Below are 228,650 nucleotides of genomic sequence, written 5' to 3' on the forward strand. Positions count from 1 at the left end.
CGTCGTTGATATTCCAGTTTGGGACTCGGTATTTCTTCGGCTGCCCGTGATCATCCGTTTGCTTTTTGCTTTCGATTTCGCGGAAGTTGCCAATGATCTTGTCCCAGTCGCCGAACCACTCGTAATGGATTCGATCAAGGGTCGGCGCTCGCGTGGTAATCACCGCGTTGACGAGCTGTGCTTCATAGCTGAGCTGGCCGCCGTTGACGATGAATGTCTTCTGCGCCACCTGGAAGGGATTCATGCCCCATTGCATGGACTGCATGATCACTGCCATGCAGTCGGCAGTGTTGCCGTGGAAATGCTTTGGCAGGGTGGTTTTGCCGCCTGCCATGATGCCGGCGAGTTCAGTCATCGACTGCATGCTGTCGCGATTGAGGATCAGGCCCGTCGGGCTTGTGTCCATTGGTACGGTGGCAATCTGGGTTTGAGCGTTCATTCCTAACTCCATAGCCGACGACTTTGGCCGGCCTCCGGGGTGATTTCAGGGTTTGTTAGAACGACAGGGCGCGCAGCCAGGCCGATGCCTCGTCATTGGTGACGCAGAAGGCCATGGCCACGACCTCGACCACTTCGTTGGCGCTCGGCATGTTCGAGTCAGCGACTTCGTCAGCCACTGGAACCGGATCAACTCCCACTGCATCTGCTGGCGCTGTGTCGGTAACGGCTGGTGTCGTGATGACGCCTGCAACCGCACCGGGTGCTGCAGCCAGTGCGCGCAGGCGAGCCAACTCTTCTTGGTCGCGCTGATACTGCGCATCGCGTTCGCGCTGCTGGCGCTGCTGTTCTTCTTGCTGCTCACGTTGCTGGCGTTGTTGCGCTTCCATATCGCGGCGCTGCTGGTCGAGTTCATCCTGCTGCTGCTTCAAGCGCAGGCGATCTTCCTCGGCGCGCTGCTTGCGCAACTCCTCTGCTTCAGCATCGGCGATGCGTTGCTTCTCACGCAGTTCGTCCAGCTCTTTTTGTTGGGCCAGTAGCTTGGCTGCCGCCTCTTCGCGGTCAACAGCAGCCCGGTGCAGCGCTTCAAGCTGATCAATAGCGTTGTCGCGGGCGATGGTGGCTTCAGCTTCAAACTCGGCGTATTCGTCTGGCAGGATTACCGACTCTTTGACGCTTTGAATTACGGCTGCAACATCGGCAGCACTGCGGCTTGCGTACGCTGCTGCTACAGAGCTGAATCGGGTAATTTTTTTCCGGATGGCCTCGACACGTTCAGCCTCGACACGCTCGCGTTCGGCCTTGGCGTCAGCGGCGCGCTTTTCTTCGGCCTTGATTGCCTCGTCTACAGGCGCTTCGATCGCCAGCACGCGCTCCTTCAGTGCTTCACCAAATTCCTTCACTTGGTTGACGCGAGCCTGGGCGTCTTTAACCGCCTGCTGATAGGGAACCAGCGCCGTTTTCGTGGTATTGGCCAAGGCGTAGCGGACATCGCGAATATCCACGCGAACTTCCTTCGCATTCGCCAAGCCCTCACAGGTAGAGCAGTCGACAACCAGGTTCGCGTAGGTCGTTTCCAGACGGACGATCTGTTCTTCATGTGGCCGATATTCGGCGATGTCGGTGACAGCTACTTTTGGCGCTACAGAGGTCATTTCGATGGATTCCTGCAAAGGTGCGTGTTGGGCTTTTGCGGACATGACGGTTCCTTGCCGCGCACAGCGCAGCTTTTAGTGGTGTTGTTATTGAGTGATGCGGTCGGCGAGGGCGCTGAGCAGCATCAGGAAGGTGTAGATGGCGAGGATCGGGAACGAGCCGCGCCAGATGAGAATCCGGCGGGCCATCTGCCGGCTCGTCATCGGAACACGTTGTAGGTGGTGGTGCGGGGCACTTGGCACACGCCGGACGATTCACGTGCTGCGCTGTAAGCAGCAAGAACGACCAGCAGGCCAGCGGCAAGACACCAGAACATGGTTTTCATGGCCGAGCCCTCACCGCGATGCGTCCGCCCTTCATGGTCACCGACAGGCGCTGCGGGAGGTTGTCGACCAGATCCTCGCGCTTGCGGCCGATCACTTCATTGAAGGGCAGGCCGAAGCCGAGAATCGCAATGCGACGCTCGATATCCTCGAGCTGTTCATCGGCCAGCGTTTTCACCAGAGGGGTTGTCATGCTGCAGCTCCTTGCGAGGCGGAGGCGTTGTAGGTGGCGTAAATCTGGTCGATGCGTGCGCGGAAGTGACGGTGCTCGGCGTCGTCAATGGCGCGAAGCATGAAGGCCAGGGTGATGCAGGATGTCGCGGCGGCGCTGGCGTTGGGCTTGCCGAGGTCGCGGATCATGTTGCTGATCTCGCCCTCGATCCAGGTCACCGCCGTTTGATGGTCACGCTGCTGGATGTTCATTTGAGCCCCCAGAATTCGCCATAGGCGACCACCGCTGCCGCGACTCGCTTGGCCCGCGCCTTGCGGTCGACCAACTCTTGGGCTGCCATCAGCGCCTGACGCTGTGTGTGTTCTTGCGCTGCGGCTTCGTAGTCGTGAAAGTCTTCAACCTTCAGCGCTTTGGGGCGCCCCCATTCATCAAAGCGCCGATCCCACTCTCGGGCCTGCGCACTGTCTGCATAGCTGGTTGCCATGGTCGCCTCCGTGGTGGCGGGTTTTGATTCAACAAAACTCGGATGCACTCATCCGCTCCGCTGGTTGCCGTTGGGCGCGGAGGGGAGTGCATTCGGGTGGTGTCGAACGATTTGCAAAATGGCGAGTTGAATTTTTTGATTGCACTGCCGATAAAGCACAGAACTTCTAAGGATGAATTCCCATGCGTGTTATTTCGAAGGCCGTATGTCTAGTTGCTTTGGTCGCGCTCAGTAATTTGGGGCTGACCCAAGCGGCTACCGAGGATCACGATATCGCTATAACCATGGTGGCTATGGGGCGTATGTGTGCAGAACAAGAGCCTGGAATGAATTATTCGCTGCAGAACATCTTTTCCCTTCCAGACATAGCGGCAAACGCAGATCTAAAGAAGGAGATTCTTGCAGTAGATACCAATCCGGCATTTCAGGATGAAATCAAGGCAGTTCAAGTGCAGGCCGCAGGGGATCCGTCGGCAGCAAAACATTTCTGCCCGAGCTATGCGCCGAAAGCTAGCAAGTAATCTGTCCCAGGCCCGCGACTGGCGACGGCCTGGGTTTCTAGCATCAAATTGTCGACGTGCGTGGGGGTGGCCTACCTCATTCGGCCGATGCGCGGTGGACACCGACGGCCTACTGTCCGCTGCCTGTATAGGTGATGGGCGCAGGCCTTCAGGCTTGCCGCGCCGCGCAGGTGAATCAATCACTGTTACATGATGGTCATCCTCCTATTGCTCGCTCACTGGGCAGGCAGTGGCCACCTATTGAATGGGGTGATGCAGATGGCCGGAGCTGATCCCGGCATGACTATTAACGGCCTTAGTGACACCGGAGTTTCACCGGGGCGAAGGTTTCAGCCGCTTATTCCTGGACTCGCCGTGGCCATCTGGGCGCTTACTCACTCTACCGGCCACGATTCCCGCGATCCCTCAGGTCTTACACTTGCCCGTCAGCCCGGGCATTCATCTGCGTGTTGCGGTGATGCAGGTGGGCGGTTATAGGCCGCAGTTTCGTCCGCATCGGACTGCTCTCAGGCTTCCGGTGGAGGTTCTTGAACAATCTCAAGCCTGCCGTGAAAGGTGGAGAGCAGTCCGATGCGCTCTCATAGATAGGAGCGGGCAGCAGCCTTGCAGTCAGCCGCCGTCATTCGATGACCGTCTTCGCACTCAACAACACGCACGCCGCTGGTGAATCCGCGTTCAGCGTTGAGCCTGCTCGCCTCTCGGATGCAGGCGGTCAGGTCAGCATCAGCGAATACCTGCAGCTCACCGCGCAGGGTGATGTGGATGACCTTATTCATCGTCTTGCCCTCGGTTGTTTTCCCAATGCACCCGTCACCAGGTGCATCAGTGAAAAATTCCGTATTACTCCGCACCCGCTTACCAGGTCATTCACTCAGTTCGGTCAACACCTCGTCCGCCGTCGCAGTGGGCTGCGCGTGGGCAGGCTTTCGGGCCTGTCGGATCGCCGGTCGCCGGTAGAGGCAAGTGCGGTTTTGTTCATCGGTTTACTGACCTCCCACCGATGGAGCCGGGAGTGACCTAACCGGACTGGCCGGGTAGTCGTTCATGGCGCTGGTTGTTAAAGAGCGGCGGGTCTGTTGAGGCCCTTCGCAGTGGCTGTGTGTCGCTGCGATGGGTGCAATTTAGAAAACTTAACAAAATACGTCAACACTTATTTTAGAAAACTTAACAGGCGGAGCGAATAGGTAACGGATCGCGCTCATCGCAACAGGTCTTTTTGTTTAGGAACCTTCACGCTATGCTGTATTTATATACAGTAAAATATGGAGGGTTTTGGATGACTAAAAAGCAGGCTAAACCGGCAATGCGGCATGAGATGAGCGGGGTTGAGCGACTTGGTCTGAGGGTGTCATCAATGATCAACCACCCTATCGCGCAGGATCAGCGGTGGGTGACGATCCATCGCCTGGATACGGATGGAGATCGGGAGTGGGAGGAGGTGATGGGCGTGCTGTCCGAAACGGACGGTATAGAAATTACGTTCAACGACGACGATTCGGTGACACTGAAGTGGGAGGCATCATCAGAAAACGATCATGAGGTTGCGGTGCCTGACGAGTTCATGAAGGTGGAGGAGGTTGCGCCATTTTGATGGACACAAAAAAGCCCGGCGCTGGGCCGGGCTTTTGGTGCAGGGAATTCAGTGGGACTTTACTTCTCTCGATGCGTGCGATGCTGTGTGCGCGACGGAGGAGTATAGAGACGCTAGGGTAGGGATAGCTTTCATCCTGTTAGTCACCAGCCCAATGATGCTCAGTACTGCCACCGAAAACAGAAACACCGGCATGCACACCAGGGAGGTCAGCGGATTCTTAGTGACGTACATTTTCACAATGGAATCAATAATCTCAGAATGCTGCGCGCTCGGCTTGCGAGGCACATGTCCTGCTCCGCGGATAAGTATGCTCAAAGCGAGCCACACCGGCGCCACCAAGGTCATGGCAGGCATGAAGATCCATAGCCTTGCAAAACGGTATGTCCAGTAAGCGGAGTCCCTATCGTCCTCAGAGACTTTGTGGTCTTCGAAATATTTTTCGAGCAATTCCGCGACTTTTTCTTGGTGCTTGAGCGAGGCATTCCTGCAGCTCACCCAATATAGGATCACTGCGAAGGCACAGATCAGCGCGAGAATAATCGTGCTCATCATTTTTTTCCTCCGGGTTTAGCTTTTAGGCGTTTTTTGCTGGCCTTTCTCGATGATTCGATCCGTTTGTCAATCTTTCGTTCGGGTTTGTTAGCAACCATCCAAACGTAAGAAATCCAAAAAGGCAGAAAACACGTCATAACGATTACAAAATACCCTAGAAACTCTGACTTGTCCCAAACCACCAGAAACAGATTTGCAACCGAATCTATTATTTTCTCTAATCCCTCAAGAGAAAACGAACGTGAGCCTTCTTCGGCCATGCTTTGACATTCCCTTGATCGCTGATTTCATGAGATTTATTTTTTCTGCTTGAGCACTGAGCCTGTCTACGCCTACGCCTACGCTTTGCGACCGTTCCATATGAACAGAACCTTTGCGTGGATCGTCACGTCATCGATTCTGGCGGTCTGGTTTTCATAATGCTGGTTATCCGAGATGAGCCTGTAATTGTCTTCGTCCAAGCGCATTACCCGCTTGATGTACAGCTCCTGGTGCCAAGTTACGACGTAGATCCCTTCGCCAACGAACTCTTTCACGCCGCGATCAACGATCACCAGATCCTTGTCATTGATCGTGCCTTCCATCGATTGGCCCCAGCCGGTGATCATGGCTAGCGCACTGGCTGAGGTGTACGTCACTCCCTTCTCGCGCAAGATCGCCTCACGCACCACAAGGTTGCGGACCGCCTCGTTGTACTCAGGCGGAACCTGGCCGTGGCCCATTGCGGCACGGATGTCGTATTGAGGGATCAGGATCTCGTCGTTCGTTGGGCGCAGCACCGCGTAATTCTTCGGTAGGTATTGCTGCCCGTTTACAGCAGGGGTATCGGCTTCGGCTGCTGCCGCCAAAACCATTTCCCGCGCTTTCTCTGACAGGTTCTTCCCGGCTTTTGTCGCAAGCATGTGAGCCACCAGTTCCGCGCTGGTAGCGCCTGATTTCGGGCCATCTTGCGATGCGGCATCACCTGGCGATCCCGTTCCTTCAGACAGCCATTCAGGCGAGCACTCAAGAGCCTTCGCTAGCGCGAGAAGATTTTTACCCTTCGCCCCATTAGTGCCGGACACCCAAAAGCTGACGGTCGCTTTGGAAACGCCAGTCGCTTTGACTATGTCCGCAGGCGTCAGGCCTAAGGCCTTCATGCGCTCGGTGATGCGGTCTTTAAATTCCATATTTAGGATTCTAAACAAATCACTGTTTAGATAACTTGCCTTGTGTTGTTAAGAACTCTAAACTCGGCGTAGACACTGGAGACACAACCATGACCTACGACGAAGCACTGACACATTTCGGCACTGGCCGCGCTATCGGCGACGCCCTTGGCGTGACTGGCAGCCGGGTATCTCAGTGCCGGGCCACGGGCGGCTTCTCCTACCCAATGCAATGCGTTTTGGAGAAGGAGTCGAGCGGAGCGCTGATAGCGAAACGCGAAGACGATCCCGCCCAGGCGCTCAAGAAATCCGCCGCATAACCATTTTTCCATCACCAAGGAGCATCACCCGTATGGCCTTTGACAACCCGGCCCACAAACGTAGCGAAGTGATCAAGACCCGTCACAAGCCCGAGGAAGCTCGGAAGTTGCGCATGGAAGCCCGTTTGGCCGGCATGCAGTTGGCGACCTACGTCTACGAGCTGGCGAACCTGGCTCGCAGCCTGGGCGCCGCCGATCTTCTTCGAGAACACCACGGGGCCAGCAAGCAGGATAAATCGGCTTAAGACCCCTATGGAGGGCCTATGCCTGAAACAACATTCGAAATGCTGCCGCTGGAGGTGCAGGAAGAGGTTCGACAGCTGAGTGTCGATCTCGGATGGAGCCTTGAAAGAGCGGCAGATGAATACCTTGAGATGGGCAGGTCGCTAGCGCTTCAAGCCCAGCTCAAACAGGTACGGCGAAAAGCACCTGTGCTTTCGCTGGTAGGACACAAAAAGGGCCTCGATTAGGACTCTTTGTGAACACAGAAGGGGCAGTCACTTTCCTTCGGACGAAAAAAAGCCGGGATTGCAGCCCGGCTCTCTTAAATCGCTTGTGGAGCAAATCATGCACCAATCAATCCAAACGATCAATACCCCGGCCAGTGTCGCGACACAATTTGGCAACGGTGAAAACGTGTCGCGCATCATTTCAACAATCACCCTCCGCGACATGATCAACGAGGCGCGTCAGCAAGCCGGCGAGCCGAAGGTTCGCAACGACCATTTCCTTTCCCGGGTTGAAGACGAACTGGGCGATGATCTGGAGGGGGTGCAAAAATATTACACCCCCCTCCACGGTAACCAGGTTGCTACCTACGGCCTGACTCTCGACCAATGCATGCTGGTAGGGATGCGCGAATCGAAAGCAGTTCGCCGATCCGTGCTTCAAAAGCTTAAGGAGCTGGAAGGCCCCCGGGTTCTCGCCACGCTCCCAGACTTCTCCAATCCTGCCGCAGCCGCCCGCGCGTGGGCTGAGCAATTCGAACTTCAGCAGGCTGCCAATCAGGCCCTGATTGAGGCCGCGCCGAAGATTGCCTTCGTTGAGCGCTACGTGGAGTCAACTGGGCTGAAGGGTTTTCGCCAGGTGGCGAAGCTGCTCAAGGCCAACGAATCGCGCTTCCGCGAGTTCCTGCTCGACAAAAAGATCATGTATCGCATGGGCGGTGAATGGCAGGCCTACCAGCCTCATATCGACGCTGGCCGGTTTGAAGTCAAAGCCGGCACCAGCGACAGCGGCCACGCCTACAACCAGTCCAAATTCACCCCCAAGGGCGTCAACTGGATTGCCGGTCTGTGGGCTCAGCACAATCTCAAGGGGGTCGAATGATGGCCGCGCTTCCGTACATGCAGTTCTACGTCGCCGACTATTTGGCCGACACCACGCACCTGACTGCGGAAGAGCATGGGGCGTACATGCTCCTGCTGTTCAGCTACTGGCAGACAGGCAAGCCTTTGCGAATCGATCGCCTCGCAACCGTCGCACGGATTCCCAACGAACGTTGGCCGTCCGTTGCCGATACGTTGAGTGAGTTCTTCCACGTCACGGAAACGCACTGGGTTCAGTTCCGCGTCGAAGCAGATCTTGAGGCCGTAAACAGCAAAGTCGTCACTGCCTCCAACGCGGGCAAGGCGTCCGCGCGGGCAAAGGCCCTCAAAAAACAACAAGAACTCAACGACCGTTCAACGAACGTTGACGATCTGTTGCAACGGAATGGCAACCATAAAGATACAGATACAGATACAGATAAGAACAAAAACAACACTCCACCGATGGTGGATGACCTCTTCCCGAAGTTCTGGAAGATGTACCCGAACAAGAAGGGTAAGGCCGCAGCTGAAAAAGCCTGGAAGAAGCTCAAGGTCACCGCTGACCTGTTCGGCCAGATTGCCGAAGGCCTGGCTGCGCAAGTCGTTTGCGAGGCATGGGTCAAAGACGGCGGGCAGTTCATTCCGCACCCAGCGACATGGCTGAACGGCAAGCGCTGGGAGGACGAGGTGAAAGTCGCCAGCAACGTGCACCCATTCCCGCAATCCCGCCATACCGGCTTCGCAGACCGCGATTACACCTCCGGCCTGAAGATGCGGGAGGACGGCAGCTATGCGCTCTGAGCCAGTCCAAGCAACGCCAGAACTGCCACCAGGCACCCGCATTCAGCCAGCCGAGTGCGAAACCCACGGTGCCTACGAGCAGAAGGTCTATGCCGTGCTGGGCCGCGAGCTCAAAAGCAATTGCCCTGAGTGCAGCCGTATCGCTCGGGAGAAGTCCGAAGCTGCTGAGCTGGCCAACAAGGCGATGGAGCTGCGCATGTCTCTCGCTCGCAAGCTGGGCGACGCGCTGATCCCCAAACGCTTTACCACCCGCACCCTGGGCAACTACCAAGCCGAGAACGACGGCCAGCGCAAAGCCTTGCGGTTCTGCCAGCACTACGTGCAGATCTTCGACGAGATCCTGAAAACCGGTCGCTGCATGGTGCTGATCGGCAAGCCCGGTACCGGAAAAACGCACCTCGGCGCCGGCATGGCCAACGAGCTGCTGCACAACACTTCGCGCACGGCCGTGTACCGCACTGTCGGCGCAATCCTTCAGGCGATCCGCTCCACGTACGACAAGCACAGCGAACGCAGCGAGGCCGAGATTCTGTCGAGCCTCATCGACCCCGATCTGCTGGTGCTGGACGAGGTAGGCGTGAGCAAGGAGCAGCCGAGCGACTTCGAGCTGACGACTCTGTTCGCAATCATCAACGGCCGGTACGAGCAGGAGCGCCCCACGGTGGTGATCTCCAACCTGGAAGCCAGCCAGTTGCCGGCCGCCATGGGTGACCGCTGCGTCGATCGCCTACGCGAGGGCGGAATGATCGTTGTCCCGTTCGACTGGGAATCTCAGCGCGGCAAGGAAGGGTTTTGACATGACCATCGACAAACAAAAACTCCAGAAGCTGCTGTGGGCCGAAGCCGCGTCCTACCGTGCCGACTGCGCAGACTGGAAGCGCAACACCGAGGCGCTGCAAGAATTCCTCGGGGAGAAGACCGTGGAGGAGGTGGCGCTGGAGCTGCTGGAGGAGAACGAGGCACTTCGTGACGGCGCAAACTTCAGGGCGATTCAGTCACTGCGGCAGGATTGCGAGGAGCTGCGCGAACAGAACGACAAGCTCACACGCCGAAACGGGATGCTCGAGCAAAACGTTCAGGCCATGACCGAGACGCACGTTCTCTACACCTGGCTACGCAAGAAGTGCGATCAGCCGAGCAATGATTTTGTGGCTATGCAAATGAACATTGGCCACGACTGGGTGCCTGTCCACGACCTTGATCGCGACCTGCGATCCATGATCGAGCGGGAGGAGCCATGACCGACAAAATCAGCGTCAATTGTCAGGCCAAGCTCTCCGAGGCGATCACCAAGCTCAGCGCGATGTTCCGTGACAAGAAGTTCGTTGTGGTATCGCTGCGCCCGGGTAAAGACCGCACGCTGGATCAAAATCGGCTGTGGTTCGCGATGTACAAGCGCATCGCGGAAATGACCCAGATCGGCGATGAGGCTGAAGCCCGTCGCTACTGCAAGCTGCACATCGGCGTGCAGATCCTGCTGAACGAGGATGCCGGGTTCCAGGCTGAGTGGTACCGGCTGATGCGTCATCTGCCATACGAAACGAAGCTGGACATGATGGGGGGTTGCCATTTGTTCGGTCCGGATGGCTTCCCGGTGACCAGTCTGTTCAATCGTTCCCAAGGCATTGCCTACACCGATCGCATTGTCGCGCGCTTCGCACCGCAGGGCGTGGACTTCGATGATTTGCTGAGCCAGGAGGCCGCATGACGATTGAACGGAAGCTGCCCAAACCGAAGAAGTGCCGAGTCGCTACTTGCAGGGCCTCATTCGTCCCGTCGAGGATGGGGCAGGCGGTTTGCAGTCCGGCCTGCGCGGCCATCGATGCACCGCGCCACATGGAGAAAGCCCGCAAGGCGATTGCCCAGCGCGACCGCCGCGAGATCCAGGTACGCAAGGAGAAGCTGAAGTCGCGCGGCGACCACATGCGTGAGGCTCAGCAAGCGTTCAACGCCTACATCCGTGCGCGTGACCAGGCTGCCGGCCACCTGTGCATCTCCAGCGCCAAGCCGTTGGACTGGAGCGGTAACGCTGTAGACGCAGGGCATTACCGAAGCGTCGGTTCCGCCCCGCACTTGCGATTCGATGAGCGCAATTGCCATGCACAGAGCAAGCAGGACAACCGATTCCTATCGGGTAACGCCGTGGATTATCGGATAGGCCTGATCGCGCGCATCGGACAAGAAGCGGTCGACGCATTGGAATCTGACCAGAGCGTGCGCAAGTACACCACCGACGATCTGAAGGCCATCAAGGCCGAGTACCGGGCCAAGACCCGAGAACTGAAAAAGGGGCAGGCAGCATGAATTACCACAACGTGATTTCAGCAGTAGTCCGGGCCTTGGCCGCCGAGACGATCAACAGTTCCGGCGGATGTAATGTCGAGCCCCGGGTGCAGGCCAGCAAGCTCAAGGGCGAGATATCCGGGAAGGATGCCGCGCTGTTGGCTGACTGCATCGTGCACAAGCTCTTGCACGCCCAGCTTTCCCCAAGGCACTGGAACGCCTTGGTGGCAAAGTACAGCACGCACCGGGGCCGCAAGATCGATTCCATCGGCCGGCTGGTCGCCGTGGTGAAGACCCCAGCACCGCAGCGCTTCACGCAGCAGGCTGTCTTGGTGTGGGCGGTACCGCAGCAGGTGAAGGGCATTCAGCGAGCAGTAACCCAGATCAAGGCGCCGAAGCACCGGGAGAACAAGGAGCAGGGGCAGTGGGATTGGCGCAACGCGGCAGCCGATGCTGATGTTGCACGGGCCAACAAGCATGCGCGCGCGGTAGCAGAGGACAAGCCCGGCGAGATGATTGTCCTGGCCGACTCGAACTACGACATGACGAACTGGGATTCCCAAGGACTTACAGAGCGCACTTACCAGCGCTGGAACAAGGCCATCAAGGACGGGCTGGAGTCGCTTGTGAACGAGGCTCTTGTCGAGGCGCAACACATGCTTGAAGCAGTCGGAGTGCTGGAAGGCGAGGCGGCATAAAATAGTCCCTCAAAAGGGCTTGCAATGTCATGTCGCCATGTCGCATTATTAACCCATCCTGTCATTCCTGCGTGTGTAGGAGTGACAAACAAAACCCGGCCTATTAGCCGGGTTTTTGTTTTGCGAGACTACGGATTGTGGCAATGTGATGCCTCCAAACCATAGGAGGGTTTCCGATGTCTCGATTTTTGCAGTTAAGAGAGCTTAAGACGAAGCAAGATGACGCGATCTCTGAGTATTGGCGTGATCTGCAGGGCACTGTCGGAGTCATCCGCGAGGGGTTCTCAAACTTCTTGGAGCTTCCGGAAACGACGTACCTAGATAATGAGCGTAACGAAACCCCGTATGTGAGGATCGCCAAGGTTGTAAATGGTGATTACAAGTATGTAATGCTGCATGAGCTCCCAGGGAAGGATGGATTTCTTGAGTTCGCCATCGGCCTGACGCTAGATCGCGGCGTTAGCACTTACCCGAAGCAAACAATCTTTACGTCATTGAAATTGAAGAAAGAAGAAGGTGGATACTTGGTGACGTCCTCCGAAAACAATCTTACTCATAGATCGTCTGGTTCCGGCCTAGATGCGGATTTCTCAGGCCTGTATGAGTCGCTGTTCGATATCCTTCGAAAGCATTTGAGTTATCGCCCCTGATTTACAAATTGACCCGGCCGCCGAGCCGGGTTTTTTATTGTCTCGAATTCGACTCGCTGGGAGGTGCGCATGAAGCTGAAAGCCAAAAGCAATCTGCTGGAGCGCGCCAGAACGGCATGGGAGGCGGTCGCACGCCAAGTTGGCGAGACCGACTTCTCGCGCCATCCGCGCACCGGCGAGTATCTGCATCCCGGTGTCTCTATAGGTTGGCGCATTCACAAAAAGAATCTGTAGTTTTACCTGTAGCCAGGACAGCCCTCGGGAAGGCCTGGACGTCGATAGCCGGATAGTGCGACGCACGGATCAACGCCGGCAGCCCGCGCACTCTGACCTCACAATGCTTTCAGGGTGGCGCGAGACAGGAACAGCGAGATCGATGCAAAGGGGCGTCGACGCTGGGATGGTCTTTGGCCGACAGCTCGGAAACACGAGCGCACCTATTCAGGGCCTCTGCACTCGCAGGGGCTTTTTTCGTTTTCGGCTCCCCACACCCATTGCCCCGAGCTGGGAGTGCAGCGGACGCCGGATTTATCAATCTCCCCAAAGGGGAGGCAACCCGGATGCCAAACATGCCTGACAAGCCAGACACATGGGCCAAGCTCTGGCTGGCGTTGAGCAATCCGCTAATGGCGGGCGTCATTATGGCCATCACCGTTTGCTTGCTTCGCGTCATCTACGACGGAAAAGAAACCAGCGTGCGCCGGATCATTTTCGAGGCGCTGATTTGCGGATCGCTGAGTCTGGTCGCGTCCAGCATTATCGAGTGGATGGCCTGGCCTTCAAGCCTATCGATCGCCGCCGGAGGGACTATTGGGTTCCTCGGTGTGACCGCCATTCGCGAACTGGTGACCCGATTCCTCGGTCGCAAGGCGGATGCCGCATGAAGACCTTCGCTGCAGCAATCATCATCGCCCTGGTCGGTCTGCTCCTCATTGGGATTCAGCAGTCGCGTGTCGTCGCCCTTCGCGGAGAGGTGGCATTCGAGGCCAGCGAGAAGAAGAAGGCGGTCGACGCTAACCTCGAAAGCCAGGCCACGATCACCACACTGCGCGCCGAAGCCCAGCGCAACGCCGATTACCAGAAAGACCTGAACAAGCGATTACAGGCCAGTCAGGCCAAAGCCAGAAAGGCGGAGAAGAACTTTGAAGAACTCAAACGCAACAGCAAGCCTGTTCGTGATTGGGCTGCTCAGCCTCTGCCTGACGGCCTGCGCGGGAAAGCCGGTAGTGGTAACAAAGACAGCGGCAGTAAGAGTCGAGCCCCCTGAGTTGGTGCCATGTGAGCGGGTAGCTGATGAAGACCTCGCCGACAACGGCCAGCTGTGGGAGCTGAAGAACCAAGCCATCAACCTGCTCGACACCTGCGCAGATCAGGTAGACGCGCAGATCAAGCGCAGTCAGAGCAAGTAGGTCGCGACACGTTTCGCCAGAGTGCAAATTGTGTCGCGACACTGGAGAGTGTTACTTGAATTCTGGAATGGCATCCCAGTGGATGATGATTTCGGAGTAACCGTTCTTGGTCAGAATCGCGCGCTTTTCTTCGGTCGACTGCGCACCTCGATCGGCTGGAGGAAGCTTTTCTTCTTCGAAGAAGTAAACAACGTCTTCATCTGGCGCAAATTGAATAGGTCCCTGAGCTGTATGTAGCTTCCCTTGCAGTTTGAATGAGAGGTCTGCGAGCAAAGCCAGGCCCTTGTTCAAATCATTGCAAACCGCTTTGGCTGTCGGCTCATAGTCCCAGAACAGGCGGCGGATTGGCCCTGCATCGTTGTGTATTTGGTAAATCGGACCTGCGCCTTTGTACCAGTCAGGGCGTGATTCTTCGATTCGGTATTGAGTCATTTGAAGCGTTCCTTGCGTAGATGGACTGCAATCAATACCGGCATCCAGCCATCATTTCAAGCTCAAGGTGACTCATGAACAGGCCAATGCCTCCGGAGTCGCTGCTCGACCTTTCTGAGCTTTCCAGCTTCGGTATTCGTCTGATCCCCGCGCCTGAGGTGTGGGAATGGCTCCAAGCCGAGATCCTTGCCGACACAGGCAGCATCCACAACCCAGACCACGCCCATCTGATCGAAGCGGACGTGAGAGTCATGTGGGCGTCTGCTGCCTTCACGAAGAAGGGTCGGACGGTTGTCGGCCAGGCTGAACAGGTAGCGTTCCGTGCAGGTGGTTGGCAGAAGGCACGGATGGAACAGCAGATGCTGGATTGGTTCGGCGACGATCCGGCCTACATCATCACCTTGGCTGCCGACTACTGCGCGGATTGCTCCGACGCTGACTTCTGCGCCCTGGTCGAGCATGAGCTTTACCACATCGCCCAGGCTACCGATCAGTACGGCGCACCCAAGTTCACCCAGGAAGGATTGCCCAAGCTTGAGATGCGCGGACACGACGTTGAAGAGTTCGTCGGTGTGGTGCGTCGATATGGGGCGAGCCCTCAAGTGCAAGAGCTGGTGGACGCTGCAAACAATCCTGCTGAGGTGGGGAAATTGAACATATCGAGGGCCTGCGGAACCTGTCTGCTCAAGTCGGCCTGACTTTGACAGTACTTTGACGGATGCCCACTTATGGCCGCACTCAGAGACGAGGTGAAAGCCTTTGTCGTACAGGCTCTCGCCTGCTTTGACACGCCATCGCAAGTGGTGGCGTCCGTCAAAGAAAGATTCGGGCTCGAAGTTACCCGCCAGCAATGCGAGGCATACGACCCAACCAAGTACGTTGGACGCAACCTGCACGTGAAGTGGCAGACGCTGTTCAACGACACCCGCAAGAGGTTTCGCGAAGAGACGGCAGAGATCCCGATCGCCAACCGAGCGTATCGACTTCGCACCTTGGGACGCATGGCTGAGAAGGCCGAGAACATGAAGAACATGGCGCTGACTGCCCAGTTGCTGGAGCAGGCCGCGAAGGAAGTCGGCGATGTCTATGTGAACCGCCAGACCAAAAACGAAAACCCTCACGACAACCTCCCGCCCACCCGAGTGCAGGTAGACGTGGTGGACGCGAGGAAGCCTGATGCCGACGCTTAACGTCCCGCAGGCAAAATTCCTCCAGATGGAGAACAAGTTTCGCGGCTTTGTCGCTGGGTTTGGCTCGGGGAAAACGTGGGTAGGCTGTGCAGGCATCTGCAAGCACGTGTGGGAATGGCCTCGAATCAACTCGGGCTACTTCGCTCCGACATACCCGCAGATCCGCGACATCTTCTTCCCGACGATTGAAGAAGTGGCTTTCGACTGGGGCCTGAAGGTAAAGACCAAGGAAAGCGACAAAGAGGTCGAGTTCTACAGCGGCGGTCAGTATCGCAGCACGACCATCTGCCGTTCGATGGAGAAGCCGCAGACGATTGTTGGTTTCAAGATTGGCCACGCGTTGGTGGATGAGCTGGACGTCTTGCCCGCACTGAAGGCTGAGCATGCGTGGCGCAAGATCATTGCCCGTATGCGCTACAACGAGCCGGGGCTCAAGAACGGCGTAGACGTGACCACGACGCCGGAAGGCTTCAAGTTCGTCTACCAGCAGTTCGTGAAGCAGCTGCGCGAGAAGCCCTCGCTCCAAGGCATGTACGGCCTGGTGCAGGCCAGCACGTTCGACAACGAATTGAACCTGCCGCCCGATTACATCCCATCGTTGATGGAGTCTTACCCGCCACAGCTGATCCTGGCCTACCTCAACGGGCAGTTCGTCAACCTGAATGCCGGGTCGATCTATCACGCGTACGACCGGAAGCTGAATGGCTGCTTCGACGCTGTAGATCCCGGCGAACCGCTTTTCATCGGCATGGACTTCAACGTCGGCAAGATGGCGGCGATCACGCACGTCAAGCGCGCAGACGGGAAGCCTCGGGCAGTCGACGAGCTGATCGATGGCTTCGATACCCCAGACATGATCCGGCGCATCAAGGAACGCTACTGGCGCTACAACGGCAAGGACTACGAGAAAACTTGCGAGATTCGAATCTATCCTGATGCCTCGGGCGGTTCCCGCAAGTCGGTAAATGCCAGTGAGACGGACATTGCCATCCTGCGCCAAGCGGGATTCAGCGTCATCGCACCAGATGCGAACCCGCCGGTGAAAGACCGCATCAACGCCATGAACGCGATGTTCTGCAACGCCAATGGCGAGCGGCGCTACCTGGTCAACCCGCTGCGTTGCCCGACTTATGCCGATGGCCTGGAGCAGCAGGTGTGGGCGCCGAATGGCGAGCCAGACAAGAAGTCAGGCGTCGACCACGCGAACGACGCAGGCGGCTACTTCATCCACCACGACTACCCGATCATCCGGCCGGTCACGCACATTCCTGTCACATTCAGCTTCTGAGGCCATCCATGGCGAATTTCAGCACTCCCCGGGCAGAGTACGCACAAGCCCTGCCTGGCTGGCAGTTGGTGAAACGCTGCGTAGCCGGTGCGCGAGAGGTGCGCAAGCACGACGAATACTTGCCGATGCCAGACCCGGAAAACAAATCACCGGAGAACCTGGCTCGGTATAAGCAGTACAAGAAGCGGGCGATGTTCCTCAACATCACCGGTCGCACGCGCACCGGCTTGATGGGTGCGGTTTTTCGCAAAACTGCCGAACTCTCGCTGCCGACTGCGGTGGCGTACCTGAAGGAGAACGCCAGCGGAGACGGCACCAGCCTTGAGCAGTTGTCGAAAGAATCGGTTGGCGAATGCCTGGACAGCGGGCGAGGCGGCTTTCTGGTCGACTTCCCAACCGTGGCCACTGAAAGCGGTGTCAGCTCGATGGCCGATCTGGCAACCAAGCGCGCTCTGATCCACCACTACGACGCCATGTCGATCATCGATTGGGACGAGCAGGTGATCGATGGCGTGAAGCGTCTGGTGTACGTGAACCTGCGGGAATGTGTTTCTGAGTTCAACCCTACCGATCTGTCCCGCGAGACGTACAAGCAGAACCGGGTCTTGCTCTTGGTCGATGGGCGATACATTCAGCGCGTCTACAAGGAAGGCGAGGAAAGCGTCGAGGAGACGCAGCCTACCGATAAGGCCGGCCAGCCATTCGATCACATCCCGTTCAGCTTCTACGGCGCCCAGAACAACGACGCCAGCATCGACAAGTCTCCGCTGGAAGACTTGGCCGACGTCAACATCCTGCACTACGGCAATAGCGCCACGGTGGAGGAGAGCGGTTTCATCAGCAGCCAGCCGACGCTCTTCATCACCACCAGCATAGATGCCGACGAGTTCGCAAAGCTGAACCCGAATGGGATGCACATAGGTTCGCGGCGTGGTCACAACCTTGGCAAGTCCGGGTCTGCGGTCATGCTGCAGGCCACCGAAACCCAGCTCGCCCGAACCCTTATGAAGGACAAGGAAGAGCAGATGCTGATGATCGGCGCCCGTGTCGTCCAGAAGGGCAGCGGGGCGGAGACGGCAGAGGCTGTCCGAATCCGGTACAGCTCGGACAACAGCGTGCTGGGCACCATCGCCGGCAACGTATCGGAGGCGCTGAAGCGAGCCATCCTCGACGCCGAGCGTTTCATGATGGACGCGGCGGACGAGAAGGGCACGGTGTTCTGGCTCAACCAGTCGTTCTTCGACGAGACGATGACCGCGCAAGACATCCTTGCCCAGGTGCAACTGTGGCAGCAGGGCTTCATTGCGAAGTCGGATGTCCGGGTGAACCTGCGTCAGGGCGGTGTGCTTGAAGCGGATCGCACTGACGAGAAAATCGACGAAGAGCTGGCCAGCGCGCCACCTGTAGGCGGGAACGATGAGCAATGAAGGCTTTCTTGGGGACGCCGCCACGCGGCACCAGATTTACGTCCAGCGGTACGCCGGCGGAAACCTGAAGCGTGTGGCATCGTTCATCACCAAAGCAATCAAGACCGCCAAGCAGCGCGTGTCGGACGGCCTGAGCGCTTACGGTACGCGTCGGTACAACACTCAGATCGAAACGCTTCAGGGCGACTTGCGGGGCATCTACGACGATCTCAAAGGGCGCGCTCAGCTAGATCTCGGCGAGTTCGCCACCTACGAGGCCCAGTTCAACGCGACGATGCTGGGCAAGGTTGTCCGTGCGGTGGTTCAGCTCAATGTGCCATCGGCGGAGATGATCTCCGCCGCAGCCCTGGCTGATCCGCTGCAGCTCGAAGCGCGCAAGGGCATTCAGCGCATCAGCATCAGCGGGGCGCTCGACCAGTTTGGTACGAAGAAGGCGGCCGAGATCATCGGCGAGATTCAGATCGGTTCCAGCCTGGGCGAAACCAGCCAGCAGATCAGCCGGCGTCTGACCGGCATTCATCAGTTGCAGCAAGATCAGGCCGGCGCACTGGTTCGCACCATGACCAACCACATCGCCAGCACTGCGAGGGTGGAGACGCTGAAGGCGAACGACGACATCCTCGCAGGCATGCGCAGGGTGGCGACCCTGGACTCGAAGACCACGTTGTTCTGCATGAGCGTGGACCAGACGGTGATCCCGCTGGACGGGCCAAAGCCGCCGTATCACTGGGGCTGCCGCACCACGCTGATTCCGGTGCTGAAGGACGAGTTTGCACGCGAGATCAAAGGCTCGACGCGGCCCTCAATCGGCCCTGACGGAGTGACGCTGGTGCCGAGCAAGACCAGTTATCAGGAATGGCTAGCTCGGCAACCTGCGGCGTTTCAGCGCGACATTCTCGGGCCGAATCGGTATGCGTTGTTCAGTAAGGGGGAGCTGACCCTGGACAAGTTCATCGATGACGACGGCAAGACGTTAACCCTAAAAGAGCTGCGCGAACGTGAGCCGATGGCATTTGAGCTGGTCGGATTGTAGGTTCGCGCTGCCGACAGATCACTTCGTCTGGTTATTGAGAACCCGATTGACCTTAGTCTGGTTTGTTTCGTAGATCGTCGCCAGCTGATGGTCTGTGAGGTCATGTTCCTTTTTTAAATCGCGCATTCCTTGGGCTTCTGCATCAGTGAAAGGGGTATTGAGAGTTGAAGTCGAGCTGACTGAGTCGATCAGGGTGTCGAGAGTTACTTGAACCTTTTGAACCTGCATGATCTTTTCCAGCATCGCCTCTGGCTCTAGCCGTTGCGTAGACATGTCATGAATCATGCTGGCTTTCGCATCTGTCAGCTGAAGCTGAGTCAGATTTAGTTTGGCGACGGTGGTTTTGCTGAAGGTCGCCTCAGACGACGGTGCATTTATAACGGCTTGACTCTCGGGAACAATTGGATCTGCCATAGCTGCCTCTATTCGGTGAAATTTGACTTCGGATCAGACTATACAGGCATTTCGGAGTTGGTGAATAAATATATTATTCATGCGTAGGGCCTTAAATTGCTCTGTGAGCAGCAAAATTCATAATTAATTCGACCGCCATCTGGCGGTTTTTTTATTCCCGCAGGCAGGGCCTGCACTACGTCTCTGGGAGACAGCAATGACCTTGAAATTCCAACTAGACAGTCTCGAAGGCGTCGACGAATCCATTCAGGCCCTGTACGTCGAGAAGGACGGCAAGTTCGTTCTCGGCATTGAAGGGCTGCCACAGCCGGAAGATGTTTCCGGTCTGAAATCCAAAGTCCAAGAGCTCCTGGACGAGAAGAAGGCAGAAGCCGAGAAACGTAAAGCCGCTGAGGATCAGGCGCGACTGGATCGCGAAGAGGCGCTGCGCAAGTCCGGCAACGTCGAAGAGCTCGAAAAATCGTGGTCTGAGAAGTACGCACGCCGCGAAGCTGAGCTGACCGGCCAACTCGAAAGCACGAATAGCACACTGCAAGGCCAGATCCGGGATCTGACCGTGGGCCGTACTGCTACCGAGATCGCGACCACTCTGGCCATTCCCGGCAGCGCCAAGGCATTGCTTCCCCACATCGAACGCCGGCTCAGCGTTGAGCAGCGCGACGGCAAACCAACCGTCGTCGTGCTGGACGCGGCCGGCAAGCTCTCGGCGGCAACGCTGGACGAGCTGAAAGCAGAATTTACCAACGATCCGGCCTTTGGTCCGCTGATCGCTGGCAGCAAGGCATCGGGCGGCGGGGCCGGCGGTGCTGGGAAAGGCGGCGGGGCCGCAAAAGGAAACATCGGCGGCACCAAAGAGGAACGACAGGCCGCAATCGCGAGCCGGTTCCCAGACCTCCCTCAGAAATAAGGAAAATCACTCATGTCCCTGTCGCAAATGCAGGTCTTCAACGAATACGTAATGCCGGCGACCATCGAGACGCTGGACCAGTTGCTGGTGGCGTTCAACGCTGCCAGCCGTGGCGCCATCCTGCTGTCGCCTGACGGTTTCACTGGCGACTTCCTCCAGGAGTCATTCTTCCAGACCCTGGCCGCCGCTCAGCGCCGCGTCGATCGCTACGCCGCCAATGGCGCCGCACCAATCACCGACTTGACCGAGCTGAAAAACTCCTCGGTGAAAGTGGCCGGCGGTTTCGGCCCTATTCGCTACGAGCCATCGCAGATGACCTGGCTGGAGCGCCCAACCGCGCAGGGCATCGAAGTGGCATCGCGTGCGTTCGCCGAGATCCTGCTGAAGGATCAGTTGAACACCGCAATCGCTGCTCTGGTCGCCGCCATCACTGCTCAGGCAGCGGCCGTGAATGACGTCTCTGCAACCGCCGGCATCAGCCAAGCGGCACTGAACAACGCTCACGCGAAGTTCGGCGATGCAAGTCAGTCGCTGGTCACCCAGATCATGCAGGGCACCACCTACCATAAGCTGGTCGGCCAGGCGCTCACCAACAGCGAGCAGCTGTTCCAGGCCGGCAACGTCCGCGTGGTGGACATCCTCGGCAAGATCTCGGTTGTCACCGACGCCCCGGCGCTCATGCAGACCGGTACGCCGAACAAGGAAATCGTTCTGTCCCTGGTGCAGGGCGCGGCGATGGTGCACGACGGTCGGGACATCATCAGCAACGTCCAGACCACCAACGGCAAGGAGCGCATCGAGACCACGCTTCAGACCGATTACACCTTTGGTCTGGGCTTGAAGGGTTACACCTGGGATACCACCGCCGGCGGCAAGTCTCCGACTGACGCCGAGCTGGCGACCGGCACCAACTGGGACAAGACCGCCACCAGCATCAAGCACACCGCCGGTGTTGCTCTGATCGGTGACGCCTCCAAGTAACCCTGACTGCTGAGCCGGGCTTTGTGCCCGGCTCCGCGAGGACATGATCATGAGCAACAAAATCTGGTATCTGCCCGGTCCGTTCCACCAGTACCGCGAAAACGTAAAGGCGCTGGCCAAAGAGCGAGGCTTGCGAATTGTTGACGCGAACGTCACTGAAGACCGCGAGGGCGAAGCTGTCGATGTGCCTGAAGTGACACTGCGACAGGCTGCTCCGGTACTGGTGATCGGCGGCCAAGGCGGCGTTGATGGCGCAGCGCTGCAGGATCTGATCGACAAGTTGAGTGCGGAGCGCGACGGCATCGTGCCGCTGATCGACGCGGCCGAGGGGCTTGCTCCACTGGAACATCCTGGCGCCGGCGAACTGCCGATTCGCCTGTTCGATGCCTTGACTTCCATTCACGAAGGCATCGCCTCGCTGAAGAGCAAACGTGATGAACTGCTGGGTGAAGTTGAATCGCTTCGCGCAGAAGTAGCACGCCTGACTCCTGCAGCGCAGAACAACGGCTCAGCTCTCGAGGATCTTACCGTCGTGCAGATCAAGGAACAGCTCGACGCCAAGGGCCTTACCTACAAGGTTAACGACTCGAAGCCTGATCTGCTCGCTCTGCTGAAGGCAAGCCAGTAATACCCGGGGCTTCGGCCCCACTCATTCAAGCGGAGGCCTGATGGCTACCTACATCACCGTGGCGGACGTTGACGCCATGCTCGGGGCTTCGTGGGCTCCAGATGACAATAAAGCCCGGGCGGTGTTGCAGGCGAATGCCTATCTGACCTCGCTCAACCTGGTCGGTGTCGATAAGGACGCCATTCCCGAAGAAGTGAAGCAGGCCGGCGCAGAGCTGGCGGTTGTCGCCTCTGAGGGCAAGCTGTACCAGCAGCAGACCGAGGGATCGCTGGAGGCCAAGACGGTAAAGGCCGGATCGGTGACCACCAGCAAGACGTTCGCCTCGATCGACACCAGCAAATCCACTGCACTGCCCGATGGGGTCCAGTTCGCGCTGGGGCTGCTCGCGCCATGGCGTGTCAGCGGCTTCAGCTTCAACGTGTACAGGTGATCCATGGGCCTACGTGAAGAGATCCAGGCAGATCTGGCCGAGGCCTTCGACACTGATCTGGCGGACGCCGTGAAGCCATTCAGTGGCGGCGTGACGCTGCCGGGGACATGGGATCCGGTCAATGAGACGGCGGGCGATCCAGTGGTCATTGCCTACACCGGCCGGGGCGTGTTCGACGCCTTCAAGATTGCTCAGGTCGACAGTGTGAACATCCGCGCCACCGACCAACTGCTGATCGCGTTGACCAACGAAACCATCGGCGGGGTGCCGGACATCGGCCACAAGATCAACGATTACGACGTGGTCAACGTCCAGACTGACCCGGCCGGCGCCCATTACGAGATTCAGCTGAGGAAGGTCTGATGACGAACAAGGCGGGCTGGAGCCATAGCCTCACGGACTTCGCCGATCAGGCTGGCGAGGACATCACCCAGATGGCGCGCGCCATCGCGACTGCCATGCTTACGGAGGTGGTGAACCGTTCTCCGGTCGGGAGCCCTGACCTGTGGCATGCCAACGTGGCGCTGCGCACCAAGAACGTGGCGCTGGCAGATGCCTATGACGCGAACGTCGACGCACGCAACGCTGCGCGCACCGGTGGCCGAGCCTTCAAGAAGCTGACCAAGCGCGAGCGCGAAGAGAACTACTTCGTCAAAGCGCAGGCAGCGGGGAAGGGGTATATCGGCGGCACGTTCCGAGGCAGTCACCTGGTATCGATCGGCGCTCCCGACATGACCGTGACCGACAACATCGACCCGTCCGGCCGCGAAACGATCAGCAAGGGCAGCATGCTCATCAAAGCATCGGGCCAGTTTCCCGTCATCTACATCCAAACGAACAGCCCCTATGGCGAGATGCTGGAACTGGGGCATTCCACGCAGGCGCCCGGCGGGGTTTATGATCTCGCGTTCATCGGCGTATCCGAGGCCTACAAATGACCTTCGAGCAGATCAGAGCGCTGATCACCGCGCGCATGGTTGCCTTCACTGGCATTGACCAGGCGCGGATCGATTACCCGAACCAGCCGGAAGTGTTCACGCCGCCGGCGACCGGCCTCTGGTGCCGGCTAAATATCCAGTACGCCTCAGCCTTCATGGCCGGCATGGCCGACCGGCCGCACACGCGCAAGCCTGGGCAGATCAGCATCCAATGCTTTGCTCGGGAGCGAACCGGCACCAAGGCCATCAACGAGCTGGCCGACGCACTTGAATCGCACTTCGCCTACTGGATGTCCGGCCACCTGGAATGCATGGAAGCCAGCCAAGTGGTCGCCGGCGAGTTCGAGGGCTTCTACCAAATCAACGTAAACATCCGGTTTCGCGCCGGCTAAGGCAGTCCGCAATATTGGCGAAGCGCGAACCAGCGAGGAGATACTCCCAGTTTCTTCGCAGCGTCTGCGCTACCGCGATATTTATCCAGTGTGTCCGCTTTTCCTTCTGGCCACTCAGAGAAGGCATGAACGATTATTGCTGATGCCTTGTGGAGTTCGACCCCGTTCAAACCGTTGCTGTAATACTCCTGAGTCATTTGCCCAAGTGGTTCGAGCCGGAGGAAAAACTGGTGCCTCCAATGCTCCTCATGACTTTCACACTCTCTCAGAGTCAGCTTTTCTTTAATTAAGCATTTTGTTGATTTGTACTCCTCAATCAGTCGAGCGCATGTCAGCCAAGCAAGTCGATCAGGAGCCGGCGGCCTTCCAGCAGGTGTTCCCTCGCACAAGGCCGTAAATGCGCGTTCCAAGCTTGACTTCGCATGATTCAAAAGATGGGTGTTCTTGCGATCTTTCGAAGCCTTCCGTATTGCCCATCCTGCGAAGACTGCTGACAGTCCGCCAGCGATTGCTGCAGAGGCTTGTGAGATATCGACAACAAGCTTCCAGGTATCGGCATCCATCAGCGCTATCCCTTATTCCGTAAGTAAGGGCTCGATCCTAAGCGATGAAAGTTCATCTGTTCTACAGCCAGCCCCGCCATGAGCGGGTTTTTTTATGCCCGCGAATAGGAGGCTCCAATGAGCTCTGGCGCAAAAGTTGTAAGCCACATCATTGCGGAGGTGACGCCCGGCGTCACTCCCACCGGTACCTGGGACACGCTGCGCCTCACCGGCAACGCGCTGACCCCGACCGTCAACACCGAAGTCAGCGATGAAATCACCGACACCCGCCTGAGCCAAGGCTCGGTGGCCACCAGCATCGATATCGGCGGCGATTTGACGGCGGAGTTCTCGTTCGGCTCCTTCGATCAGTTGCTCGAAGCCGCCTTCTACGGCGTATGGACGGCTGACGTGCTGCGCGTAGGCGATACCCGCCACACCTTCAGCATCGCCAAGGGCTACAACGACGTCGGCGTCTATGGCGTGTTCAAGGGTGCGCACGTCTCGACCTTTGCACTCGACATCCCGTCGGAAGGCAAGGTGACCGCCACGTTCAACATGGCGTGCCTGGACTACACCGATGGCGACACGCCGATTGTCGTCTCGCCGAATGCGCCGACCACCACCCCGTTCCTGTCGAACAACAACGTCGGCACGATCCTGGTTAACGGCCAGTCGCTCGAAGGCGTGGCCTGCGTCTCGGCCATGACCGTGAATCTGGACAACAGCCTGCAGACTCAGCGCTGCCTTGGCTCCGATCGCCTTGGGCCGGGCGCGCACATCGCCACCGAGGCGGCGGTCACCGGCAGCATCACGCTGGCCTGGTCGAAGCGCGCGTGGGAGATCTGGAAGAACACCTTCACCCGGACGCCGATCGCAGTTGTCTTCCCGATCACCGACTCGCTGGGCAACAAGTACACGTTCAACTTCCCAGCCGTGGAAGTTGACGGCGAGCTGCCGAACGGTGGTAAGCGGGACCTGATTGAGGTCACGCTGAACTACACCGTCGCCAAGCTCAGCCCGACCATCACCCGCGAAGCGGCTGATCCAACCCCGTAAACCCTTTGGCTCCCTCGGTTCAAACGCCGGTCGGGGGAGCCCTTTTATTGGCGTGGCGTTGAGGAATTGAAATGGCTCTGCAACTGGGCAAGAAGAAGCCGGCGGCCGCCGGTGAGCGCTGGGCGAAGTTCGACGAAGACACCAAAATTCTGCTCGCCAGCATCGACAACCCTGAATACCAAGTCGCCCTTGAGCGCATGCGCCGCCGGATCCAGCGCAACGACGCACGGTTTGAAGAGGGCCAGGTGGGCGTGGTCGCCGGCGAAATGACCGAGCACCAGAACCACGCGATGCTGCTCAGCCATTTCATCGTGAAGAACTGGGAGGGCGTGCTGGATGCCGACGGCAAGCCGATCAAATATAGCCCGCCTGTAGCTGCAGAGCTGCTGGAAAACAACATCGAGTTCTTCATCTTTGTCCTGCGCGAAGGCGCGCTGGCTGCCAACGATGCCGCCGAGGAGCGAGCCGAGTCGGTGGGAAAGCAGTCGCCCGCTTCGAGTGGGAGCAAGAGTGGGGCGGGGAAAGCGAAAAGCGCCGGGCAGTCTACTCTCGGCTGAAAATGGCGATCCCCGGCGAGCCCGACAATGACCCGCTCACCGCCTACCTGCTCAACCTGTACCGGAACGTGTCTCGCGGCCGCCGCTACATTGCCGGCATGGCGGGAGCATTTCCGCTGCCGCTCTCAGCGCGGGAGATCTCCGACTGGCTGGAGTCGCATCCGTCACCGCTGCCGCGCGATGAGATCGACGATGTGATGTTTGCGCTGGATGCGGTGTGCTTGGCCGGTGCCGACGAGTGATTTTGTCGAGGGCCTCGACTTGGTGCTAGATTCCTCTTTCAAACAGGGAGGGGTGTCTTTGAAAAGACAAATAGCATTTGGGTTGGCGTTCTTACTTCTGGCGGGTTGCGAAACTACTCGCGTTTCGCCTGAGAAGGCCGCACAGGTCCCGGCAGACGATATCTTTGCCTTTGGGAAGCCAACTTCGGCCAGTGATGCTCGCATTGTTTTCACTCAGGACGCAGGCGCTCTGAGCTGCCTCGGAGCAGGTATGCAGGTTTTTCTCAACGAAAGACTGGCTGCTGAAACGAGCAGCGGGAAATCGGTGAAGCTGTACCACAACCCCGGCCCGGTTCAACTGAGCATCAAAAACAACGCTGCGTGCGCCGGGGGCGATCTGCGAGGAATGTTGCTCGATTTGAAGCCTGGATACTCTTATTCGGTTCGCGGATATCGCGGAATGTGGGACAAGGCTGAACCATTGTTGACATCACCAGAGCCCTATAAATACAAGTAGAGAGGCGGCATGAAACGATTAATTGCGGCATCGACGGCATCATTGTGCATTGCGCTTTCAGCCCATGCTGAAGACAGTTCGTGCAAGAAAATTTCGGCGCTGGCCGGGCAGGCTATGACGGCGCGCCAGAACGGTCAGTTGCTTGAGGATTCGCTCGATAAAATCGGCGACGGCAGCAAATTTGCGCGCTCAATGATCCTCAAAGCCTACGAGCGACCGGTAGCAATAGTCGACAGCATCAAGACTGAAGCAATCAATGAATTCAGGAACGATGCGTTTCGTCAGTGCCTGGATGCCAACGGATAGACCAAACGCTCACAAAGCCCGCTACGGCGGGTTTTTTTATGCCTGGAGAAAACAATGGCTCAGACATCCCGCCTGGTTCTGGAGATCGACAGCCGGGACGCCGAGCAGAAGGCTGCCGACACGCGCAAGGCACTTGAGGCACTCGAAGGTGCAGGCCTTCGAGCCAAGCCAGTCATGGACAAACTGGCCGACGGCATCGATAGCGTTGGTCAGTCCTCGGAGACCACAGGCAAAAAGGTCAAAACACAGAAAGAGCAACTGGAAGAGTTGCTGGGGAGTATTGACCCTGTCACCCGAAAGCTGGGCGAACTGGACAAGCAAGAAAAGGAACTGGCCAAAAACCGAAAGCTTGGCTTGATCGACGCTGATACTTTTTCCGAGTACCAAGCCAAAATCAACACCACCCGAGCTGATCTGGGGCGCTTCAACGCGGACCTTGGCAAAACCGGCATGACGGCCAAGGCAACAGCCGCCGCACTGCGGGGCGTTCCGGCGCAGTTCACGGATATCGCTGTTTCGCTGCAGGGCGGACAGGCGCCTCTCACTGTTTTCCTGCAGCAGGGTGGCCAGCTTAAGGATATGTTCGGCGGTGTTGGGCCGGCCGCGAAAGCGTTGGGCGGCTATATCCTTGGCCTGGTCAACCCGTTCACTGTGGCTGCCGCAGCGGTTGGCGTGCTCGGTCTGGCCTACTACCAAGGCTCGAAAGAGCAAGATGCTTACCGCCTTTCTCTCGTCACCACTGGCAATGCTGCCGGCACTACCACGCTGGCGCTGGCCGAGATGGCGAAGCGTGTCAGCGGCACCGTCGGCACCACTGCAGACGCCGCTGCGGCACTGGCCCAACTGGCCGGCACCGGGAAGATTGCAAGTTCAAGCTTTGAGCAAATCGCAACATCTGCAATCGCCTATGAAAAAGCCACGGGCAAAGCAGTGTCGGAGACGGTCGCTGAGTTTGCCCGGCTCGCCGACGACCCCGTGAAAGCGGTTGCGGAGCTAAACGACAAGTACAACTTTCTGACCGCGTCGGTGTACGAGCAAATCCGAGCCGCTCAGCAAATGGGTGAGAAGGAGGCAGCCGCAGCTATAGCGCAGGAAGCCTATGCCAGGGCGCTGGGCGAGCGCGCCGCAACGATGAAGGCGAACCTCGGCACGCTTGAAAAAGCGTGGAATGATCTTGCTGGCGCAGCGAAGAGCGGATGGGATGCCATTCTGAACATCGGGCGGGAGTCGAACGACGGTCCTGATGTTCAAGCCATCCAGCAAAAGATCAATTACCTGAAATCCACTCTCGATACGGGTTACGAGGACGGTAACGCAAGGGAGCGAATCGCCTCTCTTCAGGCTGAGCTGGATGCCTACAACAAAAAGTCCAAGGCCGAGCAGGACGCTGCTGATGCTGCCGCGCGAAACGCCCAAATTCAGCGCGACGGCCAAGCCGCATACGAGGCTTTCGAAAAAAACAAAGAGCAGTACTTCACGAAAGAGCAAAAGAGGAACAAGGCCCTTGAGGATGAGCTGAAGCGAATCAACGCAGCAAGGGCGGCAGGCTATACGATCACAGCTGAACAGGAGGCCGCAGCCCTGAAGGCTATCCGGGAAAGCGATAGCTTTAAGGAGGCTGCGGAGAAGAAGCCCAAGGCATACCGCGAAGACTCCGGCATGAAGGCGCTTGACCAAGCCCGCCAGCAATATGCTGTGCTGCAACAGCAGAATTCGCTGATCGGCGTGCAGAAAGGCGAGGTCGATAAGCTAGGCGCCGCCGGGCAGGCGCTGGTGAAATGGGAGCAGGAACTCGCCGACATCAAGGGTAAGCAGATCCTGACGGCCGACCAGAAGGCTTTGGTCGCGAACCAGGAACTGATCACCGCCCAGCTGAAAAAGAACGCCGCGCTTGAGAAGGAAAACCAGCTCAAGAAGATCTCCATGGAGGAGACGCAGAAGCTCGCAGCATTCCAGGCCAATCTGGCCAGCCAATTGGCAAAGGCACAGACCGGGCTGGACAACAACCTCGCCGGCATGGGGCTGGGCGACCAGCAGCGTCAGCGCTTGCAGGAACAGTTCAGCATCGAGCAGCAGTACCAGTCGCAGATGGATGCTCTGCAGCAGCAGCGCAACGAGGGTCGCATCAGCGAAAAGCTGTACAGCGAGGAGACTGATGCGCTCCGCTCAGCGCTGCAAACCCGCCTCGCGATGCAGCAGCAGTACTACACGGACGTGGATAAGGCTCAATCGGACTGGGCGCTCGGTGCTTCGTCGGCGTTTCAGACCTACTCGGAGCAGGCGCGCGACGTCGCCGGGCAAACCCGCAACCTGTTCACCAACGCCTTCAGCAACATGGAAGACGGCATCATCCAGTTCGTGAAGACCGGCAAGCTGTCGTTCAAAGATCTGGCGGACGGCATCATCGCCGACTTGATCCGCATTCAAGTGCGCCAGGCGGCAGTAGGCATATTCGGAACTGTCTTCAGCGGATTGACCGCAGGCGCCTCAGCCGGCAATGGCCTCGCAGCCGGATCCGCTGGCGCGACGTCTTCCACGCTCGGCGCATCTGCCGCCGGATACGGCTCAAAGTTCGGATTCTCCGACGGCGGCTATACCGGTGACGGCGGCAAGTTCGAGCCGAAGGGCGTCGTGCACGGCGGCGAGTTCGTGGTCCGCAAGGAAGCGGTCAGTCAGCCAGGTGCTCGGGAATTCCTCGAGCGCATGAACGCGAACACCAAGGGCTATGCTGACGGCGGGTATGTGGGCGGCGCGTCCACGTCCAGGTCAACGACGACATCGGCATCGATGAGTCTGCCAGCTATAGAGCAGCACTTTCATTTTCAGGGAAATCCTGATGAAAACACTGCTCAATTGCTCAAACAGGCTGCAGATGACGGCGCGAATCGCGGCATGAGAGGCGGCTACGAGATGATGCTGCGCGACCTCAAACAGAATGGAACGGCAATGCAACTTATAAGGAGAAACAGGTGAAAATCTCTGATCTGGATACAGGAAAGCTCATTGATGTGATCAATCGCGCAATCTTTCCTGTGGTTTTTGAGGGCGTTAATGCTCAAACACCTCCCAGCGAGTTGCGCAGTCGAGCGAACCTGAATGCCGAGGTTATGGGCAGGATCATGGGTGTTCTTCTTTGCAAGGATGAGATCGGGCAGGAAATTTTCGAACTGATCGAATTGAGCGTGGCGCGCATGAAAGAAGGTCACGGCGAATCGTTCGACGAGCTGCTGGGGCCAGGCGGCTCACTAAGCAGCATTCACAAGCTTTAAACAAAGCTGATTCTTCAAGGAGTACTGCATGGCTCTCACGTGGCCGGCTTCGCTGCGCCCGTCAGAAATGACGTGGGGCATCGTCAACAACAGCAGGGCGTTCACCTCGACGCTCTCGAATGCCCAGCAGATCGTCGGCTACCCGGGCGCTTACTGGCAGTGCACCTTGACGTTCGGACTATTGACCAGAGCCCAAGAGCGCGAGCTTTCAGCGTTTCTCGGGCGACTGGATGGGATGTTCGGCACCTTCAACTTGCCGGCCTTCACCCGCCGGCGCACCAGCAGCGTCGGCGCACTCTCAGTGGTCACAGGCAACGCGCAAGCGCGGTCGATGGTCATCGGCGGCGCGCCGGCGAATGCTGCGGTGTTTGCTGCTGGCGACTACATCACCATCGCGGGCGAGATGTTCGAGATAACCGATGCAGCGTCGGCGAACGCGCAGGGCAGGGTTACGGTGTCGCTCAACAAGCGGATCCGCAGGACGCTCACGGCCGGTACCGCCGTCGAGTACCTCAACCCATATTCCGAAATGCGCATGACCACCGACACCTGGGCCATGTCCGTAAAGCCGGTGATCGCCAACGGCAGCTACCAATTCAGGGAGGCGTTCTGATGCCATCAGCATTCCCGTTCAGCCAGAACGTGGTGAACATCATCGCGACCGGCCGCTTCATGCCGGTGTATGCAGTGCAGCTCGACTTCGTCGACGGCATGGTCTTCGCGCACACCGGTACCGGTGATCTGGTGATCGACGGTATTACCTACCTCGGCGTGGGCAATTTCGGCCAGGTCAGCCAGTCACAGGAGAGCGATAACTCAGGCTCGCCCATGTCGGTAGAACTGACCCTGAGCGGGCTGGATGCCTACATTCTCTCCGAAACCAACGTCCGAGGCTGCCGTGGGCGAATGGCCAAAGTCATGTTCGTGGTGTTCGACGAGGCCGGCAATTACGCGGCGGACATCCTGTTCTCCGGCCGGATGGACGCGGCTAAGTTCTCCTTTGCCGGCAATGGCGAGGACGGCAACAGCATCACCGTCCCGGTTATTGACCGTATGGCCGAGTGGAGCCGTACCGGCACCGAACGATTCACCGACGAAAACCACCGCGCGCGCCATCAGGGCGACCGGTTCTTCTACGCCATCGCCCAGATGTCCGAGTGGCCCATTTACTGGGGCTCGAAGAAGGACGCGCCGACATTCACCTATGGAAGCTAGCCATGCGCTACCGAGACTGGACAACCCGTCTGAACGAAACGATCAAGGCCGCCCAAGAGCGGCCTTTTTCATGGGGTGAATTTGATTGCTGCCTGTTCGCCGCCGACTGCGCCGTCTCGGTGTGTGGCGTGGACCCGGCGGAGAACTACCGGGGCAAGTACACGACGGAAACCGGCGCCAAGCGGCAGCTGAAGAAGCAGCACGGCAGCCTTGAGGCGGCGTGGGATACCCACTTTGCCCGGGTGTCACTGCCCTTCATCCAGCGCGGTGACGTCGTGCTGTACGACGCGCCCGGCGGCCGAAGCATGGCCGTGTTCTGGGCAGGAGATTACTGGGCGGCGACCGATGACGGCGCCGCCCGGGTTGAGTGCGAGCCACTGGCCGCGTGGAGAATTGAATGAGCGGCGGCGTTAAAAAACTCGCATCGGTCGTCATTGGAGCGGTGGTTGGTTTTGCCCAGGGCGGCCCATGGGGTGCGGTTGCAGGCGCAGCGCTTGCCTTTTACGCCGCCGAGCAGCAGGAAAAGCTCAACACCAAGTCGCCCCTGCGCGACAACGAGCCGTCTGCCCAGACCGTGCGGTCCTCAAAAGCACCGGTGCGCTTCATCCTTGGTCGCGTCTCCACTGGCGGCGTCCTGGTGTGGGCGCAAGAGCAGTCCGGCGATCAGGGTGAGGGCGAATGGCTGCACCTGGTGTATGTGCTGTGCGAGGGTGCGATCGATGCGCTCGAAAACATCTACCTGGGCGAGGAAGATATCGGCGCATTCGGCCCGTTGGCCAGCTATGAGCTGGTCGTCAATCCAACTCAAGTCAACGCATTCCTGAAGGCAAATTGCCCCGACTGGAAAGACTCGCAGATCGGTCGCGGCTTGTCCTATGTGCGAGTTTCCCTGCGTTACAGCGCAGAGAAGTTTCCATCGGGCATCCCTGACACGCGTTTTGTGGTTCGTGGCCGGAATGATATCTACGATCCGCGCACCGGGGCGGCGGGTTACAGCGCAAACACGGCGCTCCACCTGCTCTGGTTCCTGCGTAACCGCTGCAACGTGCCGGACGATGAGATCGTTTTCGAGACCTTCGCCAGCGCTGCCAACGTCTGCGACGAAGGCGTAACCAACGCCGACGGCTCGACGAGCCAGCGGTATCGCACCGGCTGCGTAATCGGTGCGGACGAGCAGCGCACCGGCGTTCTCCAGAAGCTGGAAGCAGCGTCGGGTGGCCATCTGATTCGAGTTGGCGGCCGCTGGATGTTCCAGGCTGGCGCCTATTACGGACCGTACGACTTCGAGATCACCGAGGACATGGTGATCGGCACAGTCACCGGCAGCACTGAGCCAACCAATGACACCGCAATCAACACTGTACGCGGCACCTTCATTGATCCCGAGCAGTCGTGGACCGAGACGGATTACCCGGAAGTCAGCGTAGCCGAATGGATCGTTGAGGACGGCGGTGAGGCGGCGGAGACGCTGACCTACTCCTATGTCACCAACCCCTACCAAGCGCAGCGCCTGGCGAACATGGAGCTGCGCCGGCGCCGCGCCGGTGGCGCAATCAGCATCCCGATGAACTTCGCTGGCTACAACTGCCGGCCGGGCCGCGTGGTGCGGGTAAATCTCCCGTCGCTGAACATCCTTGGAGAGTTCATCGTCTCCGACTGGTCGATGGGCGATCGTGAGGGCTGCACGGTTCAGGTCAAGCAGTACGAGCCTGCCATCTTCGATGACGCTGTCGGCCAGCCATACAACCCGATTGGCTTCATCAATCTGCCATCCGGCGGGCTGGGCACGCCAACGAATCTTGCGTGGACGCAGGACACCACGGCCGAGGTGACGCAGGGCGTTCTGTCGTGGGCGCCTCCGGCTGGCGTGGTCAAGGAGTACATCGTTATCGTCCGGCAGGGTACGACTGCGATTCAGTCGCACAACGTTCCCGCGACATCGACGGAGTGCGCCATCAACGGTTTGCCGTCCGGCAACTACACAATGAGCGTGGCGGCCGCTGGCCCGATGGCGCGATCGGGAGAGGTGACTATCACCGTCAGCATCAACGGCCCACCCATTCCGGAAAGCTGTGTGGTGCAGTCCTCGATCGACAACATCGTGCTGATTCCGAGCAACGCGCAGAACGGGCTGAATGGCGGAACCTACGAGTATTTCTTCAGCACGTCGCCGACGGCTACCTCTGCGGATGCGGAATATTTGGGACAAGGCCTGACCTTTACCCATACAGGTCTTGGGTTTTGGACGAATTATTACTACTTCATTCGATCATCGAACGCGTACGGAAAGAGCTCGTTCCTCTATGTGCCTGCCCAGACTTCGAACGACGTGTCGGCGTACCTCGCTGCTCTGCTGGGCAAGATCACGCGCACCGAGCTGGGTGAGGATGTCCTTAGTGAAATCGACAAGATTCCCGGACTGCAAGATCAGATCAACGCGCTCGATGGGCTTAAGGGGTATGAGCCGGACCAGGTGTATCTGAAGGGGCAAATGATCGTCGAAAACGGCCAGATCTATTTGGCTTTGCAGCCGGTCCCGGTAAACACGCCGCCACCTGATCCGACCTATTGGGAGGATGTCGGTGACCTTCTGGAAACAGCCAACGGTCTGGCAGAGCAGGTTGCAACTCACGCCACAGAGATCACTGATCTCGACGGAGAGGTTACTGCTACCTCAACGGCGTTTAACGCTTTACGTGCTTCTTGGCGTGACGACGATGGGCAAGGTGATCTTGATGGGGCGCTGAAGGAGTGGAGCAGCACGTCCGCCATTGCCGGTGAGGACCGGGTTCGATCTTCGGAGAATCTCGCCAGCGCTCAAAAGCTCATCACTCTTGATTCAAAGGTTGGCGAGAACGAAGCGAACGTTACCGATCTTCGCAGCACCCTTGCCACCGACAAGGAGGCCACTGCTCAAGCGATCGTGCAGGTAAACGCGAAGGTCGGCGAGAACGCGGCCGCCATTCAGGAAACGGCCACCGCCTTTGCTGATGTTAACGGCAATCTGAAAACGATGTGGTCCGTGAAGATGCAGGTCAATGCGAACGGGCAGTACGTTGCCGCCGGCATTGGTCTCGGTATCGAGAACGTGAATGGGGTTTTCCAAAGCTAGTTCCTAGTGAGCGCTGACCGTTTCGCCATCGTCAACACCATTGCCGGCGGCGCCATTTCTGTGCCTTTCGCGGTTGAGGGCGGGCAGGTCTTCCTGAATACCCTGTTTGTGAAAGATGCCTCCATCGGAAACGCCAAGATCGGTTTCTTCATCCAGTCGGACAACTACATCGCCGGGGTTCAAGGCTGGCGCATCGACAAGGCTGGCAACTTCGAGTTGAACAGCCCGCTGGGCGGAGGGGCTCGCCAGGTCATTAACAACAACGGCGGCAAGGTGTTCGATGAGAACGGCGTGAAGCGCTACCAGTGGGGGAATCTGAACGCATGAACTTCGGCATAAGGATATGGGGCGCCGATGGGGCGCTCCAGCTGGACGAGAACTCATTCACGATTCGCGTTGTGCTTTCAGTGCAAGTGACCTTCGCGCTTGGAGCCAGCAAAGGAACGCAAGACTTCGCCGTTCCCGGTGTAGGCCCTGGCAACGGAACCGCAATCGTGATTCCGATCGGTACCTATTCGCAGAACCAAATGCAGTTCGAAACCGAGATGCTCGACGGAGTCGTCCGCGTCTACAACTACACCCGGACGTACGCGGCGAGTACCACGTCTTCTGGAACCATGCGCCTGATCGTGATGAGGTGGAGCTGATGAGTTATGGCGTTCAGTTCACGAACAACAACAACGTCGTGACTTTGGATTCAGAGTTCTCGCGGCTGATGGTAATTGCGTCAGGGCGGTATGCACCAACACAGGAGGCGGGGCTCGGCTCGGTCACTACCTTCGCTCGGCCGGTTACTTCTGAGGAGCCTCCACTTGTATTTGTCCGGCCCGATACGATCAACGGTATAGCCGGGCTTTGCCGAATGAGGGTTCTTGGCTCAGCAGGTAACTGGACTGGCTTTTATGTCAGGGCATACGACGTAAACGCTGCCGGGCTGAATGGACGCTATTTTGTAGCTGCGTTTGGTGCCCAGCCAGTCGCGCAGTACGGCATGCGATTGTGGGACGGCGCAGGTAAGTTGCTGTTTGACTCTGGTACCCCAAACGCAACATTCACCCGAGCATTTCAGAACTGGAACTACGTCCGCTACGACACCAGCCAGCAGGGGCTGACACGCATTTTCTACAGCGTCCCGTTCAACTTTCCAGAGAACGAATTCATGCTGTTGAACACTTTCGGCATGCCAATGACTTCGGGGAGTGGGATTCCGCGCGAGCTTTACTGCTGGTGGGATTTCCCCAACAGCACGCTCTACGCCATCACCGTTGCCGCATCGAACCCTTTCGCTTTCTTCCTGCCGGCAGTGTTCGCCAAACAAGCCGCATAACCCATTTATAGGATATCTCCATGCCCTGGTACAAAACGGGAACGGTTTCTGTCGTCCAAAATTCCAACGCGGTGATCGGCGCAGGCACCGCGTTTATTGCCAACAGCCGTGTTGGCGATGCTTTTCGCGGTCCGGACGGCGGCTGGTACGAGGTGACGAACATCGCGAGCGATACGGCGATGTCGATCTCGCCGAACTATCAAGGCTCGACCAACGTGTCTGGTGTTTACGCTCTGGCGCCGATGCAGGGTTACGTCAAGGATTCGGCAGACGCGCTTCGAGCGCTAGTCAATCAATTCGGCGGCGTATTGGCTGTGCTTGGCGAGACGCCCACGCAGACTGGAGTAAGGCAGGCGCTCAACCTCGCGACTGCCGATGGGCTGCCTGAAGGTCAAACCAATAAATATGCGACACCAGCTACTGTTCGCGGCATCACGCTGACCGGACTTGACCTGACAGTGAAAACACCGGTCGTTTCGACTGACACGATTCTGGCGGCGTTAGGAAAACTTCAAGCCGGGAAGGCTGCTGCCGGGGCGAACACTGATATCACAGAGCTGAACGGCCTGACGAAAGCTGTCACTGCCGCTCAGGGCGGTGTATCGGCTGGTTACATTGAGGGCTTGATCCCTCAGTGGAATTCGGCGACATCGATCACTGTTTCGCCCGGTACCGCTTACATCCCGGGCGCGCAAAAGCCTCTGGTCGCAGCATCGCCCTTGACGCTTTCGGGCCTGTCATTGACCGCTAACGCCTGGTACTACCTTTACCTATACGACAACGCCGGCGTAACGGCCGTTGAACTGGTGACCACAGCCCCTGCCGCACCGTATAGCGGGACAGCGCGCACAAAGACAGCAAACACCAGTCGGCGATTTATCTGCGCCTTGAAGACTGGATCTTCTGGTCTTTTTGCTTTCCTGTGGATGGGGGACACCATCCAATTTATGGAGACGTTCAGCGATCCGCCGTTTCGTGTTGTTTTACAAGCCCCGGCGAGCACTCCCACAACTTCTGACCTGTCGCCAGCCGTGCCGATTACAACTCAAATCGCCTTGACTATCGCCACGGCGAACGCCGGCGCATCTGCTTACGATATGTACTTCAGTACGCCCGAGCGTCAGCCCAAAGTGCTGCAGGTCGCATCAGGTGCAACATCCTCAACCCGGTCAGCCCTCCGGCTCGCAACCAGCCCAACGCAGCAAATCAGCAGATGGGTCTCTGGTGGTTCGCTGACCCTCGACGTTTACGGATACGGGAACGACAGATAATGCCCTATGTAATCAACGCTACAGGATGGAACTCAGTAAGTGATGACTTTCAGGAAAGCGAGCTTTCGGAAGGCGAAACACTGGTTAGCGAAATACCACAGTGGTTCTACGAAAGGCTCGCGGCCGCTGAAGAGCAGGCGCTATTGATGGTTGCCGAGAACGCATGGCGCGAACAGGAGATTGGATCGATAGCCAATCAGCTGATGGCCTTGGAAGAGAGCGAGGCTACAGGAGAGGCCGCCGGTGCGCTTCCGGGCACTCGATCGCAGTGGCTTTCGTATCGCACCAAAGTTCGCGCCTGGAAAGAGGGTGCTGAGGGCTTTCCCGACTCAGCCCAACGACCCGCCCGACCGGAATAGGCCAATGAAATCGGAAACCCGGCAGCACGCACATCGATGCGATGTTGCCTAGAAAGCAGGACTATTGCAGAAGGTTGATGTTGAAACGAGTCAGCGCCTATGTAGACTGTCGATCGAAGCCATCTAGGGAACACTGCAGTGCTAAGACGAACACTCATTAAAGTCCTGGCCATTATGGTCGCGATCTCATTGGCTGGCTGCGCCAGCCATCCCGATACTTCTCCGAAAGTGCTGATCATCGGTGACTCCATATCGCTTGGCTATACACCCTACGTAACGCAAGCCCTGTCATCTGATGCAGTCGTGATTCACAGCCAAGGAAACTCCGAGGACTCAAATAACGGGGTTCGGAATGTGGAGCGGTGGGTTGGTGCAAAAAAGTGGGACGTGATCAGCTTCAACTTCGGTCTATGGGATCTCTGCTACCGGCGTCCAGGACCGATCACCTTTCAAAATCGAGACAAGGTTAATGGTGCCGTCGCGGTCCCTCTTGCACAGTACGAGAAGAATCTTTCGTTGATTGCCAGCCGATTAAAGGCAACCGGCGCCAAGGTGATCTTCCAAACCACCACTTTCGTTCCGAACAATGAGCCTGGCAGGCATGCAGGTGATGTCGTCCGTTACAATCAAGTCGCCACTGAAGTCATGAAGCGCTTTGGCATATCTGTCAATGATTTATCTGCCGTGTCGGCTACATTGCCGGCCCAGATGTATGAGTCCGACACCGACGTGCATTACACCGAATCTGGATATTCCGAGCTGTCCAAGTCTGTATCCGATAGCATTCGCTCAGAGCTGTAGCCGCCCCTTCGTTTATAGATCCCCGCCGAGTGCGGGGTTTTTTTTGTCTGGAGAAAAGTGATGCCTGTAACCGAAAAAGACCGCGAAATTCTTGCCCTCACTCTTTGGGGAGAGGCGCGAGGGGAGGGGCCCGCCGGCCAGATCGCCGTGGCCTGGGCGATCCGCAACCGTGTGTTTGACGGAAAGGAAAAGTCGTGGTGGGGCGAGGGCTACGCCGGCGTCTGCCAAAAGCCCTGGCAGTTCAGCTGCTGGAACAAGATCGACCCGAACTACCAGTTCCTGATTGGCGTGAAGGAAATCCCGTTCCGCGAGCTGGCGCAGTGCCGGATCGCCGCTGACCAGGTGATCGACGGAAAGGTGCCGGACCCTACCGGCGGCGCGACGCACTATTACGCCACCAGCATCAAACCGCCGACGTGGTCCCTGAGGGCGAAGCAAACCCTCAGACTTGGTGGCCACTTATTCTTCAAGGATGTACTGTGATTACCATGTCTTGGACGAATGACAGCGTGCTAGATGTATGTCAGCAAGATATAGAGTTAACTATTCAAACTCGATAGGTTGGTCTATTTAGATCCTCCGTAGCACTGATAATAGTCAATGCTTGTCTCAAGGTAGGTGTTGAGCGTAGAGGTTGGCAGTTTAGAAAATGCTCCATTTCGTGTAGCCATGGGTTCTATTCCTATTTCATTTTTGATTCGCTGAGAAGTGACGTCTCCATAATCGCTAACTCCAATAATTCTGTCTCCGCATGTGCTCAAAAGGTCGGCCGCTCCGGTTAATGGCCACGTCCTATCGATTGCCATGCCAAACTTATTAATCTCCCATTCTGTGATTTGAGAGCCTCGGCTTGACGACAGCAAAGCGATGTTGATAGACCAGTATGTCATGACTATAAGTGACGCGGTGAGAATGAGGTTTGTTGAGCGCCAACGTGGAAGGCTAAATGCCACGATTATCGATGCCAATAGCGCTAAACTTATATTTCGCTCAAAAAAAACAGGTTTGGTTGCGAAGTATATATATATTACGGACGCCATAATTGAAAGGCCAATCATCCAATTCGGTGAACTACGCAAAGGTGTTCTAATGGCGATGCAAGCTGCGCCAGAAATACCTACGGCGAATAGAACTAAATGGCTCGCCCAATCAAGCATCCCGGTTCCAGGATTAGAGTGCGGGAGATGTTGTGTTGAATACTGCCTCATCAGCCTGCCGAGACCGTCGAAAAATACGTTTGGCTCGATGAATGTGTAGGGTGAGGTTGCCGCAAACCCAGCTAACATTGCCAACGCTGATATTGCCAGCAAGCGAATCGTTTTAGTGGGTTCGTTTCTTAATAATTTTAAGCCCTCAGGTAGAAATATTATTGCTGTGGCCGCGAATGTTAACTTGGAAGCTGTGCCGACTCCAATTATAAATGCTGCTAAACTCCATCTCAAAAGCACACTTCGATTTACAGAAGCCACAAAAATCACGGCTGCTGCTAAGAAATAAAGAAGGCTTTCCGCTCTTGCTAGATGAGCATCAAACGCCATCGTAGGGAGAACCGCTATAGCTGTCGATGTATAGAATCTACGCCAAAAAGCAATCCCTCCGTTCTTCATTGCGAACCAAATGAATGCAAGCGCTCCGAGCTGAAGGGCAATATTAGCCGAACGCAGAGCTGCGATAGTTTCGTTTTCTGTAGGCTTCAAAAAGGGGATTGCGAATAAGTTGTAACTATAAAAGTTGTGCATGTCGCGTTTGAAGTACGGCATTATGTTTTCGGCAAGTCGCCAGTTGCCGTTGAAATCGCCTCGCTCAACCATAGAGCGAGCTACGGAGGGTGCAATATTTTCATCTACATTTATCGGGCCGTCAGAAAACTCGATTCGAAGTATGATGAATAAAATTGCTACAAATGCCAGTGCTACGAATTTTCTCAGGCTTAAGTTGTTTGTATTCGAAGTTTTATCACATTTTGATAGTGACTGCTTTCGGGTTGTCTTATCTAATAGGTCAAGGCTCATCTTTAATCTGACTCAAAAAGTTCTACGGCGCGCATTGTATGGGAAACGTAATCGTGAAAATAGTGGTCGGTTTATGCGCCCGCCCCCTATCGGATATCGCTTCTCTAGGTAGAACCGCAAGACAATCGAGGCTACCCCGCGCTGTCATCGCGACAGCTGTCGATAGCTTTCAGTCTGGCGTCATCAAAACAGCCAAGGTCATTTTGATGAATTCTTCATTTCGATCGAGCGCGGCCAGAGAGCTGCGGACGTTTTCCGCGACGTCGGCGGATCCGCGCTGCTCGACCCAGAGGGTGAGCTCCATGATGGCGGCTTCAAGAGCGAGCTGGTTTTCGTTGATTTTGAAGAGTAGGGAAGGGAGCAGATCAGAGTTTGGCATTGGTTTCCTCCTTGGACGAAACCAGAGTAGCAGGGGGATTCAATGTCGGCAGAACGCCGGAGAAGGGCAAAGCGCTGGATTATGCAGAGTCGGTATAATGCCAGCTTCTCAGTGCCCGATAGGATTTCAATCTTTACGTGAAATTTAAGGTCTTTTTCGGGCCGCAATCATTCTGCGGTATGCGAAAACATTGGGCCGAATGGCAGTCTTTCGAGTCGAATTGCGGCCCAAAAAATCGCATCCAAGCCGCAGCCCGCTTGATTCTGGCGCGGGACTTAAAATCCCCCGCTCGTAAGGGCGTGCCGGTTCGATTCCGGCTTCGGGCACCATAAATATCAAGGGCTTGCATGACATATGTCATGCAAGCCCTTATTTTTTGTGCCGTGGAAATGTTTTCCACGCTCCTGACTGGCCATTCCGTCGCCGTCTGGTGCCTGAAGTTCGACTCCTTTCTTCAGCGTCGACTGCATCCATCAGCGAGTAAGTGTTTCCGGCGCTACCACCCATACGCTACAGGGCATTTTGTACAACAGATGCTCGACCGTGCTGCCAACCAGTCGGCCTATTCCTCGATGAGTGACGCGGCCCATTACGATCACATCGATGTCGTAAGCATCGGCATAGCTGGAAAGCACCTTGGCGGGATCGCCCACAATCATGTGCTGGTTTTCTGCCGGAATATTGTTGCGTGCAGCCAGCGCCTGGAAAGCTTCGCCTTGGGCATCGAACAGTTTCTTGGCTGCGCTGGAAGAAAAGATCGCGGACGCGTTATTGAAGCCGAATTCGGCAGCGCTGATCGATGACAGGTCATGGGCATAAATTACGTCCAGGCTGCCATTGCAGATACCGGCCAGTCTTGCTGCTTCGCGCAGGATCCGGTCGTTGAGGCCCTGGTATTGGCCATCACGATGGAAGGGGTCGACCGCCGCGACGATTCGGCGTGGCAGAGCGTTTTGAGCGTGGCTGACAAAATGCAGCGGCACCGGGCATTCGCGCAACAGGTGGATATCCAGCGGCGTGAACATCAGCCGCGACAGAAGTGATTCGTGCTCCAGAGCCTTTATAAGGGCGGCCATCGGCTGTTCCTTCAAATGAATGAGGATTTCCTTCAAAGGATTGTCCACCCAGACGACCTCGGTGGTGACGGTCACTCCGATCTTGCGCAGCGGCCGGGCCTGGTCTTCGAGCCATTGATGATGGCGTTCGACATAGCCCAGACGCATCTGCTCCAAGGCTTGCTCGTTGACCATTCCTGCGGTCGCCAGGCCCTCCAGATAATCAAACGCGACAATATGCAGTGCGGCATCCGACGCTTTGGCCAGTGCGGCGGCGCGGTCGAATGCGGGACTGTTTTTCATCAGCGGCGACACGACCAGCATGAAACGCGATTGCTCAGACATGACAGAACTCCCGAGGTAGTCACCCAAGCATTGCGCTGCATGCCAGGAGTGAGTAGTGGCGCATGCGCTTATCCTGGAGCGAGCCAGCAGGGCGGGGTTGATATTTATCAACCAGACATCAGCGCGTGGTCGTGAGCGGATGTACGGTGGAGCAAGACCACTGATCCTCGGATAGTTGACCATTATCAACTACGACCCTGTCGCCGCGGCTCAAGCTCTGCTCTGCACTCACCTGTCGGCGGAGGGAAAGTCATCATGGCCACCATGAAAGCCGCAATATTCGTTGAAAAAAACCGCATCGTGCTCGATGACAAGCCGATTCCCGAGGTCGGGCCGCTGGATGCGTTGATCCGCGTGACCACCACCACCATTTGCGGCACCGACGTACATATCCTGCGCGGCGAATATCCAGTGGCCAAAGGGCTGACCATCGGCCACGAACCGGTCGGCATCATTGAGCGATTGGGCTCGCAAGTACGCGGTTTTATCGAAGGGCAGCGAGTGATCGCCGGTGCCATCACCCCAAGCGGGCACAGTTACGCGTGCCTGTGTGGCTGCGGCTCGCAGGACGGCCCCGACACTCGGCACGGCTTCAAGGCCATTGGCGGCTGGAAGTTTGGCAACACGATCGACGGTTGCCAGGCCGAGTACGTATTGGTGCCGGATGCACAGGCCAACCTGTGCCCGATCCCCGATGAGTTGAGCGATGAACAGGTGCTGATGTGCCCGGACATCATGTCCACCGGGTTCTCGGGGGCGGAGCGGGGCGAGATCGCCATCGGCGACGCTGTCGCAGTATTTGCATTGGGTCCCATCGGCCTCTGCGCCGTGGCCGGAGCGCGCCTGAAGGGCGCCACCACGATTATCGGTGTCGACGCGGTGCCCGAACGCATGGCCATGGCGCGCCAACTGGGCGCGACCCATACCGTCAATTTCAAGGACGGCAATGTGGTGGAGCAGATCATGGCGTTGACCGATGGCCGTGGCGTGGATGTGTCCATCGAAGCGCTGGGCACCCAAGGCACGTTCGAGTCGGCATTGCGGGTGCTGCGCCCGGGTGGGCGCTTGTCCAGCCTCGGGGTGTATTCCAGCGACCTGCACATCCCGCTCGGCGCGTTTGCCGCCGGACTGGGCGATTACAGCATCGTTTCCACCCTGTGCCCCGGCGGCAAGGAGCGCATGCGGCGCCTGATGGCGGTGGTGCAGAGCGGCGCCGTCGATCTGTCACCGCTGGTGACTCACCGTTTCAAACTGGACGACATCGAGCAGGCGTATGAGTTGTTCGCTCATCAACGCGACGGGGTCATGAAAGTCGCAATCACTCCTTGAAAGCACCTTGGCGTGCCGCTGAAACCGGGGTTTCCATGAACATCAAGATCGCTGAAAAACACGCTCCCCATGGCTGGGTCGTGCACATGGATGACTGGGATGTGGGCTTCAGGAGCCTTAAGGCTGCGCAGGAATTTGTCGAGGTGCTTGAGGCCCGTATCAACGCCCCTCACGAGTGGCCGAATGCGTTTGCCCAGCCGTTGCCAGCGCGGCCGGCAACGGCGCGCCGAATGGCCGTGAGCGTTGAATGCTCGCCGTAAGCCGAATGCAGAGCAGGGTCGCAGACCCTGTGGGACGCTACCCATCATGAATGAGGTTTTTGATCTGTCCGGCGCCGCTGCGGCGTTGGGGATCGGCATGCTCATCGGTCTTGAGCGTGAACGGCACAAGGGCACCGGCGATGCGCGACACTGCGCCGGTTTGCGCACGTTCGCCATTACCGCGCTGTTGGGGTATGTCGCGCTACAGGTCGGCGGTGGCCTGCTGCTGGGGATTGTCGCCGGCTGTGTCACGTTGCTGACCAGCGTTGCGTACTGGCGTAGTCAAAGCGACGACCCTGGGCTGACCAGCGAGGTGGCGTTGATCGCGGTGCTGATCCTGGGCGCGTTGTGCGCAACCGCGCCGGCGCTGGCCATTGCCCTTGGCGTGGTGATCGCGGGTTTGTTGACTTATCGCCAGACGCTGCATCACTTTGCCAACAGCCAGTTGTCCGAAACTGAAATGCGTGATGGCCTGATCCTGCTGATCGCCGCGCTGGTCATACTGCCATTGGCACCGGACCGATATATCGGCCCGTACGCCGCGATCAATCTGCGCACCATTTGTACCGTGACGGTGTTGCTGATGCTGGTCGGCGCGTTCGGCCACGTTGCCGTGCGCGCTTTGGGCTCGCGTTATGGCTACGTCATCAGCGCGATTGCATCCGGCTTCGCCTCCAGTACCGTGACGATCGCGACCATGGGCCAACGCCTTGCCCATGAGCCGGACAACATCCGCATCCTCAGCGCCGCGGCGATTTTTTCCAATCTCGCGACGGTGATACAGATCGGCCTGATCCTGACGATGGTTGATGCGGATCTGCTGAACAGTGTATGGGCGCCACTGCTTTTCGGCTTGATCGCTACGTTGTTGTACGGCGCCTGCCTGATGTTCCCCGACCCCACGCGAGGGAGCCGCAGCAAGCCGGTCGACACGGCAGGAGCGTTCAATCTGAAACTCGCGGTCATCGTGACACTGACCCTTACCGGCATCACATTCGTCTCATCGGCCATGCTCAGCCACTTTGGTCAGGCAGGCTTGTGGCTGACCGCAATGCTTTCGGGCTTTGCCGATGCGCACTCTGCCACAGCGTCCATCGCCAGCCTGGCCAAGGCGGGCCAGGTGCCTTATGACTCGATAGCGGTGCCAGCGCTGATTGCCGTCAGCAGTAACTCGGTGAGCAAATGCGTGGTGGCGTGGGTCAGCGGCGGCAGGCGTTTCGCTGCCTGCGTGATCCCGGGGCAGTTGTTGCTGACCTTGGCCATGTGGGCGGGCACTGTGCTGTTTTGAGCGCAATCGGTGCTCTTGCTGACAAAGATCAAGCTGCCAGTGGCCACAGCATTCACCCTGAAGACTGTTTCTCCTGGCTGGCCGCATGCCGAGGTATCCCATGTCACAGATTCCGCGTTTACTGCTGATCGCTCCTTCAGCCATGGAGCGCACGCCGGCGTTCGAGCGCGCGGCTGCACTGGCCCAGGCCATGCAGTTGCCGTTGCACATCGTGGCCTTCGATTACTTGCAGGCGCTGGCCGTGGCAGGGCTGTTTGCCCCCGAGCAGATTCGCCTCGCCCGCGATGGTTATCTGCGCACTCACCGGCAGTGGCTCGCAGAGCAGGCTTCATTGCTGGCAAGGCATCAGATCATGGTCACCAGCGAGGTGGTGTGGGTTCAGGATCCCTTCGCCGAGATCCTGCAGTTCATCAACGAGATGCCGTTGCTATTGATCATCAAGGATGTGCAGCACGAATCCGTGCTGGAGCGTATTTTCTACACCCCGCTGGACTGGCAACTGTTACGCGATTGCCCGGTGCCGGTGCATTTGGTGACCGACGACACTCATCCGCGCCCACGCCGTGTGCTGGCCATCGTCGATGTCTTGCGCAGCGAAGAGCAGGACTGCCTGTTCAACGATCAAATCATCGATGCCTCCACCCAACTGGCCGCGCAGTGCGATGCCCGTCTTGATGTGGTGCATGTTTACGACTGGACGGCGGTTTACGCCACGGACATGGGGTTCGGCGCACTGCCATTGGCCACCGGGATCCATGAAACGCTGGGCACTGCGCAGCATGAGGCATTTACGGCCCTGGCCGAGCGTCACGGCGTACCGGCCTCATGCCGGCACTTCATCGAGGGCGCACCGGTGCGCAGTATCTGCGAGTTCGCCATCAACAAGCAGATCGACGTCATTGTCATGGGCACAGTGCAGCACCACGGCTTGAGCAAGTTGTTAGGCAGCACCGCCGAACAGCTGCTGCATCGGGCACCTTGCAGTGTGCTGGCGATCAAGCCGCAACCCACACTGCAATCCTGAAACACGAACGCCCCGAGGTGAATCGTTGGCCGACTCACCTCGGGGCGATTCATTTACAGGTCAAGACGATGAATGACCTGGCGTGCGTCGTCAGGATCATTGTGGGTCTCGAAGCCCAGGCTTTTGGCCAGATCGCGCATCGCCGAGTTACTGGCGGCATCGACCGAGTACATCTGGCGGAATCCGTTGTGGCGGGCGGCCTTGATCAAGTGTTCCATCAGCAACGTGCCCAAGCCCAAGTGCTGCCATTCATCGGCGACCGTCACCGCGCACTCGCATTGATGTCCGCCTGTGCCGGCATAGCGGCTGATGCCGATTTCGATCAACTTGCCGTTCTCGTGAACCAGTGCAATGAAGGCGGTGCGCTGTTTGTTATCGGTGTCCATCAACTGGTCGAGCAGAGCGGTGCCGGGTTCGCCGATCTGGGCGAGAAAACGCATGTGCCTGGATTCGGGGGACAGGCGCTTGATGAAGTCGTATTCGCGCATGCGATCCTTCTCCGTGAGCGGCCGGATCAATACATGGCGACCGTCCTTGAGCGCCTCAATCCAGTATTGACCGGAAACCGCTGCATAAGCGGCCACGGCCTGATCGTTGTGGTCTTTGACGGTGAGCATGGTCATTCTCCATCCGGTTCGAGAGGCTGGCGGGCGGTTGGAAAACCGTCCGCTTGCCTCCCTTCTACGCGGTTGCCCATGGCGACATCTGATCTACATCAGACAGCTGCCATGCGCCTCGTTGATTGACCCGGGTTTGATGTAAATCAACGCCCGGCCAGGGCGAGCGGGCGCAGTCTTGAAGCCTGCCGGCCCACCGCGCCGGTGCCGAGCGGAGGTGTGTGATGGGCCAATATGAACGTCTGTTGCTGGTCGCCGACCAGACGCTGCATCAATCGGCGGCGATGCTGCGTGCCATCGCGCTGGCCAAGGCGAGCGGGGCGGCACTGGATGTGCGGGCGTTCGTTGAGCCGGTGCCGATCACCCATCTGTGGGAGGAAAAAATCGATGACGTGGATGCTCAGCGCTATCAGCGGCGCTACCGTCGCTGGGTGGCCGATGAGCTCGAGCAGCTCAGCAACCAGGGGCTGGACGGCACCGTTGATGTGGTCTTCTCCAGCCATCCGCTGCTGGACATCCTCAAGACCGTCCATGTGCTCAAGTCCGACCTGTTGATCAAGGATGTGCGACTGGAACCGGCGCTCAAGCGCGTGTTCATCACGCCGCTCGATTGTCACCTGCTGCGTGAGTGTCCGATCCCCGTGCATCTGGTCAATCAGATTCGCTATGCGTTGCCGCATCGTGTCGTCGCGGCCGTTGACCCGTTTGATCCAGATACCCAAATCAATGGCTTGAACGACGTCATCATACGATCGGCGAACGCTTTGGCGTTGCACTGCGACGTGCCGTTGCACCTGCTATGCGCCTACGATTTGTCCGCCGCTTTCAACGGCGATGCACCAATGATCAACGGTGGCTGGAACGAAGATCTGGCGAACGAGCTGCGTCAGACACTGCATCAGGCTTTTATCGCCCTTGCCGATCGTCACGGTGTGCCACCTGAGCGTCGACACTTCGTCATGGGCCATCCAGTGCAGGTCATCAATGAGTTTGTCGAGCAGTACCTGGCCGACGTGGTGGTGATGGGCACGGTTCATCGCGTGGGCATCGAACGCGTGATCGGCAGCACCACCGAGCGCGCCTTGTATTCGGTGCCGGGGAGCATTCTGGCGGTGATGAAAGAGCCTGTGCGGTGAGCATGATCGCAGCGTAGCGAGCCAGCCTGTTCGCTGGCCCGCTACGGTATTGCATAGATCTTGAACAGCTTCCTGGCCGCATCGCCGGCGCCGCCCAGATGTTTGTCGAATGCCTGTTCAATTTCGCCGGATCGGTACATTTCACTCAGCGCCGTGTCGACCAGCAGACGGAAATCCTCATCCTCTCGATCCACTGCCATCGCCGTCGGTGCGTACTCGAAAATCCGCTCCAGCAGCACCAGGTTGCCCGATGGATAATTTCTGGTCAGCAGATGCTTGAGCATCATGCGTTCAGCGAAAAACGCATCGGCTTTGCCATTGGCAACCAGATTCAGACCGGCTTCTGCGTTCTCTACGGTGACCAGCGTGGCGACCACACCCAGCAATCGCATCTGCTGTTGTATCCACGTCTCGGTGACCCCGCCGGCGATGGCGGCATACGTCTGATTGGCCAGACCACGGTTCACCGTGGCTCGCCACGTTGGCCCGGTATGGGCCACTTTGCCGTTCAGCACATTGAGCAAGGTTTCGGAAGCATCCTGGCGCACCACGGCCGAGAGACCGGCGGTGTAAATCGGCACCGAGTAGCTGACGACCCTGCGCCGCGCCAGCGTGGGTGGGGTCGGCGTACAAAGAATGTCGATCTTGCCGGAACTGACGGCGCTCATCTCGTCGTTGAGCGAGACCGGTTGGTACTGGATTTTCAACGTCGGCACATTCAGATCGATCCTGACGTTCTCGGCTATTTTCAGGCAGAGATCAATGGCATAGCCGCTGGCTTTATCGGCGGCCTGATCACTGAAAGGCATGAAGTCAGGCACGTAGCCAAGGGTGATCGCTTGACTGGCACGGATGCGCTCCAGCGTATTGCCATGGGTCACTACCGGTAGCAGCGCAAGGACGCAGACGAGCAGCAGGTGGTGGGCTCTGATCAGTTTCACGTTCATGCGCGCGGTTCCTCGAATTCAGATATCTGTGCTGTACCGAAGACTTCGATCAAGGGTTATCAGGCCGGGGGCCGACAGACGCAGGGGCAGCGACAAAACGTTTGGCAAGGAAACCGTAAAGCAGGTAGCCGAACACCAGGACCAGGATGCCGCCGAATACCGCGTCCTTGCCGCAGGCATACAGCGCATACAAGGAATAGGCCACGGCAACCACTAACAGCAGGGTATTGCGCGTGTATACGGCGGCGCTGACTCTGGCTTTGTACATCATCACCAGCAGCCCGGTGGCTGCCGTCACATAGGGAATCAGGTTGGTCACCGCGGCGAGGCTGACGAGTTTTCCAAACTGCGCGCTCGCGTTCGGCGAAATGGTCGACAGCGCCATACAGGTCTGCAGGACGCCGCAGACCAGCATCCCGACGATGGGGGCGTTGCGTGCGCTGACCTTGCAGAAAAATTTTGGAAACATGCCCTGATCAGCGGTCACCTTGGCCGTTTGCGCCAACGTGAACTGCCAGCCCAGCAGCGAGCCAACACAGGCCATTACCGCGAGCGCCATGATGATGTTGCCGACCAGGGGATTGAACATGTGCGCATAAACGAGCGCGAAAGGCGCTGACGAGTTGGCCAGTTCGGCGTTGGGAATAATGCCCTGAATGACCGTCGTCGATAGCACATAGACCACCGCTGCCCCCAATGTCCCGAACAGACAGGCCAGCGGTACGGTGCGCTTGGGGTTTTCCACCGCATCTGAGGCCTGGGCTGCCGACTCCATGCCGAGAAACGCCCAGAGCGTGAGGGGAATCGCTTTGCTGATGGCCTCGGATATCGGCAGTTGGTTCGGGTTCCAGGCGGCGATGATCAGCTCGGGTTTGAACCAGAACCAACCGATGATGCTCAAGCCCGCTACAGGAATGATCACCCCCCACACCGTAACCGCGCCTATCCTGCCGGTGATGCCTGGGCCGCCGAAATTCGCCACGGTGGTCAGCCAGAGCAGGCCGACCGTTCCAATGAATAATGGAATGGCGCCGCTTCCCAGCCAGGGCATGAACGACGTCATGTAGCCCACTGCCGAAATGGCCACCGCCACGTTGGCGATGGCCAGCGACAGGAAGTACAGGTAAGAGCACAGAAAAAAGCCAGACTTTGCATGCGCCTCTTCGGTGTAGGCGGATAGCCCGCCTGAGCGCAGGCAGAAGATCCCGCATTGGGAAAAGCAGTACGCGATAGCCATCGAGCCGACAGCGGTGACGATCCATGACAGCAATGAAACAGCCCCGAGTTGGGCCATGCTCGTCGGCAACATGATGATGCCTGAGCCCATCATGTTCACCGTCACCAGTGTGGTGAGCCCCACGAGGCTCATTTTCTTGCTTGAGTCGGCCATCGGAGTTCCCTCGATTTGCGCAACGCGTCACCGCTCAGCCAACGCACAAGGTTTTGCCGGCATCGGCAGTACGCAGCTTTTCAAGCGACGTTCAACGGTTAGAAAGACAGGTGATTTCAAGTGCATCGAAACAGCGCGCCCATCGCTTCGATATGGCTTGCCCGAGGGATGGCGAAGGCATGGCAGGAACTCATGGACGGGCTCAATGCTGCTGGCGGTTGCAGCCCGACACCATCTGCTTGAGGCCGTCCATGTTGCGGATTTTTACGTCGCGTGCGGTGATTTCCACCAAACCCTGATCGCGCAAGTGGGCAATGCCGCGGCAAATGGTTTCGAGACGCAGCCCAAGGTAGGAGCCGATTTCTTCACGGCGCATTTTCAGCACGAACTCTTTCGAGGAATAGCCACGGGAGCTGAGGCGTTGTGAGAGGTTGAGCAGGAAAGCCGCGAGGCGCTCATCTGAGTTCATGTTGCCCATGAGCATCAACATGCTGTGATCGCGCACAATTTCCCGGCTCAGCAGTTTATTCAGATTGTGCTGCAGGGATGGCAGGCTTTGCGCGAGTTTTTCCAGCTGTGCGAAGTGAATCGGACAGACCTCGCTGTCCTCCAGCGCATACGCAGTACACGCGTGTTGATCGATACTGATGGCGTCGAGCCCGAGCATTTCGCCGGGAATATGAAAACCGGTCACTTGCTCGCGGCCGTCGACGGAGACCACGCTGGTCTTGAACGAGCCTATTCGCACGGCGTACAGCGAGCGTAGCGGGTCCCCCGTCCGGTAGAGAGCAGCGCCTTTCTTCACCTTGTATCGCTGCACGATCAGTGTGTCGAGTCGATCAACCTCCGGGCCAGTCAGACCGAGCGGCAGGCACAACTCAATCACGCTGCAGTTGGAACAGGCAGTTTTGAGAATCGGCGGGGGCGAGTGGGCTTCAAGCATGGATAAGCAGCCTCCAATGAGTGTGATAAGCATAGAAGTCTTCGCAGCGCACGTACTTTTCGTTTGGCGTGCCAGCGTGATTACGGACGAACGGCGGGGAGGGAACTCACAGAGGCGTCGGGCTCTTCGCCGCTCTTGTATTGCAGGGTTAATGGGGAAACTTGATGCATATCAAGCGTGGCGGTTGGCAGAGTTGCAGAATCGTCCGATGGCGCTGACTGGAAACACTCGTGATGTTCAGGCTCAAACGAATTCTGTTGATCGCACCTGCCGAAATGACCCGCACCCCGGCGTTTGATCGCGCCCAGGCGCTGGCTCGGGCCACTGGCGCGTTGCTGCACATCGTGGCGTTCGATCATGTCCAGTCCCTGGCGTTGGCCGGTCTGTTCGACCACGACGCCATGGCGCAAGCGCGTGAAGGCTATTTGCAGATGCATCGCCAGTGGCTGGAGCAGCAGGCCCGGTTTCAACGTGGCGCTGGCGTGCAAATCAGCACCGAAGTGGTCTGGGCCAGGGCCACGCCGGCGCATGTACTTGAGTACATCAACGACTTTCATGTTGATCTGGTGATCAAGGATGCTCACCATGTTTCGGCGCTCAATCAAACGTTTCACCAGCCGTTGGACTGGCTATTAATACGAGATTGTCCCGCCTGCGTGCATCTGGTCACCGAGGCCGCACATCCGAAACCCTTGAAGATACTGGCGGCCATTGACCTGTCGCATCTCGAGGATCTGACCCAAGGGCTCAACGACCGGATACTCGGCGTTGCATCGACATTGGCAGCGAAATGCGATGCGTCGCTGCACTTGTTGAATGTGAGCAACTGGTCAGTGGTGGGTGATGCGGCGATGAGTGTGCCGAACTTGAGCCTGGACCACAGTTTGCGCGATGCGATCAACGATACTCAGCAGGAAGCCTTCGATACGCTGGCCGAGCGCTATGGTCTCGATGAAGAGCATAGCCACTTGCTCTCGGGTGTCCCGTTCCGGGTGATCGAAGACTTCGCCCGGCAGAACGCGTTCGACCTGCTGGTGCTCGGCATCTGTCACCATCAAACGCTGGACGGCTTCATCGGCGGCACGGCCGAATGCCTGATGAACCGGGCTCCTTGCAGCTTGTTGATGGTCAAGGCAATGCCTGCCACAGCCTGACCGGTCATCGCAGCAGTTGATGGTAATCGGTTGGGGGTAATCAATCAGTGACTGCGCCCGCCGTGTGCGTATTGCCATTGTTGCCAGGCGTGCCGATATTTCTCATCGGCGCGTTTCCTCGCTTCGCTGAACTTGTGCATGGTGTCTGGAGAAAACGGCTCTTCAAGGACGGCGTAGGCCTGTTCGCTGAGCCGATCGGCTTCGTGAAACAGTGCGCCACTGTCATCGATTGCGTCGCGGGCATTGGCGGTTGTCATGGCTGGATCATTGATGACCATATCGTGAACCTCGCAAAGCAAGAATGAGGGTGGGTTGCGGACCTGTCACCCTGTGGCCGCATCTATAACTTTCACGCGTTCGAGCAGCTTGTGACTGTCGCTGATCCGAAACGCGGGCGCCGCCGAATCATGACCCTATTTCGATCCAGTTTGTCGTCGCAGCGATTGATCCAGATCAATGCCGCTCGCCAGTTTCATCGCCGCTTTGTCGGTTTCCCAGGCGCTTGCGCAAGGGTGGTGGACAAGCCTCCATATTCAGGTTTCTCAGTGGGGGGGACGAGCACCATCCGCCTTGCATATGACATTTATCAAGGACGTCGCCGAGCTATGGCGCAACCTCGATTGACGTTGTTGTCTGATTCTTTCGGCCCGGGTCAGCTGCGAGTGACATGAGCGCAGATGTCCATCTCTCTGGGGACAAACATGAGCCAATATCAACACTTGTTGCTGATCATCAACCCGGCCCTGCGCCATTCTCCGGCGATAAGCCAGGCCGCCGCCCTGGCTAAATCCAGCGGCGCGTCGCTGCATATCGCAGCCTTGATCAAATGGTGGGATATCCTTTCGCTGCTGGAGGAAGGGGATCGGGCAAGGGCCCGTGCGGCCTATTTGCAGGACCATCACGAGTGGCTGGCAAGCCAGGCTGCCAGCCTGCGAGCCGAAGGTTTGCGGGTGACGACGGAGGTTGGCTGGTCCGAAGACATGAAACGGGAGATCCTCGATCACGTCACCGTGAACCAGCCCGATTTGCTGATCAAGGAAGTGCAGCACGAATCCTTACTCAAACGCGCTTTGTTTACCCCATTGGATTGGCAGCTGCTGCGTGACTGTCCGGTGCCGGTCTACTTGTTGGGCGCTGCTGGCCCGGGTCTGCCGCGCAAGGTCGTAGCGGCAGTGGATGTAGCTGCAAGCGAAGATGATGGGGGCGCTCTCAATGACCGGATCGTCGAACAGGCGACATCCTTCGCCACTCAGTTCGGTGCAGAGTTGCACCTGTTATATGCCTATGACGTCTCGCAAAATTATCTGGATGAAGTGGTGAACAACTGGACTGTTTCGGAATTGATGAATGCCCGGCGCAAGGAACTGCAAGCGCATTACAGCGCTTTGGCGAGGAAATTCGGTGTGACGGACGAGCACAGGCATAGCAGGGAGGGGCATCCCGTGGCGGTGATCAGTGAGTTTGCCGAAGAGCACGATGTGGATGTGATTGTGATGGGCAGGGTTCAACGTCACGGGCTGGAAAAACTGCTGGGAAGTACCACCGAACATATTCTGTACCAGGTTCCCTGCAGCGTACTGGCGGTCTAGCGAAAACGCTGGTGCACCTTACAAAGTCAGCGTTCCGGCCCACAACATCCGGCCAGCGTAAATCGCGGCGGCCCAGATGATGATCAACACACCCGTTTCCGGACCGCTGAGCGGCTGACCCTGACGTGTTTTCAGCGTGCCCAGGTAAATCAACGAGCCAAGCGCGTAGAGCAGAGCGCTGAGCAGCAGGTATTTGGGGCCGGCGGCATACAGCTGAATCAATCGGATGATTATTCCCCTGCCGGAATCGATAACGTCGCCCTCAAACCTCCCTCTGCGCGGTTTGTCAGTTCAATCCGTCCGTTCAGTCGCATCGCGATGGTGTTGACAATGGTCAACCCCAATCCGGCGCCATGCGCCGTGCCACGGCTGTAGAAACGCTCGAACAATCGCTCTCTGGCTGATTCATCGATTCCCGGCCCTTGATCGTCGACCGTCAAATGACAGAAGCCCTCGGACTTGCTCAGGTGCACGGTGATCGCACCGTGCTCGGGAGAGAAATTGGCCGCGTTGGTGATCAGGTTATTAAGCGCAATGTCGATGGCGGCGGGGTCGGCGAGGACGTGAAAAGGTTGGTCGCTGACTTCGAAGATCAATTCAAGGTGTTTGCTCAGCAACCACGGTGTCAATTGCACCAGGCTGTTGCGTACGGTTTCGCTGAGATCAATGCGTTGCAGTGGCGGCGGGTTGGGTTTGGGTTCAAGACGCGCCATGGTCAGCAGTTGGTTGACCAGCCGGCTGGTGCGGTCGACTCCGGAGATCAGAAACTCAAGTGACTCACGGCGCTCTTCTTCGGTACCGGCCTCCTGCAGATTTTGTGCATGCACCCGCAGCACCGCCAGCGGCGTGCGCATTTCGTGCGCGGCATCGGCGATAAAGCGACGCTCCCGGCCGAGCACTTCCTGAATCTGCGCGAGCATGCGATTGAGCGCTGCCTGCATGGGCTCCAGCTCACTGGGCAGGGGCGTCAGTTGCAGCGGCTCAAGTGAACCACTGTGACGGGCGCGCAGAGTCGCCGCCATGTCTGCCAGGGGCTTGAGTCCCCAGCCTATGGCCAGCCAGATCATCGCGGCGAGGATCAGGCTGCCAAGCATGTTCGGCCACAGCGTGTGGCGCACGATGCGGTCGACCAGGTCGGTGCGCACATCGTCGCGCTCGCCGACCCAGATGCGCAGGCCGTTCTGCTTGTCTTCCAGCATGAACGCTCGCCATTGCCGACCTTTCAGATCGACGACGTCGCTGAAGCCCGTTCTCGTCGGCGGCGCAGTGAAGGAGGGCGCACTGGCGGTGTGTACCAGCACCTCGCCTTGCGGGTTCCACACCTGGAAGGCGATTTTGCTTTCGTAAGGATGTCCGTCAACCCGGGGCTTGGCTTCCCCGAGAGCCTGATTGAAGGCCTGATACAACTGCGCGTGCTCGGTACTCGCCATCGGCATACGCATCACGCCCTGCAGCAGGCGTGCGTTCTGCGCCAATTGCGCGTCGTAGACCTCGGCGATTTCGTGGTTGCTGTCATGCACGTTGAAGAGGCTGAGTACCGCCAGACCGGCCAGTAACAGGCCGATGATCAGGGTCAGCGTGCGCCGGCGGATCGAGGTCATCGACGCTCCTCCACCAGATAACCCACGCCGCGGATGGTGCGGATCAGGTCGGTGGAGAACTTCTTGCGCAGGTGATGAATGTGCACTTCCAGGGTGTTGCTTTCCGCTTCTTCATTCCAGCCGTAAAGCAACTGGATCAATTGATCGCGAGTCATCACCCGCCCCGGCGGCGACAGCAGTTCGTGCAGCAGCTGATATTCCTTGGGGGTGAGCGCGACCGGTTGGCCTTGATAACTGACCTGCTGGGTGCCGGGGTTGAGGCTGATGCCGGCGTGTTCGATCAGCGCCTGAGCGCGCCCGGCACTGCGGCGCAATAAGGCGCGCAGGCGGGCTTTGAGTTCGGCGAGGTCGAACGGCTTGACCAGGTAATCGTCAGCACCGGCGTCGAGTCCGGCAATGCGGTCTTCGGTGGCATCGCGAGCGGTGAGAATCAATACCGGCAGGTTCGAACCGCTGTCACGCAGACGACGCAACACTTCAAGGCCATCCATGCGCGGCAGACCGAGGTCCAGCACGGCGACATCAAACGTTTCGCTGAGCAGTGCATGCAAGGCGCTGCTGCCGTCCTTGAGCCAGTCGACGGTGTATCCCTCGCGGCCCAGCGCCTGATAGATGCCTTCACCCAGCGCTACGTCATCCTCGATCAGTAATAAACGCACGCGCACTCCTTTCAGTCGAGTTTCTTGTTCACGTCCACCAGCAAGGTGTCGATCTCTTTGCGACGTCCGGCGTCGGCACTTTCGCGGCCCGCACGGGGTGCGGCTTGTCTGGCCTTGATCAGCGCTGCCTTGGCTTCAGCGTAGCGCTTCTGACGGTAGAGATGGTCGCCCCAGAAGTACAGACTGTCGATGCCATCAGGGTTGAGCTGCAGGGCTTGTTTGAGCAATTGCTCGGCCTTGTCGCTGTCGCCGAAGCCGATCGGCCAGCCCGGTACGCGGTCGTACAATGCAGCGAGGCTGGTGTATGCCGAGCCTTGCAGGGCTTTAGGGTCAAGCGTCAGGGATTTTTCCAGGTCCGCTTTGGCGTCCTTGGCTTTGCCCAGGGCACCGAGCCCGCCCTCGGCACCGGCCCAACTGCTGGTGACGATGCCTTTCCAGATCCAGGCTTCGGCCACATTCGGACGTTGCGTGGCGAACGCGTTGGCTTCGCTGGCCAATTGCTCGAACGCTGCGGCGCGCTGCTTTTCCGCGACCTCGTATTGAATGTGCGCCCAGTTCTGCTGGATGCCGGTGAGACGTTGCTGATCAGCCGGCTCAAGCGCCCAGACACTTTGACTGAGGGCGGCAAACAGCAGGCATGTGGAGAGTTTTTTCATGGCTTTGAAGCCTCGTTGTCAGGTTTTTCACTGAGACGGCGGATCAGTGGCAATTGCTTGCGCAGACCGCGATCCACCAGATGCGGAAGTAAGCTGTTCAAACGGACGAAAAATCGCTCCGGCCAGCCTAGGTACAGATCACGACGGTCGCCGGCAATCGCATGCATCACTGCCGACGCCACGGTCTGCGGATCGTCAACGCTGGCCTTGAGGGCATCGTTCAAGGCTTGCGCAGCGGCGCTGTTCATCGAGGTGCGGGTGGCCCGGGGCGCTACATACAACACGCTGACCCGCGTGTCGGCCAGCTCGCGGCGCAACGCCTCGGAGAATCCGCGCAGGGCGAATTTGCTCGCGCAATAACTGGCGTAACCTGGGTAGCCGATCGAGCCATAGGTCGAGCCGACGTTGACCACCATCGCGCTGTCAGCCTGCTTGAGCTGCGGCAAGAGCATTTTGGTCAGGCAGATTGGCGCGCTGATATTCACCGCCAGCATCGCGTTGATGTCACTGTCATCGAGCTGTTCGAGCATGGCGAAGTGATTGACCCCGGCGGCGTTGATCAGCAGGTTGATGCCGCCGATGGCGTCGGCGGCGGCCAACACTTTGCGCCGATCGCTGAGGAAGGTCAGGTCGGCGGCGACCCAGCACAGGTTCTGCGGATACCGCTCAAGCAGCGGCAACAGCGCCTCCTGATGCCGCGCCACGGCCAATACCCTGGCACCGGCGGCGCACAAGGCACTGGCGATGGCCAGGCCGATGCCGCCACTGGCACCTGTCAGGACCACGCGGGCTTCATGCAGCTGCATGTTGGGCCTCAGCGTCGCGGGGCAGATCACGGAACATGTCGGTGTAGAGCCGATAGACGACTTTCGAAGCATGAATGACCGCCGCTTGATCGTCAGGGTCTTCCAGCTGATTCATCAACCGCCGATAGGTCTGCATGTGCTCGATATCGAGCGCGCCGTGGGAGCTCAGATAGCTGAATGCCGTTTCCGGCAGCGCCAGGCGATCGCGAATGCTCCCCGCCGCGTGGGTCGCCAGGGCAATGCTGGTGCCTTCGAGCACGTTCACCATGCCGAACAGACCCACCGGATTGCCCCGGGCGATCAGGTCGTAGAGAAAACTGACCATCAGCTCGATTGACAATGACGGCTGGCCATCGCGCACGGTGTCGCGATCACCACCACAGGCGGCAATGTCGTTGAGTACCCACTGCTCGTGGCCGTATTCATCCTCAATGTACTCGCACACCGCTTTGCGCAGCCATTCCAGGCGCGTCGGCAGGCGTGCACCGCAAGCCATCATCAGCGGCACGGTGTGGCGCACGTGGTAGTAAGCCTGGGCAAGAAAGGCCCGATAGCTGTCGAGGCTGACCTTGCCTTGCAACGCATCGACGATGATCGGCAGGTTGAACAGCTCGTGGCGTTCGCGTTGTGTGGCTTCTTGCAGGGTGTCGAAAAAACTCATTATGCGGATTCCTCGGAAGTGGCGGATTCGGTCAGTTGCGTGCGGTACTGCGCGATGATGGCGTCGCGGCGCGGCCGGCCATTGGCGGTGAGCAGGCCGTTGGCGGCGGTGAAGGGCTGCGCCAGGCGCGTCCACTGATACACCTGGGCGTAATCGGGCAACGCCTCGTTCGCTTCGGCGACGGCGGCGGTCAGCTCGGCATCGGTGCAGTCCGGACGATGCGGCCAGAGCAGGGCGTGGTTGTGCGGCATCGCCTCGCCATAGACGAACGCTTGAGCGATGTGGCGGCGCTGGGTCAGTTCCGACTCGACCCATTCCGGGTTGACGTTTCGCCCGTAGCTGGTGACGAATTGGTGTTTTTTGCGGCCCTTGAGATAGAGAAAACCTTCCGGATCGAACTCGCCCAGGTCGCCACTCGGCCACCATTGATCGGTATACGCCGGCTCCCCCAGATAACCGAGCAACACCGAACCCTTGATCAGCACTTCCCCGTCCTCGGCCAACCGCACCTCTATATGAGGCAGAGGGCGCCCGACGCTGCCCGGACGGCGCGCGCCGGGGCGATTGAGGCATACGACCGAGGCGCACTCGGACAAGCCGTATCCCTCGTAAACCGCTAACCCGACCCGTTGCGCGCGGTGCAGCAGATCCGCTGACACCCGCGCGCCACCGACCGCGGCGAAGAGCAAGGTTTGCGGATCGAAAGCCTTCTGTTCAGCGGCGCTGACCAGAACTTGCAGCAGCTGTGGCACGAGTATCAGACTCTCCGGCGCACGCTTGCCCAGATAACCGAGCAGGCGCGCAACATCGATGCCGCTGGCACCTTGAATGCCGAGGGTTGTCTGGCTTGGCAGGCTCAACACCGCACCGGCGTATAGCGCGGTATAACAGCCCAGGTTCTCCAGCAGGATCGCCAAAGGCAACAGCGCCAGATGGTGCTCCGGTCCAGCGGTTGCGCTTGCCTGATCAAGCTCCCGGGCAACTCGCAGGAAGCTGTCGGCGCTCAGGCACACCCCTTTCGGCGTGCCGGTGGTCCCGGAGGTAAACGTGAGTTTCGCGGTGCCCGCCGGCATGCGACTCGGGCCATTGAACGAGCGACACCAGAATTCACCTCGTAATTCATAGCCCGCCGCCAGCAGCTCGGCTTGCAGTTCCGGCTCGGCGATCACCCGTTCGGCCTGGCTCTGCTCCAGACAATGGGCGCGCTGCGCGGCACTGAAAAACGGTGGCAGCGTTACGCAGGTCAAGCCTTCGAACAACACAGCCAGATCCCAAAGCATCGCGTCGACGCCGTTGTCCAGCGCCAGCGCAATCACCTGCACCTGCTCATCGCGCAGGCGCTCCTGGCGATACAACACCTCGGCATACAGCGTGGCGTAATCTATTCTCAGCGTGTCGCCCCACAGGGCTGAGGCGTTGTCATTGCGTCGGGCATGGTCGCGCAGGGTTTCCTGGAAGCGCTGCAATTCAAGCGACATGGCAGGCTCCTTCAACGGAAGTCGGCAAACCCAGGCGAGTGAACAGGCCAATATTGCGCAGATGAACAAATCCCGCGCGAATGTTGCCGACGTGCACCCAGGGTTTGCTTTCGTAATAACTGCCCCAGTGTTGACGCTCGTCACCCAGTCGCTGTGGATCAGCGGCGCACAATGTCACGGGCTTCAAACCGAGGCGATGGAAGCTGTTGACCAGTCCGATGTTGCCGGTGAAGGTCACCCATTCCAGGCCGCCCATGGCCAGCAGATAGGTGATGGCGATGATGCTCAGGCGCGCACTGCCGGTATCGCTGGCGGCGAGGTTGCCGACTTCGACAATGACCTTGCGATCCACTGCACGACCGGCGGCGGCGCTGATCAACGGCTCGATCGGTTCATCCAGATAGCGCTCGAGAAACAGTGCCTCCAGATGCGCTCGACGGACCCCGGCCACTGCGCACAACTGGCCATCGCTGTTGTGCATGCCGAACAGCTCGGGCATGAAATGGCGGATTTCGGCACCGTGAGCCGTGCGAAAACGCTGCTGGATAAAGGCTTCGAAGGGCGCGCGCAGCTCGTCCTCCGGCAACGCGTTTCTCAGCGTCATCGGCAACGATTCGGCCTGGCCGAAGTGCAAGGGCAGCGGGATGTTCCAGTCGAATTCGGGCATGGGCAGAACGCCTCCCTCAATGGGTTTGAGCGCAGTATCCAAGCCATTTCTTAACGAAGTCTGAAGATGAAAAACCGTTAACCGCAGCGCCGATCTTCAGACTCCCTTAAGGCTGGGCAAGCATGGTTAGCCTTGATTCAGGGCAACCGGATCGATAATTTCGAGCGAGATGATCGTCGCTCCACAACAATCACGAGGCGTTTCCTATGATTCGCGACACCGCTGTAACCCGTTATGGAAAACTCTCAATCATCCTGCATTGGCTGATGCTGGCGTTGTTCGTCGGTGTGTATGCGTGCGTCGAAATCAAAGGCTATATGCCCAAAGGCAGCGAAGCACGCGGCCTGCTGATGGGTATGCATGGGCTGTTTGGCGCAAGCATCTTCGCGTTAGTGTGGATCCGCCTGATCGGCCGCCTGACCCCGCGTCCACCGATCACCCCCAAACCACCGGCGTGGCAGACCGCAGTTGCGCACCTGACGCACCTGGCGCTGTATGGATTGATGATTGTCACGCCTGTCCTGGCCTGGCTGATGCTCGCGGCGGGCGATAAACCGTTTCCGTACTTCGGCTTCCATGTGCCGGCGCCGGTGGCTATTGATCCGGACCTGGCCAAACAACTCAAGTACTGGCACGAATGGATTGGCAGTGCCGGCTACTGGCTGATCGGCCTGCACGCGCTGGCGGGGCTGTTCCATCATTACTGGGTGAAGGACAACACGTTGCAGAGGATGCTGATTGAGCGTACCCGCTCTTGAGGCAAGCATCTGGCGCTGTTCGCTGAAGGTAATGCTCGCCGTAACTGAAGCGCATGGCTGCGGTGGAGCTGAAAATCCGGAACTGCCAGCCCTCGCCGATGCCGAAATAGCATCGACAACGAGGGCAAAGCCATGACTGAAGAAAATACCGAAGTGCCGCAAGAGGTACCGGATCAAACCACCCCGGCGCATTCCACCGAAGAAGAGCGCGAGCGCTTGAAGGACTTCAACAAGGACGGCATCCCGCCGGGCAGTTGCTGATCAGCGGTCACCGTGGCTGCGTCACCAGTTCCCCGCTGATCGCATCCATCATCGCCGGATGCTCCTCAGCGGCCACACGCAAATCCTCGGTGACGCGCAACTCCGCACCCGTCGGCGAGTAGGTTGCTGCCGCCGTGAAAGGTGCGGGGTTGGCCGGCACCGGGCGTTTGCCGCGGCGCCAGAAGAAAAAGCTGACCATGCTCAGGTTGACCACCGCAAATACCCAGAACAGGCCGTTGGCGCCGAACGAGTTCATCACCGGCGAGATCATCATCGGACTGATGGCCGAGCCCAGCGAGTTGATCAGCAGCAAACCCTGAATCATCGGCACCAACGCTTCGGCCGGCGCGCGGTCGGCCGCGTGGCTGACGGCAACCGGGTACAGCGCGAAGACGCCGCCACCGAGCAGAAACAGCATCGCCGCGAGCATTGTCGAAGACAGCGGCAGCAGCACAATCACCAGTGATAACGCGGTGCACGCCACCGTCAGAAGCGTCAGCACCTGCAAGCGATCCGTGCGGTCGGACCAGCGTCCGACCGGATACTGCAGCAGCATCGCGCCGAGAATCGTCCAGGCCATCATGCTGCCGACTTCTCCGACGTCCAGACCTCTGCGTTGCAGATACAGCGGCAACAAGGTGTAGATCGCCGCGATGGTCACCCCCGAGCCGAAACAGCCGACCAGCCCGGTCGGCGTCACGCCCAACAGTTGCCGGGGCTTGAGCGGCTCGACCTGGTCGAGCAGCGGCGACACACGCGGCAGGATCACGATCGGCAGCACCGACAGCGCAGCAAGCATGCCGGCGACCATGAACGGCGCGCTGTCGCTCATGCCAGTGATGGTGCCCAACGTCGCCTGGCCCAGAACGCCAGCGCCATAAAGGACGATCATGTACAGCGCGAGCAGGCGCCCGCGAATCTTCTCGTCACCGGCCAGCAGCAGCCAGCTTTCGATCACCAGAAATACACCCACCGTGGCCCAGCCATTGATCAGGCGCAGGACCAGCCAGCCCCAGGTGTCGTAGAACAGACCCTGCAACAGGATCGTGACGGCAATCAGCGAGGCGAAGCTGCCGTAGGCACGGATATGGCCGATGCGCAGAATCAGCCGGTCATTGAACACCGCGCCCAGCGTCAGGCCGATGAAATAGGCCGACGACACAACTCCGATCATCGTCGCCGAGGCACCGGCGGCGTCCAGGCGTAGGGTGGTCAGGGAAGACAGAAAACCGTTGCCCAGAGCAATAATGAACAGCCCGAGCAGGGGCGCCAGCGCCATGGCCAGCAAACGCGGAGACATAAAAAACCTCAAGAAATCGAACAGCGCAACGTGCGCCACTGCGCATGCGGTTGCCAGGCTGGAACAGGTGTTGTGCAAATGTCTGCCGATCGGGCAGGGTGGTGGCGTCGGACGACATGGCCAGCCCTGCAAGTTCGCGTCTGTGACCAGACGCGCGATGCGAGAGCGCGCGGGATTCTACGGCTTGCGCAGGTTTTGCCAATAGCTGAAGGCTGCGACGTTAGGACGCAGGCTGTTTTGAGGTTCGAGAGGAGAATGAAAACCGATCATCGGGCTGAGCTCCGACAAGGGCCATGCATGCAAAAGCTACGCAGGCCCTTGCTCGTTTCAGCGCCTAGGTATGCGAAATCAACAAGTCACTGATGATGCAGATCGAGCCATCCTCTGGTGGCGTGGCGTCGGTGTAGTCGATCTGGTTGTAGACCCCGCCGTGGAAATTGAACACCTGCGAATTCCACGTTGAGTCGAGCTGCAAATCACCTGATGTACCGACAACGCCGTTGTAGTCAACGGTGACTCGAGCCACGCCGGCTGAATTGGCGCGAATGGTGATCTTGAACTTCGCCCCCAGCGGCACGCCCTTGAGCACCGTGGTGTTGACCGGGGTGGGCTGGTTGAAGCTCTGGCGGAAGCCCATGGTGATGTTGCCTTTCTGCCAGAACACTTTGATTGCAGGGCTGTCGTCGTTTTTCACATGCATCTGCGAGATAACCACTTTCTGCGCAGAGTTGACCTTGGTCACGGTCATTTCCTGATAGTTGAGGTGGTCAGCGGCGCTGGCCAGCGACCAATAGAAGGATTCTTTCCATTCGCAGCGAGTGCGGTGAGTGCTCTTGCTCGAGGCGCCTTTGGTCGGCGCGGACAGTTGCAGGGATCCGTCGGGCAACACCGTGACGATGCTCGGGAACTGCGCAATGGCCTCGGCGCCGTTGAGCTCGAGCGCGACCGGGTTGGTTGCCGAAACGGCCACCGGGGTGGACAGGGTGAGATTGCTGATGTTTACGGCCATGGTTTGTACTCCTGACGATAAAAATCATTAGCGACCCAAGCCTTCGGTGGATTGGCACATCTGTCTGCGCGGACTTTCACCATCTCTTGGGCACAGCACCATGGCCGCGCAAGCGGCCGCCGCGAAAACACACAGGGCAAAGGTCACGCCCGTTGCCTCCAGCACTGCGCCGAAAACCGGCGTGCCAGCGGTCTGACCGAGCGCCAGAAGCAGAAACGGAATGCCCAGTCCCAGGTCCGGGCGGTCCGGCAACAAACGAATGCCTTGCAGCAGATAAACGCCTGAAGAAACGATGTAGGCCGCGCCAAACAGGCACATCGCGGCGAGGCCCGATCCGGCGGAAACTGATGCGCCAGTAAGGCCCAATGTCCCGAGGGCGATCCCGGCAAGCGCCAGATGCTGCATGCGTGCGACACCGAAGCGGCCGGTGAGCACACCGGTCATGCAGCCGCTGATTCCCGCAGCGCCCAATACCATCCACGCCCACGCAATGCCCTGATCGGAGAAACCAGCCTCACTGCGCAAAATATCGGCGCCGAATGTCCAGATCGCCGTGCTCGCCAGGCCCATCAGGAAAGCACTGGCGCACAAAGGCAGTACGCCGGGTCGACGCAGCATTGCCAGCGAGAAGCTCTGCGCGACGTCACGCTCGACCCGGCGCGGTACCGCAAACCAGAGCCAGATCGTGACGCCGATGCCGATCAAGGCAAACAGGGCATACAGCTGGCGCCATTGCCCGGCCGCCAATATCGCCGCAAAACCGGAAAAAACGATTCCCGCCGCTGTCCCGGCATTGATAAAACCATTGGCCCGCGGGCGATCCGCATCATCAAGACGCGCTGCCACCGCACTGGCCAATGGCGGCGAAGTCAGACCCGTGCTCAAGCCCGCCAGCGCCACGCCGCAACCCAATGCCAACCCCGACCAAGCGATAACCACCAGGCCCATCCCCAGCGTCGCCGCTGCACCGGCCATCACCGTCAACCCGCGCGGACTGACTTTGCCATTGCAGACAAACGTCGCAACGATGCCCACACAGTAAGCGGCGAACGCACTGCCACCGATCCAGCCGGCAGCGGTCACGCTGAGCGTCAGATCCTGACGAATCTGCGGCAGCAGCAGTCCATAGGCGAAGCGCGCCAGGCCATAGGACAACGCCGTCAGCGCGAACGCTGCCGCGACAAGATTGAGGCTGCGCCGGTCAAGACTCACGGTGAAATCGGATTGCTGGCAGGAAAGGTTGTCTCGACCGCATGCTCCGGTCTGGACCAGATGCGATCGGAGTTGGAGGGATCATTAGCCATGAGTGTCCTCGAGGATGTCTGTTGCTGGAGTGGTTATCGATTCTGATAACGGACTTGCACTTGGGTTTGATGATTTTCCAACACAGCCGATGGATGGTAGAGCAAAGGGCGAGGGCAGCCGCTCGGTTGGCTTGGCGCACGTCAACCTTTGCGAGCAGGATCGAGGGGTTTTTGCGGGTATCGAGGGGCGGGGGATGGCGCTTGAAGAGAGGCGAGTTAGTGCAGGACGGCACGCCGGAAGAACTGCGCGAGCGTCAGGGAGGTTTCCGCACGCTGTGGCGGATGCAAGCGAAGGTCCAAACCCATTGAACACCGCACTACTGCGGCGAGCGGGTCCAGACCCTGACGTAATCGATGCGAAACACCGACGGCAGATCAGCATCGTCGACCACCCCGAACCAGTCCCACATCGCTTCGCTGTCGAAAACGATTTGCATCGGGAAATGCCAGTAGCTGTTTTTTGCTTCCCGGACGAGTACGCCGTCGACATACCAGCGCAAGGTCTCGGGTTGCCAGTCGAAACCGTAGACATGAAAGGTACTGGCCAGCCGCCAAGGGGCATTCCACGTGCTGCCGGAACTCAGGTGTTGATCATTCTGCGGTCTGGCCCAGACATGGGCGTTCATGTTGTACCGACGATCGAAGGCTTCATTGCGGGTTTTGCCGCCGATTTCGAAGATGTCGATTTCCGTGGCGTTGTCCGGCAGCCCGGTCCACGCCAGCCAGAACGCACTGGAGCCGGCAGAATTCATCGGCTTCGCCCGGGCTTCGTAATAGCCGTACATGCCCCGTTCGTTGGTGCGCACCATCGCCGAGCTGTAGTCCTTGTAGCCCAGGGCGACGTATTTTTCCGGGAGGGTCTGTTTGCGGAAAGTGATGTTCAGATTGCCGTTGCCGACCTTGGCGTTCTCCGGCAAAAACAGCGCCGGTTTGCGCCCGAGGGAATCGGTACCGGTGGCGTTGTTGACGTGCCAGCGTTCGGCATCGAGGGCGCTGCCGTTGAATTCGTCTGACAGCCGCGTATCGCGTGTCCAACCGCCGGCATTGGCCTGGTCCGATAACGGCAGATCGGGCGTAACGTGCGTCGGCGTCGGTCCTAGCGGACCGACGCGGGTCCAGGCATCGGCCTGCTGCGGAATGGCGACCGCCCACTTTTGCGCCAGATACTCGAACACATTGCGGCGTTCGTCCTGGCTGTTGAATGGGCGGTCATAAACCAACACCTCGGCGATGTCGCCTCGCAGAATCTCCGAGGTGCCCACCGCATTGCGCGCCACCGCGAACGGGCCGATCGGCACGTCACTGGTTTCCAGCAAGGCCAGGGCTGGCTCGTAGGCGGTGGTCTGCTGCACACTGATGCCGAAATTCGGTGCGACGTTGTCGTTGTCCGCCAGTTGCGGCCGCGAGCTGAACAGGCGCTGCCAGGCCTTGCCGCCGGCCTGCTCGGGCAAGCGCCGCGAGACGACGAACACCGTCACCGGGCCTTTGCTCGTGCGAATCGCCTGGCCCATGAATGCCGCCGTGCCGCTGAAGCGCACCACGCCGTGGCCGTTGAGGGCGTTGTCGACGCGCGTAGGCAATGTCGTCGCCGCGCGATTGTCGACGGTGACGTCATTGCCCTTGCCGGATTTATCCAGCCAGCGCACGACCTGGTTTTGCCCCTCCAGAGTCATCGAGGCGGGATCATTGCCGTCCAGCCACAGCACCAGTCCGTCAGCCACCGGTTGGGGAATATTGGCGCGGGCGCCAGCGCTCAGCAGCAGCAAGACAAACAGCAAGCATCGTGATCTGTTCATGAGTCGTCCCTAACATGGATGTGCGCCGGTTCAGCTGCCCACCGCCAGCAGCGGCGCCGGTTGCGGGCGGTAGCCCCATGGGTTGCTGGTCTGCCAGCGCCAGCTGTCGATGAGCATCTGCGTCAGCTCGCGTTGCGCCCGCCAGCCCAGCTCGCGCCCGGCCTTGCTCGCGTCGGCGCGGCACTCGGCGATATCTCCGGCGCGGCGTGGGGCGAAGCGGTAGGGAATGCGCAGGCCGGTGACGTCTTCGAAGGCGCTGATGATCTGCAATACGCTGTAGCCGGTGCCGCTGCCGAGATTCCACACGTGCAGGCCATGCTCGTCGTCCTGCAAAACCTGTAGCGCCTTGAGATGACCTTCGGCCAGATCCAGCACATGGATGTAATCGCGAATACAGGTGCCGTCGACTGTTGGATAGTCGTTGCCGTAAACGGTCAACGCCGCGCGCTGGCCGCTGGCAACCTCGGTCAGGCACGGCAGCAGATTGTTCGGTCGACCGCTGGGTGCTTCGCCGATCAGCCCGCTCTGGTGCGCGCCGATCGGGTTGAAGTAACGCAGCACAGCGATGTTCCAGCGTGAATCGGCGAGGGCAAGGTCGCTGAGCAATTCTTCGATCATCAACTTCGAGCGCCCGTAGGGATTGGCCGGTTTGCCGGTGCCGTGCTCTTCGACGATGGGCATGCGGGCCGGCTCGCCGTACACCGTCGCCGAGGAACTGAACACCAGATTGAACACGTGGGCGCGGGCCATCGCCTGACACAGGTTCAGCGTGCCGAACACATTGTTGGCGTAGTAATCCATGGGGCGGCGCACGCTTTGCGCAACGGCTTTGAGGCCGGCGAAATGCAGCACTGCATCAATCGCGTAGGTGCTGAAAATCTCTTCCAGCAGCGCGGCGTCGCGGATATCGCCCTCGATGAAATCGACGTGCGAATGACTCAACAGCTCCAGCCGTGCGACTGCTTCGCGGCTGCTGTTGCACAGATTGTCGAGGATCAGCACCGAGTGTCCGGCTTCGATCAGTTGCAATGCCGTGTGCGAACCGATGTAGCCGGCACCGCCCGTGATCAACGTGGTTTTGCGCATGACGACGTACTCCATTGCGAGGAAATGCAGCTCAGCGGGCGGTGAACACCAACTTGAATTCTTGCGGCCAGCGCGGGTGCAGCAGGCTGTAGGCCAAGGCATAGGTCAGCGTGCCGATGGCAATGTCGCCGGCCAGGTGCGCATAACCGGACAGGCCGGTCTGCCGCGACAGCCACATCACCACGACGACCATCACGAAAGAGGCAAGCAGGCTGCGGTAACTGGACTGAAAGAAGCTGCGCCAGTCGTAACCGATCGCGGCGTGCAGGCCGCGTACCTGCAGCGGCGTGATCAGCAGCATGCGCAGCAGCAAAGCCAGCGCCGCCGCCATGCCGCCGTAGGTCGCGCCGAGCAGATACACCAGCGCCAGCGCGAGCAGGGTGGTGGCAACTTCGGCCTTGAGCGTCAGGTGCGTGCGATTGACCGCCACCAGCGCAGTAGTTGCATACAGCGCCAGATTGCCCAGCGCCGCCGTACAGGCGAGCACTTGCAGCAAGGGAATCGCGTCGGCCCATTTCGCGCCGAAGATCAGCAGGATGATGTCTTCGGCGGTCAGGGCGATGCCGAAGAACAGCGGCGTGAGCACGAAGCCGCTGATCGCCGTGGAATCGCCAATCATCCCGATCAGCCGCGCCGGTTCGGCACTGCGCCGGGCGAACACCGGCAAGGCGTAACTCATCAAGCCGTTGTAGATCGCCGAGCGCGGCAGATCGATGATGCGCATGGCCAGATTGAACATGCCCACCGCGTGCGCCCCGGCAGTCAGGCCAAGAATCAGATTGACGCCGCGTTGCAGGGTTTGCGAACTCATCACGTTGACGCAGACCGGCAGACCGGAGCGCAGCAGTTCGCCCAGCACCTGGCGGTCGATCAGCAAGGGAATGCGCCGACGTTCGCTGCGCATCAGCACCAGCGTGGAAACGCCGTCCATGATCAGCGCTTGGGCAACCACCGCCCACGGGCCGAAACCCAGCAGCGCAACAGCCACGCCGCCAACCCCGCCAGCCACTTTGCCGAGCAAGGTGCGCGAGGCCAGCAGCTTGAAATTGCCGCTGCGGCGCATCTGTGCCACATACACCCGCGCCATCAGGGTGAAAAGGATTTTCACCGAGGCCACAGCGGTCATCCAGCGCAGCGCGGTGGACGGCGTATAGAGCACGACCGCCAGAGAAATCAACGCAATCGATAGCAGGCTGACCAGCACGGCAAACCAGAACACGCTGCTGATGTGTTTGTGTTCCATCCGCTGCAGGCGCACCAGCGGGTCTTCCAGCATCGACGAGAACAGAATGCCGACCACTTCGACCACGGCGATGATCAACGTGCCGATGCCCAACTCCGTCGGCGTCAACAAATGCGCGTACACGACAAAGGTGATCATCGACAGGAAAATCAGGCCGAACTTCTCGGTGAAAATCCATGCGAGGGTCATCAGGCGACGGTTGGCCATGGCGCGATCCCTGAAATTCAGCGGCTGTTGCCCAGACTTTTCAAGCAGGCGTAGAGGTAGCGCAGGGTCGGTTTGCCCCGGGAGAACAACAGCGTCTGCCACGAATGCCCGAGCATCTGTCGGAACACCTCGATGACCCGGCGATGATCGCCGCGCCGGGAAAAGGCATTGAGAAATTCCGCGTGATTGGCGAGAACGAAATAGATCCGCTGCTGCTGGTTCAGCCGGGTGCCGTAACGCGCCAGGTACAGCTGGATGAAGCGCAGCTTGTGCGGGTAATACTTGTGCGGTTGCGCGGTGATGTTGGCGGCATTGACGGCGCGCCAGTGGAGGATCTGCGGCACGCTGTGGATCTCGCTGATTTCCGCGATGCGCGTCCACAACAGGCGATCTTCAGCGAAGCGCAGGCTTTGATCGAAGCCGCCAATGGCGACGATGATCTCGCGCAGGGCGAGTACGCCGGAGGTGCCGTTGATGATGTTCTCGCGCATGAAGTCGGCAAAGTGCTCGCCGTGTTTACAGCGATCCTCCAATTGGCGTTTGCCATCACTGAATTCGCTCATCTGAAAGCAATCGATCAAACCGACTTTGCGTCCCTGTCGGGTCAATTCCGCGTGCAGTGCCAGTTGTTTTTGCAGTTTTTCCGGATGCCAGCGGTCGTCGGCATCAAGGAAAGCGATAAAGGTTTCTTCGGCGCTGAACACGCCGCGATTGCGCGCACTGGCCGGGCCTTGGTTGGGCTGCTGCAACAGCACGATGGGGAAGGGCGCGGCGTAGTGCTTGACGATCTCTGGCCCGGCATCGCTGGAACCGTCATCGACGACAATCACTTTGTCCGGCAGGCGGGTCTGTGCGCACACCGAGTCCAGTGTGCGTTGAATGCTGGCGGCGGCGTTGAACAGCGGAATCACCACGCACACGGTGACGGCCGAGGGATCATTCAGCATGGGCGTTGCTCCCGAAAAGTGCCGCGCATTGGCCGAGCATTCGCCGCTGGCAGCGGCTGCGGACGGGCGACGAGGTGATGGCGGAAGGTCAGGCTGAGCACGCAGAAGATCAGGAACTCACCCGAGCGATAGTTGGGGATCACGTAGGCGACGTAATTGGTAACGACGAACAGGCCGATGATCACCAGCGCACAGGCCTGATAGCGCGCCGACTGATCCGCCGTGATTGCCCGATAGCGCTTGCTCAGGGTCTGGGCAAACATCAGCAGCAGAGCGACCAACTGAATCAGGCCGCCATTGAGCAGGGTTTCGACGTAGCCGCTGTGCGCATTGCCGATATAGCCCCAGCGCGTGATAAACGCATCGGCATCGGCACTGGCCCAGAACGCGCCGAAGCCATAGCCCTTGAGAAATTGCGCATCGATCAGCGGCTGCAACAGCTCCCAGATCAACGTGCGGTCAGTGAGTGACGGGTCGCGGCCGACCAGTTCCAGCAGCATGGCGTAATTGGCGTAAAGCACCCCACACAAGAGGAAGAACACCAGCGTGGCGGCGGTGAAGGCCAGCAGTGAGCGGTTGATGCGCAGCCGGATCAGCGTGATGAAGTAGGCGTAACTGGCGGTGCCGGCGACGATCAGCGCAATCGCCGTGGCTGACTGCGCCAGACCGATGGCGATCAGCGCGAACAGCCCATACAGCATGGCCAGCGGGTTGCGCTGGCGGATCATCGGCAGCAGCAACAGGATCGCAATCGCGTTCAGGCGTGCGCCAGCGTTCTTTTCCGCGAACACCCCGCGAAAGGCCCCGTCACGGATGCCGCCGGAAATAAAGGCGATGTCCGGGCGAATCACGGCGAAGATCAACCCGGCTAGCGCCGCTGCACCGATCACGCAGCCGAACAGAAAAGCGATCCGCTCGATGCTGTAGCGCCAAGCGATAAAACCGGCAAAAAACACCACGCTGAGCAGCGCAACGAAACGCTTGAAACTGAGCATCGGCTCGCTCGACCAACTGATCGACGCCGCCACGCAGCCGAGAAACAACAGCAAAAACAGGTTCTGCCGGTAGAAACTCTTGCTGAGGAACACTTTGTGGCGAATGAAGAAGAACAGCGGCACCAGCAACGTCAGCAAGCCGCAGACCTGATTGGCCAGATTGCCTTCCAGATCCTGCTGGGCATCGTCCAGCGTGCTCACATTCCCCAGGCGCAGAAAGAAGCCGATCACTTGCGTATAGAACAGCACGCCAAACAAGGTGAAGGCATCGGCCAGTGTCGAATAACGCACTTGCAGGCGGTTCATCTCAGCGCCTCCCGAGTAACGCCTTGAGGTAGGTCTGCACCGCGCGGCCGCTGACGAAGCGCGCGGCGGCATCAATCCGCCGCTGGCGATGCAGGGCTCGTGGTGCGGCCATTTGTGCGCTGATTGCGCTGGCGAGCGCGGCCGGATCGTCAACATCGACCAAGGGGGCGACGGCGCCATCGCCGAGGATTTCCTGCGGGCCGTACGGGCAGCGGGTCGCCACGACCGGCGTGCCGGTCGACAGGGCTTCGACCAACGCGTTGGGGCTGCCCTCGAAACGCGACGACAGGACGAAACAGTCCGCTCGGGCAATCTCGGCGATAGGGTCACTGGCGTATCCCGGTAGATCGCAACGCTCTGCGACGCCGAGCGCTGTCGCTTGGGCCAGCAGTTCGCCGCGCAGGGCGCCTTCGCCGAAGATGATCAGCCGCGCATCGCGTTGCGGCAGACGGGCGAAGGCGTCGATCAGAGTGTCGAAGCCCTTTTGTTGCGCCAGTCGACCCACGGCGACGATCACCGGGGTGGTTTTGTCCTTCAGCCAGGGATGGCTGGGCGCGGCGGCGGGTTTGTCACGAAAATCGTTGTCGAGCACCGGGTTGTCAGCGGTCGTCACATCGCGCGCGCGGGCGATGGTGGTGTCGACCAGATCCTCGGCGACGCCTTGTGACACGCAGATCACCGGGTTGGGAATCAGCCGGTACAACCACGGCGCCAGCCAGTAGGCGAGCTTGACCGACAATGCCGGGTTGACGTGTTTGTCCCGCGAAAAGGCATTGCGCTCGCTGACATGCAGCCGCGCCAGCGTCCCGGACAGCGCGGCGGCGGCAATCGCCACGACGTTGACGTGGGTGAGGGCGGCCAGTTGCGCGTCGTACTGATTGCTGCGTAAAAACCGTGTCAGTGCCGGCACAGCCGCCGCGCTGCGCGGACTGTCGAGCAGCACTTGTCTGACTCGTGGGTCGAGCGCCGGCTGATTGATGCCGGCACCGGTGAGCATCAGCAGCGTGACTTCGTTGCCGGCCTCAACCAAGGCACCGGCGAGGCGCACCATCATTTTCTCCGCGCCGCCGGCGCCGAGGTCCTGGAGGATGATCAGCAGCTTTTTCATCGGTTCCACACCTGGTAATAAGCCTGCGCGGCGTACTGGCTGGTATAGGGCAGGATCGCGTCGCTGACTGAATGTCGGGGCGGCGGCTCGGGTTCGCGGCTGGCCAGACTGTCGAGCAGCGCCTCAGCCAGGGCCGGCACATCATTGACCTTGACCAAACGCCCGAGGCGTCCATCGTCGAGCAACTCGCGCGGACCGCTGCCGCAATCGGTGGAGATCACCGGCGTACCCAGCGCCAGCGCCTCGACCAGTACCGTCGGCAAACCTTCGTGCAAAGAACTGAGCACCAACAGTTGCGCATGGCGGATCAGCGGATAGGGATTGCGCAGATGCCCGGTGAAATGCACCAGGCGTTCGATGCCCAGCCGTTGTGTCTGCGCTTCAAGCGCTGCGCGTAACGGGCCGTCGCCGGCAATCACCAGATACGGCAGCGGGCGTTGTTGCGCCGCCAGGGCGTAGGCGTCGAGCAGCAGCGCGAAGCCCTTGGTTTCCACTAGCCGGCCGACACCCAGCCAATAATGATGGGGCACGCCACCGGGCAACGGCGCCTGTGCCGCACGCAACAGTTGCTCGCTGATGACTGCGTTCGGGCAGTAACGGATGCGCGGCTGGCCCCACGGCATCAACCCGGCAAGCGACTGGCGCAGACCGTGGGACACCGCGACTACCTTGCCGCTGCCGCACAGGTACAGCGCGTACAACAGGCGCAGGCTGGCGCGCCCGGTGTTCTGCTCGGCGCAATCCAGCGCGGCGTGGCGGGTGTAGATGACTTTGCAGGCACTGCCCAGGGTGGCGAACCAGGTGCAGAGGTTGGCCTGCTCCTTGGCGCCAATCAGATGCGTCACGCCCTCACGGCGGATCAGCCGGCGCAGCAGCACGATCGATTTCAGCCAGCCCGCGAGCCCACTGCCGCCACCGGCCATGCTCGGCGCGCCGTCGACGTTGGGCGAGTCGCCGTTCATGACGAAAAAACTCACCCGCCGGCCGTCCGCCAGAAACTGCTCGGCGAGGCGTTGCTGCACGCACTCGACGCCGCCGCCAGTCTGGTAATCCTTGAGCGTGAACAGAATATGCATCGGCACAATCCTCATGGGGCAGTGACATTGATTGCCACTTGCTGGCGCAGAATCAGTTCGGTCAGGCGCAGGGCATTGCTCGGGTAGTCGAGCAGGTAACGCTTGATCGTGTGCGGCTCGCGGTACATGCGGTAAAAGGCGCGCAGGTGCAGGCGATTGATAGCGTCGGGGTAGTAACGCTCGCTGGCATTGGCCTCCTGACGAATGAAACCGCCGCAGGTGAACGCCACGCCGCTGAAACCACCGCGCAGTGCTTCGAGGATAAAGCGCTCCTGCAGACCGGCGCCAAGGCCGACCAGCAGCAGGTTGGTGCGCTGTCGGCGGATGTCAGCTTGAATTGCCGCACCTTGTTCGGCGTCGAAGTAACCGTTGTGCGCGCCGACCAGTTGCAGGCGCGGGTACTGCATACCGAGCTTGTCAACGAAACGATCAAGCTCGGCCTGCCGCGCACCGACCACATAGACGCGTTTGCCGCGCTGCTCGGATTCACGCAACACCGGATCGGCAATCGAGGTGAAATCGAAACTGACCCGCTGCACCGCGCGCCCGGTGATGCGCGACATGAACCCGGACATCAGCATGCCGTCGCAAAAATACGCCAGCGACGACGGCGGCTGGCGGATGAAACTGCCGATCGAGGCGAAGTTGAGAAAGGAGAAGGCCCGGTTGGATTCCAGCAGGGCCGGCGAATAACGGTCGAGCAATTCCAGGCGGATCATGACGCGAGATCCTGTGCTTGGGCGGTGCAGGTCGGCCGGCCGACACTGATGTAGGTGAAGCCGCGCGCGCTGAGGCGCTGCGGATCGAACAGGTTGCGCCCGTCGAAAATCAGCGGATTTTTCAACTGGCGGGCGAGCAGTTCGAAGTCCGGCGCGCGAAACGCTTGCCACTCGGTGACGATCACCAGCGCGTCGGCATTTTTCAGCGCCGCCTCTTTGGTGCCGGCCAGCGTCAGGTCATCGCGCGGGCCATAAAGCTGCTGCGCCTGTTCCATGGCTTTCGGGTCGAACGCCTGCACGCTGGCGCCGGCACGCCACAACGCCTCCATCAACACGCGGCTGGGGGCTTCGCGCATGTCATCGGTGTTGGGCTTGAAACTGAGGCCCCACAGCGCGAAGGTCTTGCCTTCCAGCGCACCGTTGAAGTGCTCGGCGATCTTGTGGAACAGCGTGCTTTTCTGCTCGTTGTTGCGCGACTCCACCGCCCGCAGCAGGCGTGCATCGACATCGACGCCGTGTGCAGCATGGATCAGTGCACGCACATCCTTGGGAAAACACGAACCGCCGTAACCGATGCCGGGATAAATGAACTGGTAGCCGATGCGCGGATCCGAGCCGATGCCATGGCGAACCATTTCGATGTCGGCGCCAAGCTTTTCGGCAAGCCCGGCCATCTCGTTCATGAAACTGATCTTGGTCGCCAGCATGCAGTTCGCGGCGTACTTGGTCAGTTCGGCGCTGCGCACATCCATGACGATGATTTTTTCGCGGTTGCGATTGAACGGTTCGTAGAGCTCGCGCATCAGCGCTTCGGCGCGCGGGCTGTCGGTGCCGATGATGATCCGGTCGGGGCGCATGCAGTCGTCGACCGCGCAGCCTTCCTTGAGGAATTCCGGGTTGGAAACCACATCGAAGGTCAGTGCACCACGCCCGCTTTCGCCGAGGATGGCGCTGATGCATTCGCGCACCCGGTCCGCCGTGCCCACCGGCACCGTGGATTTGTCGACGATGATCTGCTCGCCGCGCAGGTGTTCGCCGATGGTACGGGCGACGCTGAGGACATGTTTGAGATCCGCCGAGCCGTCCTCGTCCGGCGGCGTGCCGACCGCGATCAGCAACACATCGCCGTGCTTTACCGCAGCGGCCAGATCACTGCCGAATTGCAGACGGCCGCTGTGATGATTGTCCCGCACCAGGCTTTTCAGGCCAGGTTCGTAGAGGGGCAGAGTGCCGTCGTTCAAGGCCTGCACCTTGGCCGCGTCGACATCCACACACAGCACGTTGTGGCCAACCTCGGCCAGCGCGGCGCCCTGGACCAGTCCGACATAACCGATACCGAATACACTCACATTCATGGGAAAACCTCATGCGTGGCGGGGTGGGCCAGAGCGCTGGCCGCTGTCAGTAGATGTTTTTCGAGAACAGGGTGAAGGGCGTCTTCAGGAGGATCTTGATGTCCAGCCACAGCGACCATTGATTGATGTAATTGAGGTCTTGAGCGACCCGGCGCTGCATCTTTTCCACGGTCTCGGTTTCGCCGCGGTGCCCGGTGATCTGCGCCAGACCGGTGATGCCAGGCTTGAGCCGATGCCGTGCCATGTAGGCGCGCACCTTGCCGGTGTAATAGATGTTGTGGGTGACCGCGTGCGGACGCGGCCCGACCAGCGCCATGTGGCCGAACAGCACGTTGAACAGTTGCGGCAGCTCATCGATGGAGCTGCGCCGCAGAAAGCGTCCTAGCGGTGTGACGCGGTCGTCGTCGCGGGTGGCCTGACGCACTTGCTGATCGTTGTGCACGCGCATCGAACGAAACTTCCACACGCGGATCACTTCGCCGTCGCAGCCATGGCGGTTCTGCTTGAACAGCACCGGCCCCGGCGAGCTCAGCTTGACCGCGATGGCCACGCCGAGCAGCAGCGGGCTGAGCAGAATCAGCGCCACCGCAGCGACGCTGCGTTCAAACAGGTCCTTGCAGAACAGGCTGCCGGGGTGCGAGGTGAGCAGGCTTTCGTTGAGATAGATCGCCGGCATCCGCTCGATCTCGGAGATCGAATGATTGAGCAAGACCATGCTGCCCAGATCCGGAATCCACACCACGTCGACGTTCATGTCGAGGAGGTTGATATACAACGCTTCGATCGTCGCCGCCTCGGCCATCGGCAGCACGATGTACACCCGCCGCGCCTGCAAGCGGGTGATGATTTCGCGGATGTCCTCGACTTCACCGAGCAGCGGCAGAATGCTCGGCGCCGGGCCGCTGTCGGCTTTCGCCGCGACAAACCCGAGCAGTAACGCGCGATCCGGGTCGAGGAGTTTGCGCGCCAGTTCATGGGCGGTCGGGCAGGTGCCGATGATTACCGCGCGGCGCTCGTTGCAAATCATTTTGGTGTACATGCGCACGAACAGATGCAGCGGCAGAAACGTCGCCGCCTGGGCGAGAAAACCGACCACCGCCCAGACAATCACCACCTGCCGGGAGAACAACGCGCTGGTCTGGGTGACGAAGGCGATGCTCATCAGCAGTCCGAGCAGAATCAGCCAGCCGGCCAGCAAACGGCCGAGCCCGACCAGCAGGCCATGACGTTTGTGGTAGACCTGAACGAGGCTGTAGACCGGCATCGAGCCGAGCACCGTGAGGATGATCAGTAGCCGGTATTCACTGGGCAAGGCGCCGATGCGCCAGTGCACCAGAACAATCAGCAACAGATTGACCAGGGTCATTGCGCACAACCATTGCCCCCAGAAGGTGAGGCCGCGACGGTGTGCCATTTGCGCGGAATATTGCGAGGTCATCGGCGCGATCTCCGATTCGTCGTACAGGGAAGGACAGGCTGCGGCCGGGCGGCACGGCCCGAAGGATCAGCGCGGGGCGAAGTCGTAGTCGTAGAAGGAACGGGAATGGCCATGGCCGTACTTGCGCGCCTTGCGCAGATCGACCTGATTGAGCACCACGCCGAACACCGGCGCCTGGCTCTGCTGCAATACGGCGATGCTTTTGCGCACCTGGCCGACCGGCGTGCTCTGCGCCTTGACCACGTAGATCACCGCATCGGAATGCTGCGCCAGCAACAGCGCGTCACTGACGATTTCCGCTGGCGGCGAATCGATGATGATGTGCCGGTAGCGCGACTTGAGAATCTGCAACAGCCGACCGAGGCGCGGTGAGCTGAGCAAGTCCTGCGCGGGGGCCACGGCGTTGCTCGAACTGCTCGAGACTTTCAAGCGTGGTGCCTCGAACGGGTCCAGCGCTGCGGGCGTCAGGCAGCCGGCCGGGAGCATGTCCAGATTACCGACACTGCGAATGCAGTCTTCCAGCCGCGCGCTGCCGGCCATGAGGTTGGCGAGGCCGGGGCTCTGCGGCGGGAAATCGAAATTCAGCGACAGCGTCGGCTGCCGCATGTCGGCATCGATCAGCAGCACCCGTTCCAGTGGCGCCAGTGACGAGGCAAGGTTGTTGGCGATGGTACTTTTGCCTTCGCCGGACACCGAGGAAGTGACGAGCACCACCTGCGCCGGGCGTTCGTTGTTCTGCAGCATCAGCCAGGTGCGCAGGTTGCGGATGGTTTCGCAGAAGCGCGGGTGGTCGTTGTCTTCGAACAGCCGCGCCAACTGCCGTCGGCTCTTCTTCATCACCAGCGGCACGACGCTGAGCAACGGCACATTGAGCAGGCTCTCGACGGTGTCGTCAGTCTTGAAGGTGTTGCTCAGCGTGTCGAAGAGAAAGGCGAGGGCGACGCCGACGACCGCAGCCACCAGCGCGACAATGGCGAGGATCAGATTCTTGCGCGGTTTGCTCGCTTCCAGCGGTGCGATCGCCGGGTCGACGATGCGTGCCTTGGCCGAATCCATATCCGAAGTGGCGGCGGTTTCCTTGAGGCGGGTGACGAAGGTTTCGTAGAGCGCGCGGGTGCTGTCGACTTCACGCTGGAATTCGCGCAGCTGGAATTCCTTGCGCGAAATGTCCTGAATCTGCGCCTTGTTGCTGTTAAAGGATTTGCGCAGGGCGTCTTCGCTGGCCACCGCCAATTGGTATTGACGCTCGATGCCGGCGACCACTTGCTGCACTTGCAGGCGCAGACTGTTGGCGGCGGTGCGCTGTTCGGAGCGGGCGGATATCAGCGCCGGGTGCTTCGGCCCGTAGCGGCCCGACAACTCTTCGACTTTGGCCTGAGCCTTGGCCAGATCAGCCTGGAACTGCTGAATCAGCGGATTGCTCAGCACTGCCGGCACGCTGGACAAACGACTGATGTCGCCGTTGCTCAAGGCTTGCGCCTGACGGAACTGGCTCTCCGCTTCGGCACGATCGCGGCGCGCGTCGATCATGCGATTGCCGGTCATTTGCAGCTCGTTGGCACTGATGGTGGCAACGCCGTCGACATCGACCAGACCCTGTTCCTCGCGATAGGCCTGCAACTTGTTTTCGGCGACGCGCAGGTTGTCGCGCAACTCGACCAGGCGGGTGTTCATCCAGCTGGTGTTGTTTTGCGAAGACTTCAGGCTGGTGTCCTGCTGGCTGTCGATAAAGCCTTGGGCGAGGGCGTTGGCCACCGCCGCAGCGAGTGCCGGGTCGGGCAGTTCGACGTCGATCTCCAGCAATTGACTCTTGCCGACAAACTTGACGCTGGTGTGCAGCATCAGGTTTTGCGTGACGTCGTTGAATACCTGTTCTTCAGTCGCTGGCGGCTTCGGCGGCGGCAACAGGTCCAGCCATGGCAGCCATTGGTCGCGATTTAGCTCCGCCAGCCATTGGCGCGGGGTGAACCAACTCTGCGCCTGCTGGCGTGGATCGGTGATCGGGTTAGTAGTCAGGCCAAGTTTGCGCACGGCGCGCTCGGCCAGTTCCCTCGATTGCAGCAGGGCTTGCTGGGTCTGCAAGTAATCGGTGGTGGTCGCGCCACCGGCTTCGGCGGCTTGCTGGAAACTCATCACGGGCGGCGTCTTGTCCTTGATCAGCAACGTCGCACTGCCGACGTACTGCGGTGTGATGAACGACAGCGCCGCCACGGCCAGCGCGCAACTGAGCAGCACCAGCCAGGCGATGTTCCACTTCGCCGACCAGACCACGCGCCACAGGTGCAGCAGATCAAGGGTGTCCGACTCGTCGGCGGCTTGCGTTGGCAAGTGGCCCTGGAGCGGACGTTCGAGGTAGGTGCTTGGGCTGTTGTCCATGATCAGAAAAAGCCTTGTGCAATGGAAATGGTGTCGCCGGGGGCGATGACGGTGGTGCGCGAGATGTTCTCCGTGACCGGTGGGCCGCCACTGCCGCGCAAAATCGTCACGCGTTTCATTGAGGCGCGTTCGGTCAGGCCGCCACCCAGGGCGATGGCTTTTTCCAGGGTCAGCCCGGGCTGAAACGGATAGCTGCCGGGCTTCTGCACCTCGCCGTTGATGTAGAACGGGCGGTATTCGATCTGGCTGAGGCTGACTTTCGGATCGATCAGATAGCCTTGCTTGAGGCCGTCGACGATTTTTTGTTCGACCTGATTGGGCGTCAGGCCCTTGGCGACGATTTCGCCGAGAAACGGGTAGGAAAAGGTGCCGGCATCGTTGAGGCGGATCTTCTTGAAGCTCAGTTCCGGCTCGCCGAACACGATGATGCGCAAGACATCGCCGGCGGCCAGGCGGTAATCATTGGCGTTGTCCGCCGCCTCGACCGTGGGCACTGTCCAGAGCAGCAACAACAATAAAATCAGGCGCGTATGCATGGCCCAACCCTCCTACAGACTGACGTCGAACGTGATCTGGAAAACATTGCGGGTGAAGCTTTCGTTGTCGGCATCGGAGTCGTTGTCGCGGTGGCGGTAGGCGACTTCGACGTCCAGCCAGCGGCGCATTGCGTAATTCACGCCGAGTTTGTAATCCTGCAAATCGTCGCTGCGATCCTGGCCTTCGTAGACGTAATGGCCCATGCCGGCTTCAGCAATCGTGGTAATGCGCTCGGTCCAGCCGTGGCGCCAGCCGAACTGGGTGAAGGTGGCTTTCACCGCGTCGGAGCCGTCATCGCCTTCGGCCATGGCCTGGCGCGCGAGGAAGGTGAAGGTCGAGTAGGTGCGCGGTTTCCACGCCAGATCCACTTGCCAGGTGGGGTTGCTCAGGTCGTCGGAACCGCTCTGGTCGAAATTCTTTCGCTCGTAACCGACGCGCAGCTTGCCGGTGGTTTTCGCTGTCATGTCCCACTCGGCCCCAGCCAGCACTGCATCGGAGCGACTGCTGCGCGGGCTGTTCGATTGCAGGTAATCGAAGCGGGTGTGGTCGTATTCGAGCAGGCCACGGGTCTTGCTGCCGAGGCGGTGATACCAAGTGCTGGACAGATTGCTGGTGTTGCGCTCCTTGTCATCGTTGATGCCGTCGGAGTTGTCATAGCGCAGTTGTGCGTAACTGGCGCCGAGGTCGATCTGGTTCAGCGCACTGCGCGCGCCGAAGGTGTAGACGCCGCCGACGCGCTGGCTCTCGATCTTGTCGTTGATGCCGTCGACGGCGGTCGAGGTGGTGCGCTCGTACTTGCGTGCCTCGGCTTCGAGTTTCAGCCGATGCCGGTCGGTGAACTCCATGATGCTGTCGGCGCGCAGACGCTGGGCGGTGTTCGAAGCGTCCGAGGCGCTGTGATAGATGTAGCGGGTCGGCTCCCAGATCACCCGCGTGGCACTGTTGCGGTCCTCGGCTTTGAGCTCGAAGGCCGGCGCCAGGCGGGTGACCATGGTCGATTCGACATCGTGTTCGACTTCACGAAAGTTGTCGTCGTAGCTTTCCGACAAGGCAAAGGTCGGGGTGAAATCGAAGCCGTACACATTGATCGCTTGCGGCTCAACGCTCCAGGCAGCTTCGGGGGCACAGCAGGCGACGACTAAAACCAGGGAACAGCGAGGCTTCAGAGCCATGGATCACGCTCCTGATTAAGGGGGTCGGGGTCAGGGCAAAGCGGATCCGGACTATTGTCGCTGGCGTTCGAGGTAACTCAGCGGGACGCTGACGTGCTGTTGGCGGTTGAGGAAATTGAGCAGGATCATCACCCGTTCATCACCCTGCATGGAGAGGAACACGCCTTCGAGCGGGGACAGTGGACCCTGGACGATTTGCAGAGGTTCGCCGGGCTTGAGTGTCGGTTCCGCAGGAAAGCCGATCGACTCCTGACTGCGCTCACGCAATTGCGCGATCACGTCTTCATCGACCCGGGCGGGGACATGGTTGAATTCGACGATGCGGCTGACACCGCGGGTCGAGCGAATCGGTGCCCAGTTGTCGTCGCGGCTCAGTTGAATGAACACGTAGCCGGGGAACAGCGATTCCAGTGTTCGTTGGCGTTTGCCACGAATACTGCGCTCGCTCATCAGCTGCGGCCGGAAGGTCGAATAGTTCTGTTGCTGCAGATTGAGTTGTGCCCGTTCATCCTGGCGGGGCTTGCACTGCAATAAATACCAGTTAGAGCCGTTGCGGCAAACCGTTAGCATGCTGGAGTACTCCATACATAGCGATCGTTTAAGCAGGACGGCCGATAGCGTGGGACGAGCCGTCATGCTTGCTAGTAGGTAGTAGGCTGATCAAGGCAAAGTGCCGAGCCAGATGCATCAATGTTTATTGGCAGAAGAAGTGTTTCAAAAATGAATCAACTTGTTGGTTATTGTTATATCCGTGGCCGTCTTGGCTATAACGAATCGGCGCGCTTTCATTCAGGCAAAGCTACCGCACGGTTCGCAGTTGCGACCTTCAGGATCCAATTACATAAGTAGCCGGAGAGCAGAAAAGTGCGCGGCGGCGCGAGCTCTTCGGGCAGTGCTAAGTTATCGGCCAGTCTTTGCAAGCTGTCAATTAATAACAGTCAAAAAGACTGCCTTTCATCCGCTGATAATGGCCGTGTTTCGTAAGTCATTGTTTGTGAATGGTGAAATTTATTCGTCGGATTTTTTAAACTTTTCGAAGTTATTGAAGTCGCGGGTGTTAGATGGCGTCCGTGATAGCAAATTAGTTTCAATCTTACATCTTTCGATTCATCGGCAGTTCGACTTTTAAATACCTCGCGTCGGATGCTGCTGGCCAGGGTAACTAGGGTCGTCTATCAATAGTTGCCGTTGTTGGCCGGTAAATGTTCGGTGCTGTGTATCTCCTTAAAGTCCAACCGGTGAGCCGAGGTGATCATGAGTGTTCTGGTGACAGGTGCCGCAGGTTTTATTGGTTATCACACGGTCATGCGTTTGTGTCGCGAGGGGCTCGAGGTTGTGGGTATCGACAATCTCAACCCTTATTACGACGTCAAACTCAAAGAGGCGCGTTTGCAACGACTTGAGACGTTGGCCAATTTCACTTTCCATCGACTGGACATTGTTGATCAGGCGGCGTTGAACGCGCTGTTACAGCACGGACACTTCAAACAGGTCATTCACTTGGCCGCCCAGGCCGGTGTGCGCTACTCGCTGGACAATCCTGATGCATATGCGCAATCGAATCTGGTCGGGTTTCTCAACGTTCTGCAGGCATGCCGTCGTCATCCGCCGGAGCACTTTATCTACGCCTCGAGCAGCTCGGTGTATGGCGCCAATACCAAGATGCCGTTTGCAGAAGACGACCCGGTCGACCAACCGGTTTCGTTGTACGCCGCGACCAAGCGTGCCAACGAAGTGCTCGCGCACAGTTACTGCCATCTCTACGGTTTGCAAGCCACCGGCCTGCGCTTCTTTACCGTGTACGGCCCGTGGGGGCGGCCGGACATGGCGCTGTTCAAATTCACCGAAGCCATGCTGCACGGGCGCGCCATCGACCTCTACAACCAAGGCGAAATGGCGCGGGATTTCACCTACATCGATGACATCGTCGAAGGGATTTTGCGACTGCTCGACAAACCGCCCGCACTCAGCGCCGAGCGTGGTACTAACCGGCTGTTCAATATCGGTCGCGGCAGTCCAGTAGCGCTATTGAGCTTCGTCGAATGCCTAGAGCAGGCATTGGGCATGAAGGCCCAGCGCCGTTATCTACCGATGCAGGAGGGCGATGTATTGAAGACCTGGGCCGACGTGTCGGCGCTGGCACGCTGCATCGACTTCAGCCCGCAGGTGCCGATCGAGCAGGGCGTGCAAGCGTTCGTGCAGTGGTATCGCGAGTTCTATCAGGTCTGATTCAGTGCAGCGTAACGGCCCTGCGACTTTCCCCGATGCGGATCCGGTCGAGGGCGCGATTCAGCGCATCCAGTGCATCGAGCAGCGCCTTGGCCTCGGCCTCACGACCGTCACCCCATAGGCGTTCGGCCATTTTGTTCAAGGCCAGAATGGCGCGTTCGATGTCGGCTGCGCTGGCGGTGCTGTCAGGGGCTGGTGGTTTTTTCGGCATTCAGGGTTCCTCGGCGGTCGGCAAATCACCATACCGCCAAGGCGCCGAGCAATACAGCCAGAAGTGTCCCCGATCAGCAGCTAATGCTGTCTGGTCAGCGATTAGCCTCAGTCAATCCCGCCTCGATAAACCGCACCGAACTCTCCAGCGCCTGCTGCCCCTCGGCCAGCATGCCCGCGTAGAAATGCCAGGCGTGAAACATGCCGGGCCACACTTCAAGATTGACCCGGACGCGGTTGTCCGCCAGGTGATTGGCCAGACGCATGGCGTCACTGAGCATCAGTTCGTTTTCGCCGATCTGCACCAGAATCGGTGGCAGTCCGGTGACGTCGGCGAACACCGGCGAGGCTAGCGGATGGTTGGCCAAGGTGTCGCCGAGAAAGGCTCGCGCGAGGATGTCCAGCACGGGCTTGGAGTTCAGCGGATCAAGGCCTTCACGATTGCTCATGGAGGCGCCGGTGTGTTCGAGGTTGGCCCATGGCGAAATTGACGAGCCCACCGCAGGCAATGGCAAACCTTTGGATTTTGCCGCGACCATCACGCTGACCACCATCGCGCCACCCGCCGACTCGCCTGCGAAGGCAATCTTGCTGGCGACGATGCTCTGCTCAAGCAACCACTCATAGGCGCGCAAAGTGTCATTGATAGGGGTGGGGAACTGATGCTCGGGTGCGAGACGGTAATCCGGCATGTACACCCGCGCGCCAAGCATTTTTGCGTAGTTGCCGCCAATGCCGTGGTAGCCGTCAGGTCGACCGACGATGTAGGCGCCACCGTGGATGTACATCAGCACCGCGTCGGTCTTGAGCTCATCCGGAGTCACCAGCGTAGCGGGCACGCCGCCCATGTCGACTGTTTCAAACCTCACGCCAGCCGGCGGCTGATTCTGCCCGAGCATTTTTGCGTAGGCATCGCGGATGTCGCTCATCTTTGTGGTGGTATCGGTGCCCTTGAGCACGGGTACCAGATCGCTGAGGCTGTTGGCCCAGGTTTGCACGGCTGCTTTTACTTCAGTGTTCATATGACCTCAATCAGGCGTTGGTGATGGATTAACTAATCGAGATGTTATGCTCATGATTGGGGAATAGGGTTCCCCATAACCGGTGCCAAGCCGCTTGAATGCCAAACCCGGAGGCCACATGGAACTGCATAACCTGAACGACATCGCCGCCTTCGTCGCCTCGGTGGATACCGGAAGTTTTACGGCGGCGGCCAGGCAACTCGGGCTGACCCGCTCGGCCGTCGGTAAATCGATCGTGCGGCTCGAATCGCGTCTGCAGGTCCGCCTGCTGAACCGCACCACCCGCAGCCTGAGCCTGACCGACGATGGTCGGGTGCTGTATGAGCGATGTGTGGGCATCTTGCAGGATCTGGACGAGGTCGAAGAGGCTTTGGCGTTCCGCCGTTCGACGCCCAGCGGCCGCTTGCGCATGAGCCTGCCGGTAGCACTGGGCCGGCTGCACGTTGTGCAGCACATCGAGCGCTGCCTGAGAGACTGGCCGTCGCTCGCCATCGACGCGACGTTTTCCGATCGGCTGGTCGACCTGATCGACGAGGGTTTCGATCTGGCGATTCGCATCGGTCCGCCCAAGGAAGACTCCGGGCTACTCACGCGCACGGTGGCTAACCAGCAAATGATCACCTGTGCCTCGCCCAATTACCTGAATGAACATCCGGCACCGCAGAGACCTGAAGATCTGGCCGGGCATGCGTGCCTGCACTTCGTCAGCGGTGGCCGATTGCTGCCGTGGAATTTTCGCGTCAATGGTCAGCCTGTGTCGGTCATTCATGCCGGGCGGCTGCAGATGGACAGCGCTGAGGCCTTGCATCAGGCGACTGCCGCCGGCCTCGGTATCGCGACGTTGCCATCCTATGTAGTCAACGATGACTTGCGCAGTGGCAAGCTCGTGCAGTTGCTCGCAGATTACGCCGAGGCTGCCGAGCCGATCCGGGTGATTTATCCGAGCAAGCGACACCTGTCGCCGAAGATTCGGCTGTTCATCGACAGGCTGGTGGAAGCGTGGTCGCCGGCGCCTTGGGACTGATCAATCGGCGATAGAAGCTGTGCCGAAAATTCACAGCAGGTGTGCTTTTTCAGCTATATCCAGCCAATCTTGGCGAGCCGTACTCTTGCAAACAGTGGCGCAAAAACTTGCGTGTCATCGCCACTGTAATCCGACGATGTCTGTGCTCGGCACGGATCATTTGAAGGAACAATAAAAACAATATCTGCGGGAGATGAATCCAATGAGACTCGCTCAAGAGGAAGCCGTGGCCGTGGCGGCTACCGCGAAAAGCTGGGTGAAAGCTGCCGGCATCCTGCTTTGCCTGTCCACTCCGGTTGCCGCGCTCGCGGACATCAGGATCGGTGCGCTTTATCCCCTGAGTGGATCCCTGGCGTTGCTGGGCGACGAGAGCTTCCGTGGCCTCGAACTGGCCGTCGCCGAACGAAATGCCTCGGGCGGTTTGAAGGGCGAGCCGATCAAGTTGCTCAAGGCCGACGCAGTCGATGCGGGACAAGCGGTCGGTGCCGCGCGCCGGCTCACCTCTGTTGAAAACGTCACTGCTGTATTTGGCAGCTATTCCTCGGCGCTGTCATTTGCGGCCACGCAGGTGACGGAGATGGCGGGGGTGCCCTTTTTCGAATTGGGTGCGGTGTCCGACCACATCACTGAGCGTGATCTGAGCTACGTGATGCGCAGCAACCCGACCGCCAGGAATTTTGCCGAAGGCACCATCACCGCCATCACGGACATTGTCAGCCCATCGCTCAAGGTCGATCCGAAACAATTGAAGGTCGCGATCATCCACGAGGATGCGCTGTACGGTACGACCATCGCCGGGTTTCAGAAAAAAATCGCTCAGGAGCAAGGTCTGAACGTGGTCGAGGTACTACCGTATTCGGCCAAAGCGGTCGATCTCTCATCGCTGATCCTGCGTTTGAAAGGCGCCCAGGCGGATGTGGTATTGCAGACCAGTTATCAGAACGACACGACGCTGTTTTTCCGCCAGATCCGCGAAGCCGGTTTCAGGCCCAAAGCCGTTATCGGCGCCGGCGGCGGCTATTCCATGCAGGACACGGTCAAGGTCGTCGGCGCAGCCAATATGGAAGGCGTGCTCGATGTCGATTTCCCACAGTTCCAGACCAATGAAAACGGCGCTCCCGGTATCGGGGCGTTCGCCAAGGCATACAAGGATCGCTACGGCAGCGAACCGCGCTCGGGCCACAGCCTGATCAACTATGTCGGGGCGAAGATATTCCTCGATGCCATGGAAAACAGTACTTCGCTGGACGCCGATGCGATCCGTGCCTCGGTGGCAACCATCGATATTCCTCTCGGCGGCACGGCTGCCGGCATCGGTGCCAGGTTTGGCAAGAACGGCCAGAACCAGCGCGCCAATACGGCAATCATGCAGTGGCAGAACGGACTGCTGAAAACCGTTTACCCCCAGGCAGCCGCCGTTGCCCAAGCGCGTTTTTCCGACCAACCCTGATACCTGAACCCCGCAATCTGCTGAAGCTTGATCATTGAGCTTCACGGGTTCGTTCGCTCGCAAAGAGGGCGCCAACCGTGGAAATTTTCATCCAGCTCCTGTTGAACGGCTTATTGCTCGGTGGCACGTTGGCCATCATCAGCATCGGCCTGACTTTGATTTTCGGCATCGTGCGTGTGGTCAACTTCGCCCATGGCGAGTTTCTGATGATCGGCCTGTATGCCGTGTACTTGCTGAATTCGCACTTCGGCATCCACCCGTATATGGCGATCATTCCTGCGACGATCCTGTTGTTTGCCGCTGGTGCGGCAATGCAGCGTTTCATCATTCAGCCGTTGCTTGGCGCCGAGGGACATATCCAGATTTTCGCCACCGTCGGCGTCTCGATTGCCCTGATGAACGGCGCGTTGCTGATCTTCGGTGCCGACGTCATGACGGTGAAGAACATCAGCGTCGGTACCACGACCGTCAGCTTCGGCGCCTTTCGCGTCAGCAGCGGTCAGTTGATCACGTTTGTCGCGTCGCTCGCACTGGTCGCGGGGCTGCACTGGTTTTTGCAGAACACCTTTCTCGGCCGGGCTGTCCGCGCTACTGCACAGCATCGCAACGCGGCGCAACTGATGGGTGTCAACGTCAAAAACATCTATGTGTTTGCCTTCGGCCTGGGTTGCGCCTGCCTGGGCGTCGCCTCGGGACTGATCGCTCCACAATATCCGGTCTTTCCAACCGTTGGCACTTTCTTCGTGCTGACGGCGTTTGTGATTGTGGTGCTGGGCGGCCTGGGCAGCCTGTCCGGCGCACTGATCGGCTCAATGCTGATCGGCATCGTCGACAGTCTCGCCGGTTACTACATCGCGCCGGACCTCAAGGAGGTCGTCTACTTCACGATTTTCCTGGGCATCCTGGTGTTTCGTCCGACAGGTCTTTTCGGCGCCGGTCGCGGGTCTGAGTGAGGAAGATGTTCATGAATATTTTGCACCCGCGTGTCTATGTCAGTGCACTGGCCCTGGCGCTGTTACTGATCATTCCATTGAGCGTTGGCTCGCCGTTCGTTTATCACCTGTTCATCCTCATATGCAGTTATGCGGCACTGGCCAGTGCCTGGAACATCGTCGGCGGGTTTGCCGGCCAGCTGTCGTTGGGGCATGCCGTGTTCTATGGAGTGGGCGCTTACACGACGACGCTGTTGATGATGAAACTGGGCATCAGTCCATGGATCGGCATGTTCGCTGGCGCAATCCTGTCGTCGATTGTCGCGGTGCTGATCAGTTGGCCGTGCTTCAGATTGCGCGGGCCGTTTTTTGCCTTGGCGACCATTGCGGTGCTGGAGGTCGTGCGTCTGGTGGCGATCAATCAGCATGACGTGACCGGTGGTGCGGCAGGGCTGGGCGTACCGCTGAAGCTCGGTTTCGAGTGGATGTTGTTCCGCCCGCGCTGGCCATACCTGCTGATTGCCTTCGCCTTTCTGCTCATCACATTGGCAGTGTCGTGGAAGATCAAGAATTCCCGACTGGGTTATTACCTGATCGCCGTGCGTGAGCGTGAAGACGCCGCCCATGCGGTGGGCGTGAACTCGGTCAAGGTCAAGCTGATCGCCGTGGTGTTGTCCGCATTTATCACCAGCCTGGTCGGCAGCTTTCACGCGATGTACCTGACCTTCATCGAACCCGGCTCGATGTTTTCTCTCGAGATGTCGATTCAGATCGCCATGTTCGCGTTGATTGGTGGACTGGGCACGGTATCGGGACCGCTGATCGGCACTTTGCTGGTGCTGCCGCTGGCTGAACTGGCACGCGGCTGGCTTGGCGATCTGGGCAGCGGGGTGCACGGTCTGGTCTATGGCATCGTGCTGGTCGTGGTGGTGCTGACTATTCCGCAAGGCGTGGTGGGGCGTTTTGGGGCCCGGATATTTGCCTGGATCGACTCATTGCCCGGCGGCCGTCGTTCGATGGCAAATACAAAAGCACCGATCGGGCCGACCTTGGCGCAAGCCCACTCGGCCACCCACGGTGAGCCGGTTCTGGTCGCAGAAAACCTGCACAAGTTCTTTGGCGGACTGCACGCCACCAACGATGTTTCGCTGAGCTTGGCCGAAGGCGAAATCGTGGGTGTGATCGGCCCGAACGGCGCCGGCAAAACTACGGTGTTCAACCAGCTCTCCGGGTTTCTTCTGCCATCCAAAGGCCAAGTGAAAGTGCGCTTGCTCAATGGCGACTGGGTCACCCCGAACAGCCCGGCCGAGTTCGCCCGGGCAGGCATTGGCCGGACCTTTCAGATCGTGCAGCCATTCGCTGATTTGAGTGTCTGCGAGAACATCATGCTCGGTGCATTCATGCACACCGCCGACGCGAGGGAGGCGAGGGCGATCGCCGAGCAAGTCGCCGAGCTGACCGAACTCACCGCGCTGCTCGACACCCGGGCGCGCAACTTGACGGTCGGCGGCATGAAGCGCCTGGAAATGGCCCGCGCTCTGGCGACCCGCCCGCGCATCCTGTTGCTCGACGAAGTCATGGCCGGCCTCAACCCGACGGATGTTGCCAAGGCCATCGCAGTGATTCGCCGGGTGCGTGATTCGGGCGTCAGCGTGTTGATGATCGAGCACCTGATGCAAGCCACCATGAGCCTTTCTGACCGCATCGTCGTGATCAGTTCCGGCACGCTGCTGATGCAGGGCGCGCCTCATGATGTGATCAACGATCCTCAGGTTATCGAAGCCTACCTCGGTAAGGAGTACAGCCATGCTTAAACTCGACAACGTCCACAGCGGCTATGGCGGTACGGAGATCCTTCGTGGCGTGTCGTTCGAGGTCAATGCCGGTGAGGTGGTGACCATCGTCGGCGCCAACGGCGCCGGCAAAACCACGACCCTGCGCAGCTTGTGCGGCATCGTCACACCGTCCCAAGGCACGATCGAATTCGAAGGCCAGCGCATCGATGGCAATCGCCCCGATCAGATTGTCGACGCGGGCCTGACACTGATACCGGAGGGGCGCCAGTTGTTTCCCTTCATCAGCGTGCGCGACAACCTCTTGATGGGCGCCTACAAACGCAGCGCACGAGCGGGCTACAGGCAGCGTCTGGACAATATTCTCGATCTGTTTCCGAGGGTCCGCGAACGCCTTGATCAGAACGCCGGGACACTGTCGGGCGGCGAACAACAAATGGTTGCCATCGCCCGGGGCCTGATGGCCGAGCCGAAATTGTTGATGTTTGATGAGCCGTCGCTGGGCCTGTCGCCGCTGCTGGTGTCGCAGGTCTTCGAGATCATCAACAGGATTCTCCAGTTGGGCACCACCGTGTTGATCGTCGAGCAGAACATCGTTCATACGCTGCGCATTGCTCATCGAGGTTACGTGCTGGAGAACGGCGAAGTGGTGCTCAGCGGCACCGGCCAGGAGCTGCTGGAAAACCCGCACGTCAAGCGTGCTTATCTGGGGCTCTGACCCAGTCCATTCATCTGCAAGTGAGAACAGCTCATGACTCATTCCAGACACGCCGGGCGCACCGTATTGGTCACCGGTGCCGGTGGTGGCATCGGTGCGGCGATCGCGCGGTTGTATTGCGAAGAAGGTGCAGCCGTGGCGCTGCTCGACGCTGATGCCGACAAGGTGCAACAGCAGGGCGTGGCGTTGCTTGATGCGGGTTTTGCGGTCGCGTGGGCGCAGGCTGATGTCGCGAGTTTTCAAGACTGCGCTGCTGCCTGCGAGCGCTTGCAAGGTGAGCTCGGCCCCATCGATACCCTGATCAACAACGCCGGCATTTCGCCCAAACACCACGGCGCACCCGCGCCGATCTGGACCATGGCGCCGGAGGAGTGGCAGCGGGTGGTCGATATCAACCTCAATGGCTCCTTCAACCTGGTGCGAGTGCTCGCGCCCGGCATGGTCGAGCGCCGGTTCGGGCGCATCGTCAATATGTCTTCGGTGGCGGGCAGCGCGTTCTTGCCGATTGTCGCAGCGCACTACAGTGCGACCAAAGCCGCAATCATCGGCTTTACCCGCCACCTGGCCGGCGAACTCGGGCCGTTCGGTGTCACCGCCAATGCGCTGGCACCTGGACGAATCGAAACGCCATTGCTCAAGACCGTATCGGCCCAGGCCAATCAAACCGTGGTCGACGAGACACCGCTGCGCAGGCTGGGCACACCGCTTGAGGTGGCGAGAGCGGCGTGTTTTCTCACGTCAAGCGAAAGCGACTTCATTACCGGCCAGGTGGTTGATGTCGCGGGCGGCTGGTTGATGCGCTGATGACTTCTTGCGAGGACGTTTGTCATGGTTAAAACGATGGGATTTCCCGGGCGCTACGAGCAGGGTCCGAATGCATTGCAACAATTGGGCAGAGTGCTGAACGACATGGGCCGATCACGGCCGCTGGTGCTTTGCGATGAGTTTGTCGCCCGGCATCTATGGCCGCAGGTTGGCGCCACGTTGCAGGACCAGGGATTGGAGCCATTGCACATCGAGTTTCCCGGCGAGTGCACGCGCGCTGCGATTGCGCAGTTATCCGAGCAGGCATTGCTGCACGCCCCCGACACGATCATTGCGCTGGGCGGTGGCAAGACCATCGATACGGCGAAGGGGCTGGCGGCCAATCTCGACGTGCCGATCATTGTCTGCCCCACGATCGCTTCAAGTGACGCGCCAACGAGTCGGCTGATCGTGCTTTACGACGAAGAGCACAAAGTGGTGGGCGTGGAGTTTCTGAAGATGAATCCCGCTGCGGTGATTGTCGATACAGAGGTCATCGTTCAGGCGCCGGCACGGTTCTTCGCGGCCGGGATCGGCGATGCCATCAGCAAGAAATTCGAAGCCCGACAGTGCTACGCCGCCGGCGGCCACAACTCTTTCGGCACACCGCCGCTGCACACGGCATTGATGCTCACCAACCTGGTTTTCGACACGCTGATGCAGTACGGCGTCCCGGCATATCAGGCGGTGTGTCGACATGAACTCACCGATGATGTCGAGCGGGTCATCGAAGGCACCGTGCTGATTAGCGGTGTCGGTTTCGAGAGCGGTGGTTTGTCACTGTCCCATGCCCTGGTTCGGGGGCTGACCGCGATACCGGCGATGGCGTCGATGCTGCATGGCGAACTGGTGGCGTTCGGCACGCTGGTGCAGATGGCGGTGGAGGCGCGACCGGCCGAAGAGATTGAACAGGTCGCGCGTCTGCTGCACGCGGTGAAGCTGCCCGTGACGTTCGCTGAACTGGGTCAGCGCACGCCGTTGACGACGGCGCAGATCAATATTCTCGTGGACGCAACCTTATCGGCGGTTTACGCCAGAAACATGCAACCGCCCTTGAACTACCAGCGCCTGGTGGAAGGATTGGCGGCGGCTGACAGCCTTGGTTCACGGCTGGTCAGAGTCTGCGCGAACCCGCCCCGACACTGTGATCCTGCGTCACAACAGGTGTGACCAAGTAGCTGTTTTCTCCCGTACAGCGACGCCATAACCTTTCCCTCAAGCGAAATCCTGGCGCAATCAAGTGCTGTGAATTCGTCAAAAAAACCGAGAGGCCTGACTATGAATACTCCTGTTAAACCTGATGAACTCGCCATTGCGTATCAGTTGCCGCAAGTTCCATTCATGACGCCCGACATGGTGCATCCGGGCGTCATGACGCAGTGGCTCGAAGACGATGCGCTGTGGGTGCCGGTAACAAAATCTGTCTCCTTCAAGCCATTGCTGCTCAACACCAGCGGCGGCTATTACATCAACCTGTTGCGGGTGCGTCAGGCCGGCGTGCTGTCGCGTCACCGCCATACCGGCGGCGTGCATGCGATCGTGCTCAAGGGTCGCTGGTACTACCTGGAGCATGACTGGGTCGCGGAGGAGGGGTCTTTTGCCTATGAGCCGCCCGGTGAAACGCATACCCTGTTCGTCCCCGAGGATGTGAGTGAAATGATCACCTGGTTCCACGTGCAGGGTGGCTACACTTACGTCGATCCGCAGGGCGTTGCCGTGGGTTACGAAGATGTGTTCACCAAGCTTGAAGCCGCCCGAGCGCATTACAAGACGCTGGGTTTGCCGGACGACTACATCGAACAGTTCATTCGCTGACCCGGCCCCCAGGAAAAAGCGCGCTTCGGCGCGCTTTTTCATAAGCGTTGAGACAACATGCCTTCAAGCTTTTCGCCAGGACCGGCCATGGACAATTATTCGCAGCTGCTCGCTTTTATATGGTCTACCGAATGTGGAAGTTTTTCTGCTGCCGCGCGCGCCCATCACCTGACGCCATCAGCGGTCAGCAAACTGATCACCCGCCTGGAAGATCGCTTGCAGGTCCGGCTGTTCCAGCGCGGCTCACGCGTGCTGACGCTGACCGAGGAGGGCGCCGCTTACCTGCGCAGCGCCAAAGCCGTCGTTGAAGCCATGAACGAGGCGGACTCGCTGGCCGAGGCGTTGCCCTCCAGGGTCAGTGGCACCCTGCGCATCCACACCATGACCTCTTTCGCCAAACACCAGATCGTGCCGTGGCTACCGGAATTTCTGGATTTGTATCCCTCACTGGACGTTGAGATCCAACTCGGCGCGCAATTCGTCGATCACTTCGAGCAAGGGCTCGATATCGCCATCCACAGCGGCGTATTGCCCAGCTCATCACGCATTGCCAGACGCATCGGCGAATGTGAATGGCTGATCTGTGCCTCGCCGCAGTACCTGGCTGAACACGGCACACCAACCACACCCGCAGATTTGCTGAATCATCGTTGCTTCAATTTCAGCTTCGTCAGCCCGTGGAACAAATGGTCATTTTTGCAGGATGGAGACGGCGTCTCGGTACCGGTGACCGCCAGCGCGTCGTTTACTCAAGGCGATCTGTTGCGCGACATGGCGCTGTCAGGCGCTGGCGTGGTGAAGCTTGCGGACTTTCATATCGGGCTTGATGTAAAAGCGGGAACGCTAGTGCCGTTGCTTGAGGATTTCAAAACGGGTGTGGTCGAGCCGATCTACCTGCTTTATTCGGATCGCAAGCATTTGAGTCCACGGATACGAGTATTCATCGAGTTTTTTCAGAACAAGTGGCGTGAGCATCCGTGGAAGGTCTCCTGACGTTCAGCTCTGGGGGCAGCGTATTGATCAACGCGATGCTCAAACTGCGCATTAAAAAGCCCTGAATCATCAGGGCTGAGTTTTGGTTGAGGGGGCGTAGAGTGACAAGCTCGCGGTCGGTCTACTTCGCGCTCGAAGAGCAGGCCAACCGGTATTGCTCATAGTTCAAGCCTTCGACCTTTTCCGGCAGCTTGTACGGCACGGGGCAGCTTTTGCCCTGCCACTTGATGGTGATGACACCGTGATCTTTGGTCACCAGCGCCAGGGCCTTGCCCGTCGGATCTGACAATGCCAGTTGTTTGCCGTCGCTATCCAACAGCACCGCGCCGAATGGAATCGGCTGGCCGTTGGCATCGTACAGTTCAAACTGGACGCGTCTGCCTTTGCTGCCTTCGAAGCGTGCAAGAACTATCGAACCTCGTCTTGGCACCAGTTGCTGGGTGGCATTGTCCAGCTCGATCTCACCGCCCAGGTTACGCGTGTCCAGCGTTACCCAGTTCACGCGGTACGGTTGCGCGTTAGGCAGAACCGCATAGCCGTTCAGGCCGGTTTTCACACCCGAATAGCTGCTGACTTCGACGCCCGACATGCCGGGCACTTCCACCAGACCGAACGTTTCACCGACGGTCTGGCCCATATTGATGCCGCCTGCATGGGCCACCAGCGATCCGGCGGCACTCAGGTTCTGTGATTCATAACCGTTGCCTCGGTTGTAACCCAGGCTCAGGTCGCCCATCGATGTGCGGGTACTCAGGCTCAGCGAGCCAGATCGATCGCCTTGGACACTGCGCCCGGTCTGCACGGAATAGTAGGTGTCGCTGTCCTCGGTCAGATAACCGTTGATCCCGGCTTGGGTGCTGGTACCGGTGTTCTGATGGTTACTGGAAATGTAGGCGCGCGGTGCGCGGGGTGTCGAACCGAGCGGAAACGAAATCGAGACGCTCAGTTGTGTGTCGTTGCTGGTGTCACCGCGCGCGCCGAACTCCTGGGTTTTGCTCAGGCTGATGTTGTAGTTCAGGTCGCGCCAATTGTTGTTGTAGCCGGCGGAAAAGCTCCGCGAGCCACCGCGATCCCAATAGCGCTGGTCACTGGCGTTCAGGTACAGCGAGCCGAACTGGCGTGCTTCGCCTAAAGTCTGGTTGACCGTGAGGTCGGTGCGGGTTTTGGAATTACCCAGGCGCCGGGTGGCCCCGGAGCTGGTGTCCTGGACATGGTCGGTCAGCGTGCGGTAACCCTCGGTCGAATAACGATAAGCGGCGAGGGTGAAGCTGGTATCGGTGCCGGTGAAGGTCTTTGCATAGAGCGCGCGTATGCTGCTGCCCTGGGTGGTTTTGCCGAATGCCTTGCTGGACGATTGCGTCACGTCCAGGGACATTGCGCCAATCGAGGTGTTCTTCGCCGCACCGACTGAAATCGCCTTGAAACCATTGCTGGCCTGAAGGCCGGCAATGCCTGTCAGGTTGCTGGTCAAGCCGTAGGCGAACGTGCCGCTGAGGAAGGCGGGCTTGTCATAGCCCTCGCTGTTGTTATTGAATTTGCCGCTCGACAGGCTGTACTTCAACTGTCCCTCACGCACCATCGTCGGCAGGGCGGAGAATGCCTGTCGGGTGACCTTGCGCCGTCCATCCGCTTCAACAATGGTGATCTCCAGATCGCCGTTGGAGCCCGATGGATAGATGTCACTGATCTCGAACGGACCCGGCGGCACGTTGGTGGTGTAGAGAATGTAGTTATCCTGGCGGACCTCGATCGTGGCGTTGGTTTCAGCAACGCCACGTATGATCGGCGCATAGCCGCGCTCGCTGTCTGCGCGCATGCCCTCATCAGAGGCCACCTTGACGCCTTGATAGCGCACGCTGTCGAACAGATCCGAATCGGAAAAGATTTCACCCGCGCTCAGTTGCCCCTTGATCGCCGTGAGGTCGCGCTGGATGAAGGTGCGGTTGCTGACAAAACGATTGGGCCGGCCGGTGGAGCTGCTCAGATTGGACTCGTTGCGCAGACGCCAGGCGCCAAAGTTGATGCCGTTGCGCAGCCCCAGGTTATTGGAGATTTGCGTGGTGTAATCGGTTTTGCTGCGGGTGCTGCTCAGCTGGTAGTTGATGAAACCGGCGGCCACACCTTGGTCCCAAAGCTCTGGATCTACATAGCCGCGCATGCCACGCGCCATGGCGACCTGCGGCACGCTGATATTGAGGCGCAGGCGGTTGGCATCGAAGCTGAGACTGGCTTGCTCGATCATTGCAGGCAGGTCGTAGTGATCGGCAGGGTGTTGCTCGTCAACCAGACCCTGCTCACGCAGTTTGCGCATGTCCACACCCAGCTGCTGCAACAGTTCCAGAGTGATGCGTGGCTCGACTTTGCCGTTGACCGGGTTGGCCGCGAAATCGATATCGCGACGCCCGACCAGCGTGCCATTGCTGAACACGTCGACGCGGTATTGGCCTGGCAAGACGCTGTTGGCATTCAGCAACGGTTGCAGATCGACCGCTGATGAACCTTCAAGAAACAACGTATTGAAAGCTTCACCCGCTACCGCGGCCGGCGCGTCGGCACCTATGGCAAATCCACAGATAGCCATGTTGATTGCAAAGCACAATGGATGCAGGCAGCCCAACGCCGCTTTGTTTTTCTGGCGCGCAACATGATGCTTAACACAACTTTCAGATGTGTGGTGTTGGGAGGGAAACATGCAATTTGCCTTATCAGTCCGTGTTGCTTCAACCGGAGTCCGGAACTTGTGAATAGCTTGTAAGTTGGCAGGGTGGGGTGGGGGATTTACTGGGCGGAGGCATCTTTCACGCGCTCGGCATGGCTTTCGGCAACGCTTAGTGGTGCATCGAATCGTTGTTGTGCGCCGTAATCGTTAATTGCTGAAAAACTCAAATGCGAAGTACCAGCTGGCAGATCTTTCAGATTGAATGAGCGAACTTCCCCTGGAACGATCATTGTCGAATCAATTACCAATTCCGCTTTTTTTCCTGCAACGACTTTCAGATCCGCCAGCGACACGTGGTAGTTGCTTTGGTTTTTTACTTTCAGCACCGACTTGCCAGCCTGAGTGACCAATTGCCATGCAAGTTGCTCCGGTGCCTTTGCGGCATCACCGGTGAGTCCGTCCGGGCGGAAGAAGACCTTGATACGCTGACGTACCGCCAATTGCAGCGTGTTGACATCGGCAGCACTGGCCTGGGGGATTTCCTGCACGTTCAGCCATACCACCGACTCCTTGTCCGCAGGCATGCCGCGGCCTTCATAAAGAATCCTCAGTAATTGCTGTTGATTGGGCTCAAGTTTGGCCAGTGGTGGAGTAACAGCGAAAGGCGGTGCGCTGCCAGCCGTGTCGCCGGCATCGAGCCACGATTGTGCGAGGATGGTTTGCCCGCCGTTGCGCACCGTGACGTTCGCCTCTTTGTGCGCGCCATCGAAGATGATCCGGGTGGAGCTCAGAGAGATGCTGGCGAATGCCGAGTGCGTCATCAACACCCCGGCAAGCCCCAGGCAAAGCGGAAAATAGCGACTTAACATAGTTTTCACCGATTAATGGCCGGGGAAGGACGAGGCACAGCGGCCCCGTCCGGGTATTGCGCGTTGCTTATTCGTATTCGAGAACGAACGGCAGAGTGGCGTTACCGGTACCTGCAGTAGCAGCGGTCTTGTCGCCGGTGGTGACGTAAGCGGCTGCGAACGACAGGGTGCCGTCGCCGCCAGTGGTGCCGTCGCCAGTCAGGCTGGTCTGCACTTTGGCGGTGGCTTCGGAGCTCAGGTCGATCAATTGGCCATTGCTGTCCAGCAGCGCGATACCTACGCCTTTGGCCGCATCGGTACCTTGCAGCTTGAGAACTTTTTTGCCATCAACCAGGCCCGAACCGCCGTTTACGGTTGGTTTGAACAGCATCGAAACCTTGGTGCCAGCGTTGCAGTTCACTTTCAGGTTGAAATCGTTGGCGGCCACACGACCGGCGCCCGGAGCAGAGTCGGTGCCCATGTCTTTGATCGACACGCTGCCCATGTCCACGGCAATCATCTTGTCGTTACCCGAAGCGCCGTCTACCGAGCAGGCGTCGTTGTTGATAACGCCGGTGAAGCTGATTTGACCGCTGCCGCCCTTGACAGCTTTAGCGGCTTCTTCTTCAGCCACTGCACCAGTGGAGGCAGCCAGTACGGAAAGAGTGAGTACTGCGAAAGCGAACTTTTTCATGTTTATATCCGAAGTTATTGTGAAGTGCTGCATTGAAATGCCAGGCCATATTAGGTGTGCGGTGGTGGCGGGTCTTTGGGATTTGTCTTAAAGCGATAAAGGTGCGAGCCAGTCAGTAATATGGCAGTGGCGTATTCATATTTGCGGTAATGGTGCAGCGAACCAAATGAGACAATTCTCAAAGTCGTGCGGTTTTTGTCTGGCTAGTATTCGCGGATGCAGAAATTCTCAGTCAACGCAAAGTTTGTGAGCGGGCGTCCTGCTTGAAAGATTATTCAAACTTTCGCGATTAACGACTGATAGAAAGAGGTTCCAGGTTTGTGAACACGCTTCGTATATTGGTCTTGGAAGATCACGCCTTTCAGCGCACGGCGGCAGTCAGTGCGCTTAATAGTCTGGGGTACAAAAATATCTTTCAGGCGGCTGACGGCAAGGATGCGCTGGCTGTGATATCCCAGGCTGGAGGCGTGGACGTTGCATTGTGTGACTTGAGCATGGCCGGGATGGATGGTTTGACGTTCTTGCGCCTGGCGAGAGAGGCCGGTTTGATTCGTGCAGTGATCATCTGCAGTTCACTGCCTGAAGACTTGTTGCGCACGGTTGATCGAATCGTCACGTTGCAGGGGCTTGAGTTGCTTGGCAGTGTCGGAAAACCGTTGATGGTCGATGTGCTGGCGCCGTTGTTGGCTCGCTACCGGCCGCACAATCAGATCGATGCCAAAGTGGCAGAAAGTCAGCTTGATCAGCCCACAGAGGGTGAGGTACTCGAAGCCATTCGTCGGCAGGAGTTTCGCGCCTACTTCCAGCCCAAATTTCATCTGCGCAGTGGTGAGGTGGATGGCGCCGAGGTGCTGGTGCGATGGCAGAGCCCCAGTCGCGGCTTGCTCTCGCCAGGCATGTTCTTGCCGACGATCGAGCGCTGCGGGCTGCTCGATGAGATGTTTTTCAGCCTGCTCACGCAAGGCTTGAGTCTGCAGCGCTTCGTCCAGTCTCACGGCAAGCCGTTCAAGCTGGCGTTCAATCTCGACGTGACGCAGATGGCCAATCCGAATCTTGTCGACCGGATCAAGGCGCTGTTGCGCATCCATGGCGCCTCGCCAGCTGGGCTCATTTTCGAGCTCACGGAAACCGGCCTGCTGCAGATGCCCGAGATCAGCATGGAAAACATGGTGCGTCTGCGCATGCTCGGCTTCAGTCTGGCAATCGATGATTTCGGTGTCGGCTATTCTTCACTTGAGCGGCTGTGCCAGATGCCGTTCAACGAAATCAAACTCGACGCCGGCTTCGTGCAGAATTTCCATCAGGCGCGCTACAGCGCGGTCATCCACGGGGCGTTGGCCTTGGCGCGGGAATTGGACATGCGCGTGGTGGCAGAGGGTATTGAAACCGCAGATCAGGTTCAGCATCTGGCGCGGCTTGGTTGTCAGTGGGGGCAGGGCTTCTTCTATGCTCGCCCGATGAATTGGGCGCATTTGGTCGACTGGCGTTTCGAAGGCCAGAAGTCGTCCTGGCGCCGCGCAATAGGCACATCCGATCGTTGATGCAAGCGGCATTCTGACTTTTGGGACAAAGCCCTATTTCGTCACGCCTTCAAAACACTCATCATGTGCCGAGAAATCAATCAGATGCACCTGAATGCTTCGGTGATGCCCGGGATTTGCTGCGGTTGCCAAGTGCTGATGGTCCTCCAACACTCTTCATCATGGAGCTGTTCATGCATTGGTCAGTCGTGAATCCGTTACGCGTTGCCATCCTTGATGATCACTCGCTCATACGTCTGGCGATGAAGTCGCGGCTGACGCGCGAAGCCGAGTTCAGTGTCGTAGGTGTGTATGGCAGCAGCGCGCAGTTGCTCACCGGATTGCGCGAAATCGACATCGACCTGCTGATACTCGATTACAAACTGCACGATGGGGAGCTGGACGGGCTCAATCTGATCCGCCTGCTGCGCAAGCAATATCCGGGCATGCGCATCCTTGTCTCATCTTCCGAAGAGCGCCCGGCGGTAGTGAATATGGCGATCGGGGCGGGCGTCAGCGGATTCTTCGGCAAGTCGCAGTCGGTCGATGACCTGATCACCGCCATCCGCAGTGCTGCGTCCGGCCAGTTGTATCTTTCGCCGGAAATGGCCTTCGAACTCGATGTGCTGCCTGCGTCGGTCGACGAACCTGCTGGTGCCAATGACGATGGCGCGGCGCACGGCGACGACTTCCTCAGTAATCCTCTTCTGTCACCGAAAGAAAAAGAAGTATTGCGCTGCTGCCTCGAGGGGATGGGAGTGACGCAGATCGCTTTGAAGTTCTCGCGCAGTCGCAAAACCATCAGCGGGCAAAAACAGGCCGCTTTCAAAAAGCTTGGCATTCGTGGTGATGCGGAGCTGTTCAAGTTGCAGCACAGCCTGACGGCGGACAACCAGGGATAACTCGCTTATGTTTCATCTGTTGCGCGGTGTTTTGCTAGTCAGTGTGCTTGTCATGTTCGGTAGCGGGTCGTTGTGGGCAGCAGAGCCGCGCACTCTGCAGGTGTTCGGTCGGTCTGACTGCAAGGAGCTACAGGTCGATCTGGCCAATGAAGACTGGAGTTGGCTGCGGCAGAAGCGCAGTCTGGTGCTGGGCTCGGCGCTTCCGGATTTCCCGCCTTATGTCATGACCGCCAGCGGTACGCGGTACGAGGGAATAGCCGCCGACATCGCCTGCATTATCGGTCAGGCCTTGCATGTCGAAGTTACCGTCAAGGCTTATCCCGACCGTCGCGACGCCATGGCGGCGCTCGAGCGTGGCGACATCGACATGCTGGGCAGTTCCAACAGTTTCGAGTTGATCGACGGCCTCGTCACGCTCAGTAAGCCTTATGTCGAAGACGTGCCGGCAATGTTCATGCGCGGTGATGATCGGCGCCCGATGCCGGCCAATCTGGCCGGTTTGCGTATTGCGGTTGCCGACGATTACCTGCCTTCCAGTCAATTACACGCGTTATACCCCAACGCCGAATTCGTGCTTTTTCCATCGAACGAGTTGGCACTGGCTGCGCTGGCTTTTGGCAAGGTCGACCTGTTTCTCGGCGATACGGTGTCGAGCAATTACCTGATCAACCTCAACTACTTCAACTATGTGCGGCTGCACTCTTTCGTCAAAACCCAAACCAGCGGTTTCAGCTTTGCCTTGCGCCGGGGCAACGACCAATTGCTGCGTCTGATCGATTCGACCCTCGAGTCGCTGGGTGATGCGAAGATTGCCGAAATTACCAAGCGCTGGTCGGGCGGCGGCGGGGCGCTGACGCCCAAACGCATTGACCTGACACCCGGCGAAGCACGTTGGCTTGAGCTGCATCCGGTCGCGCGGTTCGTGATCAATGACGATCAGGCACCGTTTGCATTCTTTGATGGTGACGGCAACTTTGGCGGGATCGGCGCTGATCTGCTCGAGCTCATCCAGCGGCGTACCGGCTTGCAGATCAATGTCGAGCGCACCGACAGCTTTTCCAGTCTGAGCACGCGTCTGCTGGATGGCAGCGCGGATATTTCTCTGCTGACACCAACGGTCTCGCGGGAAGTCGGCATGCGTTTCACTCATCCGTTCCTTGCCAGCCCCTTTGTGATCGTCACCACCAAGGACGCAGGCGCGCCTTCAAGCCTGCAGGAGCTGCGCGGCAAGCGCGTCGCAGTGCCCGAAAGTTCGGCTGAGCGTGAGCTGCTCAAGGACTACCCCGACATCGAGATCGTTGATAACGAAACAGTTCTGGGCGCCTTGGCTGACGTGAAGGACGGTCGAGCGGACGCGATGATTACCACGTTGCACAGTGCGCGCTACTACATCGCCCACATCTACAGCGACAGCTTGCGTATCTCCAACATCGTCGGCATGAACAAAGGCTTCCTCGCTTTCGCCGCGCGGCGTGCCGATACCGAACTGGTCAGCATTCTGAACAAGGCGCTGCTGAGCATTCCGCCGGATGAGCTGGACGTAATCCTCAACAGGTGGCGTCCCATTGCAGCGTTTTCGGGGTTGTCGTGGCGCGATTACAAGGCGCTGATCTACCAGATCAGCGCTGGCGCGTTCCTGATTATCCTGGGATCGCTGGCGTGGAATTTCTACATCCGTCGGCAGATTCGCGAACGCAGTCGTGCAGAGCGCTTGCTCGGCGATCAGCTGAAGTTCATGGGGGCGCTGATCAACGGCACGCCGCATCCCATTTACGTACGTGACCGGGAAGGTCGGCTGGTGACCTGCAATAATAATTATCTGCAAACATTTGGCCTGTCAGAAAAGGACGTGATCGGCAAGACCGTGCTCGAAAGCGGCAAGCGCAATCGTCAGGAGGCGTTGCAATTTCACGACGACTACCTGCGCGTCATCGAGCAGGACGAACCTTACGAGGTGGATCGCACGCTGCATGTGGGTGATACGCGGCTGATCATTTACCACTGGATCCAGCCGTATCACGACACGGCGGGTGAAGTCAGAGGCGTGATCTGCGGCTGGATCGATATCAGCGAACGCCGTGAACTGATCGAGGAGTTGCGTTCGGCGAAAGAGCTGGCTGACGAGTCGAGCCGCGCCAAAACCACGTTCCTGGCGACCATGAGCCACGAAATCCGTACGCCGATGAGCGCCGTGATCGGCATGCTCGAACTTACCCTCAAGCGTGCCGAGCAAGGTCACTTCGATCGGCCGGCGATTGAAGTGGCATACGACTCGGCAAAAGGTCTGCTGGAACTGATCGGCGATATCCTCGATGTGGTACGCATCGAATCGGGCCATGTCAGCCTTTCGCCGAAACGTGCCAACCTGCGCGAATTGGTCGAATCCGTGGCGCGGGTGTTCGACGGCTTGGCCAGGCAGAAGAGTCTGGTGCTGAAGCTCGACATCGACGCCACTGTCGGCTGTGACGTATTGGTTGATCCGATGCGCTTCCAGCAGGTGCTCTCGAACCTGGTGGGCAACGCGATCAAGTTTACCGACACCGGTCATGTCAGCGTCTCGATTCGCGGCCAACGTCTCGCTGACGAACGCTTACAGGTCGACCTCAAGGTCGAGGACACCGGCATCGGCATTTCCAGCGCCGATCTGCAGAATCTGTTCCAGCCGTTTTCCCAAGCCAACCATGGTCCCTCCAGCAGAGGCGGCACCGGTCTGGGACTGGCGATCTCCCGTTCATTGTGCGAATTGATGGGCGGGAGGCTGAACATTACCAGTACGCTTGGCAAAGGCACCTGCCTGGAAGTGTCGCTGTTCTTCAATATTCTCAGCCCGCTTGGCGGCAAAGTGCTGCCTGTTTCGGTTGTTCAGGACAAACCGGTACCGACACTCAGGATTCTCGTAGTCGATGACCAGAGCGCCAACCGCCTGCTGTTGACGCAGCAGCTGAGTTTCCTTGGCCAGGCGGTGCGTGATGCCGCCGACGGTGCCCAGGCATTGGCGCTGTGGCGCTCGGAGCCGTTTGACATTGTGATCACGGACTGCAACATGCCGGTCATGAACGGCTATGAGCTGGCCCGCACCATTCGCCAGGACGAACGCGAAAGTGGTGGATCGCCGTGCATCGTACTGGGCTTCACGGCCAACGCGCAGCCGGAAGAAAAAGTGAAATGCCGGGAGGCCGGGATGGATGATTGTCTGTTCAAACCGATCAGTCTCGGCACCTTGTCGATCATGCTTGCAGGCTGGGAAAAAAATGTTGAAACCCAGCCATTTGAAAGCCCGCCTGCGGCGACTATCAAGGAGCTGGGTTCGATTCGCGAGCGTCTTGACGAGCTCACCGGAGGCGATCTCGACATGATGAAAGAACTTCTGCGCGAGGCGCTGTCGAGTTGCGAAAAGGATCTGGAGGAGTTGCATTCGCTAATACCCGAAAGCGATCCCGGGCTGTTGGCTGACCTGGCGCACCGCATCAAGGGGGCGGCGCGCATTGTTGCCGAGCATCAGGTCATTGAGGCGTGTAACGAGCTTGAAGCCGAGTGCGAGGCGCCTGTTATCGATCCGCTGGACCTCAATCGCAGTGCATTGAAGCTGGAGCATGCACAGGCTGATCTGATCAAGAAAATCAAACGGATCGAGCTGTAAACGTATCGGCTCATGACCATCCGACTGGCCTTGCATTAAAGCTGACGTTAAAGATCATTTTGCAGCGGGCGATACCTTGGTAATAACCATGGAGTTTCGCGATGATCATTCGACGTCCTTTATTGATTGCCTGCCTTTGCCTGCTCGGTTTTGACACCGTCAGCGCAGCCCAGTCTGCGCCGGTCAGCGGAGTGATTCGCTTCAGCGGTCGAATTGTCGAGGCAAGTTGCATTGCCAGTGGCGCCAGCCATTCTTCTGTCGAGTTGCTTGATTGCCCCCAGGCAAGCACCGGGCAGATTTTTACCGTGAACAACGTCAGTGCGGCAGGGCGAGGTGAGTCGCGCCAGCAGGTGTTTGTGAAGGTGATTGCCGATACTCATGAGCAGGACGATTATTACGACCAGCGCTTGCTGCTCACGGACAACAAGGGTCACCAGATAACGAGCGGTAATTACGTAGTGACGATGACGCTGCCTTGATGGCTTGGAAAGAATGAGTCTGCGCCCCTTGTTTCAAGGTTACTGACAAAAAGGGGCGTTAATAATGAGAATTGTCTGGTTCGCACAGAACCGTCCCGCGCTTCTGGCTTGTCGCCACTCCCCTGCGTTGCAAAATCCCTCCTTCAACACTTTCTGAGCCAGACCATGCGCCGATCGCTTGGGCTGTCGTCAAGGTGTGGCTTTTTATCATCTATCCCTGCGTTCATTTTTGAGACAAGTCTCATATCAGGCAGGTTGGCCCTTGGTTATTTTCTTGAAAGGAAGAATGGAGCTGCCAAAGGTGCCCGATGTTTCTTGAAAATAACCGCAGTCGATCCTTGCGGATCCTGATCGCCGATAGCGATGTGCGCAGAGGTCTGTCAATCGAACAGCAGTTCAACAAGCTGGGCTGTCTCAGCGTCTTGAACGTTTGCACTTATCGTGACCTGAAAATACTGACGTATTACTGCCCTCAACGGTTGAGCCTGGTCGTCGTCAATGCTGAGTTGCTCAGCGAAATGGCGATGGATCCGCTCGACTTTTTCGGGGAAAACCCGCTGATTCGTCATCTGCTGATTTTCAATCCCAACGATGATCACCAGTGGTCGAAGACCTTCTTCAACCCGCATCCGCAACGCTGGATGCGCCTGGTCTCGAAAATCAATCTGCCGCGCCTGGCAGATTTTCTGATGCTGGCCGACCCGGCGCTCAAGGAACTTGCGGAGCCGGCCTCGACCGACTCCACACTCTCTTCGTGCGCAAACCGCTAGCTGCTGCACCTTCCCGCGATGATCCACGTAGACGCTGAGGTGCTATTGCCCAGCGCCTGCTGTGCCGCCCACTCGTTTGCCCCATTGTCTTGAATACACTCTAAGGTAAGGCATCATGCTGCTTCGTAAACTCAATCTCGCGCCTCGTTCGGCGCTGTGTTTCGGCTTGTTCTGTCTCATGATTATCGCGATCGGATTGATCGCTCTGCAGCAAGTCGACTTGCTCAACAAGGCAGAAACGTACGTCGAGACGACGATCGTGCCGAGTATCAAGCTGCTCGGCCAACTCGATCGAGAGTTCGTCGAAATCAAGGGCAACAACGCTCGCTTGCGCAATCCCATCGAAACCCCTGAGCGCAAGGCGCAAGCCCTGATGGACATTCAGCAGTCGCGTCAGCTGATCAAAAAACATCAGCAAGCGCTCATTGATCTGCTGGCCACTGACGCTGGGCGCGAGGCGTTCGAGGAGTTTGCCAAAGCACAGAAGGTCAACGATCAGGCGCAAGATCAATACCTTGAAACAGTGGCGAACGGGCAGCTTGAAGCGGCCATTGCGCTGTCCAGGAATCAGATGCGTGCGGCGTCGGATGGCGTACAGGTCGCGCTCAAGAAGTTGATTGCTCTCAACGAGATAGAAGCTTATGAGGCGGGCAAGCAGGCCGACAATGTCTATGAGCACACGCTGTTGATCGTCAGTGTGTTCATTCTCATCGCGATCGGTGCTTCGTTGGCCCTGGCCGTGTTGTATACCCGCAGCCTGACGGTACCCATTGCAGGCTCGCTAAGGGTGGCCGAATGCATCGCCGCCAATGATCTGAGCGAAACCATTGCGCTGGATGGCTCCGATGAGGCGGCGCAAATGCTGTCGTCATTGGCGGCGATGCAAACCAGTCTGCGAGATGCCTTGATCATGATCCGTGATTCGTCCACGCAGTTGGCCGAGACCTCGGAGGTCATGCACGGCGTCACTGAAGATATCTCGCGTATCACTCAACGTCAGAGCCATGAAATCGAAATGGCCGCCACCGCCGTCACTGAAATGAGTGCAGCGGTGGAGCAGGTTGCAGACAACGCCGCATCGACCTCGCAGCTGACGTCGGAATCAAGCGCGGCAGCCATTGCCGGTCGAAGTCAGGTCAGCGACACGGTAGCCGCAATCAACCTGATGGTGTCCAGCGTGCACAGCACCTCGGCTGAGGTGCAGGCGCTATCGACCATGGCGAGCGATATCAGCAGCGTGCTGGACGTTATCCGAGAGGTTGCCGAACAAACCAATCTGCTTGCCTTGAACGCAGCGATCGAAGCGGCGCGGGCGGGGGAGGCGGGTCGCGGTTTTGCCGTGGTTGCCGATGAGGTGAGAGGGCTGGCGCAGCGTACTCAGAAGTCGACCGAGGACATCGAGTCCATGGTCAGCTCCATTCAGTCGGGCACCAGCCGCGCAGTTTCCTCCATGAGCCACACCCGCGCTCAGGCCGAGAGAACGCTCGAAATGGCCAATATCGCCGGCGAAGTGCTGACCGACATCACTGGCTCGCTGAATCTCATCAACGAGCGAAACCTGCTGATGGCAACCGCTGCAGAAGAGCAGGCTCAGGTTGCGCGTGAAGTGGATCGCAGCCTGATCAGCATTCGCGACCTTTCGTGTGAAACCGCAGAGGGATCGAAACAGACCGCAGTCGCATCGGCGGAGCTGTCGCAATTGGCGGCGTCGCTGAACAAATTGACCAAGGAATTCAAACTTTAATCAGTAAACGTAAAGCCCTGGCTACCAGGGCTTTTTGATCAGCGCTCGATCGGCGCAGCAAAGTCTTGCGCATGGGGTGCAGAGTCAGTTTGTGCTGGCGATGCGGTTTGTGCTGTCAACTGCTCAATGCAGCTGGCGAGTTGTTTTTCATAGCTTTCAAGTACCGCTTCGGCTTCAGCTTCGCGCTCATCACGCAGGCGGAAGAAATCGTCGCGATTGAGTTGGTCCGCAACAAGTCGGATGTTTTGCTCGATGATCGCGCACAGTGAATCTTCATCCTCTAACGCCGCGCTGGTCAGGGCTGCCTGTCGATTGTTTTCGAGTTCGGTTTTTGCGTGCTCAGCGGCCTTCGCCTGTTCCTTTGCGCTAAGCAGGTCGGCTTCCAAAACCTGTTTCTGTTCCGCCAGGCGCTTCAGTTCTGCGCTCATCGACTGGATTGCATCGGCGCGCTGGGTGAGTTGGACCTCCTGTTGTTGCACCACAGCCTTCAGTGGAAACAGTTCATTGAGTTGGTAGCCGGCGACCACAGTCATGGCGATCAGTGCCAGCGCAAGAATGGTCAGGCAGTAGATGGCGGCGTTGCTCTGGGGTTTTGAGCTATTGAGGGTATCGAGGGCTCTCACGGAATCGTTTCTCCTATCAAGAGTAGACAGTGTAATAACCTCGATTCGCTGGGCCTTTAAGACGAGTCTTAAATTGTGCTCTATTTGCGTATGTCGATAACGGCTAACATTTGTTAACGAATTCGCAGAAGGCTTCTTTTTTAAACCGACTATCTAAAGTTTCTTGTGGGTCCATGAGAATTGTCTTGTTTGCGAATAAATAAACTTTTTGCTCAAGCTCCTTTTTTTCATTATCGTCTGCTGCCGCTTTGGTGGCGTTTACTGCTGATAGTTCACGCAATCGTCCGCCATTCAAATGTTTGCAAACACGGCGAGTTCAGAGAGATTGCTATGAAGTTTTCCCATGTTTTAATTGTCGGTTTTTTGTATTTACTGCCATTTAACGCAATGGCTGCAGTTTGCGAATTTTATCCCGACCATTCCAAGGGCAGTGTCAGGGTGGTTCTTCCAGCCACGATCTCGGTGCCTCGTGACACGCCCAACGGCACGGTTATCTATGAAAGCCCGATCGTGACCCTGGGCGCCATACCCAGCTCATTCAGGTGCTCTGCGGTACACAACGAAGGTGTACGCAATACTGTCGGCGTTACTCAGCCGGGCGCGGAGATTTTTCCTATCGGAAATACCGGAATCGGCTGGCAATGGGTCCGACCGCCATCGGGGAAAGCGTGGAAAGGCTTTCCAGGAACTACCGACACTGCTGGCGGTTGGGGTTGGAATGGTTCTGAGCACATCTTGCGTTTTGTAAAGACGGGCACTATTTCCGGCAGTGCGACGATACCTTCAGGCCAACTGGGGACATTTGTCGCTGCTGAAATCGAGCCTTTGGCAATGAATACCAGCGGCACGCGGGTAGTCTCACAGTCTTGCGAAACACCCGATGTGAAAGTCGATATGGGCAGCTATAACTTGAGCGATTTCCCCGAGAACGGCGCATCTGCCAAGGAGCAATACTTTTCTCTCAATATGAAAAACTGTCCCACAGGAATTAACAACTTCCGATTTTCCTTCTCACCCACTGCGGGCAGCCCTGTGTGGGACGCTGGTACTGGCATGGTAAATCTGAACAGTAATTCCACTGCCAAAGGTCTGGCATTGCAGATGCGCTTCAGTGACAAGTCGACACTCAAGCTGAATCAGAACTACATAATGAAAGCGCCCACATCGCAAGGCGGCAATGCATATGTTTCCTTGCAAGCCCGCTTCGTGCGCATCGAGCCTTCCAATGCGCAAATGCGAGCGGGCGATGCCAATGCCGAAATTGCCTTTGTCGTCGAGTATCTATGAGCCCAACAGCCTCTTCACCTCAGCCACAATCACCGCAATATCAAACGGCTTGGGCACTACCACATCAAACAGATCCGAGCGCTGCATGCCGATGTGCGCTTGCGCGCCACTCATGAGAATGATCGGCAAGTGTTTGACGGACGGCTGGGCACGCACGGCTTCGGCGAATTCGAGGCCGTCCATGACCGGCATCATGAAGTCAGTGATGACCAGGGCTGGACGTTCTCTTTCCAGCACTTCGAGAGCCTTCTTTCCATTGCTCGCGGTCACAGTCATGAAGCCCTCATCCTCAAGCGCAAAGCCAAGAATGTCAGCAATCAGATACTCGTCGTCGACTACCAGGATGGTGGTCATGTTATTTCAACCCGCTTGCAGACTTACGAAATTGAACCAGGCAATGACTCAGCTGTGACTGAAGGTTCATTTTTCAAAGCCTTTTCCAGGAACACATCTTGATCACGGATAACCACCTCGAACCGCGACGGGTTGTAGGAGCTATCACGTATCTTGAGAATGGAAAGCGTCCTGTGAAGTTCAGCGTGATTCTCAAAGAAACGCATGAGCATCAGGTTGTCGACAATACTGGACAGGTCGGAGTTCGGTGCGCTGACCTCGGAGCCGAACAAATCGCGCATTTCCCATGAGGCGAACACCGTAACGCCTCTGGATCGCAGCTCATTCATCAGCGCGCTGAAAAAGTCGGTGATGCGTTCCGGTGTGGTTGAAACCCGAGTCATGCCGCTGAGGCTATCGATGAACAGGCGCTTGATGCCTTTTTCATCGACCAGGCTCAGCAGGCGTGCGCCGAGGCCGTCCAGCAAGCCTTCGGTAGTTGGCTGCCAGGCAATGCTCAGCGCACCGCTGTGTTCCATGTGTTCGATATCAATGCCCAGCGAACGGCCTTTCAGCCGCAGCCGCTGCGGGCTTTCATAGAAGCCGAAGTGCAGGCCCGGCGATTCGGCCGTCGACTGCGCGATGAACTTCAGACCCAGCGTGGTCTTGCCGATCCCGGAAGGCCCCATGACCAGCGTCACGCTGGAGCTGTGCAAGCCACCCCCGAGGATGTCATCCAGTGAAGCAATGCCGCTTGGAATGCGCGTCATGTCCGCGCTGTCAGGGGCGGAAGGGCGCTTGTACAGGCTTTCGAGGCGCGGGTAGACGACCAGGCCGTTATCGGTGATCTCGCACTCGTGAAGACCGGTCAACGCGCCGCTGCCGCGAGTCTTGCGCAAATGAATGCGCCGTACGGAACGGGTACCGAACAGCTCTTCGCCCATTTCGATGACGCCGTCGACCATCGTGTGCTCGGGGCTGCCGTCGTCCAGGCGCGAACTGGTCAGGAACAGCACGGTGCAACCGGCAAATGCGGCATGGCCTTGCAGTTCAGAGATGAATTTTTTCGTATCGATCGGCGAGTCGGCTTTGGAACGTGCGTTGAGCAGGCCGTCGACGACCATGACGGTCGCCTTCTGCCGGGTGATTTCGCGCCGAAGCAGCTTCACGACTTCATCAAGGCCTTCGTTTTCCAGCGTATCGAAGGCGCTGACAAACTGAATTTCGGCGCCGACTCGCGAAGCGTCGAAGAAACTCATGGTCGACAGGAACTGGAACAGCCGGTCGTGGGACTCGGCCAGCAACGTGGCGACCAGAACACGGCCGCCGTTGCGGGCATGGTGAAATCCGAGCTGATTGGCAAGGATGGTCTTGCCGGAGCCCGGACGCCCTTGAATGATGTACGAGGCGCCCGCGACAAAGCCCCCCTGAAGCAGCGCGTCGAGCCCTTCGATCCCGCTTTGAAGGCGTTTTAGCTTTTCCACAATGCAACCCTGATCTGAATAAACAGGCTTGTTCAGCCGAATGAGTGAAATGCTAACGCCATTTCCGGTCGAGGGCCATAAAGGCTGGGGAAAAGTAGCGTTTTTGCAATGTGAACCTGGCGCGTGACTGCTCGGGATCAGGGGGTAGTGACAAGCCCGGCACAGGAAGATTCGATTTTTCGAAACCCGGAGGCCGATTACATCCATAGGCGCTGCTGCGGACCATGAGGGTAACGCTTGCCACTTTGCTTTCATGAAATCGTCACAAAACTGCTGCAGAGTTCGGGAGCCCGTAATCACTAGGTGTCATTTAATGAAAAGTTTGATGAAGTCTGCTGCGCTCGCCATTGCGGTATCTCTTTGTGCCACCTCGGCCTCCTTTGCAGCAGAAAATGTTCGCCTGACGGGGTCCGGAGCAAGTTTCCCGGCGCCGATCTATCTGACCTGGTTCAAGGATTTCAGCAAGAAATCCGATGGCGTCACTGTCGATTACCAATCCAAGGGCAGCGGCGCGGGCGTACAGGACTTCTTGAACAAAACCGTGGATTTCGCTGCCAGTGACTCGGCAATGAAAGACGAAGATATCGCCAAGGTCGCCGAAGGCGTGCAGTTGCTGCCAATGACCGCCGGGGAAATCGTGCTGGCCTATAACCTGCCGGGCAATCCCAAGGGTCTGAAGCTGCCACGCGACGTCTATTCCAACATTTTCCTGGGCAAAATCACGCGCTGGAACGATCCGCAGATCGTCGCAGCCAACCCGGACCTGAAACTCTCCGATACGCCGATCACGGTTGTCGTGCGTGCAGATTCCAGCGGTACTACCGCCGTATTCACCAAGCACCTGGCAACCGTCAACGCCGAGTTCAAGCAGGCGTTGGGTGAGGGCAACACCGTCAACTGGCCGGCCAGTGACAAGTTCATCAAGTCGCCGAAAAACGATGGCGTAACCGCTACCGTGCGTCAGACCCCTGGTGCGATTGGTTACATCGAATATGGCTTCGCCAAGCTGGCCAAGGTCGACTTTGCCCAGTTGCAGAACAAGGCAGGCAATTACGTCGTGCCAAACGCCGAAAGCGGTGCCGAGGCCCTGGCGGCGGTGAAGATGCCGGAAAACCTGGTGGCCTGGCTGCCTGATCCGGACGGTGCCAAGTCCTATCCGATCACCTCTTATACCTGGATGATTTTCCGCAAGGATAATGGCAACCCGGCCAAGGCCAAAGCCATGCGTGAAATGGTCGAATACAGCCTGACCGAGGGGCAGAAGATTGCCGATTCGATGGGTTACATCCCGTTGCCGCAATCGGTCGTCGAACAGGTTCGCAAAGCGTCCGCCAACATTCAGTAACGCCGTGAGGTCTCTCTCGGCGTGTGCGTCTGCACCACGCCGGGAGAGTTTTCCCCCTGTTCCGGACTTAGCCCATGAACAAACCTTTTGTCGTACCGGTTAATCCCGACTCTGCCTGCCAGCCACCCTCGACGAAGGATTTCCTGGTTGATCGCACCTTCCGCGCGCTCGCGCGTATCGGTGTGGTACTGATTCTGGCGCTGGTATTTGCACTGGTATTCGAAGTCGGACGCAAGGCACTTCCCGGTATGGAGAAGCACGGCTTTGATGTGCTTCTGGGCAGTGTGTGGGACGTCAACCAGGGCAAATACGGCATCCTGCCGGCCATCTGGGGCACGCTTTACAGCGCCTCCATCGCTTTGCTGATCGCCGGTGTCTTTGGCGTGAGCATGGCGATTTTCCTGACCCAGGACTTCCTGCCGACCAAGCTCGCTGCGCTGTTTCGCACCATCGTCGAACTGCTCGCGGCCATTCCCAGCGTGGTCTATGGCCTGTGGGGGATCTATGTGGTGATCCCGGCGATTCGGCCGCTGACGACCTGGTTGAACAGCGAACTGGGCTGGATACCCTTTTTCGGCACGTCCCTGAGCGGTCCGGGCCTGCTGCCCGCAGCTCTGGTGCTCGCCATCATGATTCTGCCGACCATTGCCGCCGTTTCGCAGGACGCGCTGACGGCTGTGCCGATGAAAACCAAACAGGCCGCGTACGGCATGGGCACAACCCATTGGGAAGCGATTCTCAAAGTGATGGTGCCTTCGGCTGCCACCGGCATTTTCGGCTCTCTGGTGCTGGGCCTGGGGCGCGCGCTGGGTGAAACGATGGCGCTGGCCATGCTGGTCGGCAATGCCAACAACATTTCCCTCTCGTTGTTTGCACCGGCCAACACGCTTGCGGCTCTGCTGGCGCTGAACTTCCCCGAAGCCGGACCGAACGAGATCGAGGTGTTGATGTATGCCGCGCTCGTGCTGATGTTGATTACGCTGATCGTGAACATTTTCGGCTCGATGATCATGATGTACGCCCAACGGGGTAACAAGGGATGACTGATCTGACCGCAGCAACAGACCTGACGGCGCCAACCGGTGCGATGCCGAGTTTGCAACGCAGGTTCGAAGGCCGCGCGCTGCGCAGCCTGATCCTGACCACCCTGGTCTGGGCAGGTGCTTTGCTGGCCAGCGTGCCGCTGATTTCCGTGCTCTACATGCTGATCACTCGTGGTGGCGCGCGTCTGAACCTGGAAGTCTTCACTGAACTGCCGCCGACCGGCTTCGAGATGGGTGGCGGTTTCGGCAATGCGATGGCGGGTACTTTCGTGATGGTCGGTATCGCGGCAGCGATCGCGGTGCCGGTCGGGATCATGGCGGCCATTTTTCTGGCTGAACTGGGGCCGGATAGCAAGCTGGGGAACGCCGCGCGTTTTGCCGCCAAGATGCTTACGGGCCTGCCATCAATCCTGGCAGGTGTATTTGCCTACGCTTTGGTTGTAATGACGACTGGCACATATTCGGCACCGGCAGGTGGCGTGGCGCTCGCCGTCCTGATGCTGCCTATCGTGGTGCTGACCGCAGAAGAATCGATGCGGATGGTGCCCAAGATCATGAAAGATGCTGCTTATGGCATGGGCTGCACTCGCTCGCAGGTCATCTGGAAAATCATCTTGCCGACCGGCATGCCGGCGATCCTGACTGGCGTGATGCTCGCCGTGGCGCGTGCCGCAGGCGAGACGGCACCGCTGTTATTTACCGCGCTCTTCAGCAACTACTGGATCTACCACCAGGGCAATCTCGATGTCATGAATCCGACTGCCTCGCTGGCGGTGCTGATCTACAACTTCTCCGGCATGCCTTTCGATAACCAGCTCGAGCTCGCATGGGCGGCCTCGTTGGTGCTGGTGATGATCGTGCTGTTCGTGAACATCATCAGCCGGATTTTCGGCAAGCCCAAGTATTAAGAACGGGAGCATCTGATTTTGAACGTATCCACTGCGCAAATAGCCGCTCCGTTTGTCACCCAGGCGCCTGTAGTCATGGACTGCAAACTGGACAAGATTTTCTACGGCAACTTCATGGCAGTACGTGACAGCCACGTGCCCATCGAGAAAAACAAGATCACCGGATTCATCGGTCCCTCGGGCTGCGGCAAAAGCACCGTGCTGCGCAGTCTCAACCGGATGAACGATCTGGTGAAGGGCTTTCGTTTCGAGGGCCATGTGCATTTCCTCGGGCAGGACGTCTACGGCAAGGGTGTCGACCCGGTGGTCGTGCGCCGCTACATCGGCATGGTGTTTCAACAGCCTAACCCGTTCTCGATGAGCATCTTCGACAACGTCGCGTTTGGTCTTCGCCTCAATCGCTACAAGGGCGATATCGGCGACCGTGTCAAGCATGCGCTGCAAGGCGCCGCGCTGTGGGACGAAGTCAAGGACAAGCTCAAGGTCAGCGGCCTGTCGCTCTCCGGTGGCCAGCAACAACGTCTGTGTATCGCCCGGGCAATCGCCACCGAGCCGGAAGTCCTGCTGCTGGATGAGCCTTGTTCGGCACTGGACCCGATCGCCACCCGACGCGTCGAAGAATTGATGGTCGAGTTGAAGAAGGACTACACCATCGCACTGGTCACTCACAACATGCAGCAAGCCATCCGTGTTGCTGACACCACAGCGTTTTTCTCGGTGGATATTTCCCAGGGCACGCGCACCGGTTATCTGGTCGAGATGGGGCCGACGGCGCAGATCTTCGACAACCCGCGTGAACAGATGACCGGCGACTACATCAGCGGCAAGTTCAGCTAAGTCACAGCACCGGTCACGGCCGCCTACCTGCACAAGCCAAACGGATTTGGCGGGCATCGGTGGACATTTACCAAGCGTTTCCAAGGAGCTCCAATGCCTGCCACGCATCGCCTTGATTTGCCAGCGATTGAACGCGCACTGCGGAAAGTGCAGAGCCGTTTTGCCGAGCTCAGCCGGCACTTCACCGAGCCCCGAGACCCGTTCACTGACGAAGTCCTGAACAATGTGCTTGAAGGTTATGCGTTGGTTGACGAATATGTTGCCCGCGGCGTCGACCTGTTCGATCTGCAGCAACTGAACCTGATGTTGGAGATCAACGCCACGGTGCTGTGTGGCCGGGATCCGGCACGCCGGCTCGAATACGCCCAGCATCTGGCTGCGACTGAGGCGCACTTCTTCAACAATGTTGAGGGAGGCATCAAGGACTTGTACAACTGGTATTGCGCGTATCGCAGTGAATCGGTCTGGAAGCGTGCAGCCGGTGTCTATGTGCGCATTCTGAGCAAGCCGCAGCTGTTTATCGAAGGCAATAACCGTAGTGGCTCGCTCATTGTGAGCTACCTGCTCATGCGGGCGGGGCTGCCTCCATTCGTGTTGACGCTGGAAAACGCCGAGGGCTATTTCAACCCGTCTTCGGTCATCCGCAACTCCGCCAAGCATGGCGTCAAGGCGTTGTACGAATTGCCCAAGATCAAGAAAAAATATGCAGCATTCTTAGAAGAACAGGCGCCCGATCCAATGAAGTTCTTTCTCAAAGGCAAGCCTTTGCCTCTCTCTCAAGGTGGCCATTGATGAACTGGGCACCAGCATTTGCCAGATTGAAAACCTTCGGCAGCCGGGCAGGGCAGGCTATCCGCTGCGCTTTGCCGCAGTTGTTCGAACGTCAGCGCATACGAATTTCGTTCGATATCGATGACACGCTCGCTTGCCAGCTCCACCACTGCGCAGTGGAGAAGAGTCGACTACCGGCCTGTATTCATCGCTGGCTGGGTGAACCGTTGCGGATGGGCACACGATCGCTGATCCGAGAGCTGCGTCGCCAGGATTGCAGTGTCTGGGTCTACACCTCATCCGGGCGCACGCCGTCCTATATCAGGCGCTGGTTGGCGCTGTACGGTATCCGCGTCGATGGCGTGGTCAACAGCGTGCTGCACAACCGTGCGCTGACGGCGCACGGGATGTCGAATGCGCCTTCCAAGTATCCGCCAGCGTTCGATATCGACTTGCATGTCGATGATTCGGAGGGCGTGCAGATTGAAGGCAAGGATCATGGCTTCCGGGTGGTCGTGGTGCATCCCGAGGATGATCGCTGGGCGCAGAAAGTGCTGGATTCGGTGGCCAAGGTCCAGGCGCAGCTCGCCTGGCAGCAAATGCTCAGACCTCAGGCGCCGGTGCAACAGCGTGCGGAGGCTGTCTTTGAGTCGCTTGGCTGAGCGGGTACGCATTGGCTATTCGGGCAGCAGCGCCTCAGGTGTACGAGGCACTGCTGTGAAATGACTCAACAGATGCGCAAACGATGCTGCGCAAACATATCTCGCAGAAACGACAAAGCCCTGAATAATCAGGGCTTTGTCGTATCAAATATGGCGGAGGCGATGGGATTCGAACTCATGGACCTGTTACAGTCGACGGTTTTCAAGACCGTTGCCTTAAACCACTCGGCCACACCTCCGTTTGCGTTGCGGGCGCCATAATACCTGAATGAAACACACTGTCAAACTCTCTGCATGGCTTGTTACAGAGCGTCTGTTATGATCTTTGCGACTGAACGTTTCAAACCAACAGGAGTGTCGCCATGCGCGAACAGGATTACGCAGTTAATAACAGCGTGCAGGCTGAGCAGCTAGAGGTTAGCCGCGTCCTGCGCAACACTTATGGTCTCTTGGCTCTGACTCTCGCATTCAGCGGCGTGATGGCCTTCGTAGCCCAGCAGATGCGTGTCGGCTACCCGAACATTTTCGTGGTGCTGATCGGCTTCTACGGGCTGTTCTTCCTCACCAACAAACTCCGTGATTCCGCGTGGGGCCTGGTATCCGCCTTCGCGTTGACCGGTTTCATGGGTTTCCTGCTCGGCCCGATCCTGAACCGTTACCTGGGCATGCAGGGCGGCGCTGAAGTGGTCAGCTCGGCTTTCGCCATGACCGCACTGGTGTTCGGTGGTCTGTCGGCCTACGTGCTGATCACCCGCAAGGACATGAGCTTCCTCGGTGGCTTCATCACCGCCGGTTTCTTTGTCCTGCTGGGCGCTACACTGGCGAGCTTCTTCTTCCAGATCAGCGGCCTGCAACTGGCGATCAGCGCCGGCTTCGTGCTGTTCTCGTCGGTCTGCATTCTGTTCCAGACCAGCGCGATCATCCACGGCGGCGAGCGCAACTACATCATGGCGACCATCAGCCTGTATGTATCGATCTACAACCTGTTCGTCAGCCTGCTGCAACTGTTCGGCATCATGAGCCGCGACGACTGATCGTAATGGCTGCAATAAAAAACCCGCTTCGGCGGGTTTTTTATCGTCTGGACAAAAGTGTCTGCTCAGTTGATGACGATGCTGCCGTCCACTTGCTGACGGTAGATGGTGTAGGGCAGCAGCAAGGTATCTAGGGCGCCGGACACCACGGCGTCCACCAGCACCACCGGAATCGCCGCGTTGCGGTGATCATCGGGATCGATGCCTGAGGCCAGCGGAGCGTTCAGCGTGCAGAAGTCATAAGCGAGGCCGCTGTAGATTCTCGGTACCGCGCCGCAATAACTTTTCTGCTGCTTGAGTCCGTCAACGGCAGCCTGATCGTTGCGCGCCACCGTTTGAATCGTGCCACAACCGCCGAGCAGCAGGGCCGCCAGCAGCATTGCCTGAATTTTCATAGCGCCATTCCTTAGCCGCGAAAAACCCACAATCTACGCCGAACAACGGAAAAAAACACCTACGCCATCGGTGGCAGGCGTCGCTTGACCGGGGTCTTCTTGACGATCGCGGTGTTGGTTTCCGCCAACGTATTCAGTCGGTCGAGCAGGGTATCGAGCTGCTCCATCGAGCGCACGTGCAGGCGGGCAATAAAGCAGTCGTCGCCGGTGACCTTGTCGCACTCGGTGAACTCCGGGATCGACATGATCTGCCGCTCAACCTCCTGCAGTTGCCCTGGCAGCGGCCGCACACGGACGATCGCCTGCAACTGATAGCCGAAGCATTTCGGATCGATCTCTACCGTGTAGCCCTTGAGCACGCTGCGTTCTTCCAGACGCCGCAACCGCTCTGCCACGCTGGGCGATGACAGGCCGCTGATCTGCGCCAGCGCTTTTAGCGAGCGCCGCGAGTCTTCCATCAGCGCGCTGATAAGGATCTGATCGATATCGTCAGTCACATTCAAACTCCGGATTAGGCAAGGGGCGCAAATCACCCTCGATAAAAAAGGCGAAAACCAAGTTTAGCCTGCTTTATGCGCTGGAGCAGCCCGAGGTGCGCTTGGCATACTTTTGCCATGCTTCGCTCACAGCCTCAGGAGAACAATAATGGACAACGCAATCCGCCGCGGTTCGCTGGAAATGACCGCCGCCATGCTCATATCCGGAACGATCGGCTGGTTTGTGCTGGTGTCCGGGCAACCGGTGCTCGACGTGGTGTTCTGGCGCTGCGTGTTCGGCGCTGGCACCTTGCTGTTGGTCTGCGCCGCGTTCGGATTCCTGCGTCCGGGGATACTGACCCGCACAACGTTTCTGCTGGCGGTGCTCAGTGGAATGGCGATTGTCGGCAACTGGGTGCTGCTGTTCGCATCCTATTCCCGCGCCTCGATTGCGATCGGCACGGCTGTCTATAACGTACAGCCGTTCATGCTGGTCGGCCTGGCGGCGTTGTTCCTCGGCGAAAAAATCACCCTGCAGAAGCTGTTCTGGCTGGCGATTTCGTTCATGGGCATGCTGGCGATCGTCAGCGCCCATGGCACGCAAGGCGAGGAGGGTAACGATTACTTGATGGGAATCGCCCTGGCGTTGGGCGCGGCGTTTCTCTACGCGATTGCCGCACTGATCATCAAGCGCCTGACCGGCACGCCGCCGCACCTCATCGCGCTGGTTCAAGTGTGCACCGGTGTGTTGTTGCTCGCGCCGTTCGCGCATTTCGATGCGTTGCCACAAGGCGCCGATGCGTGGGCCAGTCTGGTGACGCTGGGCATTGTGCATACCGGTTTGATGTACGTCTTGCTGTACGGCGCGATTCAAAAGCTGCCGACGGCATTGACCGGCGCACTGTCGTTCATTTATCCGATCGCGGCGATTTTCGTTGACTGGTTCGCCTTCGGCCATCGCCTCGAATTGCTGCAATGGATAGGCGTCGCAGCGATCCTGCTGGCCGCCGCCGGCATGCAACAAGGTTGGGGCTGGAAAGCCCGGCGGCTGGCGGCGCAGTAAGGATCAGATGTTCCAGCGCGGTGCGGTGGCTGCCAAGCGTTGGCGCATCTCGCTGATATTGGCAGCGAGTTGTCGGGTCAGCATACGGTAGCCGTCGAGTGTATTGGCAACTGGCGCGTCGAGGTTCGCTTGCGGGAGTTCCATCGGCCGCTCCAGCCGTTGCGAGGCACCGGTCTTCAAGGCGCGAGCCATCCCGATCAGTTGCACGCGAATCTGCCGGTGCTCAGCCTTGAGTGCCGTTTGCAGATGTGCCGTGGCCTGCGGGTCGCTTGCGTTGGGGCGGATATTACCGAGGATCTCCAGCGTACTGATGCACATGCGCAGGTTGCGCTGAATCGCGTCGAGCTCGGTCATGGAGATTTTCACTTCCTTGGACACCGACGGCATCAGCGAACGTAATTGCACCATCACCGCGCCGAGCTTGCTCATCAGCCGCACGTGTTCGTCGGCGCTGACCGCTTCACCGTTGATGATGCGTCCGTACACCGTAGCGCAATCGCGCAAGGCATCGGCAAGGTTGTAACGCCACGAGTAGACCGCGTACAGCGGCAGGGCGAAGGAAAACGCCAGGGCGAGGGCGATGCCGATCAGGATGTCGACGCCGCGCCACAGTCCATCGGTGATCGGGTTGTCGCCATGCCCGGCGACGATGAACACGGTGATGGCGGAGAGCAGGGCGGTGTAGCCGCCCTTGCCAATCGCGTGATACGAGAAAAAGCCACAGACCACGGCCATGGAAAAGTAGGTCAGCCACGGCATGCCCAGCCAGGCGTGCTGCGCCACCAGTGCCAATCCGACTCCTGCACCGATCAAGGTACCGATGGCGCGCTCGGCGGCTTTTTTGCCGATGTTGCCGTGGTGCTGCAAACCGCCGATCACCACCAGCATGGTCACTGACGCCCATTCGCCGTGGGGCAGATTGATGCCAGTGGTCAGCAGAATCGTCGCCAGCAACCCCAACGCCACCCGCACGGAATGGATCAGTCGGGCGTGACGGTAGCGCCGATACGGGTCCAGTAACGGACGCAGGATACGGCGCAACAGCGGTGGCAGGCGGTGGGTGCTGTAAGTAGTCAGTGCGAACCTCGTACGTCAATCAAATCAATGGAAGGGGAAAATGTAATTCATCCAGGCGGACATGCGCAGCAGGATTTTGCGCATCGCGCCGATGTGTTGAAAGTGCTTGCTGTAAAGCGCCGCTTGTCCATACGCGCCGCCTGGCATGAGCGCGCTGTATTCGGCGAACGCCGGATCGGTTATCTCGATGATCACTGGCACCCGTCCGGCCGGTGGTGAGCCGGTGTAGCTGATCAGGGTGCCGGAAGGTTGCACCTGGCCCTCGGCTATCACCCCGATCACACTTTTCACCCGACCGGCGAAGACCTTGCCGGGAATGCCGTCGAAGGCGACTTCGGCCTCGTCGCCCACGGTCAGACGCAATAGGCTGTTCTGACGCATCCAGGCGGCGAAGTACTGACCTTCCTGCGGAATAAACACCATTGACGGGCGCAGCGGCAGCTTGCTCGCCATCATCCCCGGTCGCAGCGAAACGTGGGTGACGAAGCCTTTGCTCGGTGCCCGAACCACGGTGTTGTCCAGCTCGAACTGCGCATTGTCCAGTTGCGCCTGCAGATCGTCGGTGCGGGCGATGGCCGCGTCCAGTTCACGCTGGGTGCCGAAGTTGCGGCGAATCAGTTCGGTGATGCGGTAGCGGTCGCCCTTGGCTGCAACCAGTTGCGCCTTGAGCGATTTCAGGCGGTTCTGGAAAGGCGTTGGATCGATGCGAAACAGCACGTCGCCTTTTTCCAGGGGTTCGTTGCCCTTTACCGGTACGTCGATCACCTGGCCACTGATGATCGGAATAACCGGCACCGAGACGAAGTAGGAGCGCGCCACCTCAGAATAGGGATGGTTGTAGTTCATGGTGAAAATCAGCGCGCCGATGATCAGCACGCCACCCAGGACAGCGGTGGGCACCGTCCATTTGTTCAGCGGAATGCGGAAGATCTTGAAAATCGCGACGCAGAGCGCGGCATACGTGAGGATGAGCAACAGATCCATGCTCAGATCCCCCGGCTGTCAGAGTGAGGCGCAACCGGCGACTGCGCTTCCAGCCGCTCGATCCGGGCTTGCAGCTCGACGACCTGTTGCTCCAGTTGATCGACGTGATTCTGAATGGGTTTGCCATCGCCGAAACCCCAACCGCGATCCTCGCGATAGGCCATCGCCCAGATCCACAGAAATGGCCAGAGTGCATGCAAGGTGAACAGACTGACCCAGCCAGTGGCATGGATCGCGTCCTGGTGCGGGTGGTTGCGGTGGACAGCGATCTCGTACGGGATGTCATGCAGCACGATGATCCCGTAAAACAGCACGAGACCGACAAAAACCAACAGACCCAATGCGAAGTAATCGAGCATGGTCAGCCTCCCGGGCATCCAGCAATGCTGGGCTGAGTGTAGTCACTGAATCGCCGGGGGCTGACGGATCGGCAGGATCATTCAATCCTGCCGATCACCCGTCAAAAGATGTAATCGGTGGTCAGGAAGCTCGAATCACGCCCGCGAATGATCTCGCTGATCAGATCCTTGTTGCTCTCCTGGAACTTGGTCGCCACCAGGGTGCGGATCGAAAACACTCGCAATGCATCGTGAACCGACAGCGTGCCTTCGGCGGAGTTTTTGCGACCGTTGAACGGGTAAGTGTCCGGGCCGCGCTGGCACTGGGCGTTGAGGTTGATACGCCCGACCTGGTTGGCGAAAGTGTCGACCAGCCGGCCGACCGCCACCGGGTTGGTGCCGAAGATGCTCAACTGCTGGCCGAAATCGGATTCCAGCACATAGTCGATCACCGTATCGAGGTGGCGGTACGGCACGATGGGCACGACCGGACCGAACTGTTCTTCCTGATAGACGCGCATTTGCGGATTCACCGGATACAGCACTGCCGGGTAGAAGAACGAGGCGTGGGACTCGCCACCATTCGGGTTGACCACCTGGGCGCCTTTGCTTTGCGCATCCGCGACCAGACCGTGCAGATAATCGACCTTGCCCGCCTCCGGCAGCGGCGTCAGCGCCACGCCGCTGTCCCACGGCATGCCCGGTTTCAGCGTGGCCAGTCTGGCGTTGAATTTCTCGATGAAGCTGTCGACCACGTCTTCATGCACGAAAAGAATTTTCAGTGCGGTGCAGCGCTGACCGTTGAACGACAGCGAACCGGTGACCGCTTCGCTGACGGCGTTGTCGAGATCGACTTCGGGCAAAACGATTCCCGGGTTCTTTGCATCCAGACCGAGAGCGGCGCGCAAACGGTGTGGTTTCGGGTGCAGCTTCTTCAGGTCACTGGCAGCCTTGTTGGTGCCGATGAAGGCGAAGATGTCGATCTTGCCGCTGGCCATCAAAGCACTGACAGTCTCGCGGCCGCTGCCGTAGATGACGTTGATCACGCCGCTCGGGAAGCTGTCGCGGAAGGCTTCGAGCAACGGGCGAATCAGCAGCACGCCGAGCTTGGCCGGTTTGAACACCACGGTGTTACCCATGATCAGTGCCGGAATCAGCGTGGTGAAGGTTTCGTTCAGCGGGTAGTTGTAAGGTCCCATGCACAAGGCGACGCCGAGCGGCACGCGGCGGATCTGCCCGAGGGTGTCCTGCTCCAGCTCGAAGCGGCTGGAGCGGCGGTCGAGTTCTTTCAATGCGTTGATGGTGTCAACGATGTAATCGCAGGTGCGATCGAACTCTTTTTCCGAGTCCTTGAGGTTCTTGCCGATCTCCCACATCAGCAGCTTGACCACGGCTTCGCGCTGCTCGCGCATACGACCAAGGAATGCTTCGACGTGCTGGATGCGTTCGGCCACGCGCATGGTTGGCCACAGGCCTTGGCCGCGATCGTAAGCGCGAACGGCAGCGTCGAGAGCGGTGAGCGCGGTGTCGGCATCCAGCAGCGGCGTGCTGCCGAGGATCACCTGTTCTTCACCGTTTGCGCTTTTCAGATAAACCGGGCTGCGCACCTGCGCGAGTGGGCCGTCCCAGCGGCGCAATTGACCATCGACCAGATATTCACGCTGCTCGACCTGAGCGTCGAGGCGATATTTTTCCGGGATGTCGCTGACCGAAGGGAACAGGTTGCCAAGGATGTTTGCTGTGGTCATGTCACTACCCTGTGTTGAAGTCGGCGTGCCGATTGAAAGTCTTGTGAAGGTTATACGCCTGAACGGGCCGGGATTTAACCCTGTGAATGTCACGCGAATGTCACGCAACGGTGCAGGGCAGAAGGGCGGGTGCGTCGCCAAATCTTCATGCCACCCCGAATCCCTGTGGGAGCTGGCTTGCCAGCGATGGGGTCGGCACATCCACCCGCTTGATTGACTGACCCACCGCCATCGCTGGCAAGCCAGCTCCCACAGGGTCTGAGTGATTTCGCGGGCCATGTGCAGTTTCGTAATGAAGCTTTTATGACAAAAGTTCGGTAGCCCTTTGCCAGTCCGGTCATGCCTGTGTAACGCGCTTGAGGGGCCTTTCGGGGCGCACTTTGCAAGCCGAGGCGGGACGCCGGGAGTGAGGCAATGGGGACTATGGAACGCTATTCGAAAGTGGGCATGCAGGAGCTCGATCAACGCCTGTCGAAGATCGTCGAAGCCGCGCGCAAGAAGCCGGTTTCGGTGTATCGCTACGGCGCGCCGTGGGTCTGGATCGTCTCGCAGGATGACTGGCAGGGCGCTTTGAAAGAGGTCTCCAGCTACATTCCGCCGGGCCATTCGCTGGTGCTGCTGCGCCCGCAGATCGACGATCTGCTCGACGCCCACCAGGACCTGCTGCGCGACCTCAATGCCGCACCCGGCATGCTCATTCCCGCGCAGACGGTGATGCACATCCTGCTCCTGCAATTGCTGTATTCGGTGCCCAGCGAACAGCAGCTCTATGAACAGCTCAATTACAACCTGCTGTTCCGCTGGTTCGTCGGCCTTGGCCTGAACCAGAAGGTCTGGAGTTTCACCGCCCTCAGCCGTGACATCGCCACGCTGCTCAACGAGCCGCGTGCGGTGCTGCTGATTCAGAAAATCATCGGCGAAGTGTTCTGCGGTGCCTTGCTGCAAATGCCCGAGTTCTCGCTGAACTTTGCGCTGTTGCACACCTGGCTGGGCAAGCACGCCTGCGCCACAACGATCAGCAATTGACGCATCACACCGGGCGCTAACGCCTACAGGTCATCGCGAATTTCAGGGGGTAGTGTGGAACGGATTTTCACGTCACGGCTGGCGCTGTGGGGCTGGCTGCTGGTGACGGCGGGCACGCAGCCGGCGCTGGCCGAGGAGGGCACAGAAGCGCCCGCCGCGCAGCGACTGGTCGACGTCAACGAATACTTCGTGCGCGGCAACACCGTGCTTGATGCGCGGGCGATCGAAGAAGCGGTGTACCCGTTTCTCGGCCCGCAGAAAGCCTTGAGCGACATCGAAGGCGCCCGCGATGCGTTGCAGAAGGCCTATCAGGAGCGCGGCTATCAGTCGGTGTTTGTCGAGCTGCCCGAGCAGGCCGTGGCCGATGGCATCGTTTATTTGCAAGTCAGCGAAACCAAGGTCGGCCGGGTGCGCGTGGTCGGCGCCAAACACTATTCGCCGCTGGATATCCGCGACAACGTCCCGGCGCTGAAAGAAGGCGAGGTGCCGGACTTTGCCAAAGTCCAGGGCGAACTCGCGCAGCTCAACAAGACACCCGGTCGCCAGGTCATGCCGCTGGTGCGTGAAGGGCAGCGCCCCGGCACCATGGATGTCGACTTGCAGGTCGAAGACCAGAACCCGTGGACGGCCAGCGTCGGCCTCAATAACGACTACAGCGCCGATACCGAAAAGCTGCGCAGCGTCGCCAGCCTCGGTTACAACAACCTCTGGCAGCTCGGCCACAGCGTCAACCTGACGTTCTTCACCGCGCCGCAGGAAACCGACAACGCCAAGGTCTGGTCCGGGTCCTACACCGCGCCGCTGAGCGAGCGCTGGAGCGTGCACTTCTCCGGTTACCAGTCCGACAGCAACGTCGCCACCATCGGTGGCAGCAACGTGCTCGGCAAGGGTCACAGCTACGGCGTCGCGGCGATTTACACATTGCCCTCGAGCGGCAACTGGTCGAACTCGTTGTCGGCCGGGATCGACTTCAAGGACTTCGACGAGCGCCTGAGCCTGTCCGGCGAAAGCGACAAGGTGCCGCTCAAATACGCGCCGTTCACCTTCGCCTACAACGGTTATCGCTACAGCGAAAAGAGCCAGCTCGGTCTCGGTCTGAGTCTGGTTGCCGCCACGCGCAGCGTGTTCGGCTACGGCAGCGACGACGAAGACTTCGACTACAAACGCTATCGCGCCAAACCGGGTTTCGCCGTGCTCAAGGGCGACACCAACTACACCTGGACCTTCGACAGCGACTGGCAGAGCGCAAGCAAAGCCGCATTCCAACTCGCCTCGGGGCCGCTGGTTTCCAACGAACAATTCTCCGCCGGTGGCGCCACTTCGGTGCGCGGCTATCTCGCGGCTGAACGTACCGCCGATGACGGCTACCTGCTCAGCCAGGAATTGCGCACACCGTCGCTGGCGAAATTCGCCGGCACGTGGATGCAGGACTGGCGCTTCTATGCCTTCGCCGAAGGCGCGCAGCTGTACCTGCGCGACGAACTGCCGGATCAGGACGCCAATTACGCCCTGGCCAGCGTCGGCCTCGGCACCCGCGCCAGCCTCAGTAAATGGCTGTCCGGCAGCCTCGACTGGGGCTACCCGCTACTCGAAGGGCCGAACACCTCAAAGCAGGAATCGCGCCTGCACTTCAACCTTCAAGCCACTTTCTAACGGAGCACGTCCATGCAACGCCTTCTCCTTTCGTTGTTGATCTGCCTGGGCTTCGTGCTCCCGGCCACGGCTCAGGCCTGGTGGCAGGACGACTGGCATTACCGCAAACAGATCGCCGTCGACACCACACCGCAAGGCGCGGCGATCAATCAGGCCCTTGGCCGCACCGCGCTGCTGGTGCGCCTGCACACCGGCAACTTCACCTTCGACGGCGTGAAAGAGGACGGCTCCGATCTGCGCTTTGTCGCTGCCGATGACAAAACCGTGCTCAACCACCAGATCGAGAGTTTCGATGCGCTGATGGGCATGGCGCTGATCTGGGTCGATGTGCCGAATGTCGAGGGTGGCCAGCGTCAGGACATCTGGATGTATTACGGCAACCAGAAAGCCCCGGCTACCGGCAACGGCCAACTGACTTTCGATCCGAATTACACCGCGCTGTATCACTTCGACGGCGCCACCGGCACCCCGGCGAAAGACACCACGGCGTACGGCAACACCGCGCAAAGCGCGACCGGCACAGCGATCAATGGCGTCGTCGGCCGTGCGTTGCAGTTCAGCGGTCAACCGTTGCTGCTGCCGGCCAGTCCTTCACTGCAACACAACGCCGGCAGCGCGTTCACTTTCAGCGCCTGGCTGCGTCTGGATCAGGCGAGTGGCGAGCAACTGATTCTCGCTCGACGCGAAGGCTCGCAGAGCCTGCTGATCGGCGTTAGCCAAGGCCTGCCGTTCGTGGAAATCGACGGCCAGCGCGCCGCTGCCACCCAAGCGCTGGCGCCGGCGCAATGGCAACACCTCGCACTAACCGCCGAGGGCTCGAAAGTCACCCTGTACATCAACGGTCGCGAAAGTGCTGCGTTGGCCCAGGCGATGCCGGCATTCAACTCGGTCATGGCCATTGGCGCTGACCCGCAGGAAGGCGCGTTCCAGCCATTCACTGGCGCTATTGATGAGCTGCGCCTGTCGAAGGTCGCCCGTCCTGCTGCGCTGTTGCTGGCCGATGCCACCTCGCAAGGCGCCGAGTCGAAACTGGTCGCTTACGGCGTCGATGAAGAACAATCCGGCTTCGGTTTCGGCAGCCTCGGCTTCCTCCTCAACGCGGTGCCGATCGACGCTTGGGTGATCATCGCCGTGCTGGTGCTGATGATGTTCCAGTCGTGGATCATCATGCTGCGCAAGAACCGCAGCCTCAGCCGCGTGACTGCGGCGAACGAAGACTTTCGCGTGCAATTCGCCAAGGTCGGCACGCGTCTGGAGATGTTCGCCGACGACGCGCAACTGGCTCAGCGTCTGCAGCATTCGTCGCTGTGGCGCCTCTATCTGGTGGCGGTCAAAGAGATCCGCACCCGCCGCGAGCAGGGCGCCGATACCTCGTCGGTCTCTGCCGCGACCATCGAAGCCATCCGCTGCTCGATGGACGGTGTGCGCACCCGCGAGAACCAGCAACTGAGTTCGAAACTCTCGACCCTGTCCAACGCCATCGCCGGCGGTCCGTATATCGGCCTGCTCGGCACGGTGCTGGGGATCATGGTGGTGTTCCTCGGCACGGCGATGGCCGGCGACGTCAACATCAACGCCATCGCGCCGGGCATGGCCGCAGCACTGCTCGCCACAGCGATGGGCCTGTTCGTCGCGATCCCGGCGCTGTTTGGCTACAACCGCCTGATCACCCGCAACAAGGAAGTCAGCGCCGACATGCGTGTGTTCGTCGACGAGTTCATCACCCGTCTGGCGGAGATGCACGGCGAGAGCCAGTTCAGTGAGGCGTCGCACCAGCGCGGCCATCACGCCAACCACTCCGTACCGGCCTGAGGAGTACTGCCATGGCGTCCGTAAATGCCTCCCACGACGATGATGACGATGCCGCAGTCGACAGCATCAACATCACTCCGCTGGTCGATGTGCTGATGGTGGTGCTGGTGATGTTCATCCTCACCGCCACCGCGCAGGTCTCCGGGATCCAGATCAACCTGCCCAAGGCTAGCGCGTCGGTGTCGCTGTCGGAGGCCAAGACCAAGGCGATCTCGGTCAACGACGGCGGCCAGGTGTTTCTCGATGCCTATCCCGTGACGTTGGCGGAGCTGGAAGAACGCCTGCGCATCGAGAAAGCGCAGAGCCCGGATTTTCCGGTGATCGTGCGTGGCGATGCGACGGTGCAGTACCAGAAAGTCATCGAAGTGCTGGATCTGCTGCGCCGGCTCGAACTGTCCCAGGTCGGTCTCGTTACCGGCAAACCGAGTCAGGGCTGAGTCATGACCGCACAACTCCCGATCGAGCCGCCGCCCGTGAAAAAGTCGTCGTTGCGCTATGTGAAGTGGGGCGCCGGATTGCTGGTCGGCGCACTCGCCGCGTGGTTCCTCTGGCAGTGGGCCAACGACATGGCCGGCGTGCGTCGCGAAGCGCCGAAGGTGCCGACGATCATTCCGTTGCCGCCACCGCCACCACCGCCGCCGGAGAAACCGCCAGAGCCGGAAACGCCGGTGGAAGAAAAAGTCGTCGAGCCCGAGCCAACGCCTGAGCCGGAGGAGGTCAAGCCTGAAGAAGAAGCACCGCCATCGCCGGCGGACGACCTGGGCAACCCAATGCAAATGGACGGCGACGCGCAGGCCGGCAGCGACGCTTTCAACATCGGCGCGGGCAAGGGCGGCGGCATGGCCGGGGCCGGCGGCGGGCGTTTGGGTACGGGCACGTACAGCCAGTTTCTCGCGTTCACCTTCCAGCGTTTGCTGCGTGAGAACCCCGAGCTGCGCAACCTCGCGTTCTCGCTACAGGCCGATGTATGGCTGAGCAGCGTCGGCGAGATCACCCGTGTCGAGCTGATCAAGTCCAGCGGCAACCCGCAAATCGATACCCAGGTGCTGGCCGCTTTACGCGGTGCGCCAGCCCTCAGCGAACGGCCTCCGGCCTCCATTACTTTGCCCGTGCGCCTGTCCCTGCAAGGGCGGCGTCCGGGTTAATTCACTTATTCAAGCTTTGGCAAAAGGAGTTGTGTGCAGATGATTTCCAACGTGAATCGATTGTCCCTGGCGGTCGGCATGGTCATTGCGACCTTGGTCGGTCAGGCGGTGGCAGCGCCTGCGCCTTCGGAGAACGCCACGATCAATCTGATCCGCTTGCTGGTCGAGCAGGGCATTCTGAAACAGGACAAGGCCGACGCGCTGATCGCCCAGGCCCAGAACGAAGCGGCGCAGGCCAAACAGGCTGCCGCGTCCACTGCCGTAGCGGCTGGACCGGTCGCCGCGCCGGGGGATGTGCGCGTGCAGTACGTGCCGGCAGCGGTGCGTGACCAGATCCGCGATCAGGTCAAAGCCGAGGTGATGGCCACCGCCAAACAGGAAAACTGGGCCGCGCCCAATACCTTTCCGGACTGGGCCTCGCGCATCAGTTTCGATGGTGACATTCGTCTGCGTGACGAATCGCGTTACTACTCGGGCAACAACAGCAACGAAATCGTCGACTTCGCCAAGCTCAACAACAATGGCCCGTACGACGTGAATCCCAACAGCAGCACCAGCCTGCCGCCGTTGCTCAACACCCGCGAAGACCGCGAAAATCTCTTTCGCCTGCGCGCACGCCTGGGCATGAAAGCGCTGATCTCGGAGGAGTGGACCGCCGGCATTCGCATCGGCACCGGTTCGGACAACAACCCGGTATCGACCACGCAGAACCTCGGCGGCGGCTTCGCCAAGAAAGACATCTGGCTCGATCAGGGCTATCTGACCTGGAAGCCAATGGACGAATTGACCCTGACCGGCGGGCGCTTCGCCAATCCGTTCATGTCCACCGACATGCTCTATTCCAATGACCTGAATTTCGACGGTGTGGCAGCGATCTTCGACCACAAGCTCAACCGCGATTGGGGGGTGTTCGGCACCGTCGGCGCATTCCCGGTGGACTACACCAACGACACCTCCAGCAGCAACGGTTTCGACAAGGAAGAGAGCGACAACAAGTGGCTGTACGGCGCGCAGCTCGGCGCGAAATGGGCGATCAATAGCAACAACCGCCTCAAAGGCGCGCTGGCCTATTACCGCTTCGACGATATTCAGGGCCAGCGCTCCAGCCCTTGCGAACCGTGGGCCGGCGCACCGGGTTGCGACAGCGACGGCACCCGCGCGGCGTTCATGCAGAAGGGCAACAGCGTGTTCCTGCTGCGTGACATCACGCCAAACCCGCTCAACCCGAGCACTACGCCGCAGCCGCAATTCGTCGGCCTCGCGTCCGAGTTCAACCTGCTCGACCTCAACGTCGTGTGGGACGCCGACCTGCCGCAGGACTTCAAACTGCGTAGCCAGGGCAACTACATCCACAACCTCAGCTACGACGAAGGCGACATGCGCAAGCGCTCCGCCGGGCAGATCGTCAACAACCTCGACAGCAACGGCGAGATCGAAAGCGGCGCCAATGCATGGATGGTGCAGTTCACCCTCGGCAACGCACTGGACCTCAAACGCAAGGGCGACTGGAACCTGTTCGCCGGCTACAAGTACATCCAGCCGGACGCCTTGCCCGACGGCTTCAACGACTCCTCGTTCCACCTCGGCGGCACCAACGCCAAGGGCTATTTCATGGGCGGCAACTACGGCCTGGCGAAGAACGTTTCCGCCACGGGTCGCTGGATGAGCACCGAAGCGGTGTACGGCGCGCCGTTCGACATCGACGTCTTGCAGCTTGAGATCAACACGCGCTTCTAAGGCGCCGGGAGAGCTTTATGAACACGCGTTTTCTCGCGCTGGGCCTGGGTTTGTTGATTGCCACCGGGGCGAGCGCCGAAGGCATGGAAGAACGCTTGCGCACGCAACTGCGCAGCACCACCCAACAATTGCAGGCCCTGCAAAGCCAACAGGCCCAGGCCAGCGCCGCGCAACTGGCGGCGCAGAACGAAGCCAAGGCAGCGCAAGCGCAGATCAAGCAGCTGACCGCCGAACTGGCCAAAGCCAAAGGCCTCGCCGAGCAACTGGCCGGGCAGCAGCAGAGCCTGCACAGCCAGGCGCAGGCGCAAGTCGCGGCCAGTGCCGGTCAGACCGGCAAGTTCAAAAAAGCCTACGACGAGTTGCTGGTCCTCGCTCGCGGCAAGGAAGCCGAACGCTCGAAGCTGCAAGCGCAACTGGCGGAACGTGACACACAAGTGCAGCAATGTTCAGCCAAGAATCAGCAAATGTACGGCGTCGCCAAACAGATCCTCACGGCCTACGAAAACATCGACGTCGCCGAAGTGATGAAGATCCGCCAGCCCTTCGCCGGCAGCGCCCGGGTCAAGTTCGATGAACTGGCCCAGGGCTTCGGCGACGAGCTGTACAAAACCCAATTCGACGCGCCGCAAGCCGCGATCGCTCACTGATAACAAGGAAGAAAGACATGACTCAATTGATCACCCACGTTTCCCCGCAATCGCTGACCGACGTCCTGCAAGCAGCCGGTTATCGCGTCAACCAGAGTGAACAGAACGGCATCGTCCAGCTGCTCAGCGCCAGTCAGGGCATCGGCTACGCCGTGCGCTTCGGCAACCCGGCGGTGGAGCAGGGCAGCTTTGTTGATTTCACCTTCAGCTGCGCGCTGCGCGTGCAGGGTGATTTGCCCCAAGGCGTGGCCGAGCAGTGGAACGCGACGCGGCGGTTTGCACGGTTGTCGTTGCAGGGCGAGTTTCTGCTGATGGAAATGGACGTGGTCGTGGCCGCAGGGGTGAGCAACGAGCACCTGCGCGGCAACCTGGAGTTGTGGGATCGCCTGTTGCAGGAGTTCATCGTTTACCTGCGCGATTTCAGCCAGACCACTGCTGTGCAAGCCGCCAAGTCCGCTGTCGCCGAAGCAGAGGAAGCCGCGCTGTGAAGAAGCCTGCCATGGTGATCGGCGCCGGAGCGCTGGCGTTGTTGGTGGTGGCCGTGGCGCTGGTGCTGCGACCGGGCAGTGATCCGGTCGCCGCCCAGCAGCCGTCGCCGTTGCCGGCGGTTGCAGCCGGGCCAGCAGTCGCGCGGTTGGGCAATCAGCAGGTTTCGCCAGAGGAATTGCAGGCGCTGCTGGCCACCGTCCCGGCGCAAACCCGCGAGCAATTGCGCGGTAACCGTGAGGCGCTGGAGCGCTGGATTCGTGCGCGGCTGACCGAGAAAGCGGTGCTGGAACAGGCCGATGCGCAGGGTTGGGCGCAGCGTCCGGACGTCGCCCGGCAGACTCGCGCAGCGACTGAGCAAATCGTGTTTCGTGATTATTTGCGCTCGGTGAGTCAGGTGCCGGCGGAGTATCCAAGCGCAGCTGAATTGCAGCAGGCGTACGACGCCGGCAAGGCCAATTGGCAGACGCCGCCGATGTACCGGGTCAGTCAGATTTTCCTTGGCGTCAGTGACGCAGCGAATGTGGAAACGGTGCGCAAACAAGCCGCTGAATTGAGCAAGAAGGCGCAATCAGCACCGGCTGATTTTGCGGCGCTCGCTACGCAATATTCGCAGGATCGCGTCACGGCAGAGCGGGGCGGTGATACCGGCCTGCAACCGTTGCAACAACTGGTGCCGGAAGTGCGCAGCGCCGTGGCGCGGCTCAAGGTGGGCACCGTGTCAGATCCTGTGCAAAGCGCCGCCGGTTTTCATGTAATCAAACTCACCGAACAGCAACCGGCCCGCACCGCGACGCTGGAGGAACTGCGCGACCAACTGACCCAGGCCCTGCGCGCACAACGCCAGGAACAGATCGCCCAGGCTTATCTGGACGGCATGCTCAACACCGCCACCCTGAGCATCGACGGTGCCGAACTGAACAAAGTGATAGGTAACTGACACACAGTGTTTCTGTAGGAGCTGTCGAGTGAAACGAGGCTGCGATCTGTTGATTTTGCTTTTAAAGATCAAAAGATCGCAGCGTGCCGCAGCTCCTAAAAGATTTGCGTAACGACACCACATTAGATCGACAGGGAGTCATCAATGTCATTCACCGAACCCGCAGGACGCTCGGGCACTGCTGATTTCCAATCGCCCCCATCCCGCTCCGAACCCTGGCTAAACCAGGCCGCGACCATCGACAGCGAAGTCGCCCAATACTTCCTCGTCAGCGCCCGCTGCGGCTGCTTCATGCAAGCCGCGCGCAGCCTCAACGTGCGCTCAACTGTATTGCGCAAACAACTCGCGCAACTCGAACAGCAACTGCAACGCAGCCTGTTCAGCTTCCAGGGCAGCGCCCTCAGCCTGACCCGCGAAGGCCAACAGTTGCAGGCCCGACTCATCACCCTGGCCCACGAACGCAAACTCCCGGTCATCGAACAGCCACTGATCCGCCTCGCCGTCGCCGCATCCATCCTCCACGACATCCTTGGCCGCGACCTCATCGCACTGCTGCGGCGCAATGCCCGTCTGCGTCTGGAAATCATCGCGCTGGACAGTGAGCTGGCCCTGCGCGCGGTCAGTGCCGACATTGTCCTGTGGCTTGCTCCTGGCGAATGCCCAAATCCCGGCCCGACCTTTTCCACTAGCGAACCGCAACACCTCGCGCGGATCGAGTATCTGCCGCACATTGCCAAGCGCTATTCGCGGGTGACAGCTAGACCGGAAACGCCGGAAGATCTGGCTGATTTCATGTTGGTGCAATGGCAGCATGACCGACAGGTTGAGAGCTTTCGGCCGTGGAATGAGTTGGTGGAGGAGAGGTTGGCTGGGGTGGTGCAGATGCAGTCCTATGAATTGATGCTGGAGATGATTCGCTGCAGCGCGTGCATCGGGTTGCTGCCGGCATACATGAGCAGATTCGATCGTGGCCTCACCGCATTGCCCGGATTATTCGCCGAACCGATGCAGCTACACGCGTGGCTCGCCTTCAACACCGACTCGCAAAACTCCCCCGAAATCAAAACCCTCATCGACCTCATCCAGCAAACCTTCAACGAACGCCACGAATGGTTCCAGCCTTAACCCGCCCCCCTGTAGGAGTGAACCTGCTCGCGAAAGCAATCCGCCAGTCGAAGCCTCAGTGACTGACCCACCGCCTTCGCGTGCAGGCTCGCTCCCACAGGAATCTTCGTTGCTTACGCGTTGATCGTTCCCACGCTCCGCGTGGGAACGCAGCCCGGGACGCTCTGCGTCCCCACCAGAGCTGGAACGCGGAGCGTCCCTTGAGGCATTCCCACGCAGAGCGTGGGGACGATCATCAAATCGGCGGTGTAACCGCCGCCGTGTGAGCGACACAAATCTCCTGTGGGAGCGGGCTTGCCCGCGAAGGCGTCGGCACTGCCGGCGCCTGACTCAGAGCCCGTCGCGAGACCCGCTACTGCGGCAACTCCAGATTATCCAGCACCCGATTCACCGCCAGTTCCCCGAGCATGATCAACTGCGCAATCCCCATCAGCATTCGGCGCTGCGATGGTTTGACCAGCCCGGCGAATTCCTGGGCGATGGTTTTCGCGGAGGCGAGGGTTCGCAGACGTTGGTCAGGAGGTCTTCGTTTTTGGTGTCAGCGCTGACGGCGTACATGGCTCGGTTAAATAAATCCGTCCCCTTTGTGCCTTTGTGCCTTTGTGTAAGGGCAGCCTCTTTTATTGCTAACGAATGTTTTAGGCCTATGGGCAGGATCAGTTGCGGGGGCGGTATCCTATTGACGGCGCCAGAATGTTCGGAGTCGTTCCATAGCCCCCACTTGATAAGATTCCGGCGCGATTTATGGACGCTATGGTCGTAACATTGCCGCCATCCCACAACATTGTCGTGCACCAATAGTGATAGGTTGCGTCCCCTGGATCACTATAAAAGCTGACTGAAACAGTCTGCGCCAGAGGGTTCGGCTCATTTGGGTGTGGGGCCGCAGGGAAAAGGGTTGCTCCTATAGATCGCATCCATGCAAGCGATTGTGCATAGCTGATTTTTTGCCGATTACATACCAGTTCATATACGTTCGAGCAACTGACTGTGTAACTCACATGGTCATTGTGGGCATCATGGGCGGCAATTTCAGTTGTGCCATTTCTAATTGATATAACTTGGCCGGTTGTTGTGTCAACAGAGGCGACATTCGGATTGGAGGAACTATATCTATAAGGGGGTATCCCTCCCTGTGCTTTTCTTGTTTGATGGGCTTTCGGGTGTATATATGCTGTTTTATCGCAAGGTGCTGAGTAAGGAGAGGCCGCTAGATAGAACTGGAATCCATCAAGGGACATAGTGGTTGGATCGATCTCAAGCGTGGTCGTCACTGTCAGATTCCGCACCTCGGAATACACATCGCCGTCGTGATACAACGATCTCGCAAATAACCGGTGCTTCCCTTCAGCAACAGTTACTTCCCGTGTCCAGATCCCCGTCAGCGGGTCGGCCGTCGCTCGCCCTTTGGCAACAGTGCCCGAGCCATCATCATCGAACACCTCGATATCCAGTCCCTTACTGGCAGTTCCCGACAACATCAAGCTAGTGCTGACCGTCCATCCCCCTTCCAGCACTTCCTCACCGTTCGAGTCCAATACCCTGTCCAGTGTCGGCACAACCAGTTCCACAGACTTGATCGTGTAAACCCGATCCGGAAATTTCACTGCGTTCGTTTCGATATTGCTCTTGTCCAGCGCCACCAGGTATTTAAGCGTCAGTGTCGTGCCATGCCCCAATTGAACGAGATAACTGTTTGCCAGTGTCTGTGGCCAGAATCCCTGGTTGATCCAAGTGCTGTTGACTCTAGCTGGCAACCCAGCCCAGAGAGTCAAGTCATGTGCAGTGCCATCAGCCTTCTTACCCTCAAGCCGCAGCCAGCAGGGCTGTTCGGCTTCAATCAAGGTATGCAGCAGCGCATGAATGGTTGCGTTTTTGGTGCCAAGCGCCGTTATGTCGAGAAAATTGTTGGCATCGGCCTCGACAATTTTCGGGGAGTTCAAAGCGGTTGCCGGCAGCGGCAGAATGTCCAGCAGCAACACAGCCGACTCCACGGGTTTGTCGTCGCGGTCGATAAAATAACTGACTGCAACCCGTTGGCCCAGGCTGTAGGCGAGCACCGAGCGCGGTACCGCAATCTCCAGGCCGGCACTGACCAGCCGAGGCGGGCTTGGGTAGGAGCCTTCAGGGACAGCCGTCGCGCCTTGCCAGTTCACCCACAACGTGTCGGTGGGCAGTAACGAACCCTGCGGTACGAGGACTCTGATTTCCGGAGTGGTCGGACTGAACTGATTGCCGTTCATGCCACGGACGGTGGGTGCCAGCAGAGAAAGGCGACCGAGGTGAATGTCCACGCGCTTTTCACCTGACATGACGGCATTGCCCAATTGGTCAAATACTCTGAATTCCGCCACAGCATTCGGGTTGTCACCGGCACGCTGGAAGGTATCGGTGAGCAGGGTCAGGTTGATCGGGGCCGGCGCGTCGGGCACGTCGAAGCGCACGGTGGTATCGCCGAGCGCAAAAACGATGGAGTCGAAGTGGCGTCGGTTGGTGTAAGTAAACGCAAATGTCACACCTCGTGCGGCGAGCTCCGGCCCCACGCCTTCATGTTCTACATCCGGCGGAATGATCAGATCCAGAGATTCCGGCAGACGCAAATGGTAGAGGGCTAGCGTGTCCCGAGACGATTCATCGTTACCTCCTACGCGCGTGACCTTGTAATACAGGCGATTGACGCCCTGATTGAGCCAGCCGTGGGGCAAGTACAAGCGCACCCGCTGTTGTTCTTCACCCGGGGCAACGGTCTTGCCCGTTGCGGGAGTAGGGTTGTCGTTGACGTACAGATCGACGCGGTCATCAGCGGCCATGGTCCAGGAAGCGAGCTGCATTTCCGTCCACGGATCTATCAGACATTCCAGACCCTGCGTCTCGCCATCGTAAAGCACCTTGGGAATCCCGCCTTGGGCAATGCCCTGCGGCTTCACCGGTGTGACCCAGCCCCTGATGATGACCGGATACAAGACAAACAATTCGTTGAAAATCGAAGACTGGATATCCATGGAAGCGCTCCCTGAGAATTTTGCCGTGCCGTGCCGTGCCGTGCATTGAATGGGATCCATCTCACTCCAGTTTGAAAAAAAGCACACCTGTCAGATCTGACAGGTACAGGCGGTATTCAGACGAGCGGTCGAGCCGGCTCTTGTTTGCGCGGTTGTTGTGGGAGCGAGCCAGCCTGCGAATTTGTCGTAATGTTCGGTTGCAATGCTGACTGCTCCGACACTTTCGCGAGCAGGCTCGCTCCCACAGGAATCTTCACTGCTTACGCGTTGATCGTTCCCACGCTCTGCGTGGGAATGCAGCCCGGGACGCTCTGCGTCCCCACCAGAGCTGGAACGCGGAGCGTCCCTCGAGGCATTCCCACGCAGAGCGTGGGAACGATCATCAATCACTGGTTAATTAAATCTGTCCCTTTTGTGCACCCGATGACGTCAGCCCAACCACCATATCCATTACTTAATAAATCGCAGTCATCGCGGCAAATCTGCATGATGTGCCAACGATTACTTATACATTCGGACGCTGTCAATTTGAAAGGCACCTACCGTCCCCAGATAACTTCCATAAATTTCTACAAGGTCAATTCCTCCTTCTTCTGTAAGTTGGAGTGAGTCCGATGTGTTGCCGGCAAGGTAATGGGTTGGTATGGTTTTTATTAATGTATTGTCTCGATAAATGCGTATATGTCCAGGTGCTCTGATGCTGGAAGAGTGCATTAATAGTGTGATTCTTTTATAGCTCCTTTTAAGTTGCATGCGGCATGTTTGATTTTCGTAAATGAAGCTGCCTGATGTAAGTGCGTGACCTGTCGGGTAACCAGGTGCGAAGTGGTAATTCTTTTGGATGCTAACGGTTCCAGATATAAACATGGTCGGAGTTTCCGTTGCAGGCCCGGTAGGCAAGTCATCAAAGGTTTCTTCTACATAGTTAACGATTGTTAATTTGTGGAAATTTGATACATGGCCGTCGCTGTATTTGGATTTGGCGTGGAAGTTGTGAGCACCCAGTTGCTGGTCAAACAGTCGCAGCATCCACGTGCCATTTAACGCCTCGGCTGTGGCATCGCCTTTTGATTCAACGCTCGTACCATTATCATCAAATATTTCAACCTTCAAACCCTTGCTTGCCTTGCCCTTGAGTGTCAATGTCGTGCTTGCGGTAGTTTGGCCGCTGGGAATGTCCATACCCATATCGTCAATTATATTAGTTAGGGAGGGTATCACCAGCGCCGTTACCGTAAGCGTCCATGTGGCTGAGCTTTGTCCTGGGCCGTACTTCACCTCTGCCGTAAAACTATGTTTTTTTTCTGTCAGCCCTGTGATTTCCAGAACCCATTTGCCCGTATTGGTATCCGCTGAGGATTCTGCTACATACTCGCCATTGTCCAGAATCTGGACTTTCTCGCCCTTCGCCGCTGTGCCAGTGAGGTCCACAGCCGTTTCAACGATGACGCCTCCATGACTAATGTCATTGCCACTCGGAGAGCCTTTAACCGAATCAATCGTCGGCGCAACATCCGCTGTCACCGTAAAACTCCGCGCGTCAGAATCCACCTCACCACTGTGATACAACGATCTGGCAAATAACCGGTGCTTCCCTTCGGCAACAGTTACTTCCCGTGTCCAGATTCCCGTCAGCGGGTCGGCCGTCGCTCGGCCTTTGGCAACCGTGCTCGACCCATCATCATCGAACACCTCGATATCCAGTCCCTTACTGGCAGTTCCCGACAACGTTAAGCTAGTGCTGACCGTCCATCCCCCTTCCAGCACTTCCTCACCGTTCGAGTCCAATACCCTGTCCAGTGTCGGCACAACCAGTTCTACAGACTTGATCGTGTAAACCCGATCCGGAAATTTCACTGCGTTCGTTTCGATATTGCTCTTGTCCAGCGCCACCAGGTATTTAAGCGTCAGTGTCGTGCCATGCCCCAATTGAACGAGATAATTGTTCGCCAGCGTCTGTGGCCAGAATCCCTGGTTGATCCAAGTGCTGTTGACTCTAGCTGGCAACCCAGCCCAGAGAGTCAAGTCATGTGCAGTGCCATCAGCCTTCTTGCCCTCTAGCCGCAGCCAGCAGGGCTGTTCGGCTTCAATCAAGGTATGCAGCAGCGCATGAATGGTTGCGTTTTTGGTGCCAAGCGCCGTTATGTCGAGAAAATTGTTGGCATCGGCCTCGACAATTTTCGGGGAGTTCAAAGCGGTTGCCGGCAGCGGCAGAATGTCCAGCAGCAACACAGCCGACTCCACGGGTTTGTCGTCGCGGTCGATAAAATAACTGACTGCAACCCGTTGGCCCAGGCTGTAGGCGAGCACCGAGCGCGGTACCGCAATCTCCAGGCCGGCACTGACCAGCCGAGGCGGGCTTGGGTAGGAGCCTTCAGGGACAGCCGTCGCGCCTTGCCAGTTCACCCACAACGTGTCGGTGGGCAGTAACGAACCCTGCGGTACGAGGACTCTGATTTCCGGAGTGGTCGGACTGAACTGATTGCCGTTCATGCCACGGACGGTGGGTGCCAGCAGAGAAAGGCGACCGAGGTGAATGTCCACGCGCTTTTCACCTGACATGACGGCATTGCCCAATTGGTCAAATACTCTGAATTCCGCCACAGCATTCGGGTTGTCACCGGCACGCTGGAAGGTATCGGTGAGCAGGGTCAGGTTAATCGGGGCCGGCGCGTCGGGCACGTCGAAGCGCACGGTGGTATCGCCGAGCGCAAAAACGATGGAGTCGAAGTGGCGTCGGTTGGTGTAAGTAAACGCAAATGTCACACCTCGTGCGGCGAGCTCCGGCCCCACGCCTTCACGTACTACTTCCGGCGGAATGATCAGATCCAGAGATTCCGGCAGACGCAAATGGTAGAGGGCTAGCGTGTCCCGAGACGATTCATCGTTACCTCCTACGCGCGTGACCTTGTAATACAGGCGATTGACGCCCTGATTGAGCCAGCCGTGGGGCAAGTACAAGCGCACCCGCTGTTGTTCTTCGCCCGGGGCAACGGTCTTGCCCGTTGCGGGAGTAGGGTTGTCGTTGACGTACAGATCGACGCGGTCATCAGCGGCCATGGTCCAGGAAGCGAGCTGCATTTCCGTCCACGGATCTATCAGACATTCCAGACCCTGCGTCTCGCCATCGTAAAGCACCTTGGGAATCCCGCCTTGGGCAATGCCCTGCGGCTTCACCGGTGTGACCCAGCCCCTGATGATGACCGGATACAAGACAAACAATTCGTTGAAAATCGAAGACTGGATATCCATGGAAGCGCTCCCTGAGAATTTTGCCGTGCCGTGCCGTGCCGTGCCGTGCCGTGCCGTGCATTGAATGGGATCCATCTCACTCCAGTTTGAAAAAAAGCACACCTGTCAGATCTGACAGGTACAGGCGGTATTCAGACGAGCGGTCTTGCCGGATCTTGTCCGCGCGGCAGTTGCGGAAGCGAGCCTGCTTGCGAATTTGTCGTAATGTTCGGTTGCAATGCTGACTGCTCCGACGCTTTCGCGAGCAGGCTCGCTCCCACAGGAATCTTCATTGCTTACGCGTTGATCGTTCCCACGCTCCGCGTGGGAATGCAGCCCGGGACGCTCTGCGTCCCCACCAGAGCTGGAACGCGGAGCGTCCCTCGAGGCATTCCCACGCAGAGCGTGGAAACGATCATCAAAGGCCCGCTACTGCGGCAACTCCAGATTATCAAGCACCCGATTCACCGCCAGTTCGCCGAGCATGATCAACTGCGCAATCCCCATCAGCGTTCGGCGCTGGGATGGCTTGACCAATCCGGCGAATTCCTGGGCGATGGTTTTGGCCGAGGCGAGGGTTTCACAGGCGTTGGCCAGCAGGTCTTCGTTTTTTGTGTCGGCGGTGACGGCGTACATGGCGCGGGGGCTGAAGGGTGGTGGGGTCGAGCCGGGTGGGCAGAGGTAGTGGTCGAGGGCGCGATCGGCGGCTTCGTGGAGTTTTTTTGAATCGAGGGATTCGTAGGGGGAGGTGGGGTCGGTTTCGGGTGGGTTGGGTGTTGGTTTGATCATGGTGAAGCTCCTAGAGTCGACGGAGCTGCCACCTTTCGCTGCGATACGAAATGGTTGGTGGCAGCTGTACGCGGGTCGCAGACCGGGACTCTAGAACCGGCAGACCCGAAGGTCTCCCACGTACAGCCGCCATAAAAACAGCGGGTGTTGTGCGTCCAGAGATCGACGGGCTGCGAGACCCGATCGCTGATTCGTCAGCGACCGCACCACAATAGAACCCGCCCCCAAGGCGCACAAGCCGGCGGATTCTGGCTTGGCTGTAGGCAACGACGCAAGGATTTGTAGCCTGGAAGGCGTGTCAGCAGGTGTCCTTTAAACAGCGGCGTTTAAAAAACAAAAAATTGGCGACAGCACGGTAGACGTTTTTGCCGGGAAGCAGGTGTTGGCTATGAGGTCGCTTTCGCGAGCAGGCTCGCTCCCACAATTTCATCTCGCCAGATTCCAGATCAGCGGTTTAGAGTGACCAGCCACACGCTGATCACGGACCGATCCCATGTCAGACCCAACCTCCACGATCCATCTCGAACGCTCCAACGAATCCCACCTCGAAGGTATCACTGCGCTTTACAACGACCCCGTCGTTGCACGGCAAGTGCTGCAAATGCCGTTTCAATCCACCGAGGTCTGGCGCCAGCGACTTCAGGCTGATAACGAACGTGCGCTGAAACTGGTTGCCCTGGACCAAGGCGTGGTGATCGGCAATCTGGGCCTGGAAGCTTATTCCCGCATGCGCCGCGCCCACGCCGGCAGTTTCGGCATGGCAGTCGGGGCGGCTTGGCAGGGCAAGGGCGTGGGATCGATGTTGTTGGCGGCGGCGCTGGAGGTCGCCGATAACTGGATGAATCTGCACCGCGTCGAACTCACGGTCTACGCCGATAACGAGGCGGCGATCGGGCTTTATCGCAAGTTCGGTTTCGAGGCCGAAGGGCTGTTGCGTGATTATGCGGTGCGCGACGGGCAGTGGGTCGACACCCTGAGCATGGCCCGTCTACGCAATAGCCTGAAAGCCTGAGTCAGTCGCCCAGTGCGAACGCCACTGCTGACTGCGCATGCAACTCGGTGGTGTCGAGCAGGGGCAGGGCGCTGTGTTCGGGTTTGATCAGCAGACCGATTTCGGTGCAGCCGAGGATGATTGCCTGGGCGCCACGGGCGGTCAGGGACTGGATGACGCCTTGATAGATTTCTCGCGATTGTTCGCTGATCACACCCACGCAGAGTTCGTCGTAGATGATCCGGTGCACCTCTTTGCGCTCGGCTTCATCCGGCACCAGTACGGTCAGGCCTTGGGCAATCAGACGTTGCTTGAGAAAGTCCTGCTCCATGGTGAACGCGGTGCCGAGCAACCCGACGGTGCGCGCGTCGATTTCCAGTGCAGCCTGCGCGGCGGGTTCGGCAATGTGCAAAAACGGAATGCTGATCGCCGCCTGAATCTGCTCGGCGACCTTGTGCATGGTGTTGGTACACAGCACCACGCATTCTGCGCCGCCAGCTTCGAGCCTGCGCGCGGCATCCACCAGAATCGCCGCTGCATCGTCCCAGCGCCCGGCGTGCTGGGCCTGTTCGACCGGACCGAAATCGACGCTGTACATCAGCAACTGCGCCGAGCGCAACGGGCCGAGGCGCTCGCGAACCTGTTGGTTGATCAGGCGATAGTATTCGGCGCTGGACTCCCAGCTCATGCCGCCGATAAGGCCGATGGTGCGCATTGGATTTCCTCAAGCAAATGTCAGTGTCGAGCATTCAGGGCTGCCTGAAGTTTCCTTCTGTTCGAGACTCGACGCCAGTACCGACTGACTGTACCGCCGATCTTTCCCGCAACTGTGCATCTGCAAGAACTAAACGTACGCCGCGCCGGGGATCTGCCACTATCACCCTTCGCAGGTCCTTTCCGAGGAACACCGCAATGAACGACGTACAGCAACTGGGCGAGATGCTGCGCCAATATGCCGAAAGCGAAGCGCACAAGAAGCAACTGTTCACCACGCAATCGGCTGCTTGGGCGGCTCGGATTGGCGCGCTGTTCGACCAGATCGAACAATGGCTTGAACCGGTCAAGGCGCCCAATCTGCTGGAGGTCAGTCGCGAGGCGTATGTCGCATCCGGGCCGAGCGTGCCGGTGGAAACCTCGACGTTCAAGACGGAAAAATTGAGCATTGTGATTGCCGGCAAACCGGTGGAATTTGTGCCGGATGTGATGGGCAGCGGCGGGCAGATTTCCCTGGCAGTGATGGGGCTGACGGCGGCGCGGTACGGGAGTATTTCCCTGGTTGGCCTGGCGGATGGCGCATGGCAGTGGCGTAAGACCAATGGCTTGAAGGATCCGGATACGTTTGCCTTCGACGCCGATTTCCTTGCTCAGCAATTGCAGAGCCTGATACCTCGCGATCGCGGTTAAGATCAAAAGCTTACCCCCTCACCCCAGCCCTCTCCCCCAAGGGGGCGAGGGGGAAAGGGGGCAGACCGAGTGATGTTCAAAACTTGAGCTCGACGCGATATTTCAGGTCGACGTGAGTCCTACAAACACTTCGGTCAGTCCCCTCTCCCTCTGGGAGTGGGCTAGGGTGAGGGCAGCCCGCCGCCAGCCACAAAAACATCACGCCCAGCGCATCAAAAAGCATCTCCATCACCTGAGCCCTCAAGCAATCTGAGCATGACGCCGGGCCAGCGCCACATCCGCAGGAGGAGTGAGGCGTAGACCGGGGAAACCCTTAGGTTCGGTGCCAATCCGGCATTTTCCCTTGGGTCACTGATGGCCTTTTGGTAGAGTCGCCGTCGCCAGCGGGTTTTCGGCTGGACGATGGAACCGAAGAAGGGAGTCTGATCAGTGAGTCCGGGTAAAAAAATCCTCGGTCTCACGGCGTCGCTTTTGCTGCTGACGCTGTGGGCCAGTTACTTTTACGTATTCAAGGAAAACCGCGACGGCCAGCTCGGCGGTGTCGGCGAAAGCACCGCGTGGTGCGGCACGCCACCGACCAGTGAAGCGGCGTTGCTGGGCAAGGATCAACTGACCTTGCGCGTCACCAACAACCTGCGCGGCGAATTCATGGTTGGCGGCTCGCTGGTGGTTTCCGAACGAACCTTCAACCGCTACGACCTGGGCCGCAACGAACTGCGCCTGCGTCTGGAACCGCTGCAGTGGTCGTTCGGCGTGACGCCGATCTTCCTCGAGCAGGTCAAGGTGCAGCCGCTGAGCCGCAACCTCTCGTCGACCAACAAAAGCGCCTTCGCCGAACTTGAGCCTCGCGCAATCGGCGTGCACGCTCAGACTGCCGCGTTCCCCTTCGATACCTATCGCTACGGCTATAAACCGGTGCTGTATTACCTCAAGGGCAGCGAGCGCATCGACTTGCGCTTCAAGAACATCACCACGCTGATGGAGATGTCCAACACCTTCACGCCGATCCAGAAGTACAACCGCGCCGACTACATCAACGAGAAAAACTCGATGATCCGCGATGAGGACTACAAGCCGTACGGGGCGCATGAGTGCGCGTTCAGCGTCGAGCGCAAAGGCTCGTTCAAGGTCGTGGTGTTGCTGCTCTTGCTGGTGCTGTGCCTGCCGCTGATGCTGGTGTTTTACCGCGATGAGCCGGGGATCGACTTTCTCGCGACGCTGGTGGGAATTGCGGTGGTGCGCACATTGCTGATCGGTCCGGTGGAAGATTTCCAGCTATACAACATCGACTTCTTGTTTGGTGCGGCGATTCTGCTGGTGGGAACGGTGTCGCTGATCAAGGCGATGCGCGCCAATAGCCGGCGAGAGATGGCGTTGCGCAGTGGCGAAACATCCTCCTGGTAATACCGGTTGGCGAGGCACACGCGCTGTCGGATGTGAACTTTGCAATTGGCCATCGCATTTGCCGGGGTTTTGGCTATACCTGTATCTCCCCTATGCAAAATGTCTTGGCCTTCTCAAAGGAATTACAGCATGAAGCTAGCCGTCGTGATGGGCACGCTGTGCATTGCCACCCTTGGCGTGGTGGGTTGTTCCAGCAAAACCGTCGAGCCTGACCAGTATTCCGGCTTTCTCAAGGATTACAGCCAGCTGAAGGAGGCCAAGTCACCCTCTGGTGCCGAGGTGATGCGCTGGATGGACCCGAAACTCGACATCAATAAATTCACCAGCGTTTACGTAGAGCCAAGCCAGCTCTACCCGAAGCCGCAAGCCACCGAGAAAATCCCCCAGCAGACTCTCAACGGCATCACCAGTTATTACGATCAGGCGCTCAAGCGCGAACTCGGCAAATCGCTGCCGTTGGCCGCAGGTCCCGGGCCGGGCGTAATTGTGGTGCGTCCGGCGATTACCGCAGTCAGCAGCAAGACCGAAGGCCTGCAAGTCTATGAGGTGATCCCGATCGCACTGGTCGCCGCAGCGGTAAGTACGGCCTCTGGCATCCGCGACCAGGAAACCACGCTGGCCACCGAAGCGGTATTCATGGACGGCGCGACCAATCATGTCATCGCGCAGGTGGTGCGCAAAGGCACCGGCAAACCGCTGGAAAACTCTTCCCAGGTGATGAAAGCCGACGACATGAAAGCGGTGATCGATGGCTGGGCAAGCGATCTGCATCAGTCGTATCTGAAACTCAAATCTGAAGCCAAATGATGCAGTAAGGCTGGTTGCCTTTTCGCGAGCAGGCTCGCTCCCACACTGGACATGTATTCAGTGTGGGAGTGAGCCTGCTCGCATTTCGGTGTATCAGTTTCGAATATGCGGCCTGACACAACCCTTTCGCTAGCAGGCTCACCCCTACAGGGAAGCTGCGGTGGGTTGTATACAATGTCACCGTTCAGCACCCAACAATTTCAAACAGGGCATAGGTCGTCAGCCGATTTCGTGGTTAACTTCCGCCTCTTGCATGCTTTCCATTCAAAAAACAGAAGGACTCAAGTCATGGCTCAAGTCACCCTCAAAGGCAATCCGGTTCAAGTCAACGGCCAGTTGCCACAAGCCGGTTCCAAGGCGCCAGCCTTTTCCCTGGTAGCCGGCAATCTGTCCGACGTCACCCTGCAAGACTTCGCCGGCAAGCGCAAAGTCCTCAACATTTTCCCAAGCGTCGACACCCCGACCTGCGCCACCTCCGTGCGCAAGTTCAACGCCCAGGCCAACGACATCAGCAACACCGTGGTGCTGTGCATCTCCGCTGACCTGCCATTCGCCCAGGCACGCTTCTGCGGTGCTGAAGGCCTGGAAAACGTACAGAACCTGTCGACCCTGCGCGGCAGCGAGTTCATCGAAAACTATGGCGTGGCCATTGCTGACGGCCCGCTGAAAGGCCTGACCGCTCGCGCCGTTGTGGTGCTGGACGAAAACGACAACGTTCTGCACAGCGAACTGGTCAAGGAAATCGCCGAAGAGCCTAACTACGAAGCGGCACTGTCCGTTCTCAAGTAAGACTTTTACAATTGTTAACGGCCTGGCCCTGTCCAGGCCGTTTTCATTTGTGTATCAGGGTTTTGCCTCACACCTTGAAACGTAAGTGGAAGGTAAATTGCCGGTAAAGCTGCTTTGCTTAAATCGACTCAGTGCTTATCGTTCAGCCTCCCGTAATAGAAGCCCACGCGCCCAATGGTCAATAACTCCATGCAATCGTCCCCCCGCAAATCCCGTCGCTGGCTGATCAGCCTGCTGGTCCTGTTGGTCATCGCTGTCCTGTGCTGGAAATTCTGGCCCACCGGCTCTGCTGACAAGGCGGGCGGCGACAAAGCGGCCGCTGGGCATACCGGGCGCTCGGGAATGATGCGGCCTGGCTTCGGCGGCGGTACCGGGCCGATTCCGGTGCGTGTGGCGCCGGCGGTGAAGGGCGACTTCCCGCTGTATTACAAGGCGCTGGGCACGGTCACCGCGCTGAACACCATCAATGTTCGCAGCCGCGTGGGCGGCGAGCTGGTAAAGATTCATTTCGAAGAAGGGCAGATGGTCAAGGCGGGCGACCTGTTGGCCGAGATCGATCCGCGTCCTTACCAGAACGCTTTGCTCCAGGCCGAAGGCACGTTGCTGCAGAATCAGGCGCAACTGAAAAACGCTCAGGTGGACGTCGAGCGTTACCGCGGCCTGTACAAAGAAGACAGCATCGCCAAACAGACCCTCGACACCGCCGAAGCGCTGGTTGGCCAGTACCTGGGCACGGTCAAGACCAATCAGGCGGCGGTCAACGACGCCAAGCTCAATCTCGAATTCACCAAGATCCGCGCGCCGATTGCCGGTCGCGTCGGTCTGCGTCAGGTCGACGTCGGCAACCTCGTCGCCGCCAATGACACGACGTTCCTCGCGGTGATCACCCAGACGCAACCGATCAGCGTGGCCTTCACCTTGCCGGAGAACAGCCTCGACACCGTGCTCGCGCGTTACCGCAGCGGAGCTAAACTGCCTGCCGAAGCGTGGGATCGGGGCGACACCAAGCTGCAGGCTACCGGTGTGCTGCAAAGCCTCGACAACCAGATCGACGTCACTACCGGCACCCTCAAGTTCAAGGCCCGTTACGATAACCGCGACCAGTCGCTGTTCCCCAATCAGTTCGTCAATGTTCATTTGCTGGCCGACACGCTCAAAGGTGTAGTGCTGGCACCGTCGGCAGCGATTCAGTTCGGCACCAATGGCACCTTTGTCTATGCGCTGGACGGCGACAAGAAAGTTACCATTCGCCAACTGAAAATCGGTGCCAGCGACGGTGACAACACCGTGGTCACCGAAGGCCTCGCCGCAGGTGATCGCGTGGTGCTTGAAGGCACCGATCGCCTGAAGGAGGGCAGCGAAGTCGAAGTGGTCAATGACAGCAGCGAAGTGCCGACCTCGCCGACCGAACACCTGCAAGGCAAATCCGCCGCCAATCCTGATGCGACCACAGCCGACGAGGCCAAGAAGGGCGCATGAACATTTCGCGGCTGTTCATCCTCCGTCCGGTAGCCACCACACTGAGCATGCTGGCCATTGTTCTGGCCGGCCTGATCGCTTATCGCCTGCTGCCGGTTTCGGCCTTGCCGCAGGTCGATTATCCGACCATCCGCGTCATGACCCTGTACCCCGGCGCCAGTCCGGACGTGATGACCAGCGCCGTCACCGCGCCGCTTGAACGCCAGTTCGGGCAGATGCCGGGCCTCACACAAATGGCTTCGACCAGCTCCGGCGGCGCTTCGGTGCTGACCCTGCGTTTCAGCCTCGACATCAACATGGACGTCGCCGAACAGCAGGTGCAAGCCGCGATCAACGCCGCGACCAACCTGCTGCCCACCGACCTGCCGGCACCGCCGGTGTACAACAAGGTCAACCCGGCGGACACCCCGGTGCTGACCCTGGCCATCACTTCGAAAACCATGCTGCTGCCCAAGCTCAATGACTTGGTCGATACGCGCATGGCGCAGAAAATCGCCCAGATCAGCGGCGTCGGCATGGTCAGCATTGCTGGTGGCCAGCGTCAGGCCGTGCGGATCAAGGTCAACCCCGAAGCGCTGGCGGCCAACAGCCTCAACCTGTCGGACGTACGCACGCTGATCGGCGCCTCCAACGTCAACCAGCCGAAAGGCAACTTCGACGGCCCGACCCGGGTGTCGATGCTCGATGCCAACGACCAACTGACCTCGCCCGAGGACTACGCCAACCTCATCCTGACCTACAAGAACGGCGCACCGTTGCGGCTCAAGGACGTCGCGGAAATCGTCGATGGCGCCGAGAACGAGCGTCTGGCCGCGTGGGCCAACCAGAATCAGGCGGTGTTGCTGAACATCCAGCGACAGCCCGGCGCCAACGTTATCGAAGTGGTCGACCGCATCAAGGCCTTGCTGCCAAGCATCACCGACAACCTGCCGGCCGGCCTCGACGTCACGGTGCTGACGGATCGCACCCAGACCATCCGTGCCTCGGTCACCGACGTGCAACACGAACTGCTGATCGCTATCGCGCTGGTGGTCATGGTCACGTTCCTGTTTCTGCGCCGCGCCAGTGCGACGATCATTCCCTCGGTCGCCGTGCCGCTGTCGCTGATCGGCACCTTTGGCGTGATGTACCTCGCCGGTTTCTCGGTGAACAACCTGACGTTGATGGCGCTGACCATTGCCACCGGTTTCGTCGTCGACGATGCCATCGTCATGCTCGAGAACATTTCGCGCTTCATCGAAGAAGGTGACAGCCCGATGCAGGCAGCGCTCAAGGGCGCGAAACAGATCGGCTTCACCCTGATTTCCCTGACCCTGTCGCTGATCGCCGTACTGATTCCGCTGCTGTTCATGGCCGATGTAGTGGGGCGCCTGTTCCGCGAGTTCGCCATCACCCTGGCGGTCGCAATCCTGATTTCCCTGGTGGTGTCGCTGACCCTGACGCCGATGATGTGCGCGCGCCTGCTCAAGCGTGAACCGCAGGAGCACGAGCAAGGCCGTTTCTACCGCGCCAGCGGTGCGTTCATCGACTGGATGATCAAGGAATACGGGCGGATGCTGCGCTGGGTGCTCAAGCATCAGCCGCTGACCTTACTGGTCGCCATCGGCACGCTGGCGTTGACCGTGTTCCTTTACGTCATCGTGCCGAAGGGTTTCTTTCCGGTGCAGGACACCGGCGTCATTCAGGGCATTTCCGAAGCGCCGCAGTCGATCTCCTTCGCGGCGATGGGCGAGCGCCAGCAGCAACTGGCCAAGATCATTCTTGAAGATCCGGCGGTGCAGAGCCTGTCGTCCTACATTGGCGTCGACGGCGACAACGCCACGCTCAACAGCGGCCGCTTGCTGATCAACCTCAAGCCCCACGGCGAGCGCGATCTGACGGCCAGTGAAGTGATTTCTCGCCTGCAACCGCAACTGGACAAACTGGTCGGCATTCGTCTGTTCATGCAGCCGGTGCAGGATCTGACCATCGAGGACCGGGTCAGCCGCACCCAGTACCAGTTCAGCATGTCCTCGCCGGACTCGGAATTGCTCAGCCAGTGGAGCGGCCGTCTGGTCGAAGCCCTGGCCCAGCGTCCGGAGTTGACCGACGTGGCCAGTGATCTGCAGGACAAAGGCTTGCAGGTCTATCTGGTGATCGACCGCGACGCCGCATCGCGCCTTGGCGTGTCGGTGGCGAATATCACCGATGCGCTGTACGACGCCTTCGGCCAGCGGCAGATTTCGACCATTTATACTCAGGCCAGCCAGTACCGCGTGGTGCTGCAAGCCCAGGCCGGGGAGAAGATCGGCCCGCAGGCACTGGATCAGATTCACGTCAAGACCACCGACGGCGCGCAGGTGCGCCTGTCGAGTCTGGCGCATGTCGAAGAGCGTCAGGCGCAATTGGCGATCACTCACATCGGCCAGTTCCCGGCGGTGATGATGTCGTTCAACCTCGCGCCGGGCGTGGCGTTGGGGCATGCCGTGGACATCATCGAGCAGGTGCAGCAGGACATCGGCATGCCGGTCGGCGTGCAGACTCAGTTCCAGGGCGCGGCGCAGGCGTTCCAGGCTTCGCTGTCGAGCACCTTGCTGCTGATTCTGGCGGCCGTGGTGACCATGTACATCGTCCTCGGTGTGCTCTACGAGAGCTACATCCACCCGATCACCATTCTTTCGACCTTGCCGTCCGCCGCAGTCGGTGCCTTGCTGGCGTTGCTGCTCAGCGGCAACGACCTGGGCATGATCGCGATCATCGGCATCATTCTGTTGATCGGTATCGTCAAGAAGAACGCGATCATGATGATCGACTTCGCCCTCGACGCAGAACGCACCCAGGGCATGGCCCCGGCAGAGGCGATCTATCAAGCGGCGCTGCTGCGCTTCCGGCCGATTTTGATGACCACGCTGGCGGCGTTGTTCGGCGCAGTGCCGCTGATGCTGGCCACTGGGTCTGGTGCTGAATTGCGACAGCCGTTGGGTCTGGTGATGGTCGGCGGCTTGTTGGTGAGCCAGGTGTTGACGCTGTTCACGACGCCGGTGATTTACCTGTACTTCGACCGCCTCGGAAGGCGCTTTGGCAAATCCAAAGCCGAAGGTGAAGAGGTCGCGGTATGACTGTCGGAATATATCTCCCCTGTGGGAGCGAGCCTGCTCGCGAAAGCGGGAGGTCAGTCACTGCCAAAGTTGAAGGTAAGGGCGCATTCGCGATCAGGCTCGCTCCCACAGAGGTATGCGGGGAGAACAAGAGTCGATGAACCTCTCCGGCCCTTTCATCAAACGCCCCGTGGCAACCATGCTGCTATCCCTGGCAATCATGTTGCTCGGTGGGGTCAGCTTCGGTCTGTTGCCGGTATCGCCATTGCCGCAGATGGATTTCCCGGTGATCGTGGTTCAGGCCAGTCTGCCGGGCGCCAGTCCCGAGGTGATGGCTTCGACGGTGGCGACGCCGCTGGAGCGGTCGTTCGGTGCGATTGCCGGCGTCAATACCATGAGCAGCCGTTCCAGTCAGGGTTCGACGCGGGTGATTCTGCAGTTTGACCTCGACCGCGACATCAACGGCGCGGCGCGGGAAGTGCAGGCGGCGATCAACGCCTCGCGCAATCTGCTGCCGAGCGGGATGCGCAGCATGCCGACCTATAAAAAGGTCAATCCGTCGCAGGCGCCGATCATGGTGCTGTCGCTGACTTCGGATGTGCTGGAGAAAGGCCAGCTCTACGACCTGGCTTCGACCATCCTCTCGCAAAGCCTGTCGCAGGTGCAGGGCGTTGGTGAAGTACAGATCGGTGGCAGTTCGCTGCCGGCGGTGCGCATCGAGCTCGAACCGCAGGCGCTGAACCAGTACGGCGTGGCCCTCGACGATGTGCGCAAGACCATTGCCGACGCTAACGTACGCCGGCCCAAGGGTTCGGTCGAGGACGGCGAGCGCTTGTGGCAAATCCAGGCCAACGACCAGTTGGAGAAAGCCAAGGATTATGAGTCGCTGATCATTCACTACGCTGACGGCGCCGCCTTGCGTCTCAAGGACGTGGCGAAAGTCAGCGATGGCGTCGAAGACCGTTACAACAGCGGTTTCTTCAACGACGACGCGGCGGTATTGCTGGTGATCAACCGTCAGGCCGGCGCCAACATCATCGAGACGGTCAACGAGATCAAAGCGCAGTTGCCCGCGCTGCAAGCGGTGCTGCCGGCCAGCGTCAAACTCAATCTGGCCATGGATCGCTCGCCAGTGATCAAGGCGACGCTGCATGAAGCCGAGATGACCTTGCTGATCGCCGTCGCCCTGGTGGTGCTGGTGGTGTACCTGTTTCTGGGTAACTTCCGCGCCTCGCTGATCCCGACCCTGGCGGTGCCGGTGTCGCTGGTCGGTACCTTTGCGGTGATGTACCTGTACGGGTTCTCGCTGAACAACCTGTCGCTGATGGCGCTGATTCTCGCCACCGGACTGGTGGTGGACGACGCCATCGTGGTGTTGGAGAACATTTCCCGGCATATCGACGAAGGCGTCAAGCCGATGCAGGCCGCGTACCTCGGCGCCAAGGAAGTCGGTTTTACCCTGCTGTCGATGAACGTCTCGCTGGTGGCGGTGTTCCTGTCGATCCTGTTCATGGGCGGGCTGGTCGAAAGCCTGTTTCGCGAGTTTTCCATCACCCTGGCGGCGGCAATCGTGGTGTCGCTGGTGGTGTCCCTGACGCTGACACCAATGCTCTGCGCGCGCTGGCTCAAGCCGCACACGCCGGGCCAGGAAAACCGCCTGCAACGCTGGAGCCACAAGACCAACGACTGGATGGTCGGCAAATACGCCACCAGCCTCGACTGGGTATTGCGTCATCGGCGTCTGACCTTATTCAGTCTGCTGCTCACCGTTGGCGTCAACATTGCGCTGTATGTGGTAGTGCCGAAAACCTTCCTGCCGCAGCAGGACACCGGCCAGTTGATCGGTTTCGTGCGTGGCGACGACGGTCTGTCCTTCAACGTCATGCAGCCGAAAATGGAAACCTTCCGCCGCGCCGTGCTCAAGGATGAAGCGGTGGAAAGCGTGGCCGGGTTCATCGGCGGCAACAACGGCACCAACAACGCGTTCATGATCGTGCGCCTGAAACCGATCAAGGAGCGCCAGCTGTCGGCACAGAAAGTCATCGAGCGTCTGCGCAAGGAAATGCCCAAGGTGCCCGGGGCGCAGTTGATGCTCATGGCCGACCAGGACCTGCAATTTGGCGGCGGCCGCGAGCAGACCAGTTCGCAATACACCTACATCCTGCAAAGCGGCGACCTCGCCGAATTGCGCAAGTGGTTCCCGAAAGTGGTCACCGCGTTGCGCGCCTTGCCCGAGCTGACCGCCATCGATGCCCGCGAAGGTGCCGGGGCGCAGCAGGTGACACTGATTGTCGACCGGGATCAGGCCAAGCGCCTGGGGGTCGACATGAACATGGTCACCGCCGTGCTCAACAACGCTTACAGCCAGCGGCAGATTTCGACGATCTACGACAGCCTCAACCAGTATCAGGTGGTGATGGAGGTCAATCCGAAATACGCCCAGGATCCGGTGACACTCAAGCAGGTCGAGGTGATTACCGCTGACGGTGCGCGCGTGCCGCTGTCGACGTTCGCCCATTACGAAAACAGCCTGGAAAACGACCGGGTCAGCCATGAAGGCCAGTTCGCATCCGAAAGCATTTCCTTTGATATGGCCGAAGGCGTGACCGTAGAGCAGGGCAGTGCCGCCATTGAACGGGCGATCGCCAAGGTCGGCCTGCCGGAGGATGTGATCGCAAAAATGGCCGGCACCGCTGACGCCTTCGCCGCGACGCAGAAGAGCCAGCCGTTCATGATCCTCGGTGCGTTGCTGGCCGTGTATCTGGTGCTCGGTGTGCTGTATGAAAGCTACATCCATCCGCTGACCATTCTTTCGACTTTGCCCTCGGCCGGGGTTGGCGCGTTGCTGTCGATCTATGCATTGGGGGGCGAGTTCAGCCTGATTTCCCTGCTGGGGATATTCCTGCTGATCGGCGTGGTGAAAAAGAACGCCATTCTGATGATCGATCTGGCGCTGCAATTGGAGCGTCATCAGGGCCTGTCGCCGCTGGAGTCGATCCGCAGCGCCTGCCTGCAACGCCTGCGACCGATTCTGATGACCACGTTGGCCGCGATCCTCGGCGCCTTGCCGTTGCTGCTCGGCCGTGCCGAGGGTGCGGAAATGCGCCAGCCGCTGGGCCTGACCATCATTGGCGGCCTGGTGTTCAGCCAGGTCCTGACCCTTTACACCACCCCGGTGGTTTACCTTTATCTCGACAAGCTGCGCCATCGCTTCAACAAATGGCGTGGCGTGCGTACTGATGCCGCTCTGGAAACTCCGCTATGACTGACCGTTCGCTTCTCCAATTGGCCACCGTCCGCGGCTCGCGCCTATTGAGCCTGTCGCTGTGCGTGGCGCTGCTCAGCGCTTGCGCAGTCGGCCCGGACTACCAGCGCCCGCAAACTGCCGAAATCGCTCAGTTCAAGGAAGCCGAAGGCTGGCGTCAGGCCAATCCCAGCGACTCGCTGGCCCGGGGCGCCTGGTGGGAGTTGTACGGCGATCGGCAGCTCAACGCCTTGGTGGAAAAACTCAACAGCTCCAACCAGACCGTCGCCCAGTCCGAAGCGCAGTTTCGTCAGGCGCAGGCTTTGGTGCGCAGTGCACGCGGGGCGTTTTACCCCAGTGTCGACCTGAGTCTGGGCAAGAACCGCTCGAGTCAGGGCACCGGCAGCAGCAGTTCGAGCCTGAGCAGTTCCTCAAGCGGTATTCGTGATACCTACACCGCGCAACTGGGCGTCAGTTGGGAAGCCGATGTCTGGGGCAAGCTGCGCCGTGGGCTGGAGGCGGATGAGGCCAACGCCCAGGCGAGTTTTGCCGATCTGGCGGCGATGCGTCTGAGTCAGCAGTCGGAGCTGGTGCAGAACTACCTGCAACTGCGCGTCATCGATCAGCAGAAGCGTTTGCTTGAAGCCACGGTTGCCGCTTACGAGCGATCACTGAAGATGACGCAGAACCAGTACCGCGCCGGGGTTTCCGGGCGCGATGCGGTGGCGCAGGCGCAAACTCAGTTGAAAAGCACTCAGGCCGATCTGGTCGACCTGATCTGGCAGCGCGCACAGTTTGAAAACGCCATTGCCGTGCTCACTGGCGAAGCCCCGGCCAACTTCAGCATTGCCGAAAGCCATAACATCCCGAATCTGCCGCAAGTGCCGTTGAGCCTGCCTTCGCAATTGCTCGAACGCCGTCCTGACATCGCTTCGGCAGAGCGCTCTGTGATCGCCGCCAACGCCAATGTCGGCGTGGCGAAAGCCGCGTATTACCCGGACCTGACCCTGAGCCTGAGCGGCGGCTACAGCAGCAGTACCTCGAAAAACCTGATCAGCCTGCCGAACCGTTTCTGGTCGGTCGGCCCGCAGCTGTCGTTACCTCTTTTCGATGGTGGCATTCGTTCGGCCGAGGTTGACCGCAGCGAGGCAGCCTATGACGAAACCGTCGCGCGCTACCGCCAGACTGTGCTCGACGGTTTCCGCGAAGTGGAAAACTACCTGGTCCAGCTCAAGGTGTATGAAGACGAAGCAGCAGTGCGCCAGGAAGCGCTGGATGCCGCCCGCGATTCCCTGCGCCTGACGGAAAACCAGTACAAGGCGGGCCTGATTGCCTATATCGACGTGGTCGTGGTGCAAGCCACAGCGCTGAGCAACGAACGCAGTGTGCTGAATATTCTGCAGAACCGACTGATCGCCAGCGTGCAACTGATCGCCGCGCTGGGCGGCGGCTGGGACGGCCAACTCGACGTCAGCGACAACCGCTGAACCTGTGGGAGCGAGCCTGCTCGCGAAAGTGGTGGGTCAGGCAACTACGATGGTGGCTGTGCCGACGCCTTCGCGAGCGGGCTCGCTCCCACAGGGATTTGTGTCTGGCGTGAGATCGCTTTCACAAGGTGTGCTTAAAGCCCGCCACAGAGCCTTGTAGGACGATCGAACAAGCGTTTCATCGGCTTGATGGCAATTTGGTTACTTTGTCAGTGCGTTCTTCCGCGCAATCAGTACAATCGCCGCATTTGCCCGACCGAGAATGGAAGCAGTACGGTTTCGGCTTGTCACGAGAACGTCCATGCTCATCGGCAGCTACTCCTTCACCCTGGTTTTCATTTCGTTGTGCGTGGCCATTCTGGCTTCCTACACGGCGCTCGATCTCACCGGGCGCATTGCCACGGCAAAAGGCCGGGCCGTGCATTTCTGGACGGCGGGCGGGGCGTTGGCGATGGGCGTTGGCGTCTGGTCGATGCATTTCATCGGCATGCTCGCCTTCAAATTGCCGATCGACCTGGGCTACGACTTCGCCCTCACTGCGCTGTCGCTGCTGATCGCGGTGCTGTCCTGCGGTTTCGCCTTGTGGCTGGTCAGCCAACCGAAACTGCCACTGGCGCAATTGGCTTTCGGTGCGCTGATCATGGGTTCGGGCATCAGCGCCATGCACTACACCGGCATGGCCGCGCTGCGCATGACACCGGGCATCGATTACGACCCGACCCTGTTCAGTGCCTCCCTGCTGATCGCCGTCGGCGCCTCGGCAGCGGCATTGTGGATTGCCTTTCGCCTGCGTCAGCAATCGCCCTATGTGCGGCTGATTCGTGCCGGCGCGGCGGTGATCATGGGGGTGGCGATTGTCGGCATGCACTACACCGGCATGGCTGCTGCGCAATTTCCTGACGGCAGTTTCTGCGGCGCGACGCTCAATGGCTTGAAAGGCAACGGCCTCGATAGCCTGGTCGTGGTCACTACGCTGGCGGTGTTGTCGATTGCCCTGTTGACCTCGATTCTCGACGCCCGCCTCGAAGCGCGCACGGCTGATCTGGCGCACTCGCTGACGGTGGCCAACCGCGAACTCACCCAACTGGCCCTGCACGATCCGCTGACCAGTCTGCCCAACCGCATGCTGCTCGACGACCGCATCAATCAGGCGATCAAAAAGGTGCAAGAGCAGGGTGGCTGCTTCGCCTTGATGTTCATCGACCTCGACGGCTTCAAACCGGTCAACGACGCATTCGGCCATCACATGGGCGACCAATTGCTGCGCGAGGTCGGCGCGCGTCTGCGTGAAGACTTGCGCAGCCAGGACACTCTTGCGCGGATCGGCGGCGATGAGTTCGTTCTGCTGGTGCGTTTGAGCGAGCCCAATGACGCCTTGAGCCTGGCTGCGCGTCAGGTCAGCCTGATCGGTCGCACGTTCCGCGTCGCTGAACATGATCTGCAGATTTCCGCCAGCGTCGGCATTGCCCTCTACCCGGGCAACGGTGACAACGCCCAGGAACTGCTGATGAACGCCGACGCCGCGATGTACCACGCCAAGGGCGGCGGCAAGAACGGCTACAGCTTCTTCGATGCGTCGATGAACACCAACGCGCGCAAACAGTTGCAACTGTTACAGGACCTGCGCGCGGCCATCGAGCACAACCAGTTCTGCCTGCATTACCAGCCCAAATTCGACGCCGCCAATGGCCGCCCGGTTGGTGCCGAAGCGCTGCTGCGCTGGAAGCATCCGCTGCATGGCATGCTGATGCCGGATAAATTCATCGATCTGGCGGAGAAAACCGGGCTGATCATTCCAATGGGCGAATGGGTGCTCAACGAAGCCTGCCGGCAGATGCGCGAATGGTACGTGCTCGGTTACACCGACTGGCGCATTGCCGTGAACCTCTCGGCCTTGCAGTTCTGCCATGCCGGGCTGGTGCAAAGCGTGGCCAAGGCGCTGGCGACCCACCATTTGCCGGCCAACAGCCTGACCCTGGAAATCACTGAAACGACAGCGATGAGCGACGCTGACGCGAGCATGACCGTGCTGCAAGAGTTGTCGGACATGGGCGTCGACCTGTCGATCGACGACTTCGGCACCGGTTATTCCAGCCTGATGTACCTCAAACGCTTGCCGGCCAATGAGCTGAAGATCGACCGCGGTTTCGTCCGCGATCTGGAGCATGACAGCGATGATGCTGCAATCGTCTCGGCGATCGTTGCGCTGGGGCAGGCCCTGGATCTGCGGATTGTCGCCGAAGGTGTCGAGACCGGCGCGCAACAGGATTTCCTGACCAAACTGGGCTGTGATTCGCTGCAGGGCTATCTGCTCGGCCATCCGATGCCGGCGGAGCGCTTCATGCAGGACATCGTGCGTGGGCAACGGCTGGCGGTGGTCTGAGAGACCGAGTCATCGTTCTTCGCGAGCAGGCTCGCTCCCACAGGGGATGGCGGCAACACCAGAACTCATGCAAAAGCCATGAATGGCAGTTATTCTTCCCTCGACTGTTACGTGTGCACGTGGGGGAAGGCCAGCATGGATAAAGTCATTGTCATCACCGGGGGCGGGCGCGGAATCGGCGCGGCTACGGCATTGCTGGCAGCCGAACAGGGCTACCGGATCTGCATCAACTACCAGTCGGATGAGCAGGCCGCACACAGCGTACTCGAACAGGTTCGAGCCTTGGGCGCGCAGGCCATCGCGGTTCGCGCCGATGTCAGCATCGAAGACGAAGTGATCGCGATGTTTCATCGCGTCGACACCGAACTGGGCCGTGTCACCGCGCTGGTCAATAACGCCGGCACCGTCGGGCAGAAATCGCGGGTCGATGAGATGTCCGAATTCCGGATCCTCAAAATCATGAAAACCAACGTGCTGGCGCCGATCCTCTGCGCCAAGCACGCGATCCTGCGCATGTCGCCCAAACACGGCGGGCAGGGGGGCAGCATCGTCAACGTCTCCTCGGTCGCGGCACGCCTCGGTTCGCCGAACGAGTACGTTGATTACGCCGCATCCAAGGGTGCGCTCGACACCTTCACTATCGGTCTGTCGAAAGAAGTCGCGGGTGAGGGCATTCGCGTCAATGCCGTGCGTCCGGGCTACATCTATACCGACTTCCATGCGCTGAGCGGCGACCCGGATCGGGTCAGCAAGCTCGAATCGGCGATTCCCATGGCCCGGGGCGGGCGGCCGGATGAAGTGGCGGAGGCGATTGTCTGGTTGCTGTCGGACAAGGCATCGTATGCGACCGGGACGTTTGTTGATTTGGGGGGCGGGCGGTAAACCGGTGGGTTTGCAGTGTTAAAAACCGGCCTCTTCGCGAGCAGGCTCGCTCCCACATTGGTTCTGTATTCACAAATCAACTGTGGGAGCGAGCCTGCTCGCGAAGGGGCCAGCCCAGACAACACCTATCCGTCAAAACGACCGCACAATCCGCCCCAACGTCTCCATGGCCTTTTCCGATTCCTCGGTCCAGGGGCTGCCATAGTTCAAGCGAATACAGTTCCTGAAACGCTGGGTCGGCGAGAAGATCGGCCCCGGCGCGATGCTGATGCCTTGTGCCAATGCCATTTGAAATAATTTCAGCGAATCCATCTGCTCCGGCAATTCCAGCCATAGAAAGTAGCCGCCCGCCGGTTGGCTGACCCGGGTCTGCGCCGGAAAGTAGCGGGCAATCGCCGCGAGCATCGCGCTCTGCTGTTCTTCCAGGGCATAACGCAGTTTGCGCAGATGCCGATCGTAGCCGCCGTGTTGCAGATAATCGGCAATCGCCGCTTGCGCCGGCATCGAAGCGCACAGTGAGGTCATCAGCTTGAGCCGTTCGATTTTCTGCGCGAAACGCCCGGCCGCCACCCAGCCAATGCGATAACCGGGGGCGAGACTTTTGGCGAACGAGCCGCAATGCATGACCAATCCTTCAGTATCAAAAGCCTTGGCCGGTTTTGGCGCCTGTTGCCCGTAATAAAGCTCGGCGTAGACGTCGTCTTCGATCAACGGCACCTGATGCTGACGCAGCAGTTCGACCAGTTCCTGTTTCTTCGCCTCGGGCACAGTCGCGCCCATCGGATTCTGGAAACTGGTCATGCACCAGCAGGCCTTGATCGGGTGACGTTCGAGGGTTTGCGCGAGCACACCGAGATCGATGCCGTCACGCGGATGCACGGGTATTTCCACGGCTTTTAGCTTCAAGCGTTCGAGCACCTGCAGGCTGGCGTAGAACGCCGGGGCCTCGATGGCCACCAGATCACCGGGCTCGGTCACCGCTTGCAGGCACAGGTTCAGCGCTTCGAGGGCACCGTTGGTGATGAGCAATTCTTCCATCGGCAACATCAGCCCGCCGACCATGTAGCGCAGGGCAATCTGCCGGCGCAGTTGCGGATTGCCCGGCGACATATCGGTGACGACCATGCGCGGATCCATCTCCCGCGCGGCGCTGGCCAGGGAGCGCGACAGGCGTTGCAGCGGGAACAGTGTCGGGCTGGGGAAGGCCGAGCCGAAGGGTACGGTGTTGGGGTCTTTGATCGAGTCGAGTACCGAGAACACCAGCTCGCTGACGTCGACTTCGGTGGATTCGTTGACTTGCGGGCTAATCACTGGCTCGGAGAACGGGCTCGGCGCGTGGGTGTTGACGAAGTAACCGGAGCGCGGCCGGGCGCGGATCAGGCCACGGCGTTCGAGCAGGTAATAGGCCTGGAACACCGTGGACGGGCTGACGCCGTAGGTCTGGCTGGCGTAGCGCACCGACGGCACCCGCTGGCCGGGGCCGAGGACGCCGGAGCGGATCAGTTCAGCGATGTCGTCGGCGAATTTTTCGTAGCGTTTCATCGGTGGGCCTTGGTGGACTTGATTTTGTGGGGTGTCAGGGAATGAGCCCTCACCCTAGCCCTCTCCCAGAGGGAGAGGGGACTGATTGGGGGATGCTGATGAAATATGCCGACCTGACAGTGCTTTGCCGAATCCATAATCGACTCGGTCTTTCAGGTCGATGCATAGCGACAGACACCTCGGTTGGCTCCCTCTCCCTCCGGGAGAGGGGACTGATTGGGGGATGCTGATGAAATATGCCGACCTGACAGTGCTTTGCCGAATCCATAATCGACTCGGTCTTTCAGGTCGATGCATAGCGACAGACACCTCGGTTGGCTCCCTCTCCCTCCGGGAGAGGGGACTGATTGGGGGATGCTGATGAAATACGCCGACCTGACAGTGCTTTGCCGAATCCATAATCGACTCGGTCTTTCAGGTCGATGCATAGCGACAGACACCTCGGTCGGCTCCCTCTCCCTCCGGGAGAGGGCTGGGGTGAGGGCAGCAATGCCAAATTCTCAACGATTTATCGGCGCCACAAACCGGCTCTTCGCCACGCTGTATACCTGCGGCTCGTCACTGTCTTCAATCCTGAAACTCAATGTCTGCGAACTGCTCGCCGGGCGCTCGGTGGTCATCGCCACCGACACCGGCACATCGACAATCTCTCCCGGCGCCAGGCTCAGGGCCGTTTTGCCCTGCAACTCAAACCCGTCGCCATCAACCAGACTCAACCGGTATTCCTGTCGCTGCTGAGTCTTGTTGATCACTTTCAGCGAATAAATATTCTCGATCTGCCCCTGAGCGTTCTCGCGGAACAACCCGCGATCCTTGGTCACGTCCAGCGACACCATCGGCCGCTCGATCAGTGCCAGCGCCAACGCTCCGATCATCACCAACAACACCGCCGTATAGCCAATCAAACGCGGACGCAGCAGATGGGTTTTGCCGCCCTGCAATTCGCGCTCGGAACTGTAGCGGATCAGGCCGCGCGGGTAATGCATTTTGTCCATGATCGAATCGCAGGCGTCGATGCACGCTGCGCAGCCAATACATTCCATTTGCAAGCCATCGCGGATGTCGATGCCGGTCGGGCAGACCTGCACGCACAACTGGCAGTCGATGCAATCACCCAGGCCGGCTTCGACCGGGCGCACATCACGCTTGCGTGGACCACGGTTTTCGCCACGGGCGGCATCATACGCAATGGTCAACGTGTCCTTGTCGAACATCACACTCTGGAACCGCGCATACGGGCACATGTGCATGCACACTGCCTCACGCAGCCAACCGGCGTTGATGTAGGTGGCGGCGGCGAAGAACAGCACCCAGAACAGACTGACGCCACCGATCTGCAGGGTCAGCAAATCCTCAGCCAGCGGCCGGATCGGGGTGAAGTAACCGACGAAGGTCAGGCCGGTCATCACGCTGATCGCCAGCCACAACGTGTGCTTGGCGGCGCGCCGCGCCAGTTTGTTCAGGCTCCACGGCGCCGCTTGCAGTTTGATCCGTTGGTTGCGTTCGCCTTCGGTGATCTTCTCGCACCACATGAAGATCCACGTCCACGAACTCTGCGGGCAGGTGTAACCACACCAGACGCGACCGGCAAACACGGTGATGGCGAAGAGTCCGAACGCAGCGATGATCAGCAGCGCCGAGAGCAAAATGAAATCCTGCGGCCAGAACGTCGCGCCAAAGATATGGAATTTGCTTTCCGCCAGATCCCACAGCACCGCCTGCCGACCGCCCCAGTTCAGCCACACGGTGCCGAAGAACAGCAGGAACAGAAACCCGGCACCGCTCATACGCAGGTTGCGGAACAGGCCGGTGAAACTGCGGGTGTGGATCTGCTTGTCGGTGGATCCGGCAGTCGCCTTCAGTGGGCGCGCGGGTACGCTTCTTATCGTCGGCGCTGCTTCTACGGTTCGGACGGGGATTTGCTCGCTCATGTTCGTTCGCTCATCAGCCTCCATCAGGCCGATGCACTATGAGCGCCGATCTGTTTGCAGAACAGACTCAGGTTTGGCAATAAAAAGCGGATCAGATGGGGTTTGGCGCAATGCCTGCGACAACTTGAAGCAACCTGCCAGGCAAGGCGCAAACGCCTATTGCAGGCGCCTGCGCCGGGTGTTGATCGAGATCAATCAAACCACCGAATCACTGTCATCGGCCTTCAGATGTTTGCGCCCGTCCTTGGCCCCGGCGACGGTCAAGACATCGGCTTCTGCTTCGGTGATGTAGGCGCGTTTGCCTTCGATTTCCACGAACGACATGGCTTTTTCGCTATCGGTCTCGACTGTCAACGTGTCGCAGATACGGATTTCCTCACCATGCTCGACGGTGAAAAAACACACTTTCTGCTCAGGGTTGGATTCATCGATTCGAACGGTCATGGCGGCAGTCCTTTCAAGTGAGGTCTGCACGTTAGGAAACGCAGCGCGCAGTTCGTTCTGCGCAACCGATTAATGGTCGCTGTTGTCCATCGCTTATCAATCCAATAACAAGGGAAGCACGATGGAAGACTGGTGGGATGAAGTGTGGGCCACGATGCAAGCCGAATTTGCCGACATCGGCGACGCCTCGCAAATGACCCGAATCACCGTACGCCTGCTGATGGCGGCGATTCTCGGCGGGATACTCGGATTTGAGCGCGAGCATAAAGGCAAGGCAGCGGGCGTGCGCACGCACATGCTGGTGGCGCTGGGCGCGGCGTTGTTTGTATTGGTGCCACAGACCTCGGGCGCAGAATCCGATGCGATGAGTCGGGTCTTGCAGGGCGTGATTGCCGGGATCGGCTTTCTCGGAGCCGGCACCATTCTGAAAAATCAGCAGGGCGACGAAGCCCATGTCAAAGGCCTGACCACGGCGGCGGGCTTATGGATGACGGCGGCGATCGGCGTGGCGGCGGGGCTGGGCAAGGAAGCGACGGCATTGCTCAGTACCATTCTGGCACTGGCGATCTTCAGCGTGATGCCTTACGTGGTGAGAGTGTTCGAGAAGGATGTCGACAAGAACGACCACCTCTGACTTCCCGCCGGCTGATGATCGTTGCCTGATCGTTCCCACGCTTCGCGTGGGAACGATCAGGGGGGCAGGGTCAGACGATCACTGGCGGCATCGTACTCGGTGGCTCTTCTTTCGGCGGTGGCGTGGTGCCGGGTGGCTCTTGCTCGGGCACCGGTGGCGGCTCGGTATCCGGCAGGGTGGGTTTGTCGATGTTCGGATCAGGCGTTTCCGCCGGGATCGGGATGTTCATCTGATGACCTCCGTATGGCACATGGCGTGGGACGTGCTTAAGTGAGTTGACCCGGCCACGGCAAATTCGATCCGCCGGTTTGTCTTGTTAATTTCATCTGAACTTTTCCCCGCGCCGGTTGCTCGGAACCTAAGTGAGTTCATGACAGGGCCGGCGCTTTGTCGCGAATACTGTTCCGGCACAAGAGCGTCCTTGGGGCGTTAAGGAGAGATGCTCAATGACTGCTGAAAGACCTTCAGAGCTGAGTTACAACCCGCACATGCCATTGTCGCAGGCGTTGCTGCTGCCTCGAATCGTCATCGAAAACACCATGCCGACCCTCGACGGCGGCCAGTTTGCCGTCAAGTCGGTTGCCGGACGCGAAGTGGTGGTGACCAGCAAAGTGTTTGCCGACGGCCATGACAAGCTCGCCGTACGCATCCGCTGGCGCGAAGAGGGCCAGGAAACCTGGCAGACCGAGGTCATGTCCGATCAGGGCAACAACACCTGGCAAGGCCAGTTCCGCCCCGAAGAGCAGGGGCGCTACCTGTATTGCATCGAAGCGTGGATCGACCATTTCGCCAGCTTCCAGTACGAACTGGAAAAGAAGCATAACGCTGCTGTGCCGGTTTCCCTGGAGCTGCAGGAAGGCCGGACCATGGTGCAACAGGCCGCCGAACGCAGCGAAGGTCAGCTCAGCGAGCAGCTTGCCGCGCTGCACCATGAATTGTCCGGCCTGCTCGAAACCGAGCAGGTTGCGCTGTTTCTGCACTCGCGCAGTGCAGAGCTGATGGCCCAGGCTGATCACCGCGCCTACCTCAGCATCAGCGCCGAATTCCCCATGGACGTCGAGCGCGAACTCGCCGAGTTCGCCAGTTGGTATGAGCTGTTTCCGCGCTCGATCACCGACGATCCTCAGCGTCACGGCACGTTCAACGACGTGCACTCGCGTCTGCCGATGATTCAGGACATGGGCTTCGACGTGTTGTACTTCACGCCGATTCACCCGATCGGCCGCGCCCACCGCAAGGGCCGCAACAATTCCCTGACTGCTGGCCCGGATGATCCCGGCAGCCCGTATGCGATTGGTAGCGAAGAGGGCGGCCACGAGGCGATTCACTCGCAGCTCGGCACCCGTGAAGATTTCCGCCGGCTGGTGGCTGCCGCCGCCGATCACGGCCTGGAAATCGCTCTCGATTTCGCCATCCAGTGCTCCCAGGACCATCCGTGGCTCAAGGAGCATCCGGGCTGGTTCAACTGGCGCCCGGACGGCACGATCAGATACGCCGAAAACCCGCCGAAGAAATACCAGGACATCGTCAACGTCGACTTCTATGCGCCGGATGCGATTCCGAGCCTTTGGGTCGAGTTGCGCGACATCGTCGTCGGCTGGGTCAAGGAAGGTGTGAAGATCTTCCGCGTCGACAACCCGCACACCAAACCGCTGCCGTTCTGGCAATGGCTGATCGCCGACGTTCGCACCCTGTATCCGGAAGTGATCTTCCTCGCCGAGGCTTTCACCACGCCGGCGATGATGGCGCGTCTGGGCAAGGTCGGTTATTCGCAGAGCTACACCTATTTCACCTGGCGCAATACCAAGGCCGAGCTGGCGGAATATTTCACCGAGCTGAATCAGTCGCCGTGGCGCGAATGCTACCGGCCGAATTTCTTCGTCAATACCCCGGACATCAACCCGGCGTTTTTGCATGAGTCGGGGCGTCCCGGTTTCCTCATCCGCGCTGCCTTGGCAACGATGGGCTCGGGCCTGTGGGGTATGTATTCCGGCTTCGAGTTATGCGAATCGGCGCCGGTGCCGGGCAAAGAGGAATACCTGGATTCGGAGAAATACGAAATCCGCGTCCGCGACTTCACCGCGCCGGGCAACATCATTGCCGAAATCGCCCAGCTCAACCGCATCCGCCGGCAGAACCCGGCGCTGCATACGCATCTGGGCCTGAAAATCTATAACGCCTGGAACGACAATATTCTGTTCTTCGGCAAGCGCAGCGCCGATGGCAGCAATTTCATTCTGGTCGCGGTCAGCCTCGATCCGCATAACGTGCAGGAAGCGAATTTCGAACTGCCGCTGTGGGAAATGGGCCTGCCGGACGATGCCACCACCCATGGCGAAGACTTGATGAACGGCCATCGCTGGGACTGGCACGGCAAATATCAGTTCATGCGCATCGATCCGGCGTATCAGCCGTTCGGGATTTGGCGGATCAGCGCTTCGTAACATTTGCACCGCCTCCGTGGCGAGGGGATTTATCCCCGTTGGGGCGCGCAGCGGCCCCTGTTTTCAAGCTGCACCGCGTTAACAATTTGCGACTGCTGCGCAGCCGAACGGGGATAAATCCCCTCGCGACAGGGGCTCACCAATGCGAGCCCCTCGGTGTATCAGAGAATTTTTCAGGAGTTCCACATGGCGAAGAAACCCAAGGCAGCCGCCTTCATCAAAGACCCGCTCTGGTACAAGGACGCGGTGATCTATCAGGTTCACGTCAAATCGTTTTTCGACTCCAACAATGACGGGATCGGTGACTTTCCCGGGCTTATCGCCAAACTCGATTACATTGCCGACCTCGGCGTCAACACCATCTGGCTATTGCCGTTCTATCCCTCGCCACGCCGCGACGACGGTTACGACATCGCCGAATACCGTGGCGTGCACAGCGACTACGGGACCATGGCCGACGCCAAGCGCTTCATTGCCGAAGCGCACAAGCGCGGGCTGCGGGTGATCACCGAGCTGGTCATCAACCACACCTCCGACCAGCACCCGTGGTTCCAGCGTGCGCGTAAAGCCAAGCCGGGTTCAGCGGCGCGGGATTTCTACGTGTGGTCCGATGACGATCAGAAATACGACGGCACGCGAATCATCTTTCTCGACACCGAAAAGTCCAACTGGACCTGGGATCCGGTCGCTGGCCAGTACTTCTGGCACCGCTTCTATTCGCACCAGCCGGATCTGAACTTCGACAACCCGCAAGTGATGAAAGCCGTGTTGTCGGTAATGCGTTACTGGCTCGACATGGGCATCGACGGCCTGCGCCTCGACGCGATTCCGTACCTGATCGAGCGCGACGGCACCAACAACGAAAACCTGCCCGAGACCCACGACGTCCTCAAGCAGATCCGTGCCGAGATCGACGCCAACTACCCCGATCGCATGCTGCTGGCCGAGGCCAATCAGTGGCCGGAAGACACCCAGCTGTATTTCGGTGACACCGACGCTGCTGGCGTCAATGGTGACGAATGCCACATGGCCTTCCACTTCCCGCTGATGCCGCGCATGTACATGGCGCTGGCGCAGGAAGATCGCTTCCCGATCACCGATATTCTGCGGCAAACTCCGGAAATTCCGGCGAATTGCCAGTGGGCAATTTTCCTGCGCAACCACGATGAACTGACCCTGGAAATGGTCACCGACCGCGAGCGCGATTACCTGTGGAACTACTACGCGGCTGACCGTCGCGCGCGGATCAACCTCGGTATTCGCCGTCGTCTCGCACCGTTGATGGAACGCGACCGTCGCCGCATCGAACTGCTCAACAGCCTGCTGCTGTCGATGCCCGGCACGCCGACGTTGTATTACGGCGACGAAATCGGCATGGGCGACAACATCTACCTCGGCGATCGCGATGGCGTGCGTACACCGATGCAGTGGTCAATCGACCGCAACGGCGGTTTCTCCCGCGCCGATCCGGCCAGTCTGGTACTGCCGCCGATCATGGACCCGCAGTATGGCTATCAGTCGGTCAACGTCGAAACCCAGTCCGGCGATCCGCATTCGCTGTTGAACTGGACGCGGCGCCTGCTGGCCGTGCGCAAGCAATCGAAAGCGTTCGGCCGTGGCACCTTGAAAATGCTCTCGCCGGCCAACCGTCGCGTGCTGGCTTATACCCGCGAATACACCGATGCCGACGGCAAGCACGAGATCATTCTGTGCGTGGCCAACGTCTCGCGAAGTGCGCAAGCAGTGGAGCTGGACCTGTCGGCGTACGTCGGCATGGTGCCGGTGGAAATGCTCGGCGGTAACGCGTTCCCGCCGATCGGTCAGTTGAATTTCCTCCTGACCCTGGCGCCGTACGGTTTCTATTGGTTTGCACTGGCGGCAGAAAACCAGATGCCGAGCTGGCACGTCGAGCCGGCGCAGAGCCTGCCGGACTTCACCACGCTGGTGCTGAAAAAGCGCATGGAAGAACTGCTCGAAGCGCCGTCACGTACGACGCTGGAGCAAAGCATCCTGCCGAGCTGGCTGCAGAATCGTCGCTGGTTTGCCGGCAAGGATGCGGCGATCGAGAAGGTCAATCTGGCTTACGGCGTGCGCTTCGGTGACGCCCAGCACCCAGTGCTGCTCAGCGAAATCGAAGTCACCAGTGGCGGCCAGACCAACCGTTATCAGCTGCCGTTCGGCTTCATTGGCGAAGACCATGTCGGCCCGCCGTTGCCGCAGCAATTGGCGCTGTCGCGTGTACGCCGTGTGCGTCAGGTTGGCCTGATCACCGATGCGTTCACCCTGGAAACCTTCGTCCGCGCCGTTCTGCAAGGCATGCAGAACAACACCGTACTGGAGTCGATCGAAGGCGAAATCCGCTTCGAACAGACAGATCATCTGGAAAAACTCGGCCTCGGCGCCGAGTCGGATGTGCGCTACCTGTCGGCCGAGCAATCGAACAGTTCAGTGGTAATCGGCAACAGTCTGGTGCTTAAGCTGATACGCAAAGTCGCTTCTGGCGTACACCCGGAACTGGAGATGAGCGCTTACCTGACCGAGGCCGGGTTTGCCAATATCTCTCCACTGCTCGGTTCGGTGATTCGCCGCGACGCGCAAGGCGAAGACAACTTGCTGATGATCGCCCAAGGCTATCTGAGCAATCAGGGCGACGCATGGGAATGGACGCAGAACAACCTGGAACGGGCGCTGCGCGATGAACTGGCCGACGCCATGTCCGAGCAGGAGCAGCATTACAACGCCCTCGGCGAGCTGAAGGACTTCGCCGGCATGCTTGGTCAGCGTCTGGGCGAGATGCATCAGGTGCTCGCTGCGCCAACCGATAACGCCGACTTTGCGCCGCAAGTGTCGTCGAGCAAGGACATGGCCGCGACGGGCAAGGACGTCACCGCCCAGGTCGAACACGCCCTGAAACTGCTCAAACAGCATCAAGGCGAGTTGAATGCGGCGGATCAGAAACTGGTCAAGCGTCTGCTCGACGAGAAGAAAACCATTCTTGCCCATGTGCAGGATCTGGCGAAGAAAGCCACCGGCGGCTTGCGCATTCGGGTGCATGGCGACTTGCATTTGGGCCAGGTGCTGGTGATCAAGGGCGACGCCTACTTGATCGACTTCGAGGGCGAACCGGCGCGGCCATTGAGCGAGCGTCGCGGTAAACACAGCCCGTACAAGGACGTCAGCGGCGTACTGCGTTCGTTCGATTACGCAGCGGCGATGACCATCAATGTGCATAACGTTGATAACAGCGTCGAAGCCGAAGCGGCGCGCAAACGGGTCGCCGAGCGTTATCTGCGTGAGGCACGCGAGGTATTTGTCCAGGCATACCGCGAGGCAGCAGCTAGTCTTGAGCATGCCTGGCAGGATCCCGAGGGTGCCGACGCCGCGCTGGCGTTGTTCGGCCTGGAAAAAGCCGCTTATGAAGTGGCTTACGAGGCAGAAAACCGCCCAACGTGGCTGCCCGTGCCTTTGCACGGCTTGTATGGATTATTGACAGGGCTTAAACCCTTTTCCGATCTTGGTGGAGAGTAGTCATGAGTTTCTCGAACAAGGAACAGGGTGTGGTCAAGGAAGCATTGTTACCCTCGGCGCGCGACATCGATGCTTTGGTGCGCGCCGAACATCAGGATCCGTTTTCCATTCTCGGCCCGCACGGCGATGGCGCCGGCGGGCAGTTCATCCGCGCCTATCTGCCCGGTGCGCTGAGTGTGGCAGTGCTGGACAAGGACAGCGGCGAAGAGCTTGGCCCGCTGGAGATGACCGAAACGCCGGGGCTGTTTGTCGGCCATTTCGACCAGGCGCGACCGTATCTGTTGCGCACACGTTGGGCCGGTGGCGAGCAGGTTGCCGAAGACCCGTACAGCTTCGGCCAGTTGCTCGGCGAGATGGATTTGTATCTGTTCGCCGAGGGTAACCACCGCGACCTCAGCGCCTGCCTCGGTGCGCAGCTGAAGACCGTTGATGGCGTGGACGGTGTGCGCTTTGCCGTGTGGGCACCGAATGCCCGCCGTGTATCGGTGGTCGGCGATTTCAACGTCTGGGACGGCCGTCGCCACCCGATGCGGCTGCGTCATCCGTCCGGTGTCTGGGAACTGTTCATCCCGCGTCTGCAAGCGGGGGAGTTGTATAAGTACGAAATCCTCGGCGCCCACGGCATTCTGCCGCTCAAGGCCGACCCGATGGCACTGGCCACCAGCCTGCCGCCGGACACCGCTTCGAAAGTTGCCTCGCCCCTGCAGATCGACTGGCAGGATCACGACTGGATGAATTCCCGTCAGGATCGCCAGCAGCGCTCCAAACCTCTGTCGATCTACGAGTTGCACGCCGGTTCCTGGCAGTGCGAGCTGGATGATCTCGGCGAGGTCGCGCGCCAGTACACCTGGCCGGAACTGGCCGAGCGCCTGATTCCTTATGTCAAAGAGCTGGGATTCACCCACATCGAACTGATGCCGATCATGGAGCACCCCTTCGGCGGTTCCTGGGGCTATCAGTTGCTTTCGCAATTCGCCCCGAGTGCGCGTTATGGCACGCCGGATCAGTTCGCCGAGTTCGTCAACGCCTGTCACCAGGCCGACATCGGGGTGATTCTCGACTGGGTACCGGCGCATTTCCCCACCGATACCCATGGTCTGGCGCAGTTCGACGGCACCGCGCTCTACGAATACGGCAACCCGCTGGAAGGCTTCCATCAGGATTGGGACACGCTGATCTACAACCTTGGTCGCACCGAAGTGCACGGTTACATGCTGGCCTCGGCGCTGCACTGGCTGAAACACTTCCATATCGACGGCCTGCGTGTCGATGCGGTGGCTTCGATGCTGTACCGCGACTATTCGCGCAAGGCTGGCGAATGGGTGCCGAACCGCCACGGCGGTCGGGAGAACCTGGAGGCCATCGACTTCCTGCGGCATTTGAACGACGTGGTTGAGCTGGAAGCGCCGGGTGCGCTGGTGATTGCCGAAGAGTCCACCGCATGGCCGGGCGTCAGCCAGAGCACCCAGCAGGGCGGTCTCGGGTTTGCCTACAAATGGAACATGGGCTGGATGCACGATTCGCTGCACTACATCCAGCAAGATCCGGTGTACCGCGCACATCACCACAACGAGTTGAGCTTTGGTCTGGTCTACGCTTGGTCGGAACGATTCATCCTGCCGATTTCCCACGACGAAGTGGTGCACGGCAAGCACTCGTTGATCGACAAGATGCCCGGCGATCGCTGGCAGAAGTTTGCCAATCTGCGCGCCTATCTGAGCTTCATGTGGACTCATCCGGGCAAAAAGCTTTTGTTCATGGGCTGCGAGTTCGGCCAATGGCGCGAGTGGAACCACGATCAGCAGCTGGACTGGTATCTGCTGCAGTATTCCGAGCACAAAGGCGTGCAGAAACTGGTTGGCGATCTCAACCGGCTGTATCGCGAAGAGCCGGCGCTGCACGATCAGGACGATGCGCCGCAGGGCTTCCAGTGGTTGATTGGCGACGATGCGATCAACAGCGTTTACGCGTGGTTGCGCTGGAGCAAGGATGGCTCGCCAGTGCTGGTGGTTGCCAACTTCACCCCGGTACCGCGCCAGGCGTATCGGGTCGGCGTGCCGTTTGCCGGGCGCTGGACCGAGCTGTTCAACAGTGACGCCGACATTTATGCCGGCTCCAACTATGGCAATGGCGGCGGAGCGTTGACCGAAGAAGTGCCAAGCCATGGTCAGTCGTTGTCGCTGGAACTGAATCTTCCGCCGTTGGCGGTGTTGATTCTCAAGCCGCAGGGCTGATCCAGGTACAGTAAAACTGTGGGAGCGGGCTTGCCCGCGATGAGGCCGTCACATTCAGCATCTTTGTTGACTGACACTCCGCCATCGCTGGCAAGCCAGCTCCCACAGGGTTTTTCACTGATCAACAGATCACCAACGCATCCGCACTCCTAGGCTGCCGATGATCCCGTTCAGATCATTGTCATCCACATCGCTGCTGTAATCGGCGCTCATGTACAGGCTTACCGCCGGTGTGACCCGCGCCACCAGTCCCAAGCCCAATTCCACTGTTGAAGACTTGCGGCTGCTGCTGATCTTGTCGACCTGATCGAGGGTCACCGTGCTGCCGGTGTACACCGTGTGCCAAAGGTTGGTGCGCACGTAGGGTTCAACAGGCAACCCGTTCAAGTCATAACTGCCTTTCAATCGCGCACCGACACGGCCACTCCACGCGGTCAGGTCGGTCGACGAGGCGTTGCCCGAGCCTGCATAAGGCGCGTCGAGGCTGATGCGCTGGTTGATCAGTTGCGCCTGTGGTTCGACCACCCAGTTGTCACTCAAGCCGATCGGGTAACCGCCTTCGACGGAAAAGGTCATTGCATTGCCTTCGGTGGCTTGCCGGTTACCTTGCGCGGTCCGACTGAAACCGCTGACCCGACCGCCACTGGCCGACAGGTCGACGTGCCAGCCCTGCGCGCCGACCAGGCTGTAATAGGCGCCAAGGCTCTGGCCTTGCAGGTTGAGGCTGTCAGTGTTGCGGTCGGCGAGGGCACGTCGGGTCAGCGAACCATCGGCATTCAGCTGGACCTGATTGTCGCCACCTATGAGACCAAGGGTCTGGGTAGTCCCGTTAGCGCTTTTCAACGTGACCACGGCCGGACCTTTGAACTCGCCACCGGCCATCGCATAGCCGGAAGACAGTGCGTCGGTCTGTGCTTGTCGAGCGCTTTTGCCGTACAGCTCGTCCCAGGCAGACGGGGCAAGATCTTCGGTGATCAGGCGCGAACTCTGCTGACTCAATGGCAGCGGTCCGGGCGTTATCACGGTCACTGGCAAGGTCATCACAGGGACATCGGCGCGATACCACGCGCGTTCATCCGCCGAAAATTCCGCATGCGCCTCCATGGACGAGCACAGCAACAGCGAACCTGACACTGTGCAAAAGGTGATTTTCAATTCATGTGGGGTCAGTGAAGTTTTCATGGAGGTCTACCTTGCAAGCGCATGCGTCATCTCGAGTTTGGCGTCTCTCCTACCCCGAACGAGGGGCGACCGAATAGAGCGGGGCGAACCGCGGCTGCTCGATTTCGCGAGTGCCGGAAGGTCAGCCCCAGTAGTGATTCCGGGGGTAGTAAGGTAGAGATAAGAAGAGCGATGCTCGCGCGTCAAGAAAATGCACGATGAATGGCGCGCTTAAATCAGCAACCGCAAGCGTTTGTTTTTCTGCACATAACTAAGTGCTTGTTTGCATGGAAAAACGCTTGCGAAGGGTGCATCGGACGGTTTTTTGCCGCCGACGAAAGGTCCTTCCGAGCGGTAATTGCCGGAACGACCTGTCATTAGATGGCTGTCAAAAATGCAGCTAGAGGTGCACCTCAACCGCCAAGGGAAGATGATCCGACAAATGCGTCCACGGCTTGTTGCCGAGAATCCTTGGATCGTGGCTGCTGGCATTGCGTAGGTAAATCCGGTCCAGGCGCAACAGCGGAAAACGCGCCGGATAGGTTTTCGCCGGGCGCCCATGATGACGTTCAAAAGCTTCGTGCAAATAGTCGCGACGGGCGAGGGCGGCGTTGCCCTGCAACTGCCAGTCATTGAAATCACCGGCAATGATCACCGGCGCATCGTCGGGCAGTGATTCAAGCAACTGGCAAAGCAGCTGCAACTGCAATTGCCGATGGCTTTCCAGCAGACTCAAATGCACACAGATCGCGTGCACCTCGGCATGCCCGGGCACATCAAGAATGCAGTGCAACAGGCCGCGCCGTTCAGGCCCGGTGATCGACACGTCGAGGTTGCGGTATTCGCGGATCGGGTATTTCGACAGCAGCGCGTTGCCGTGGTGGCCGTCGGGGTAAACGGCGTTGCGGCCGTAGGCAAAATCGCTCCACATACTGTCGGCGAGGAATTCGTATTGCGAGGTCTGCGGCCAGTCGTTGTAGCGACTCGAATGGCGTTCGTGTTCACCCACCACTTCCTGCAGAAACACCAGATCGGCCGAGGTACTGCGCATCGCTTCGCGCAGCTCCGGGAGAACGAACCGCCGATTCAGCGCGGTGAAGCCCTTGTGGGTGTTGACCGTGAGTACCCGCAGGCGATGAATGACTGGCGCGTCGACCACTTGACGCTTGGGATCGCTGGACACGTTCACTCCTCTGATTTGGGCCATGCCTGTTCATGCGACTGGTTTGAGGGGGTGGCAGTTCCTTCCGATGATTCACTGCTGGGCCAATGTGGGAGCGAGCCTGCTCGCGAAGACTTCATCACGTTCAATACATCTGACACATGACACACCGCTTTCGCGAGCAGGCTCGCTCCCACAGGTATTGTGAGCTTCCGCCGTTCAGAAGAAGACGATTTCATACGGCAAGCGCATCCGCTCCAGCAGCACCGGGGGCAGCAGCGGGGCGATGCCGATGGCCGGTTCGCCCTTGAGCTGGCTGGCGTAAGCGTGGGTGGCGTGGCTCTTGCGCGCTACGGTCCAGGTGTCGAGACGCAGCTTGCGCGCGCGTTCCCAGGGAATCATGCGCTGCTCGCGCTCCGGCCAGTGCCAGGCCCACACCGGCACATCGTGATAGGTCGCCCCGGCCTTTTGCGCCGCGTCGAAACTGGCGCGGCCGACCACTTCATGATCCGGCGGGCCATCCTTGCGCCAGGTACTGAACACTACGTCGCCCGGTCGCAGGTAGCGGCCGATGAACTCGGTGAGCTGGCTTTGCTGATCACTCAGTGCGTTGTCGGTAAAGCCGCCGCGCACCCACTTCAGGCTGTGCATGGGCAGGCCGAGGCGGCGCAGGGCTTCGACGCTTTCCTGCGGGCGGAATACACTCAGGCGTTGTTCCGACCATTGCCGCGAGCCGGGGTGGCTGGCGCTGCCGTCGGTAATCGAGAGCAATTGCAGGGGATGGCCAAGGCTGGAGAGCAATTGCAGCAAACCGCCGCAAGTGACCACTTCATCGCCCGGATGCGGGGCGATGACCACGGCGCGGGCGCCGGCGGGAACCAGGCTGTGGGTGTTGATGACGGGAATATTGTCGAGTTGCGGCGCGCTGTTCCAGATCTGTGCTGGCAGGCCGTGTTCGTTGAGCAATGACGATTTCATGAGTGCGACGTCCTTGTGGTAGCTCGCCCTCAGTCGTGAGCAGCCAACGCTGATCGCGGCCCGTGAAGGCAAATGAATAGCAACGGTGCAGTGCTCCAACCCTTGGATTACTGCGAGGCAGAGTATTGCTCAAGACAGCCGATTCGTCGCGTCACAGATCAATCTGATCCGTATTTTTTTATTCCAGCTGTGCCAGATTGCGCAGAAAGTCACCGAATCCGCCCTTGGCCCGACTGTCGAGACGGGCGCTGGTGTGCACTTGCGGGCGATGACTCCAGGCGATATTCGCACCGCTGCGCTCCAGCGCACGCACCAGTTGCACGTCCTCGTCACAGGTCAGCGGTTTGAAACCGCCGGCCAGGCGATAAGCCTCGGCGCTGACACCGAGGTTGGCGCCGTGAATGTGTCGATGGCCATCGCGGGCCTGATAATGGCGGTGATAGCGAATCTGCGCCGCTTCATCGATCGATTCGTGCCAGTGCTCGACGGTCACCGTGCCGCACACTGCGTCCGCCTCCAGTCCCAGTTGCGCCGCCAGCCAGTCATCGGCGACGCGGCTGTCGGCGTCAGTGCAGGCGATCCAGCGAGCACCGCGCTCGAGCAGCAGTCGCGCACCGGCGGCTCGGGCTTCGCCGACGTTGCGTGCGTCGATCTGCAGGCTCAGCACCGGATAAGCGCTGACAATCTGCGCCGAGGCGTCGCTGCAACTGTCGAGCACCACCAGTATTTCCACCGGCTCGCCGGCCAGTTGCCCATGCTGGCTGGCCCGCAGGGCGGCGCGCAGGCATTCATCAAGCAGCGCCTCTTCGTTGTGCGCCGGAATCACGATACCGATCAACGCAAGCCCTCCAGTGCCGCCACCGAGCGTGGCTCGCGGCTCCACAGTTCGAGAATGAAATCCGCTTCCTGATGCAGCACCAGACGCGGAAAAGCCAATTGATCGTGGATCTGATCGTGGACCTGACGTGCATTCAACGGGCAGCCCTCGATCGGCGGGCGCCAGTGGCAGGCCAGCAATTGTCCGTCGGCCGTCAATGACTCACTGATCCGGCGGATCATTTCTGTCAGATCTTTTTCGTCGAGGTAGTAGCCGATTTCGCTGAATACAATCAGGTCGAATTTTTCCTCCGGCCAGTCAGCCGGAAGGCGGCCCTGACGGACTTCGGCATGCTCGAACACACTCAAGCGAGTACGCGCCAGCTTCACTGCCGCGCTCGCCGTGTCGCAGCACAACAGGCGGTCGCAGCGCGGAGCCAGTTCTGCACTCAGTTCGCCGTTGGCGCAGCCCGGTTCGAACACCGACCTGTAGCGCGGACGGGGCAGGGCGGCGAGGGTGATCGCGCGTTTGCGCTGCTCGTACCAGCGCTGGCGGAACGCCCATGGATCGTCGTTGCCCGCGAACAAGCCGTCGAAATAGCGGTCATCGACGCTCACAGGAACACCACTTCAAAAGGTTGCAGCAAACGATCAAGCACATAGGGCGCAAGCACCGGCCCGAGCCCGACGTCGCGGTCGCCTTCCAACTGGCTGGCGAACGCGTGGGCCGCGTGGCGTTTGCGCGCGATGTGCGTGGGTGACAGAAGAATCTTGCGCGCGCGTTCCCATGGCACCGAGGCGTCTTCCGGGGTTGCCCAGTGCCAGGTCCAGACCGGAAGTTCATGGCAGGTCGCACCGACGCGTCGCGCCGCCTCGACACTGGCGCGGCCGACGGCCTCATGATCGCTGTGGCCGTCCTGGCGCCAGGTAGTGAAAACCACATCATTGGCGTGCAGATAACCGGCGATGAATTCGCTCAACCCGGTTTCCTGAGCCGCCACTTGGGTGTCGGTAAACCCGCCGCGCAGCCATTTCAGGCTGTGCATCGGCAAGCCGAGGCGGCGCAGAGCTTCGGCGGATTCCTGCGGTCGCACCACGCTCAAGCGTTCGACCGTCCAGCGTTGCGAGCCGGGGTGACTGGCGCTGCCATCGGTAACCGAGATCAATTGCAACGGCCGTCCGGCTGCCGCCAGCAACTGCATGATGCCGCCGCAACCGAGCACTTCGTCATCCGGATGCGGCGCGATGATCACCGCCCGCGAACCCAGCGGTACCAGGTCAAGAACGTCGATGGCGGGCAGTTCGGCCAGACGCCGCGAACCCTGCCATTGCTGCAGTGAAGTGCCCTGGCCGACGATCGGGTTGTCCTTCATAACGCCCAGACCTCGCAGGATTGACCGGCAATCCGCTGGCCCAGCGCAGCAAGGTCGCGCTCGGCGTGACTCTGGCGCAGAAACACCGGCAAGTCGGCACTCAGTCGCGCAAAATGCCGATCCTGACAAAACGGCCCGGCACCCAGCGCCCGCCCGACCTCACGCATGACCTGTTCGGCAGACTGTTCGACCACCGCGCGGGCGCGACGGGCCAGCAGTTCAGCGTCAGCCTCAGGCTGCGCATCGATTTGCAACGCGCTGAAGCGCAACACGTCGGCCGCCGCTTGCAGTGCTGTGTCAGTCGCACCGAGATGGGCGAGGGCGTGCGGTTCATCGCGTTGCGCGCAATGCTGACGCAGCCCTTCGGCAATCCGCCGTGAAGCGCCGTACCAGCAAGCCGCGATACCGATCCCGCCCTGCCAGAACCCCGGCCGTTGCAGGTAATCACCGGGGTTGCCAATGGCCTGCGCTTCGGCGTTTTCAAACAGCACTTCGACGCTGCCGGTGGCCGCCATGCCCACGGCTTGCCAGCCCTGATCGGTGATGGTCACACCGGGTTGATCGAGTGCGACTGCAACCAATTGCTGCTGATCATCAGCGTCCCACGCAGTGAGCAAGGCGTGGCTGAGCACCGCAGCGCCAGAACACCAGGCCTTGCGCCCGTTCAGCGTCACCATATGCCCGGCCGGCGTAACTTTTACCCGCGCCTGCGGCGGCTCGGCAGCCCACATGCCCCACGTGCTGCCTGGGGTTGGCGTACCGCCCAATTGCTCGATGATCGCCAGCGCATCCGTGTGGCCTTCATAGAGTTTGCACAGGCCTAAATCATGTCCGCCGACTTCCGAAAGACGCTGAAAGCGCTCCAGCGTGTGACCGCTGCCGGGCAACGGCAAGCGGTCGAGGCCGGCCTCGACCATCGCCCGCAGGCAACGGCCGAGGGCGTTGGTGTCGGCGTAATCTGGCGGACGGCGGGCCAGATAATGTTGAAAGTCCATATCAATCTTCTTCGTCACGTTGCAGTTCGAACAACAGCAATGAACGCCCGGTCACCGAATACTCGTGGCCGAATTCGAAGCGTTCCTGGCCGCGAATCGACGGCTGATTGGTGTCGATCATGCAGGTCCAGAAGCCACCATCCGGTACTTCCGGCAGGGTGAAGTTGACGATGTCATGGTGTGCGTTGACCACCAGCAGCAGCGTCGCGTCGGCGCCTTTGCGACGGATGCCGGTTTCCTGCGCGCGACCGTCGAGCAGCATGCCGAGGCAGCGATTGTGCGCATCGTGCCAGTGCTCGGTGGTCATTTCGGTGGCGTCTGGTGCCAGCCAGGTCACGTCCTTGACGCCGATATCTTCGTTGTACTCGCCGACCAGGAAGCGTCCACGACGCAGGATCGGATAAGTCAGGCGCAGCTTGATCAGGCGTTTGACGAACTTGAGCAGGGCCTTGCCGTCCTCGCTCAGGTCCCAGTTGACCCAGCCAATCTCGCTGTCCTGGCAATAGGCATTGTTGTTGCCGTCCTGCGTGCGCGCGAACTCGTCACCGGCGACGATCATCGGCGTACCTTGGGCCAGCAGCAGAGTGGCGAAGAAATTGCGCATCTGCCGGTGGCGCAGAGCGTTGATTTCCGGATCGTCGGTCGGGCCTTCGACGCCGTGGTTCCACGACAGGTTGTTGTTGCTGCCGTCCTGATTGTTCTCGTCGTTGGCTTCGTTGTGCTTGTCGTTGTAGGACACCAGATCGTTGAGGGTGAAACCGTCGTGGGCGGTGATGAAGTTCACCGACGAATACGGCCGGCGCCCACGCTGGTTGAACATCTCCCCGGAAGCGGTCATGCGGCTGGCGAAATCGGCGAGCTGGGCGTCGTCACCTTTCCAGAACGCACGCACGGTGTCGCGGAACTTGTCGTTCCACTCAACCCAGCCCGGCGGAAAGTTGCCGACCTGATAACCGCCGGGACCGCAGTCCCAGGGTTCGGCGATCATCTTCACCTGACGCAGCACCGGGTCCTGACGGCAAGCGACGAGGAAGCTGTGGCGCTCGTCAAAACCATCGTGATAACGGCCAAGAATGGTTGCCAGGTCGAAGCGGAAACCATCGACGTGCATCTCGCTGGCCCAATAGCGCAGGGAGTCAGTGACCATTTGCAGCACGCATGGGTGACTCAAGTCCAGGGTGTTACCGGTGCCGGAGTCGTTGATGTAGTAGCGCTTGTCGTCGGGCATCAAGCGGTAGTAGGAGGCGTTGTCGATACCGCGCATCGACAGAGTCGGGCCTTGCTCGTTGCCTTCGGCGGTGTGGTTGTAGACCACGTCGAGAATGACTTCGAGATTGGCATCGTGCAGGTGCGCGACCATTTCCTTGAATTCGGCAATCTTGCCGCTGGCCAGATAACGCGGGTCCGGGGCGAAGAACGCGATGCTGTTATAGCCCCAATAGTTGGTCATGCCCTTTTGCAGCAGATGCTGATCGTTGACGAAAGCATGGATCGGCAGCAGTTCGACAGACGAAACACCGAGCTTGCGAATGTGCTCAAGCACGTCGTCGACCATCAAGCCGCCAAAGGTGCCGCGCAGGTTTTCCGGCACCGAAGGATGACGCATGCTGATGCCGCGCACGTGGGTTTCGTAAATGATGGTCTTGTCCCACGGCACGCTGACACGATGGTCGTTGCCCCAGGTGTGGGCCGGGTCGATAACCTTGCACTTGGGCACGAACGGCGCACTGTCACGCTCGTCGAAACTGAGGTCAGCGTCGGGGTGGCCGATGGTGTAGCCAAACAGCGCTTCCGACCATTTCAGCTCGCCGACCAATTGTTTGGCGTAAGGGTCGATCAGCAGTTTGTTGTGGTTGAAACGGTGACCATTGGCCGGGTCATAAGGACCATAAACGCGGTAGCCGTAGATCAAGCCAGGATGCGCATCCGGCAGGTAGCCGTGGTAGATCTCATCGGTGTATTCCGGCAGCTCGATGCGTTCGAGTTCGACTTCGCCGGCATCGTCGAAAATGCACAGCTCAACCTTAGTGGCGTTGGCGGAAAACAGAGCAAAGTTCACCCCCAGACCATCCCAGGTCGCACCGAGCGGGAAGGGCAGGCCTTCACGGATTCTCGACGGCTCGGCGTGCGCAGCGGGTTCGGCTTTCTTTGGACGGGTCATGATTGCTCCTGCAAAAAAACGGGACAGTTCAGGCAATGAGATTTCCTGGTGGGAGCGAGCCTGCTCGCGAAAGCGTCGGTACATTCGACGTTTTCACCAACTGACCTAGCGCTTTCGCGAGCAGGCTCGCTCCCACAGGGTGGTGTGTTTTGCCCCAAGAAGGGCTTTCTTCGGGGCGCAAGAACCCCCTTGTGGCGAGCACGCTCGCCACACAGTCATTCAGTTCAAAAATGGATCGGGTCAGTTCGCCGGAGGCTTCTTCGCGGCTCGCGGCTTTTTTCTCGGCAGCCTTTTCGCCCGGCGGGACTACTTTGGCCGTGGCCGCAGGCTTGGCTTTCGCCGCTGGTTTGGCTTTGGCGGCTGCCGGTGTCTTGCCGTCGGTGCTTTTCGCTGTTGCCGCTGTAGTCTTGCCAGCCACTTTGCTGCCAGCCGCCTTGGGTGGCTTCTTGGGTGCCAGCGCTTCGGCCTCGGCCAACTTGCGCGCCATTTCCCAATGACGTTCTTCGTGGCCTTCAGGTTTCCCTTCCGACTCCCAGATCTGATAGGCGAATTCGCGAATGCGTTTATCGTCGGTGCTCATCGCAATGCTCCTGAACTGAACTCATGCTTGTGTTAAGTGTTGGATAAAGAGATTGACCGGGACATCCCCCAGCGCTTCGCTGACATTCAGCTCCCTGTTTTGTGTGACTACGCTGCTAGCAAAAAGTCCCTTCAGGTTTGCATCCGAAGCGGCAGACGGTAAAACCACCCGCGTATCGCCCCAGCGCAGCGCATCGACCTGCGGGATGGCACTGTTTTCCAGCAACGTTGCGCAACGCACCGGCACTACGACAATGGCCCGCGCGCCTTCGTGTTCACGCGCGAATGCCAAGACGTTGTGCGCCTGACTGCCCAGCACTTGCAGTGGCTGGTAATCGCCAAGGCGAAACAGCTCGCTGTGCTCCTTGCGCAGGTTCAGCACCTCACTGATCAGCGCCTGTTTGATGCGCCCGTCACGCCAGTCCTTAAGCAGCTCGGTACCCGGCACGGATGCCTGCAACGCTTGCTCGCGTGCGGCGTAATCCACCGGGCGGCGGTTGTCCGGGTCTACCAGACTGAAGTCCCAGTACTCGTTGCCCTGGTACAGATCCGGCACACCCGGCACGGTCATGCGCAGCAAGGTTTGCGCCAGCCCGTTGAGCGCGCCGGCAGCGGCGATGCTGTTGACGGTCTTGCTCAGCGCCGCGCGCAGCAATTCGCCTTCTTCGCCGGTCAGCAGTTTTTCCGTGAAGGCTTGCGCTGCGTTTTCATAGGCTTCATTCGGCGCGCTCCAGCTGCTTTGCAGCTTGGCTTCGCGCAGGGCTTTCTGTTGCCACTGCCAGATGCGCTTGGCGTAATCGGCGAAACCGGCCTCGTCGTCGTCCCGCAGATCCAGCGGCCAACTGCCGAGCAACGCCTGATACAGGATCAGTTCGTCGCCAGCGGAAGGCGCGTCATCTTCGATGCGCACGGGGCGGGCGAGGGCGCGCCACAGTTCGACCTGGTCGGCGTACCAATGGCTGCGCTCACTGAGTACGGCCAGCCGGGCGCGGGTGTCTTCACCGCGCTTGTGGTCATGGGTGGCGGTCGCGAGCAGGTTGTCAGGAAACTCGGCCATGCGCTGTTGATTGACTTCGTGGAACTCGCTGACCGGCGCACTGAACTGCTCGGTGTTGTAACCGACATCATTGCGCGACAGCAGCACCGCCGAGCGATACAGCGCGGTATCTTCCACGGCTTTGGCAGCTGCGGGCGAGGTCAGTTGCTGGAACCGCACGCAGGCATGCTTGAGGATCTTGCGCGAGCGCCCCCGTGGCTTGCGGCGCCATGGCGTGCCGCCAAGCCAGCTGGCGACCGAGTCGAGCACTGGCCAGTCAGCTTCGCTGAGGGTCTGCCGCGCACCGTCCATGGCGTGCAGGAAAATCGCTTCGTCCTGCTCGGAACGGCCCATCGCGCTGATGTAGGTGCGATAAACCGGGAAGTGCACGATCAACGCATGCAGCACGCGGCGAATCGCGCCCAGGGTCAGGTCGCGGGTCATCAAGTCATCACGTGCTACCTGATGCAGCGCCTGGGCAACACTTTCGAAGTCACTGGCCAGCGAACCATTGAGGATTTGCTGACGGGCCAGTTGCGCTTCTTCCATGAACGCTGCCGGGCGCTCGGTGCGGCGCTGCCAGAGTTCGCCGAGGACATGTTCGCCGTCCGGGTCGTGTTGCAGCAGCGACAGCTGATTCATGAACTCGTAACCGGTGGTGCCGTCGACGCTCCAGTCGCGGCGCAGGGTTTCGCCCTCGCCGAGGATCTTCTCGACATAGATCGGCAGATGACGTCCCGGTGCCAAGTGATCCAGACGCCGACGCAACTTGCGGCAGTAGCCACGCGGGTCGGCGAGGCCGTCGATGTGGTCGATGCGCAGGCCGTCGACCAGACCTTCTTCAACCAATTGGAAGATCTTGCCGTGGGTTGCTTCGAACACTGCCGGGCGCTCCACGCGCAGACCGCCAAGCTCATTGATGTCGAAGAAGCGCCGCCAGTTGATGTCGTCCGCCGCCGTGCGCCAACTGGCCAGGCGATAGCTTTGCCGCTCGAGCAACTCGTGGAGCTTGTGGAAGCCCTCGTCAGTGGTGGAATCGTATTGGGCGACATTGCTTTCGATGGTGGCCAGAACACGCGGATCGCTTGCCAGCTCTCGCAACTCCTGCTTCAGCGGGATCGCCAGCGAGTGAGCATCGGTCTGGTAACTGAGCGTACTGAAGCGATCTGCCAGCGATTTCAGCGTGTCGTCGGACTTGAGCAGCTCGCCATAGTTGTTCGGGCAGATCGGGAAGTGGTGGTCGTAATGCTCGACGTAAAAAGTCCCGGTCTGCGCGTTGAATTTGAGCTTGAGTGTGCCTTCCTGCAACGCCACCCCGTAGTCACTGCCAAGAAACGGCAGCAGCAATTGGCCTTCCATCAACGGGTCCGGCGAGTGCCACTGAATGTCGAAGAATTCGCCGTACGGACTCAGGCGTCCCCATTCCAGCAGGTCGAGCCACCACGGGTTGTCATTGCCGCCCACGGCCATGTGGTTGGACACGATGTCGAGAATCAGCCCCATGTTGTGTTCACGCAGGGTGCTGACCAGTTGGCGCAATGCCGGCTCGCCGCCCAGCTCAGGGTTGACCTGGGTCGGGTCGACCACGTCGTAGCCATGCATGGAACCGGCGCGCGCCGCCAGCAGGGGCGAGGCGTAGATATGGCTGATGCCGAGCCGGGCAAAGTACGGCACCAGTGGCACCGCTTGTTCGAGGGTAAAACCTTTATGAAATTGCAGGCGCAACGTGGCGCGCAGTGGCTGGATTTGCTGTTGATTCATTGGTCACGCTCAGAGGCTTGAAGGCGCGCGCAGGCCAGCAGTTCCAGGCGGCGGGCGGCATCGGGGCCGTCCAGCAACGCTTCGCTGGGACCGGGCAAACGTCGCGACCAGTTCGGATGTGAATCGGTGGTGCCAGGCAGATTCGGCTGTTCATCGATACCCAGGGCATCTTCCAGCGGCAGCAGCACCAGCGGCGCGCGGGTGTGGCCGAGGAAACGCACACTAGCATCGACCACTTGATCGGCTTCGTGGGACTCTTCGCGGAAGTTCTGTGGATCCTGACGCAGCGCATCGCGCAGGCCTTCGCGTTCACGCTCGCGATGCCGGCGCCAGTCGATTTCGCCGTTGGCATCGACCAGACCGAGGCGCGCGTTCCAGTCGATATCGCGGCCATGCCACCAGCCATTGAGTGTCGGCAGGTCATGGGTGCTGGTGGTGGCCAAGGCATCATCCGGCCAGTCGAGAATCGGTTTGAAGCGGGTATTGTCCTGTTCGAACAACAGCACGCGCATGCCCAGAATCGAGCGCGCGGCGAGCTTTTCCCGCAGGCCTTCCGGCACGGTGCCGAGGTCTTCGCCGAGCACGATGGCTTGATGCCGATGCGACTCGAGGGCCAGCAGACGCAGCATGTCGTCGAACGGATAATACAGATAGGCGCCATCGGCCGGGGCGGCGCCGTTGGGAATCACCCACAGGCGTTGCAGGCCCATGACATGGTCAATGCGCAGGCCTCCGGCGTGGGCGAAGTTGGCGCGCAGCATCTCGATGAAGGCACGGAAACCGTTGCGGATCAGCCCTTCCGGCGAGAACGCGGAAATGCCCCAACCCTGGCCGCTGCGATTGAGGATGTCCGGTGGCGCGCCGACGGTCAGCGAGGCGAGCAATTCATCCTGGAAACTCCAGGCCTGACTGCCGGCACCGTCAGCACCGACGGCGAGGTCGGCGATCAGGCCAATGCCCATGCCGGCGCTGCGCGCGGCAGATTGCACGCGCTCGAGGCAGCGATGGATCAGCCATTGGCAGAAGGCGAAATAACCGATGCGCTCGGCATATTCTTCGGCAAAAGCGCCCAGCGCCGCGCCGCGCGGGTCGTGCCAGTGCTCCGGCCATTCGCGCCAGTCGAGGCTTTCGCCACGGGCGGCGCGCATTTCCTGAATGGCTTCGAAGCGGCAATGGTTCTCCAGCGCTTCGCCACCGGCATGCCGGAAGCTGGCGAAGTCGGCGTGCAGCGGATGCTCGCCAGCGACGAAACCGTCATATAAGGCTTGCAGCAGTTTCTGCTTGGCTTGTGCGGCGGCAGGCCAGTCGATCAGCTTGAGATTTTCCAACTGGTCGAACTGCGCGGCCAGGCCACTGGCATCGATTGCGTCACGCAATGCGCGCTCGCCGAGAATGCTGCCCGGCGCTGCGTACAGTGAATTGAGAAACAAGCGGCTGGACGGCGAATAGGGGCTATAGCGGCCATTGTCTGAGCTGAACATCGCGTGCATCGGGCTGATCGCCAGTGCATCGGCGCCACGTTCACCCGCTACACGAACCAATTCCTCCAGCGCCTGGGTGTCGCCAAAACCACCGTCACCCGGACGGCGCAGCGAATACAATTGGGCGCTCAGACCCCAGGCGCGCGGGATCGGGCTATCGACCGCATCGCCAACGCTGAAACAACGCTCAGGCGCCACAGCGAGAGTGAAATACTGATCGCCGATGTGCACTTGCTGGTAACCGACCGGAATCAAGCCGGGCAACATGGCTTCGTTGTCCAGCTTGAGGTTCATCTGCGAGCCGTCTTCAAGATGAATCTCGCAGGGCGTCTCCGGTGTGAAGTAGCGACTCAGGTCGAGGGCAACGCCAACGTCGCAGGTCAGCAGGGGCGGCAGATGGCGGTCTTGCTGGACTTCTTGCAGTTGCAACAGGCTGGCATCGATTTCTTGCGCGGTGCTGGCGGGGTGGCCGAGTCCGACCAGGACATTGCGCAACACAGCGGGAGCGACTTTTTGCTGACGCCCGTTGGCGTCGATCCAGTCGACGGCAAGGCCGGCTCGACTGGCGAGTATTTCCAGTTGCGCATCGCTCATAGGCGCTCTCCATCCAGGGGGTGCAAAAGGGGTGCGGCCGTGAGGCTGACGAGCGCGGTGTACGCCGGCAGTTGGTTCGGGTCCGACAGTTCGATCGCCGCTGGCTGTTGAAACAGCCACTCGGTATCGGTCTGTGCAGGGTTGACCACTGGCGTGTCACTGAGGTTCAGGTCAATTCGCAGCTCACTGCCGTTGCCCAGCCGCCAGCGCGCACTGACCGCTCCATAGCCGAGCATTTGCGCGCCCAGAGCCTGGGTCCCGGAGAGATGGGGAATGATGTACTGATGGCGCAACTTCAGCAGTTGCCGGTAGAGCTCATGGGTCTGCTGTTGCAATGGCGTGCCGCTCCCGGACAGTCGCGGCTGCGAAGCGTGGAAGGTGCTTTCGGCATTTGGATCAGGGATCTGTTCGCGCTTGTGCGGATCGGTAAAGGCACTGAATGCGGCGAACTCGTTGCGCCGACCTTCACGCACCAGTTCCGCCAGTTCACCGTGATGGCTGGTGAAAAACAGGAACGGTTGCTCGGCGGCAAACTCGTCGCCCATGAACATCAGCGGAATCATCGGCGACAGCAGCAACAACACTGTAGCCGCCTGCACCGCACGCGGGTCGGCAAGCTGATGCAGACGTTCGCCAAACGCGCGGTTGCCGATCTGGTCATGGTTCTGCAGGAACAACACGAAAGCGGTGGAGGGCAGATGTTCGCTCGGCTCGCCCCGAGGTTCGCCATGGCGCGTGATGTGGCCCTGGAATACGAAGCCCTGACTCAGGCAGCGCACCAGTTGCTCGGTGGGCTGCGCGGCATAGTCGGCGTAATAGGCGTCAGTTTCGCCGGTCAGCAGCACATGCAACGCGTTATGACCGTCATCGTTCCATTGCGCGTCGTAATCGTTTTCCAGCAGGCTCGACTGGTTCAGCTCGTTTTCGACGGTCAGCCAGACGTGGCGGGTCGGGTCGATCTGCTGGCGAATGCGCCGGGCCAGATCGCTGAGGAAATCCGGGTCTTCAATCGCGTGCACCGCATCCAGACGCAGGCCGTCGAAACGGTATTCGAGCAGCCACATCAGTGCATTCTCAATGAAGAACTCGCGCACTTCCGGGCGGCGGAAATCGATCGCTGCGCCCCATGGCGTGTGCTTGTCCTCGCGGAAAAAGCCTTTGGCGTAACGATGCAGATAGTTGCCGTCGGGGCCGAAGTGGTTGTAGACCACGTCGAGAATCACCGCCAGGCCATGGCCGTGGGCGGTGTCGATCAGGTGTTTGAGTTGTTCGGGGGTGCCGTAGGAGGCTTGAGGTGCATAGGGCAACACCCCGTCGTAACCCCAGTTGCGATCACCGGGAAATTGCGCCAGCGGCATCAGTTCGATCGCGGTGATGCCCAGCGCCACCAGCCGCGCCATATGCTGTTCGACTTCGGCAAATCCACCGAGCGCACCGACGTGCATCTCGTAAATCACCGCTTCGCTCCACGGCCGACCATTCCAGGTCGTGTGCCGCCATTGATAGGCATGGGGGTCGACCACCACGCTGTGGCGGTCAAGGTCACCATCCTGCGCTCTGGAGGCCGGGTCCGGCACCTCCAGTTCGCCATCGATGCAGTAACGGTAGCGACTGCCCGCCGGGCAATTGGCCTTGATTACAAACCAACCGTCGCCCTGGGGCAGCATGGGCAACGATTTTCCATCTTCCAGTTCCACACTGACGTAGAACGCGTCAGGCGCCCACAACGCAAATTGCGTGTGCTCGGCATCCAGCATGATCGCGCCGTGGGGCCAGGTTTCTTGGGTCCTTGACGGCATTTTCTGCAACTCCCTGGTTATTTGTGGCTGGCTTTACCCAACGCCTTGGCGACCAGTTGTTCGTAAAGTTCGGCGTACGGTTCAACCGCTTTGCTCCAGTTGAACGGTGCAGCCATGGCACGGCAGCGCATGGCGTTGAGCAGTTCCGGAAAGGCGAACACCTTGAACGCGCGGCTCAGGGCTTCCTTGTAGCTATCAACGGTGGACTCATCGAAGAGGAAACCGGTGACGCCGTTTTCAATGGTGTCGGCCAGGCCGCCGGTGTTGCGCGCGACCGGCAGCGAGCCGAAACGCTGGGCGTACATCTGGCTCAGGCCGCAAGGCTCGTAGCGCGACGGCATCAAGAGGAAATCGCTGCCGGCGAACATACGTCGGGCATCGGTTTCGTTGAAGCCGATCCGCACGCCGATCTGGCCAGGAAAGCGCAGGGCCAGTTCACGCATGGCTTGCTCTTCTTCCGGCTCGCCGCGACCGATGATCGCGATCTGACCACCGTTCTGCACGATGAACTCGGACACCGCTTCGGTGAGGTCGAGACCTTTCTGATAGACCAGGCGCGATACCACGGCGAACAGCGGGCCGGTAGAGTCATTCAGGCCGAACAGCTCACGGACGTGGGCGGCGTTGACCGCTTTGCCTTCCCAGTCGCCGATGGCGAACGGGGCGAACAGGTGCGGGTCGGTCGCCGAATCCCAGCTCTCGTCGATGCCGTTCGGGATGCCGCTGAGCAGGCCTTGCTGGGTCTTGGCGGCAAGGAAACCGTCGAGGCCGCAACCGAAATCAGGCGTGGTGATTTCCTGCGCATACGTCGCGCTGACCGTGGTGATATGGCTCGAATAGGCCATGCCGGCCTTGAGGAACGACATCTTGCCGTAGAACTCCATGCCTTCCTGTTGCAGGGCATGGGTGGGAATCCCCAGCTCCGGGCAGGAACCAAGGCTGGTCACGCCCTGGTAGGCAAGGTTGTGAATGGTGAACAGCGTTGGCGTGCGCTGCCCGCGCCAGTGCATGTAAGCGGGCGCGAGGCCAGCCGGCCAGTCATGGGCGTGCACCAGATCCGGGCGCCAGTGGATTTGCGCAAGATTGGCGGCGATGTCGGCAGCGGCCAGGCCGAGACGGGCGAAGCGGATATGGTTGTCCGGCCAGTCGCGACCGTTGTTGGCGCCGTAAGGGCCACCCTCACGCTCATAGAGTTCAGGGCAGATCAGTACGTAGATCACCAGACCATCGGGCATGTCCATACGCCCGATCTTGCAAGGTGGCAGCGCGGCGTGGCCACCCAGCTCGCCGATGATGTGAATCGGGTTTTCGCTGTGCACCACTTGCGGATACCCGGGAATCAACACCCGCACGTCATGCAGGTGGGCCATCGCCCGGGGCAGGGCGGCGGACACGTCACCGAGGCCGCCGGTCTTGACCAGATCGGCGATCTCAGAGGTCACGAACAACACTTTTTTCTTGTTGGGATTCTGGCTTGCTACCGGAGCAAGCGTCTTGGTGCCGGGTACGTTGATCTGTCGGCTGCCGGGAACACTGATGGTGCTCGATTCTCCAAGCGACTGGTGAGCACGCTCTCCCTGAATATCCAATGCCGCACTGATCATATGTCTCTCCCGTGTGTGATCTGATTCTTGTCTCGAACAAGCTGTTTCGTGGCCAAGTCCTGTGGCCGGGCGCAAAGGCGCCACGCATCGGTGAGCAAATGCTGACCCAACACGCGCAAGCAGAATGGGTGGTGAGGCCGTTGCAAGGATTACACCAGTCGCTTTCGCCCAGTTGTTCTGATGACCTGTGGCGTGAAGCAAAAGTTTCGACTTTTTTTCGTCGGTATGACCGAGTGGTTTGGCCACTGAAAAATCAGTCTAGGCCAGATCCTAGAGCGGGTCGGGGCAAATGGGTAAATTGTTCGACAATCGGTTGTGTCGGGATGTAAGCGAGGGTTCAGGAGGGAAAACGCTCCGACGAAGGGCATGTTTTTCGGTCGGAGTGGGCCAAAACAGTGACTGGGCAGTCACGGTTTTGTGCTAGGGGATGGGCGAGTTGCACCGTTGTGGTGCGAGCGTATTGCAGAGTGGTATCTGAGATGACCTCTTCGCGAGCAGGCTCGCTCCCACATTGGACCGCGTACAACCTGTGGGAGCGAGCCTGCTCGCGAAGAGGGCGGTTGAAGCAACTCAACTTTAAAGTGATGGACTCAGTTCAACAGACGCACCGGCTCCCCAGCTGCCCAACCCTGAATATCCTCGATCATCTGCCGGAAGAACTGCTCGTAATTCTGCCGACTGACATACCCCACATGCGGCGTGGCGAGGACATTGTCCAGCGTGCGAAACGGGTGCAGGGCCGGCAACGGCTCTTGCTCGAATACGTCCAGCGCTGCTCCGGCAATGCGCCGTTTCTGTAGCGCCTTGATCAACGCGGTTTCATCGACGATCGGTCCGCGTGCGGTGTTGACCAGCAATGCGGTCGGTTTCATCCAGTCCAGCGCCTGGGCATCAACCAGACCGCGACTGCGTTCACTGAGCACCAGATGCACCGACAGTACGTCGGCCTGCTCGAACAGTTGTTGCTTGCTGACGTACGTCACGCCGGCCTGTTCAGCGCGTTCGGCGGTGAGGTTTTCGCTCCAGGCGATCACCCGCATGCCGAACACCTGACCGAATTGCGCGACGCGCTGGCCGATGCTGCCCAAACCCAGGATTCCCAGGGTCTTGCCATGCAGATCGCCGCCGAGGCCCTGCTGCCACTGGCCGGCCCGCAGCGCATTGGCTTCCTTCACCAGATCACGGGTGGCCGCCATGATCAGCGCCCAGGTGAGTTCCGGCGCGGCGTGTTTGTAGCTATCGGTGCCGCAGACCTTGATGCCCAGAGCTGCTGCGGCCGGTATGTCCAGCGCGGCATTGCGCATGCCGCCGGTGGCCAGCAACTTCAGATTGGGCAAGCGCCCGAGCAAATCGGCGTCGAAGCGCGTGCGTTCGCGCATGACGCAGATCACCTCGTACTTGCCAAGGCGCTCGGCCAGTGTGGCGTTGTCGGCCGGGTAATCATGCACAAAGGTCACTTCACCGATGCTCTCCAGCACGGACCAGTCGACCACGTCGCGGGCCACGTCTTGCCAGTCATCGATCACTGCAATCTGCACCGTCATCGGCTTGCCTCATCAAGGAGCGGAAGGAGTCTTGCCCAGCCAGCCAAGCAGCGCCTGATGGAATTTCTCCGGTTCTTCCATTTGCGGCGCATGACCCATGCCCGGGAATTCAATCAGCGTTGACTGCGGAATCAGCTTGGCGACCTGCTTGCCAAGCACCTCGTAATGACCGATTTTGGCTTTCACTTCCGGCGGCGCGAGGTCCTTGCCGATGGCGGTGGTGTCGGAGGTGCCGATCAGCAACAGGGTCGGCATCTTCAGATCCTTGAACTCGTAGTACACCGGCTGGGTGAAGATCATGTCGTAGATCAGCGCCGAGTTCCACGCGACCTGGGTCTTGCCCGGACCGTTGCTCAGGCCGGCGAGCATGTCGACCCAACGATCGAATTCCGGCTTCCAGCGGCCGTCGTAATAGGTGGTGCGCTCATAATCGCGAATGCCCTTGGCCGTGACCTTCAATTCACGCTGATACCACTGATCGACGGTGCGATACGGAACGCCGAGGGCTTTCCAGTCTTCCAGACCGATCGGGTTGACCATCGCCAGTTGATCAACCTGCTCAGGGAACAGCAGCGCATAACGGGTGGCGAGCATGCCGCCGGTGGAGTGGCCGAGCACAGTGGCTTTCTGAATGCCCAAAGCCTTGAGCAATTGCTGGGTGTTGGTGGCCAGTTGCTGGAAGCTGTACTGATAATGCTCAGGTTTGCTGGATGTACAGAAACCGATCTGATCCGGCGCAATCACGCGGTAGCCGGCGTCGCTCAGGGCTTTGATCGAACTGTCCCAGGTCGCTGCGCAGAAATTCTTGCCGTGCATCAGCACCACGGTGCGGCCGTTGGCCTTGCCATTGGCGGCGACGTCCATGTAGCCCATTTGCAGCTTCTGGCCTTGGGATTCGAAGGCGAAATGTTTAAGCGTGTAGGGGTATTGGAAACCTTGCAACTCCGGGCCATAGGCAGGCCCTTCGGCGGGGGCGGTTTCAGTGGCCGCGTGCGCCATTAATGGCAGGGCAGCGCTGAGGACGAGGCCGGGCAGCCAGCGGGAAAGCGTGACGGACATAAGCACAAACTCCTTGAAAATTGGCCGACTCTGGAAGGTCGGGATTACGCCGACGTTAAACAAAGGCAATCACACTGAGGGTTGGTTCAAACTAGCCAGCCAAGTGTCAGCAAGGCCAGCACGCCATAGCGCGCGCCTTTGGCCAGCGTCACGATCAACAGAAAGCGCCCGAGCGGTTCGCGCATGACGCCTGCTATCAAGGTCAGCGGATCGCCGATCACCGGCAGCCAACTGAGCAGCAGCGACCAATGCCCATAGCGCTCATAGTGCTTGCGTGCCTTGGCCATATGCCCAGGGCTGACCGGAAACCAGCGTCGATCCTGAAAGCGCTCGATGCCACGGCCCAGCCACCAGTTGACCAGCGAGCCGAGTACGTTGCCCAGCGTCGCTACCGCGAGCAAACCCCACAGCCAGTAACGCTCGCTGACGATCAGGCCGACCAGCAGCGCCTCGGATTGCAATGGCAACAACGTCGCCGCACCAAACGCAGCAAAGAACAGGCCGAAGTAAGCCGCACCCATCAACGGGCCGGGTAGTCCGCCACTACCACGTCAGCGCCGTCCTTCTTCAGGCCGATCACTTGGTACGCATCGCTCATGCCGTCCATTTCCATGCCCGGCGAGCCCATTGGCATGCCCGGTGCAGCCACACCCAGCAGATCGTCGCGCTTGCTCAACGCAAGCACCTGATCGGCCGGCACATGACCTTCAACGAATTTGCCATTGATGATCGCCGTGTGGCAGGACGCCAGACGCGGTGGTACGCCGTGCTGCTGTTTAAAGCTGCTCATGTCGCTTTCGACGTGGTCTTCGACTTTGAAGCCATTGGCTTCGAGATGGCTGATCCACTTTTTGCAGCAGCCGCAATTGGCATCGCGGTGCACTTCGATCGGGATCAGTTCGGCGGCTTGCGCCAGGGAGGAGGTGAACAGGGCGCTCAGGGCGAGCAGACGCAGTTGGCTTCGCATGGGAATGGGCTCTCGACTCGGTGAAGGTCAGCAAGAACGCATTTTGACCGGTTTTTCCATCCCGGCATCAACTGAGTGTTTCCAGTTGCTACAAGACAGCCGAACCAATGTGGGAGCGAGCCTGCACGCGAATGCGGTTGACCAGCCGCAGATACAGTGACTGAAAAATCGCTTTCGCGAGCAGGCTCGCTGCCACAGGGGATTGGCGTAAAGGCCAAAATCCCCGTGGTCGCGGTTGGCTTAACTGACCTTGAACCGCCCCATGATCGCGCTCACGCGGCTATTGGCTTCGAGCAACTGGCGGGTATTCAGCTCGCTGGCCTGGCCGCTCTGCACCAGTTCATCGACCATGTGGCGAATCTGCACCATGCTGCGGTTGATCTCTTCGGTCACTGCGCTTTGCTGTTCGGCGGCGGTGGCGATCTGGGTGCTGAGGCTGTTGATGTGGCTGACCGAACCGGCCATTTCGTCCAGCCCCGAGTTGACTCGGGCGGTGGCGTCAGCAGCGGACTGGCAACTGGCCTGGGTGTTTTCCATGGCGCTGACCGACGAACTCACGCCTTGGGTCAGACGGGTCAACATTTCGTTGATTTCCGAGGTGCTGGCCTGAGTGCGGGCGGCGAGGGCGCGGACTTCATCCGCCACCACCGCAAAGCCGCGACCCTGTTCACCGGCCCGGGCCGCTTCAATCGCGGCGTTGAGGGCGAGCAGGTTGGTCTGCCCGGCAATCGCGCCGATGACGCCGAGGATTTCGGTGATGCGCTGGGCGTCCTGCTGCATGTTTTCAACTTTGTGTGTAGCGCTGGCCACTTCGTCGATCAGCGCGACCACGCTGTTGGTCGCTTCACCCACCACGACGCGCGAGCGGTCTGCGTTCTCATTGGCACGCTGGGTGAATGCAGCGGTTTCAGCGGCGTTTTGCGCGACGCTTTCAGCAGTCGAGCTCATTTCGTTGATGGCGGTGACGGTCTGATCGGTTTCCGAAGCGTGACGCAGCAGAATCTGGCCGGTATGTGCCGAGGTGCGCTGCAGGTTGTCGAGGCTGGAAGCCATGGCGCCGGTGGCCTGGGTGACTTCGCCGATCATGTTCTGCAGATAGGCGATGAAGGTGTTGACCGAGTGACCGATGGCGCCCAGTTCGTCTTCGGCGCGAATGGTGATTCGGCGGGTCAGGTCGGCGTCACCGCTGGACAGCGAATCAATGTTGGCCTTCAGCGCTTTCATGCGCAGCACCAGTTTGCGAATCGCGTAAACCTGCAACAGCACCAGCAGGATCACCAGCGGAATCTGGATCAGGCTGAGGCTATGGAGCACGTCGTCGCGCTGGGCAGTGAGCATCTTGGTCGGCAGGGCGGTGGCGAGGAACCACGGTGTGCCCTCGATAGGGCGCATGAAGAATGTGGCGTCTTCACCGTTGTTATCGAACTCGACGCGTTGTGCTGTATCGCGATTCTGCAGGCCGGTCTTGATCTGATTGACGAAGGTCGAGCTGGCTGCCAGTTCGCTGATGTTCTTCAGCACGATCGGGCCGCTGATGCGCGAGCTGTTGCTGATGATCTTGCCGTCCGCCTCGACGATGAGCATTTCGGCGTTGAGGTCTTTTTCCTTGCGCGCCACCAGGTCGTTGAAGAAGCCCAGGGTCACGTCGATGGTCGAAACACCCCAGGCGCTGCCGTTCTTGTAGATCGCCATGGCGCAGTTGGTGCGCGGCTCGGCACTGGCGTCGTCTTTATAGGCAGCGGCCCACGCGCACTGGCCGCGCGGAGTGGCCATGCCGCCCTTGTGCCAGCTCTGGTCGTAATAGTTTGGCGCCGCATCGCTGTTCCAGAACGTGTTGACCTTGAGTTGGCCAGAGGCGTCACGGTGCCAGAAAGTGCTGAATTTGTTACGCCCGGCTTCGCGCTGGCCCGGCAACGGCCAGATACCGCCGCCAAAGACTTTCAGTTCGCCATACTGATCCACCAGCCCTGGCAGCACCACGTCGATGGCGGCGCTGTCGAGCAGCGGGATGGTCTGGGTGATGCTGCGTTGCTGCGCCTGTACCTTGTTCAGTTCGCCCTGGATCTGCACGGCGACTTCGGCGATGCGGTTGAGCACGACCTTCTCTTCGGTATCGCGCAGGGTCGGTGCCACCAGTTGGCTGATGCCGACCACGGTCAGCACGGACAACAGCAGGATGAACAGAATCAGAAACAGCGTGTAGCGAGCCTGAATAGTGCGCAGTGCGGGCATGGAACTGATCCTCGAGCGGCATTTTTGTTGGAGGGCAGGAATAAAAACAGGGCGGGTATCACAGCGTATCGTCGTTGCGGGCCGAAGCTTTAGGTGCTCGCGCGCCGAAACAACGCTGGGCGATGACCGGTTGGTATCGGGATGGGTACAAATCCCCGAATCGCCACGTTTGTTACATCAGGATGACGGCTCTGAACCAATGTTTACGGGATGCAGGCTTGTGTCGCGAATGTACGAGATTTGTAAAAAAGCGCACAAAAGACTTGGTGCGATCAGGCGCATCGGCCGATACTCGCGCCCATTCAATTGGTTGGAACAAGGACATTTCATGCTCATCGCACAAGGAATCCTCGCATGACGATCGGTTATACCGGCGCCTGGGAAAGCAAGGCGGGCGTTATGGTCCGTGATACCGGCGCGAAAAAGCAGGTTTCGCAGAGCGTCAAAGTGCAGCAGATGCTGACGCTGGTCGGCAACGATCCGAATGCGCTGAATGTGGCGGAGATGGATAAGCAGGGTTTGCGCAAGCAGATCAAGGGCTTCGACCCGGCCAACGTTTCCGTCAAGCAGTTGGGCAACCTCAGCGAATTCCTGCGCGGGCGCGGCCTGATTTCCGAGATCACCTCGATCACTTTGCTCAATGCCGGCGACAAATTCGACCGCTTCGGCGTGCAGAAAGACCCGGAGGCGAAGTTCAACGCGCTGGAATATTTCGCCACTCAGCTCGATGCCATCCAGACCAACAGTCTCAATGGCAATTACTACGGCAAGAGCCTGATCCCCGAATTCAAGAAAGCCATTTACGTCCTGCAGAATCTCAAGACCTATGGCGAAGGCAATGCGGCAGTTCCGTCCGACAAAGGCCTGAAGGCAAAGGCGTAACGTCTGCTGATGATGCCCGCTCATCCGTGTGCGGGCTCATGCTTGTTTACACCGCAGGCGCGGCTCGCCCAGTAATGTGACGTTGTGCCTGGTCATGCAACTGCTGCATGTAAGGACAATGCAATGTCAGCCGGCGCGTGCGGTAGCCCCGATGAAACAACGCCAGCCATCCCCCTCGATTGTCCTGTGCAGGCGCCAGGCCGGTGAAAGCAAAACCGATGGCCTTCAGACTGTGCAGATCCAAGGCAAACTGTCGCGAAAGCTGTAGACGAATCGAAACCAGCCAATGCCCGGGCAGTGATCGCAACTGGTCGAGCAGTTCCGGATTGAGTTTTTCCAGCCACATTTCATGGCGGCTGCCGTGCTGCTGGACCTGAACCGAAGCTCCGCGCCAGCGTCCTGCATCAGCTCCGACGCCGAACACAGCGCTCAGACGCTCCATCAAGGGGCGGCAACTGGCTGGCCATGCCTGTTCTGGCAATGGCCGTTGATAGCCATCGATAGCACGTATACCCAACACGATCGACTCGGGTTTTTTACAACCAAAGGGTGAGCGGACATAGTCCGGCAACAATCCAGTGTTGTGAAAACCGAGGTTGATAGCCATGCGTTGGGTGTAAGGGTGATGGGTGACCTGTTTGATCGAGACGCTGCGACAACCCAACGCCTGCGCATGAGTCAGCAGTTGTCCGCCCAGCCGCGTGGCAATGTTCTTTCCACGGGTATCGGGATGTACGACGCTCAAGGCCAGTTCGGCATCGTGCGAGCTTTCGCTCTGCCGATACAAAGTGGCATGGCCAAGAACCCGCTCACCCTCCACTGCAACCAGTGAATGCCAGCGTTTGTCGGCGTGGTTCTGATTGATCAGGCAGGGCATGTAAACGTCGGTTTGCACGTAATGATCACCGTAGACCTCGCGAAACAGCTGGCTGACGGCCTTGGCGTCGGTGTCACGGTAATTGCGCAGAATCAACGACTCCATCACGCACCTCCCTCTCGTCCGGGCCATAGCAGCGCAAGTCGACGATCCGCAGGCTTTTCCCTGCGCGAGGATGGCGCGCCAAATCCTCGAACCGGCAACTCTGGATGCGCAGCTCCAATAACCGCTCAGCCCGCAGTTGCGCGATCGGCGGGTACAGTTCGATCAAGCGGGCCTCAAGTTTCTCGTCGATGAGCGCCGATCGTTCGATGACTGCGTATTTCAACGTCAACACATCTGCGCTGTTGGCTTGTTCGATCAGCAATTGCCAATCGTCGCTGCCAGTAATGCTCCGTACGCTTTCGCTGATTTCATCGGTCATCAGCGACAGAATGCCGACCCGCACCCGCTGGCTATTGCCGCTGCGTCCTCTCAGGGCGAATTTGCGTCGTGCAGTGCCCGGCGGTTCGCGCCAGCACGCTAGATCTCCGACGGGATAGCGGATCAGCGGCATCAAGCGGCGATGCAGATTGGTCAATACGAGCAGACCGGTTTGATCGCAGGCCTCGATCGTTGCGCCGCTGTGCTGATCGATAATCTCCAACAGGACGTGGCCGTCGGGTGTGCGATGTTCTCCTTCGACGCAGTCAGGATGACTGGCGCCAATGAATCCGCCGTCGACGCTGGCGTAGCCGATCGAGGCAATGCGCGCGTTGGGCAGCACTTGCTCAAGGAGCTGGCGCTGTGAGGCAAACAGGCTCTCCCCGCCGTAAAGCACGCTATCAACCAGTGGCAACGTCAGTCCGCGTTGTTTGAGCCAACTGGCGAAAGTCAGTAATTGCGCGGGCACGCCAGCCAGTACATTGATTCGATGCTGTTCGATGGCATCGGCCAACTTCGGCGGATCGACCTCACCGGTAAACGGAAACTCGCTGACAGCTGTTTGAACATGGGCGAGTGAGTCATGAATAAACAGAAAACTGGCGTAGAGGTCGCCAGCGAAAAACAGGTTGGCGACACGGTCGCCGGAGCTGAATTGTTCACTCAGGCTGCGGCCGAAATCTTCCACCGTGCGCTGCCATTCCGTGCGGGCATACACGGACAGCCTGCCACCGCCGGTTGATCCACCGGTCTTGAACACCAAGGCGTGGGCAATGGGGGCCGTCAGAACCGGCCATTGCATCAGATCCGCGCTGTCTTTCCAGAAGTCTGCCGGATCAAGCAGTGGCAATTCGCACAGTGAACTTATCGCCTCGGGGATGTTGGCGAGACTGTTCTTGTAGTAGGGCGAATGCTCACGGGCGAAACCCGTTAATTCGCTAATCGAGTCGGTTGTTTTCACGGTGTGTTCTTCTTGATTCGAATGAGCCAGCTCACGGCAAGCGTCAGCGGCGGGAGTCAATGACCAGCGGCGTCTTGCCGCTGTGTTTGTTTCGAGCGAAGTGTTCGGGCGAGCATTGCTCGATCTGCAGCACCAGCAATCCGCTGTCGATGATGGTCGTCAGGGTCAGGTAATCGGCGAGACGTGTTTCAACGGTGGCGGCTGTAAGTTCGCAATGCAGTTGCATGCGCTCGACGCCCTCGGCGCTGTGGTCCAGATGCAACTGAAACGGCACTTGCAGCCGTGACGCCAATTCGCTCAGGGAAATGAAGTCGGTGCCGATACGCAACAACTTGCCGTGGCGTTGCAACAGTTCAAAGCGGGGCGACTTCAGCCCGCAGGCGCAGACGCCCGGGAGCCAGCGTCCGCTGTCGCCAATCTCATAACGCTGCACGCGCTGACCACCCTCGCGGGCGAGCGAGGTGACCAGCAGCCGGCCCACCTGATCGTCGATCACCGGCACATCCTCATCGAACGCGACAATCTCCAACTGCTGGATTTCGCTCATCAGATGGAAAACCCCATCCGCCGAATCCTCGCAGGCATGCCCAAGCGGACCGGCGTCGACGCTGCCGTAAATCGCCGAGCGAATGGTCGAGACGCCACAACTGCGCAGCAATTCACGGTTCTGATCGCTCAGGTGCTCGCCACCGAGAAAGACCTTTTCGACTCCGGCATAAGCACGCAGACGCTCCTGTTCATTGAGGAACAGACGATGCAGGGTACCGGGCATACCGACCAGCACGTTGACCCGTTGATCGATGATCAGTTGGGCAATCTCCCGGTAGTCGTCATCGGTAGGCGCGGCCATGGGCAGGTGCGTCACCTCAAGCAGTTCCAGCGCTTTGCTGAAGCTGAGAAAGCCGCCGTACAGCCCGCCACAGAAGAACAGGTTCATGACTCGGTCTTGTGCTGGATCCAGACCGGCGGCGAACAGGCCATCAGCGGTCGCGCGCATCTGCCGATCAAAGTCGCGATAGCTGTAGCCGGCCAGAGCAGGGGTGCCGCTGCTGCCTCCAGAGCGGAAATACAACTGCGCCTGATCGTTGATGGGCTGGGCAACGAAGGCTTCTTTGTCCATGATCGCAGCGCACGGCGTCGCCGCTGATGGTGCTGGATCGAGACTGGCCTGATTCGGCAGTTGCGTGGCTGCAAGACTCACCGATACCCGTCGACTCAAACGTTGCAGCGCATAGACGCCATCATGGGGTTCGCCCTCGTACCCGTCGTGAATGTTGCCGATCGGTGCGATCCGCGTGACTCCGGCAGCGATCAACGCATGGGTAAGCTCGACAATTTGCGGTTGTGCGCATACCAGCGCACAGCTTTGCAGGACGTTGCGCCACGGCAGCAGGGTGGCCGTCAATAGTGCCTGCGGCAGCGGGTGCAGCAATACGCTGCGAAACAGCGGTGAAGGAGCGAGTTGCCGATCATGGGTCCAGATCACCCGCCAGCCTGGGCCGTTCCACACTTGCCCGGTGTGACCGGCGAAACTCTGGCCGAGGCGGGCCATCTGCGTGTGCGTGGTAATTTGCGCAGCTTCCTGGCGTGTCGGCACCAGTGCCGGCCACTGTGTGGCGCGTCGTTGCAGGGCCTGCGCCAGGCGTTCACCGATATCGCGCAAGACTTGCGTGTCGTCGCTGTCCACCAACAGCCATTGCGGGCTGGAGCAGGCCTGCTGATCCAGTCGGCAAACTTCGTCGGCGACGGCATCCAGCGCCTCTGGCGTAGCCGATGCAGGAGTGAGATAGACGAAGCTGATGCGATGCCCCCAGTCGATCCAGCGACAACCCGGCACCAGCTGTTGCCGAATGGCTTGCAAGGCCGCTTCGCCACCCCACGCCGCGACACCATTGGCAGATTTGCATAATCGGCCGATCTGCTCGGTGCTCGCTGGAACCACCGCCACGTGACCGGCCAGTTGTCCGCTCGCATCGCAGTTCACCAACGCGCGCAACAGTCGCGCCGTCAGGCCTTGATCGCTGCGGCTGGGGCGCAACCAGTTGACGTTGCCGGCGAGCAGACTTTCCACCACCGCGCAAAAGGCCAGCAGCGGCGCGTTGGCCGGGGTGATGTGCACCACCAGCCCGAGCGGGCGCCAGGCTTCGAAGCGTGGCAGGCGATAATCGATACGGCGCAGGGAGTCGGCAGCGACGCCGAGTTCGCGCTGGCGTTTGGTCGTCAAGGCTTCAGGTTGGCAGAAATCGATCAAGGCCTGCCGTTGTTCGCTGTCGAGGGGCAGATCCGTGCGCGAGTCACGCAGCAGCTGGGCAAAAACAGTGATCGCCTTGATGACCGTGCTGCTGTCTAGCGACGTCGCCAAACGCTGGGGCAACTTGTATTGCAGGTCTTGCAGCGCTTGGTCGAGGCTGTAAATGTCGTGCAGTTGTCCATCGATCAAAAACATTTCAGTGACTTCCCAATAATTCGGCGGCGGCCATTGCGCAGCTTCTGCCCGCTGTGGTGCCGGCGCGGCCGTGCAGTTCGAACCAGTCGCTGGTCAATCCACAGCCGCAACTTGCGCCCGGGTGCAGCGTGGCAAGGTCGCTCATGACCACGGCGTGGGCCGGGCTGGATGAGATGTAAGGCGAGACGAAGCCGAGCAGGCCTTGTTGGCCATAGGGCAGCAGAGAAAAATCCGCCGCATCGCGAATCAGCACCCGCGAATACACCGGCACATGAAAGCGGTGACGGGCGCATTCGATATAAGGCACCGCATGCTCGACAGCGCCGTAACCGTCGCGGCAGCGGGCGGTTTCGATGCCCAATTGCCGATGGATATGGGCATAAAACTGTTGTTTAGGAATTTCCTGCGCAGCCAGGGTTTTCCAGCCGCCGCCAAAAAAGGCCAGCGAACCGGCGGGCAATTGCACATCCTGTACAGCGGTAGCCTGCATGCGTTGCAGGGTCTGCCAGAGAAACGCCGGGAAGCCGAAAATCCGTACCGGCAAACCCTCTTCAGCGAATGACTGCAATGCGGCGATGACACCGAATACGTCGAACTGATGGCCGCTACCGGTGTTGCGCAAGGCGTAAACCAAGCGATTGACCGGGGCGAACCGACAGAGAAACTGGTCGGTAAACGAAGTGCCGAGCGTAATGTGACCCTCGGGTTCGTAGCTCAGCAGCAGGTAATTGCACGGCGTATCCGGAGTGTCCCAACCGTAATGGCGAAAGATCTGCGCAACCATGAACTGCGCCCGCGCCAGGCTGCGTTCGTCGTAACGCATCCGGCTTTTCTGCCCGCTGGTGCCCGACGAAGTCAGTTCGAGGGCGTCTGCGCCGGTGCTGCTGAGCAGCAGGTGTTGCTTGAAGAAACTGGCAAAGATCGGCGGCAGACGTGACCAGTCATCAAGACTGTCGAGGTCTTGCGGTGCCAGCCCATGGGCGTTGAGCCAATGGGCGTAACCCGGGGTGTGATCGCAGTGAAAGCGGCTGATTTCCTTCATCGCCCGATCAAACAGACCGGGCGCGGCTGAATCCGCGCAATAGGGGTGCTTCAACGCGCACAGCGCGTCGGCATAGGGTAGGTGAGTCATCAGTGTTCCTTACTGAGGCGAGGCCACATCAGCTGTGGTGGTTTGCAGGAGCCGGTAAACCATGGGCAGGCACATTAGCCCGCCGAATGCGGCCCAGAGAGCGAAGTATTCAAGACGGCCGCCGCCACCGATGGCCGCAATCAGCGAACCGCCAAGGCCCATGACGGCGATCGAAATCATGCCGGTCAGCGCCGACACCAGACCTTTGCTGTCGTCGCTGGCAAACAGCGCCAGGCGATACACCGCGGCGTTGCTCATGCCCAGCCCGACGGCGTACAGCGACAGACTCGCCACCACCGGACCAAGCCCCGCGCCGAACAATGCGCACGCGGCCAGAAACAGAAGGCCCAGACAGAACGGCCAGAGCGCCAGTTGAATCAATTGCGTCAGCGAATGAGTCTGCAGCAAGCGGTCGAGAATCAGATTGCCGGCAATCACCGCTGAGAAAACCGGAATCTGCCACAGGCCATATTCCAGCGGCGGCAGTTCCAGCACCCGCACCAGCAGCAACGGTGCCAGGCCTATCCATGTGATCAGGGGCAGACTCATCAGGCCCAGCGCCAGACTGGCGCAGAGAAAACGCGGGTTGCCTAACAACGCGCCATAGCGCCGTGAAGTGCAACGCCAGGAGAAGGGCACACGGGGTGTTCGATGACCATCGCGGCGCTCGACGCCTACGGTTTCCGGCATCCACAGCAACAGACCGAGCCAGACCAGCGCTGCCGTGAATCCCAGCAGCAGAAAGATTTCCCGCCAGCTCAGCCATTCCAGCAACAGGATCCCCAGTAGCGGCCCGAGCAGCGGCGATAACAACGCAACATTGCCGAGCAACGCCATCAGCCTGACGGCGTCCGCTTCACAGAACACCTCCTGTAGCGCCGGATAGCTGACTGCGACGACAAACCCCAGACCCATGCCTTGCAACAGCCGCAACAGGTTGAACGCTCCAATACTGTCGGTGAAAAAAGCTGCCGCGCACGACAATCCGAACAGCGCGCTGCCCGATAACAACAGTGGTCGTCGGCCGTATTGATCGGACAACGGGCCGAGTAACCATTGCAGGCACACGCCACCCAACAGAAACAGGTTGAAGGCATGGGGAACATGCCGTACGTCCGCGTCGAGGTCGGTGGTGACATCCAGCATCGCTGGCATGATCACATCGCTGGCCATGTAAGTGAGCAGTTCGAAAGCGGTCAGCGCCAGACATAAACCCGCAACCTGTCTGGGGCCGATATTGATAAGTGTTCTCTGCATGAACATCCCTGTTTTATGAGTGGTAGGAAGTTCGCAGAGCCTAGGCGCAGGCGCGCAGCCGACCTAGCCGTTTGCTGCGTCAGCAGATTTCAAAAACTTACGGCATGTTTAAAGGATTGGCGCGGCGTGAAACCTGTTTACCTGGCTGCCATTGCGGCGCAAACAACGATGCCCGCGTCAGTGCGGGCATTGTTTGCGCTGGATCAGGGAGGGCGGGCATGTCTCAGGGTTGGGTGCCCATGCAGCCAAAAAACCTCAGGGGCGGTAACATGAGCACCCGTTTGCCCCGGCGCATCCCCCTCATCCGGGAAACGCTCGGCGCGCAACCGGCTACATTTCAATGTTTCAGGAAACCGCAATGACCCAGAAGCAACGCTTGATTTATTCGATTCTGATCGCTCTGTCGGTACTGGCGATCATGCTGGGCCTGTCCTGGCTGCAGAATGCCGGCATGATCACCGAGAAGACTTTCCAGTACGTGGCAATCGGCGTAGCGGTCGTGGTGGTCATCATCAACGGCGTGATGCGCCGCAAGGTCAAGCCCTGAAGGCGAGCCTCATTCGTGGTTGAGGACCGCTGCAGCCTGCGGGTGCAGGCTGTAACTCTTGTCGGCGTTGAAGGTGATCACGCCTTCGGCGCACAAGCGTTTAAGCACTTCTCGCACGCTGAGAAACGACAGCGGCACGTCCAGATCGAGCAACTGGCTATGTACGCCACGTACGCCCAGGCGACGATTGCTCTGTGCCGCCACGAGCAGCGCGTCGATGACTTTCAGGCGAATCAGGCTGGTGCGCAGGCCGAAACTCTTCAGTAGCACGCGAATACGCTCGTTGCCCGGGCGCTCGCCGCGCTGGGTGAAATTGCCAGAGTGCGAACTCATGGAAACGCCCTGTGGCGTCTGGCTACCGTCCGTTGGTAGTTGCGAGTTGTACATGCGATTACTCCTTTTCAGAGCCAGATCGGGAAAGGTTTTGTTGCGGTCTCTAAACAAGACGTTTCAGCGCGACAAATCATGAAAGAAAAGATGTAGAAATTTCGTCGCTAATTCGTCTCAGCCTTGTGATGACGGCATTGCCTCAATGGGCTACCCGCTAAATTTTTTCCCTCAGGTTCGTTTCTTCGACAGGCTCATTGCGCGTGGACGCAGGGGCAATCGACCTTTCGATCAGGAGCGAGCGTGATTATTTCCAGGCAACTTACCGGGCTGGCCCTCGCCAGCACCTTGTTCGGGCTGAGCCTGTCGGCCCATGCGCTGAGTCCATCGGCACAGACCAGCGCTGACATTCGCCGCACCAGTTTCGGCGTGCCGCACATTCGCGCCGACAACGAACGCGGTCTGGGTTTCGGCATCGGTTACGCCTACGCCCAGGACAATCTGTGCCTGCTGGCTAACGAGATCGTTACGGTCAATGGTCAGCGCTCCCAATATTTCGGCCCGGAGCAGTTGACTGTTGAACAACGGCAAAACCGCGTCAGTGATGTGTTCTTCACCTGGCTCAATACCCCTGAAGCGGTCGAAACCTTCTGGCAGGCGCAACCGACGCAGGTCCGCGACCTGGTCGAGGGATATGCCGCCGGTTACAACCGCTATCTGGCTGAACGCCGTCAGCAAGGGTTGCCGCAGCAATGCCAGGGCGAGTGGGTACGTGATATCAGTGCCGAGGATCTGGTCAAACTGACGCGGCGCCTGCTGGTTGAAGGCGGGGTGGGGCAGTTCGCCGAAGCCGTTGCTGGCGCGACACCGCCGCAAGCGACCGCGCAGGTGAAGCACGACACCGTGGCGTTCCAGTTGGCCGACGCGCGCCAGCAACGTTTCGCCCTGGATCGCGGCAGCAACGCCGTGGCGGTCGGCAGCGAGCGCTCGTTCAATGGCCGTGGCATGTTGCTGGCCAACCCGCATTTCCCATGGGTCGGGGGGATGCGCTTTTATCAGATGCACCTGACCATCCCCGGCAAGCTTGATGTGATGGGCGCCGCTTTGCCGGGATTGCCGATGATCAATATCGGTTTCAACCAGCATCTGGCCTGGACCCACACCGTCGATTCGTCGAAACACTTCACCTTGTATCGCCTGCAACTTGATCCAAAGGATCCGACTCGATATTTGTTCGATGGCAAGTCGCTGCCACTGAACAAACAGACGGTTACCGTGCAGGTCAAGCAGGCTGACGGACAGGTCGTAGCGGTTGCGCGCGACATCTACAGCTCGCAGTTCGGCCCGATCGTGCAATGGCCGGGCAAGCTCGACTGGGACAGGCAATATGCCTACAGCTTGCGCGATGCCAACCTCGACAACGACCGCGTGCTCGAACAGTGGTATGCGATGAACCAGGCCAGCAATCTAAAGGACCTGCAAGACGCAGTGCACAAGATCCAGGGCATCCCGTGGGTCAACACCCTGGCGGTGGATGACAAGGGCCAGACGCTGTACATGAACCTGTCGGTGGTACCGAACGTCAGCGCGGAAAAACTGGCCAAGTGCAGCGACCCACGCCTCGGTCTGCGCATGATCGTACTGGACGGTTCCAACAGCGGCTGTGCCTGGGATGTCGATCCGCAAGCCGCGCAGCAGGGCATCTTCGCCTCCAGCCAGTTGCCGCAATTGCTGCGCAGGGATTTCGTTCAGCACTCCAATGATTCGGCATGGCTGGCCAACCCGGCTCAACCGCTCACCGGCTATTCACCGCTGATCAGTCAGGAAGGACAACCGCTGGGCCTGCGCTCACGATTCGCGCTTGATCGTTTGGCTGAACTGAGCAAGAAAGGCCCGCTGGCAGTCAAGGATCTGCAGCACATGGTCATGGACGATCAGGTCTATCTGGCCGCGCAGGTCATGCCCGATCTGCGGAAGTTCTGCGGCGCCGATCTGGGCAGCGATGCCGCGACACTCAAGTCTGCGTGCGCCAGCCTCAAAGCCTGGGACGGCCGCGCAAATCTGGATTCCGGGCTCGGTCTGGTGCATTTTCAGAACATCATGCAGGCGCTGCTTGAATCAGCGGATATCTGGCGTGTTGCATTCAATCCGGCAGATGCGCAACACACTCCTCGCGGCCTGGCAGTCGAACAACCTGCCGTCGCCAAAGCACTGCGTGAAGCGATGCTGGCGTCGGTCGAGCGGGTCGCAAAAATGGGCCTGAAACCTGACACCCGCTGGGGTGATGTCCAGGTGGTCAGCAGCGGCGGGCAGCAAACGCCGATTCATGGCGGGCCGGGGACGCTGGGCATCTACAACGCGATGCAAAGCGTGCCCCGCGAAGACGGCAAACTTGAAGTGGTCAGCGGCACCAGCTATCTGCAAGTTGTGAGCTTCGATGAAAAAGGCCCGCACGCCCAAGGGCTGCTGGCGTTCTCGTTATCCAGTGATCCGATGTCGAAATACTCGCGGGATCAGACTGCTGCATTTTCGAAGAAGCAGTGGAGTGTTCTGCCGTTCACCGAACAGCAGATCCAGGCGGATCCGCAATATCAGGTGCAGACGATCAAGCAGGATCAGGCAGGGAAGGTGGCAGCGCAGTAAAACAGTCACAGCTCGAAACAAACGAAGGCCGCCTCCCGCAAGGGACGCGGCCTTCAGCTTTTCGGCGGGCGTTGCGGCATCGAATTGATTACCGGGTTGCCTTCCTTGTTTCGCGTCAAATAGACCGGCAGCACTTTCGGCAGGCTGTTGGCGAGGTGGTTCATCTCTTTGATGTTGTAGACGCCGCCCACGCGGATCGCGCCGGTATTGGTGTCGGCCAGCATCAACGGCTTGTCGAGGTAACGGTTGATCAGCGGCAGGGCGTCGTGCAGCGCAAGGTTGTCGAGCACCAATCGGCCGCTGCGCCACGCCAGCGAAGTATCGCCAGGGTAGGTCTGACTGATTTGCGGCGCGTAATCGCCATGCCGGTAGCGCGCCTGCATCGAGGGACTGAGGCGCAGACCGTCGCCAGGCAAGTCGCGATTGCTGCTGACCAGCACCGAACCTTCGATCAGATTGACCCGCACCTGATCTTCGTACATCCACACATTGAACCGCGTACCGGTCACGCGGATCTTGCCGTCGCCGGCGCGAACCACGAGTGGATGAGACGCGTCATGGCTGACATTAAAAAACGCCTCGCCCTTGTTCAGGGTGACGCGACGTTCATGTTTGTAATTGCTGAAGCTCAGGTCGGTGTGCAGGTTGAGTTCTAGCTGGCTGCCGTCACTCAGGGTGATCTGACGCACACTGTCGGTGGCGGCGTAATGCTGATAACTGTCAGGCACCCAGCCCAGACTCCAGCCGCTGTAGGCCGCGAGTGGCAAGGCGAGGGCGCAGGCGCCAGCAATGACCGCGAACTTGCGCCACGAACGCGAAGGCTTGCGCTGCGCCGCGAGTGCCTCGGGCTCGGTTCGAGGCAGATCTCCGGCGACTTCCCAGATTTCTTGCATGGCTTCGTATTCGAAGGCATGCAAAGGATGTGCAGCGTGCCAGGTCTCAAATGCGCGACGCTCCTCGTCCGTGCAGTCAGCGGCGTGCAGACGCATGCACCAGTGCGCGGCGGCATCGGTGATCGCATCGTATTCGGCTTCCGAGAGAGTGTCTTGGGTCATTGACTCGTCCTGATTTCGCTCATTCTAACCTCGCCGGCAGGCTGCCGAGAACATCCGTCATGGCATTTACCCATCAACGCGGAACTTATTTTTCCCTGTGGCGCCCAAAAAAACAGGAAGCAACTGACTACTATCCATAAATGGAGTGAAAAAATGATCAAAAAGACATTCGCAGCCCTGATCGCCACTGCTGGTTTGCTCGGTGCCGGTGCCGCTCTGGCGGACAAGCCCGGCGCAGGCTGGATCACCATCGAAAAAGCCATCGAGGTCGCCAAGACCAAGGCCGGCTATGTCGAAGTCTATGAGATCGGCGCCGACAATGACGGCTACTGGGAAGGCGAAGGGCGCAAGGCTGACGGCATTGTCTACGAGTTCCGCATCGACGGCGCCTCGGGCAATGTACTGCGCGATCAGAAGGATTAACGCACCGTCTCACTCGTTGATTCTTGGTATGAGCAATGCGCTGGCGTTACGCCGGCGCATTTTTTTTGTCGTCACGCCAGCGCTTGCGAGGATCCCGCCTGATCTGCAACCGGCGCCGATAGCGGTATGGGCGCGGGAAGCGGGTCGAGCTGGCGCCCCAGTTCGCTGATGAGCAGGGCGATCGAGTCGGCGTTGGCGAGCATCACGTCGACCCGCGCATCTGCTGAAACAGGACTGCGAAACGCTCGGCGCGCGTCTGCAAGGTTTGTGGTTTTGGTAAGGCTGAGGATTTTCAGGTAATCCGCGGCATGCGTCGGCATTTTGTCCAGATCGGTCCAGACGTGGTTATCGGATTTCACCGCAAACAGGTGCGAGAGATTGCCGTAGCGCGACAATAACCTGCGATAACGTTCAAGCGAGCCCTTGGCCGCTTGCCCCTCTGCCGTCGTCGTGTCGATAAGGTCGAGATAAGGCCCCATGGCCTGGATCGTCACCAGATCTTCGCTGTCGCAAACCAGATGCGAGAGTTCATGGATAATCGTTACCGCGCGTGCGTGTGAATCAACATTGAATCGAGGAGGCAGATGGGCGGTGTATTTGTCCATTCTGGGATTGAAAAAAACCTCGGTGAGATGAATTATTTTCTGTTTGTCCTGTTTGAAAACGAAAGCAACGGTATTGGCGCTGCCAGGCCCATTCAGACCAGTAAAGAAGCGCTCGGTGTAGAGCAAATCATCTTTTGGGTTCGTCAATTCCTGGCACACAGGAATTATCACTTTCTCGAGTTTTGTGAGCAGCAAGGGCGTTACCTCTTGCACCTCGAAGAACTCCTTTAAAACCGTCTCCAGCCGTGTGCCCGCAGGATGGCTGCGCTGTGTAACGTAGTTATGCAGGCAATTGACTGCATATTCTCTTGCACGGTTTACGGCTTGCTGTATCACGAACGCCCTGGCCGGATAGCGACGGTGGATCTGGGCCATGCCTCTGGCCTGGATATACATTTCTATTGAGCGGTTTTCCTCGACTTCATGTTGAGCAGGGTCACGACGTTTTGATCGGCAGCGATGAACCGGCTGGCTGGCGCTTGCAACAACCAGACGGGCATTTTTCTCTTCGAGTGCCGGCCCCTGACTGCCGTCTTTTTTGCGCAAATACCAGTTTTTTTCGAGCTGGACTGCCGGATACACCTTGCCGGCAATGGCGGCGTATTTCTGCGTCGTTGACGAATCCCCATAGACCAGCTTATTGGCATCAAGCTTGAGGGATTCCAGCGCCGTACTGCTTTCAAAGGGCTGCAAATCAATCCGAGCGGGCGTGACGGGCGACACCTTTGCCCAGCGAGAGGAGACTTGCACCGTTGTGGCTGTACCCGCAGGTGCTTGCGCCTCTGCGGCGAATTCGGAGCCGGCCGTGTCTGCCTCGCTTTCCCATGACAGACGTCCCAGGCTGAAGAGGGTAATCGCCCCTGCGATGAAGCTTTTCAGGGCATTTGCCCAGTGGTGATCCTGAAGGCCTTCGGCGGACGCCTTGAAGTCCTGGTAGCTTCGCCAAAGAAAAAAACCGGACGCGAGTTTGCCCGGTAGCAAATGTGGCACCAGGCGCACGCCGTGACTGAACAGAAACTTCACCGCTTCCCAATCCGCTTGGCCATTGATCTGTGGCTGGCTGCGCAACAGTTGCGGCAGAAGACGCAGAGTGTCTTGGTGAAACCGCTCGAGCACGTTGCCATTGATGGGCGCGCCATGAAGAGTGATTTCACTGTCTTTGCCGATCGTTGTTTTCAACAGGCTCTTGAATATCGCCTGCTGAGCTTCAGGCAGACGCCGGATGATCAAATCCTGGAAGTGCCCGGGGGTATTCAGTGCCTCGATCAGCTGCGCTTCGTTTTCGAATTCGCGAAACACATACCTGGAGTAAGGCGCATAGAGGATCCGGGGGCCTGTTTGCCCTGCGCCCGGACCGAAGACATACAAACCGAGTGTGTCGACGCAATCAGCGCCTGGGGTCTTGATCAACGATAGCGGACAAGCGATGGCATGAGCGCCCTCGACCGCAGCGCGCGCTATCGCGTCCGGCATGTCGAGGACCTGGCAAATGTAGTCATAGCCGGTATCCGAGAGCTGTTGCTGCAATTTCATCGAGTGGGCGTGTTGCATCAATTGCCAGGGCAACTGGCGCAAGAACCGTTCTTTGCTGGTGCGAGCAGACGGGCTGTCGGCTGACAGCGCTTCGGTGACTTTCGCGGTGTAGGTGGTAGCAACATCAAGAGATTGCAGTAATTGCCGTACCGCGGTCTGGGCAAACTCTTTTGGTAAGGCTGTGGCCGTTGTCGAGGCGACTTTGAAACCGCTGCCCTGCACGACGTTGTAGTGATGCAAGGCAAATTCCAGCAAGTTGCAGGCAGGGCCGGCCAATATCAGATTGGGGGTGATCCGGATGTCCTGTGGCTTGAGCCCGTTGCCTGGAAAGCGGGCATCGAGCAGGGTTTTGAGGGTCTGCTCGATATGAGTGGCCAGCGCCGGGACCTCATCGAGGAAATCCTTGCCATCAATGAACGCATGCCGCAGTTCATCCAGCAGCGCGAGTTGCGTGCGTTGCTCCGTCGCCGAGGCCATACGCAACCAGTCGGGGTAATCCAGATGACGCGAAAGGGTTCGTGCAAGATCGATCGCGCGTCGCAGGTTGGTATCGATGACAGCATTCTTCATTTCATCAAGGAAGCTCGCCAATGTCTTTGGCTCCTTGATGCAAACTCGCAGCAGTTCACATTCTGCCAGGAACTGTTCAATGGCAGATTGCATGCGGTCTCGGGAGACACTGCCATTAATCAATTGAAACTCGCCCAGTGTGTATTGCTGGTCCAGTCTGTGTTGCGCCTTTGGCAGATTTTCCAGCAGCGTGTGACTCTGGTTATTGTCGTCCAGCCGTTGTTGCAATTGCTTTTGCGCATTGGCGATGTCGTCAAACAGCTCCAGGCCCAGGGCCGGTGTCCAGAGGATGGCGCGCCCGGAATGTTTCACGTCCATGCCGCCGCGCTCGGTCAGCAGCACACAGTGAGCGAGCGGCAGCGCAGCGTTGGGCTCGGTTCCGATGAGGGTCAGTGACCAGGCATCGGGGCGAAAACCATTGAGTGACTGGCGGTCCCTGCGTGTCGGGTGCCTGGAATCGAACACGGTGTCGACGATCTTTCGTTCCGCCTCCAGCCATGACCCGCTGAGGCTGCGCAGGTACGCCTCACCACGCAGGCCGTCTTCGAATGCCTGGGCCAGTTTCCACAGAATGCCTTCCAAAAAGACGCGCTGTTCTGCGCCGTGCGCGGTCGGCTGGTCTTTGAAGTGGCTGGTCAGATTATCCAGCGTCCGTCCCAGAAGTGTCGCCTGCTGCGCAGCCTTGTCTGCCTGCACGAGTGACGATGGCGGTGTACTGGTAAACAACGGCCGGGTACTCCAGCGCTGATTGACGTCGAGCTTGAGCAGCCGTTCATGAATCATTGAGCGGATATCCAACGCCTTGTCGAAGAGCGCATGGATGTCAGTGGTGCGCTCGCTCTGACGAAAACGCTGCAGAACGAATTCAACGTTCTGACGTTGCTTGGTGATGATGGCCTCGAACAGCGTGGTCATGATCTCACCGCCAATGTTTTCCCCGGATACCTGCGCGTTAGCGAAGCCAAGGTAACGATTGCGCTCTTGCAGATTCATCAGCCCGTAGAGTTCGTCTTCGTGTCCGGCAGCCCGCATTTTCGCGGTCAGTGTCTGTTTGAGATCCGCGTAGTCGGCGAGTACCTGCAGGCCCTGGCTGGGCGTATAGAGATAAGCCTTGTCGTGATTGATCATCAGCGAACCGGCCAGCTCGACACAGGCTGTTTCTTCGCTCAGGCACACGGTTTCGAACGTTGGCCGCCGTACCGCAACGGTTGGCTCACGTACCAGGCTGTGCAGGGCGTAGAACTCGCTGGCGGTGAGGATCTGCGTTTCGCGCTTGATCATCAGATCCGCGCGCGCCTGATCCTGCACCGTCTGGCTGAAGAAAGTACGTCTGGGCGAGCCTTCGAATGAGGCGCCGTTCCAAAACACCTCAAGCTGTCGAAACAACAGCATGGTCAGTTTTCCCGATGCCGACTTGATCGCATTGGTCCAGGCCGACTGATCGTCTTCGCGTACCGAACGGGCGGGATGGGTAAACTCTACGAGCTGACCGTGGGGCCAGCCCTGACGGTGAAAGTGCACCAACAGCGCTTCAGTCAGCGACAGCGAGTCGACCCACTGTTTCCCATCCGAAGAAGTCACCGAATAGAAACCGACGCGAGTAAGCGATTGTTGCACCGCGCCAAAATGCGCTTCGAGCAGTTCGTCGAGAATCTTTTCCAGCAGCGTTGCAAGGGATGGCAGGCGTTTGAGCTCGTCCAGCAGGTCACGGGCGCACCTCTCCAGAGAGTCGCCGATTGCCAATTGCTGGTCCTCGAACACATCACCTTCGATGGTTTCGCAAGTCAGGGTGATACTGCGTTTTTCCACCAGTTCCTTGCGCAATGAAACCGAGAGGAAAGCCAGCAGATCATCAGCTTCCCCGGCATTGTCGAGGCGTGTCTGCAGGGCGTCCGTCAGTGCCTGGCGGTCAGCGAATTTTTTCAGGCCATCGTAGGGCGTATAGAGAAACACGCCGTTGTCATCCGGCCCTGCGCTGAGTATGAAGCTGCCTGCCAGCGGCACGGCCAGTTGCTTGTCGGCGTTGAGCAGGATGCGTTCGGCCAGCATTGGCGGGGTTTGCTTGTTGCGCAGCGATTGCGTAGCGAGTTGCGCGTGTGCAAGCCAGTCGAAGTCTTTGCTGTTGAGACCGTGTGCCGGAGCGAGGTCAGCGTGCAGGCCGGGTGAATCGAATATCACTGGAAACAACAGCGGGGCAGTCGGGGTGGACATCATTGCAACTCTGAACAGGGCGCCATTGGGCTGGAACTCAACAGTAAATGCGCAGAGTGGAGCACTTGCGGTAGACAGTTACCGCACGTGCCGAGATCAAAATGTGCATCAGGGCGCGCCAACCGATGGCAATGAATCGAAGGGTTGACAGCTGGCAGCTCGGACAGGGTTAATCGGTGGGCAAAATCGACCGTACGCTGTTGTTCCCTCCAATAATCATTCTGGAGCTTCAGATGTCTGCGCCACACGATCATGGCTCGTCCACAGTGTCCCTCGAAGCACTGACGCAACTGCTTGAAACGATTTTTCTGCGCCACGGCACCTCCAGCGAAGTCGCACGGGTACTCGCCGTCAACTGCGCCAACGCCGAACGCGACGGCGCTCACAGTCATGGCGTGTTTCGCATCCCCGGTTATGTCTCGACGCTGAAAAGCGGCTGGGTCAATGGCCATGCCGTGCCACAGGTTGAAGATGTCGCGCCGGGGTTTGTCCGGGTTGACGCTGGCAACGGTTTTGCCCAGCCAGCGTTGGCAGCGGCCCGACCCTTGCTGATCGAGAAGGCGCGTCATGCCGGCATCGCGGTGCTGGCGATTCGCAACTCGCATCATTTCGCCGCTTTGTGGCCGGATGTCGAGCCCTTCGCCGACGAAGGTCTGGTGGCGCTGAGCGTGGTCAACAGCATGACCTGCGTGGTGCCCCATGGCGCTGATCGGCCATTGTTCGGTACCAATCCGATTGCCTTCGCCGCGCCAAGGGCCAACGCCGCGCCGATTGTGTTCGACCTTGCCACCAGCGCCATCGCCCATGGCGATGTGCAAATTGCAGCCCGTAAAGGTGAAAAACTCCCGGCCGGCATGGGTGTCGACAGCCTCGGCCAGCCGACCCAGGACCCCAAGGCGATTCTGGAAGGTGGAGCGCTGTTGCCGTTCGGCGGGCACAAAGGCTCGGCGCTGTCGATGATGGTCGAGTTGCTGGCGGCGGCATTGACCGGCGGCAATTTCTCATTCGAGTTTGACTGGTCCAACCATCCCGGCGCGAAAACCCCGTGGACCGGCCAGCTGTTGATCGTCATCGATCCGAGCAAAGCGGCGGGGCAGAGCTTTGCCCAGCGCAGCGAGGAACTGGTGCGGCAGATGCACGGAGTCGGGCTCAAGCGCCTGCCGGGGGATCGCCGGCATTTGCAGCGCAGTCGATCAATGGCGCAAGGGATCGTACTGGATGAGCAGACGCTGGGGCAGTTGCGGGAGTTGGCGGGGGAGTGAGTCTTTTGTTGTTCTGACGATTGCAGTGACAAGGTCAAAAGCCCCTCACCCTAGCCCTCTCCCGGGGGGAGAGGGGACTGACCGCGTGGTTTGGGCGAGGTACGCCGACTTGGGATACCGAGGTGAATTCAGTAATGGAAAAGCAAAGCGGTGGGCATAAAAAAAGCGAACCCTGAGGTTCGCCTTTTTCTGTGCGCCTGACTCAGCGACGGCCGAGCAGCAGGCCCACCACCAGGCCGAAACCGGCGGAGATCGCCACGGTTTGCCAAGGGTGACCACCGATGTAGTTTTCGGTGGCTTCGACGGCGGGTTTGGTGCGATCGCGCACGCTGGACACCGAATCCAGTGCCAGCTGCAGTTTCTGGGCGATTTGTGCACGCAGCGTTTCTGCTTCTTCGCCGACCAGTGAAGCGCTGCTCTTGAGCAGTTTGTCCGATTCTTCGATCAGAGCCTGAAGCTCGCTGAAAGCTTGATCCTTGATTTGCTCTTCGGCAGCTTGCGAGGCGGTTTTACGGGCCATTGGGTGACTCCTTGCAGGTGAATGGACAGTGACCAATGGAGTGTAGCGGCAGGCGAAAAGTTGCATGTCATTCGTGGAGAAGGGAAAAACCTGCACCGGAGATTTCCATCGAGCGTGTAAGATGTCGCCATTTTACGCAGCAGGATAAATCCCCATGAGTTTCAATCTGGCCGACAAATCCCTCGCAGAGCGCGCAGCGCTGGAAGATGAGAAATCCCGTCTGTTCGAACTCTGGCAGAACAATCTGGGCAAAGCCAAAGGCGAAGCCGCGCGCTTGTTTGGGGAGCGCTCCAAGCGCAAGGGCAAATGGGCGGAGTGGGTCCGCGCCGAACTGGACGGCATGTCGCCGCCGGAGTTCGCCAACATGGTGCGCAGTGAAGTCAATCGCCTGATGGCGGCGAACAAATAATCCGCTTCACGCCTGGCTGAACGTGGTGGCAATCGCCTCGCGAACCTTGACCAGCACCGGATCGATCTGCGTGCTGGTGCGCCAGCCCAGTTCCACCGGATAGCGCGGTAAAGCCAGAGGGCAGGGCAGCAACGCCAGCCCGCTCAGCGTCGCGATGCTTGCGGCGGCATGGGCCGGGATGGTCGCCACCGCCTGACTGCCCTTGAGCAGAAAGGGCAGCGCGGCGAAATGCGTGGTCGACGCGCAGACTCGCCGGCTCAAACCCACTGCCGCCAATCCCTCATCGGTAATGCCGATAAAGCCGCCCGACGACACCAGAATGTGCTCGCGTTCAACGAACTCTTGCAACGCGATCTGCTGTTGGCCTGGCGCGAGACTGGCCGGGTCGACCAAACACGCATAGCCGCCTTCCCCCAACACCTGACGACTGAGCAGGCGCTCGGAAAAGCCGCCGGCAGTGATCGCCAGGTCGATGCTGCGTTCCATCAGCGCGCGGGCAACGATCTGGCTGTGGGTCTGGCGAAATATCAACCGCAGCTTCGGCGCACGGCGGGCGATTTCCTCGATCAAGTGGCGCCCGTAGGCAATTTCAAAATCATCTGACAGACCGATCGCCACCGAACGTCCTTCGTATTGATTGGCCGCCGGATCGAGCATGGCCAGACTTTGCCGGCATTTGTTGAGCGCATCGCTGATCACCGGTTTCAGCTGATTGGCTTGCAGGGTCGGCGCCAGTCCGCGGCCGGTGCGCACGAACAACTGATCGCCATACACCTCACGCAAGCGGCGCAATGCCGCGCTGACTGCCGATTGCGTTACGCCCAGGCGCAGGGCGGCGCGACTGGCACTGGATTCATCGTGCAGTGCTTCGAAGACTTTCAGCAGGTTGAGGTCAATGTCGGCGATATTCATTTGGCTCATATCATTCAGCAGTCGGCAGGGCTTTATTCATGATCGCGTGACGCTGGAGAATCGGCAACACCTGAACCTGAAGGAGTAAACACGATGGCCAAATCCATAGTGGCGGCGTTGCAGATCGGTGCATTGCCCGGCGGCAAAGGCGAAACCCTTGAACAGATCCTTGCTTGGGAAGACGCAATCCGCGAATCCGGCGCCGCGTTGGTGGTGATGCCGGAAGCCTTGCTCGGTGGCTACCCGAAAGGCGAGGGCTTCGGCACCCAATTAGGCTACCGACTGCCCGAGGGGCGTGAGGCGTTCGCGCGGTATTTTGCCAACGCCATCGATGTGCCCGGCGCCGAAACCGACGCGCTGGCCGGATTGTCAGCGCGCACCGGGGCCAATCTGGTGATCGGCGTGATCGAGCGCGCTGGCAGCACGTTGTATTGCACGGTGCTGTATTTCGATCCGCAGGCCGGGCTGCTCGGCAAACACCGCAAGCTCATGCCCACCGGCACCGAGCGACTGATCTGGGGCAAGGGTGATGGCTCGACGCTGCCGGTGTTCGACACCCAGGTCGGCAAGCTTGGCGCCGTGGTCTGCTGGGAAAACATGATGCCGCTGCTGCGCACGGCGATGTATGCCAAAGGCGTTGAGGTCTGGTGCGCGCCGACCGTGGACGAGCGCGAAATGTGGCAGGTCAGCATGCGCCACATCGCCCATGAAGGCCGCTGCTTTGTGGTCAGCGCCTGTCAGGTGCAGGCCTCGCCGGATGATTTGGGGGTGGAGATTGCCAATTGGCCGGGTGATCGCCCGTTGATCGCCGGTAGCAGCGTGATCGTCGGTCCGATGGGCGATGTGCTGGCGGGGCCGTTGCGCGGGGAAGCGGGCTTGCTCACGGCGCAGATCGACACTGATGAACTGATCCGCGCGCGGTATGACTACGATGTGGTCGGCCACTACGCGCGGCCGGATGTCTTCGAGTTGACCGTTGATGAGCGTGCGAAGCCGGGGGTGCGGTTCAACTCCTGACCTTGAAACTTGTTTTGAACCTGTGGGAGCTGGCTTGCCAGCGATGGGGCCATGTCAGTCGACATCTTTTTGGCAGATGCACCGCTATCGCTGGCAAGCCAGCTCCCACAGGGATCGGTGCCCGATCAGAAAACTTTTTACCAAGTCGCCGCACTCACCTTGGGCAGGCTCAACTTGCCGCTGTCGGTAAAGCGCATCGTGCCAAACAACCCGCCCGCCAGTTTGCCGCGCAGCACGTAGGGCAGATTATCGAGGCTTTGCGTCTGGCTCAGCCCCAATGTCTGGCGCAGCACCGAGAACGCCGAGACGCTGACCGGCACCGTGACAATGGCTTCAGAGAAACGCGGGATCGAGCCGCTCTGATCGCTCACACCGGACGCCAGCGAATGACCATTGACCTCCAGATCCAGCGCGATGCCGTTGTAATCGATCGCCGTTTCATTGGGGTTCTGTACGCGCAGCTTGATCGCGAAGCGTACTTCCAGTTCCTGGCTGGGTAACGGTTCGAGGCCAACCACGTTGATGTTCACCGGATCGCGGTTGGGAAACAGCGCGCAGGCGCTGAGCGACAACAGCACAAGCGACAGGATGACGGCGTGGACGCGGCGCATAAAAATCTCTCGACAAAAAAAGGGCTGAACCGTCGCCGGTGCAGCCCTTTTTTTCGAGGCGTGACGTCAGCGGTTCAACTGTGCGACAGCCGCCGCTTGGCCGGGTTCACCTTTGGCGGCGACGTCGGGGTTTTCCATGACCTGCAGAATCGAAGCTTCCGGGTCGAAATCATCTTCTTCCAGCTCGATGAATTCTTCCGGCAGGAAGATGTTCAGCACGATAGCGCACAACGCACCGACAGTGATTGGCGATTCGAAGATGTTGCGCAGCGCTTGCGGCAGTTCGCGCAGGACTTCCGGCACCGCCGCGATGCCCAGGCCCATGCCCAGCGAGATCGCCACGATCAGCATGTTGCGTCGATGCAGGCCGGCCTCGGCGAGGATCTTGATCCCGGCCACGGCGACGGTACCGAACATCACCAGCTCAGCGCCGCCCAGCACCGGTTTCGGCATCAGTTGCAGCACTGCGCCGATCATCGGGAACAAACCGAGCAACACCAGCAGCCCGGCGATGAAAAACGCCACGTACCGGCTGGCCACGCCGGTTAACTGGATCACACCGTTGTTCTGCGCAAACGTCACCATCGGCATGCTGTTGAACACTGCCGCCATGGCCGAGTTGAGACCATCGGCGAGCAGGCCGGATTTGATCCGGCGGATGTACAACGGGCCTTTCACCGGTTGCCGGGAGATCATCGAGTTGGCGGTCAGGTCACCGGCCGCTTCCAGCGGCGACACGAGGAAAATCACCGCCACCGGCACGAATGCCACCCAATCGAAGTTGAAGCCGTACTTGAACGGCACCGGCACGCTGACCAGCGGCACTTCGGGCATCGAAGCGAAATCCACCGTGCCCATCAGCCAGGCCACCACGTAGCCAAGGGTCAGGCCGATGACGATCGCGCCCAGGCGCAGAAACGGCACGTCGACACGGTTCAGCACTACGATGGTACCGATCACCAGCGCCGCCAGAAATACGTGACTGGCTGCGCCCAAGTCAGGCGCGCCGAAGCCGCCGGCGATGTCGGTCATCGCCACTTTGATCAGCGACAGACCCATCAGCGTGATGATCGTGCCGGTGACTACCGGGGTGATCAGCATGCGCAGCTTGCCGATGAACTGGCTGAGCACCACTTCAATGAACGCAGCGAAGAAGCACACGCCGAAGATCGTCGAGAGGATTTCGTCAGTGCCACCGCCGCGCGCCTTGACCATGAATCCGGCGCTGAGAATCACGCTGATAAAGGAAAAACTGGTGCCTTGCAGACACAGCAGACCGGAACCCACCGGGCCGAAGCGCTTGGCCTGGACAAAGGTGCCAAGGCCGGAGACGAACAGCGCCATGCTGATCAGGTAGGGGATTTCACTGTGCAGACCGAGGGCGCCGCCCATGATCAGGGTCGGGGTAATGATGCCGACGAAACTCGCCAGCACGTGCTGCAACGCGGCGAACACCGTGGCGGTCAGGTGCGGACGGTCGTTGAGGCCGTAGATCAGGTCGTTGTTGCGCGGGGTTTTGTCAGAGGCGGTCATGGTGATGTGCGCGCCGCAAGGCGGGGCCGGGTCAGAAAATGGGTGCGCAGAATGCCGGAAGAGGGCGGCGAGGGCAACGAGCAATAACTGCCTGAAAGGTCAGGTTTTACTGCCTCTCCCTTGTTCTGATCGTTCCCATGCTCCGCGTGGGAATGCAGCCCGGGACGCTCCGCGTCCCTTCCAGAGCTGGAACGCGGAGCGTCCCTTGAGGCATTCCCACGCAGAGCGCGGGAACGATCAAACGTGCCTCGACCAGCAATGGCCAATCGCCCGTGGCATACTCCCGCGCATGACTTTCGACTCTCCCCTCAGTGCCTGGCAATACGCGGTCGACCACAAGGGTTTCATCCAGGATGAAGCCCAGGAACACGCAGTCTGGGCCTTGCAAAAATGCCATGAAGCCTTGCACGCCGGTGAGCCTTCGATCCGAGGCGTGTACCTGTGGGGGCCGGTCGGGCGCGGCAAGACCTGGCTGATGGATCAGTTCTATCAGACTCTGCGGGTGCCGGCGCGGCGTCAGCACTTTCATCACTTCATGGGCTGGGTACATCAGCGTTCGTTTCAACTCAGTGGCATCGCCGATCCGTTGCGCGCTTTGGCCAAAGAGCTGGCCGGCGAAGTGCGGGTGCTGTGTTTCGATGAACTGTTCGTCAATGACATCGGCGACGCGATCATTCTCGGCCGGCTGTTTCAGGTGATGTTCGAGGAAGGCGTAGTGGTGGTCTGCACGTCCAACCTGCCGCCTGATGACCTGTACGCGGACGGCTTCAATCGCGACCGTTTCACGCCGGCGATTGCGGCGATCAAGGCACACATGACAGTGGTCGCGGTGAATGGCGCCGAGGATCATCGCTTGCATCCCGGAGCGATCGAGCAGCGCTATTTTGTCAACAAGGCCGATTCGCCCTGCGCACTGAGTGCCGTGTTCAAGTCGCTGGCTGCAGATGAGACTGTCAGCGATGAGCCAGTCGCCGTGGGCCACCGCACACTCAACGTCGTGCAAGCCAGCGAATCGGTGCTGTGGTGCCGCTACAGCGATCTGTGCGAACAACCTTTCGCCGCCATGGACTTCATTGCCCTGTGTGATCGCTACCGGGCTATTCTGTTGAGCGAAGTGCCGAACCTCAGCGCACAAAAACGCGAAGGGCGCATTGCGCGGGGCACCGAAGATGGCGCTGAGCGCGTGGTCGCCGGTGACCGGGAATTGCCGCAGTTATCGGTGCATGACGACGGCGTTCGCCGCTTTATCGCGCTGGTCGACGAATGCTACGACCGCAAGGTGCCGCTGTACGTCGAGGCAAGCGTACCGATGGACGCGCTATACACCGAGGGCTACCTGGAATTCCCGTTCCGCCGCACCCTCAGCCGTTTGCAGGAGATGCAATTGCAGCGCTTCGCTGAAGCCTGAAAGAAGAGGGCGCCGACATGAGTCAACCGCTGTCCCATCATTTGCTGACCATGGCCTATCAGAATGCCTGGGCCAATCACCGCCTGGCAAAGGCCTGGAGCCAGCTCGACACCACTGAACTGGCGGCGCCACGGGTGAGCTTCTTCCCCAGCATCCGCCTCACGCTCAACCACATCCTCACTTGCGACTGGTTCTACGTCGACGCGCTGGAGCGGGAATTGCGCGGTGACGAGCCACACCCTGATTGCTATGTTTTCTTCAATGCAGACGAGCCGTTTACCGAGGCTGCGGCGCTGCGTGCAGAACAGGCCCGCGTTGATCGCCGCCTGATCGCCTATTGCGAGCAACTGCGCGATGCCGACCTGTCGAGAATCGTCACCATCGCCCGTGACATGCCGCAACATGACAGCCGCCTGCGCATGCTCTCGCACCTGTTCGAGCACCAGCTCCATCATCGTGGCCAGGTGCACGCCATGCTCAGCGGCACGGCGGTCAAGCCACCGCAACTGGATGAATTTTTCTGTGTCGGCGAAAGCGCATTGCGTGCCGAAGATTTCGCCGAACTGGGCTGGACCGAAGAGCTGATCTGGGGCCACTGACCGCAAAAGATCGCAGCTTTTCAAGTTGCCCTCTCCGGCGCACCCAAGCTAAGGTCCCCCCCAGGCCTTTCAGCTAGCACCTTGCGCGCCGGGGCTTTTTGCTTATCGGGGATGGAAATGGATTCCGCAGAAATACTCGTACTTCAGGCCAGCTACAGCAACCCGGTGCACGCCGAAGCCATCGGCATCGTGCTCAACCACTACGCCGAAGATCCCATGGGCGGTGGTCATCCGATCGCGCCCGAACTGCTGCAACGCCTGCCCGAAGAACTCGCCCGCCGCCCGCATGCCTTCAGCGTGCTGGCCTTCGTCGGCGGCGAACCGGCCGGGCTGGTCAACTGCTTTGAAGGCTTCTCGACTTTCGCCTGTAAACCGCTGGTCAACGTTCACGACGTCGCCGTGGTCGGCAAATTTCGTGGCCTTGGGCTCAGTCAGAAAATGCTGCAGAAAGTTGAAGAAATCGCTCGTCAGCGTGGCTGCTGCAAGATCACCCTGGAAGTGTTGGAAGGCAATGCGGTGGCGCAGGGTTCATATCGCAAATTCGGCTTTGCACCGGGGATGTTCAATCCAGATCACGGGCGGATGCTGTTCTGGATAAAGGATTTGCAGGCCTGAAGGCTCCTCACCGCCAATCACCAACATAAAAAAAGGCGCCCCGATCAGGGCGCCTGAACTGTCATCTCCCGGGCCAGAGCGGAGCCACGGAAGGTCCATCGGTTGCTCGGTAAAGCTCAGTCGCGATAGGACTCGGTCACCTGCGCCGTCTGGTCAGCAGGGACGCGGATTTCTTTCGCGCTGGCGTCGGTCTTCTGCTCGCTTTGCGCGTGCTGGACCGGGAAATTGTCGTAGTAATAACGCATACGTTCGGCACCGCCTTCAGCGAAGGCGCTGGTGGAGCCGAGGGCTAGCAGGGTGGTGAAGATGATAGTGGTGGTTTTCATGGTGCCTCCTACTGAACAAGTGGGAGTCGGTTCGTCCGTGAAGCAGACCGCGAAAGAAGTCTGCGTCGCGGCCATTAACAATGGGTTAACGCTGGTTCAGCACAAATATTGCGGCGTATTACAGAAACAACGCGGTCGATAGGCACAAAAAAGGGCCTTCTCGGCCCTTTGTCGTTTTACTTCTGCGCGACTTCCGCCGGATCAGGGTGTTTGGGCTTCATCAAACTGAAGTCAATCAACGCTCGCCTCGGCGCCTGGTACGGGTCGCCAATCAACAGCTTGCGCGGTACAAAGCTGTCGCTGACCAGGCTCTTGCTGCGATCCAGTTCATCGGAACTCAACCCGGCCAGATCCGCCCAGGTGTGAATGAGTTGCGAGCTGCTGTACGGGCGGCTGAGGTCGCCGGCGAAGTTCCAGTCGTGGTTTTCCTTCCACTTCGGCGAGGCCCAGGCCATGAACGGGATGGTGTACATCGGCGCGGTCGGTTTGTTTTCGTTGCGCCCCAGCGTGCCGTGACCGGCGGAGTCGAAGACATCTTCACCGTGGTCGGAGAGGTACAGCAGGAAGCCATTCGGGTCGGTCTTGGCGTAGTCCTTGATCAGGCTTGAGACCACGAAGTCGTTGTACAGCACCGCGTTGTCGTAGCTGTTGTAGGTCGGTACCTGATCGTCACGCACGCCAGCCGGAACGCCCTGGCGATCCTTGAACTTGTCGAACGTCGGCGGATATCGGTACTGGTAGCTCATGTGCGTGCCGAGCAGATGCACGACGATCAGCTTGCGCGGCGCCGCATCGGCCAGCGCCTTGTTGAACGGCTCGATGACGTCGCCATCGTACTGCGCCGAGTTCTGGTTGCGGTTGTTGTTCAGGTACACCTGCTCGTCGGCCTGTTCGGAGAAGGTCGTGAGCATGGTGTTGCGCTTGGTCATGGTCTGCTGGTTGGTGATCCAGAACGTCTTGTAACCGGCCTGTTTCATCACGCTGACCAGCGATGGCGTCGACAGGTACAGGTCGGGGTTCTGCTCGTCAGCGAAGGTCAACACTTGCTGCAGCGCTTCGATGGTGTACGGGCGCGGAGTGATGACGTTGTCGAAGATCGCCAGTTGATCCTTGAGTTTGTCCAGTTCCGGCGTGGTGTTGCGCGGATAACCGTAGAGGCTCATGCGCTGGCGGTTGGTCGATTCACCGATGACCAGCACCAGCGTCGCCGGTTGCCCGGGCGAGGCGTCCTTGAGGTTTTTCAGCGGCGGGATCTTGCTGGCACTGTCGAGCATGCCTTGCATGTCCCCCAGCGTTTCCAGATAGCGGTGATACGCCACGGCCATCTGCCACGGCACGGCGGGCTCGATGCGGGTTTCGAATTTCTCGAAGCCTTCGGCGAAATTGCCCATGCGCATGGTTTGTTTGATCAGCGGGTAGCCGGCGACGGCGATCACGATTGCGGTGGCTGCAACCAGTGCGCGACCACGGGGCATGTACACCGGGCGCAGCCGCGTCCACAGAAAGTAGGCGAACGCGGTATGGGCGAGGAACGCCGGGATCATCCACCAGGCGAAATACTGCGTCATGTACTCGCCCGCTTCCGACACGTTCGACTCGAACATGATGAAGATGACGCTCTGCGAGAATTCCTGCTGATAAATGAAGAAGTAACCCAGGCTGGCCATCGAGCAAGCCCACAGCACCACACCGATGATTGCCGCAAGCAGACGCGTCTGTTTGGGGAACAGCAGCATCGGCGCCAGCCACAGCGCGCTCATCACGAATGCCTGACGAAATCCCGTGAAACCAGACGTGCCGGTCAGCTGGATCAGCAGTTGAGTGATGCCCGAGAAGTACCAGAAGAAGACGAACAACCAGATGAATCCGGCCCAGTCGAAACCGGTCGCAGTCGTTTTGCTGCGTTTGAACAATGCCATTCAGCGCTCCAGCTCAATCATCAGACCCACGCCGGAAACGCTTCCATGACACCGACGAACAGAGGCCGTACACGCAGGCACGGCCAGAATGGGGCGAAGTATCCCCAAGGGCTTGTGAAAGATTTGTTAAGCGCCGCTGTTGGTGTGTATCAAGCGGTCAGAGGTGCAACGTGTCGGGAACGACGAGGGCCGTTCCCGAAGCAGGCGGGGATCAGGCGTGGGGTGCGCGCTGCACAACCGGACGCGGTTGCGGCTGCGAGCCCTGGGTCAATGCGCGCAATTGCGCCAATTCGTGCTTCAACTGGTCGCGCTCGTCTTTCAACTGGCGCAATTCATCGCGACGGATCGTAACGTAGAGGGTTTGTGGCGGCATTGCTGTATGTACTGTGCCCATTGCTCACCTCGCAAATGGCGTGCATCAACTGTAAGTCACTCCTCGTTTTGAGGCGCTTGACTTACTATCGGCGCCAATTTTGATTTCTTTTGCCCTGGAAGGGAACTTTTTTATTTTTCATGGTCGGTGTGTCTTCGGCAGGATTCGGGGCGTTATCACTCTGGATCGGGCACAATGCCCGGAAACTTCATCGCAACGCTCTGGACTAACCTCCATCAGTCGCGTTGGGCTATAACCAATGACACACATTTATTTGTAGTAAGGAGCATCAGCACATGCAACTCGGGATTATTGGACTGGGCCGCATGGGCGGCAATATTGCGCGACGTCTGATGCTCAACGGGCACACCACCGTTGTTTACGACCGCAATACCGCTTTCATCGATAACCTGGTCGCCGAGGGCTCCACCGGCGTCGCCGACTTGCCAGCACTGGTTGCCGGCCTCGACAAGCCGCGTGCTGTCTGGGTCATGCTGCCGGCTGGCGCGCCGACCGAAGACACCATCAACACCCTGAGCGAACTGCTCGAACCCGGCGATACCATCATCGACGGCGGCAACACCAACTATAAGGACGACATTCGCCGGGCCAAAACGCTGAACGACAAGGGCCTGCACTACATCGACGTCGGCACCTCCGGCGGCGTCTGGGGCCTGGAACGCGGTTATTGCATGATGATCGGTGGCGATGCCGAAACCGTGCAGCGTCTCGATCCGCTGTTCGCCGCACTGGCGCCGGGCATGGGCGACATTCCGCGCACCAAGGATCGCAAGTCCGATGACCACCGCGCCGAGCATGGCTACATCCACGCCGGTCCCGCCGGCGCCGGGCACTTCGTGAAGATGATTCACAACGGCATCGAGTACGGCATGATGGCCGCGTTCGCCGAGGGCTTCGATATTCTCAAGACCAAATCCAGCGAACGTTTGCCGGAAGATCAGCGATTTGATCTGAACGTGGCCGATATCGCTGAAGTCTGGCGTCGTGGCAGCGTGGTGTCGTCGTGGTTGCTCGACCTGACTGCCGACGCACTGGCCAGTGATCCGAAGCTCGACGGTTTCTCCGGTTCCGTGGCTGACAGCGGCGAAGGGCAATGGACCATCGAAGCGGCCATGGAGCAAGCGGTGCCGGTACCGGTGCTGTCCAACTCGCTGTTCTCCCGTTACCGCTCGCGCGGGCAGGGCACCTTCGGTGACAAGATCCTGTCGGCACAACGCTTCGGCTTCGGCGGCCACGTGGAGACCGCGAAAAAATGACCCGTACGATCCGCAGAAAATCCAAGGCAGAACCCGCACCACCGACCACGCTGTTCCTGTTCGGTGCCCACGGCGACCTGGTCAAGCGCCTGCTCATGCCGGCGCTGTACAACCTCAGTCGCGACGGTCTGCTCGACGAAAACCTGCGGATCGTCGGCGTTGATCACAACGCCATTACCGATGAAGCCTTTGCGCAGAAGCTCGAAGACTTCATCCGTACCGAAGTGGCGGCGAAGGTCGGCAAGGGCGATCAGATGCTTGATCCGGTCTTGTGGGCCAAGCTCGCCAAAGGCATCAGCTACGTCCAGGGCGACTTCCTCGACGACAGCACCTATTCAGCCCTGGCGGCGAAAATCGCCGACAGCGGCACCGGCAATGCGGTGTTCTACCTGGCCACCGCGCCACGTTTTTTCAGTGAAGTGGTGCGCCGCCTCGGCAGCGCCGGTTTGCTGGAAGAAACCCCCGAAGCGTTCAGAAGAGTGGTGATCGAGAAGCCGTTCGGCTCCGATCTGCACACCGCCGAAGCCTTGAACGCGTGCCTGCTCAAGATCATGAGCGAGAAGCAGATCTACCGCATCGACCATTACCTGGGCAAGGAAACCGTGCAGAACATCCTGGTCAGCCGGTTCTCCAACAGCCTGTTCGAAGCGTTCTGGAACAATCATTACATCGACCACGTGCAGATCACTGCGGCGGAAACTGTCGGTGTGGAAACCCGTGGCAGCTTTTACGAACACACCGGCGCACTGCGCGACATGGTGCCCAATCACCTGTTCCAGCTGTTGGCCATGGTGGCCATGGAACCGCCGGCTGCTTTCGGCGCTGACGCGGTGCGTGGCGAGAAGGCCAAAGTGGTCGGGGCGATTCGTCCCTGGTCGACAGAGGAGGCCCGGGCCAACTCGGTGCGCGGCCAGTACAGCGCCGGCGAGCGCGATGGCCAGCCATTGAAGGGTTATCGCGAAGAAGCCAACGTGTCGCCCGACAGCACCACGGAAACCTACGTGGCGCTCAAGGTGATGATCGATAACTGGCGCTGGGTCGGCGTGCCGTTCTATCTGCGCACCGGCAAGCGCATGAGCGTGCGCGACACCGAAATCGTCATCTGCTTCAAACCGGCGCCGTACGCGCAGTTCCGCGACACCGAAGTCGACGAGTTGCAGCCGACTTATCTGCGTATCCAGATCCAGCCAAACGAAGGCATGTGGTTCGACTTGCTGGCCAAGCGGCCCGGGCCGGCGCTGAACATGGCCAACATCGAGTTGGGCTTTGCCTACAAGGACTTTTTCGAGATGCAGCCTTCCACCGGCTACGAAACCTTGATCTACGACTGCCTGACCGGTGATCAGACGCTGTTCCAGCGTGCCGACAACATCGAGAACGGTTGGCGAGCCGTGCAGCCTTTCCTTGATGCCTGGCAGCAGGATGCGAGCGTCGAGACGTATGCGGCTGGCGAAGATGGCCCGCAAGCAGCCGAAGATCTCCTGACTCGCGATGGTCGCGTCTGGCACGGCCTGGGATGAGTGATTTGCCGAAACAACCCATACGTTTTCTGCTCAGCGACATGGACGGCACGCTGTTGCTGCCGGATCACACGCTGAACCAACGCACCATCGAAGCCGTGCGCTCGCTGCGCGATGCCGGCGTGCTGTTCAGCCTCGCCAGCGGCCGTCCGCCGAAAGCCATGTTGCAGCAGATCGAGGCGCTAGGCGTTGATCTGCCGACGGCGGCGTTCAATGGCGGCACCATCGTCAAACCGGACGGCACGCTGTTGGCCGCGCATTATTTGCCGGCGACCACAGCGCTGATCGCACTGGCACTGCTTGCCGATCAACCGGAGGTGGAAATCTGGGTGTTCAGCGGCGGCGACTGGCTGCTCAAGGACCCGCACGGGCCGATGGTGCCGCGTGAACAGAGTGGCCTCGGCTATCCGCCGGTGGTGGTCGAGAGTTTTGAACCGTATCTGGAGCGCATCGACAAGATCGTCGCTACCAGCAACAACACTGAGTTGCTGATTGAGCTGGAGGCGCAGCTCCTGCCCAAGGTCAACGGCATGGCGCAAGTGTCGCGCTCGCAGCCGGTGTATCTCGACGTTACGGCGCTTGAGGCCAACAAAGGCACGGCATTGACGACCATCGCCGAATACCTCGGCGTGCCGCTGGAGCAAACCGCTGTCATCGGCGACGGCGGCAACGACCCGGCGATGTTCAAATGCGCTGGCTTTTCGATTGCCATGGGCCAGGCGGAAGAGGCGGTGAAGCACC

Annotated in this window: 216 protein-coding genes, 2 tRNA genes and 5 pseudogenes (2 of these 223 only partly in view); 119 read left to right on the top strand and 104 right to left on the bottom strand. The window is 59.4% G+C overall.

Going from position 1 to position 228,650, the window contains the following annotated elements; translation table 11 throughout:
- From AB4N85_RS07265 to AB4N85_RS07290, 6 genes are all read right to left on the bottom strand, one after another.
- Nucleotides 1-439: the beginning of a RecT family recombinase gene (locus tag AB4N85_RS07265; protein ID WP_460067527.1), read on the bottom strand. It extends 542 nt beyond the left edge of the window; only the first 439 of its 981 coding nucleotides appear in the window; it begins with the start codon at nt 437-439; its stop codon lies off the left edge, out of view.
- 55 nt (nt 440-494) lie between these two features.
- A complete protein-coding gene (locus AB4N85_RS07270) occupies nt 495-1,637 on the bottom strand; it encodes a hypothetical protein (RefSeq protein WP_460067529.1) in 1,143 nt (380 codons plus the stop codon).
- Nucleotides 1,638-1,792: 155 nt separating this feature from the next.
- Nucleotides 1,793-1,918 (bottom strand): hypothetical protein, encoded by a 126-nt coding sequence (locus tag AB4N85_RS07275; protein WP_460067531.1) that lies wholly within the window; start codon nt 1,916-1,918, stop codon nt 1,793-1,795.
- A complete protein-coding gene (locus AB4N85_RS07280; protein WP_223630176.1) occupies nt 1,915-2,109 on the bottom strand; it encodes a hypothetical protein in 195 nt (64 codons plus the stop codon). Before AB4N85_RS07280 ends, AB4N85_RS07275 begins: the two co-directional genes overlap by 4 nt.
- Nucleotides 2,106-2,339 (bottom strand): hypothetical protein, encoded by a 234-nt coding sequence (locus AB4N85_RS07285; protein ID WP_460067533.1) that lies wholly within the window; start codon nt 2,337-2,339, stop codon nt 2,106-2,108. The genes AB4N85_RS07280 and AB4N85_RS07285 overlap by 4 nt, the downstream gene beginning before the upstream one ends.
- The gene (locus tag AB4N85_RS07290) at nt 2,336-2,572 is read right to left on the bottom strand and encodes a hypothetical protein (protein WP_252877539.1); all 237 of its coding nucleotides are present in this window, start codon (nt 2,570-2,572) and stop codon (nt 2,336-2,338) included. Before AB4N85_RS07290 ends, AB4N85_RS07285 begins: the two co-directional genes overlap by 4 nt.
- Nucleotides 2,573-2,754: 182 nt before the next feature.
- Here AB4N85_RS07290 and AB4N85_RS07295 point away from each other — a divergent pair, with 182 nt between their 5' ends.
- Nucleotides 2,755-3,093 (top strand): hypothetical protein, encoded by a 339-nt coding sequence (locus tag AB4N85_RS07295; RefSeq protein ID WP_280035523.1) that lies wholly within the window; start codon nt 2,755-2,757, stop codon nt 3,091-3,093.
- A gap of 578 nt (nt 3,094-3,671) precedes the next feature.
- Here AB4N85_RS07295 and AB4N85_RS07300 read toward each other — a convergent pair.
- Nucleotides 3,672-3,869, bottom strand: a complete 198-nt coding sequence (locus tag AB4N85_RS07300; RefSeq protein WP_460067536.1) for a hypothetical protein — start codon at nt 3,867-3,869, stop codon at nt 3,672-3,674.
- A 500-nt stretch (nt 3,870-4,369) separates the two neighbouring features.
- Between AB4N85_RS07300 and AB4N85_RS07305 the strand changes: the two genes are divergently transcribed.
- On the top strand, nt 4,370-4,684 hold the full coding sequence (locus tag AB4N85_RS07305) for a DUF1654 domain-containing protein (RefSeq protein WP_460067538.1): 315 nt from the start codon (nt 4,370-4,372) through the stop codon (nt 4,682-4,684).
- Between the two features lie 48 nt (nt 4,685-4,732).
- Here the strand turns inward: AB4N85_RS07305 and AB4N85_RS07310 are convergent, their stop codons facing one another.
- The 3 genes from AB4N85_RS07310 to AB4N85_RS07320 form a co-directional block, all read right to left on the bottom strand.
- Nucleotides 4,733-5,236, bottom strand: coding sequence for a hypothetical protein (locus AB4N85_RS07310; RefSeq protein WP_460067540.1), 504 nt, complete (start codon nt 5,234-5,236; stop codon nt 4,733-4,735).
- Complete coding sequence (locus AB4N85_RS07315) at nt 5,236-5,499, bottom strand: hypothetical protein (RefSeq protein ID WP_460067542.1); 264 nt, start codon at nt 5,497-5,499, stop codon at nt 5,236-5,238. Before AB4N85_RS07315 ends, AB4N85_RS07310 begins: the two co-directional genes overlap by 1 nt.
- A gap of 78 nt (nt 5,500-5,577) precedes the next feature.
- The gene (locus tag AB4N85_RS07320; RefSeq protein ID WP_460067543.1) at nt 5,578-6,408 is read right to left on the bottom strand and encodes a S24 family peptidase; all 831 of its coding nucleotides are present in this window, start codon (nt 6,406-6,408) and stop codon (nt 5,578-5,580) included.
- A gap of 89 nt (nt 6,409-6,497) precedes the next feature.
- Here AB4N85_RS07320 and AB4N85_RS07325 point away from each other — a divergent pair, with 89 nt between their 5' ends.
- From AB4N85_RS07325 to AB4N85_RS07395, 15 genes are all read left to right on the top strand, one after another.
- On the top strand, nt 6,498-6,707 hold the full coding sequence (locus tag AB4N85_RS07325) for a hypothetical protein (protein ID WP_131671943.1): 210 nt from the start codon (nt 6,498-6,500) through the stop codon (nt 6,705-6,707).
- 32 nt (nt 6,708-6,739) lie between these two features.
- On the top strand, nt 6,740-6,952 hold the full coding sequence (locus AB4N85_RS07330; protein ID WP_047297571.1) for a hypothetical protein: 213 nt from the start codon (nt 6,740-6,742) through the stop codon (nt 6,950-6,952).
- 18 nt (nt 6,953-6,970) lie between these two features.
- Nucleotides 6,971-7,177 (top strand): hypothetical protein, encoded by a 207-nt coding sequence (locus AB4N85_RS07335; protein ID WP_047297572.1) that lies wholly within the window; start codon nt 6,971-6,973, stop codon nt 7,175-7,177.
- Nucleotides 7,178-7,274: 97 nt separating this feature from the next.
- Nucleotides 7,275-8,036 carry a phage antirepressor KilAC domain-containing protein gene (locus AB4N85_RS07340; protein ID WP_460067546.1) on the top strand — a complete coding sequence of 254 codons (762 nt, stop codon included), beginning with the start codon at nt 7,275-7,277 and terminating at the stop codon, nt 8,034-8,036.
- Nucleotides 8,036-8,818 carry a YdaU family protein gene (locus AB4N85_RS07345; protein ID WP_460067548.1) on the top strand — a complete coding sequence of 261 codons (783 nt, stop codon included), beginning with the start codon at nt 8,036-8,038 and terminating at the stop codon, nt 8,816-8,818. Before AB4N85_RS07340 ends, AB4N85_RS07345 begins: the two co-directional genes overlap by 1 nt.
- Nucleotides 8,808-9,614 (top strand): ATP-binding protein, encoded by an 807-nt coding sequence (locus AB4N85_RS07350; protein WP_460067550.1) that lies wholly within the window; start codon nt 8,808-8,810, stop codon nt 9,612-9,614. Before AB4N85_RS07345 ends, AB4N85_RS07350 begins: the two co-directional genes overlap by 11 nt.
- A gap of 1 nt (nt 9,615) precedes the next feature.
- Nucleotides 9,616-10,059, top strand: a complete 444-nt coding sequence (locus tag AB4N85_RS07355) for a hypothetical protein (RefSeq protein ID WP_460067552.1) — start codon at nt 9,616-9,618, stop codon at nt 10,057-10,059.
- Nucleotides 10,056-10,526 (top strand): hypothetical protein, encoded by a 471-nt coding sequence (locus tag AB4N85_RS07360; RefSeq protein ID WP_460067555.1) that lies wholly within the window; start codon nt 10,056-10,058, stop codon nt 10,524-10,526. Before AB4N85_RS07355 ends, AB4N85_RS07360 begins: the two co-directional genes overlap by 4 nt.
- Nucleotides 10,523-11,122, top strand: a complete 600-nt coding sequence (locus tag AB4N85_RS07365; protein ID WP_460067557.1) for a recombination protein NinG — start codon at nt 10,523-10,525, stop codon at nt 11,120-11,122. The genes AB4N85_RS07360 and AB4N85_RS07365 overlap by 4 nt, the downstream gene beginning before the upstream one ends.
- Nucleotides 11,119-11,799, top strand: coding sequence for a hypothetical protein (locus AB4N85_RS07370; protein ID WP_110646872.1), 681 nt, complete (start codon nt 11,119-11,121; stop codon nt 11,797-11,799). The genes AB4N85_RS07365 and AB4N85_RS07370 overlap by 4 nt, the downstream gene beginning before the upstream one ends.
- A 176-nt stretch (nt 11,800-11,975) precedes the next feature.
- Nucleotides 11,976-12,449, top strand: a complete 474-nt coding sequence (locus tag AB4N85_RS07375; protein ID WP_397478758.1) for a hypothetical protein — start codon at nt 11,976-11,978, stop codon at nt 12,447-12,449.
- Nucleotides 12,450-12,518: 69 nt separating this feature from the next.
- Complete coding sequence (locus AB4N85_RS07380; RefSeq protein WP_460067560.1) at nt 12,519-12,683, top strand: hypothetical protein; 165 nt, start codon at nt 12,519-12,521, stop codon at nt 12,681-12,683.
- Between the two features lie 326 nt (nt 12,684-13,009).
- Nucleotides 13,010-13,333: a phage holin, lambda family gene (locus AB4N85_RS07385; RefSeq protein WP_460067562.1), complete on the top strand. Its 324-nt coding sequence runs from the start codon at nt 13,010-13,012 to the stop codon at nt 13,331-13,333.
- Nucleotides 13,330-13,716, top strand: coding sequence for a hypothetical protein (locus AB4N85_RS07390; protein WP_460067564.1), 387 nt, complete (start codon nt 13,330-13,332; stop codon nt 13,714-13,716). The genes AB4N85_RS07385 and AB4N85_RS07390 overlap by 4 nt, the downstream gene beginning before the upstream one ends.
- Nucleotides 13,676-13,858, top strand: a complete 183-nt coding sequence (locus AB4N85_RS07395; protein ID WP_047297581.1) for a hypothetical protein — start codon at nt 13,676-13,678, stop codon at nt 13,856-13,858. Before AB4N85_RS07390 ends, AB4N85_RS07395 begins: the two co-directional genes overlap by 41 nt.
- A gap of 51 nt (nt 13,859-13,909) precedes the next feature.
- On the opposite strand, the gene AB4N85_RS07400 is transcribed toward AB4N85_RS07395, so the two are convergent.
- Nucleotides 13,910-14,290: a hypothetical protein gene (locus AB4N85_RS07400; protein WP_460067566.1), complete on the bottom strand. Its 381-nt coding sequence runs from the start codon at nt 14,288-14,290 to the stop codon at nt 13,910-13,912.
- A 74-nt stretch (nt 14,291-14,364) separates the two neighbouring features.
- On the opposite strand from AB4N85_RS07400, the gene AB4N85_RS07405 reads away from it, so the two are divergent.
- From AB4N85_RS07405 to AB4N85_RS07425, 5 genes are read left to right on the top strand one after another with little or no spacing between them, the layout of a single operon-like run.
- Entirely contained in the window at nt 14,365-14,988 is a 624-nt protein-coding gene (locus tag AB4N85_RS07405; RefSeq protein WP_460067568.1) for a putative metallopeptidase, read from the top strand.
- A 30-nt stretch (nt 14,989-15,018) separates the two neighbouring features.
- On the top strand, nt 15,019-15,480 hold the full coding sequence (locus AB4N85_RS07410) for a DUF2280 domain-containing protein (RefSeq protein WP_085703915.1): 462 nt from the start codon (nt 15,019-15,021) through the stop codon (nt 15,478-15,480).
- Nucleotides 15,467-16,768 (top strand): terminase large subunit domain-containing protein, encoded by a 1,302-nt coding sequence (locus AB4N85_RS07415; protein ID WP_460067570.1) that lies wholly within the window; start codon nt 15,467-15,469, stop codon nt 16,766-16,768. The genes AB4N85_RS07410 and AB4N85_RS07415 overlap by 14 nt, the downstream gene beginning before the upstream one ends.
- Before the next feature lie 8 nt (nt 16,769-16,776).
- Nucleotides 16,777-18,195 (top strand): DUF4055 domain-containing protein, encoded by a 1,419-nt coding sequence (locus AB4N85_RS07420; RefSeq protein WP_460067572.1) that lies wholly within the window; start codon nt 16,777-16,779, stop codon nt 18,193-18,195.
- A complete protein-coding gene (locus AB4N85_RS07425; RefSeq protein WP_460067574.1) occupies nt 18,185-19,228 on the top strand; it encodes a phage head morphogenesis protein in 1,044 nt (347 codons plus the stop codon). The genes AB4N85_RS07420 and AB4N85_RS07425 overlap by 11 nt, the downstream gene beginning before the upstream one ends.
- Nucleotides 19,229-19,246: 18 nt before the next feature.
- On the opposite strand, the gene AB4N85_RS07430 is transcribed toward AB4N85_RS07425, so the two are convergent.
- Nucleotides 19,247-19,642 (bottom strand): hypothetical protein, encoded by a 396-nt coding sequence (locus tag AB4N85_RS07430; protein ID WP_460067576.1) that lies wholly within the window; start codon nt 19,640-19,642, stop codon nt 19,247-19,249.
- 196 nt (nt 19,643-19,838) lie between these two features.
- On the opposite strand from AB4N85_RS07430, the gene AB4N85_RS07435 reads away from it, so the two are divergent.
- Genes AB4N85_RS07435 through AB4N85_RS07465 form a run of 7 tightly spaced genes read left to right on the top strand, consistent with a single transcriptional unit; the run spans nt 19,839 to nt 23,918 of the window.
- A complete protein-coding gene (locus AB4N85_RS07435) occupies nt 19,839-20,549 on the top strand; it encodes a hypothetical protein (protein WP_127650549.1) in 711 nt (236 codons plus the stop codon).
- Nucleotides 20,550-20,561: 12 nt separating this feature from the next.
- A complete protein-coding gene (locus tag AB4N85_RS07440) occupies nt 20,562-21,530 on the top strand; it encodes a major capsid protein (RefSeq protein WP_460067579.1) in 969 nt (322 codons plus the stop codon).
- Between the two features lie 49 nt (nt 21,531-21,579).
- On the top strand, nt 21,580-22,158 hold the full coding sequence (locus AB4N85_RS07445) for a hypothetical protein (RefSeq protein ID WP_460067581.1): 579 nt from the start codon (nt 21,580-21,582) through the stop codon (nt 22,156-22,158).
- Between the two features lie 40 nt (nt 22,159-22,198).
- A complete protein-coding gene (locus AB4N85_RS07450) occupies nt 22,199-22,588 on the top strand; it encodes a DnaT-like ssDNA-binding protein (RefSeq protein WP_425646021.1) in 390 nt (129 codons plus the stop codon).
- Nucleotides 22,589-22,591: 3 nt separating this feature from the next.
- Nucleotides 22,592-22,951, top strand: coding sequence for a hypothetical protein (locus AB4N85_RS07455; RefSeq protein WP_425646022.1), 360 nt, complete (start codon nt 22,592-22,594; stop codon nt 22,949-22,951).
- Nucleotides 22,951-23,526: an HK97 gp10 family phage protein gene (locus tag AB4N85_RS07460; protein ID WP_460067584.1), complete on the top strand. Its 576-nt coding sequence runs from the start codon at nt 22,951-22,953 to the stop codon at nt 23,524-23,526. The genes AB4N85_RS07455 and AB4N85_RS07460 overlap by 1 nt, the downstream gene beginning before the upstream one ends.
- Nucleotides 23,523-23,918 (top strand): hypothetical protein, encoded by a 396-nt coding sequence (locus AB4N85_RS07465; protein ID WP_460067586.1) that lies wholly within the window; start codon nt 23,523-23,525, stop codon nt 23,916-23,918. Before AB4N85_RS07460 ends, AB4N85_RS07465 begins: the two co-directional genes overlap by 4 nt.
- Here AB4N85_RS07465 and AB4N85_RS07470 read toward each other — a convergent pair.
- Nucleotides 23,915-24,481, bottom strand: a complete 567-nt coding sequence (locus AB4N85_RS07470; RefSeq protein ID WP_143503134.1) for a hypothetical protein — start codon at nt 24,479-24,481, stop codon at nt 23,915-23,917. The two genes, AB4N85_RS07465 and AB4N85_RS07470, sit on opposite strands and share 4 nt — an antisense overlap.
- Nucleotides 24,482-24,598: 117 nt before the next feature.
- Between AB4N85_RS07470 and AB4N85_RS07475 the strand changes: the two genes are divergently transcribed.
- The 17 genes and pseudogenes from AB4N85_RS07475 (at nt 24,599) to AB4N85_RS07555 (ending at nt 38,957) form a co-directional block, all read left to right on the top strand.
- Nucleotides 24,599-25,519, top strand: a complete 921-nt coding sequence (locus AB4N85_RS07475) for a phage tail tube protein (protein ID WP_064361194.1) — start codon at nt 24,599-24,601, stop codon at nt 25,517-25,519.
- Between the two features lie 71 nt (nt 25,520-25,590).
- Complete coding sequence (locus tag AB4N85_RS07480) at nt 25,591-26,076, top strand: hypothetical protein (RefSeq protein WP_460067588.1); 486 nt, start codon at nt 25,591-25,593, stop codon at nt 26,074-26,076.
- 2 nt (nt 26,077-26,078) lie between these two features.
- Nucleotides 26,079-26,318, top strand: coding sequence for a hypothetical protein (locus AB4N85_RS07485; RefSeq protein ID WP_252869406.1), 240 nt, complete (start codon nt 26,079-26,081; stop codon nt 26,316-26,318).
- Between the two features lie 58 nt (nt 26,319-26,376).
- Nucleotides 26,377-26,814, top strand: a complete 438-nt coding sequence (locus AB4N85_RS07490; RefSeq protein ID WP_460067591.1) for a hypothetical protein — start codon at nt 26,377-26,379, stop codon at nt 26,812-26,814.
- 9 nt (nt 26,815-26,823) lie between these two features.
- Nucleotides 26,824-27,120 (top strand): hypothetical protein, encoded by a 297-nt coding sequence (locus tag AB4N85_RS07495; RefSeq protein ID WP_252869408.1) that lies wholly within the window; start codon nt 26,824-26,826, stop codon nt 27,118-27,120.
- Between the two features lie 54 nt (nt 27,121-27,174).
- Complete coding sequence (locus AB4N85_RS07500; protein WP_460067593.1) at nt 27,175-30,093, top strand: phage tail tape measure protein; 2,919 nt, start codon at nt 27,175-27,177, stop codon at nt 30,091-30,093.
- Nucleotides 30,090-30,389 (top strand): hypothetical protein, encoded by a 300-nt coding sequence (locus AB4N85_RS07505; RefSeq protein WP_252869410.1) that lies wholly within the window; start codon nt 30,090-30,092, stop codon nt 30,387-30,389. The genes AB4N85_RS07500 and AB4N85_RS07505 overlap by 4 nt, the downstream gene beginning before the upstream one ends.
- A 28-nt stretch (nt 30,390-30,417) precedes the next feature.
- Complete coding sequence (locus AB4N85_RS07510) at nt 30,418-31,002, top strand: hypothetical protein (protein ID WP_252869411.1); 585 nt, start codon at nt 30,418-30,420, stop codon at nt 31,000-31,002.
- On the top strand, nt 31,002-31,604 hold the full coding sequence (locus AB4N85_RS07515) for a hypothetical protein (protein ID WP_047297606.1): 603 nt from the start codon (nt 31,002-31,004) through the stop codon (nt 31,602-31,604). Before AB4N85_RS07510 ends, AB4N85_RS07515 begins: the two co-directional genes overlap by 1 nt.
- A gap of 2 nt (nt 31,605-31,606) precedes the next feature.
- Entirely contained in the window at nt 31,607-32,005 is a 399-nt protein-coding gene (locus tag AB4N85_RS07520) for a DUF6950 family protein (protein WP_252869412.1), read from the top strand.
- Nucleotides 32,002-35,043, top strand: a pseudogene (locus AB4N85_RS07525) (phage tail tip fiber protein). Before AB4N85_RS07520 ends, AB4N85_RS07525 begins: the two are co-directional and overlap by 4 nt.
- 8 nt (nt 35,044-35,051) lie before the next feature.
- Nucleotides 35,052-35,363, top strand: a complete 312-nt coding sequence (locus AB4N85_RS07530; protein WP_056786843.1) for a hypothetical protein — start codon at nt 35,052-35,054, stop codon at nt 35,361-35,363.
- Complete coding sequence (locus AB4N85_RS07535) at nt 35,363-36,043, top strand: hypothetical protein (RefSeq protein WP_150635451.1); 681 nt, start codon at nt 35,363-35,365, stop codon at nt 36,041-36,043. Before AB4N85_RS07530 ends, AB4N85_RS07535 begins: the two co-directional genes overlap by 1 nt.
- A 20-nt stretch (nt 36,044-36,063) precedes the next feature.
- On the top strand, nt 36,064-37,314 hold the full coding sequence (locus AB4N85_RS07540) for a hypothetical protein (RefSeq protein WP_224787234.1): 1,251 nt from the start codon (nt 36,064-36,066) through the stop codon (nt 37,312-37,314).
- Nucleotides 37,314-37,673, top strand: a complete 360-nt coding sequence (locus tag AB4N85_RS07545; RefSeq protein WP_150635450.1) for a hypothetical protein — start codon at nt 37,314-37,316, stop codon at nt 37,671-37,673. The genes AB4N85_RS07540 and AB4N85_RS07545 overlap by 1 nt, the downstream gene beginning before the upstream one ends.
- 138 nt (nt 37,674-37,811) lie before the next feature.
- The gene (locus AB4N85_RS07550) at nt 37,812-38,474 is read left to right on the top strand and encodes an SGNH/GDSL hydrolase family protein (RefSeq protein WP_460067597.1); all 663 of its coding nucleotides are present in this window, start codon (nt 37,812-37,814) and stop codon (nt 38,472-38,474) included.
- A gap of 60 nt (nt 38,475-38,534) precedes the next feature.
- Nucleotides 38,535-38,957, top strand: a complete 423-nt coding sequence (locus tag AB4N85_RS07555) for a cell wall hydrolase (RefSeq protein ID WP_150635448.1) — start codon at nt 38,535-38,537, stop codon at nt 38,955-38,957.
- An 83-nt stretch (nt 38,958-39,040) separates the two neighbouring features.
- Here AB4N85_RS07555 and AB4N85_RS07560 read toward each other — a convergent pair whose 3' ends face one another.
- Both AB4N85_RS07560 and AB4N85_RS07565 read right to left on the bottom strand, forming a co-directional pair.
- Complete coding sequence (locus AB4N85_RS07560; protein WP_457263647.1) at nt 39,041-40,486, bottom strand: hypothetical protein; 1,446 nt, start codon at nt 40,484-40,486, stop codon at nt 39,041-39,043.
- 169 nt (nt 40,487-40,655) lie between these two features.
- Nucleotides 40,656-40,865, bottom strand: coding sequence for a hypothetical protein (locus AB4N85_RS07565; protein WP_122602544.1), 210 nt, complete (start codon nt 40,863-40,865; stop codon nt 40,656-40,658).
- Between the two features lie 193 nt (nt 40,866-41,058).
- Between AB4N85_RS07565 and AB4N85_RS07570 the strand changes: the two genes are divergently transcribed.
- Nucleotides 41,059-41,194 (top strand) — tRNA-Leu (locus AB4N85_RS07570).
- Nucleotides 41,195-41,338: 144 nt separating this feature from the next.
- Here the strand turns inward: AB4N85_RS07570 and AB4N85_RS07575 are convergent.
- Nucleotides 41,339-42,265, bottom strand: a complete 927-nt coding sequence (locus tag AB4N85_RS07575; protein ID WP_150635930.1) for a universal stress protein — start codon at nt 42,263-42,265, stop codon at nt 41,339-41,341.
- A gap of 255 nt (nt 42,266-42,520) precedes the next feature.
- Here AB4N85_RS07575 and AB4N85_RS07580 point away from each other — a divergent pair, with 255 nt between their 5' ends.
- The 4 genes from AB4N85_RS07580 (at nt 42,521) to AB4N85_RS07595 (ending at nt 46,166) form a co-directional block, all read left to right on the top strand.
- Nucleotides 42,521-43,594, top strand: coding sequence for an NAD(P)-dependent alcohol dehydrogenase (locus AB4N85_RS07580; RefSeq protein WP_252869420.1), 1,074 nt, complete (start codon nt 42,521-42,523; stop codon nt 43,592-43,594).
- A 35-nt stretch (nt 43,595-43,629) separates the two neighbouring features.
- Nucleotides 43,630-43,854 (top strand): hypothetical protein, encoded by a 225-nt coding sequence (locus tag AB4N85_RS07585; RefSeq protein ID WP_150742046.1) that lies wholly within the window; start codon nt 43,630-43,632, stop codon nt 43,852-43,854.
- A gap of 46 nt (nt 43,855-43,900) precedes the next feature.
- Nucleotides 43,901-45,142 (top strand): MgtC/SapB family protein, encoded by a 1,242-nt coding sequence (locus tag AB4N85_RS07590; protein ID WP_252869421.1) that lies wholly within the window; start codon nt 43,901-43,903, stop codon nt 45,140-45,142.
- A gap of 100 nt (nt 45,143-45,242) precedes the next feature.
- A complete protein-coding gene (locus AB4N85_RS07595; protein WP_252869422.1) occupies nt 45,243-46,166 on the top strand; it encodes a universal stress protein in 924 nt (307 codons plus the stop codon).
- Between the two features lie 53 nt (nt 46,167-46,219).
- Here AB4N85_RS07595 and AB4N85_RS07600 read toward each other — a convergent pair whose 3' ends face one another.
- Nucleotides 46,220-46,783 carry a GNAT family N-acetyltransferase gene (locus tag AB4N85_RS07600; protein ID WP_252869423.1) on the bottom strand — a complete coding sequence of 188 codons (564 nt, stop codon included), beginning with the start codon at nt 46,781-46,783 and terminating at the stop codon, nt 46,220-46,222.
- Between the two features lie 224 nt (nt 46,784-47,007).
- Here AB4N85_RS07600 and AB4N85_RS07605 point away from each other — a divergent pair, with 224 nt between their 5' ends.
- Entirely contained in the window at nt 47,008-47,919 is a 912-nt protein-coding gene (locus tag AB4N85_RS07605) for a universal stress protein (protein WP_252869424.1), read from the top strand.
- Between the two features lie 41 nt (nt 47,920-47,960).
- On the opposite strand, the gene AB4N85_RS07610 is transcribed toward AB4N85_RS07605, so the two are convergent.
- The 3 genes from AB4N85_RS07610 to fnr form a co-directional block, all read right to left on the bottom strand.
- Nucleotides 47,961-48,866, bottom strand: coding sequence for an amino acid ABC transporter substrate-binding protein (locus AB4N85_RS07610; RefSeq protein ID WP_252869425.1), 906 nt, complete (start codon nt 48,864-48,866; stop codon nt 47,961-47,963).
- Between the two features lie 49 nt (nt 48,867-48,915).
- The gene (potE, locus tag AB4N85_RS07615; RefSeq protein WP_252869426.1) at nt 48,916-50,256 is read right to left on the bottom strand and encodes a putrescine-ornithine antiporter; all 1,341 of its coding nucleotides are present in this window, start codon (nt 50,254-50,256) and stop codon (nt 48,916-48,918) included.
- A 202-nt stretch (nt 50,257-50,458) separates the two neighbouring features.
- Nucleotides 50,459-51,199: a fumarate/nitrate reduction transcriptional regulator Fnr gene (gene fnr / locus AB4N85_RS07620; protein WP_252869427.1), complete on the bottom strand. Its 741-nt coding sequence runs from the start codon at nt 51,197-51,199 to the stop codon at nt 50,459-50,461.
- A 233-nt stretch (nt 51,200-51,432) separates the two neighbouring features.
- On the opposite strand from fnr, the gene AB4N85_RS07625 reads away from it, so the two are divergent.
- On the top strand, nt 51,433-52,353 hold the full coding sequence (locus tag AB4N85_RS07625) for a universal stress protein (RefSeq protein WP_252869428.1): 921 nt from the start codon (nt 51,433-51,435) through the stop codon (nt 52,351-52,353).
- A 44-nt stretch (nt 52,354-52,397) separates the two neighbouring features.
- On the opposite strand, the gene AB4N85_RS07630 is transcribed toward AB4N85_RS07625, so the two are convergent.
- A complete protein-coding gene (locus AB4N85_RS07630; RefSeq protein WP_460067604.1) occupies nt 52,398-52,610 on the bottom strand; it encodes a hypothetical protein in 213 nt (70 codons plus the stop codon).
- A 444-nt stretch (nt 52,611-53,054) separates the two neighbouring features.
- On the opposite strand from AB4N85_RS07630, the gene AB4N85_RS07635 reads away from it, so the two are divergent.
- On the top strand, nt 53,055-53,942 hold the full coding sequence (locus tag AB4N85_RS07635) for a universal stress protein (RefSeq protein WP_252869430.1): 888 nt from the start codon (nt 53,055-53,057) through the stop codon (nt 53,940-53,942).
- An 18-nt stretch (nt 53,943-53,960) separates the two neighbouring features.
- Here the strand turns inward: AB4N85_RS07635 and AB4N85_RS07640 are convergent, their stop codons facing one another.
- The 8 genes from AB4N85_RS07640 to AB4N85_RS07675 are packed head-to-tail and all read right to left on the bottom strand — an operon-like array spanning nt 53,961 to nt 60,470.
- On the bottom strand, nt 53,961-54,164 hold the full coding sequence (locus tag AB4N85_RS07640) for a hypothetical protein (protein ID WP_056785583.1): 204 nt from the start codon (nt 54,162-54,164) through the stop codon (nt 53,961-53,963).
- Between the two features lie 8 nt (nt 54,165-54,172).
- Nucleotides 54,173-55,543, bottom strand: coding sequence for an ATP-binding protein (locus AB4N85_RS07645; RefSeq protein ID WP_122699283.1), 1,371 nt, complete (start codon nt 55,541-55,543; stop codon nt 54,173-54,175).
- Nucleotides 55,540-56,202, bottom strand: coding sequence for a response regulator (locus tag AB4N85_RS07650; RefSeq protein WP_016774538.1), 663 nt, complete (start codon nt 56,200-56,202; stop codon nt 55,540-55,542). Before AB4N85_RS07650 ends, AB4N85_RS07645 begins: the two co-directional genes overlap by 4 nt.
- An 11-nt stretch (nt 56,203-56,213) precedes the next feature.
- Entirely contained in the window at nt 56,214-56,858 is a 645-nt protein-coding gene (locus tag AB4N85_RS07655; protein WP_252869431.1) for a tetratricopeptide repeat protein, read from the bottom strand.
- A complete protein-coding gene (locus tag AB4N85_RS07660; RefSeq protein WP_041478761.1) occupies nt 56,855-57,664 on the bottom strand; it encodes an SDR family oxidoreductase in 810 nt (269 codons plus the stop codon). Before AB4N85_RS07660 ends, AB4N85_RS07655 begins: the two co-directional genes overlap by 4 nt.
- The gene (locus tag AB4N85_RS07665; protein WP_252869432.1) at nt 57,651-58,325 is read right to left on the bottom strand and encodes a TenA family transcriptional regulator; all 675 of its coding nucleotides are present in this window, start codon (nt 58,323-58,325) and stop codon (nt 57,651-57,653) included. The genes AB4N85_RS07660 and AB4N85_RS07665 overlap by 14 nt, the downstream gene beginning before the upstream one ends.
- Nucleotides 58,325-59,803 (bottom strand): AMP-binding protein, encoded by a 1,479-nt coding sequence (locus AB4N85_RS07670; RefSeq protein WP_252869433.1) that lies wholly within the window; start codon nt 59,801-59,803, stop codon nt 58,325-58,327. Before AB4N85_RS07670 ends, AB4N85_RS07665 begins: the two co-directional genes overlap by 1 nt.
- Complete coding sequence (locus AB4N85_RS07675; protein WP_056785596.1) at nt 59,793-60,470, bottom strand: thermostable hemolysin; 678 nt, start codon at nt 60,468-60,470, stop codon at nt 59,793-59,795. The genes AB4N85_RS07670 and AB4N85_RS07675 overlap by 11 nt, the downstream gene beginning before the upstream one ends.
- Nucleotides 60,471-60,676: 206 nt before the next feature.
- Here AB4N85_RS07675 and AB4N85_RS07680 point away from each other — a divergent pair, with 206 nt between their 5' ends.
- A complete protein-coding gene (locus tag AB4N85_RS07680) occupies nt 60,677-61,228 on the top strand; it encodes a cytochrome b (protein ID WP_252869434.1) in 552 nt (183 codons plus the stop codon).
- 132 nt (nt 61,229-61,360) lie between these two features.
- Nucleotides 61,361-61,489 (top strand): hypothetical protein, encoded by a 129-nt coding sequence (locus tag AB4N85_RS07685; protein ID WP_095179833.1) that lies wholly within the window; start codon nt 61,361-61,363, stop codon nt 61,487-61,489.
- Nucleotides 61,490-61,496: 7 nt separating this feature from the next.
- On the opposite strand, the gene AB4N85_RS07690 is transcribed toward AB4N85_RS07685, so the two are convergent.
- From AB4N85_RS07690 to rfaH, 17 genes are all read right to left on the bottom strand, one after another.
- Entirely contained in the window at nt 61,497-62,789 is a 1,293-nt protein-coding gene (locus tag AB4N85_RS07690; RefSeq protein WP_095179835.1) for an MFS transporter, read from the bottom strand.
- A 334-nt stretch (nt 62,790-63,123) separates the two neighbouring features.
- Complete coding sequence (locus AB4N85_RS07695; RefSeq protein ID WP_460067610.1) at nt 63,124-63,798, bottom strand: polysaccharide lyase family 7 protein; 675 nt, start codon at nt 63,796-63,798, stop codon at nt 63,124-63,126.
- A gap of 27 nt (nt 63,799-63,825) precedes the next feature.
- Complete coding sequence (locus tag AB4N85_RS07700; protein WP_460067612.1) at nt 63,826-65,010, bottom strand: MFS transporter; 1,185 nt, start codon at nt 65,008-65,010, stop codon at nt 63,826-63,828.
- A 409-nt stretch (nt 65,011-65,419) separates the two neighbouring features.
- Nucleotides 65,420-66,898, bottom strand: a complete 1,479-nt coding sequence (locus tag AB4N85_RS07705; RefSeq protein WP_460067614.1) for a family 16 glycosylhydrolase — start codon at nt 66,896-66,898, stop codon at nt 65,420-65,422.
- A gap of 30 nt (nt 66,899-66,928) precedes the next feature.
- A complete protein-coding gene (gene galE / locus AB4N85_RS07710) occupies nt 66,929-67,984 on the bottom strand; it encodes a UDP-glucose 4-epimerase GalE (protein ID WP_460067617.1) in 1,056 nt (351 codons plus the stop codon).
- A 31-nt stretch (nt 67,985-68,015) separates the two neighbouring features.
- The gene (locus tag AB4N85_RS07715; RefSeq protein ID WP_460067619.1) at nt 68,016-69,434 is read right to left on the bottom strand and encodes an oligosaccharide flippase family protein; all 1,419 of its coding nucleotides are present in this window, start codon (nt 69,432-69,434) and stop codon (nt 68,016-68,018) included.
- Nucleotides 69,435-69,451: 17 nt separating this feature from the next.
- On the bottom strand, nt 69,452-70,381 hold the full coding sequence (locus AB4N85_RS07720) for a glycosyltransferase family 2 protein (RefSeq protein WP_460067623.1): 930 nt from the start codon (nt 70,379-70,381) through the stop codon (nt 69,452-69,454).
- Complete coding sequence (locus tag AB4N85_RS07725) at nt 70,375-71,682, bottom strand: O-antigen ligase family protein (protein WP_236168964.1); 1,308 nt, start codon at nt 71,680-71,682, stop codon at nt 70,375-70,377. Before AB4N85_RS07725 ends, AB4N85_RS07720 begins: the two co-directional genes overlap by 7 nt.
- A 1-nt stretch (nt 71,683) precedes the next feature.
- Complete coding sequence (locus AB4N85_RS07730) at nt 71,684-72,790, bottom strand: glycosyltransferase (RefSeq protein WP_150635431.1); 1,107 nt, start codon at nt 72,788-72,790, stop codon at nt 71,684-71,686.
- Complete coding sequence (locus AB4N85_RS07735) at nt 72,787-73,866, bottom strand: glycosyltransferase (RefSeq protein WP_460067626.1); 1,080 nt, start codon at nt 73,864-73,866, stop codon at nt 72,787-72,789. The genes AB4N85_RS07730 and AB4N85_RS07735 overlap by 4 nt, the downstream gene beginning before the upstream one ends.
- An 11-nt stretch (nt 73,867-73,877) precedes the next feature.
- A complete protein-coding gene (locus AB4N85_RS07740; RefSeq protein WP_305383007.1) occupies nt 73,878-74,585 on the bottom strand; it encodes a WecB/TagA/CpsF family glycosyltransferase in 708 nt (235 codons plus the stop codon).
- The gene (locus AB4N85_RS07745) at nt 74,582-75,940 is read right to left on the bottom strand and encodes a UDP-glucose dehydrogenase family protein (RefSeq protein ID WP_460067628.1); all 1,359 of its coding nucleotides are present in this window, start codon (nt 75,938-75,940) and stop codon (nt 74,582-74,584) included. Before AB4N85_RS07745 ends, AB4N85_RS07740 begins: the two co-directional genes overlap by 4 nt.
- Nucleotides 75,941-75,986: 46 nt before the next feature.
- Complete coding sequence (locus AB4N85_RS07750) at nt 75,987-77,378, bottom strand: undecaprenyl-phosphate glucose phosphotransferase (protein WP_252878098.1); 1,392 nt, start codon at nt 77,376-77,378, stop codon at nt 75,987-75,989.
- A 66-nt stretch (nt 77,379-77,444) separates the two neighbouring features.
- Complete coding sequence (locus tag AB4N85_RS07755; RefSeq protein WP_406229022.1) at nt 77,445-79,754, bottom strand: GumC family protein; 2,310 nt, start codon at nt 79,752-79,754, stop codon at nt 77,445-77,447.
- Nucleotides 79,755-79,756: 2 nt separating this feature from the next.
- On the bottom strand, nt 79,757-80,290 hold the full coding sequence (locus AB4N85_RS07760) for a polysaccharide biosynthesis/export family protein (RefSeq protein WP_252869445.1): 534 nt from the start codon (nt 80,288-80,290) through the stop codon (nt 79,757-79,759).
- A 12-nt stretch (nt 80,291-80,302) separates the two neighbouring features.
- A complete protein-coding gene (locus AB4N85_RS07765) occupies nt 80,303-81,463 on the bottom strand; it encodes an outer membrane beta-barrel protein (RefSeq protein WP_460067631.1) in 1,161 nt (386 codons plus the stop codon).
- Between the two features lie 51 nt (nt 81,464-81,514).
- Nucleotides 81,515-82,033 carry a transcription/translation regulatory transformer protein RfaH gene (gene rfaH, locus AB4N85_RS07770; RefSeq protein WP_056785643.1) on the bottom strand — a complete coding sequence of 173 codons (519 nt, stop codon included), beginning with the start codon at nt 82,031-82,033 and terminating at the stop codon, nt 81,515-81,517.
- 684 nt (nt 82,034-82,717) lie between these two features.
- On the opposite strand from rfaH, the gene AB4N85_RS07775 reads away from it, so the two are divergent.
- Nucleotides 82,718-83,692, top strand: coding sequence for an NAD-dependent epimerase (locus AB4N85_RS07775; protein ID WP_460067633.1), 975 nt, complete (start codon nt 82,718-82,720; stop codon nt 83,690-83,692).
- Between the two features lies 1 nt (nt 83,693).
- Here AB4N85_RS07775 and AB4N85_RS07780 read toward each other — a convergent pair whose 3' ends face one another.
- Both AB4N85_RS07780 and AB4N85_RS07785 read right to left on the bottom strand, forming a co-directional pair.
- The gene (locus AB4N85_RS07780) at nt 83,694-83,903 is read right to left on the bottom strand and encodes a hypothetical protein (RefSeq protein ID WP_056785649.1); all 210 of its coding nucleotides are present in this window, start codon (nt 83,901-83,903) and stop codon (nt 83,694-83,696) included.
- Nucleotides 83,904-83,997: 94 nt separating this feature from the next.
- On the bottom strand, nt 83,998-84,924 hold the full coding sequence (locus tag AB4N85_RS07785; protein WP_236168956.1) for an alpha/beta hydrolase: 927 nt from the start codon (nt 84,922-84,924) through the stop codon (nt 83,998-84,000).
- A 118-nt stretch (nt 84,925-85,042) separates the two neighbouring features.
- Between AB4N85_RS07785 and AB4N85_RS07790 the strand changes: the two genes are divergently transcribed.
- From AB4N85_RS07790 to AB4N85_RS07830, 9 genes are all read left to right on the top strand, one after another.
- The gene (locus AB4N85_RS07790; RefSeq protein WP_252869448.1) at nt 85,043-85,948 is read left to right on the top strand and encodes a LysR family transcriptional regulator; all 906 of its coding nucleotides are present in this window, start codon (nt 85,043-85,045) and stop codon (nt 85,946-85,948) included.
- Nucleotides 85,949-86,150: 202 nt separating this feature from the next.
- Complete coding sequence (locus tag AB4N85_RS07795) at nt 86,151-87,398, top strand: ABC transporter substrate-binding protein (protein WP_252869449.1); 1,248 nt, start codon at nt 86,151-86,153, stop codon at nt 87,396-87,398.
- 77 nt (nt 87,399-87,475) lie between these two features.
- Nucleotides 87,476-88,351 (top strand): branched-chain amino acid ABC transporter permease, encoded by an 876-nt coding sequence (locus AB4N85_RS07800; RefSeq protein WP_024012825.1) that lies wholly within the window; start codon nt 87,476-87,478, stop codon nt 88,349-88,351.
- Between the two features lie 11 nt (nt 88,352-88,362).
- The gene (locus AB4N85_RS07805) at nt 88,363-90,144 is read left to right on the top strand and encodes a branched-chain amino acid ABC transporter ATP-binding protein/permease (RefSeq protein WP_218192294.1); all 1,782 of its coding nucleotides are present in this window, start codon (nt 88,363-88,365) and stop codon (nt 90,142-90,144) included.
- Nucleotides 90,137-90,841, top strand: a complete 705-nt coding sequence (locus AB4N85_RS07810; protein ID WP_073474647.1) for an ABC transporter ATP-binding protein — start codon at nt 90,137-90,139, stop codon at nt 90,839-90,841. Before AB4N85_RS07805 ends, AB4N85_RS07810 begins: the two co-directional genes overlap by 8 nt.
- A gap of 33 nt (nt 90,842-90,874) precedes the next feature.
- Nucleotides 90,875-91,645 carry an SDR family oxidoreductase gene (locus tag AB4N85_RS07815; protein WP_252869450.1) on the top strand — a complete coding sequence of 257 codons (771 nt, stop codon included), beginning with the start codon at nt 90,875-90,877 and terminating at the stop codon, nt 91,643-91,645.
- A 24-nt stretch (nt 91,646-91,669) separates the two neighbouring features.
- Nucleotides 91,670-92,815: a glycerol dehydrogenase gene (locus tag AB4N85_RS07820; protein WP_095179870.1), complete on the top strand. Its 1,146-nt coding sequence runs from the start codon at nt 91,670-91,672 to the stop codon at nt 92,813-92,815.
- Between the two features lie 108 nt (nt 92,816-92,923).
- On the top strand, nt 92,924-93,460 hold the full coding sequence (locus AB4N85_RS07825; RefSeq protein WP_024012829.1) for a 2,4'-dihydroxyacetophenone dioxygenase family protein: 537 nt from the start codon (nt 92,924-92,926) through the stop codon (nt 93,458-93,460).
- Between the two features lie 87 nt (nt 93,461-93,547).
- Entirely contained in the window at nt 93,548-94,453 is a 906-nt protein-coding gene (locus AB4N85_RS07830; protein ID WP_016774575.1) for a LysR family transcriptional regulator, read from the top strand.
- A gap of 121 nt (nt 94,454-94,574) precedes the next feature.
- Here the strand turns inward: AB4N85_RS07830 and AB4N85_RS07835 are convergent, their stop codons facing one another.
- The 3 genes from AB4N85_RS07835 to AB4N85_RS07845 all read right to left on the bottom strand — a co-directional run bounded on the left by AB4N85_RS07835 (nt 94,575) and on the right by AB4N85_RS07845 (nt 98,654).
- Nucleotides 94,575-97,034 (bottom strand): fimbria/pilus outer membrane usher protein, encoded by a 2,460-nt coding sequence (locus tag AB4N85_RS07835; RefSeq protein ID WP_252869451.1) that lies wholly within the window; start codon nt 97,032-97,034, stop codon nt 94,575-94,577.
- Nucleotides 97,035-97,231: 197 nt separating this feature from the next.
- Nucleotides 97,232-97,981: a fimbrial biogenesis chaperone gene (locus tag AB4N85_RS07840; RefSeq protein ID WP_041478776.1), complete on the bottom strand. Its 750-nt coding sequence runs from the start codon at nt 97,979-97,981 to the stop codon at nt 97,232-97,234.
- A gap of 67 nt (nt 97,982-98,048) precedes the next feature.
- Nucleotides 98,049-98,654: a fimbrial protein gene (locus AB4N85_RS07845; protein ID WP_083352866.1), complete on the bottom strand. Its 606-nt coding sequence runs from the start codon at nt 98,652-98,654 to the stop codon at nt 98,049-98,051.
- A gap of 320 nt (nt 98,655-98,974) precedes the next feature.
- On the opposite strand from AB4N85_RS07845, the gene AB4N85_RS07850 reads away from it, so the two are divergent.
- The 6 genes from AB4N85_RS07850 (at nt 98,975) to AB4N85_RS07875 (ending at nt 107,709) form a co-directional block, all read left to right on the top strand.
- Nucleotides 98,975-100,195, top strand: coding sequence for an EAL domain-containing response regulator (locus AB4N85_RS07850; protein WP_095179872.1), 1,221 nt, complete (start codon nt 98,975-98,977; stop codon nt 100,193-100,195).
- A gap of 173 nt (nt 100,196-100,368) precedes the next feature.
- Nucleotides 100,369-101,076, top strand: a complete 708-nt coding sequence (locus AB4N85_RS07855; protein ID WP_041478777.1) for a response regulator transcription factor — start codon at nt 100,369-100,371, stop codon at nt 101,074-101,076.
- A 52-nt stretch (nt 101,077-101,128) separates the two neighbouring features.
- A complete protein-coding gene (locus AB4N85_RS07860; RefSeq protein ID WP_315435014.1) occupies nt 101,129-104,716 on the top strand; it encodes a transporter substrate-binding domain-containing protein in 3,588 nt (1,195 codons plus the stop codon).
- Between the two features lie 101 nt (nt 104,717-104,817).
- Nucleotides 104,818-105,195 carry a type 1 fimbrial protein gene (locus tag AB4N85_RS07865; protein ID WP_016774580.1) on the top strand — a complete coding sequence of 126 codons (378 nt, stop codon included), beginning with the start codon at nt 104,818-104,820 and terminating at the stop codon, nt 105,193-105,195.
- 338 nt (nt 105,196-105,533) lie between these two features.
- Nucleotides 105,534-105,965 (top strand): hypothetical protein, encoded by a 432-nt coding sequence (locus AB4N85_RS07870; RefSeq protein ID WP_150635414.1) that lies wholly within the window; start codon nt 105,534-105,536, stop codon nt 105,963-105,965.
- Between the two features lie 115 nt (nt 105,966-106,080).
- Nucleotides 106,081-107,709 (top strand): methyl-accepting chemotaxis protein, encoded by a 1,629-nt coding sequence (locus AB4N85_RS07875; protein ID WP_252869454.1) that lies wholly within the window; start codon nt 106,081-106,083, stop codon nt 107,707-107,709.
- A 38-nt stretch (nt 107,710-107,747) separates the two neighbouring features.
- Here the strand turns inward: AB4N85_RS07875 and AB4N85_RS07880 are convergent, their stop codons facing one another.
- On the bottom strand, nt 107,748-108,332 hold the full coding sequence (locus tag AB4N85_RS07880) for a hypothetical protein (RefSeq protein WP_056785683.1): 585 nt from the start codon (nt 108,330-108,332) through the stop codon (nt 107,748-107,750).
- A 330-nt stretch (nt 108,333-108,662) separates the two neighbouring features.
- Between AB4N85_RS07880 and AB4N85_RS07885 the strand changes: the two genes are divergently transcribed.
- Complete coding sequence (locus AB4N85_RS07885; RefSeq protein ID WP_252869455.1) at nt 108,663-109,619, top strand: fimbrial protein; 957 nt, start codon at nt 108,663-108,665, stop codon at nt 109,617-109,619.
- Here AB4N85_RS07885 and AB4N85_RS07890 read toward each other — a convergent pair.
- Both AB4N85_RS07890 and AB4N85_RS07895 read right to left on the bottom strand, forming a co-directional pair.
- Complete coding sequence (locus AB4N85_RS07890) at nt 109,614-109,973, bottom strand: response regulator (protein ID WP_016774585.1); 360 nt, start codon at nt 109,971-109,973, stop codon at nt 109,614-109,616. The genes AB4N85_RS07885 and AB4N85_RS07890 overlap by 6 nt on opposite strands.
- Before the next feature lie 23 nt (nt 109,974-109,996).
- Nucleotides 109,997-111,436 carry an ATPase domain-containing protein gene (locus AB4N85_RS07895; RefSeq protein WP_130899380.1) on the bottom strand — a complete coding sequence of 480 codons (1,440 nt, stop codon included), beginning with the start codon at nt 111,434-111,436 and terminating at the stop codon, nt 109,997-109,999.
- A 313-nt stretch (nt 111,437-111,749) separates the two neighbouring features.
- Here AB4N85_RS07895 and pstS point away from each other — a divergent pair, with 313 nt between their 5' ends.
- From pstS to AB4N85_RS07925, 6 genes are all read left to right on the top strand, one after another.
- Complete coding sequence (gene pstS, locus AB4N85_RS07900; protein ID WP_051600442.1) at nt 111,750-112,781, top strand: phosphate ABC transporter substrate-binding protein PstS; 1,032 nt, start codon at nt 111,750-111,752, stop codon at nt 112,779-112,781.
- A 74-nt stretch (nt 112,782-112,855) separates the two neighbouring features.
- Nucleotides 112,856-113,824 (top strand): phosphate ABC transporter permease subunit PstC, encoded by a 969-nt coding sequence (gene pstC / locus AB4N85_RS07905; RefSeq protein ID WP_460067644.1) that lies wholly within the window; start codon nt 112,856-112,858, stop codon nt 113,822-113,824.
- The gene (pstA, locus tag AB4N85_RS07910; protein ID WP_016774590.1) at nt 113,821-114,732 is read left to right on the top strand and encodes a phosphate ABC transporter permease PstA; all 912 of its coding nucleotides are present in this window, start codon (nt 113,821-113,823) and stop codon (nt 114,730-114,732) included. The genes pstC and pstA overlap by 4 nt, the downstream gene beginning before the upstream one ends.
- Before the next feature lie 75 nt (nt 114,733-114,807).
- Nucleotides 114,808-115,569: a phosphate ABC transporter ATP-binding protein PstB gene (pstB, locus tag AB4N85_RS07915; protein WP_016774591.1), complete on the top strand. Its 762-nt coding sequence runs from the start codon at nt 114,808-114,810 to the stop codon at nt 115,567-115,569.
- A gap of 93 nt (nt 115,570-115,662) precedes the next feature.
- Entirely contained in the window at nt 115,663-116,361 is a 699-nt protein-coding gene (locus AB4N85_RS07920; protein ID WP_252869457.1) for a hypothetical protein, read from the top strand.
- On the top strand, nt 116,361-117,002 hold the full coding sequence (locus AB4N85_RS07925; protein WP_252869458.1) for a hypothetical protein: 642 nt from the start codon (nt 116,361-116,363) through the stop codon (nt 117,000-117,002). The genes AB4N85_RS07920 and AB4N85_RS07925 overlap by 1 nt, the downstream gene beginning before the upstream one ends.
- 151 nt (nt 117,003-117,153) lie before the next feature.
- On the opposite strand, the gene AB4N85_RS07930 is transcribed toward AB4N85_RS07925, so the two are convergent.
- Nucleotides 117,154-117,241 (bottom strand) — tRNA-Ser (locus AB4N85_RS07930).
- A 123-nt stretch (nt 117,242-117,364) separates the two neighbouring features.
- Between AB4N85_RS07930 and AB4N85_RS07935 the strand changes: the two genes are divergently transcribed.
- Nucleotides 117,365-118,036, top strand: coding sequence for a Bax inhibitor-1/YccA family protein (locus AB4N85_RS07935; RefSeq protein WP_008006561.1), 672 nt, complete (start codon nt 117,365-117,367; stop codon nt 118,034-118,036).
- Nucleotides 118,037-118,101: 65 nt separating this feature from the next.
- On the opposite strand, the gene AB4N85_RS07940 is transcribed toward AB4N85_RS07935, so the two are convergent.
- Together AB4N85_RS07940 and AB4N85_RS07945 are read right to left on the bottom strand one after the other, a co-directional pair.
- Nucleotides 118,102-118,431, bottom strand: coding sequence for a YceK/YidQ family lipoprotein (locus tag AB4N85_RS07940; protein WP_041481021.1), 330 nt, complete (start codon nt 118,429-118,431; stop codon nt 118,102-118,104).
- Between the two features lie 59 nt (nt 118,432-118,490).
- A complete protein-coding gene (locus AB4N85_RS07945) occupies nt 118,491-118,928 on the bottom strand; it encodes an Lrp/AsnC family transcriptional regulator (RefSeq protein WP_252869471.1) in 438 nt (145 codons plus the stop codon).
- Between the two features lie 148 nt (nt 118,929-119,076).
- On the opposite strand from AB4N85_RS07945, the gene AB4N85_RS07950 reads away from it, so the two are divergent.
- Nucleotides 119,077-119,970, top strand: a complete 894-nt coding sequence (locus AB4N85_RS07950; RefSeq protein ID WP_252869472.1) for a DMT family transporter — start codon at nt 119,077-119,079, stop codon at nt 119,968-119,970.
- 3 nt (nt 119,971-119,973) lie between these two features.
- Here AB4N85_RS07950 and AB4N85_RS07955 read toward each other — a convergent pair whose 3' ends face one another.
- From AB4N85_RS07955 to AB4N85_RS07970, 4 genes are all read right to left on the bottom strand, one after another.
- Nucleotides 119,974-121,014, bottom strand: a complete 1,041-nt coding sequence (locus AB4N85_RS07955; protein ID WP_095179892.1) for an FUSC family protein — start codon at nt 121,012-121,014, stop codon at nt 119,974-119,976.
- Between the two features lie 57 nt (nt 121,015-121,071).
- Nucleotides 121,072-122,031: an HlyD family secretion protein gene (locus tag AB4N85_RS07960; RefSeq protein WP_095179894.1), complete on the bottom strand. Its 960-nt coding sequence runs from the start codon at nt 122,029-122,031 to the stop codon at nt 121,072-121,074.
- A 2-nt stretch (nt 122,032-122,033) separates the two neighbouring features.
- Complete coding sequence (locus AB4N85_RS07965) at nt 122,034-122,390, bottom strand: DUF3302 domain-containing protein (RefSeq protein WP_095179895.1); 357 nt, start codon at nt 122,388-122,390, stop codon at nt 122,034-122,036.
- Nucleotides 122,391-122,491: 101 nt separating this feature from the next.
- The gene (locus AB4N85_RS07970) at nt 122,492-124,117 is read right to left on the bottom strand and encodes an NADP-dependent glyceraldehyde-3-phosphate dehydrogenase (RefSeq protein ID WP_252869473.1); all 1,626 of its coding nucleotides are present in this window, start codon (nt 124,115-124,117) and stop codon (nt 122,492-122,494) included.
- A gap of 414 nt (nt 124,118-124,531) precedes the next feature.
- Here AB4N85_RS07970 and AB4N85_RS07975 point away from each other — a divergent pair, with 414 nt between their 5' ends.
- From AB4N85_RS07975 to AB4N85_RS08020, 10 genes are all read left to right on the top strand, one after another.
- A complete protein-coding gene (locus AB4N85_RS07975; RefSeq protein ID WP_095179898.1) occupies nt 124,532-125,143 on the top strand; it encodes a transposase in 612 nt (203 codons plus the stop codon).
- Between the two features lie 54 nt (nt 125,144-125,197).
- Nucleotides 125,198-126,796, top strand: a complete 1,599-nt coding sequence (locus AB4N85_RS07980; protein WP_252869474.1) for a ShlB/FhaC/HecB family hemolysin secretion/activation protein — start codon at nt 125,198-125,200, stop codon at nt 126,794-126,796.
- Nucleotides 126,797-126,808: 12 nt separating this feature from the next.
- The gene (locus tag AB4N85_RS07985) at nt 126,809-128,608 is read left to right on the top strand and encodes a DUF2341 domain-containing protein (protein WP_252869475.1); all 1,800 of its coding nucleotides are present in this window, start codon (nt 126,809-126,811) and stop codon (nt 128,606-128,608) included.
- A gap of 11 nt (nt 128,609-128,619) precedes the next feature.
- Nucleotides 128,620-129,045: an ExbD/TolR family protein gene (locus AB4N85_RS07990; RefSeq protein WP_003201710.1), complete on the top strand. Its 426-nt coding sequence runs from the start codon at nt 128,620-128,622 to the stop codon at nt 129,043-129,045.
- Between the two features lie 3 nt (nt 129,046-129,048).
- Nucleotides 129,049-129,753 carry an energy transducer TonB family protein gene (locus AB4N85_RS07995; protein ID WP_252869476.1) on the top strand — a complete coding sequence of 235 codons (705 nt, stop codon included), beginning with the start codon at nt 129,049-129,051 and terminating at the stop codon, nt 129,751-129,753.
- Between the two features lie 39 nt (nt 129,754-129,792).
- Complete coding sequence (locus AB4N85_RS08000; protein WP_252869477.1) at nt 129,793-131,490, top strand: putative porin; 1,698 nt, start codon at nt 129,793-129,795, stop codon at nt 131,488-131,490.
- Between the two features lie 17 nt (nt 131,491-131,507).
- Nucleotides 131,508-132,137 (top strand): DNA repair protein, encoded by a 630-nt coding sequence (locus tag AB4N85_RS08005; RefSeq protein WP_460067650.1) that lies wholly within the window; start codon nt 131,508-131,510, stop codon nt 132,135-132,137.
- A 17-nt stretch (nt 132,138-132,154) separates the two neighbouring features.
- Nucleotides 132,155-132,625 (top strand): YbjN domain-containing protein, encoded by a 471-nt coding sequence (locus AB4N85_RS08010; RefSeq protein WP_150635405.1) that lies wholly within the window; start codon nt 132,155-132,157, stop codon nt 132,623-132,625.
- Nucleotides 132,622-133,563, top strand: coding sequence for a peptidylprolyl isomerase (locus AB4N85_RS08015; protein ID WP_252869478.1), 942 nt, complete (start codon nt 132,622-132,624; stop codon nt 133,561-133,563). The genes AB4N85_RS08010 and AB4N85_RS08015 overlap by 4 nt, the downstream gene beginning before the upstream one ends.
- 144 nt (nt 133,564-133,707) lie before the next feature.
- On the top strand, nt 133,708-134,688 hold the full coding sequence (locus AB4N85_RS08020) for a LysR family transcriptional regulator (RefSeq protein WP_252869479.1): 981 nt from the start codon (nt 133,708-133,710) through the stop codon (nt 134,686-134,688).
- Nucleotides 134,689-135,040: 352 nt separating this feature from the next.
- On the opposite strand, the pseudogene AB4N85_RS08025 reads toward AB4N85_RS08020, so the two are convergent.
- The 4 genes and pseudogenes from AB4N85_RS08025 to AB4N85_RS08040 form a co-directional block, all read right to left on the bottom strand.
- Nucleotides 135,041-135,252, bottom strand: a pseudogene (locus AB4N85_RS08025) (DUF6124 family protein); the annotation flags it as partial.
- A 92-nt stretch (nt 135,253-135,344) separates the two neighbouring features.
- On the bottom strand, nt 135,345-137,690 hold the full coding sequence (locus tag AB4N85_RS08030) for an Ig-like domain-containing protein (RefSeq protein ID WP_252869480.1): 2,346 nt from the start codon (nt 137,688-137,690) through the stop codon (nt 135,345-135,347).
- A 501-nt stretch (nt 137,691-138,191) separates the two neighbouring features.
- Nucleotides 138,192-140,942: an Ig-like domain-containing protein gene (locus AB4N85_RS08035; protein ID WP_460067653.1), complete on the bottom strand. Its 2,751-nt coding sequence runs from the start codon at nt 140,940-140,942 to the stop codon at nt 138,192-138,194.
- Between the two features lie 408 nt (nt 140,943-141,350).
- Nucleotides 141,351-141,710, bottom strand: coding sequence for a DUF6124 family protein (locus AB4N85_RS08040; RefSeq protein WP_217863473.1), 360 nt, complete (start codon nt 141,708-141,710; stop codon nt 141,351-141,353).
- Between the two features lie 493 nt (nt 141,711-142,203).
- Here AB4N85_RS08040 and AB4N85_RS08045 point away from each other — a divergent pair, with 493 nt between their 5' ends.
- On the top strand, nt 142,204-142,722 hold the full coding sequence (locus AB4N85_RS08045) for a GNAT family N-acetyltransferase (RefSeq protein ID WP_056785767.1): 519 nt from the start codon (nt 142,204-142,206) through the stop codon (nt 142,720-142,722).
- A gap of 1 nt (nt 142,723) precedes the next feature.
- On the opposite strand, the gene AB4N85_RS08050 is transcribed toward AB4N85_RS08045, so the two are convergent.
- On the bottom strand, nt 142,724-143,416 hold the full coding sequence (locus tag AB4N85_RS08050; protein WP_095179921.1) for an aspartate/glutamate racemase family protein: 693 nt from the start codon (nt 143,414-143,416) through the stop codon (nt 142,724-142,726).
- Between the two features lie 197 nt (nt 143,417-143,613).
- Here AB4N85_RS08050 and AB4N85_RS08055 point away from each other — a divergent pair, with 197 nt between their 5' ends.
- The 10 genes from AB4N85_RS08055 to AB4N85_RS08100 all read left to right on the top strand — a co-directional run bounded on the left by AB4N85_RS08055 (nt 143,614) and on the right by AB4N85_RS08100 (nt 159,657).
- The gene (locus AB4N85_RS08055; RefSeq protein ID WP_095179923.1) at nt 143,614-144,105 is read left to right on the top strand and encodes a hypothetical protein; all 492 of its coding nucleotides are present in this window, start codon (nt 143,614-143,616) and stop codon (nt 144,103-144,105) included.
- Nucleotides 144,106-144,534: 429 nt separating this feature from the next.
- On the top strand, nt 144,535-145,509 hold the full coding sequence (locus tag AB4N85_RS08060) for a hypothetical protein (protein WP_130911429.1): 975 nt from the start codon (nt 144,535-144,537) through the stop codon (nt 145,507-145,509).
- A 129-nt stretch (nt 145,510-145,638) separates the two neighbouring features.
- Nucleotides 145,639-146,316 carry a DUF3313 domain-containing protein gene (locus AB4N85_RS08065; RefSeq protein WP_071172345.1) on the top strand — a complete coding sequence of 226 codons (678 nt, stop codon included), beginning with the start codon at nt 145,639-145,641 and terminating at the stop codon, nt 146,314-146,316.
- Nucleotides 146,317-146,604: 288 nt separating this feature from the next.
- The gene (gene tpx / locus AB4N85_RS08070; protein WP_039760445.1) at nt 146,605-147,105 is read left to right on the top strand and encodes a thiol peroxidase; all 501 of its coding nucleotides are present in this window, start codon (nt 146,605-146,607) and stop codon (nt 147,103-147,105) included.
- A 174-nt stretch (nt 147,106-147,279) separates the two neighbouring features.
- A complete protein-coding gene (locus tag AB4N85_RS08075) occupies nt 147,280-148,584 on the top strand; it encodes an MdtA/MuxA family multidrug efflux RND transporter periplasmic adaptor subunit (RefSeq protein ID WP_252869482.1) in 1,305 nt (434 codons plus the stop codon).
- On the top strand, nt 148,581-151,682 hold the full coding sequence (locus AB4N85_RS08080; protein WP_056785779.1) for an MdtB/MuxB family multidrug efflux RND transporter permease subunit: 3,102 nt from the start codon (nt 148,581-148,583) through the stop codon (nt 151,680-151,682). Before AB4N85_RS08075 ends, AB4N85_RS08080 begins: the two co-directional genes overlap by 4 nt.
- Before the next feature lie 136 nt (nt 151,683-151,818).
- On the top strand, nt 151,819-154,926 hold the full coding sequence (locus AB4N85_RS08085; RefSeq protein ID WP_071172349.1) for an efflux RND transporter permease subunit: 3,108 nt from the start codon (nt 151,819-151,821) through the stop codon (nt 154,924-154,926).
- Entirely contained in the window at nt 154,923-156,392 is a 1,470-nt protein-coding gene (locus tag AB4N85_RS08090) for an efflux transporter outer membrane subunit (RefSeq protein ID WP_252869484.1), read from the top strand. Before AB4N85_RS08085 ends, AB4N85_RS08090 begins: the two co-directional genes overlap by 4 nt.
- A gap of 301 nt (nt 156,393-156,693) precedes the next feature.
- A complete protein-coding gene (locus AB4N85_RS08095; RefSeq protein ID WP_041480997.1) occupies nt 156,694-158,775 on the top strand; it encodes a putative bifunctional diguanylate cyclase/phosphodiesterase in 2,082 nt (693 codons plus the stop codon).
- Nucleotides 158,776-158,910: 135 nt separating this feature from the next.
- On the top strand, nt 158,911-159,657 hold the full coding sequence (locus AB4N85_RS08100) for an SDR family oxidoreductase (RefSeq protein WP_041480996.1): 747 nt from the start codon (nt 158,911-158,913) through the stop codon (nt 159,655-159,657).
- Between the two features lie 132 nt (nt 159,658-159,789).
- Here AB4N85_RS08100 and mapR read toward each other — a convergent pair whose 3' ends face one another.
- From mapR to AB4N85_RS08115, 3 genes are all read right to left on the bottom strand, one after another.
- Entirely contained in the window at nt 159,790-161,199 is a 1,410-nt protein-coding gene (gene mapR, locus AB4N85_RS08105) for a GntR family transcriptional regulator MpaR (protein WP_460067660.1), read from the bottom strand.
- A 500-nt stretch (nt 161,200-161,699) separates the two neighbouring features.
- Nucleotides 161,700-163,130 carry a cytochrome c oxidase accessory protein CcoG gene (ccoG, locus tag AB4N85_RS08110; protein ID WP_252869486.1) on the bottom strand — a complete coding sequence of 477 codons (1,431 nt, stop codon included), beginning with the start codon at nt 163,128-163,130 and terminating at the stop codon, nt 161,700-161,702.
- A gap of 195 nt (nt 163,131-163,325) precedes the next feature.
- Nucleotides 163,326-163,574, bottom strand: a complete 249-nt coding sequence (locus AB4N85_RS08115) for a DUF3203 family protein (RefSeq protein WP_056785796.1) — start codon at nt 163,572-163,574, stop codon at nt 163,326-163,328.
- A 121-nt stretch (nt 163,575-163,695) separates the two neighbouring features.
- Here AB4N85_RS08115 and AB4N85_RS08120 point away from each other — a divergent pair, with 121 nt between their 5' ends.
- The gene (locus AB4N85_RS08120) at nt 163,696-164,208 is read left to right on the top strand and encodes an MgtC/SapB family protein (RefSeq protein ID WP_056785798.1); all 513 of its coding nucleotides are present in this window, start codon (nt 163,696-163,698) and stop codon (nt 164,206-164,208) included.
- 70 nt (nt 164,209-164,278) lie between these two features.
- On the opposite strand, the gene AB4N85_RS08125 is transcribed toward AB4N85_RS08120, so the two are convergent.
- Entirely contained in the window at nt 164,279-164,437 is a 159-nt protein-coding gene (locus AB4N85_RS08125; protein ID WP_162999838.1) for a hypothetical protein, read from the bottom strand.
- A gap of 217 nt (nt 164,438-164,654) precedes the next feature.
- Here AB4N85_RS08125 and AB4N85_RS08130 point away from each other — a divergent pair, with 217 nt between their 5' ends.
- The 3 genes from AB4N85_RS08130 (at nt 164,655) to glgB (ending at nt 172,414) form a co-directional block, all read left to right on the top strand.
- Nucleotides 164,655-166,652, top strand: coding sequence for an alpha-1,4-glucan--maltose-1-phosphate maltosyltransferase (locus AB4N85_RS08130; protein ID WP_252869487.1), 1,998 nt, complete (start codon nt 164,655-164,657; stop codon nt 166,650-166,652).
- A gap of 186 nt (nt 166,653-166,838) precedes the next feature.
- A complete protein-coding gene (gene treS, locus AB4N85_RS08135; RefSeq protein ID WP_460067664.1) occupies nt 166,839-170,180 on the top strand; it encodes a maltose alpha-D-glucosyltransferase in 3,342 nt (1,113 codons plus the stop codon).
- Nucleotides 170,181-170,182: 2 nt separating this feature from the next.
- On the top strand, nt 170,183-172,414 hold the full coding sequence (glgB, locus tag AB4N85_RS08140) for a 1,4-alpha-glucan branching protein GlgB (RefSeq protein ID WP_041480990.1): 2,232 nt from the start codon (nt 170,183-170,185) through the stop codon (nt 172,412-172,414).
- A gap of 129 nt (nt 172,415-172,543) precedes the next feature.
- On the opposite strand, the gene AB4N85_RS08145 is transcribed toward glgB, so the two are convergent.
- The 19 genes and pseudogenes from AB4N85_RS08145 to AB4N85_RS08235 form a co-directional block, all read right to left on the bottom strand.
- On the bottom strand, nt 172,544-173,596 hold the full coding sequence (locus AB4N85_RS08145) for an autotransporter domain-containing protein (protein ID WP_252869489.1): 1,053 nt from the start codon (nt 173,594-173,596) through the stop codon (nt 172,544-172,546).
- Nucleotides 173,597-173,975: 379 nt separating this feature from the next.
- On the bottom strand, nt 173,976-174,758 hold the full coding sequence (locus tag AB4N85_RS08150; RefSeq protein WP_056786852.1) for an endonuclease/exonuclease/phosphatase family protein: 783 nt from the start codon (nt 174,756-174,758) through the stop codon (nt 173,976-173,978).
- A 198-nt stretch (nt 174,759-174,956) separates the two neighbouring features.
- Nucleotides 174,957-175,715 carry a PIG-L deacetylase family protein gene (locus AB4N85_RS08155; RefSeq protein ID WP_130912937.1) on the bottom strand — a complete coding sequence of 253 codons (759 nt, stop codon included), beginning with the start codon at nt 175,713-175,715 and terminating at the stop codon, nt 174,957-174,959.
- 178 nt (nt 175,716-175,893) lie between these two features.
- On the bottom strand, nt 175,894-176,553 hold the full coding sequence (locus tag AB4N85_RS08160) for a glycosyltransferase family 2 protein (protein ID WP_095179947.1): 660 nt from the start codon (nt 176,551-176,553) through the stop codon (nt 175,894-175,896).
- Nucleotides 176,550-177,149: an SAM-dependent methyltransferase gene (locus tag AB4N85_RS08165; RefSeq protein WP_252869490.1), complete on the bottom strand. Its 600-nt coding sequence runs from the start codon at nt 177,147-177,149 to the stop codon at nt 176,550-176,552. The genes AB4N85_RS08160 and AB4N85_RS08165 overlap by 4 nt, the downstream gene beginning before the upstream one ends.
- A complete protein-coding gene (locus tag AB4N85_RS08170) occupies nt 177,146-177,904 on the bottom strand; it encodes a PIG-L deacetylase family protein (protein ID WP_150635385.1) in 759 nt (252 codons plus the stop codon). The genes AB4N85_RS08165 and AB4N85_RS08170 overlap by 4 nt, the downstream gene beginning before the upstream one ends.
- Nucleotides 177,901-178,899 (bottom strand): acyl-CoA dehydrogenase family protein, encoded by a 999-nt coding sequence (locus AB4N85_RS08175; protein ID WP_041480984.1) that lies wholly within the window; start codon nt 178,897-178,899, stop codon nt 177,901-177,903. Before AB4N85_RS08175 ends, AB4N85_RS08170 begins: the two co-directional genes overlap by 4 nt.
- A 1-nt stretch (nt 178,900) precedes the next feature.
- Entirely contained in the window at nt 178,901-181,060 is a 2,160-nt protein-coding gene (gene glgX, locus AB4N85_RS08180) for a glycogen debranching protein GlgX (RefSeq protein WP_041480983.1), read from the bottom strand.
- 240 nt (nt 181,061-181,300) lie between these two features.
- Nucleotides 181,301-181,640 (bottom strand): annotated as a pseudogene (locus AB4N85_RS08185) (DUF2934 domain-containing protein).
- Between the two features lie 21 nt (nt 181,641-181,661).
- Entirely contained in the window at nt 181,662-184,436 is a 2,775-nt protein-coding gene (locus AB4N85_RS08190) for a malto-oligosyltrehalose synthase (protein WP_460067669.1), read from the bottom strand.
- Nucleotides 184,433-186,511, bottom strand: a complete 2,079-nt coding sequence (malQ, locus tag AB4N85_RS08195; RefSeq protein WP_041480980.1) for a 4-alpha-glucanotransferase — start codon at nt 186,509-186,511, stop codon at nt 184,433-184,435. The genes AB4N85_RS08190 and malQ overlap by 4 nt, the downstream gene beginning before the upstream one ends.
- Nucleotides 186,508-188,310: a malto-oligosyltrehalose trehalohydrolase gene (gene treZ, locus AB4N85_RS08200; protein WP_460067671.1), complete on the bottom strand. Its 1,803-nt coding sequence runs from the start codon at nt 188,308-188,310 to the stop codon at nt 186,508-186,510. The genes malQ and treZ overlap by 4 nt, the downstream gene beginning before the upstream one ends.
- 17 nt (nt 188,311-188,327) lie before the next feature.
- Nucleotides 188,328-189,914 (bottom strand): glycogen synthase GlgA, encoded by a 1,587-nt coding sequence (gene glgA, locus AB4N85_RS08205; RefSeq protein WP_016774645.1) that lies wholly within the window; start codon nt 189,912-189,914, stop codon nt 188,328-188,330.
- A 590-nt stretch (nt 189,915-190,504) separates the two neighbouring features.
- Nucleotides 190,505-191,458 carry a D-2-hydroxyacid dehydrogenase family protein gene (locus AB4N85_RS08210; RefSeq protein ID WP_460067673.1) on the bottom strand — a complete coding sequence of 318 codons (954 nt, stop codon included), beginning with the start codon at nt 191,456-191,458 and terminating at the stop codon, nt 190,505-190,507.
- Between the two features lie 12 nt (nt 191,459-191,470).
- A complete protein-coding gene (locus tag AB4N85_RS08215) occupies nt 191,471-192,517 on the bottom strand; it encodes an alpha/beta fold hydrolase (RefSeq protein ID WP_095179961.1) in 1,047 nt (348 codons plus the stop codon).
- Nucleotides 192,518-192,603: 86 nt separating this feature from the next.
- On the bottom strand, nt 192,604-193,038 hold the full coding sequence (locus tag AB4N85_RS08220) for a YqaA family protein (RefSeq protein WP_150635380.1): 435 nt from the start codon (nt 193,036-193,038) through the stop codon (nt 192,604-192,606).
- A complete protein-coding gene (locus AB4N85_RS08225; RefSeq protein WP_236168868.1) occupies nt 193,038-193,484 on the bottom strand; it encodes a DUF411 domain-containing protein in 447 nt (148 codons plus the stop codon). The genes AB4N85_RS08220 and AB4N85_RS08225 overlap by 1 nt, the downstream gene beginning before the upstream one ends.
- 240 nt (nt 193,485-193,724) lie before the next feature.
- Nucleotides 193,725-194,252: pseudogene (locus tag AB4N85_RS08230) on the bottom strand (methyl-accepting chemotaxis protein); the annotation flags it as partial.
- A 333-nt stretch (nt 194,253-194,585) separates the two neighbouring features.
- Nucleotides 194,586-195,716: pseudogene (locus AB4N85_RS08235) on the bottom strand (HAMP domain-containing protein); the annotation flags it as partial.
- A 354-nt stretch (nt 195,717-196,070) separates the two neighbouring features.
- Between AB4N85_RS08235 and AB4N85_RS08240 the strand changes: the two are divergent.
- On the top strand, nt 196,071-196,598 hold the full coding sequence (locus tag AB4N85_RS08240) for a hypothetical protein (RefSeq protein ID WP_024012886.1): 528 nt from the start codon (nt 196,071-196,073) through the stop codon (nt 196,596-196,598).
- 46 nt (nt 196,599-196,644) lie between these two features.
- Here the strand turns inward: AB4N85_RS08240 and AB4N85_RS08245 are convergent, their stop codons facing one another.
- The 5 genes from AB4N85_RS08245 to AB4N85_RS08265 are packed head-to-tail and all read right to left on the bottom strand — an operon-like array spanning nt 196,645 to nt 203,694.
- Nucleotides 196,645-197,580: a GNAT family N-acetyltransferase gene (locus AB4N85_RS08245; RefSeq protein ID WP_150635377.1), complete on the bottom strand. Its 936-nt coding sequence runs from the start codon at nt 197,578-197,580 to the stop codon at nt 196,645-196,647.
- Nucleotides 197,549-198,859 carry a phenylacetate--CoA ligase family protein gene (locus tag AB4N85_RS08250; protein WP_252869494.1) on the bottom strand — a complete coding sequence of 437 codons (1,311 nt, stop codon included), beginning with the start codon at nt 198,857-198,859 and terminating at the stop codon, nt 197,549-197,551. Before AB4N85_RS08250 ends, AB4N85_RS08245 begins: the two co-directional genes overlap by 32 nt.
- A gap of 43 nt (nt 198,860-198,902) precedes the next feature.
- Nucleotides 198,903-201,305, bottom strand: coding sequence for an aldehyde dehydrogenase family protein (locus tag AB4N85_RS08255; RefSeq protein ID WP_252869495.1), 2,403 nt, complete (start codon nt 201,303-201,305; stop codon nt 198,903-198,905).
- A gap of 1 nt (nt 201,306) precedes the next feature.
- Nucleotides 201,307-202,437 (bottom strand): LuxE/PaaK family acyltransferase, encoded by a 1,131-nt coding sequence (locus tag AB4N85_RS08260; RefSeq protein WP_252869496.1) that lies wholly within the window; start codon nt 202,435-202,437, stop codon nt 201,307-201,309.
- Between the two features lie 9 nt (nt 202,438-202,446).
- Nucleotides 202,447-203,694 carry an MFS transporter gene (locus tag AB4N85_RS08265; RefSeq protein ID WP_460067678.1) on the bottom strand — a complete coding sequence of 416 codons (1,248 nt, stop codon included), beginning with the start codon at nt 203,692-203,694 and terminating at the stop codon, nt 202,447-202,449.
- A gap of 358 nt (nt 203,695-204,052) precedes the next feature.
- Between AB4N85_RS08265 and AB4N85_RS08270 the strand changes: the two genes are divergently transcribed.
- A complete protein-coding gene (locus tag AB4N85_RS08270; RefSeq protein ID WP_041480969.1) occupies nt 204,053-204,241 on the top strand; it encodes a hypothetical protein in 189 nt (62 codons plus the stop codon).
- A 9-nt stretch (nt 204,242-204,250) separates the two neighbouring features.
- Here the strand turns inward: AB4N85_RS08270 and AB4N85_RS08275 are convergent, their stop codons facing one another.
- Complete coding sequence (locus AB4N85_RS08275; protein ID WP_041480968.1) at nt 204,251-204,628, bottom strand: fe2+ zn2+ uptake regulation protein; 378 nt, start codon at nt 204,626-204,628, stop codon at nt 204,251-204,253.
- A gap of 243 nt (nt 204,629-204,871) precedes the next feature.
- Here AB4N85_RS08275 and pvdQ point away from each other — a divergent pair, with 243 nt between their 5' ends.
- On the top strand, nt 204,872-207,211 hold the full coding sequence (gene pvdQ, locus AB4N85_RS08280) for a bifunctional acylase PvdQ (RefSeq protein ID WP_252886000.1): 2,340 nt from the start codon (nt 204,872-204,874) through the stop codon (nt 207,209-207,211).
- 53 nt (nt 207,212-207,264) lie between these two features.
- On the opposite strand, the gene AB4N85_RS08285 is transcribed toward pvdQ, so the two are convergent.
- Entirely contained in the window at nt 207,265-208,266 is a 1,002-nt protein-coding gene (locus tag AB4N85_RS08285) for a FecR family protein (RefSeq protein WP_460067681.1), read from the bottom strand.
- Nucleotides 208,267-208,419: 153 nt separating this feature from the next.
- Here AB4N85_RS08285 and AB4N85_RS08290 point away from each other — a divergent pair, with 153 nt between their 5' ends.
- Nucleotides 208,420-208,689 carry a PepSY domain-containing protein gene (locus AB4N85_RS08290; protein WP_252869499.1) on the top strand — a complete coding sequence of 90 codons (270 nt, stop codon included), beginning with the start codon at nt 208,420-208,422 and terminating at the stop codon, nt 208,687-208,689.
- 71 nt (nt 208,690-208,760) lie between these two features.
- Here the strand turns inward: AB4N85_RS08290 and AB4N85_RS08295 are convergent, their stop codons facing one another.
- The gene (locus AB4N85_RS08295; protein ID WP_460067683.1) at nt 208,761-213,608 is read right to left on the bottom strand and encodes a dermonecrotic toxin domain-containing protein; all 4,848 of its coding nucleotides are present in this window, start codon (nt 213,606-213,608) and stop codon (nt 208,761-208,763) included.
- Nucleotides 213,609-213,841: 233 nt separating this feature from the next.
- On the opposite strand from AB4N85_RS08295, the gene AB4N85_RS08300 reads away from it, so the two are divergent.
- Complete coding sequence (locus tag AB4N85_RS08300; RefSeq protein WP_095179972.1) at nt 213,842-214,870, top strand: Ldh family oxidoreductase; 1,029 nt, start codon at nt 213,842-213,844, stop codon at nt 214,868-214,870.
- 202 nt (nt 214,871-215,072) lie between these two features.
- Here AB4N85_RS08300 and AB4N85_RS08305 read toward each other — a convergent pair whose 3' ends face one another.
- Complete coding sequence (locus AB4N85_RS08305) at nt 215,073-215,390, bottom strand: ElaB/YgaM/YqjD family protein (RefSeq protein ID WP_016774661.1); 318 nt, start codon at nt 215,388-215,390, stop codon at nt 215,073-215,075.
- 154 nt (nt 215,391-215,544) lie between these two features.
- Here AB4N85_RS08305 and AB4N85_RS08310 point away from each other — a divergent pair, with 154 nt between their 5' ends.
- On the top strand, nt 215,545-215,799 hold the full coding sequence (locus AB4N85_RS08310) for a hypothetical protein (protein WP_003224595.1): 255 nt from the start codon (nt 215,545-215,547) through the stop codon (nt 215,797-215,799).
- Nucleotides 215,800-215,805: 6 nt separating this feature from the next.
- Here AB4N85_RS08310 and AB4N85_RS08315 read toward each other — a convergent pair whose 3' ends face one another.
- Nucleotides 215,806-216,720: a LysR family transcriptional regulator gene (locus AB4N85_RS08315; protein ID WP_095179973.1), complete on the bottom strand. Its 915-nt coding sequence runs from the start codon at nt 216,718-216,720 to the stop codon at nt 215,806-215,808.
- Between the two features lie 84 nt (nt 216,721-216,804).
- On the opposite strand from AB4N85_RS08315, the gene AB4N85_RS08320 reads away from it, so the two are divergent.
- Entirely contained in the window at nt 216,805-217,728 is a 924-nt protein-coding gene (locus AB4N85_RS08320; RefSeq protein WP_460067687.1) for a carbon-nitrogen hydrolase family protein, read from the top strand.
- 137 nt (nt 217,729-217,865) lie between these two features.
- Here the strand turns inward: AB4N85_RS08320 and AB4N85_RS08325 are convergent, their stop codons facing one another.
- Complete coding sequence (locus AB4N85_RS08325; protein WP_460067688.1) at nt 217,866-218,339, bottom strand: LEA/WHy family protein; 474 nt, start codon at nt 218,337-218,339, stop codon at nt 217,866-217,868.
- Nucleotides 218,340-218,405: 66 nt separating this feature from the next.
- Nucleotides 218,406-219,872: a nucleobase:cation symporter-2 family protein gene (locus tag AB4N85_RS08330; RefSeq protein ID WP_016774665.1), complete on the bottom strand. Its 1,467-nt coding sequence runs from the start codon at nt 219,870-219,872 to the stop codon at nt 218,406-218,408.
- 289 nt (nt 219,873-220,161) lie between these two features.
- On the opposite strand from AB4N85_RS08330, the gene zapE reads away from it, so the two are divergent.
- From zapE to AB4N85_RS08345, 3 genes are all read left to right on the top strand, one after another.
- On the top strand, nt 220,162-221,280 hold the full coding sequence (zapE, locus tag AB4N85_RS08335) for a cell division protein ZapE (RefSeq protein WP_252869505.1): 1,119 nt from the start codon (nt 220,162-220,164) through the stop codon (nt 221,278-221,280).
- A gap of 17 nt (nt 221,281-221,297) precedes the next feature.
- Nucleotides 221,298-221,879 (top strand): DinB family protein, encoded by a 582-nt coding sequence (locus tag AB4N85_RS08340; RefSeq protein ID WP_056785884.1) that lies wholly within the window; start codon nt 221,298-221,300, stop codon nt 221,877-221,879.
- A gap of 117 nt (nt 221,880-221,996) precedes the next feature.
- Nucleotides 221,997-222,494 (top strand): GNAT family N-acetyltransferase, encoded by a 498-nt coding sequence (locus tag AB4N85_RS08345; protein WP_024012903.1) that lies wholly within the window; start codon nt 221,997-221,999, stop codon nt 222,492-222,494.
- A 116-nt stretch (nt 222,495-222,610) separates the two neighbouring features.
- On the opposite strand, the gene AB4N85_RS08350 is transcribed toward AB4N85_RS08345, so the two are convergent.
- The 3 genes from AB4N85_RS08350 to AB4N85_RS08360 all read right to left on the bottom strand — a co-directional run bounded on the left by AB4N85_RS08350 (nt 222,611) and on the right by AB4N85_RS08360 (nt 225,133).
- Entirely contained in the window at nt 222,611-222,820 is a 210-nt protein-coding gene (locus AB4N85_RS08350) for a hypothetical protein (protein ID WP_252869506.1), read from the bottom strand.
- Nucleotides 222,821-222,996: 176 nt separating this feature from the next.
- On the bottom strand, nt 222,997-224,739 hold the full coding sequence (locus AB4N85_RS08355; protein WP_252869507.1) for a phosphoethanolamine transferase CptA: 1,743 nt from the start codon (nt 224,737-224,739) through the stop codon (nt 222,997-222,999).
- A gap of 211 nt (nt 224,740-224,950) precedes the next feature.
- The gene (locus AB4N85_RS08360; RefSeq protein WP_016774671.1) at nt 224,951-225,133 is read right to left on the bottom strand and encodes a DUF6026 family protein; all 183 of its coding nucleotides are present in this window, start codon (nt 225,131-225,133) and stop codon (nt 224,951-224,953) included.
- Nucleotides 225,134-225,408: 275 nt separating this feature from the next.
- Between AB4N85_RS08360 and gnd the strand changes: the two genes are divergently transcribed.
- The 3 genes in view from gnd to AB4N85_RS08375 are tightly spaced (each overlapping or abutting the next) and all read left to right on the top strand, a layout consistent with a single transcriptional unit that may run on beyond the window.
- Nucleotides 225,409-226,389 carry a phosphogluconate dehydrogenase (NAD(+)-dependent, decarboxylating) gene (gene gnd / locus AB4N85_RS08365; RefSeq protein ID WP_095179978.1) on the top strand — a complete coding sequence of 327 codons (981 nt, stop codon included), beginning with the start codon at nt 225,409-225,411 and terminating at the stop codon, nt 226,387-226,389.
- On the top strand, nt 226,386-227,909 hold the full coding sequence (gene zwf, locus AB4N85_RS08370) for a glucose-6-phosphate dehydrogenase (protein ID WP_252869508.1): 1,524 nt from the start codon (nt 226,386-226,388) through the stop codon (nt 227,907-227,909). Before gnd ends, zwf begins: the two co-directional genes overlap by 4 nt.
- Nucleotides 227,906-228,650 carry the 5' portion of an HAD family hydrolase gene (locus AB4N85_RS08375; RefSeq protein WP_252869509.1) on the top strand. It continues 77 nt past the right edge of the window, so 745 of the gene's 822 nt are visible here — the first part of the coding sequence; its start codon is at nt 227,906-227,908; its stop codon lies off the right edge, out of view. Before zwf ends, AB4N85_RS08375 begins: the two co-directional genes overlap by 4 nt.

The organism is Pseudomonas sp. H1_G08 (assembly GCF_054681355.1).

Bases quoted from the DNA above. Each gene is read 5' to 3' on its own strand.
- AB4N85_RS07445 (WP_460067581.1), top strand. From the start codon at position 21,580: ATGAGCAACAAAATCTGGTATCTGCCCGGTCCGTTCCACCAGTACCGC.
- AB4N85_RS07370 (WP_110646872.1), top strand. From the start codon at position 11,119: ATGAATTACCACAACGTGATTTCAGCAGTAGTCCGGGCCTTGGCCGCC.
- AB4N85_RS07280 (WP_223630176.1), bottom strand. From the start codon at position 2,109: ATGACAACCCCTCTGGTGAAAACGCTGGCCGATGAACAGCTCGAGGAT.
- pstA (WP_016774590.1), top strand. From the start codon at position 113,821: ATGACTGATCTGACCGCAGCAACAGACCTGACGGCGCCAACCGGTGCG.
- AB4N85_RS07645 (WP_122699283.1), bottom strand. From the start codon at position 55,543: ATGACCTCGATCCGCCGGCGCACGCTGACCCTGATCATCGGCCTGTTA.
- AB4N85_RS07695 (WP_460067610.1), bottom strand. From the start codon at position 63,798: ATGGCCGTAAACATCAGCAATCTCACCCTGTCCACCCCGGTGGCCGTT.
- zwf (WP_252869508.1), top strand. From the start codon at position 226,386: ATGACCCGTACGATCCGCAGAAAATCCAAGGCAGAACCCGCACCACCG.
- AB4N85_RS07535 (WP_150635451.1), top strand. From the start codon at position 35,363: ATGAGTTATGGCGTTCAGTTCACGAACAACAACAACGTCGTGACTTTG.
- AB4N85_RS07285 (WP_460067533.1), bottom strand. From the start codon at position 2,339: ATGAACATCCAGCAGCGTGACCATCAAACGGCGGTGACCTGGATCGAG.
- AB4N85_RS07555 (WP_150635448.1), top strand. From the start codon at position 38,535: ATGCCTGTAACCGAAAAAGACCGCGAAATTCTTGCCCTCACTCTTTGG.
- AB4N85_RS08305 (WP_016774661.1), bottom strand. From the start codon at position 215,390: ATGGCCCGTAAAACCGCCTCGCAAGCTGCCGAAGAGCAAATCAAGGAT.
- AB4N85_RS07815 (WP_252869450.1), top strand. From the start codon at position 90,875: ATGACTCATTCCAGACACGCCGGGCGCACCGTATTGGTCACCGGTGCC.
- AB4N85_RS07925 (WP_252869458.1), top strand. From the start codon at position 116,361: ATGAACTGGGCACCAGCATTTGCCAGATTGAAAACCTTCGGCAGCCGG.
- AB4N85_RS07435 (WP_127650549.1), top strand. From the start codon at position 19,839: ATGACCTTGAAATTCCAACTAGACAGTCTCGAAGGCGTCGACGAATCC.
- AB4N85_RS07320 (WP_460067543.1), bottom strand. From the start codon at position 6,408: ATGGAATTTAAAGACCGCATCACCGAGCGCATGAAGGCCTTAGGCCTG.
- AB4N85_RS08275 (WP_041480968.1), bottom strand. From the start codon at position 204,628: ATGTACAACTCGCAACTACCAACGGACGGTAGCCAGACGCCACAGGGC.
- AB4N85_RS07920 (WP_252869457.1), top strand. From the start codon at position 115,663: ATGCCTGCCACGCATCGCCTTGATTTGCCAGCGATTGAACGCGCACTG.
- AB4N85_RS07790 (WP_252869448.1), top strand. From the start codon at position 85,043: ATGGAACTGCATAACCTGAACGACATCGCCGCCTTCGTCGCCTCGGTG.
- rfaH (WP_056785643.1), bottom strand. From the start codon at position 82,033: ATGCTAACGGTTTGCCGCAACGGCTCTAACTGGTATTTATTGCAGTGC.
- ccoG (WP_252869486.1), bottom strand. From the start codon at position 163,130: ATGAGCGAGCAAATCCCCGTCCGAACCGTAGAAGCAGCGCCGACGATA.
- AB4N85_RS07290 (WP_252877539.1), bottom strand. From the start codon at position 2,572: ATGGCAACCAGCTATGCAGACAGTGCGCAGGCCCGAGAGTGGGATCGG.
- AB4N85_RS07450 (WP_425646021.1), top strand. From the start codon at position 22,199: ATGGCTACCTACATCACCGTGGCGGACGTTGACGCCATGCTCGGGGCT.
- gnd (WP_095179978.1), top strand. From the start codon at position 225,409: ATGCAACTCGGGATTATTGGACTGGGCCGCATGGGCGGCAATATTGCG.
- AB4N85_RS07390 (WP_460067564.1), top strand. From the start codon at position 13,330: ATGAAGACCTTCGCTGCAGCAATCATCATCGCCCTGGTCGGTCTGCTC.
- AB4N85_RS07890 (WP_016774585.1), bottom strand. From the start codon at position 109,973: ATGACCACCATCCTGGTAGTCGACGACGAGTATCTGATTGCTGACATT.
- AB4N85_RS07740 (WP_305383007.1), bottom strand. From the start codon at position 74,585: ATGATCCGCCTGGAATTGCTCGACCGTTATTCGCCGGCCCTGCTGGAA.
- AB4N85_RS07375 (WP_397478758.1), top strand. From the start codon at position 11,976: ATGTCTCGATTTTTGCAGTTAAGAGAGCTTAAGACGAAGCAAGATGAC.
- AB4N85_RS07325 (WP_131671943.1), top strand. From the start codon at position 6,498: ATGACCTACGACGAAGCACTGACACATTTCGGCACTGGCCGCGCTATC.
- AB4N85_RS07805 (WP_218192294.1), top strand. From the start codon at position 88,363: ATGAATATTTTGCACCCGCGTGTCTATGTCAGTGCACTGGCCCTGGCG.
- AB4N85_RS08125 (WP_162999838.1), bottom strand. From the start codon at position 164,437: ATGAACATCCCGATCCCGGCGGAAACGCCTGATCCGAACATCGACAAA.
- AB4N85_RS07475 (WP_064361194.1), top strand. From the start codon at position 24,599: ATGAGCTCTGGCGCAAAAGTTGTAAGCCACATCATTGCGGAGGTGACG.
- pstB (WP_016774591.1), top strand. From the start codon at position 114,808: ATGGACTGCAAACTGGACAAGATTTTCTACGGCAACTTCATGGCAGTA.
- AB4N85_RS08210 (WP_460067673.1), bottom strand. From the start codon at position 191,458: ATGACGGTGCAGATTGCAGTGATCGATGACTGGCAAGACGTGGCCCGC.
- AB4N85_RS07340 (WP_460067546.1), top strand. From the start codon at position 7,275: ATGCACCAATCAATCCAAACGATCAATACCCCGGCCAGTGTCGCGACA.
- AB4N85_RS08170 (WP_150635385.1), bottom strand. From the start codon at position 177,904: ATGAAGGACAACCCGATCGTCGGCCAGGGCACTTCACTGCAGCAATGG.
- AB4N85_RS07655 (WP_252869431.1), bottom strand. From the start codon at position 56,858: ATGAAAAAACTCTCCACATGCCTGCTGTTTGCCGCCCTCAGTCAAAGT.
- zapE (WP_252869505.1), top strand. From the start codon at position 220,162: ATGACTTTCGACTCTCCCCTCAGTGCCTGGCAATACGCGGTCGACCAC.
- AB4N85_RS07510 (WP_252869411.1), top strand. From the start codon at position 30,418: ATGGCTCTCACGTGGCCGGCTTCGCTGCGCCCGTCAGAAATGACGTGG.
- AB4N85_RS08315 (WP_095179973.1), bottom strand. From the start codon at position 216,720: ATGAGCCAAATGAATATCGCCGACATTGACCTCAACCTGCTGAAAGTC.
- AB4N85_RS07440 (WP_460067579.1), top strand. From the start codon at position 20,562: ATGTCCCTGTCGCAAATGCAGGTCTTCAACGAATACGTAATGCCGGCG.
- AB4N85_RS07750 (WP_252878098.1), bottom strand. From the start codon at position 77,378: ATGACCTCGCAATATTCCGCGCAAATGGCACACCGTCGCGGCCTCACC.
- AB4N85_RS07300 (WP_460067536.1), bottom strand. From the start codon at position 3,869: ATGAATAAGGTCATCCACATCACCCTGCGCGGTGAGCTGCAGGTATTC.
- AB4N85_RS07775 (WP_460067633.1), top strand. From the start codon at position 82,718: ATGAGTGTTCTGGTGACAGGTGCCGCAGGTTTTATTGGTTATCACACG.
- AB4N85_RS07630 (WP_460067604.1), bottom strand. From the start codon at position 52,610: ATGACAACCGCCAATGCCCGCGACGCAATCGATGACAGTGGCGCACTG.
- AB4N85_RS07715 (WP_460067619.1), bottom strand. From the start codon at position 69,434: ATGGCCAACCGTCGCCTGATGACCCTCGCATGGATTTTCACCGAGAAG.
- AB4N85_RS07455 (WP_425646022.1), top strand. From the start codon at position 22,592: ATGGGCCTACGTGAAGAGATCCAGGCAGATCTGGCCGAGGCCTTCGAC.
- glgA (WP_016774645.1), bottom strand. From the start codon at position 189,914: ATGATCAGTGCGGCATTGGATATTCAGGGAGAGCGTGCTCACCAGTCG.
- AB4N85_RS07545 (WP_150635450.1), top strand. From the start codon at position 37,314: ATGCCCTATGTAATCAACGCTACAGGATGGAACTCAGTAAGTGATGAC.
- AB4N85_RS07430 (WP_460067576.1), bottom strand. From the start codon at position 19,642: ATGGCAGATCCAATTGTTCCCGAGAGTCAAGCCGTTATAAATGCACCG.
- AB4N85_RS08040 (WP_217863473.1), bottom strand. From the start codon at position 141,710: ATGATCAAACCAACACCCAACCCACCCGAAACCGACCCCACCTCCCCC.
- AB4N85_RS08145 (WP_252869489.1), bottom strand. From the start codon at position 173,596: ATGAAAACTTCACTGACCCCACATGAATTGAAAATCACCTTTTGCACA.
- AB4N85_RS07860 (WP_315435014.1), top strand. From the start codon at position 101,129: ATGTTCGGTAGCGGGTCGTTGTGGGCAGCAGAGCCGCGCACTCTGCAG.
- AB4N85_RS07380 (WP_460067560.1), top strand. From the start codon at position 12,519: ATGAAGCTGAAAGCCAAAAGCAATCTGCTGGAGCGCGCCAGAACGGCA.
- AB4N85_RS08000 (WP_252869477.1), top strand. From the start codon at position 129,793: ATGATTTCCAACGTGAATCGATTGTCCCTGGCGGTCGGCATGGTCATT.
- AB4N85_RS07345 (WP_460067548.1), top strand. From the start codon at position 8,036: ATGGCCGCGCTTCCGTACATGCAGTTCTACGTCGCCGACTATTTGGCC.
- AB4N85_RS07995 (WP_252869476.1), top strand. From the start codon at position 129,049: ATGACCGCACAACTCCCGATCGAGCCGCCGCCCGTGAAAAAGTCGTCG.
- AB4N85_RS08225 (WP_236168868.1), bottom strand. From the start codon at position 193,484: ATGCGAAGCCAACTGCGTCTGCTCGCCCTGAGCGCCCTGTTCACCTCC.
- AB4N85_RS07760 (WP_252869445.1), bottom strand. From the start codon at position 80,290: ATGCATACGCGCCTGATTTTATTGTTGTTGCTGCTCTGGACAGTGCCC.
- AB4N85_RS07810 (WP_073474647.1), top strand. From the start codon at position 90,137: ATGCTTAAACTCGACAACGTCCACAGCGGCTATGGCGGTACGGAGATC.
- AB4N85_RS07825 (WP_024012829.1), top strand. From the start codon at position 92,924: ATGAATACTCCTGTTAAACCTGATGAACTCGCCATTGCGTATCAGTTG.
- AB4N85_RS07675 (WP_056785596.1), bottom strand. From the start codon at position 60,470: ATGCCCGAATTCGACTGGAACATCCCGCTGCCCTTGCACTTCGGCCAG.
- AB4N85_RS07415 (WP_460067570.1), top strand. From the start codon at position 15,467: ATGCCGACGCTTAACGTCCCGCAGGCAAAATTCCTCCAGATGGAGAAC.
- potE (WP_252869426.1), bottom strand. From the start codon at position 50,256: ATGGCCGACTCAAGCAAGAAAATGAGCCTCGTGGGGCTCACCACACTG.
- AB4N85_RS07990 (WP_003201710.1), top strand. From the start codon at position 128,620: ATGGCGTCCGTAAATGCCTCCCACGACGATGATGACGATGCCGCAGTC.
- AB4N85_RS07465 (WP_460067586.1), top strand. From the start codon at position 23,523: ATGACCTTCGAGCAGATCAGAGCGCTGATCACCGCGCGCATGGTTGCC.
- AB4N85_RS07765 (WP_460067631.1), bottom strand. From the start codon at position 81,463: ATGGCTCTGAAGCCTCGCTGTTCCCTGGTTTTAGTCGTCGCCTGCTGT.
- AB4N85_RS08080 (WP_056785779.1), top strand. From the start codon at position 148,581: ATGAACATTTCGCGGCTGTTCATCCTCCGTCCGGTAGCCACCACACTG.
- AB4N85_RS08215 (WP_095179961.1), bottom strand. From the start codon at position 192,517: ATGTCCGTCACGCTTTCCCGCTGGCTGCCCGGCCTCGTCCTCAGCGCT.
- AB4N85_RS07590 (WP_252869421.1), top strand. From the start codon at position 43,901: ATGAATGAGGTTTTTGATCTGTCCGGCGCCGCTGCGGCGTTGGGGATC.
- AB4N85_RS07420 (WP_460067572.1), top strand. From the start codon at position 16,777: ATGGCGAATTTCAGCACTCCCCGGGCAGAGTACGCACAAGCCCTGCCT.
- AB4N85_RS07515 (WP_047297606.1), top strand. From the start codon at position 31,002: ATGCCATCAGCATTCCCGTTCAGCCAGAACGTGGTGAACATCATCGCG.
- AB4N85_RS07940 (WP_041481021.1), bottom strand. From the start codon at position 118,431: ATGAAAATTCAGGCAATGCTGCTGGCGGCCCTGCTGCTCGGCGGTTGT.
- AB4N85_RS08340 (WP_056785884.1), top strand. From the start codon at position 221,298: ATGAGTCAACCGCTGTCCCATCATTTGCTGACCATGGCCTATCAGAAT.
- AB4N85_RS07875 (WP_252869454.1), top strand. From the start codon at position 106,081: ATGCTGCTTCGTAAACTCAATCTCGCGCCTCGTTCGGCGCTGTGTTTC.
- AB4N85_RS08115 (WP_056785796.1), bottom strand. From the start codon at position 163,574: ATGACCGTTCGAATCGATGAATCCAACCCTGAGCAGAAAGTGTGTTTT.
- pstC (WP_460067644.1), top strand. From the start codon at position 112,856: ATGAACAAACCTTTTGTCGTACCGGTTAATCCCGACTCTGCCTGCCAG.
- AB4N85_RS07605 (WP_252869424.1), top strand. From the start codon at position 47,008: ATGGGCCAATATGAACGTCTGTTGCTGGTCGCCGACCAGACGCTGCAT.
- AB4N85_RS07780 (WP_056785649.1), bottom strand. From the start codon at position 83,903: ATGCCGAAAAAACCACCAGCCCCTGACAGCACCGCCAGCGCAGCCGAC.
- AB4N85_RS08065 (WP_071172345.1), top strand. From the start codon at position 145,639: ATGAAGCTAGCCGTCGTGATGGGCACGCTGTGCATTGCCACCCTTGGC.
- AB4N85_RS07500 (WP_460067593.1), top strand. From the start codon at position 27,175: ATGGCTCAGACATCCCGCCTGGTTCTGGAGATCGACAGCCGGGACGCC.
- AB4N85_RS07840 (WP_041478776.1), bottom strand. From the start codon at position 97,981: ATGTTAAGTCGCTATTTTCCGCTTTGCCTGGGGCTTGCCGGGGTGTTG.
- AB4N85_RS08050 (WP_095179921.1), bottom strand. From the start codon at position 143,416: ATGCGCACCATCGGCCTTATCGGCGGCATGAGCTGGGAGTCCAGCGCC.
- AB4N85_RS08085 (WP_071172349.1), top strand. From the start codon at position 151,819: ATGAACCTCTCCGGCCCTTTCATCAAACGCCCCGTGGCAACCATGCTG.
- AB4N85_RS07845 (WP_083352866.1), bottom strand. From the start codon at position 98,654: ATGAAAAAGTTCGCTTTCGCAGTACTCACTCTTTCCGTACTGGCTGCC.
- glgB (WP_041480990.1), top strand. From the start codon at position 170,183: ATGAGTTTCTCGAACAAGGAACAGGGTGTGGTCAAGGAAGCATTGTTA.
- AB4N85_RS08355 (WP_252869507.1), bottom strand. From the start codon at position 224,739: ATGGCATTGTTCAAACGCAGCAAAACGACTGCGACCGGTTTCGACTGG.
- AB4N85_RS07495 (WP_252869408.1), top strand. From the start codon at position 26,824: ATGAAACGATTAATTGCGGCATCGACGGCATCATTGTGCATTGCGCTT.
- AB4N85_RS07820 (WP_095179870.1), top strand. From the start codon at position 91,670: ATGGTTAAAACGATGGGATTTCCCGGGCGCTACGAGCAGGGTCCGAAT.
- AB4N85_RS08310 (WP_003224595.1), top strand. From the start codon at position 215,545: ATGAGTTTCAATCTGGCCGACAAATCCCTCGCAGAGCGCGCAGCGCTG.
- AB4N85_RS08295 (WP_460067683.1), bottom strand. From the start codon at position 213,608: ATGTCCACCCCGACTGCCCCGCTGTTGTTTCCAGTGATATTCGATTCA.
- AB4N85_RS07275 (WP_460067531.1), bottom strand. From the start codon at position 1,918: ATGAAAACCATGTTCTGGTGTCTTGCCGCTGGCCTGCTGGTCGTTCTT.
- AB4N85_RS08290 (WP_252869499.1), top strand. From the start codon at position 208,420: ATGATCAAAAAGACATTCGCAGCCCTGATCGCCACTGCTGGTTTGCTC.
- AB4N85_RS07720 (WP_460067623.1), bottom strand. From the start codon at position 70,381: ATGCTGAATGATCCCTCGGCCGTCACCGTGTGCGTGGTGATTCCGCTG.
- AB4N85_RS08055 (WP_095179923.1), top strand. From the start codon at position 143,614: ATGAACGACGTACAGCAACTGGGCGAGATGCTGCGCCAATATGCCGAA.
- AB4N85_RS08325 (WP_460067688.1), bottom strand. From the start codon at position 218,339: ATGCGCCGCGTCCACGCCGTCATCCTGTCGCTTGTGCTGTTGTCGCTC.
- AB4N85_RS07635 (WP_252869430.1), top strand. From the start codon at position 53,055: ATGAGCCAATATCAACACTTGTTGCTGATCATCAACCCGGCCCTGCGC.
- AB4N85_RS07385 (WP_460067562.1), top strand. From the start codon at position 13,010: ATGCCAAACATGCCTGACAAGCCAGACACATGGGCCAAGCTCTGGCTG.
- AB4N85_RS07580 (WP_252869420.1), top strand. From the start codon at position 42,521: ATGGCCACCATGAAAGCCGCAATATTCGTTGAAAAAAACCGCATCGTG.
- AB4N85_RS08240 (WP_024012886.1), top strand. From the start codon at position 196,071: ATGACGATCGGTTATACCGGCGCCTGGGAAAGCAAGGCGGGCGTTATG.
- AB4N85_RS08220 (WP_150635380.1), bottom strand. From the start codon at position 193,038: ATGGGTGCGGCTTACTTCGGCCTGTTCTTTGCTGCGTTTGGTGCGGCG.
- AB4N85_RS08045 (WP_056785767.1), top strand. From the start codon at position 142,204: ATGTCAGACCCAACCTCCACGATCCATCTCGAACGCTCCAACGAATCC.
- AB4N85_RS08075 (WP_252869482.1), top strand. From the start codon at position 147,280: ATGGTCAATAACTCCATGCAATCGTCCCCCCGCAAATCCCGTCGCTGG.
- AB4N85_RS07965 (WP_095179895.1), bottom strand. From the start codon at position 122,390: ATGCTCGATTACTTCGCATTGGGTCTGTTGGTTTTTGTCGGTCTCGTG.
- AB4N85_RS08030 (WP_252869480.1), bottom strand. From the start codon at position 137,690: ATGGATATCCAGTCTTCGATTTTCAACGAATTGTTTGTCTTGTATCCG.
- AB4N85_RS08260 (WP_252869496.1), bottom strand. From the start codon at position 202,437: ATGACTCACCTACCCTATGCCGACGCGCTGTGCGCGTTGAAGCACCCC.
- fnr (WP_252869427.1), bottom strand. From the start codon at position 51,199: ATGCTTGAAGCCCACTCGCCCCCGCCGATTCTCAAAACTGCCTGTTCC.
- AB4N85_RS07335 (WP_047297572.1), top strand. From the start codon at position 6,971: ATGCCTGAAACAACATTCGAAATGCTGCCGCTGGAGGTGCAGGAAGAG.
- AB4N85_RS08300 (WP_095179972.1), top strand. From the start codon at position 213,842: ATGTCTGCGCCACACGATCATGGCTCGTCCACAGTGTCCCTCGAAGCA.
- AB4N85_RS07705 (WP_460067614.1), bottom strand. From the start codon at position 66,898: ATGAACAGATCACGATGCTTGCTGTTTGTCTTGCTGCTGCTGAGCGCT.
- AB4N85_RS08320 (WP_460067687.1), top strand. From the start codon at position 216,805: ATGGCCAAATCCATAGTGGCGGCGTTGCAGATCGGTGCATTGCCCGGC.
- AB4N85_RS07735 (WP_460067626.1), bottom strand. From the start codon at position 73,866: ATGCATATTCTGTTCACGCTCAAGGATTACCAGACTGGCGGCGGCGTC.
- AB4N85_RS08155 (WP_130912937.1), bottom strand. From the start codon at position 175,715: ATGAAATCGTCATTGCTCAACGAACACGGCCTGCCAGCACAGATCTGG.
- tpx (WP_039760445.1), top strand. From the start codon at position 146,605: ATGGCTCAAGTCACCCTCAAAGGCAATCCGGTTCAAGTCAACGGCCAG.
- AB4N85_RS07295 (WP_280035523.1), top strand. From the start codon at position 2,755: ATGCGTGTTATTTCGAAGGCCGTATGTCTAGTTGCTTTGGTCGCGCTC.
- AB4N85_RS07755 (WP_406229022.1), bottom strand. From the start codon at position 79,754: ATGGACAACAGCCCAAGCACCTACCTCGAACGTCCGCTCCAGGGCCAC.
- AB4N85_RS08190 (WP_460067669.1), bottom strand. From the start codon at position 184,436: ATGAATCAACAGCAAATCCAGCCACTGCGCGCCACGTTGCGCCTGCAA.
- AB4N85_RS07350 (WP_460067550.1), top strand. From the start codon at position 8,808: ATGCGCTCTGAGCCAGTCCAAGCAACGCCAGAACTGCCACCAGGCACC.
- AB4N85_RS08265 (WP_460067678.1), bottom strand. From the start codon at position 203,694: ATGCAGAGAACACTTATCAATATCGGCCCCAGACAGGTTGCGGGTTTA.
- AB4N85_RS08010 (WP_150635405.1), top strand. From the start codon at position 132,155: ATGACTCAATTGATCACCCACGTTTCCCCGCAATCGCTGACCGACGTC.
- AB4N85_RS07400 (WP_460067566.1), bottom strand. From the start codon at position 14,290: ATGACTCAATACCGAATCGAAGAATCACGCCCTGACTGGTACAAAGGC.
- AB4N85_RS07460 (WP_460067584.1), top strand. From the start codon at position 22,951: ATGACGAACAAGGCGGGCTGGAGCCATAGCCTCACGGACTTCGCCGAT.
- AB4N85_RS07680 (WP_252869434.1), top strand. From the start codon at position 60,677: ATGATTCGCGACACCGCTGTAACCCGTTATGGAAAACTCTCAATCATC.
- AB4N85_RS08345 (WP_024012903.1), top strand. From the start codon at position 221,997: ATGGATTCCGCAGAAATACTCGTACTTCAGGCCAGCTACAGCAACCCG.
- AB4N85_RS08285 (WP_460067681.1), bottom strand. From the start codon at position 208,266: ATGACCCAAGACACTCTCTCGGAAGCCGAATACGATGCGATCACCGAT.
- AB4N85_RS07855 (WP_041478777.1), top strand. From the start codon at position 100,369: ATGCATTGGTCAGTCGTGAATCCGTTACGCGTTGCCATCCTTGATGAT.
- AB4N85_RS07330 (WP_047297571.1), top strand. From the start codon at position 6,740: ATGGCCTTTGACAACCCGGCCCACAAACGTAGCGAAGTGATCAAGACC.
- AB4N85_RS07960 (WP_095179894.1), bottom strand. From the start codon at position 122,031: ATGGATCTGTTGCTCATCCTCACGTATGCCGCGCTCTGCGTCGCGATT.
- AB4N85_RS08100 (WP_041480996.1), top strand. From the start codon at position 158,911: ATGGATAAAGTCATTGTCATCACCGGGGGCGGGCGCGGAATCGGCGCG.
- AB4N85_RS07360 (WP_460067555.1), top strand. From the start codon at position 10,056: ATGACCGACAAAATCAGCGTCAATTGTCAGGCCAAGCTCTCCGAGGCG.
- glgX (WP_041480983.1), bottom strand. From the start codon at position 181,060: ATGACCCGTCCAAAGAAAGCCGAACCCGCTGCGCACGCCGAGCCGTCG.
- AB4N85_RS08175 (WP_041480984.1), bottom strand. From the start codon at position 178,899: ATGGACTTTCAACATTATCTGGCCCGCCGTCCGCCAGATTACGCCGAC.
- AB4N85_RS07305 (WP_460067538.1), top strand. From the start codon at position 4,370: ATGACTAAAAAGCAGGCTAAACCGGCAATGCGGCATGAGATGAGCGGG.
- AB4N85_RS08270 (WP_041480969.1), top strand. From the start codon at position 204,053: ATGACCCAGAAGCAACGCTTGATTTATTCGATTCTGATCGCTCTGTCG.
- AB4N85_RS07365 (WP_460067557.1), top strand. From the start codon at position 10,523: ATGACGATTGAACGGAAGCTGCCCAAACCGAAGAAGTGCCGAGTCGCT.
- AB4N85_RS08360 (WP_016774671.1), bottom strand. From the start codon at position 225,133: ATGGGCACAGTACATACAGCAATGCCGCCACAAACCCTCTACGTTACG.
- AB4N85_RS07595 (WP_252869422.1), top strand. From the start codon at position 45,243: ATGTCACAGATTCCGCGTTTACTGCTGATCGCTCCTTCAGCCATGGAG.
- AB4N85_RS07560 (WP_457263647.1), bottom strand. From the start codon at position 40,486: ATGAGCCTTGACCTATTAGATAAGACAACCCGAAAGCAGTCACTATCA.
- AB4N85_RS08255 (WP_252869495.1), bottom strand. From the start codon at position 201,305: ATGTTTTTGATCGATGGACAACTGCACGACATTTACAGCCTCGACCAA.
- AB4N85_RS07665 (WP_252869432.1), bottom strand. From the start codon at position 58,325: ATGAGTTTTTTCGACACCCTGCAAGAAGCCACACAACGCGAACGCCAC.
- treZ (WP_460067671.1), bottom strand. From the start codon at position 188,310: ATGCCGTCAAGGACCCAAGAAACCTGGCCCCACGGCGCGATCATGCTG.
- AB4N85_RS07405 (WP_460067568.1), top strand. From the start codon at position 14,365: ATGAACAGGCCAATGCCTCCGGAGTCGCTGCTCGACCTTTCTGAGCTT.
- AB4N85_RS07315 (WP_460067542.1), bottom strand. From the start codon at position 5,499: ATGGCCGAAGAAGGCTCACGTTCGTTTTCTCTTGAGGGATTAGAGAAA.
- AB4N85_RS07575 (WP_150635930.1), bottom strand. From the start codon at position 42,265: ATGTCTGAGCAATCGCGTTTCATGCTGGTCGTGTCGCCGCTGATGAAA.
- AB4N85_RS07480 (WP_460067588.1), top strand. From the start codon at position 25,591: ATGGCTCTGCAACTGGGCAAGAAGAAGCCGGCGGCCGCCGGTGAGCGC.
- AB4N85_RS08095 (WP_041480997.1), top strand. From the start codon at position 156,694: ATGCTCATCGGCAGCTACTCCTTCACCCTGGTTTTCATTTCGTTGTGC.
- AB4N85_RS07985 (WP_252869475.1), top strand. From the start codon at position 126,809: ATGCAACGCCTTCTCCTTTCGTTGTTGATCTGCCTGGGCTTCGTGCTC.
- mapR (WP_460067660.1), bottom strand. From the start codon at position 161,199: ATGAAACGCTACGAAAAATTCGCCGACGACATCGCTGAACTGATCCGC.
- AB4N85_RS08090 (WP_252869484.1), top strand. From the start codon at position 154,923: ATGACTGACCGTTCGCTTCTCCAATTGGCCACCGTCCGCGGCTCGCGC.
- AB4N85_RS07355 (WP_460067552.1), top strand. From the start codon at position 9,616: ATGACCATCGACAAACAAAAACTCCAGAAGCTGCTGTGGGCCGAAGCC.
- AB4N85_RS07660 (WP_041478761.1), bottom strand. From the start codon at position 57,664: ATGCAGCTGCATGAAGCCCGCGTGGTCCTGACAGGTGCCAGTGGCGGC.
- AB4N85_RS08330 (WP_016774665.1), bottom strand. From the start codon at position 219,872: ATGACCGCCTCTGACAAAACCCCGCGCAACAACGACCTGATCTACGGC.
- AB4N85_RS07600 (WP_252869423.1), bottom strand. From the start codon at position 46,783: ATGCTCACCGTCAAAGACCACAACGATCAGGCCGTGGCCGCTTATGCA.
- AB4N85_RS07540 (WP_224787234.1), top strand. From the start codon at position 36,064: ATGCCCTGGTACAAAACGGGAACGGTTTCTGTCGTCCAAAATTCCAAC.
- AB4N85_RS07725 (WP_236168964.1), bottom strand. From the start codon at position 71,682: ATGAACCGCCTGCAAGTGCGTTATTCGACACTGGCCGATGCCTTCACC.
- AB4N85_RS07585 (WP_150742046.1), top strand. From the start codon at position 43,630: ATGAACATCAAGATCGCTGAAAAACACGCTCCCCATGGCTGGGTCGTG.
- AB4N85_RS07565 (WP_122602544.1), bottom strand. From the start codon at position 40,865: ATGCCAAACTCTGATCTGCTCCCTTCCCTACTCTTCAAAATCAACGAA.
- pstS (WP_051600442.1), top strand. From the start codon at position 111,750: ATGAAAAGTTTGATGAAGTCTGCTGCGCTCGCCATTGCGGTATCTCTT.
- AB4N85_RS07745 (WP_460067628.1), bottom strand. From the start codon at position 75,940: ATGAATGTGAGTGTATTCGGTATCGGTTATGTCGGACTGGTCCAGGGC.
- AB4N85_RS07625 (WP_252869428.1), top strand. From the start codon at position 51,433: ATGTTCAGGCTCAAACGAATTCTGTTGATCGCACCTGCCGAAATGACC.
- AB4N85_RS08020 (WP_252869479.1), top strand. From the start codon at position 133,708: ATGTCATTCACCGAACCCGCAGGACGCTCGGGCACTGCTGATTTCCAA.
- AB4N85_RS07670 (WP_252869433.1), bottom strand. From the start codon at position 59,803: ATGTCGCTTGAATTGCAGCGCTTCCAGGAAACCCTGCGCGACCATGCC.
- AB4N85_RS07270 (WP_460067529.1), bottom strand. From the start codon at position 1,637: ATGTCCGCAAAAGCCCAACACGCACCTTTGCAGGAATCCATCGAAATG.
- AB4N85_RS07310 (WP_460067540.1), bottom strand. From the start codon at position 5,236: ATGAGCACGATTATTCTCGCGCTGATCTGTGCCTTCGCAGTGATCCTA.
- AB4N85_RS07975 (WP_095179898.1), top strand. From the start codon at position 124,532: ATGGGGACTATGGAACGCTATTCGAAAGTGGGCATGCAGGAGCTCGAT.
- AB4N85_RS08130 (WP_252869487.1), top strand. From the start codon at position 164,655: ATGACTGCTGAAAGACCTTCAGAGCTGAGTTACAACCCGCACATGCCA.
- treS (WP_460067664.1), top strand. From the start codon at position 166,839: ATGGCGAAGAAACCCAAGGCAGCCGCCTTCATCAAAGACCCGCTCTGG.
- AB4N85_RS07470 (WP_143503134.1), bottom strand. From the start codon at position 24,481: ATGGATGCCGATACCTGGAAGCTTGTTGTCGATATCTCACAAGCCTCT.
- AB4N85_RS07950 (WP_252869472.1), top strand. From the start codon at position 119,077: ATGGACAACGCAATCCGCCGCGGTTCGCTGGAAATGACCGCCGCCATG.
- AB4N85_RS07835 (WP_252869451.1), bottom strand. From the start codon at position 97,034: ATGGCTATCTGTGGATTTGCCATAGGTGCCGACGCGCCGGCCGCGGTA.
- AB4N85_RS07785 (WP_236168956.1), bottom strand. From the start codon at position 84,924: ATGAACACTGAAGTAAAAGCAGCCGTGCAAACCTGGGCCAACAGCCTC.
- AB4N85_RS08005 (WP_460067650.1), top strand. From the start codon at position 131,508: ATGAACACGCGTTTTCTCGCGCTGGGCCTGGGTTTGTTGATTGCCACC.
- AB4N85_RS07520 (WP_252869412.1), top strand. From the start codon at position 31,607: ATGCGCTACCGAGACTGGACAACCCGTCTGAACGAAACGATCAAGGCC.
- AB4N85_RS07730 (WP_150635431.1), bottom strand. From the start codon at position 72,790: ATGAAAAAGCTGCTGATCATCCTCCAGGACCTCGGCGCCGGCGGCGCG.
- galE (WP_460067617.1), bottom strand. From the start codon at position 67,984: ATGCGCAAAACCACGTTGATCACGGGCGGTGCCGGCTACATCGGTTCG.
- AB4N85_RS07425 (WP_460067574.1), top strand. From the start codon at position 18,185: ATGAGCAATGAAGGCTTTCTTGGGGACGCCGCCACGCGGCACCAGATT.
- malQ (WP_041480980.1), bottom strand. From the start codon at position 186,511: ATGAGCGATGCGCAACTGGAAATACTCGCCAGTCGAGCCGGCCTTGCC.
- AB4N85_RS08035 (WP_460067653.1), bottom strand. From the start codon at position 140,942: ATGGATATCCAGTCTTCGATTTTCAACGAATTGTTTGTCTTGTATCCG.
- AB4N85_RS07865 (WP_016774580.1), top strand. From the start codon at position 104,818: ATGATCATTCGACGTCCTTTATTGATTGCCTGCCTTTGCCTGCTCGGT.
- AB4N85_RS08350 (WP_252869506.1), bottom strand. From the start codon at position 222,820: ATGAAAACCACCACTATCATCTTCACCACCCTGCTAGCCCTCGGCTCC.
- AB4N85_RS07795 (WP_252869449.1), top strand. From the start codon at position 86,151: ATGAGACTCGCTCAAGAGGAAGCCGTGGCCGTGGCGGCTACCGCGAAA.
- AB4N85_RS07690 (WP_095179835.1), bottom strand. From the start codon at position 62,789: ATGTCTCCGCGTTTGCTGGCCATGGCGCTGGCGCCCCTGCTCGGGCTG.
- AB4N85_RS07885 (WP_252869455.1), top strand. From the start codon at position 108,663: ATGAAGTTTTCCCATGTTTTAATTGTCGGTTTTTTGTATTTACTGCCA.
- AB4N85_RS07610 (WP_252869425.1), bottom strand. From the start codon at position 48,866: ATGAACGTGAAACTGATCAGAGCCCACCACCTGCTGCTCGTCTGCGTC.
- AB4N85_RS07485 (WP_252869406.1), top strand. From the start codon at position 26,079: ATGGCGATCCCCGGCGAGCCCGACAATGACCCGCTCACCGCCTACCTG.
- AB4N85_RS07830 (WP_016774575.1), top strand. From the start codon at position 93,548: ATGGACAATTATTCGCAGCTGCTCGCTTTTATATGGTCTACCGAATGT.
- AB4N85_RS07970 (WP_252869473.1), bottom strand. From the start codon at position 124,117: ATGACCACAGCAAACATCCTTGGCAACCTGTTCCCTTCGGTCAGCGAC.
- AB4N85_RS07935 (WP_008006561.1), top strand. From the start codon at position 117,365: ATGCGCGAACAGGATTACGCAGTTAATAACAGCGTGCAGGCTGAGCAG.
- AB4N85_RS08120 (WP_056785798.1), top strand. From the start codon at position 163,696: ATGGAAGACTGGTGGGATGAAGTGTGGGCCACGATGCAAGCCGAATTT.
- AB4N85_RS07410 (WP_085703915.1), top strand. From the start codon at position 15,019: ATGGCCGCACTCAGAGACGAGGTGAAAGCCTTTGTCGTACAGGCTCTC.
- AB4N85_RS07685 (WP_095179833.1), top strand. From the start codon at position 61,361: ATGACTGAAGAAAATACCGAAGTGCCGCAAGAGGTACCGGATCAAACC.
- AB4N85_RS08245 (WP_150635377.1), bottom strand. From the start codon at position 197,580: ATGGAGTCGTTGATTCTGCGCAATTACCGTGACACCGACGCCAAGGCC.